The sequence below is a fragment of the Pollutimonas nitritireducens genome (assembly GCF_002849615.1).
Taxonomy (GTDB): domain Bacteria; phylum Pseudomonadota; class Gammaproteobacteria; order Burkholderiales; family Burkholderiaceae_B; genus Pollutimonas; species Pollutimonas nitritireducens.
In genome coordinates, this window is sequence record NZ_PDNV01000008.1 from 1 (window position 1) to 230,686 (window position 230,686).

Consider the following 230,686-nt stretch of genomic DNA (forward strand, 5'->3'; position numbering starts at 1 on the left):
ATGGCTGCTAAGTGATCCGACCAGTATTGCATTCCCTTCGACATATCTGCCTGCTCCGAAATTGAACAGACTGAAGGTTGCGCCTTTCATCGAAACCCGACAAGGATGTGCTTGCTGGATCACTTACCTCATGAACAACCAAAAAAGTCTTTCGATCGCTGCCATCGTGATGACCGTCGCACTAGTCATCCTCATAGCAATTTTCCCAGCCCAAGCAGCAGAATCGGAAAAACGAATGGCCTTGCACGACGTGATGCAACAGCTTGGACGCGACATGCAAGCGGTGACGGGAGCTATTTCGGAGGAAAATTGGGGCTTAGTGGCCCAGCTTGCTCCGAAAATCGGTCGCCACCCCGAGCCGCCTATAGCGGAAAAACTGCGCATCCTCGCTTGGCTTGGAACTGATGCCGGAAAATTCCGAGGTTTTGATGGACAAGTTCAGGATGCCGCCACCCCCATGGGCGAAGCTGCAACGCGCGGCGATGGCCAGGAGGTGATTGTGGCATTTAGCGAGATGCAACAGCGCTGTTTGAGTTGCCATCAAGAGTTTCGCAAACCGTTCCAGGAGCACTTTTATGGAAAGCGCTGATCTGACTGGGCCTCAGGGCACAGCACATCATCCATATCATGAACCGTGCACACGATAGGCTACTGCTACGACTTTGCACCTTACCTTTTATTGTTGCCAGTCTCAGCAGTTGCGCAATACTTAATAACTTCGAGCCATCAGTGACGGTAAGGCCGATAACGCCAAATGAGTACATCACACTACAACGCGGAGACATTCTTGTCTCTCGTCAACTCAGCGCTCTAACCACCCAAACCATTCGCGTGGCCGGCTTAAATGTGGATGAGTGCGTTACCCACTTGCCCTTAGATTGCACATTGGCATTGACTAATACGAAAGACATCTCAGATGAGCGCAAACTATCGGCACTTGCCGAGCTTTGGCTACAGCGGGCCATAACCATGCATACAACAGCCGCGCATGCTGGCGATAGCGTAGCCACCCTCGCGCCCTGGATGGAAGCCGCGCGCTATGCCTATGCTTATCTCTTCTTTACCCGAAGGACACCCGACGAGCGCGCGTTCGAAAATCGTCAGACCCAGGTTCGCGATTGGTACAACTATACGGTGCAGCAGGCAATTACGCAATTATTCAAGGGGCTCTCTACACAGGCGCGCATTACAACAAGTGACAAGGTCAATACCGTCAACATAGACGGCTGGACCGCACACCTCAAATTCGATGCACGCCAGCCAGAAGGCGTTACCTTTCCGCAGGAACTCATACCAACATCCTCATTGGCCTTTCAGGGCCTGCACAGCATCTACCGCCGAGATGGGTTCGGTGCGGAATTAGTAGCAGTGATGGATCATAAGTCGTCGCCACGCGACGATACTCGCAATACAGCATCAAGTTCCGGATCAAAAGACGCCAATCGAAGTCGAATGCGTGCTCCTCCATGGAGTGAGATGCCTTCGCCGAACATGACTGCAGTGTTCAGTTTTGATGCGAAAGACTTGGATGAATTAGTTCATGTCCGTGAGGTCACTGTCAGCGTCCACGACCCACTTGTCGAGAGCCAATTGATGTTGCATGGCCACCGCGTACCGCTGGCCGGCAATTTCACCGCAGGTTACGGATTATGGCTCGCTCGCTCAGGCTTCAGCAGACAATCGCTGCACACTCTATTCGGGCGTGAGCACGGAATTGAGCACCCCCACGTCTATATGATGCAACCATATGATCCTGATCGTCGAATCATTCTGATGTTACATGGGTTGGCTAGCAGCCCAGAAGCCTGGGTCAATATGACCAACGAAATTCTAGGAGACGAAGATCTACGGCGTGAGTTTCAGGTTTGGTTAGTTTCCTACCCAACGAATATGCCGGTTATTGTCAATCATGCAACGATACGTCAGTTGCTTCAGGAAACATTACGTAATTTCGATCCGCATGGGCAGGCGGTAGCGTCACGTGGCCTGGTTATAGTCGGGCATAGTATGGGCGGCTTGATTGCGCGACTGATGGTGTCCTCGGCAAGGCATGAGTTAAGGGACTGGGCACTCACCGACTCCAGAATTAATATGAATGCCACGGATTTCACCCATTCTTTACTGGGCCCAATACTACGCTTTCAGCCTTTCCCTGGGGTGACTCGCACTGTTTTTATCGCGACACCACACCGTGGCACGGCCGTCGCTGGCTATAGGCCTGCTCGCTGGTTGTCTGGATTGATACGGCTGCCCTTGACGGCCCTTGAGAACATCGGTGACGCGCTACACGCCAGTGCCATGGCCAGTTCCGAATCAGGCGATCGCATTTTAGTAGGCGTTCCAAACAGCATTGACAACCTAGATGAGCGGGATCCATTTATTAAAGCGGCCGTTGACTTGCCGATCTCAGATCAAGTGTTCTACCACTCCATCATTGCCAGATCATCCACGGCTGGGTCGCTTGAAGACTCCGACGACGGCCTTGTGCCCTATAGCAGTTCTCATCTGACAGACGCTGTGTCCGAAAAAATCATTATCTATGGACATAGCGTGCAAGAGGCCGCCGCCTCGATCCTGGAAGTTCGGCGGATTCTGCGAGAAGACATCACGGCACACCGTCGAGCAGTTGTGCCCCGGGAGCATTGATGAGGTGCCTGAGCTGCGTCTGGATCTACAAGCCTCGCCCACTTTACATCTGCGGCTTACTCAGCAGCATCAGTGCATGTTGCGCGACAACCCATTCCTCGTTGGTAGGCTCCACGGCCACTCGCACCCGGCTATCGGGCGTGGAAATCAGTGCGGCATTGCCGGCATTGCCGGCATTGACGTCGTCGTCGAGCTCGACGCCCAGAAAAGCGAGATCACGGCATACGCGCTCGCGTACAAACGCATTGTGTTCGCCGACGCCGGCGGTAAAAACCAGCAAATCCAGCCCGCCCAGCACCGCCGTCAAGGCGCCAATCTCGCGCACAATACGACGCACATAAAGCGCCAGGGCCAGGGGAAGCTGTGCTCGCACGCCCCTTTCACCGGGGTCGTTTTCATGCTGCACGATCACGCGCGGTTCGGATGAGAGGCCCGAAACACCCAGCAGGCCGGATTGGTGATAGAGCATGTGGCCGACGTCCTGCAGCGAGCGCTTGTCGATCTCCATCAGGTACAGCACTGCACCCGGATCGAGTGCGCCCGTGCGAGTCCCCATCATCAGGCCGTCCAGGGCAGAAAAACCCATTGTTGTCGCCACGCTTTGGAGCCCTTGCATCGCGCACAGGCTGGCACCGCTGCCCAGGTGTGCAACAATCACCCGACCCTGAGCAAGATCACCGTATCGCTCGGGCAGGACATGGGTCATATATTCGTAGGAAAGACCGTGAAATCCATAATGGCGCAAGCCCTGCTTCCAGATTGAATATGGCAGAGGCAAGATTTGTTCCACTAACGGCAGATCATGGTGGAAGGCGGTGTCAAAGCAGGCGACCTGTGGCAGCTCGGGGTGCTGAGCAAGCAAGACGCCCATGGCTTCAAGCGGGAACGGCTGGTGCAAAGGAGCCAAGGGAATATAGCTGCGCATATCGTCGATGATTTCCGCAGTAACCAGGGTCGGAGAAAAATAGCGTTTTCCGCCATGCACCACGCGGTGTGCCGCCGCAACAAGACGCCGACCTTGCAGTCTCTGATCTACCTGCTCGCGGATCAACTGCAAGGCGGCCGTGTATGGATGTTCGGCATCCAGCTGAACGCGGCGAACCGGTATGCTGGTTTCGCCAAAGTCTGGTGTCGGCCCGCCAATACCTTGCACCTTGCCGTTCCACAGGGGTCGGCGCGCCAGCGCCTCGGAGCGCGCCTCGAACAGCGCAAACTTGATGCTGGAAGAGCCGCAATTAAGAACGAGGATCAAATCGCCGGACATAAGCAAACCTTGTACAGTGAGATCAGGCGGCGGTATAACCACCATCCACGACCATGGCGATGGCGATGGCGCAAGATACCAGGCGTGTCTGGCTGGAATCGGCCCGACTGGTCAGCACGATAGGTACTCGCGCGCCCATGGCGATACCGGCGCTGTCGGCCTGCCCAAGAAACTCCAACTGCTTGGCCAGCATATTGCCACTCTTCAAATCAGGCACGACCAGAATATCGGCCTGGCCCGCAACTGCCGAATGGATCCCCTTGACCCGAGCAGCATCTGGCAAGACGGCATTGTCAAGAGCTAGCGGTCCATCGAGCAAGCCGCCTTTAATTTGGCCGCGATCAGCCATTTTGTACAGTGCGGCCGCATCCAGCGTTGATTGCATGCGCGGGTTGATGGTTTCCACTGCGGCAAGAATCGCCACCTTTGGTTCGGCCACGCCCAGTGCATGCGTCAAACTGATGGCATTACGTATGATATCGGCTTTGTCTTCCAGTGTTGGCGCGACATTGACAGCGGCATCAGTAATGATGAATGGGCGTGGATAGGCAGCGGTTTCCATCACGTAGCAATGGGTGATGCGGCGTTCGATATGCAGCCCGGCACAGGCTGAAAGGATCGCGCGCAGAAATTCGTCGGTGTGCAGGCTGCTCTTCACCAAGGCCTCGACTTCACCCTGACCAGCCATCTTTGCCGCGGTGGCAGCGGCGGCATGGCTGTGCGGCACATCGATGATCTCGCAGCCGGCAAGGTCGATGCCGGCCTCTTTTGCGATGGAGCGCAGTTTGGCCTGAGGCGCCACCAACACCGGCGAAATGATGCCGGCGTTGCGCGTATCGATCACGCCGGACAGGCTGAGAGCATCACAAGGGTGCGCCACCGCCATGCGAACGGCCTGCATATCGCGTACATGCTCGATTAGGCGCTGGGTGCCGCGTATTGTGTTGCTTGGCATTGTGCCGGATTGAGATGAGCGTGAGTCCGCATCAGTCATAAAGTTATTTTCGTTTTACGCGATAGAGAAGGGCTGCATGTACCATCGACGATGCTATTGCATATGCTGGCCGCCGTTCATGGAAACTTTGCTGCCGGTCATGAAAGCGGCGGCATCACTGGCAATGAACGCCACCAGCGCCGCGATCTCGGCTGGTTGTCCCAGACGACCCACGGGGATTGCGCTGATGATACGCTGCAGAGTCTCTTCGGGAACGGCTGCCAGCATCTCGGTGGCAAGGTAGCCTGGTGCGACGGTAATTACGGTGACACCTTTGCGCGCAACTTCTTGCGCAAGCGCCATGGTAAAGCCGTGCACTCCCGCCTTGGCCGCCGAATAGTTGGTCTGGCCGAACTGCCCCTTGCTACCGTTAATCGAAGAGATATTGATTATGCGCCCCCAGCCCCGTTCCATCATTGCTTCAACAAAAGGCTTGGTGACATTGAACATGGAGTCCAGATTGGTGCGAAGCACCAGATCCCAGTTGGCTTTATCGAGTTTACGCAGGGTAGCGTCTCGGGTAATGCCCGCATTATTGACAAGAATGTCCACTTGCCGACCGTCAGCATGAATGTTGCGGGCCAATTCCTGCACGGACTCGTAGACGGAAACATTCACGCTATAGGCTGAAAAATGCATGTCTTGTGCGGCGAGTCCCTTAACCCAATCGGCAGCCTTGTGATTGCCCGGCGTATGCGTGATGATCACTTCGTGGCCGGCATCATGCAGTGCCCAGGCAATCGCCTCGCCCAGACCCCGATTACCACCGGTCACCAGTGCGGTGCGCTTTTGCTCGCTCATATGATCATTCCCTATTCCGCAGTCTTTTTTTGCTTTGCAGCCGCAGCTGATTTACCAGCCAACGACATACTGCTTGGCAACCATGGAGCGAAATTTGCACTGCTGCCCAAAAGCTGAGTCACTACCTTTTGCCAATCCTGAAGAGCCTGCTGGAGACCAGCGGTAAACTCTGTCTGGTTCTTAATGGCTATTTTGTTCATTGTTTGCGTGCTGCTCATACCGGCCTGAAACAAGCGCCCAACCGTATCAGCGGGCAGCGTCCCAAACGACTGCAAATTCACCACCTGCGACAAACCTTCAATTTCAGTCTTGGTCGTCGCCATGGCATCGGTATTGCGCTGTTGTGCGGCCTCCAGCCAGCGTCGCCGGCTGTCTTGCAACAGTTGCAGGATGCGCAACTGCAGTTCGAGGTTGGTTTTATAGAGATTGACGGAAAAAGTTTCGGTGCTCATTATGACCTCCTTGGTCTGGTAAACCTTAATCGAATACAAAGCCAGCTCACCCGATGGGCAAATCGTGTTTGCGCCAGTCAGCCGTTATGCGCACTCTGACCTTTATCTTTCCATGACGTAGGTACCAGGCGCATCGGCGATCGGCGCATATCCCGCTGCTTTTTCCCCCATGGACGGTGGCGCCACGCGCCCCGAAGAGCGCCCGGAGAGCCACTTTTGCCAGCTTGGCCACCATGAGCCTTCTTGGAGCGGCGTGTCGGTACGCCAGCTCTGCGGATCGGTATAGCGCTCGCCGGCCTTGCGCGTGGATATCTGGAAGCTGCGTCGGGGGCGGCCCGGCTCGCTTACCACCCCCGCATTGTGTCCCCCGCTGGTGAGCACAAAACTTACGTCGGCACCACTACTTAATTGATGGATCTTGTACGCAGACAGCCAGGGCGTCACGTGATCACGGACGGTACCGACGGCAAAAATCGGTGCGCGGATATCACTGGGTACCGCCGGCCTGCCGTCAACGTCGTAGCGTCCCTCCGAGAAGTCGTTGTTAAGATACAGGCGCCTGAGATATTCGCTGTGCATGCGAAACGGCAGACGCGTGGTGTCGGCGTTCCAGGCCATCAGGTCGAATAGCGACTGACGGTCACCCAACAGGTATTCGCGCATACGTCGCGACCAGATCAAGTCGTTCGAATTGAGTAGCTGAAAGGCTCCCGCCATCTGCTCGCCATCCAGATAGCCTTTGTCCCACATGAGTGATTCCAGCCAGGCAAGCTGGCTCTCGTCTATGAACAGCGACAGCTCGCCGGGTTCACGAAAGTCGACTCCCGCCGCCAGCAGCGAGAGACTGCGCAATCTTTCGTCGCCGTCACGCGCCATGGCAGCGGCGGCAATTGAAAGCAGAGTCCCGCCCAGACAGTATCCGACCGCGTCCACTTTTTGCTCCGGCACGATAGACGTGACCGCATTGAGCGCGTCCATGACGCCGAGTCGTCGGTAATCTTCCATGCTCAGATTACAGTCGGCAGGGCCGGGATTCTTCCAAGAAACCATAAAAACCGTGTGGCCCTGGTCAACGAGGTACTTGACCATCGAGTTGTGTGGCGACAGGTCGAGAATGTAGTACTTCATGATCCATGAAGGGATGATCAGTATCGGCGCGGCATGCACCTTGGGCGTCATGGGGGCGTACTGTATTAATTCGATCAGGTGATTACGATAAACCACCTTGCCCGGCGTGACGGCCACGTCCTTGCCGACCTCGAAAGCCTCTGTTCCGAAAGGCGGTTCATTCAAAGCCTGGCGCCGCGCGTCTTCGAGAAAGTTCATTGCCCCGCGCCAGAGGTTTGCGCCACCCGCATGTACGGTTGCCTGCAAGACCTCGGGGTTAGTCTACGGAAAGTTGACCGGCGACCACATATCAAGCCACTGACGACCGGCAAAGGTAACCAGGTCTTCGTGATGGCGTGATACGCCGCGCACGCCCGTCGTTGCGTTGTGCCACCATTGCTGTTGAAGCAGAAAACCCTGGTGGATCAGGTTAAAGGGCCATTGCTGCCAAGCAGGATCGACAAAGCGGCGATCTTGCTCCAGGGGTTCGACACATTTTGTGCAGTGAGGCGTGGCCGTTGCTCGCAGCGCATATCGGGTAAAGCGCTGCTGCTTATCCAGCGCTTTGTCCAGCAGCTTGCGCTGCTTGCCTGGCGATATCGCAAGATGGATCGCCCAATCATGCCACGCCAGCAAGCCTGCCGTCGGCGACAGCCCGCGCGTGAGGCGCGCCAGCCCCGTGTGCGCCAGGGAATCGAGAGCATCTGGCAGGCTGTTTACCGTTGGTTCAGACGTGTTAATTGCGATCGCATCGGCCATCTCAGTATCACTCCCCAATAAGTAAGTGATATATTACTTACTTCGACGGGTTGAGGCAATCTCAAAATCAGGCTTGGCACGCGTTTCGGCTTGACATTTCGCAAGGAACGAGCTGACGGCAGCTTTACGACATAGAACACGCGGGCTCAACTGGCCCAACGACTATTCAATCTTCGACAATTGCCAAAGCAGTGGGCCTAATTAGCGATATCTAATCCTCAAGCCTCGACTGCTCAGGACGCTGTGGGTATGACGACTCATGTTCTCTTCAAGCCCACCGGCCACTTTTAGGTGCTGATTGCGCAACTACTGACACAGCAAAACTCAGTCGGCTTAGCTGCTCAGCTACGCCAACCTACTTACAGCGCTGCGCTATATCAAACATTGGGAGGGAGGGTACGTAGGTTCGGACGAGAGCGTGATGTAGCAGCGTCACCTGTGCGCGTAAGTCGAGCATCAAAGCCTGGAATCTATCCGATTGATATGCCTCGGTGGACTCCAAGCTCCCATGAAATAGATCCCTTATGAACCGTCGCAGCGACTTGCTGTCCTATCCGTTGCTCAATCACCGGTTTCCATGGCACCAGCCTGAATCCCAGGCCATTGTCCAGCATGGCAAAACGCCCACTGGCGAGCATCACGCTACGCCGGTAGATGCCGGCCACGCGCTGGCCGTCGGCCACAGGGCGATGCTCCAGGCCGGTGTCGTCCGCAATGTCCTTCGCGGCCTGCGTCAACTCCCGATTGCGCAAGGTGGCCCGCAGGTTCCGTCGCAAAGAAAACGGATACTGCCAGCAGCGACATTGAACTAATGGTGGTTAGTGACGAGATCAGCTACGGCGAACTCTTCACTGCGCTGGAAGACGCAAGCGCGGCCCTTGGCCGCCAGGTTAATCCAACGATTCTGTCGAGGGCTAAGTTTCGAAAACGCATTGCGAACCAGGAGTCGTTTCTGACTCGTGTCATGGGGCAACCCAAGATCCGGATATTAGGGGAAGACAGTGACCTCAGCGTTTGAAAATCTGAGCGGCCCAGGCAGGCCATTGCGGGCCGAGAAAGCCGCTTCGATCTGGCCTATAACGCTGCCCACGCGTTGTGCCTGGCTGCTTTACGCTGACATGGCTATCGCTCCAGCAGCCGATATGTCGTGTTCCAACTATTGCCGCACACGCTGAATCCTGGCCCAGCAGTCTGGCGCGTTCTCGACAAGTGTCACAACATCCGTAACCTGGGTGAGTACGAGGGCGACTTAAACGTCGATGATCGTATCGCCACAGATTTGGTTGCAGCCTCCCAGGCTGTTGCAGACCGAGTCGATGCTTTAGCGCGCTTGAAGTAGCCCCGGGCAAGGCGACCGGCTGACTGGCCAATGATGCGTGGTATGACATCAGCACGCCACTATGGGTTGGCGTGAGTGGCAGTGCAAGAACTGGATGAGCGACAAGCTTGCATCCAGGATATGGTCGGCTTGTGAAACAACGTATACCGGGAAGAGGTGGCCATCTTCAGCGCGTCCAATAAGAACGACTCGGAGGCGCACTCTTGCGAAATCTTAATCACCCTGCCATTGAAATCTTTACGGTTTTTTTACGCCGAAATGGGTAAATTGTGGAGCTTCGAACCTCACAATGACATTAATGCTTGGTCGGCTATCACGTGAATTGCCTCCTTCAGCCAACTCTAGCTAATTGTTTGGTGCAGGCACTCGTAGCTTGCATTGATATCAGGGCCAGGACGGCGCCATCAGCGCACGGTAATGCTCGCCCAGTTAATACAGCACAGGTAAACCTTGACTCCCCATCCTCAAAAAAGCCCCGTCGCCATACTCACATTGGGTGCCTTGGGCGTCGTCTACGGCGATATCGGTACCAGTCCACTGTACACAATGAAAGAGGTGTTCTCGGCGGAACACGGCCTGGCACTCAGTGAAGCCAATCTGTTCGGCGTCGTTTCCCTAATTGTTTGGGGGCTCATCATTATTGTTTCGCTCAAATATGTAGTGTTGGTTCTGCGCGCTAATAACCGCGGCGAAGGCGGAATCATGGCGCTCACGGCGCTTGCCCTGTCTGCCGTCTCCCGCAAGTCGCAGTGGTACCACCCTGTTCTATTAATTGGGATGATCGGCGCTGCTATGTTTTATGGTGATGGCGTTATCACCCCGGCCATCTCAGTGTTGTCGGCTATCGAGGGACTTGAGATCGCCACCCCTGCATTAAAGCCTTACGTGGTTCCGTTGACCGTAGCAGTATTGGTCGCACTATATATGCTGCAGCGACGCGGTACCGCCGGAATCGGAAAATGGTTTGGCCCCATCGTCTTACTCTGGTTCATCGCGCTCGGGCTAATGGGCATCGTTAACATCGTTGCCAATCCGTCCATTCTGGCTGCGCTCAATCCACTCCATGCGGTGAGCTTTCTTGCTCAAAACGGCTGGCTGGCGTTTGTCGCCCTAGGCGCAGTTGTACTTGCTTTTACTGGTGCCGAAGCCCTCTATGCGGACATGGGGCATTTTGGGCGAAAGCCTATTCGATTCGCGTGGTTCCTGGTTGTTTTCCCCGGATTGGCACTGAATTACCTTGGGCAAGGGGGACTCTTGTTATCGAACCCTGAGGCGATTTCCAATCCGTTCTATCAACAGCTGGGGCCATGGAGCATTTACCCCTTGGTGGTTCTGGCGACGATGGCTACCGTCATTGCATCGCAGGCAACAATCTCAGGCACGTTTTCAATGACGCAGCAAGCCATAGCACTCGGCTTTCTGCCGCGCATGCGGGTGCTGTACACGTCTGAGCGCGAAATAGGCCAAATCTACATCCCGGCTGTCAACTGGATGCAATGTATTGTGGTGATCTTAGCGGTTGTGGGTTTCGGTTCGTCGACTAACCTGGCTGCGGCGTACGGGATTGCCGTGACCGTCACGATGTTGATGACAACAATACTGACATTCTTCGTCATCCGCTATAAATGGCGCTACAACCTGCTGCTATGCTGGGCGGCAACGGGATTCTTTCTTATCATCGACTTCGCGTTCTTTTCCGCCACTGCGCTGAAACTGCTACATGGAGGATGGTTTCCGTTGGCACTTGGTGCGACCATGGTCTTTATCATGCTGACTTGGAATACCGGTCGGGAACTGGTGTTTGAGAACTTGAAAAAGCATGCGATCCCGCTTGGGAGTTTTCTGCAGTCACTCTTTTTAAGCCCACCTCATCGAGTGCCGGGCACCGCTATCTTTTTTCGCGCAGAAGGCGACGGCGTTCCGCATGCAATGCTTCACAATCTGCTCCATAATAAGGTGCTTCATGACCGTACTGTGTTTCTGACGGTCTTCAACGCCGACATCCCGCAAATTGCACAGTCTGAGCGTGTGGCGGTCGAACCGCTCGGGCACGAGTGTTACCAGATCAACGTGTACTTCGGGTTCAAGGACGACAGAAATATCCCGCAGGCGCTCCAACTATGCAAGCAACAAGGTTTGGCGTTCGAACCGATGGAGACGTCCTACTTTATCGCGCGCCAGACAGTGATTCCAAGTATTGGCAGTGGTATGGCCTTATGGCGAGAGTCGCTGTATGCAGCCATGTCTCGAAACGCGCGCGATGCAGCTGACTTTTTCCGTCTTCCAACCAATCGCGTTATTGAGCTGGGCGCGCAGATCGAGATCTGAGGGCAAGTATTGGCCTACAAGACAGTGGAGCAATCTCTTTAAACGCTTAGAATGGTAGGCAATCCCGAACAGCCCCACCATTCGGACACGGGTCCGACGAAGCCTACATCAAGTCATTTATCACCGGCGAATACTATGCTCAGCACGCGCAACCGGATACGCAAAAGCCTGGCGACGCTGACTGGCATCGACAAAGACCTGGCCAAACAGTTGTCGTTTGGTTTGCCTGCCGCTCAATTGCCCGGTAGCTCTGGGCGGTTCTCCGGTTTCAAGTGGGCGATCGGCGCGTGTTTGGTCGCCACCCTATTGGCATTGCCCATCCGAGGTTTGCTCGATTTGGCAAACATCGTCATGGTGTATCTGCTTGCGGTGGTACTTGTGGCTGTTCGGTTCGGTCTCGGTCCGGGTGTTTTTGCGTCGATTTTATCCGTCCTGGTCTTCGGCGTTTTCTTGGTCCCGCCATACCAATCGCTTACCGTGGCGGACACTCAGTATCTATTTATGCTCGGGGTCATGTTCGCAGTGGCTGTGATCATCAGTAGTCTGGCGGCAAATCTGCGCCGGCAGGTAACGATCTCACATTATCGCGAGCAACGAGCCAATGAACTGTTCGAGCTGTCCAAAGCGCTGTCTGTCGCCATAACGAACGAGCAGATCGCTGCCGTAGCCACCAACCATGCCAACGCCATGTTTCAGTCTGGCGTCGTGCTGCTCCTGCCTGATGCACACGGAAAGTTGTGGCCTGCCGACACAAACGACGACGCTCGCGCGTCTATTTCGCCTGTCGCACTTCACAGTGCACAAGCGGTATTTGATAGTCAGCCGCTTTCTAATCCAGACAGCGTGAAGATCTCCGCTCGAGCGCTATTCCTGCCCTTACGGGCGCCGACGCAAGTCAGGGGTGTCCTCGTAGTCATGACCGATGACGCCCGGCGGCTGCTTTTGCCGGAACAGCAGCGTCTACTGCAAACGTGTGCCACGCAAATTGCCTTGGCTTTGGAACGCCTGCATTTCGTTGAACTGGCAAAAGACGCGCTGGTTTCCGTGGAATCTGAGCGGCTCCGTAATGCATTGCTCAGCGCAGTCTCGCATGACGTACGTACGCCACTTACGGCCATTATCGGCCTGTCGAGCACCCTCGCAACGCAACAGTCGACACTTTCAGACCAGACACGCGCAGAGCTTATAGAAGCGATACAGCAAGAGGCGTATCGGATGAACAAGCTCGTGACGAACCTGCTCGACATGGGGCGGCTACAAACAGGGAATTTGAAGCTGAATCGGCAGTGGCAGATGTTTGAGGAGGTAGTGGGAAGCGCCCTGAGTCAGCTATCTCGGGCTCTAGATGATCGTAACATCGAGTTGGCACTTCCCCCGACGCTGCCATTGCTGCACTTCGACGCAGTACTGATTGAACGGCTACTTTGCAATCTCCTGGATAACGCAATCAAGTATTCGAGTCCAGCCGCTCCGATCCGAATCGCAGCCGTGCTGGACGACGGCAACGTACGCGTTTCCATTGATGATTGCGGCACCGGTGTGCCGGTAGGCCTGGAGCAGGCTATTTTTGAAAAATTCGTGCAAGCAAATCCGCAATCCACGCTGTCGGGAACCGGGCTAGGCCTGTCGATTTGTCGCGCAATTATCGAGGCTCATGGGGGACGTATTGGAGTGGACGAGCGTTACCGACCCGGTGCCCGCTTTTGGTTCACGCTCCCCTTAGGCTCACCTCCTTCATATGAAGGATGCGCGGAGTTCGACACGTTAGATCGAACGAGATCCGCATGAGCGACCGGGCAATTCGTATTGTCATTGTTGAGGATGAGAAGCAAATTCGGCGGTTTCTGCGCATGACATTGCAAGCCGAAGGCATGGTTGTAATTGAAGCTGCGACGGCCAGAGAAGGTGTGACCGAAGTTTCAATGCAAAAGCCAGACCTCGTTATCCTGGATCTCGGTTTGCCTGACCGCGACGGGACTGAGGTCATCCGTCAATTGCGAAGCTGGACGGCACTCCCTATTCTTGTCCTATCCGCTCGCGGCGATGAAGACCAAAAGGTCAACGCCTTGGATGCCGGTGCTGATGACTATTTGACCAAGCCTTTCGGTAATGCTGAGCTGTTGGCGCGCATTCGAGTTCATCTACGCAAGCGCCCCAGTAGTGATGCGCAGATAGCCGAACCAGTATTCCAGTTTGGGGAGGTGGTCGTTGATTTGATGCAGCGCCGCGTTATCCGCAACGGTCAGGACGTACATCTGACACCAATCGAGTACAAACTATTGACCGTACTGGTGAGAAGCGCCGGTAAGATGCTCACACATGCACAATTACTGCGGGAGGTTTGGGGCCCCGGGCATACGGACCGAGGCCATTACCTTCGGATTTACATGGGGCACCTCAGGCAAAAGCTGGAACACGATCCCGCTCGACCACAACACATAGTGACTGAGACCGGTATCGGATATCGCCTGATTAGCGACCGGCCTTAGCTGATCCAAGGGGCAGGGTCACGATCAGGCAAGGCTCATCGCACTCCAGTGGTTGAACCTGCTGTACGGTGAATGTGGTCATAGATCAGAGTAATGAGCGGTGGTGGGTTTAGGCTCTACCCCATTAACAATGGAATGCCCCCCCTCCTGAGATGCAGTGAGTGTTGACCCCTAACTTTAGAGCGGTCTCAATTCTTACCCCAAAGCTGGGGGATTTTCCAAGTTTGTGAGCTAGGTACAGTTTCGGTACAGTGGTGAAGCGCCGAGTGTATTTTTCGGACTATTGACTCACATGGCAACTATTGTTAAGGCCCCTTCTGGAACCTGGAAAGCCGTCATTCGAAAGACGGACTAGCCGACCACGTCCAAGACACTCAGAACCAAGCGGGATGCTGAGGACTGGGCGCGGCGTTCCGAGGATGACATGGTACGGGGTGTTTATATTCAGCGAGCACCAGCTGAGCGGATCACGCTGGAGGTGGTGCTAAGGCGGTATTTGGCGAAAGTGACACCCACCAAGCGGGAATCAACCCGGATTTCTGAGCATAAAAAAGCGCAGTCCGGCTTCGATATATTGGCAAGTATTCACTGGCTGCCTGAGTGCCGACATCGCTGCACAATACCGCGACATGCGACTGGCTGGCGACCCTGGTGAGAACGATAAGCTAGTTTCACGCAGCAACAACACCGTAAAGCTGGAGCTGGCATTGCTGAGCCATTTGTTTACAGTAGCCGTCAAGGAATGGGGTATGGGGCCGCCGCCAATCCAGTTACCCAATCCGCCGCCTGGTTCCCGGTGCTGGATGAAACCCTCAATTGACGCTCGCAGAGAATAAACGCCTGCTTACTGCTTTGGATCCTTATTCGAACCCAATGTTTAGTTGGATAGTGCGGATTGCTGTAGCTAATCGCGGTGGTGGTGGGTGTTGCTCACGCTGAGTGCAACCACGCCGCCTTCCAAGCCGAATACGGGACACAGCACGATAATGTATGAGGATTAGCGTGGTCAATATCACGCAGTCTCAGCCCTGCCAAAGTCCCGGCGTAATTTATTTGGCGGTGTATTTAGCTCGTGCCGCTCACTGATGCCGTCGCAACGAAATGGTGTCGCTGGGATGCGTGCCAGCTCAGCATGCGGGCTTCTATCAACTCTATGGCTTTGAACAGTACGACGCCTAAAAAGCATAGCAGTGCAAGGGCAACGAAAACGGTTGGTGTGTCGAAACTGCCCTGGGCCACCAGGATTACGTGGCCAAGGCCTGATCCTCCAGCTACGAATTCTCCAACGATCGTGCCTACCAGCGCGAACGATACGCCCACTTTCATGCCAGCAAAGAGGCTTGGCAAGGCGTTGGGGAACCGCAGCTTCCACAATATTTTGGACGGGCTGGCCTGGTTGACGCGCGCCATGTCAAGCATCTCGGGATCGGTGGACCTTAAGCCAAGAACAGTATCGATGAGAATGGGAAAAATGGCGATCAACATGGCGACGGCAATCTTCGGGGCTGAACCCGTACCGAGCCAGATCACGAACAAGGGTGCCAGGGCCACCTTGGGTACGGCGTTCATGGCCACAAGCAAGGAGTAAAGCGTGCGGTCGAGGAATCGAGAGGAAACGATGCCGATCGCGGCGATCACGCCAAGCACGACCGCCAGTGCAAACCCGGCCAGGGTGGTCTGCAAGGTATCGAGGCTTTGCATCAATAAATACCCGGGCGCCTCAAAGAATTCGACGAAGATCTTCGAGGGCGGGGGCAGCAGGAATTCGCGCACACCGCTTAGCCGAACCCCGATTTCCCAAATGCCCAGGAGTATGGCCACCGTGATCGATATAAGCCTGCTTTTCTCGGTTTTCGACCATAGTTGCTTCATCTCGCCTATCCTTTATAGATTCCCAACTCGCGAAACGTCTCGCGAATATCGACGACGTATTCAGCAAACCGGGCCGTATCTTGCACAGCGGCTCCGCGCGGCCTCTGGAGCTCGATGGGAATAATCTTTTCGACCCGGCCCGGATTGCGGGACATGATCAACACCCTGTCGCCGAGATACACAGCCTCGGTGATCGAGTGCGTAATGAAGACGACTGTCTTTTTTGTGGCTAGCCAGGTCCGCTGAAGCTCGGCATTCAGTTCGTCTCGTGTAAAGGGATCAAGCGCCCCGAAGGGCTCGTCCATTAGCAGCAATTGAGGATCCGTCAGCAAAGCCCGGCAAATCGAAACTCTTTGTCGCATGCCCCCTGACAATTCACGGGGATATCGGTCGACAAACGCAGACAATCTAAACAAGGCCAGCAACTCTTTCGCGCGTTCCTTGTATTGTCGGGCATCGTACCCATGGAATTCCGCCGCAACAAGGACGTTGTCCAGCACGTTACGCCATTCGAGCAGAAGATCGCGCTGAAATACGACGCCCATGTTCTTGGGCGGCGTGACGATATCCTTTCCCTGCAATGCCAGCCGGCCCGATGAAATGGGCTCGAGGCCGGCCATGCATCGTAGTAACGTGCTTTTGCCGCAGCCACTCGGCCCGACTATGCAAATGAACTCGCCTTCTGTGATGTCGATGTCTATGTTCTCCAGAGCGTGGACGGGCGCCCGTTCTGAGTGATAGACCTTGTTGAGTTCCTTTGCTTGCAGAAAGCCGGCCACGGTAGATTCCCTATTTCAGTTCTTCAGCAGTTCGTTGGTGTAGTAGTCTGACGGCTTATGGCCGGCTTTGATTAAGCCGGTTTGCTCCATCGAATTGATTGCCGCCTGCCAATCTGCGTCGAACTGCTGGCCAATCGGCGCCTTACCCTGTGTGGGACTGGAAAAGAACGCTTCGTACGCGATCAGTTGTCCGCGCAGTACGTCCGGATCGAGTTTCGCGTTGGGGCGCTGAGCTAGTATTGCCTTGACTGCCTCCTCGATATTGCCATCATAAATATAATTCCACGCGCGCAGCTGAACCTGTACCAGCTTCTTGATGGCTTCTTTCTTCGATTCGATCATGGACGGTGTCGACACAAGACCATAACTCGGAAAGCTGATTCCACTGTCCGCAAGCAATAGCGCATTCGCGGGACGCGTCTTCTTTACCATCGGCTGTCCGAAGGGAGCTTGGGACATAAAGCCGTCGGCGTTCTCTGACGCATACGTCGACACCATAGCGCTTGGGGCCACCATGACGACCTCGACTTCACCCTTCTTCAAGCCGTTGGCTTGTAGAAACGGTTGAATAAAGGGCGCCCATGGGCTGGCGGTAAAGCACACAATCTTCTTGCCGACAAGATCCTTGGGTGACGTGACCCCCGCCTTTTCATCGAGCATGACGGCCAAATCGCCCGTCCGTGCAAACCCCACGATGGAAATCAGGTCGAGCCCGTTCTCTTTCGCTACCGCCATGGTGCCTACTGATACCTGCCCCACATCCACTTTACCGGCCGCTAAAAGTTGCAGCGTATTAATGGTGCCGGTGCCGTCTTGTATTTCGACTTTGAGGCCTACATCGGTGAACCAGCCTTTTTCTTGCGCAAGATGCATAGCCCCATGCATGCCCCAAGGAGAGAAATCGAGGCGTACTAAAAGCGACTCGGGGGCTTGTGCCCATGAACTCAATGCGGCCACGCCAAGTGCCGCACCGATTATATAGCTGGCAAAACGTCTGAACATGCAATTTTTAATAATCACGAGTTTCTCCTTATGGCGGACCCTATTCCAACCGAAATGGCTCTTGCATCAAATGGTAGCTGGGGCGAGTACGTCAGCCCTCAGCTTGCTGGTGGCATCCAGGTCGATTGCACCGGTCTCGCCGTCGACGACGACTTGATGATGCACGCGCGCATAGGCAGCCGTAATTTTCTGGTTCCATACGTCTCGGCTGATCGAGGCAAAATCGCGTTCGAGCGGATCGCCGAAGCCGCCGCCGCCGGGCTGACAGTGAATGACCAGGTCGTTGCGCGAAATGTTCATTCCGACCTTGCTGGGCAACGATTCCACATTGCCGTGCTGGCGCTGCAGTTCGTTCACCGCTGGTGCGGCTGCGCCGCCGCCGGCAAGCCCATAAGGCTGATACTTCATTCGGTCGGCACGCAACTGCAGCATGCAGTCTTCAGTCAGCGAACGATAACTGCGCCGAATCCCCAGTCCTCCGCGATACCGCCCCGCACCGCAGGAATCCGTGACGAGCTCATACGCCTCCACTCGAACGGGGTGCTTGGCTTCCATCGTTTCAACCGGCGTGTTGGAAAGGTTCTGCGAAGCGTTGGTAATCGCTTCGATGCCATCACTGTCGGGACGCGCGCCCCAAGCTCCACAAATCATGTCCACAATAATGTAAGGCTCGCCGGATTTCTTTTTTCCGGACAAGCACACAACCGTGTTGCCGCCCTCGCCCGCCGCGGGAATACGGTCGGGGATCACCTGAGCAAGAGCGCCCAGCATGGTGTCGAACACGCGATAGCCGGTCAACGCGCGCGCAGCCACCGCCGCTGGCTCGCGCGGATTGAGCACTGAACCCTCCGGAACGGATATTTCCACGCATCGGAAGACGCCGGCGTTATTCGGTACGTCTCCTTTCAATGCACACCGGACACTAAGGTAAGTGCACGACTTGGTGTAGGACAATGTAGAGTTGATCGCCCCCCGGACTTGAGAAGAAGAACCCGTATAGTCAACGCTGATTCGGTCATCGTGAACGGTAAGCGATACGCAAATGGGTATGGGCTCCGGTGATAGGCCATCGTCGTCGATATAGTCGGTAAACGTGAACGTACCCTTAGGCCAACCGCGTATTTCGTCCCGCGTAAGGCGTTCGGCGTAATCGAGCAATTCGTCAAGATACGCCCGGCTGCTTTCCCGGCCATACCGATCGAACAAGCTGGTGAGCTCGCGTACGCCAACCTTCGAAGCCGCATATTGCGCCCGCAAATCGCCCAGTACGCGGTCCGGCACTCGTACGTTGCGGGTAATGATCGCTTCCAGCGTCTCATTAACCTTACCGGCGTCATACAATTTGAGCACCGGTATGCGCAGGCCCTCTTGGTAAATTTCGGTGGAATCACTGGCGTTGGAGCCCGGAACCCGCCCTCCCACGTCGGTGTGGTGGCAAATGACGACACAAAACCCTTCCAGTTCACCCTTATAAAAGAACGGAACGAACATGAAAATATCCGGCAAGTGCATACCTCCTTGGTAGGGGTCGTTCAGGACGACTGCATCGCCCGGCTTCAAGTCGTTTCCGTGCCGCTTCAGCACTTCCTCCATGGCTTCCGGGATAGCACCGAGGTGCAATGCGATAGTTTTCGCTTGGGCGACCATTCGCCCCTTTCGATCGCAAATGGCTGCCGAATAGTCCATTACGTCTTTTACGATCTCTGAACGCGCCGTGCGCAAAACGGTATAGGCTACTTCGTCCACTATTGCGTCCATCGCGTTCTTAACGACGGCGAAGGTGACTGGATCCATCGCTATTGTCATACGTTCTCCAGCTCGATATCTATAAGGATATTTCCTACGGCGTCGGCCTTGGCGGTGCAACCCGGCGGCACAATTATCGTCGTGTCGTACGACTCGATGACCAATGGGCCGGCTTGGCCCAGAGGACCGATTTCCGATCGCGGAACGACTTTCGTTTCACGTGGTGGCGAGTCCGGGTCGAAGCTTACTGGCCGCGTCCCCGTCGAGCCAGCCAACGCGCTTGCATCCACCTGTATGCCGGAAAACTTCAGCCGTTTCTCGCTGCGGCCCGAAGCAATGACCCGTACATTGACCAGCTCGACGGGTTCGTCGCTGCAATAGCCAAAGGTGCTTTCGTACAAGGCGTTGAAATCTTTCCGGATGATATCGGCCATGCCATCGGAACTGAAACGGCCCGCCACCGGTACCGTGAGCTCGGAACTCTGTCCCACATAGCGCAAGTCGGCGCTCACGGCGATACCGACGTTGTCGGCGTCGTAACCCTCGGAACGCATAATCGCCTTGCCCTGTCCAACGAGATCGTCGACAGCGGCATCGGCGGCCGTCAAGTCGCCAACGCCCAAGGTTTGTAGCACCGCCCTAACAAGATGATGCTCGGCATCCGCTGTCAGCATTCCCACTGAACAGAATACCCCCGCCATGATGGGCGCGATAACGCGGCTGATTCCAAGAAGCTTGGCAACGTCAATGGCATGCAGCGGACCTCCCCCCCCGCAGGCCACCATGGTCATATCGCGCGGATCGCGCCCGCGCTCCACGGTTACGGCGCGAATGGCGCGCGCCATGTTTACGTTCGCAACACGGCGAACACCGTGCGCGGCCGCAATGACGTTCAGCCCCAGGGGCTCGGCAATATGTTTTTGTATTGCGTCCAGCGACTTCCCGGGATCAACTTTAAGGCTGCCGCCCGCAAGAGATTCGGGATTCAAATAGCCCAGTATCATGTTGGCGTCTGTGACCGTTGGGCGGTCGTTGCCTCGGCCATAACAAGCGGGACCGGGGTCAGCGCCGGCCGATGCTGGGCCTACACATAGCAGGCCCCCCGCATCGATCCATGCCAGCGACCCCCCGCCTGCACCCACTTCTGCGATATCGATGGCGGGAACCTTCAGAACGTAACCCCCGCCTTTTATGAAGCGGCTGGGCGAGCTGATTCCGTCACGAAATTCATACTCGGTGGTAAGCGATGGCGCTCCATCCAGCACTATCGAGGCCTTGGCGGTGGTGCCGCCCATGTCGAAAACAATAAGTTGCCGCTCGTTCGCCGTTATACCTAGTTGGGCGGCGCCTGCCACGCCTCCTGCCGGCCCGGAAGCCACGGCGAATACAGGCTTCTCAGACGCCGAAGCGAGGCCCATCATGCCGCCGTTGGACGCCATGATTTGCAGGGAAGCTCTGACGCCCATGCGTTCCAAATCCTCTTTCAGCCGCCCAAGATAACTACGCATGGCGGGCAATATGTAAGCATTGACGACGGTCGTGCTGGTGCGTTCGTATTCCTTGATTTCTGGCAATACGTCGTACGACATGCTGACGAGCAAAGAAGGAAAGTGCTCGGCGACTACCTCCCGAGCGATGAACTCATGCTGCGGATTGATGTAACTATTAAGAAAGCAGATTGCGAGCGACTCGACGCCCTCGTCCACCATCTCTTGAACGACGGCTTTGACTTCGGAGCGGTCTATCGGCGTAATGACGGCGCCATCGGCGGCCATGCGCTCGCTAATTCCTCTTCGATAACGGCGCGCTGCCAGTGGAGCAGGCTTTTGCCACGCCAAGTCGAACATAGTCGGAGTGCGAATGCGGCCAATTTCCAGGACGTCGCGAAAGCCTTCCGTGGTAAGCACCCCGGTCAGCGCACCAACCTTCTGCAAAATCGTATTGGACGCAGTCGTCGTTCCATGGACAATTTCGGTTATATCGCCCGGCGTGATACCTGCCTGCTCGATCAATGCGCGCAGCCCGCTGGTGATCGCCTTGCCGAGGTCATCAGGCGTGGAAGATGTTTTGTTGACGTAAAGACGACCGTCCGGCATTGCCAAGACGATGTCGGTAAACGTGCCGCCGATATCGCAGCCGACGCGTACGCCGAGTCGGGATCCAATCATTGTGTCCATTCAACCATCCTCGTTTCGCTGCAGCCGCTTGAATTCGTGCTCACGCAACGCCATGTTCCAGAACTGACAATTAACTAACTAGTAAGTACAATAAGCACCAACCAAAACATTGTCAAGAATTCCAATATTAGGGTTTGCCCGCGAAGGCAAGGCGTATGCGGCCAGCGTGTACACTCGGCTTTCTATCGGGAGATCCGCAACAATAAAGACGTTTCTATGTCAGGCACTCAGGCATCTGCAAGCAAGCCTCGGACGCGCGACGCCCGTGCGACGCGCCAACGCATCCTCATGACCGCTTACAAGGAGTTCGCGGCGCGAGGCTATGACGGCGCCCGCGTGGACGCCATTGTTACGCGATGCAGAGTAAGCAAGAATTTGCTATATCACTACTTCGACGGCAAGGAGGCACTGTTCATCGAAGTAATGGAATATGCGTATGGAGCCATGCGCGAACGACAAAATGAACTGGCGCTGGTTGGCGACGATCCGGTTGAAGACATGCGCGCCCTCGTTATCCAAACCGTCAAGTACTTCACAGAGCATCCTGAATTCCTGCAGCTCCTTTCCAATGAGAACCTCCATAAGGCGCGGCATATAAAAAAGTCAGTCAAGATCAAGGAGATGTTCAATCCGCTGCGAACGGCTCTCGACGATATTCTTCAGAAAGGGAAAGCCAAGGGGGTGTTCCGCGAGGATGCCGACTGGATCGACCTTTACGCATCGATATCGGGCCTGGGGTCTTATGCGATCACCAACCGCTACACGCTTTCGTACGTCTTAGATGTAGACCTTGGCGCGCCCGACCGAGTCGATGGCCGGCTGAAGCACGTCCCCGATATGGTACTTAGCTACTTGTGCAACCTTAGCGGCGATAGCGTCGATTGACCGAGTCTACCCGTTACCGCCCTGCTCACCCATCCTCGGCCTGTTCCAAGGCCACCTGCCGTACCACTTCCTCCGAGCCACCTTCATGCAATCCTTTCTCGCCCTGCGGGCTGGAGCGCCAAAGCTTGCCTGCGTCCTGGCTCGCGTCACTCATGCTGCCGATACTGCTGACCTCCTCACCGGCATCCCCGTTTGGTCTGCGAAGCAATGCTATGCTTGTCTGTCAGCTTGCGGCCTGGCAAATGCAGTCCATCGTAGGACCACTACTTCGACATCAGGAAATACAACCAACATGGTTTGGACTGATCGGCAACCGTCTCAGCGAGCCGTTTCTTTTTTGTCGCAGTGCACTGCGTCCGGCGACCCAGGAATGTCAGAGCGCATCGACGCCATTTCACGGGGCGCTGGAAAATGCGATCCCGAATCTTTGAACCAAAACTATGCCGCTACTGCGTACAAATGGCGCAAGTGTGATTACGGCGGCGACAGCAGGCAGAACGTCTATGAAGTCCATCCGCTTGCCACAGTCGCACTCGACCAACTGCCCACCTATTGTGTCGTTTACAACGATCACGCCTGAGCTTACGAGCTGTCGGTACGCTACGTTGGCAGGCCAACTATGCGCGGGCACTGGGTCAAAGCCGAAGAGTATGAGGCGGCGCAAGCCAAATGGGTTGCCGACCATAGTGGGCTATGGGCTAAAGGCTGGAATTTTTCCTTGACGAACCACAAGCACCGGGGCGGACGGTAAAGGAGCCAGGCATGATCGCAAAACTTGCAGCCTTGGCCTTGAGCTGCGCACCTAACATTCACCCAGTCACGCTGCATGCACTGATTCGCCATGAGTCACGCGTCCGACAGTTCGCCATCGACGTGAACCGCAAGGGCCAGCACCTGCGGCAGCAACCTAGATCCTTTGGCTGAAGCCACCGAAGCAGCGCAGCGATTCATTGACCAGGGCATCGACTTCGATGCCGGACTGGGACAGATCAATGTTCGCAACTGGGCGTGGTTGGATCTGGATAGAAAGACCGTCTTTGATCCCTGCCGCAATCTGGCGGCCGCTCAGACTGTATTGGCAGAGTGCTATGCCGGAGCGTTGCCCCGACACACGGATCCGCAGTCTGCCCTACGCGCCGCGGCGTCCTGCTACAACACTGGCAATTTCAAGCGCGGCTTCACCAATGGCTATGTAGGTAAAGTGTTGGCCCAAGCCAAGTTCAAGGTTCCGGCCTTGGCGCCCGTGACAAATTAAACAACCGCGATCACGACAAAGGTCACACAGGAAGAGTCAGCGCAAAAACCCGATCAAGAACCGCCTACCCAACTTGAGGGTACACCGGACGGCTTCAGCGCCAACCTGGCAACCGACGGCTTTTCACAAACGCGTGACGGCGAACTAGAGATCAACCCCGACTCCGACGCCTGACGGTCCCCTCGCTACGACCAACCCACAGGGTTGCGATCGTGCCTCAGAAAAAACTTAGTTCATAAGCCCTTCCAACGCCCGGAGATGACCCTCTCCCGGCATATCGAAGCGGGTGTGGGTACCCAATGTACGATAGACCTAGGCGGCAAGACCGACATGCCGGCCGTCAACCTGCCCGGCAAGCCCTTGAGGGTTACCGGCACGGTGGTGAACATCACAGACGGCCGCTATACCGTGACCGGTCCGATGTTCACCGGTATGCAACTTTCTTTGGGGCGGACGGTGGTGCTGGACGCGGGCGGCGTGTTGATCCTGGTGTCGGAGAAGCCGCAAGAGCCTTTTGATGTGGGTATTTTCATGCACGCAGGCATTGACCCGGCGGCAAAGAAGTTCATTTTGATCAAGTCGAAACAGCACTTTCTAGCTGGGTTTGGGACGCTGGCGAAGCACATCGCTATGGTGGCGGGGCCCGGCGTGTGCGGTTCGGATTTTTCGCAGTTCAACTATACAAAGTTGGAGCGGCCGATATATCCTTTGGATGCGTTCTGACCGTGTCGCTCTTTAGACGGCCTGCTGTGTACCTGTAGGGCGTTTAGGCTCCCGTGCCTCGGTCCTGCTTCGCAAGACTTCCCGCATAAAGCCAGTCTGTCGGAGCGGCCGCAGAACTCGCGCCGTCCCGGCGCACACAGCGCGTCATACACAGCGTTTTCCCAATCGGTCCGTGGTTCAGTTCGTTTTCTGGCTTCCATTCTGTTCTCCCGCACCAATTAACACCCGGCGATGCCGGGGCAAATCCCTCAAATACACATCCAGGCGCGTCCTGCACCTGCCTCAACGCGCTGCCTGCCAAGACCTAGGGCATGCCGCCCGGCCAACCCGTTGGGCTGTGCGTATCGGTTGCCGAACGCGCCGTGCTGGAAATGCTGTACGACGCCGGTACCACGTAAAGCCTGGAAGAAGCACGCAATCTCTTTGACGGCATGGGTTCGCCACGCAAGGAACTGCTCGGTCAGCTGCTAGCTTGCTGCACCAGCGTGAAGACCGTTCGCCTGTTCATCACCTGGGCGCGAGAAACCGAGGTGGTGAACGTCGATGATCTCCTGACTCGCTATCCCCTGCGCACGGGCAGCAACAAGCGTTGGATGAGCCAGCTCTCCGACGGCACATTATTAAGCCTGAACCCACATGGATAAAACCTACGCTAATACGGTTCGCCGACTGCTCGCGGGTAGAGTCACGGCTGGAATCCAGAATCTATTGCAACAGTGACAAGCCGATCAAATAATCTAATTTGTGCAGAAATACTAATTTTTAATCGTTTTCGAGCAGGCATAATCCATTTTGTGCAACAGCCAGACCGAAAAACCTCGTTTTCTGCCGAGCAGGTAGAAAAATCAAATTTTCACCACAAAACGATTTTATAACTAATTTTATGCAGGCATAATCGAATTAACGCGTTGCCAGTATAAATTCATCATTTTTGCGCATCCTGCGGCAACAGCATCAGGAACATTCCATGAGTGACCTTCCCAACGACCCTATTGGCGCGGCGTGGCTAGCCCAGGCGTATCAGCTTCTCCCAACCGGGCGTATGCCAGTACAAAGCCAGATCGGTGGACGACGGGCCACACAGATCAATCATGGCGACAGACTGGAGACTTACCCGGAGGCCATGCGCCCCTCACCAGAGCCCGCAGCACATCTCCAATTTCACTTGCGCCACGAAGTGCCGCACCTCGAATTCTTGTCTCGCCTGTTCGCCAAGACTGGTCCCGCCTTTGTTCAAGCCTGGGTCGATGCCGAACCGACCGGGCAGTATGCCCGCCGGGCTGCCTTTCTGTACGAGTGGTTGACCGAAGATACCTTACAGATACCGGAACGCATCGGCGGTAATTATGTCCATGCCATCGACGACACCAAGCTTGTGGCTGCCTCGTCAGATTGCGTCGTGAAAGTATCGCGCTGGCGCATCAATGACAACTTGCCGGGTACACGATACTTTTGCCCGACCATCATCAAGACTGATGCAACGATCCAGGCCATGGCCTTGGATGTACCGCAGCTCTTCCAGAACCTGACGAACGAATTCGGCGAAGACCTGCTGCAACGCGCCGCCGTATGGATGACGCTGCGTGAAAGCAAGGCCAGTTTTGCCATTGAGGGTGAAGCAGACCGTACCAGCCGCATCGAACGGTTCGCAGACGTCATAGCCCGACGAACGGGCCACGGCGACAGCCCGTTAAGCGACACCGCACTTGCTCAACTGCAAGGCGAGATACTGGGCAGGCGTACTACGCTCACCCATTTCGGCTTGCGCCAGTCGCCCGTCTTCGTAGGAGAAACGGTACGCTATCAGGATGTTGTGCATTTTGTAGCGCCACCAGCCGATGACGTCGCGGCCATGCTGGAAGGCCTTCGTGTGTTCCTTGAGCGCACACAAGGACAATCGCCTGTCATGCGCAGTGCGGTAGCCGCTTTCGGCTTTGTCTACATTCATCCGCTGGCTGACGGCAATGGTCGCGTACATCGTTTTCTAATCAACGACATATTGCGGCGCGATGGCGCGGTGCCCGAGCCGGTGATTCTGCCCGTATCAGCAGTCATCACCGACGATTCTGGAGAGCGTCGCAGTTACGACCTCGTACTGGACGAGGTATCCAAACCCCTGATGCAAGAGGCACGTGAATATATAACGTTCACATCCAGGCATACCACCTATCCGGATGGCGTCGTTTCCAACTTCGAGTTCAACGGAAATGAACAGGTTCGCCCTGTGTGGCGCTATCTTGATTTAGGTCCGCATGTGGTCTACTTGTCCAACATCGTCAAACGTACTCTGACGGAACAGATGCGCGAGCAATCGCGCTATCTACGCAACCATGGGCGCGCTCGCCAGGCGCTCAAAGAGGTGGTTGAAATGCCTGACCAACAGGCAGACCGTGTTCTTAGATCCATTGAGCAAAATAATGGTGAATTGAGTAACGCACTGGCCAAGCAAATGCCAATACTGAGTGAGCCCGGCGTATGGGCGGAGATCATCGAGGTCGTATCCCTGGCTTTCCAAAAGGACCCGCCCGCCGATAGTCATATTCTCGACCGCTACCATCCATCACGGCCCGCCGGGAGGGAATCATGAACGCACAGCGATGCGGGGGGGGGGCGGCGCCATGACGTGCGATTCGGTCGTTGATGGCTCAGTGACCGAAATCCACGCCGCGCCTTCCTCCGGGCTTGCGCCGGACGCCGCGCGCCGACAACTCATCCGAACCTCAACCATTCATGACGAATGGTGAAATCGCGCACATGATGCCGGGAATGAGGAATGGCTGCTATTTGCCGGGCGCAAAGTCTATATGTTCCACGAACTTGATTTTTCCGTCTTCATTCTTGACGATGTTATAGCCGTGCAGTCCGTCGCCGTTCTCGTCATAGGTGTAGGTGCCTTCTACGCCCTTGTAGTCCTTGATGGCCCGAATGGCTTTCTGGACGGCTGCCGGCTCGGTGCTGTTGGCGTTTTTCATGCCCAGAGCCAGTATCTGTACTGCATCGTACGCCCATGATGAATACAGGTCGGGTTCCATGTTGAATGCCGCCTTGTAGCGCTCGGCATAGGCCTGTGTTTGCGGGCTGGAGCCCACCGCATAATCGGCAATCGAATAGGTGCCGTACAAGGCGTTCTGTGCGAGTTTCATCGCCGTGTCGGTTGAAATCGATGGAGATCCTACCCATGCAATGTTCAGACCCAATTGACGCAGTTGCTTGGCAAAGATGCCGACGTCGGTCGAATTGGCGATATAAGTCGATACGACATCCGCGCCGGATTTTTTGATGGCCAGGACGATGGGGGTGAAATCCTGCGAGTTGCTGGTGAAGCCTTGCACAGTGATTGGCTCCAGGCCGTGCTCTTTGAGCGCGGCCGTCAAGGCCTTGGCACCGCCATTCCCAAACGCGTCCGTTGAGTGCACGATTGCCCATTTTTTCAGCTTCAATGTATCCACGCCAAAAGACGCGATCACTTTGGCCGAGTACCCATCGTTGGGTCGGGCGCGGAAGATCCAAGGGTTGCCGCTGTGCGTCAGGCCCACGTCAGTGCCGCCGACCATCATGGGAAGTCCTGTTTTTTTTACTGTGGGCGACATCGCCTGCACCTGGGTGCTGCGCACTGTGCCAATCAGGGCCGTGATGTCGCCGCGGCTGGTTAGCTTGGACAAAGCCAGTATCGATCCCGGGTTCGTACTGCCGTTGTCTTCAATATGCAGTTCGAGTTGCCGCCCAAGCACCCCGCCTGCCTTGTTGATCTCTTCGACTGCCATCTTGGCGCCATTGTTCTGGTAGACACCCGCCTCGGCATTGGCGCCGGTGCTTTCGGTCACCATCCCGATCTTGATCGGGTCGGCGGCCTGGGCGTAGGACGACATCATAGCCAGGGTCGCAATTGTGCAGATTGAAGCCAATCGTGTTCTCATTTGTATCTCCTAGAGTCATTTTTATGATGTGTGGCGCTTATGAGTAATTAAGTCGGTCAATCGCTCGTCACGCCACTGCTGACGTGCCGGCCGTTGCGCGGCCGGCAATTCCTGTTGTCGTTCGTCTTCCAGCCTGGCGAGCAGCGTTTCGTTCCATTCACGCGGCTGGGCCTGACGGGCAATGTCCAGGTAAAGCGGCCCGTACCGGTGGCAATAGTCACGAATCCCGCCTGGTGCGTTTAAATCAATCGTCTCGAATGGGCCCATGAATGCCCAGCGCAACCCCAAGCCATCCTTTACGGCCTTATCAACATCGGCACTGTCGATATAGCCGTCCTCCACCAGACGGAATGCCTCGGCCAACAGGGCCCCCTGTAGTCGATTGACGATAAATCCCAGGATTTCTCGACGTACCATGATGGGCACCTGGCCTGCATTTTCGTAGAGGGTTCGGGCGCGCTCCATGACCACGGCGTCTGTCCATGGCGCGGGCACCAGTTCTACCAATGGCACCAACGAGGGCGGATTGATCGGGTGCGCCACCAGACAGCGAGAGCGGCCTTTGAGATTTTCGGTAAAGCTGGAAGCGGGTATGCCAGAGGTGGAGCTGGCCAATATCGTATCTGGATCGGCTGCTTCGTCCATGAGGGCAAAGATTGCTTGCTTTGCGTCAACCGCTTCGCGAATATTTTCTTGTACCAGCGACGCGCCGCGCAATGCTTCTTTCAAGTCGGCATTGACGCACACACGCTGCATGATCTTCTTTGGGTCTTCGCTGATGAGCCCGGCGTTACGCTGCGATACCAAACTGGTCTCTATGACGGACAGCGCCCCCTCAAGTGCCACGGCCTGGGCGTCGTACAGTACGACGGGGTGGCCTGCCCGTGAAAATACCGATGCCCATGCACATCCAATAAGTCCAGCCCCAATGATCGCAATCTTTTCCATGAGTTTTCGTCCTTCAGATGATCAGGCAGGCCGTGCCTGGATGGCTGCGGTACGCCGCTGGCGGTATAGAGTTATTTGCCGCCACCCAGATAGGCGGCCTTCACTTCCTCGTTGTCTTGCAACTGGACGGGTGTGCCTTCCACGATAAGGTTGCCCGTCGCCAGCACGTAGCCTCGATCAGCCACCGATAGCGCCATATTGGCGTTTTGTTCTACAAGCAATACCGTTGTGCCGTGGCTGCGTATATTGCGGATAGTGGCAAAAAGCTGCTGTACGATGATGGGCGCCAGGCCTAGTGAAGGCTCGTCCAGAAGGAGCAGCTTCGGCCTGGACATCAGGCCCCGGGCAACAGCCAGCATCTGCTGCTGCCCGCCAGACAAGCTCCAGCCCAGCGCACCGGTCAGGCGTTTGAGGTCAGGGAATATTTCGAACATTTCCTCAACTTCCGCGTCCATTTGGCGTCGGGGCAAGTGGCCTCTGCCAGAGGTGCCGATCATGATGTTCTCTTTGACCGTCAGGCCCGCGAAGATGCGTCTACCCTCAGGTACGTGAGCGATGCCTTGGCGCACGATGTGCTCGGCCTTGACGCGCTTGAGCGATTTGCCTTCGAACAGGATGTCGCCATCGCTGACGGGCGTGAGGCCGGAGATGCTGCGCAAGGTCGTGCTCTTGCCGGCGCCATTGGCGCCCAGCAAGGTGACGATTTCGCCTGCTTCGACATGGAGGGATATGCCCTTGAGCGCTCGCACATTTCCGTAGGCGCTATGGACATTCTTAAGTTCAAGTAGCGGCATGCGCGGGCGCTCCCAGATAGGCGGTGATGACATCGGGGTGACGCAGGACTTCCTGAGGCGTGCCTTCGGCAATTTTCTTGCCAAAATTCAGCACTGTGATTTTGTCCGATATCTGCTCGATCAGGCCAATATCATGTTCGATCAGGAAAATCGTCAGGCCATGGCCACTCAGGCGTTTGAGGAGATCGCCAAGTTCTTTTTTCTCTGTCTGGTTCAGGCCGGCCGCAGGCTCATCGAGCAGCAGGAGCCGAGGGTGGCCGGCCAGGGCGCGCGCAATCTCAACCAGGCGCTGATGGCCATAGGGCAGGTTCTGCACGATTAGTTCGGCCTTGTCGGCCATTTCGACGAATTTGAGTGCCGACAACGCTCGCTGCCGTAACGCCTCGCGGCCCGGTTCGATAGGATTGTTGGCCCGCTGCGCGCCAATCATCACGTTTTCGACCACCGACATTGTGGGGAAGAGGCGAATATTCTGGAATGTACGCCCTATGCCCAGTCCAGCTCGCTCATGAGGAGACATGCTGGTGATGCCAGTGCTGTCGAACGTGATGCTGCCACTCGTAGCGCTATAAATTCCATTGAGCACATTTAGCGTCGTGGTCTTGCCTGATCCGTTAGGTCCGATCAAGGCATGCACCGTGCCGCGCGCCACTTGCAGCGACACGCCGTCCACTGCTTTCACTCCGCCGAAGTACTTGCGTACGTCATTGATCTGCAGGATGGGCGACTGGTCGTCTATCGGTACGGTCAAGTCGAGCGCTGCGATGGCATCCACGTCTATTGTCAGGCGCTTGCGGCGCCGGTCCAACGGTGCTCGCAACAGGCCCCAGATGCCGGCAGGGAGAAATACCATAATCAGTATGACCGCCAGACCGTATACCGCCAGGTACACCTCTTTCAGGAAGCGCAGCCATTCGGGCAGCAGGATAAGAAGGCTGGTGCCCAGCACGCCGCCAAACGCCGATTGCGCACCACCCAGCAATACCATTGTCAGGAACTCGATAGAGCGCGTGAAATTAAAATTGTCTGGGCTGATGTAGGCGAAACCGGCTGCGTAGAAGGCTCCGCCTACACCAGCGAGACCCGCGCTCATGGTAAAAGCGACGACCTTGACACGCAGGGTGTTGATGCCGCTGACTTCAGCGGCCAGCTCGTTCTCGCGTACGGCGCGCATGCCCCGCCCGGTGCGGGTCTGCGGTAGCCACCAAACCATGAAAATCGCCGCATACAAGATGACCATGCACAGCAAAAGATAGTAGCGGTCGTCGATCAGTTCGAAGCCGAATAGCGACGGCCGCTCGATGCCGGCCACGCCGTCCGGGCCTTGCGTGACTTGTGACCAGTTCACCAGAACCAGATCGAAGATTATTTGAAAACTAATGGTGATCATGGCCAGGTAATGACCGCCCAGGCGTAGCGTGGTCAACCCCAACACAAAACCGGCTACAACGGCCATCCCGATACCCATGAGCAAGGCAATCCAGAAATTCAAACCTAGTACTACAGTTCCGATGGCTACGGCATAGGCGCCAAGCCCGAAGAAGGTAGCCTGGGCCAAATTGATCTGTCCGGCATAGCCCAGTACGATCGTCATGCCCAGCACGGCGACGGAATAAGTGGCGGCCTGCATGAGAATATTCAATATGTAGGGACTCAGGCTCACGAACAGCGGTGCTATGGCTACCAGCACGCCCAGCATAATGAAGAACGCGATTTTGGTGCCTGTGCCAAATGGGGGGCGTGTCTTGACTGACGGCGGAGCGGCCATGCTAGCGACATCGGTAGATTGCGAGTCTTTCATGCTTTCTCCGAGATTTTTTCGCCGAAGATCCCTTGAGGCCTGACAAGCAGGAAGATGAACAGAAGGAGAAAGGCAAAGGCGTCTTTATAGGGAACTGAAATGTAGGCTGCGCCGAAGCTCTCCACGACCCCCAGAAGAAGTCCGCCGACGATGGCACCCGTTATATCGCCAAAGCCGCCGATGATCGTGGCCGCGAACGCCTTGAGCGCGATGATCGCCCCCATTCCAATGGAAACAAATAAGACGGGCGAAACCAGTATGCCGGCGATCCCGCCCAGAGTGGCGCTGTAGATGAAAGTAAAGGCGATCATCCCCGCGACCGGGATACCGACCAGGCGAGCCATGTCCTTGTCTTGCGAGGTAGCCTGCAGTTTTTTACCCAGCAGCGTATGTTCGAACAGGAAGTACTGGAAGGCCACCGCAATTGCGGTGACGGCCAGTATCACCAAGTATTGCGTATCCATGAACACGCCGCCCACTTCAATGCCTTGCGTCTCGAACACGCGCTGCATGGGCTTGGGTTGCGGCCCGAAGAAATAGAGCACCGTGTTTTGCATGAAGATCGAAGCACCCAGTGTGCTGATGATGACTGGCAGGAATGAGCGGTGGCGCAGGGGATAGTAGACCCCCAGGTTGAAGACCATGCCGATCACCGCCATGATCAGTAGCGCCATGATGACGCTCAACCAGTAGGGCAAGCCTGCGCCCATGAAGGCCACCATGGCGAAGCCGCCCAGCATTGCAAAATCGCCTTGCGCGAAATTGACCACGTTGGTTGCGCGAATGATCAGCACGAATCCTAGAGCTACAAGGGAATAGATTGATCCAAGCGCAAGGCCGGCAAACAGCACCTGGAAATTCATGGCAAAGAAATCCAAAGCTTCTCCTCCTTTCCTGTGCCAGCACCGCGGTCCGAAGAGGCTGGGGCTGGTCATTGTTTTCAGTCGGAACAACTCGGCGTAAGCCCGGAGGGCTGATTAAGACCGGTGTATCTTTATAAACAACAGTTGCCGGGGGTAAAACATTTGATGAGGCACAGCAGATCGACCAAATAGCCAGAAATCAGGGCGTTAGCAGAAATACCAGTAAAGACCAGACTAAACTTGAGCTCCGCCTCCATCCCATGTACGATCAGATCGGAAATCATATCGGCAACTCTACAATGCCAATATGGACGCGTCAAGCTATTTGAAGGAGTCGAGTTATGTCCAACACGATCAAGGCAGACCGCTTTGCCCGAGCGGCAGAGCCGGATAAGCGATTACGTATCGCCCGTCGAACTTCGTTGGGTGATGAGGTCTATGAAACGCTGCTGGCACAACTCGTTTCCTTGAGAATTCCGCCGAACGCGCGAATTTCCGTGGACGCGCTGGTGCGCGAACTCGGAGTTTCGCAGACGCCTATCCGCGCGGCGCTGATACGGTTGGAAAATGAGGGCTTAGTCGTCAAGACCCATAACGTGGGTTATAGCGCTGCCCCAATGCCTTCGCGGGACAAATTCGAGCAAATCTATGATCTGCGTCTGTTGCTCGAACCTTATGCAGCCGAGCAGGCCTGCCAGAAGCTGGGCGACGTGGCGCGCGGTGAGCTGGCTGAGTTGGCACTCGCCATGACTGAGCCCGAACCAGAGGATGCTGAGCGGGCTTATGGCAAGTTTGCGTTGCATGACGCCAAGTTCCATGCGCTGATTGCCACGCAGAGCGGCAACCTCCTGGTGGCCGAGGCCTTGGCGCGTTCTTATGCGCACTCGCACTTATTTCGCCTGCGGTACCATGCTGCGGCCACGGAAGGCGCTGTGGAAGAGCACGCCAAGATTATCAGCGCGATGGCGGCAGCCGACCCCTCCGGCGCTCATGCCGCCATGGAAGAGCACATCGTTCGTTCGCGTGCGCGCTGGCGCCCCTATTTTGTCGAATGACCTGACCGCTGCGCAAAGCCCTGTCCGGCTACCAGCAGCGACGGCGAGCGCTACCAGAGCAATGATCGCCAGCGGCCAGAGACTGGCGAGGATGTCTCTGAGCGGCAGTGCCTTGAGAAAGCTGCCCTGTACGATGATCAGGAAATAGGTCAGTGGAATGGCCTGAGCCAGCCATTGCATCAGCGTCGGCATGATGATTTCCGGCGTGGAGGCGGGTGAAACCAAGAGCTGATCGAAGGCGCCCAGCTCGCGTTCGCGGGCGATCAACAACGAGGTAATGAGCAAGGCGCTGAAAAATGCCAGAATACCGGAGAGGCCGGGTACGATAAACCAGCGGCAAATCAGGTTGGGATTGAGCATAACAACGGTGAACTGAGCAATGCACTGGCCAAGCAAATGCCAATACTGAGTGAGCCCGGCGTATGGACGGAGATCATCGAGACAGTATCACTGGCTCGCCGCACGGAACCCGATCTACGGCTTCAACCCCCCCTCTCACCGACTCAACCCGACCCCGCAAAGCCCCCAGCACCTCCTCATTATGCTCGCCCAATACCGGCGGCGGCACCACCTCAGTACTCCGCTGCCCGTCAAACGAAACCGGCGGACGCACGGTGCGAAAGTCGCCCATGGTCTTATGCTTGGCCGAAACCAGAAGCTCCAGATGCTTGGCCTGCGGGTCTTCAAGCGCTTCGCTGGTGTCGTACATGGGGGCATAAGGCACATCTTCCGCGTCCAGGCGGCGGCACCATTCTGCACCGGGATGCTTCGCAAATATACCGCCCAGTATCTGGATTAATGCTTCCTGGTTCTGGATGCGTCCGTCGCGGTCGGAAAAGCGCGGATCCTGGAATAATGAAGGCTGCTCGATCGCTGTCGCCAGGCCCTGCCAGAATTTTTCGGGCGAGGACATATGCAGGGCCACCCATTTCTCGTCGGCGCACTTCATTACGTAGGACTGGGAAACGCTGGGCCGGCTGTAAGGCCCCATTACCTCGCCCGCCGAATAGTAGTGCGTGAAGGCATCCAGATTGAAGTGGCTCATGGCTTCCAGCATGGACACCTCGACTTTGCGGCCGACGCCCGTGCTGTTGCGCTCGTGCAGCGCGCCCAGGATGCCGTAGGCGGCATAGAAGCCAGTGATGGAATCGGCCAGTGCGGGGCCGACGACACGCGGGTTTTCGGGATTGATCAGCAAGCCCAGGAAACCGCTGGCGGCCTGCGTGACGGAATCGTAGGCAGGCCGCCCGGCCGCTGGACCCGTGGGACCGAAGCCGCTGATCGAGCAGTAGATCAGGCGGGGGTTTAGTTTGCGTACCCGCTCTTCGCCCACATTGAGCCGCTCGGCGGCGCCGGCCGAGCTGCATCGCGAATCCCTGGTCTTGCTGTCGCCCAGTTTTTCAACGCGCCGCCTGCTGGACGAATGCTTCAACGTTGCCGGCGCGACGCCCAACGTTATCGCGGAAATGAACACGATACCGGCCATGCCGGGACTGCTCATGCCTGCAAACGTGGGCATCATCGCGGCGCCCAGCGCGGTCGCGGAACATAACAAGCCCCTTCGCGTCATTCCCCTGGAAGGCCCCACTCCCATCCGTACCCACGGTTTGCTGTTCATGGACAGGCATGATCAGACCTCGGCCAGCACGGCCCTGATCGCCCTGATCCGGAAACAAACGAAGGCCAAGGCCAGCCAACATGGCTCCCGGGGCCGAATTGATGCAAGACATGACCGACGTCAAAGGATGCGCCCGGCCCTACTTTAAGAAAAACAGAGCCGTCATGAGCAGTCCAACCGCAACAATCCCCCAGCGCAGCCACTGAGCAGCAACTCGCCTTGCCATGCGTGCCCCCAGATAACCACCTATGGTTGCGGCCACCATCATGACAAGCGCCTGATGCCAGGCCACCACATTACCCAGTGCGTAGATAACAACAGCAATGAAGGTAAGCAGCGCCGACACCAGATTCTTCATGCCATTCATGGCGTTCAGTTGGCTTTGACCCAACAAGCTGAACAGCGCAAGCAGCAAAATACCCAGGCCACCATTGAAATAGCCGCCATATACGGCAACAGCCAGCATGCTCAGACGGGACTTCCAGAACGACACAGCCCGGCCGTCAGATGAGCCTGCCCATTGTCGCAATTGAGGACCGAACGCAAACACGGCTGTGGCCACCAGCAACAGCCATGGAATGACTTTGCTGAACGTTGCCTCCGACGTCACAAGTAACAAGACTGCCCCTGCTGCCCCGCCCAGCAACGACAGCAGGACGATTTCGCGCATGCTCAAACTGGGGGGAGATTGCATATCTTCCCGGAACCCCCAAACCCCTGCCACATAGCCTGGGAAAAGCGCAACTGTGCCCGTTGCATTGGCAGCAACGGGAGGAATACCCGTAAACACCAGTGCCGGCAAGGTCAGGAAGCTACCTCCCCCCGCGACAGCATTGAGCGCCCCCGCAGCAAATGCTGCACCGAGAATAATCAGCCAATCCATTAGAAAGTCAGTACGTTAACGGCGAGCCAGGGCATCAAGCTCTACATCCGACATTCCGAGTGCTACCCCGCCCAGCGCACACGTCACTTTGAGCGCTTGCCGTAGTTCCGCTTCCTGAATAATGGACCGAACATCTCCTGGAGAAAGAATATTGTTCACGCGAGAGTCGGGTTTATCAAAGCCAGCAACCAACCTGAAAGCAGGAATCCCATGTTTGGCAAAGTTGGCATGGTCAGAATTAGGCATGAGCGGCAGCCAGGTATCAATAGACACACCGGCAGCAGCCGCCGCTTTCTGTATATAGGGCTCCAGTGCAGGAAAATCACTCAACAATGCTGTCAATTTCGTATCACCGGCCACGGTATCCAGATTGATATCCAGCTTCATCCGCGCCCGTTCATTGCCATCCAGGTCGGCCAGATAGCGGGCCGAGCCTGCCAGCGCCCATTCCTCTGCGCAAAAAAAACAAATTCGCAGGCCTGGGGTGTCTGGGCCAACATGGGCAGCCAAGGCTCGCCCTGCAGCGAGCGCCACCGCTACGCCCGTGGCATTATCAAGTGCACTTTCACCCAGATCATGCCCGTCCATATGGGCGCTGATCACAACACGGCTGTCTCGCCCGCCTGGAATATCCAGGATGCCAACGCCAGCGTGGGCATCGGGCTCTTCTTCGCCATTGATGACAAGCGCAATGGTTGCCCGGCCACGAGCAGCCTCACGCAATGCCTGTCCGGTTTCAAAATCAACATAGGCAGCAGGAATACCAAACTGGCCATACCCCCTGCCTGACGAGCCTGATAAATGGCCCGCACCAGGCCACGGGCTTGCGATCAGGAATGCAGCGGCGCCGCCATTGACGGCAAGGTCATATTTTCGACGGCGATGCATATGCTCGCCAGAGAAAGGATATTCGTGGCTGACCAGCACCGCTTTGCCCTTGATGCTGTCACCTGCACGCTGGAAATCTTCCTGGCGACCTGCCCCCAAGTCAATCAGCTCGACATTCAAGCCTTCTGGCGGCGTAGAAGCCGAGCGCAACAGCGGTTGGCACTGCAAGGAAGCCTGACTTCCAACAAGGCCGAGTGTGGCAGCGACACAATGCCATCCGTCATAGGGGACATCGATCCGACGCACATCGTTGCCAATTTCGCCCAGACGTCCAAGCGCCCAGTCCAGCGCAGCACTGTCTTGCCCGGTTCCCGACAAACGACCACCAAAATCGCACACGGCGTTGAAATCCTTCATCAATGCAGCATCTTCAGCTGCATTCGCCAACCACTGTTCCATCTATATTCCTTTACTACGGTTTATCAGGTATGCGCCGACACCGGGCTCGGCCTGTCAGTTCAAAACGATATTGGCAGAACTGATGACGTCTTCCCAGCGGCTCAGATCTTTATCTATCACGTCGGCCATGGTTGCAGGATCAGCCTTGTTTGGAACATCCACCCCTAAAGAGCTCAGGCGTTCTTGCAATAGAGGATTTTTCAACCCTTTCAAGACAGCTTCGCTCAATTTAGCCCGGACGTCCTCTGGCGTTTTCGCAGGAACGACCAAGCCCCACCAGCTTGGAATAGTCATGCTTTCAAAACCGGACTCTTTGAAGGTAGGGACATCAGGCGTATCGGCGTGCCGTTCGGCCGAAGAAACACCAATCGGCACAACTTTGCCTGCATGGTAAAGCGCCGCAGCGCTGGCCAAAGAACCGAAGCCTGCATCGATCTGGCCGCCCGCCAGATCGGTAACGGAGGCGCCCGAACTCTTATAAGGAACATGCAAAAGCTGGGTACCGGACTCACGCATGAATAGCTCAGCCAGCAAATGAGAGAAAGAGCCATTTCCACCTGAACCGATCGTGATCGTGCCAGGTGCCGCTTTAGCCAGGTCTGCCAATTCCTTGGGCGTGTTAGCCTTGACGTTGGCATTTACAAACAGGTACATGGGAGACTCGCCAACCAGAGCGATCGGGGCAAAAGTTTCCCTGGCATTATATCTGATTCTATCCTTATACAGCGTAGGCACAATTGTGAACGGTACATCTACCAACAATAAGGTATAGCCGTCAGGCACTTCCTCTGCTGCATAGCCTGTGCCAATCATGCTGCCGGCGCCTGGCTTGTTTTCGATGATAACCGGTTGCCCCAGCTCTTTTGACAATTGGTCAGCAACCAATCGACCAATACTGTCTGAACTACCGCCCGTGGAATAAGGAACAACAATCTTGATGGGTTTATCCGGAAATTCGGCCATAGCCGGTTTCATCATGGCCAACGGTGCACATAACAGCACGGATGCTGTAAATATCTTTCTTAAGCTTTTCATCTTTTTATCCCCTTCAGAGAATGCGCAGCGGGCCAGTCTACGACAATGTCTGCCGTGCAAGAACGGATATATGGGCATAAGCCATGCCAGATCGGAATACCTGATCGCGAACTCAGCGACTTATAAAATCATTTACCCGTTGCTGCAGCTGGCGAGCTGAATACATGACCCAGTCAGAAAAGGCTTCCACATGTGGATCATAGCGTCGTGCTGCGGGTTTCATCAGATAGTAGGCGTAACGCCCTATGACCGCTTCGCCCAAGGGCCTGACAACTGTGCCCTGATCGAGCGCGTCCAGCGTCATACATAGCGGCGCAATGGCGGCACCCAGCCCATGAGTGACTGCAGGCAGCAGCATGGAGAATCCTTCGTACTCCGGCGCATCTGCCGGAGGGCCGGACCAGTTTGGTGCCATAACAGCCCGCCACTCGCTCCAGTTATAGCCTCTCTGTGCACGTTTGAGCAGCACCAGGCGATCCAGGTCTGCAATACTAAAAGCACGCTCTCGCTGCACGAGGTCCGGCGCGGCAACCAGCGCCATTTCCCGACCACACAAGTACTCAGTGCTCAGGCCACCGGCATGGCCGGTATGCAGCTGGATAGCTGCATCAAAGGGCTCAAATGCCTGAGGCTCATATAACAATCGAGGACGGATATTCAGCTTGATGTGCGGATGCTTGGCAAAAAACTCGGACAAGTTGGGCAGCAAGCAAAAATGAGCAAAAGATGGCGAAACGACGACATTGAGCGCCGCGCGAGCGTCAGAATGAGCCACTAACGCACTCGCCTCATCGATCAAATGCACCGCCGGGCCAATCCGTTTCAGGTATTGGATGCCGGCGTAGGTCAGTTCAAGGCCTCGGGCTTTGCGGTCAAACAATGCCGTGCCCAGCCTCTGCTCCAAAGTAAATATATGCTTGCTGACTGCACTTTGCGTCAAGCTCAATTCTTCAGCACTACGGCTGAAATTCAATGTCTGTGCGGCACTAATAAAAATACGCAGCGACTTCAATGAGTCTCGCGACCCTTTCATCAGCGATGCTCCTGTAATGTGATCCTGCCTCGATTCCACGTACATTCGGTCATGCTGCTTTCCCAATGGCTTTAGCGGCGACCGGGGTCTGAAATCCGTTCGAGGCTCGGTATAGCCTTTCGACTTTCAAGGTTTTAAAGAAGCTCTCCATAGATGCATTATCCCAGGCATTTGCTTTTCAGCGATCGATCACGCGCACCGACGAGCACTGCGAGCCCGCTTGCATGCCTACCCGTTCCGCCCGGTGTCGAGGCGGCACACCGCGAAGGCGGCCTCGCTGGCAAGCCTATATGCTCGAACATTTGAGCGAACGCCTGCCGGTTATCATGGTCTCGAGCCATTGCGAACTGTCAGTCGGGCGCTTGCAAGCCTTGTTCCAGGACGAATGCGGGCAGTCGCCGTTACAATGGTGGCGCATGCAGCGTCTGCAAGCGGTGCGGGGCAGCAAAACGGCTTTGCGGGTAATGCTTATGCCTGCTCCCCCACGATCTTGTCCTGCGTCTTCGTATCGAAGTCGCTGGCGTCATGCCGCTCATGTAGCTGGCTGGATAGCGCGCCGCGCATGCGGTTGACTTTACGACCACGCTCGACGGCTGGCCGGGCCAGGAGTTGGTCGGCCCAGCGCACGACGTTCTTGTAGTCCTGTACCGAGAGGAACTCGGCCGCTTCGTACTGCCAGCCCTTCACAAGCCCGCCGTACCAGGGCCAGATGGCCATGTCGGCAATCGTGTAATCGGCGCCGGCCACGAACTCGTTGTCGGCCAATTGACGGTCGAGCACGTCGAGCTGGCGCTTGACTTCCATGGCGTAGCGATTGATTGGATATTCCTGCTTGGTGGGGGCATAGGCATAAAAGTGGCCGAATCCGCCGCCCAGAAAGGGCGCCGAGCCCATTTGCCAGAACAGCCAGGAAAGCGTCTCGGCGCGGGCCGGCCTCTCCGTTGGCAGAAAGGCGCCGAATTTCTCGGCGAGGTACATGAGGATTGCGCCGGACTCGAAGACCCGGATCGGCGTCGGTTCACTGTGGTCTACCAGCGCCGGAATCTTGGAGTTGGGATTGATCTGGACGAAACCGGAGCTGAACTGGTCGCCTTCGCTGATTTTGATCAGCCAGGCGTCATACTCGGCGCCGGTGTGGCCGAGTGCAAGCAGCTCTTCCAACATAATGGTGACCTTCTGTCCATTCGGCGTTCCGAGCGAATAGAGCTGCAGCGGATGCCTGCCGACAGGCAATTCCTTGTCGTGGGTGGCGCCGGCGACGGGCCGGTTGATACTGGCGAAAGTGCCGCCGCTTTCCTGGTCCCATGTCCAGACTTCAGGCGGCGCATATTCGGTTGTGTTGCTCATTGCTGTATCTCCAAGGATAAGGATGGCGCGACGGCATGGATGCGCCGGGCAGGTATAAGTCTATGTGTTGCTGACAATTTCTGGCACTTCGTCCAATCCACGAACCACGTATGATGGCGCCGTGCCCAGTTCGTCAAATGTATTGTCGCGGCGATTAACCCAGCAGACGTCGAATCCGAAATAGCGCGCACCCGATGCGTCCCATGCATTAGACGAGACGAAGAGAATCTCATGTGGCGCCAGACCCAACGCTTCGCAAGCGAGCGTATAGACGCGTAAGTCGGGCTTGAATACCCCGATCCGCTCAACACTGAGCAGCTGAGTGAAATATTCTTGCAAGCCAGAATTCTTTACAACGCTGTCTATCGAGAAAACCGACCCATTGGACAAGATGGCCAGCGGCAGCCCCATATCTTTCAATCGCTGTAGTGCAGCGGGTACCTCCGGATGCGGCGACAGGTTCAGATACGCATTGCACAGCACGGTGCTGGTTGTCTCGTCGAGATCCAGTTTCAAGCGATTGCAGGTGTAAACCAGCGCGTCGCAGGTCGCCTGCTCAAACGAAATATACTGCCCCATCATGCTGCGCAACCAGGTGTATTCGAGCTGTTTCTGCCGCCACATCGTGCTGATATCGATGCCTCGGCCGGGATACGCAGCATCACACCGTTGAACGACCGAATGAACGTCGTACAGCGTCCCGTAAAGATCGAACACGATAGCCTTTATACCTGTCCTGGGATGGCCCTTAACCGCTGCTTTGTTGCCCTGTTCGTTCATGTTCAGACCTCAAACTATGGGTTATACAAATGGCGGTTCAAACCACCGGTGCGAAGTTCGAGGGAAACAGCGCACGTTGGGTCTCCTCGTCATTCACTTTTTTGAACTCGACATCGGATGCGACCGCGCGTGCGCGTGCAACAGCGGGTCGGGCATCGACCCCCCGAAACCAGCGTTTGATGTTCGGGTACAGCGCCAACGGATCCTCGTCTCCCTTCATCACCCTGGACGCTCTATCCAGCCATCCCCAAGCAGAAATGTCGGCGATCGTATATTCATTGCCGACGATGAATTCTCGATCACTCAAGTGATCGTCCAGGACCTTGTAATGACGCTCGGCTTCGCGGCGGTAGCGATTGACGGCGTAGTCCAGGCCCGCAGGCGCAGCGTGCTGGAAATGTACAGCCTGCCCCGAGAACGGACCGATGCCGCTTGCGATAAAAAGCAACCACGACAAGAGTGCCGGACGGTCCTGCGTCTGGCCAAGAAATCGGCCCGTCTTCTCGGCCAGATAAAGCAGGATGGCAGTGGAATCGAAGACCGCCGCGGGCTGTCCGCCGGGTCCTTCCAGATCGACGATTGCGGGAACCTTGCCGTTCGGGTTGATCTTGCGAAACTCCGGGTCGTGCTGCTGGCCTTTGCTGGTGTCCACCGGGACCACTTCATAATCCAGCCCGGCCTCTTCCAGAAAAAGTGAAATCTTGGCGGGGTTAGGTGTTGGATGATAATAAAAACGGATCATTTGCAAATTCTCCAATTTGGTAGTTTCGCAACGGCATAACCGAGTCTCAAAGAGAAAAATTTTCTTTGGCAGCTGGCAAGCTACTGAACATGAACTTTATGTTTTAAATCGGTCGATCTAAAATACTTGTGTTTTATATCAATCGATCTAAAATAGTCAAGCACGAGAGCAATACATGCCATGTGCAGGAACACGTCAATGGCCGTTATATGAGCAGACCACGCGAGTTCGATGAAACTGAAGTCCTGGAAGCCGCTATCGACTGCTTTTGGGAACGCGGCTACGAAGCGACCTCGATCAGGGCGCTGGCCAAGAAAATGGGGCTGACCGGCGCCAGCCTGTATAACGCTTTCGGCGACAAACGAACCCTATACCGCAGGGCGCTCAATCATTACATCGAGACCAGCTTTGCAGACCGCGTGCGCCGGCTGGAAGGCAAGCTGCCGCCACTCCAGGCCATCAGCGCTTTTTTTGCGGAAATCATTCAGCGTTCTCTGGACGACAAGCAGCGAAGAGGATGCATGCTTGTGAACTCCGCATTGGAAGTCGCTCCCCACGATCCGGAATTCCGCAAGATCATCACCGAGGTTCTCGAGCATATCGAGGCGTTCTTTCGCCGATGCGTCCAAGCCGGCCAGCGAGACGGAACGATAACCGCAACCCAAACCGCCACAGACCTAGGACGCATGCTGTTGGGCGTTCATATCGGACTGCGCGTCATTGCCAGGACAAGGCCACAACGGGCATTGCTCGAAGGTATGGTTCGCCCCACCCTGGCTCTTCTCGACTCCCGGGTAGGTGGAACAACATAATTGCCCGTGCAGAGGCAAGGTCAGCCATCATTCCTGCCGCACACCCTCCGTTTCAGCCGCCATTTTGGCCCAGCGCGCGACGTCAGCGCGAATGAATGCCGCAAATTCATCCGGTGAATTGCCGACGACCTGGGCTCCCTGCTCGATGATGAGCTTGCGCATTGCAGGCTCTGCTATCAAGTCCATTGCCGTTTGATAAATTCGGTCGACAACCGGACGCGGCGTACCGGCAGGCGCCAGCAAGGCATACATGGTCGCCATGTCGAGTCCCTGCAGGCCGGCTTCGGCGAATGTGGGCACATCGGGAAAATCCGCGAAACGCTCATTGCTTGCGACGGCGATTGCCCGTATGCGCCCGCTCTTCAAGAAGGGCAGCGCGGACGAAAAGGTTGAGAAGCTTATGTCGACCCGGCCTGCTGCAACGTCCAATAATGCGGGTGCCGCGCCGCCATAAGGGATGTGGGTGATCTGCACGCCGGCCAGCTTGCCGAACAATGCGCCGGCAAAATGCGGTGGGCCGCCGTTGCCGCTGGATGCATAGTTCAGCTTTCCGGGATTTTCTTTGGCAAGACTGATCACCTCCGCGACTGTTTTGGCCGGCAAATCGGCTTTGGCGAAAAGCACCATGGGCATGAAGGCGATATTGGTGATGGGAGTGAAGTCTTTGACGGGATCGTAATTTACATTCTTGGTGATGGCAGGATTCAAGGAAAAATAGCTGGTGGTGAACAGCAGCGTGTAGCCATCGGCTTTGGCCCGCGCCACTTCGGCAGTACCGATCGCGCTTCCTGCCCCGCCTTTGTTTTCTACGACGAAGGTTTGACCTAGCTTCTCGCTTAGCCCTTTTGCAACGGCACGCGCCACCACGTCCGTGCTGCCGCCGGCGTTGAATGGCACGATGACGCGCACCGGTTTGGCCGGGTAAGATTCCGCAGCCCACGCCTGTGGTGCCAGTCCAAAGACTGACAAGCTTAGTGCGACGCTTAACATGCGCCTAAATGATTTAAGTCCCTTAAATGCCTTTTCAGTCATGACGTTCTCCGTAGGTTGTTGGCAATGCGATGGCGCCATGCGCAGGCGGGTGCAAGCGTTGTCAGGGGATAAGCCTCGCACGCCGGAGCCGATGCAGAATGCCGATAATGGATTGATGCGTGTTTGCGTGGCAGTCGAAACCGGCCTGTTGGATTTTTCTTGTATCGATAATGTCGATGCGCGCGGGGGAAAAAATGCCGTCGGCATAGGCCCATTCCTTTGCGCTCGGCCAGGCAGTCCCGACCAGGCCGTACTTGTTTACGATTCCGGACCACGCGCCTTGGTGGCGCGGCATTTCTTCGCTTAACCGCAGGCTTGCCGGCTTACCCACTTCAAGAGAGAAAAAATTACAGATATCAGGCCATATCGCTTGCCAACTCAGCACATCGCCGTTATTGATATTGAAAGCCTGGTTGGCTGCCGAAGCCGATGTGGCGGCCCATACTGCCGCTTTGGCCAATATGTCGGAATTCGTCGCGGTGGTGGGCAGCACGTAACGGTCCTGCGTTCCTGGAAAATCCAGCGCTTGGCCGCGCTGCGCGCATATCGCGGCATAAAGGGCCATCAGGAACAGAATGTTATGTAAAGGCCGGGGCGAAAATCCCAGAACAGTATGGGGTCGCAGCGCCGACCAGGTCAGTTCTGTGGTTGCCGCAAAGCGTTCCAGCAAGGCTTGCTGCTCGTGATAATAGTACGGCGTGGCACTTTGATCGGTCTCCACGGCGGGCACAAGATAACGCCCCAGATGGCTGCCATACCACTTGCTTCCTTGCATCAGCATGACGCGTTCTATTAGGTTGTCTCCGTGAAGCAGCTCGGACAACAGATTCTCGAGCGCTTGAACATTGCATTCTATTTCGCTATCCAGAGTGGCTGCGTTCAGCCTGGCGCTGAAGAAGAGGTGCGTAATGGGTAGGCCGTCTGCCAGAGCGGCATGCAGGCTGTCGGGCTCAAGCAGATCGGCGTATAGCGCTTTACGAAGAGAGGGCTCCTTGCTGCCGCCGTCTTCCGCCAAGGAATGCGCCGGCCGTCGATGCAGTGTTGCAATAGACCACCCTGCGGCATTGTTCAAGGCGCGATATATGGCGGAGCCGGCTGTTCCTGTGCTGCCAACGACCAGGGCGCACCGGCTGAATTGCGGATGATTGATCGTTGCCACACTGTCTCCCGCCCTGGAAAGGCTTGTCTCCATCATTTTTTTCCATTCGCACTTGGTTAATGGAAGTTGAAGACATTCTGCCGATCAGGCGCTTTTGAATCAATCGCGGAAGCCGAAAACGCTTTTCGATAAATACGAATATAAATCCCGGACTTTTCGGCGGTATCCGGAACCTTCACGTAATCGCGTAGACAAAACTGGCGTGCTCGCACTCTACCAACATGTCCGGGGCTTGCGTCTGGAGGTGGCTCATAGCCTCGGCAAGATCATGAATAGGCGCTGCGGCAGCCAATGCCCCCATGGCGCCAGCTAAGGCCGCGAACGGTCAGCCGGATATAAGACAAAAGTCACTCACCGCGCTACCTAAGACCTGAACGCTTCCCAATATCCATTGTCGACCACCATCAGATCACGTTCCCGTACGCGGCCACGCAGCGCGCCATCATTCTATACCTCCAGCTCGATCGTCGCCTCGGGTGGCTTGACCATCCCGTCCCGGGGCATCGGCGGGCATTGGATCGTCAAACTGCCTTCTCGAGACTTCAGGCGTGTGCCTGAGAACGAGTTCTCAATGATGACGCTGGCCAAGATGGTGGGCATCGACGTTCCCGCTATCGATCTGGTCGATGTCTCGTCCATCAAGAACCTGCCCGAAGGTATCGACCACTTGGGCAGCAAAGCATTCATCATCGAACGCTTTGATCGAATGGATGATCGCCATAGCGTTCACATCGAGGATTTTGCCCAAGTGTTCAGTGTGTACCCGCAGTCGAAGTATGAAAAAGCCAGCTACCGTAGCCTGGCCCGGGTCATCGCTGCCGAGTCCGGTAACGCTGACATTGCCGAGTTTATCCGCAGGGCGACGTTCAATGTCCTCATCGGCAACGGCGACATGCACCTGAAGAACTGGTCGCTCATCTATCGCGACCGACAGCATGCCGAGCTGTCGCCCGCGTACGACTTCGTCTCCACTATTGCCTATATTCCGGGAGACAGATCCGCCCTGACATTCAGCCGCAGCAAAGAATTCTCCGACTACACCATGGACGAACTGGAGCACTTGGCCGCCAAAGCTGCCCTGCCACGCAAGCTGGTGTTGGATACCGCGGAGGAAACCGTTGCGCTTTTCATGCAACGCTGGGCCAGCGAGAAAGGCCACCTGCCTATGGATAAAGACGTCCTTACCGCAATCGACAAGCACCTTGACACACTGCCGATCGTGACCACGTAGGTAGCCATGACTCAACACTCTCCGGTCCCGCTCCGGGCTCTGCAGAAAGCCTTCAATCGGGTCAGCTCTGGCCACCACCATGCGCACAAAATCTTCGTAGCTGCCGGGCGTATGCGTGGGCGAAATAACAAAGCCGTCACATCCTCCTTCGACAAACCATTTCTCCATTTCATCGGCCACGGTTGTCGGCGAACCTACGAATACGTTGAACTCTTTCAGTCGGGCACGCTTTGAATAGTCGATAAAATCACGAACCGCGCTCCGCTGCCGAAGGCAGCTTCGCGATGACTTTGATCTCGAAGTCGAACCCTGCAAGCCAGTTGACGCCAATCGCCGTCCAATTCGGATACGGCGCTTCCGGGAAGATTTCGTTTTTAACGGTCATGATCGTGCCAAACTGATTTTCGGGGTCGGTATGAAAGGTCGTCACGTCGACAATGTCGTCAAGCCCGCATCCACCCGCTTGCAGGGTAGCCTCGAGATTGGCGAATGCCAAACGGACCTGAGCTTCGAAGTCCGGTTCGGGCGAGCCATCGCTGCGACTGCCGACCTGGCCTGATACAAACAGGAGATCACCTGATCTGATCGCTGCGGAATAGGTATGCAGCATGTAGAGGTCATGCCGACCAGCGGGAAAAATGGCGTCACGTGTTGTCATTGAAGTATCTCCATCATCTATCGGTCGACATCGACCGGTGTTAGTCATGAAGCAACTTTAACGATCTGCACTTCGACGATAAACTGGCAATCACACTCAACATTGTTTGCAAAACCCAAACAATAAAACAGACTGGAGTACAGATGGACCGTTTCGATGCAATGCAGGCATTCGCCCGTGTGGTGGAAACCGGCAGCTTTACCAAGGCAGCCGATACGCTCCACATGAGCAGGACCAGCGTGACACAGCTGGTGCAGCAACTGGAGGCGCGCTTGCGTGTCAGATTACTTAATCGCACCACACGCAAGGTGAATGTCACCGCCGACGGCGCCGCCTATTATGAAAGAGTGCTGCGGTTGCTGGCGGACATGGACGATGCCGAAACCAGTCTGTCTAGTGCCTCGGCAGTTGCACGGGGCACACTGCGGGTGGACGTGCCCAGCCCGTTTGCCAGCATGATTCTTGTGCCAGCCCTGCCTGCGTTCCATGCAAAATATCCCAATATCCAACTACACCTGGGTGTCAGCGACCGGGTAGTGGATTTGATAGATGAAAATGTGGACTGCGTGATACGTGGCGGCGACCTCAACGACCTGTCGCTGGCGGCGCGGCATGTGGGCAGCCTGCAGATGGGCGTGTACGCTGCACCTGCTTACCTAGCACAGGCGGGCCTACCCACCCGTCCGCAAGAACTGGAAGATGCCCATCACCGCATCGTTGGTTTTCTATGGTCGCGCACCCGAAGTGTTCTTGCGCGCACCATGCATCGCGACGGGTACAGCGTAACCGTACAGGGCCGCTACGCCTTGGCGGTCGACGACGGCAATGCTTATCTTGCGGCTGGCCTGGCCGGAATGGGCGTGCTTTGGATGCCAAGCTATATGGCCAAAGCACACGTCGAACGTGGTGATCTGATCCACCTGTTCCAGGACTGGGTGCTGGAACCCATGCCTATCTACCTTGCTTTTCCCCCGAACCGGCATGTCAGCACGAAACTGCGTGTGTTCATGGATTGGATCGCCGAGCTGATGGCGCTGCACGTGCCTGTTACGACCCTCAAGAGATGACTGAACCGCTGCGCTGGGCCGACCGTGGGCGGGCAAGGCCGAGGGTGACTTACCAACGAACGCTAAAGCCGGTGTGCTTGCAGCATTCTTGCTGGCTGTCCTCCACGGCATGGCGGTGCAGGCCAAAGCGGGCTTTAGCATAGGCAGCCTTTTATGCAGAATTTCTGACAATCCAGAATCACTTCGAATGCCAGCAGCTGTGTAACCTGGCTGGCGTTGAAATTATCATCCGACACCAGCACCAGGCTGCCATGCCCATTGGCAAGTCTGGGCCCTCACGCCATGCCTTCGATATTGTTCAGCTTGGGCCGATCAAGCGTCGTCAGGTCGAGCACCAGACGCTTGGCCACCGGTTGAAAATCGGCATGTGCCAGCGACACTACATGGCTTACATCCATGGCGTCGGATGTATCTATTTCGTAGACACGAATAAAGTTGCGGTACTGCCCCGCCTCGTTTTGCGCTGCCGAGCGTTCCACGACCAGGAACCGTTCATGATCGACCGCCAGTATTTCGGTGACGCCATTATCCGCAAACCCTCCCCTGGCAGGCGCCACGGGGATGGCATCGATGGGTATCGAGAATTTCCACATAATCGCCCAGGCGAAACGGGCGCGCAGTGAAGATCAAAAAGGCGCAGAAGATGTTCGAAAGTACGCTCCGGGCGCCGATCACAATAATCAATACCTGGACGAGCAGAACAAGCGACCCCAGCCATGCGTGGGTCCAGGCAGGGAAGTAATGCGTTAAAGTGGCAAACAAGAAAAGGTTCCAGGTATTGACGATGCCAGCGAACTCAAGCAATTCATGTTTTTGTTGATCATTAAGCTTTCCATGGATTCAGGGTGGTCACACCAGATGATTGAAAATCACTACATAAGAGATCAAAATTTGAACTCGGTGTCGTCCCGTAAACAGCTAAATTCCGGCGCGAGCTCGGTTCCAAGCGCCCAGTACACATCAAACACTTTGTTGCACGCAATAAAACTGCCATCGCATTCATAAGATACTAGACATGGGCATCCTGAGTAGCCTTTTCACGCTGACTGGATACTACCTCATGGACGACGACAAGCTTGCTGATTTTGCTAGAGCCCCGGCGACGAACTGGGCGATCTTGATCGCCCCGGCGTGATATGTGATGACAGATGGCGCCGTGATTCGGTTCCAGTTGAAACGAAAGCCTGCGGCAAAGACAGACCTCCAACTTTGTGGCTAGTTCGCCAAGAATAACAAAATGAGAGCGAAGACCAGTTAGCTGGAAAGTCGGGATAACTACCAATCGACCTTTCTTCAGCTGAAATACTATCTCTTTACGTTACTAACGAATTGCGTTAGCATTCAGCATGATCAAGTCCTTTGCTTGCCGAGACACTGAAGCCATGTTCCAAGGCACTCGAATTGCCCGTTACGTCAATATTGAAACGGTAGCGATGCGCAAGTTGGCCATGCTGGAGCGGGCCGCCCGGATCGAAGATCTACGGATCCCGCCGGATAATCGGCTTGAGCAGCTGAAAGGCAACAGAAAAGGACAATACAGCATACGCATCAATGATCAATGGCGCATTTGCTTTGTCTGGACCGGCCATGACGCCGAGCGCGTCGAAATCGTGGACTACCACTAAAGGAGACGACTATGCGCACCGTACCCTACCCCACCCCTGGCGAAATCCTGATGGAAGAGTTCCTGAAGCCAATGAACATCAGCCAATACCGGCTGGCTAAAGAGATCGGCGTGCCACAAAGGCGCATCGGCGAGATTGTGGCGGGTAAACGTGCCGTGACTGTCGACACCGGGCTGCGTTTATCGCGTTACTTCGGTACCTCTGACGAATTCTGGACCGGCCTACAGTTAAGCTACGATCAAGCGTACGCCAAAGATGCCTTGGCCGATGTGCTTGCCAAAATTCAGCCTCTGGAACACGAGCACGTATAGCTGATCTCGGGACATTGATGCATTGGCCTGATGGCACGAGTAAAACTAAGAAAATTCCCGCAGCAGATGATGCAGGCGATCGCAAGCATTCGGAAGCTGCCGTTCAATCGCTGTCGCCACACCCAGAAGCAGTCCCGATCGCTGTGTGGACGGAGAACAATACATTCCTGATAGCGCTGCGGGTGCAAGCCCGTAGGCATAGGCTTCCCGAGCTATCGTGGTGTCGTCGGCGCCATCAGGCAGCCTGACGACCGCGGCAAGCCCAGCCGGATAGGCCTCGAACCCCCTGGCTTCCAGAGCGGCCAGTAGTGCATTGCTTCGGGTAGCATAGATGCGCTTCATGCGACGCAAATGCCGCATATAGTGCCCTTCCCGCATAAATTCGGCGGTTGCCATTTGCACGGCGGGCCCAGGCGCGGAGGCGAAACAGGCAACGACTTCCTCGAATCGGGATACCAGGTTGGCCGGTACGACGGCAAATCCGAGCCGCAGCGACGGACTGATCGTCTTGCTGAAAGACCCGATATGAATCACCCGGCCCGCCCGATCCAGCGATGCCAATGCGGGAGCCGCGCGGCGTCTCAACTGGAGTTCGCCCAGGTAGTCGTCTTCGATGATCCAGGCATCCGCTCGTCGTGCCCATTCCAGGAGTTGAACGCGCCGAGCGAGCGATAATGTTGGGCCTAAAGGCGCCTGCTGCCCCGCGGTTACCAAAGCCAGCGCCGCGTCGGGTGCGTATGCTTCGCCGTAGCTGACATCCATGCCTTCTTCGTCCACCGGAACGGGTACCGTCGTGAGCTGCGAAATCTCCAATGCCCTGCGGCTGAGCAGAAAACCCGGGTTTTCCACCCAGGCCTTTCGGCCCTCGGCCTGTAGCACCCGCAACACAATGCCGAGCGCCCCTGAGAAACCCGCGGAAATGAAAATCTGCGAAGGCTGGCATTCAACGCCGCGCGACAAGGCCAAGTGCGCCGCGATCTCGCGTCGAAGTTCATATTCGCCTCGCGGGTCGGGATAGGTCGCCGGCGCGTCGACTTCTTCGCGTGCCGCACGCGATCGCAGCCGTGCGAACAACGACACTGGAAAACAATCCGATGCCGGAACACCCATTTGAAATACCGCAGGGCCGGGCAGGAAATGCTGGTATAAGGCGGAACGCAGATCCGTATCGATGGACGTCGTATTTCCAGTAATGGGACGCAGGACGGCAGTGTGGCCAGCGACCCTGGTTCCGCCGGCACGCGATGAGACGACCATCTGCGCATCGCTTAGCCGCTCATACGCCGTCTTGACCGTGCCGCGAGCCACGCCCAACTGCACGGCCAAGTCCACCCATGATGGCAGCCGGGCGCCAGGTACCAGTACCCCGCCCTCGATTGCACCGACGATACCCCGCCGAATCTGCTCGGCCAACGAAATTCCGGCCGCACGGTCAAGCTTCAGATCCAGGTGGTTCATGGCGCGTAGTACATTAAAAATTGGTGTTTTTGGTTCTTTTTTATGAACTGATAATCGATCATGATTCTACCCTTTAAGGAGCAGATCATGAAACTTCATCGCGTTCTTCTTCCTCTCGTAGCGGCTGCGGGCATGGCCTTTACCGGGGCTGCCGCGGCCGATGGTGTCGGCGTTACGGCCAAGCCGAATTTAGAAAAGGCGATACCCAACATTCCGGGCAAATCTCTCATTGCCGTGGAAGTGCTTTACCCACCTGGAGAAGCCTCGCATCCTCATGCCCATGCCAAGTCGGCCTTCATCTATGCATACGTCGTTTCGGGCAGCATTGTCAGTAAAGTGAACGACGATCCGGAGCAGGTGTACAAGGCGGGGGAGAGCTTTTACGAGGAGCCTGGCTCCCGCCATCCGGTTAGCCGCAATGCCAGCAAGACCGAGCCGGCAAAGCTGCTTGCCGTATTTGTCGTCGATTCCGACGACAAAAAACTGACCATCAATGATAAGTAGGAGGTCGAGATGAGACTGGATTACACCAAAGCATCGCCCGGCGGTGTGAAGGCACTTGGCGGCGTCTACGGTTATGTCGTGCAATCGGGGCTGGAGGATGTACTCGTCATGCTGGTCTATCTGCGCGTGAGCCAGATCAATGGCTGCGCCTATTGTCTGGACATGCATACACATGATCTGATCAAGAAAGGCGTGACACCTGCAAAGCTTGCGCTGGTGCAGGTCTGGCAAGAGGCGGGACCACTGTTCAGCGACCGCGAGAAGGCTGCGCTGGCGTGGGCTGAGTCCGTTACCCGCGTCGCGGAAACCCAAGTGCCTGACGATGAATTCAACGCCGCGGCGGCGGTGTTCAACGAGAAAGAATTGGCTGACCTTACGGTGGCCATCGGCCTGATGAATGCCTTCAACCGGCTCGCCATCAGCTTTCGCCGTACACCCGAATCCGTATTGGCTGCCACCATCGTTGACTGACATTGCCGGTGCACGGCAGCGCTTGCCGGTGGCCACGGACTGTGCAACCGCCAGGATTTCGTGCTATGGAAACTTGCCCTCCAATCCGGCAACCTTCTCTAATTTTCAACCTTCACCAAGGGCTTTGCCGCGAAGCGCCGAACGTTCCTGGAACGAAGTTTACCCCATCTGCAATCGCGCCGAAGTGCCGCGATAATGGGCCAAACGCCACGCGGGTTCCACCTGGCGTACCAGCTGGCCGACCCAACTGACAAACGCGCGGACGGCTGGCGAAAGATGGCGGTTCTGAGGGTACATGATGGATAACGGCACCTCGGGCGCCCCATATGATCCAAGAATGCTCACCAAGCGTCCATCTTGAAGATATGACCGGGCTATAAAATTCGCTATCCGGATCAAGCCTAGACCTTCCAAGCCACAGGTGACATACGCGTCGGTATCGTTGACCGCAAGATTTCCGGACACGCGAACGGTACGCTCTTGGCCATCGACAAGAAAGCGCCAATCAACCGAGCGTCCGGTCCGCCCGGACAGGAACTGAACCAAGCGGTGAGCTTTCAGGTCTTCCAGGGATTTCGGCTCGCCGTGATTTTTCAGATATTCGGGCGAAGCACAAGTCACCCATTCAAAGCTGCCGATCCGGCGGGCCACCAACACCGCCGATGATTCGGGTATGCCGGCCCGCAGCACACAATCGATTCCCTCCTGGACCAGATCGACCGGACGATCTCCCAGGGTCAGAATGAGATCGATATCGGGATACTGGCCCTGAAAGTCTTTGATAGACGGCAGAATAACCCGTCGAGCCAAGGAAGGCGACATGTCCACACGCAGTTTTCCGCGTGGCGGCACAGTGCTGCCAGACAACGAGGACTCGACCACATCGACCTCGCTGAGGATTCGCCGGCAGTGATCATAATAAAGAATGCCGTCGGGCGTCAGGCTAAGTGTGCGCGTGGTTCGTTGCAACAGCCGAGCACCAAGATGCGCTTCCAGATCCTTTATCACCCTGCTTACGGTCGAGGGCGGCATGGAAAGACCATTTGCCGCATTGGCGAAACCATTCATTTCAACAACGCGCACAAATATACGCATGGCCCGAAGTTTGTCCACGTTCGAATCTCCAGATAAAGAGCCCGGTCCGGGAGGTCGGGCCTGCTATGAATGCGTGAATGGAAAGCCGTCCAGATCGCCATATTATTCCATTTTTTGCAATATTAAAACCAATACGTACGACTTTATCGGAGCCCCAATCCATCGATACACTTGTCTCAAGGCAGCTCCGGATCTGCTCTGGAAAGATGAAGTCAGCAGAAGCGTGACGATTATGCAGAAATATGGAATAGATTAATTCCATCGTCGGGCTGGAGAGTTATCCGGGAGCGTGGAAGCGTCCTTGCAAGAAAGCAAGTTAAAGCCATTCGACCGACGCAAACATTCGAAGCAAAGGAAATACAACCATGAATCAACACCACACCGACGTGGATATTGAACACATGCTCGTACTTGGCGCGGGTCAGCTAGGCATGGCCGTACTGCGGGAGCTGGCGCCCCGTCGAAAGAAAGCAGAAACACCGCTGACAGTTCTAATCTCGCCCAAATCCATGGAATCGCGCAACGCATTGGACAAACAGTCAACTGCCGAGCTGCTCGGCCTGGGCGTTGAGCTTCTGCCCTTCGACCTATCCGCGTGCGCAGAAGAGAAGCTGACCGAAGTATTCAAGCGATTTCGGACCGTCATTAATTGCACGGGTTTTGTTGCAGGTCCGGGCACTCAAATGAAAGTGACACGTGCCGCGCTCGCTGCAGAGGTACGCCGATATTTTCCATGGCAGTTTGGTGTGGACTACGACATCGTCGGAAAAGGCAGCGGGCAACCCGTCTTTGATGAACAGTACGACGTTAGAACGCTGCTGCGGTCACAGGACCAGACCGAGTGGGTCATTGTTTCCACCGGCATGTTCACGAGCTTTCTGTTTGAACCGGCCTTCGGTGTCGTCGACTTCAACACCAGGACAGTCCATGGCCTGGGCACCTGGGAAACCAAGGTTACGGTTACCACACCCGAGGACATCGGACGGCTCACTACGGAAATCGTGCTGGAACAGCCCCGTATTGCAAATCAGATTATCTACATTGCCAGCGATACCCTTTCGTACGGAACACTTGCAGATATCGTGGAAGAGGTGACGGACGCCCGGTTCAACCGCGAACTCCTTACAAATGAACGTCTGAAGGATGCGCTGGCCCGACATCCGGACGATGTCATGGCCCGGTATCGGACAGCTTTCGCACTGGGCGATGGGATGTGGTGGGACAAAGCACTCACTTACAACGAAAGCCGTTCTATTCCGACGACCGATGTCAGGTCATGGTTGCAACGCCATTTGAAGGCGGTGGCCTCAAGCCAGCCGGGGCAGCACTAAGCGGCAGCCCAGCGTAACTGCGGATCTGGCTTATGCTTCCTGTACTTACGCTAGACCAAGGGTTTCGAGTTGAACGAAATGCGGTAATTTATCGCTTATTGCCCAATGAAGGAGTATAGCCATGCAAGTACGTCTCGATTTCCCGAAAGCGGCGCCCGACGCTTACAGGGCGGTCGCCGAGCTCGATAGATATGTAAGGGAAGAGTCCGGGCTGGACCATCAGCTACTTCACCTGATAAAACTGCGAGCCTCTCAGATCAATGGCTGCGCCTACTGCGTGGACATGCACGTCAAGGAAGCGCGTCGAGACGGCCTCAGTGAGCAGTGGATCAACCTGGTCAGCGTTTGGCAAGAGTCGCCGGTCTTCACCCCCCGCGAACGGGCAGTTCTCGCCTGGACCGAGGCGCTGACCAATCTTGCTCAAACTCGTGCACCGGACGCTGACTTCGAGCCGCTGCGCGACTTCTTCTCTGAGGCTGAAATGACGAAGCTGACCGTGGCAATCGGCACGATTAACGTATGGAACCGCCTCGCCGTAGGATTCCGCTCTCAACACCCTGTCGATACGACAAGAAAGGCTGCTTGAGTTCGATGCCGTTTCGACCGGGCCTATATCCAAGCCCGGACCCTCGCCTTGTACGACGTAAAATCAGCACCGAAATTTTCTTGAAGAAATCGCTCTTCGGGCCGGATCTGATACCGATGAATGTAAAGTGCAAAGGCGAAAGCAAACAGCAGCGACAAGGCGTTGCCCAGGAATACCGCCCAAGCGATCAGCATCAGCAGTATTCCCAGGTACATCGGGTTTCGCGTAAAACTATAGACACCGGATGTGACCAATGTTGATGCAGCTCCCGGGTTTCTTGGATTGGGTGTGGTTTGCGCCTGCTTGAAGGCCATGATGCCTGCCATGCTGATGCCGAGCCCGATCAGGCTGATGATAACCGCCGCTAAAACGCTGCTGAGTGACGGCAGAAAAAACCCCGGTAGAAGGACGGAAATCAGCCACATGATCAGAGCGGTCACGAGCATAATAATGGGTGGCGGAACGGCTAGCTCAAGAGAATTCATACCTGTCTCCAACTGGAATAATATCGGGTAAAACAAGCATGCATTTAGCGAGAGTGCTTACAAGAGCCACGGCAATAATTAGCCGCTCGCAGGAACCGCTACGCGGTCGCCTGGCTACACCACCTGCTTGGCCTTAGGCCACGCTGTCCACGACCGATGCGCCTGGCGCATCTTCGCTTACTGAAAAAATGCCCTGGTTACGTGCTGCCTCGGCTTCATAGAGGTGGCTCGTACCGATAACCTGCCCATTTGTCGCCTTCAGATTAAACATGTATTTTCCAGACGAGGCCTGCTTGCGCTCGAAGTGTGCGTCGTTCGTTGCATTCTTCTTTACGGACTCAACGCCACTCAGACATGATGCTTTGGTCTGATAGCCCTCGCTGGTAAGAATTGATTCCCCGTTGCTGGCATTCAACCTGAATCGGAACTCGCCACCTTTGTCTTTATATATTTCGAATTTTCCGGTCATGAACATGCTCCTTTGGAACAGATGAGTTGACCCCCTTATGCGGCAAGGGTCGAATAAGAGTATCAGGTTCTGGTGACGAACAGTGTTATACCTTCGGATAGCCCTGCCCCCACAGCAACGGCACAGCGAACACAAAACCGTACGATTATTTCTCCAAATGAAATTAAGAAGTGTCGAATCAATGGATTCCGCATACACCGTGACCTAATTTAGACTTCATGAACGGTGCCAAAATTGGTACGCCATCATCGGAGCTACGTCATGAAACTCTTTCACCACCCGCTTTCCGGCCACTCGCATCGCGTTCGCCTGTTCCTGTCGCTGCTCGGGCTGTCCCATGAACTCATCGAAGTCGACCTGAGATCCGGCGCGCACAAGAAGCCCGACTTCCTGGCGCTTAATCCGTTCGGCCAGGTCCCCGTCCTGGACGACGGCGGCGTCGTTATCGCCGACTCCAACGCGATCCTTATCTACCTTGCCAAAAAGGCGGGCCGCAACGACTGGCTACCCGACGATCCTCAGGGCGCGGCGGCTGTGCAGCGCTGGCTCTCCGTCGCGGCTGGCGAGTTGGCGTACGGCGTCGCTTCAGCCCGCCTGGTCACGGTATTCGGCGCGAAGTACAACCCCGAGGAGGTCATCGCACGGGCGCACGCTCTTCTCGACAAACTGGAACACCACCTGGCCGGACGCGACTGGCTGGTCGGAGCACATCCGACCATCGCGGATGTCGCCATCTACAGCTACGTGGCGCGGGCTCCCGAAGGGAACGTCGCACTCGGGGGATATCCGGCGGTCAACTCCTTTTTGCGTAGAATCGAGGCACTGCCAAATTTCGTGCCGTTCGCCCAGACTCCTTCCGGGCTCGCGGCGTGACAGCGTTGCTCGCCGCGTCGGCAACGTGCGAGCGTCTGGATCGAGCCAACAAGGACACTGAAATGGCCAACAGACTGTCGAAGTTGCCAACGTGGCACGCGGGCGAAACCTTTATCCAGGAGAAATCTGGCGTGCTCGATCGCATGCGCCTTGTCGGCCAGCGGGTCGTGCGCGACCACATGCCCGACCAGCATCGCGACTTCTACGCGCAGTTGCCCTTTATTGTGCTGGGAAGCGTGGATCCTGACAACGACGCGTGGGCCACGATACTGTGCGGCAAGCCCGGCTTCATGGCTTCGCCGACACCAACGATCCTGGATATCGCCGCGCGTGCCGACAAAAGCGATCCCGCAGGTGCCGGCCTGCAGGCTGGACTTTCCATCGGGCTTCTCGGCATCGAAATGCACACGCGCCGCCGCAATCGCATGAACGGCATCGTTGCAAGCACCGAGGACGGCCTGCGGGTCGAAGTGGACCAAAGCTTCGGCAACTGTCCCCGGTACATCCAGCTGCGCGATTTCGATTTTGCGCGCGACCCCGATGAGCCGTTCACCGCTCGGTCGGAGGATCTCGTCCAGCTCGACCGACCCGCTCGTGCGCTGATCGAGACGGCCGACGCGTTTTTTGTTGCCTCGTATGCCGACCGGAAAAGTCGCCGCCAGGCGGACGTCTCGCACCGCGGTGGCAAGGCCGGTTTTGTGCAGGTCGGCGACGACGATGTGCTTACCATTCCAGACTTCAACGGCAACGGCTTCTTCGCGACGCTCGGCAACCTCATCCTCAATGGCAAGGCGGGGCTCATCTTCGTCGATTACGAACGTGGCGACGTATTGCAGATGACGGGCGATGCAGAAGTCATTATGGACTCCCCAGCGATCGCCGCAGTCAAAGGTGCCGAGCGACTCTGGACCTTCCGTGCACGCCGGATCGTGCGTCGTCGTGCCGCGCTTGCGCTGCGGTGGAACCTTCCCAGGAGAACCTGAATGCCCAATCCCCCTCTACCCCCGTTCAATACGCAGACCGCCATCGAGAAAGTCCGTCTCGCGGAAGATGGCTGGAATAGCCGCGATCCGGCGAAAGTTTCATTGGCCTACACCGAAGACACGCGCTGGCGCAATCGCGCCGAGTTCGTGAAAGGTCGCGCGGAAGTCGTGGGTTTTCTCACTCGCAAGTGGAACCGTGAGCTCGAATACCGCCTTATCAAGGAACTCTGGGCATTCAACGGAACCCGCATCGCGGTGCGCTTTGCCTACGAATATCGAGATGACAGCGGACAGTGGTATCGTGCCTACGGCAACGAAAACTGGGAGTTCGCCGAGGATGGGCGAATGCGCGAGCGGCACGCCAGCATCAACGAACACCCGATCAGTGAAACAGACCGGCAGTTCCGGTGGCCCCTCGGGCGCCGCCCCGATGATCATCCCGGTCTGAGCCATTTCGGCTTTTGATCAGAACGCGGGAGGCACAAAGTTGGATCGCTGGCAGGCAATGCGGATTTTCGTAAAGGTGGCAGAAACAGAGAGCTTCGCGGCGTCGGCGCGTCAGTTGCACATGAGTGCGCCGGCCGTGACGCGGGCAATTGCTGCGCTCGAAGACGTGATCTGCGCACGCCTGTTCGTGCGCACGACGCGCTCGGTGAGGCTCACCGAGCCCGGAAGGCGCTACCTGCACGATTGCAAACGTATCCTGGCGGACATCGTTGAAGCCGAGACCGCCGCAGCCGGTTCCTATGCCGTCCCGACCGGAACGCTCGCCATCACGGCCCCCATGCTGTTCGGACAGATGTACGTCCTGCCCATTCTGCACGAGTTTCTGAAGCGCTATCCGACAGTCAACGGCAGGATGCTATCCATGGACCGGCCGGTAAACCTGATCGACGAAGGAATTGACGTGGCCATCCGGATCGGACACCTGCAGGACTCCAGCTTTTCAGCGATTCAGGTCGGCACGGTACGGCGGGTCGTATGCGGTTCCCCGGCCTACTTCCAAGAGTACGGTATTCCGGAATCGCCCGCCGACCTCAAGAACCATCGCATTGCGGCATCCACAGGTGCATGGGCGTCGCCAGAATGGCGATTCGCGGGCGATCAAAGAGTGACGCTCCCGAACTGGCTGCAGTCCAATACCAACGAGGCGGCCATTGCAACCGCCGTAGCCGGTTTGGCTGTGACCAGAGTACTTCATTACCAGATCGATCCGGCATTGCGAGATGGCAAACTGCAGATCGTGCTCGCGGCGCATGAAGAGCCGCCGCTGCCCATCCACGTCCTTTATACAGAGGGGCGGCAGGCATCGGCGAAAGTCAGGGCGTTTGTGGATTTGGCGGTTTCGAGGTTGCGGGGGGAGTAGTACTTATTCGATCTTGATGCCCGCCTCATCAACTACCTTCTGGATGGCGATGGTGTCCTCGCGGATTTGCTTGGCGAAGTCGGATGGTGAGCCGCCGCCAGCGACGGCGCCTTTATCGCCCAGTACCTTTTTCACTGCCGGCATCTGCAGTATTTCGTTGATATTCTTGTTTAGAAGCTGCGTGACGTCATCAGGCATGCCTTTGGGTCCGAGGATGCCGAACCATTGGCCCATGGTGACTCCAGGGTAGCCCACCTCGGTCATCGTGGGTACATCCGGAAGCAGCGGCAGGCGTTCCGGGCTGACAGCGGCAATACCCACCAACTTTCCTGCCTTGATGTTAGGCACCATCAGCGGCGGAGAATCTACGTTGAAGTCCACTTCGCCCGATATCAGGTCAGTGAGCGCCTGGGCGCTGCCCTTATAGGGAATATGCGTCATCTGGACGCCGGTCGCCTTGGAGAACTGCGCTGCCGCCAGGTGCTGGGAACTGCCCACCCCCGACGATGCATAGTTCAGGGGCCTTTTCTTGGCGAGCGCCATGAGCTCTTGCATGTTCTTCACATTGAGCTTGTTGGAGGCAGTGAGTATCAGGGGTGTACTCGCCACCATGGCAATCGGCGTAAAGCTGGTGTTGACGTCGTAAGGCAGGCTCTTATACAAGGCGGGGGCGGTGGCATTGGAATTGGAGTGCCCCATCAGCAAGGTGTAGCCGTCAGCCTGCGAGCGGGCAACTTGGTCGGCGGCGATCGTCCCAGCGGCACCGGGCTTGTTTTCAACGACAAAGCTTTGACCCAGACGCTGCTCCAGCTCTTTGCTGACCAGTCGCGCCACCACATCGGTAAAGCCTCCGGGGCTGAAGCCCACGATCATGGTTACGGGTTTTTCCGGATAGGCTGCATGGGCAGTCGTATAGGCGATAGTACTTAGGGTCAGGGCCAGAATCTTGGTAACGCGTTTGCTGAGCATGTCTTCTCCTTTGGCTTATTGTTTGCAAGGCTGGCAGTATGCTTTGCCATTGCTTCGTATTTGCTGCTGGGTGATCTGTCTATAACACTAATCTGTCTACAACACTAGTTATCGCTACTTTTTTACTGCGCTCCTTGAAATGATGCTTCGATGTTGCTTAGTGGGCATCGCGGGCCAGTGCGCGCTCGCGCGTCAGCTCGAGATCTGGCGGGACGGGAAAGCGCTTGTCCCAGCGGCCGGCCTTCATGACCTGGCCAGGTACATCGTGTCCAACCATCTCGGCCATCTGCTTTGCACAAAATACCAGACGATCCAGGTCGACGCCCGTCTGCAGCCCCATGCTGTCCAGCATATGCACAAGGTCTTCGCTGCAGATATTGCCTGTTGCGCCGGGAGCATACGGACACCCGCCCAGGCCGGCCAATGAGCTGTCATAGCGATCGATGCCGGTAGCCAAGCCCGCGATCACATTGGCCAGCCCCATCCCGCGCGTGTTATGAAAATGTAGCGTTAGCTCCAGGGGCCAGCGCTGCGCCAGGCCGGTGCACAGTGCTTCGACCTGGGCTGGATTTGCCATTCCGGTGGTGTCGCATAGCGTGATGCCTTGTACGCCAAGCGCGGCGAACCGGTCACCGAGGCGGAGGACGTCTTCGGAGGGCACAATGCCTTCCATCGGGCATCCGAACGCCGTCGAGATCGAGATGTTGATGTCGATTTTCCCCTGCAGCTCGGCGGTGATTTCCGACAGCACGCGCAGCGACTGTTCGCGTGTCATGCGCAGGTTCGCCAGGTTGTGGGTTTCGCTGGCCGACATTACCAGGTTGATCTCGTCCACGCCGCATTGCATGGCGCGCTGAGCCCCCCGCATATTGGGGACCAGGCAAACGTATTTCACGCCGGGCGCGCGTTCTATGCCCATCATGACCTCTTCCGCGTCGCGCAACGCCGGAATAGCCTTGGGCGAGGTAAACGATGTGGCCTCGATCTTCGAGACTCCTGTGCGCGACAAGGCGTTGATCAGGGCGATCTTCTGTTCGGTGGGCACGAAGTTGGGTTCGATCTGCAGACCGTCCCGCATGGCGACGTCGTGTATGTGGATACGGCGTGGTCGCTGCTGAACCATCAGATCACCTCCAGGGCTTTGAGTTGTTCAATATCGGCTGACTCCAGGCCATGCTTGCGCAGCACTTCTACGGTGTGCTGGCCGAGCTGTGGTCCGCCGCCTTCGAATGCTCCTGGCGTCGCGCTAAGCTTGGGCACCACGCCCGGCACTTTGAGCCTGGAGCCATCGTCCAGCGTGATCTCGCGTATCATCTCGCGGGCGCGGTATTGTTCGTCTTCAACGATATCCTTGACGGTGAATATCTTGCCGGCCGGCACGCCCGCCTTGGCCAGCTCTTCAAGCGCTTCGTCCATGCTGCGCTGGCTGCTCCAGGCAGCGATCGCCTCGTCTATGCGCGCCATGTTGGCCACGCGCCCGGGGTTGCGGGCCAGTGCAGGGTCGCGGCCCAATGCCTCGTTTCCAATCAATGACATCAAGCGTGGGAAGATACTGTCGCCGTTTCCGGCGATCAGAAAATACCTTCCATCCTTGTCCGGGTAGGCGTTGGTGGGGGCGACGCCTTGCAGCGCGCTGCCAGCGGGTTCGCGTATGGTCCCCAGGCGGTCGAATTCGGGTATTGCACCTTCCATCATGTTGAATACCGATTCGTATAGGGCCACGTCAATGACCTGGCCCTTGCCAGAGTTCGCCAGCCGGTGGTAGAGCGCCATCATGATGCCTATTACCCCATGCAAGGCGGAAAGTGAGTCGCCGATGCTGATGCCTGGACGCACCGGCGCCTCGCCTGGCACCCCTGTGATATGGCGGAATCCACCCATGGCTTCGGCAACCACGCCGTAGCCGGTCAGGTCGCGCAGGGGGCCGCTTTGGCCGTAGCCGGAGATGCGCAGCATGATCAGACCTGGATTTTCTTTGCTGAGCGATTCATAGTCCATTCCCCATTTCTCGAGCGTGCCTGGCCGGAAGTTTTCGATCACTACATCTGCTTCAAGTATGAGCTTGCGCGCCAGCGCCTGCCCTTCCTTCTTGCGCAGGTCTATCGCCACGGACTTCTTGTTTCTGGCTTGCACATGCCACCACATGGAGGTTTCACCCTCTTGCGTCCGCCAGGACCGCAGGGGATCGCCCTGGCCGGGAGGTTCTATCTTGATGACGTCGGCACCAAAATCGCCCAGGGTTTTTCCGGCAAAGGGGCCTGCGATCAGGCTGCCCATTTCGATAACACGTATGCCGTCCAGGGGTCGTTGATTCATAGGTTGATGATCCAGTAAATATCGGGGAGAGTGCGTGCTGGTTTGATAAAGACCGGACACGTTTGCACATCATCATAAGAACCTGCAACGGCTCTGTGAAGCAATACTTTGGAACACGAGCCATCGCGATAGGAGATGGCAAGGTGGACGTGGCCGGCCCATGCTTTGCTATGGTTCGCCAGCGCGGCGCAAATGTTCGTGCAATAGGCGGGGCAACATGGGCCAGGCGTCCTGAAACTTGCGCACCAGCATCAGTTCCCGGCGCGCCCACGGTTCATCAAGAGACGCGGCGACGAGTCCTTCAGTCTGCAGGAATGGCTCGACGCTGCCGTGCGGCAATATGCCTATGCCCAGGCCCAGCGCGACCATCCGTCGCAAACCATCAAAGCTGGTGGCCTGGATGCGCAGACGCAGGGGCAGGTCCAATTCTTGCGCCGCGGTGACCATGGTGTTGCACAACGAAGAGCCCCGCGGCAAGCCCACATAGTCGTAGCCGAGCGTTTCGGCGAAACGCAGCGAGCCCTGCTTGCTTAAAGGATGATCGGGCGGCATCAGCACCATCAGCTCATCGGCACGGTAAAGACAGGCGTGCAGTCCATCCAGAGGACGCTGCGGCACCATAATGCCAAGATCGGCCGATCCGCCTGCGACCATCTTGTGGACGGCATCGCTGGTGTGTTCTTCGAGATCGATCTTGACTGTCGGATGGAGTTTCAAGAAGCTGGATAAGTCGTAGGGTAGAAACTGGACGATGGCCGACGTATTTGCCACCAGCCTCACCTGGCCCCTGACGCCGTTGGCATAGTTGCCCATTGCGCTGTCAAGGCCTGCCATTTCGGCCAAGATGCGCGTTGCGTACTGGTGCAATTCGCTGCCCGCCAGCGTAAGCTTCACGCCGCGTCGGTGGCGGTACAGGAGTGTAGTCGCCAGGCTTTTTTCAAGGTCAGAGATGCGTTTACTGACGGCCGATGCGACGGTATGCTCCTTGGCTGCAGCGCGGGCAATTGAACCTTCGCGGGCGACGGCAAGGAAAATCTTCAGGGTTTGAATGTCGTATTTCATGAGCTATGGATCGGAGCGTTCCGCCTGGCAGTCGCCGGGGTCAGTGGATGTCGGTGATCCGACTACCGAAGGAATACATGGTATCGGAGAGCTGCCGATCAGCATAGCCTCTATCCAGCGCAGGTTTAGTGATAATCACGACAGTCGGTTATTCGGGCTTTCGATAGTTGTATTGTTATCAATACATGTATATGATTACGTGCAACGTTGCCCATACATAATCGAGAGGAGATTGGGGATGCATAAACGATACGCAGGCGTCACATTGCTGGGCGCAATTCTGACTTTTTCCGCAGCCATTCCAGCACTGGCGGTCGCCGACCAGCCGCCGCTGAAACTTGTCGTCGGCGCCTCGCCCGGAGGCACGACTGACCGCGTGGCCCGTGGCATCGCTCAGGAAATGACGGGAATTCTAGGCCAGACTGTCATCGTGGAGAACAGGCCGGGCGCCGGCGGAAATATTGCCGCAGACGCTGTGGCCCGCGCACCCAAGGATGGCAACACGCTGCTGGTCAGCTTTACCAGCTTCACGGTTAACGCAAGCCTGTATAAAAAGCTGCCCTTCGACCCGGAAAAAGACTTCACGCCCATCAGCCTGTTGGCGGAGGTGCCCAGCGTACTCGTGGCCCGGAAGGACTTTCCTGCTTCCGATGTCGCAAGTCTGATCGCGATGGCCAAGAAAGAGCCGGGCAAGTATTCGTTTGGCATTGGTGGGGTGGGATCGTCCTTGCATATGGCTACGGCAAGCTTCGAAATGGACGCCGGCATAGAAGGCCTGTCGGTGCCCTACAAGGGCACTGCGCCTGCCCTGCAGGATTTGGTCGGCGGACAGGTCGACCTGATGTTTGCCAGTGCGGTGAATGTGATGCCGTTGGTCGGCAGTGATCGCGTCAAGTTTCTTGGCGTGACCAGCCCCGAGCCCATGAAACAATTTCCCTCCACGCCACCCATCGGCGATACGGTAGCCGGGTTCTCATCCAAGGCCTGGTTCGGCATGTTCGGGCCCGCCGGCATGTCCGCAGAGCGTGTAGCCCAACTTAACAAGGCAGTCAGGGAAGGCGCCAAACGGGAAGGTTTCGTCAAACTGATCCAGCCCGAAGGCGGCAAAGTTGTAACGAATACTCCCGAAGAGTTTGCGCAATTCGTTTCTGAAGACATCAAACGCTACGCCGAGGTCGTAAAATTCACCGGAGTTACAGCCGACTGACCAAAAACATGATCGACAATCCGACGCCTCGTTATTACAAGATTTATCGCCTGCTCAAGCACGCAATAGAAAGTGGGCAGTATGTCGAGCACAAAGCGATGCCGGGGGAAAACGCCCTGGCAGAGCAATACAAGGTTTCCCGCCTTACCGTGCGCCGGTCCCTGGAGCTGCTGCAGCGCGAGGGGCTGGTGGAACGGCGCCAGGGGTCTGGCACTTTTCCGGTCCCTGGCAATATGGCGGCTCAGCCCTTGCGGGCAGACATCAACAAGCTGGTGGCACACCTCGACAAGATGGGCACCGGCACCCAGGCACGCGTCCTCGGCTTTGGCTATGAAATGGCCAATGAAATGGCCAGGCATCAGCTTGAGCTGCCCGCCAACAGCAAGGTGCAGAAGGCGATTCGTGTCCGTTATCACAACAAGGTTCCATTCTCCTACTTGGTGACTTACGTCCCAGAGGATATTGGACGGCGCTATACCAAAGAAGACATGACGCGCGCACCTTTGCAGGCGCTTCTAAGGGGGCTGGGAATACGCCTGGGGTCCGCAGAACAGTCATTTACCGCCACCGCGGCTGATGCTCACCACGCCGAAGCGCTCAACGTAGCAATCTCGTCGCCATTGCTGTGCATCAAGCGCCTGAACCGCGACACGCAGGGCAGGCCCGTGGAATATCTGGTGGCTGTCTACACGCCTGAGCATTTTGAATACCGCATGGCGCTTTCCAACAAGCGCTCAAGAGGGGTAGACGGCTGGACGGTCGACGACAGCCGCTAAGCCCCCAAACAGTCGGATCACTCGTAGCGTTTCGCCTGCTCCAAAAGCGCGGGTGTACCGATCAGTTCATTGAGCTGGTCGAAATTAAGCATGGCGCCGGCCGAACCTGCTGTCGAGCCACTCTGTTGCAACAAGCCATAGTAGCTCTGTAGAGCATGCGACGCGGCACGGGCGGCGCCTCCGGGGAAAATGACAATGCTGAAGCCCAGCTCACCCAGCTCGCTGGCGGAGTGCACCGGCGTCATGCCGCCTTCCACCATATTGGCCAACAAAGGCGCCTTGCCCTTGAACCGCGCGCAGGCTTGGCGCATCTGCGTCTCTGTTCGCAACGCTTCGACGAACAGTACATCCACGCCGCACTCCAGATAGGCCTGCGCCCTGTCCATCGCTGCGTCCAGCCCTTCGACCGCCACGGCGTCCGTGCGTGCAAGAATCAGTGTGTCGTCGCTACGTCGGGCGTCCAGCGCGGCCTTCAGCTTGCCGCACATCTCGGCAATCGGCACGACGGACTTTCCCGACAAATGCCCGCAACGCTTGGGAAAGGTCTGATCTTCCAGCTGTATCATTGCCGCGCCGGCTTTCTCGAATCCCTTGACGGTGCGCATCACGTTCAGCGCATTGCCAAAGCCGGTGTCGCCATCGACAATAATGGGCAGGTCGACACGATCAGCGATACGCGACAAGGTCTGCTCGACCTCGGTGTAGGTTGTCAGGCCAACATCGGAGCGACCCAGCCGGGTGTAGGCAATGGACGCCCCGGATAGATATGCCGCCTGGAAGCCCGCCTGCTCGGCAATCAACGCTGACAAAGAGTCGTAGACGCCGGGCACCAGCAGGCACGACGAATTTTGCAAAAGAGGTTTCAAAGTTTTCATCAGTTTTTATGAGCTGTGTTTCGATGTGTTTAATTGGGAATCGAAATCGATGAGGAAGTCGCAAATTTGCGTTGCAGCTGAGCCAGCAGCCCGCCGGCAGCGGCCATGTCCACAAGAAACGACGGAATTTTCTGACAAGCGAGTATCTTCGAGGGTCGCCCGCCGCCATCGGCTTTGACATCATAAAGACGCAAGACCGATCCTTCGGTATCGATCTCGACCTCGCTGCCTTCAGGTATCTGTTCTGCCTCCGGACAAACAATGGCCAGAAGACCCAGGTTGAAGGCATTGCGAAAATACAGCCCGCTGAAGGACGGTGCAATCACTGCTCTTACGCCGAGCTGCACCAGCACGCCGACAGCTTGTTCACGCGACGAACCAATGCCAAAGCCCGCTCCTGCGACAATCACGTCGCCGGGGCGCAGGGCATCGGCCAGGCCCGGATAGCGGCTCTCCAGACAGTGGCCGGCCATATCGGCCAGGTCCATTTTCATATAAGCCCCGGGCGCCAGGGCGTCTGTATCAATGTTTTCGCCCACCCGCCAGATACGGTGTCTTTCCATTATTTGCGCTCCGCCAGGATGATCCGGGGGTCGGTTATGCGGCCTGTGATAGCTGAAGCGGCCACGGTGTAGGGCGATGCGAGATAAACACTTGTATCGGCCGAGCCCATGCGGCCTTTGAAATTGCGCGCCGTGCTTGAAATGACGTTGGACGCTCCGGCCAGCGCGTTTCCGTAGCCTGAGCACGCCCCGCAAGAGGTTGCGAACACCTGCGCACCTGAGTCGACCAGAATATCCATGATTCCTTCATTTTGCGCATCCTGCTGATCGCGCAGGGTGGCCGGTGCCACCATGAGGCGAACGCCTGAATCGATACGATGACCTTTCAGTACCAGCGCTGCGGCCCGGAGGTCGTCCAGCTTGGCACCGGTGCAGGCGCCAATATAAGCGACCTGGACGGCAACGTCAGTAAAATCGCCCACGGGATGCACATTTTCAGGACTGTGAGGTGCGGCGACCATGGGAGCCAGGCCAGCGGCATCGAACGTCCTTATTTCACACTCGGCCGTTTCGTCCGTCTTCCAGTAACTCAGGTCAACATCAGCCTCCACCCCCATGGTTTTCAAGTAATCCATGGTGACCCGATCGGGCGCAATCAAGCCCACTTGAGCCCCCAGTTCGGCACTCATGTTGGATAAGGTCATGCGTTCCTGCATGGACAAGGCGGTTACCGCCTCGCCCATATACTCGACGGCGCTGTAGTTGGCGCCGTTCGTGCCATAAAGGCCTGTCATGTGCAGCATCATATCCTTGGCAGTAACGCCCTCGGCCAATCGACCCGACCATTGCATTGCGATAGTCGGGGGCGTCCGGACCCAGATCTTTCCCGTAGCCACCACGCCGAGCATTTCGGTGCTGCCGATACCGAACATATACGCGCCGAATGCACCGCCCGTTGGCGAATGCGAGTCGCCGCCAACGCAAAACATGCCGGGGCGCAGGTGTCCCTTCTGAGGCAACACCACGTGGCAGATGCCTATCGAGTCGTACACATGGGGAAGTTGCTGCTCCTGCGCCCAGTCTCTGGTGATTTTAAGGATCTGGCGCGAATCATCATCTTCTTCGGGTACGTAGTGATCCATGACCAGGACAACCTTGGATTTGTCCCAGATGCGGGCGCCGATCTTCTCGAGCATGGGCTTGAGGCGCCTTGGACCGCTGGAATCATGAAACATGGCCAGATCCACGTCGCATGTGACGATTTCATCGACGGCGACCGAGTCGCGGTGACAGGCTCGGGCAATCAATTTCTGAGCTAGGGTCTGCGCAGCCATGGGAATCCTTCAGAAAAAAGAGGCATGGCTTTGATTGTAGAGATGTACTTATAACAATACAAGCTGGGATGATGGACGCAACTGCTCGACCTCGTATTTCAAACCCGATTTCACCCCATCGCGCAAACCCGGAATCCACAATTGCTCGCCGCGCTGTCGGGCGTGTTGCCGTTGCGCGCGCCTACGCGATAACGGTTGCAGTAAGAAACATGGCACAGGAATGACCCGCCACGCATGGAGCGGCGACCGGTATCATCCAGGAACGCAGGGTTGTCTATACCGGTGACCCGGTGGTAATGCGGCGTGAAGGCGTCGACGCACCATTCCCACACATTGCCCGCCACGTTGTACAAGCCGTAGCCATTCGGTTCGAATGACCGGGCGGGCATGGGGCCTGCGACCCAGCCGGCTGCCGGCTCGTTGGGGAAAGCACCTTGCCAGATGTTGCATCGAGGTTGGCCTTCGTGCAGCAGCTCGTCGCCCCATGGGTAGCGTTTGCCGTGCAGGCCGCCACGTGCGGCACATTCCCATTCCGCCTCGGTAGGCAGCCGTTGTCCGGACCAGGCACAGTAGGCTTGCGCGTCGAACCAGGAAATATGCACGGCGGGATGGCCGGGGCGCTCATGAATATGCGAACCGGGTCCTTCGGGACGCTGCCAGGACGCGCCTTCGACAACCCGCCACCATGGCAGGCCGCGAGGCCTTGGGAGCGCCACGGCGTCAGCCTGGGATAAAAGCTGGCCCTGAAAGACAAAGGAAGCGCCCAGCCGTTCAGCGTCGGTCATGTAGCGCGTGTCGCGTACAAAATCGGAAAACTGGCTGTTGGTGACGACGGTAGGGGCAATATGAAAGGAGTCCAGTGTGACAAGTCGTGGAGGACCTTCGCCATCATCCGGAAAACTGTCCGGATCGCAGGAACCCATCAGGAATTGCTGGCGGCGGACCCGTATCAGACCGTCGCTGGTGTTGCGCATCGTACCGCCCGCCTGACCAGCTTGCACACACTGCGATGTATCAGCGTTCGTGCTGGCAGGCAAGCGCCCGCCGTCGGTTCCAGCCGCATGGGCCGATTGCTGCCGCGGCATGCAGCATGGCTTGCGCGCGTCGCCGCCCATGGCCGTCAGTCGTCCTCTTTTTCCCAGAAGGCGGGTTCTGATGTTTGCTCTTTCATCATGGCCAATACTTTTTCTCTTGGAAGAACGCCGCAACGGGCCGCCCACGCCTCGTACTGCGCAGTCATCTCCCTGACTCGCACGGGATCTTGGCTGGCCAGATCGTTCAGTTCCGTACGATCTGCCTCCATGTCGTAGAGCTCCCATGGCTTGGGGTAGTTGCGAACCAGCTTCCACTTGCCGCTGCGAACGGCAGCATTGCCTTCATGCTCCCAGAACAAGGGCGCACGCTCCAGGCCATCCCGGTCGAACAGTGGGCGCAAGCTGCTTCCTTCAAGCGGCGCCACCCGAGTACCTTCCCACGATTGCGGATAAGGGGTGTCGGTGATGTCCAGCAAGGTCGCCATGATGTCGGGCAGGTAGCCTGGAGCGTGGCGTATTCCACCTTTCTCCTTGATGCCGTTGGGCCAGTGGCAGATCAACGGAGTCGATATGCCGCCCTCGTGAATCCAGTGCTTGTACAGGCGGAACGGCGCGTTTGAAAGGTTGGCCCATGCCACGCCGTAGCTTTGATATGTGTTTTCCGGTCCCGGCATGAGCCCGGGATTATTGCCGAAATGAACCTCTTCGCCGGCGCGCGTGCGGGCTTTGGCAATCATAAGCTTGTTGACGAGTTCGTCCACCGTGACGCCCTCCGGGATATCTTCTGCGCAGGCGCCGTTATCCGACAAGAAGATCACCAGGGTGTTGTCGAGTTGGCCGGTTTCTTCGAGCGCGGTGATGATGCGTCCTATTCCCTGGTCCATGCGATCGACCTGCGCCGCGTAGACTTCCATGCAACGCAGCAGCCAGGCCTTCTCTTGTGCTTCTGTCCAGGCGGGCTGGCTTGGGTCCCGGTCGGACAGCGCCCACTCAGGCTTGAGTAAGCCTTCACTGACCAGGCGCTTGAGTCTTTCGGCACGCAAGGCGTCCCAACCCTTGTCAAAACGGCCTTTGTACTTGGCGATGTCTTCGTCGTGCGCGTGCAGGGGCCAATGCGGGGCCGTGTACGCGACGTATTCGAAGAACGGCTGATCCGGGTGCTGGCCAGCATGCTCGCGAATATAGGTTGCGGCCTGATCACTGATGGCGTCGGTATAAAAGAAGTCCTTGTTGTCCCGGGCTTCGTGCTCGATGTTTTCATTGCCTCGCGTCAAGGTGTTGGGGTCGTAGAAGCTTCCGGCGCCAATAATGGTGCCGAAAAACTCATCGAACCCGCGCTGCAACGGCCAGGTGTCGGTAGGCTCCGTAAGGCTGCTGGCCACATGCCATTTGCCGCTCATGTAGGTTTTGTACTGACTGGCCTTTAGAGCCTGCGGAATGGTCACGCAGTTCTTGCCCAGGTTTCCGGCATAGCCTTCCGGGCCCATGTCGTAGGTCAGCACACCCACACCGGTCTGGTGAGGATGCAGGCCCGTTAGCAGCGATGCCCGCGAGGGGCTGCAACGCGCGGTGTTGTAGAACTGCGTGAACCGCAGTCCGTTCGCGGCCAGCCGATCCAGGTTGGGGGTCTGGATTTCGCCGCCGTAGCAACCTATGTCGGAATAACCCATGTCATCGTTCAGGATGAGCACGATATTGGGCTTGCGTATGTCGTTTTGGTTCATGGCGTGTTTTTCGATGTGATTCAGGGCTGGGGCTTGGTTCAGGCGGACGGCAGCCGCTCGCCGGTTTGCCGGTCGAATAGGTGTGCCGCGGTAGGAGCAAACGTCAGGAACACCTGCTGCCCTTCCTGCAGGTCGGCATGCTGGTCAAGACGCATCTTGATGTGCTGGCTTCCCACGGTAAGGATGGCAATGACGCTGTCGCCCAGATCTTCCACGAACTCCACGCGGGCTGGAATGCCCCTGGCAGGAGCGCCCTGATCGGGCGTGACCGGGTCACGCTGGACCGGATCCGCGATACGAAGATCGCCGGGCCGCACGCCCAGGGTGACGTCGCGCGTGCCCTGGACCTGGACCCCGCTTATGGGCAGGCTGGCGCCTTCGAGGCTGACCTGGCCATCGGCCAAGGTGGCCGGCATCAAGTTCATGGGCGGTGTACCGATGAAAGCCGCCACGACGGCGTTGGCCGGACGCAGGAATACTTCCTTGGGCGTGCCCACCTGCACGATACGCCCTTCCATGAACACGGCCAGTCTATCGGCCACGGTCATGGCTTCTTCCTGGTCGTGGGTGACGTATACGGTGGTGACGCCCAACGATCGTTGCAGGCGACGCAATTCAGCGCGCGTTTCCACCCTTAGCTTGGCATCCAGATTGGACAAGGGCTCATCAAGCAGAAACAGCCGAGGCTTGCGCACGATGGCGCGCGCCAGGGCGCAACGCTGCTGCTGGCCGCCGGACAACTGGCCGGGCCGGCGGGCCAAAAGATGTTCGATGCCCACTTTGGCGGCGGCCTCTTTCACACTGCTTTCGATGGTGGACGCGGGCGTCCTTATCATCTTGAGCGGGAAGGCAATGTTTTCGGCCACCGTCATGTGCGGATACAAGGCATAGCTCTGGAAAACCATGGCGACATCGCGCTCGCCCGGCTGCACATGGGTGACATCGACATCATCAAGCAATACCCTTCCGTCATTCACCGGCTCAAGGCCGGCCAGAATGCGCAAGGTCGTGGTCTTTCCCGAACCCGACGGCCCCAGGAATGCAAAGAATTCGCCTGGATTGATTTCCAAATCAATGCCATGCAGCGCGGTGAAGCTGCCATGGCGCTTGACGATGTTTTCCAGTTTTACTGATCCGGGCTGGCTCATCGACGACCCCCTCCTTTGACTGCGCCCACGGTAAGTCCTTTAACGATATGGCGTTGAGCGACGAGGCCCACGATAATGACGGGCGCCATGGCCAGCATGGCACCGGCCGCAAGCCGGGCCCACTGGGTCTGCTCGACCGAGATGAAATTGAACATGGCCACGGTGACGGGCCGAACGTTGTTGCCGGTAAGCACCACAGCAAACAAGAATTCGTTCCACGCATTCAGGAATACGAAGACCGTGGTTACGGCAATGCCGCCACGCACCTGCGGCAGGATCACATACCACAAGGTGCGAAAGCGTCCTGCCCTGTCGAGCAGCGCGGCCTCTTCCATTTCGAATGGGATATCCTCGAAATACGACACCATCAGCCAGATCGCGAAGGGCAACGAGAACGTCAGATAAATGGCAGTGATGCCGCTGTAGGTATCCAGCCCACCTATCTTCTGGAGCACCAGGTAGAACGGAATAATTAGTCCCACGGGCGGCAGCATCTGCGTGGCCAGCACATAGAAGCCGCTGCCTCGCTTGGCGGGATACCGAAGCCTGGCCATTGCGTAGGCGGCGGGAACCGCAAACAACATGGTCAGCACGGTGGTCGACACAGAAATGATCGTGGTGGACCACAGATTGGGCAAAATGGACGATGAACCGAAAATGACTTCGTAGTAATTGCTGAGCGTCGGCTCGAATACGATCAACGGCGGGTAGGCCAAGACATCGCGTTCCGTCTTGAAAGACGTAAGCAATCCCCACAGCACCGGAAATACCCACACAGACAGCAAACATGCCGCCAGCAGCCACAACAGCGCCTTCCTGATCGCCGCCCCAACGGTAATGGACATTAAGGTCATTCGGGCCTCCGCAGACGGAATATGATCCATGCAATGATGAGCGTCAGCACAAGCAGGACGACAGCCAGCGATGATCCGTAGCCGATGTTCAATTCCGAGAACGATGTGCGATACGCGTACAGATTCAGGATTTCGGTTGATGAACCGGGCCCGCCGCCGGTGGCCGCAAAGATGGCCGCGAAAGCCGAAAGCGCCGTCACCATTCGCAGGATCATCACCATCACCAGGGCCGGACGAATAAGTGGCAAGGTAATGTAATAAAAGCGTTGCCAGGCCCCGGCGCGATCAAGGCGTGCCGCCTCGTAGATGTCGGGAGGGAGCGTGGAAAGTGTGGCAAGCAACACCAGAAATGCGAAAGGCGTCCATTGCCACGTGTGAATGGCAATAACGGAAATCAACGCCAGTTGCGGATCGCCCAGCCAGTTGTAGCTACCCAGCCCCAGCCAGCGCGTCACCAGATCCACCAGTCCGACATCGGGTGCCAGCACCAGCGTGCGCCAGAACAGGCCAACCACCACGGGCGCCAACACAATAGGCAGAATCGCCGCCACGCGCAGCAGGCCCTGCCCTTTGGGAATCTGCAACACCAGCAGGGCCAGCGCGAGCCCTAGCGTCACCTGCAGGAATACGGTGGATGCCGTGTAAATCACGGTAAGCAGCAGCGAATTCCAGAACCGCGGATCCTGGCCCATGTGAATGTAGTTGTCCAGGCCGGTGAAGCCGGATAAATACGGCATGGCCAGATCCAGGCGCTGCAGGCTGCTCCACCCCAGATAGACCAAAGGAATGGTGGTGGCGCAAAGCAGCACGAGCAGCGCCGGCGCAAGCAAGACCAGCGCGAAGCGGCGCTCCTGGCTGGCCAGCGAGCGGCCGATGGCCTTTGCGCCGCCCTTCGCCTTGCCGGCGGACTCTGTGTCGGACACTGATGCAGAAACACTCATGAGCCGGTCATGCCTTCATGATCTGGTCAATACGGGCCTGAGCCTGATCCAGAGCATCCTTGGGACTGCGCTCGCCCACCAGTGCCGCCTGGATGGCCACGGCCATGGTGTCGCCGATGGCAGGCCACTGCGGAACGCGTGGACGCCACTCCACATCGGTATCATGTTCCAGCGACTCGAGTGCTGCGGGAATGAAATTTTCCCCGGCTCCCTTCATCGCTTCGGCAAACTCCGGCGCCTTCCATAAAGAAGTGCGATTCAGGCCGGAACGCGGTGTGGCGCTGTCCGACTTCCAGGACGTGCGCGCCTGCGTTTCAGCCGATGTGGCCCACGCAATGAACAACCACGTCGCTTTCTTGGCATCGTCCTTGAGCGCCGCATTGATGGGAAAACCCCAGTTCCAGATGGAGGTTACCCGCTTGCCGTCCGGCCCTTTGGGCCAGCGCGCATAGGCGACCTTGCCGACAACGCGGGACTTCTGCGGGTTGGTGATGACGGCAGCCGACGAATGCGCATCGATATAGCATGCCACCGTGCCCTGCGAAAATGCGTCAGCGATGTCGGGCCAGTTCCAGTTGCGCACGGCTGCCGGTGCGTACTTGGACAGTGCATTCACATACCATTCGAGCGCTTTAATGGCCTCGGGCGAATTGACCACGACCTTGTCGCCCTTGAACCACTTGCCGCCAAAACTACGAAAAATGGACGGGTAAATATACATATTCTGTCCGGCCCCGGCAAAGCCGCGCAAGGCCAGACCGTACTGCCTGTTGTCAGGGTCGTTCAAGGCTTCGGCATTGGACAGCAACTGTTCGAACGTGTCGGCCGGTTTAAGGCCTTTGGCGTCGTACAGATCTTTGCGATAGACCTGCACAGTCACTTCGCCGTCATACGGCACTCCGTAAGGCTTGCCGTCCACGGAATCCGCCTCGCGCCAGGCCTGCAGGATGTCGTTGTAGTCGTACCAGGCCGGGTCCGTAAGCGCAGGATTGTTCAAATAGGTATCCAGCGGATCGACCCATTTATTAGCCACGTACAACGGGTAGTACATGGGATCGGCGGCGTGGGTGGCATAGGTTCCGGTGCCCGACGACAGGTCCAGCATGGCCTTTTGCCGGATCTGCCCAGGCGGCACTTTTTCCATGCGCACTTTTATACCCGTCAGTTGCTCAAACTGAGGCACCAGCGAGATGAGGTTTTCGAAATAGCTGGCGGGAATGACGGCAACAGTGATCTGCTGGCCTTCCACCTGGCGCCAATTTATCTTGGCCGACTGGTAAGGACCAAGATCGCTGGCCCCCTGTGCATAGGCCCGCGCTAAAAAACCGGGCCCGGCCATGGCCAGTGCGCTGGCCGAGGCGGCTTGCTTGAGCACTCTGCGCCGGGAAGCCGAATCAACCTTGTCGCCGTTGTGGGTGTGGCTTGACGTTTTATTCATAATGTCTCCTGACGTTAATGCCGCCCCGGCGGCGTAGTTTTGTGCCTCTCTTCGGAGGCTGAGCTGTCGGTACGCTCAACGATCTGCGCCGGTTCCCGGGAGAATGGACTCGTTATCGAATTCTGGGAAGGCATGATGTAAACGTTTACATGGTGGTAATTTATCAGCTTGATCTAAGTTAAACAATGATCATTTCTAGGTAAATACCCCGATTACTATTGACACCTTTACCGCTTGTAATCGTTTTCAGTACATCGTTTTATACTGACCATAATGCTTAAGCCTACCAACCCCGAGCGAGCCGCTGCATCGCGATCTCGATCAAGCTCCAAAGACGTCGCGCAATTGGCGGGCGTGTCCACCGCCACCGTGTCCAGAGCCTTGAACAGCCCCGATGCGGTCGACCCCGAGACGCTGGCGCGCGTACGTGCGGCGGCCGCCAAGCTGCGCTACGTTCCGCACGGCGGCGCACGGTCTTTACGCAGTCAGCGCACGCGCATGATCGGCGCTGTCGTGCCCTCCGTCGAATATGCCCTGTATGCGCGCACTACCAGCGCCGTGCACCAGCGCGTAAGCGCGCGCGGCTATTCTCTTGTGCTTGCCGAGCACCATTACGATCTGGACGCCGAATTGCGGGTGACCGCGCAATTGGTTCAGCATGGCGTGGATGCCTTTGTATTTGTGGGCCTGGATCACCATCCCGCCCTGTTTTCCCTGCTGGATGATTACGGACGGCCCTACGTGCTGACCTGGGGCGTGGATCCTTTGCGGCGGCATCCCAGCGTCGGGTTCGATAATCATGCCGCGGCCTATCAGGTCACCCGCCATTTGGTTGAGCTGGGCCACCAGCACATCGGTTTGCTCAGCGCCCCCCTACAGGGCAACGACCGCGGCATGGCGCGTGGAGAAGGTATGCGGGCGGCGCTGGCCGATGCGGGGCTGGCGCTCGATCCGCGTCATGTGCAATATGCGCCGATCCACTTGGACACTGCAGGAGAAGGCATGATGAAGTTGATTTCGGCGCCCAATCGTCCGACGGCAGTGGTAGCCACCAATGACATCTTTGCGGTCGGCGGGATGGTCGCCTGTCGCAATGCGGGGCTACGCATCCCTCAAGACATCTCCATCACCGGCATCGATAATACCGATCTGGGCGCCACCCAGACGCCGGGCCTGACCAGTGTTCGCACCCCCATCATCGAAATCGGCCACGCCGCCGCCGAGCAACTCATGGCCAGGCTTGAAGGAAAGGACTATGAAGCATTCCAGTCCTTCCCGATTGAAGTGGTTTACCGAGGCAGCACGGCGGCGCCGAAAAAGGCCTGACCAGGCTCGCCAAGAAAGCGTCGCCGGCCGCGCTGCAATGATGGTGGCCCTGAAGTTCGGCCACGGTACTGTGGCGTCCACGCAGGACTACCGGTCGGCCGCCTGATCGGTCGGCGGCGAGCGCATCAAGGGCGGTTCTGCACCACGGGGGCCCGCCTGTTACTTGCCGAGGTCACCGACAGCACGACGACGGCCAGCGCGAGCGGAACGAACGAGACCCAAAGCACCATGTCCCAGCCGTAGGCTGCCAGCAATCCGCCGGACGCAAACGAGCCCACCGCCATCGTGCCGAAAACGATAAAGTCGTTGAACGATTGCACCCGCGTTTTCTCTTCGGGACGATGACACTCTAGCACCAGCGCGGAAGCGCCCACAAAACCGAAGTTCCAGCCAATGCCGAGCAGGATCAAGGTGAGCCAGAAGTGGGCGACATCCAGGCCAGTCAAGCCGGCGGCGGCAGACGCGCCGGTAAGTACAAGGCCCGCAATCACCACTCGCCCGGCGCCGAAGCGCGTGATGAGCCGACCCGTAAAGAAGCTGGGTGCGTACATGGCGATCACGTGCCACTGAAGGCCGAGATTGGAGTTTTCCTGCGAGTGGCCGGACATTTGCATCGCCAGCGGAGCAGCCGTCATGAGGAAATTCATCAGCATGTACGAGACCGCGCCACAAATCACCGCAGTGATAAAGAGTGGCTGGCGCACGATGACGCTTAGCGGCCTGCCTCCGGCGACTTCCGCCGCCGTGGGCCTCGGAAGCTTTACACCCAGGAGCACAAGGGCCGACACCGCCGCGACGGCCGCCTGGGCCATGAAGGTGACCGCAAACATATGTGCCGGCCACACATTCATGGTGTGGGTCACCAACTGCGGCCCGACAATACCCGCGACCACTCCTCCGCCCATCACGAAAGACAGGGCACGCGGCCGCATCGCGGGACTGACACCATCGGCGGCGGCAAAGCGGAACGAGAGCACGACGGAGGCGTAGGCCCCACCAAAAAAGGTGGCCAGGCAGAACAGCCAGAACGAGCCGATCATCACCGCAAGCGCCGCCAATACACCCACCAGAACACCGCAACCGGCGCCCGCGAGAAAAGCCATGCGACGGCCATACCGACGTGCGATGGCGCCAGCCGGCAAGATACAGGCAGCCATGCCAACCACAAAAATGGATATCGGCAAGGTCGCCAGCGTCTTGTCGGGCGCCAGCATGTTGCCGATGATAGCGCCGGTGGCGTAGACCACTACCGAGTTCGCTCCAGCCAGCGCCTGCGCCACTGTCAGGCGCATGATGTTGCCGCGCTGCACAGTTTCAGAAAATAAGGGGGATTCTGTTTGCCGGGCTGGGGACGCTGTGTTCGTCAAGATGTATCTCGTGTTAAAGGCGTTCCGACAGCGATGTCTACGCCGACCTTTTACTACTTTTAGATATAACTTAATAACCTGATGATTTAAGAATGTACACCCAAACCACCAGGCATAACAACTGGACACCTACGCTGCGTTATCCGGCGATATTCTCCGACAGGCCGTAAGCGTCGAAATTGAAATCGGTCGACGACCAGTTAAGCCGAAGGCGCCACTGCAGCGCCCTGGATGCCGTGGCGCTGCAATGCCTGCGCCACGAATCCGTTGGCTTTCATTTCTTCCACGAAAAGGCCGAGTTGCGCAGCGGCGGCGCTGCCCCGCCCCTTTGGTGTGCCCATTGCTTGTCGGATCTCCATGAAGCTGCCAGGCAGCATGCGTAGACCCTGGATGCGGCGCATGTCGGCTTCCAATTGCTGCTTTACCCCGGCCGCTACATCGGCATTCTCGGCCAGAAAACTATCGACCACTGCGGGAGACGTGGGTGCCCGCAGGATTCGCGCATGCTTGAGTTCCCGGCTCAGGTGCAAGTCGTATGCACTGCCCTTGCCGACCATGACGCGGATTCCCTCACGATCTACAGCGTCACGCTCGCGCAGTGGAGAAGCATCGCGGACCAGATAGGCACCTTCGATCAGTACATAGGCGTCAGTAAAGGAGATACCGGCGCCACGCAGAGGGTCGATGGCGAAAAAGCCGATATCCGCCTGCTCTTTCGTCACGGCATCAACCGATTTGCCCGCGCTGTCCCATACAACCAGTTCCAGTTCAACACCCAGCCGCTCGGCAAAGGCACGCGCAAGGTCGACTGAGACGCCTGCCGGCGCGCCGGTGGCCGGATCGCGTCCAGCAAGGATGGGGTTACCCAGGTTGATGGAGGCGCGCAGCCGTCCACAGGGGGTGAAAGCGTTGATGATTGCGGTGTCGATGGTCATGGGGATCCGTAGGTTCAGTTGATCATTGGCCTAGCTGCGCGGCGTAGCGTTGCAGCAGTGTAACTATGGCCGGGTCGACTGCGATTCCGTCGCGCTGCTGGCGAGCCATGTTTGCCAGCTCTATCTCGCCCGGCACAATGACAGGCCGATCAGCATCCGCAGCCGGGCTGGCATGCAGGATCGCGGCGAAATCGTTCATGCGTTCGGCAAGCCATGATGGTGATCCCAAGCGCGCGGTGTCGATCAGAATGAAGAAATGCCCTAAATTCTGTGGTTCATCAGGCGCATCCACCCAGGATTTCACATGGGTCAGGTACGCGGCGTTCGACAGCAATCCGGCCAACATATCCACCATAAGTGCCAGTCCGTAACCCTTGTGTCCCCCGATTGGCAGCAGGAAGCCTTCGAGCGCGAGGGCGGGATCGGTCGTGCTGCGGCCGTCGCGGTCAGTAGCCCAGTTGTCGGGGATGGACTCGCCACGTTTAAGTGCGTTGCGGATCTTGGCACGCGCCACAACGCTCATCGCCATGTCCAGCAAAAACGGTAGGCCATCTGGATTGGGCACGCCGAAGCCTAGAGGGCTGTTGCCCAGCCGTTCGTCGGTGCCCCCCCACGGAGCGATGGTGGTGGTGGCATTGCTGCCGATGATGCTGGCAAAACCGTGCTGCGCCGCGATCATTCCATAAGGCGACACGGGTCCGAAATGATTGCTTTGCCGGGCAAGGGCAACGCCCACTCCGCATTCCCTGGCAGCCTGCATGGCCGCACGCAGAGCATGCATGCCAACCAGCGGACCAACGCCATTGTCGCCGTCCACCAGGCGCAGGGCAGGCGCGGGGCTTTGCACAGTGATACGGGCCTGCGCCTTGATGCCGCCCACCCGCAGGCGTTCGCCATAGGATTCAATGCGACTGAGCCCGTGGGTGCTCAGGCCGAACAGGTCTGCCTGCACGAGGATGCGTGCTACGTCTACGGCGTCTTCGGCGGGCAGGCCCAGCCCAGCGAAGGCACGCGCGCCAAGGTCCAACAGTTCAGCTTCAGAAAAAAAGGGCTTGTCGTTCATAGTGGTGTCCATATGCAATAAAAACCTGTCGATACAAGTGATCGCCGTTTATCGAGTGCGTAGATTGGCACGACGTACGACTTCACCCCAACGCTCACCTTCGGTCTGAATAAAGTCGGCGAATTCGCGCGGTCCCAGGCCGACGGGTTCGCTGGAGTCGTGGGCCAGACGTTCACTGACCGCCTGCGACCGAAGTGCGAGCAGCGCATCCTTCTTCAACCGGTCAATAATCGGCGCAGGCGTACCGGCCGGAGCGAGCAGGCCAAACCATTGCGAGCTTTCAAAGCCCGGGTAACCTTGTTCCGCCACGGTGGGCACATCGTTGAGGACAGGCAGCCGCCGCGCCGATCCCACTGCAATGATGCGTACGTTGCCTGCCTGCGCATGCGGCAGCAGGCCCGGCGTGCCGGCCGAAGCGGCGTCGATATTACCTGCCAGCAAGTCGGTGGTTTGAGCGCCCGTGCCCCTGTAGGGCACATGCATTACGTCGATGCCGGTGGCCATCTTGAGCATTTCAAATGCCAAGTGGCCGGCGCTGCCATTTCCCGCCGAGCCATAGTTCAGGTCGCCAGGCTTGGATTTGGCCAGCGCCACGAACGAGGCTAAGTTAGTGCCGGGTACATTCTTGCCCACCGCGAAGATCATCGGCACCTTGGCGAGCAACGCAATGGGTGCGAAATCGCGCTGTGGGTCATAAGAAAGATTGGGAACCATGGCCGGGTTGACGGCCAGCGTGCCGACGTGGCCCAGTAGCAATGTATAGCCGTCAGGTTTAGCTCTTGCCACTTCCATGGTGGCGATGATGCCCTGTCCGCCGCCCTTATTCTCGACAATGACCTGCTGTCCCAGCGTGCGCGACATTTCCGCAGCCATCGCGCGCGCGATTACGTCCGAACTGCCGCCAGGGCCATAAGGCACCAGCAAGCGCACGGGCCGTTGGGGCGTCCACTCAGCTGCTGGCACCGTCGCCGGCCCCAACCCGAGCATCACGATGAATGCCATCGTCAAGCCCGTCAGAACGCGCCGCTTCAGAAATCGTTGGATCGCATGCATTTGTTGTCTCTCTCCGTTTTTTTGGTCATCCGCATGAAGCGGCCTATTGAAATGTGAATGATGCCCACGCTGGAATATGGAGTAAAGTGCAAATATTCGATGAATTATTGATTAAAACGCATGAAATTCGACCTAGCCGATTTGCGCGCATTCCTCACTGTTGCCGATCTGGGAAGCTTTCGTGCCTCCTCCGAGGCTTTGCACTTATCGCAGTCCGCCCTATCCCGTCGGGTGGCCAAACTGGAAAAAGCGTTGGGCGTCCAGCTATTTATGCGCACTACGCGGAAGGTGGAACTCACCACCATCGGTCGTGGGTTCGTGCCGCGCGCGCGCAATGTGCTGATTGAATTGGAAGATGCGCTGATCGGCATCCAGGATATAGCCGAGCGGATGTCCGGGCAGGTGACCATTGCCTGCGTACCATCAGCCGTCGCGCACTTTTTACCAACGGTCATCCGTGAATTTCACCGGCAGTATCCTCGCATCCGCATCCGCCTTATCGACGAGTCATCCTCGGTGGCGTTGACGGCCGTGGCTGGGGGCGACGCGGATTTCGGCTTGACCTATATCGGGACACAAGACGCCGACATTGAGTTCCAGCCGTTACTGGAAGAACCTTTCGTGGTGGCGCTGCCCACCGATCATCCGCTGGCGAAGCGGCGCGGACTGACTTGGCGCGACTTGGCGTCGTGCGAGTACATCAGTCTGGCCCAGGGCAGCGGCAACCGCTTCCTGATCGATCAGGCGTTGGCGCATAGCCCGGACCGGCCACGATGGTTTTGTGAGGTGCAGCATGTGCCAGCGCTGGTCAGCATGGTTGAAGCAGGGTTGGGAATCGGCGTGGTGCCGCAACTGGCCATGCCACCGCGCGGGCACACTGCCTTGGTCAGCGTGCCGTTGAGGGATCCTGTGGTCAGCCGCACAATTGGTTTGATCCATCGGCGTGGGCGAGCGCTCAGCCGCGTCGCCCAGTTGCTCTATGACATGGTGGTGAAGATGCGAGGTGCTGCGGATTAAAGCGGTGGCCCGCCTTTCCAACGACGCACGATACGTTGGAACACGAGCGCATTGGGTATCTGCAAGAGCGCGCCCCGATGCTCTTCCGTGCTGTCACGCAAGGTGACATACAGCAGACTGATATCGACAACTTCACCCCTGGCGCCCGGCTTCTCGGCTGTATCCAGGATCTCCACATGATCGCCCAGGCGAAACGGGCGCGTGGTAAAGATCAGGATGGCGCAGAAGATATTCGACAGTACGCTCCACGCGGCGAAAAAAGCCACGGCGGCTACCGCCGAAAAACCCGTAAAGGCCGTCCACAACACCGTTCCGGAAACGCCCAACCGGCCAAGCACCAACAATGCGGCGGCCGTCATGATGATCCAGCGCGCAATAGATGCGGTAGGCCTGATCAAATGAACCGGCAGGTCGTAGCGCTGACTCGCACGCTGCAAAATTCGCCACAGACCGCGTTGCAGAAGCCAGGCCACGAGCATGATGGTCAGCAACTGGAGGGTTAAAAAGATCAGACCCAGCCATTCGTGGGTCCAGGCGGGAAAATAAGGCGTCAAGGTGGCAAGCATGGAAAAGCTCCGGGGAGAACTGGCAGACGTGCAACTTTACCTTGTCCGCCTGGCGCCCAGCGATTCACTGTCACTTCAGGTAAACCGCAAATTCCCGCAGCTGCGCCTCGCTTTTTTCGATTTCCTGCAGGCTCGCCCGCCCACCTCTGGCCACCAATAGCGCAACCAGCGTTTGCGCAATCGAAAGCGCCGGCACGACTGACGGGAACAGCGACGGCGTGGCATTGGCCGCGACGATCAGAGCGGTGGCCTGGGCGGCGATTGGTGATAAGACGCTGTCGGTGATGCTGACGATGCGTAGGCCACGTTCGCGCGCAAACCGCAATGCCGACACCGCATCGCGGGCATAAGGCTCATAGCTGAACACCAGCAGCGCGTCGTCCGGGCCGGCGCGGCGCAAGTCGTCAGCAAAGGTACCGGCGATTCCCGACAGCAGCGTCGTGTTGTGCTGGAACATGCTACAGGCGTAGTTAAAATAGAATGCCGCGGGAAACAGGCTGCGCAGACCCGCCACATAGATGTGTGGCGCCGAAGCCAGCACATCGCAAGCTGAACGGATCGCATCCAGTGTGGTCGGCTCCAGCATGGACTGCAGATTCCCGCAGTCGCTGTGGACGAGTTCCTGCACCAGGCTCTCGGCCTTGTCCCGCGTACCGCGTTGCTGCAAAACCGTAGCTCGCTGGGCGAATGTACCCGCCCCTTGCGCCAGCCAATCACGGTACACGCTGCGCAAGGCTTCGTAACCATCGAACCCCAGTTGGCGCGCCAGCCGGTGCATGGCGCTGGGCTGCAAACCGGCCTCGGCCGCCACCGCACGCATGGAATTCAGGGCGATTGACTTGGGATTGTCGATGGCAAAGCGCGCAGCGCGCTGCAAGGTGGGAGGCAGGCTGGAATAGTGCTCTTCGATGAGTTTGTCGACCGTGCGTTTGTCCATCGATGCTCCTGTGTTGCCGCCGGTGCGGACGCCTATTGTACTGTCGCCACGCCAGCTATAGAGGCATCAACGGCCGCGCCCAGGATATCGACGGCGGCATCGAGTTCCGCCCGCGTCGTCAGGTAAGGCGGCGCCAGCAGAACATGATCGCCGCGCTCGCCGTCTATCGTGCCGCCGCCGGGGTAGCACAACAGGCCGCGCGCCAGAGCTTGCCGTTTGATATGGGCATGAAGCTGCAGCGCAGGCTCGAATGCTGAGTCGGGTCCGCGCCGCGCCACTAGCTCGATCGCCTGGAACAAGCCGCGACCCCGTATGTCGCTCACATGAGGATGGTCCGTGAAACGCTCGCGCAACCGCAACTGCAAGTACTCACCCAATTGCGCCGACTGCTGGACCAGCCCGTCGCGCGCCACGATGTGCTGCACGGCCAGCGCTGCGGCGCACGCTACTGGATGACCGACATAGGTATGGCCATGCTGGAATGCCCCCGAGCCACCCACTATCGTATCGACTACCTTGTCGTGCGCCATGACGGCGGCAATCGGCTGGTAGCCGCCGCCCAGGCCTTTGGCCAGGCACAGCAGATCAGGCACCACGTCTTCGCGCTCGAAGGCGTGATAGGAGCCAGTACGCCCCATTCCCGACATGACTTCGTCCAGGATCAACAGCACGCCATGGCGGTCGCAAACCGCCCGGATCTTGGGGAAGTAACCGGGCACGGCGCAGACGGCGCCCGCGGTAGCGCCGATAACCGTTTCGGCGATGAAGGCACTGACCGTTTTGGGACCCAAGGCCAGAATCGTCTGATCCAGTTCATCCGCCAGGCGGGTTCCGTACGCCTCATCCGATTCGCCGTCCTGGCGGTAATGGAGGGCAAAGCACGGCGACACATGGTGGCTTTCCGGGAGCAAGGGCTGGTATAGCGCCCGGCGTCCACGATGGCCGCCGATGGCCAACGCACCCAGGGTATTGCCGTGATAGCTCTGCAAGCGGGAGATGTTATGGCGGCGACCCGGTTCGCCGGCCTCTACGTGGTATTGACGTGCCATCTTCAAGGCGGTCTCCACGGCTTCGGAACCACTGGACAGGAAATAGGCATGGCCCAGCCCGGGCGGCGAATGCTGAACCAAGATGTCCGCCAGCCGCTCGGCTGGCTCGGACGTAAAAAAGCTGGTATGAGCGTATTCAAGCTGGCGGATCTGTGCGATCACTGCTTCCACGACCTCGGGATGCGCATGCCCCAGGCAGGACACCGCCGCGCCGCCGGAACCGTCGTAATAGCGCCGCCCGGCAGTATCGATCAGGAAACTGCCTTCGCCACGCAGGGCAAGTTGGGGAAGGCTGCGCGGCGTGCGATGAAAAATGTGAGTCATGTCGGTTAATGCGCCTACCGGTTGACTCGGCGGCGTTAAAAGTAGATCATATGATTCATATTACCAGAACCTAGATCGTATGATCGCCACATCACTCCAGGCCGTACAGGTATGAACCGGACAGCAGCCCTATCCATCCCAAGGAAACAGTCATGAGAATTGCATGTGTGCAAATGCGCAGCAGTGAAAACCTGCAGGATAATTTGGCCAAGGCGGTTGCCTACGTTGAACAGGCAGCCGGCCAAGGGGCCGGGCTGGTAGTACTTCCGGAATTCTTCAATACGATATTCTTCGCCCAATACCAGGACGCGAAATACTTCGCGCTGGCCGAGCACGACTCCGGTCCTACCATCACCACCATGCGCGAGGCCGCGCAACGCCATCGCATCGCGGTAGTGGCCACTATCTATGAAAAAGTCGAGGCCGGCCTGTACTTTGATACTGCCATGCATATCAATCCGGCTGGCAATATCGTCTTCAAATATCGCAAGACGCATCCGGCCGGGGTGCGCAGCCTGGAAAAGATCTACTTCCGGTACGGCACACGCTTCGATACCTATTCCCTGGACGACTGGCGTGTAGGCCTTGGCATTTGCTATGACATGGGTTTTCCAGAAACAGCTCGCTGCCTGGCTGTCAACGGCGCCGAACTGCTGATAGCGCCTTATGCAACCTCGCGAGTACATATGTTCCAGGAAATGCTGCGCACGCGCGCGTTCGAAAACGGCTGCTACTTGGCGGCAGCCAACAAGGTGGGACAAGAAGGCGATTGGCAAATGGGCGGGGGCAGCCTTATCGTGGCACCCGACGGAACGGTATTGCAAAGTGCCGATACGGCAAGCGACGCGCTGCTGGTGGCAGATATCGACCGGACGCAAGTGGACCAGGCCCGGATAGCGTATCCCTCGCGGCGCGACCGGCGGCCGGATCTTTATGGCAGCCTGGTGCGCGAGGCGGATGCGCAGCCCTAGCTGTTCGGCATTTTATTTTCTTCGGCAGGACCACTACACAAGGATATGCATATCATGCAAAAGCAAACGTATACCGGCCGCCGCACGGCGCGCCGCCAAGCCGTCAGGCTCCTGACCCTTCCGTTCGTGGCCGCCGCATTTTCGTTGGCGGCACTGCCCGTCGCGGCGGCCAACGATTGGCCGACCAAACCCATTCAACTGATTGTGCCCTTTGCCGCTGGCGGCACCACCGATCTGCTTGCCCGACTGGTGGCCGACGGGATGTCCAAGGGTTTGAAACAGAGCGTCATCGTCGAGAACAAGCCGGGCGCCGGCGCCAACATCGGCGCGGCGGAAGTGGCGCGCGCCAAGCCCGACGGCTACACGCTACTCATGGGTACGCCCGGCCCGCTGGCTATCAATCCGCACGTTTATCCGAAAATGCCGTTCGACCCGGCCAAGGAGTTCGCCGCAGTGTCGTATGTGGCCGATGTGCCGAACGTCATCGTGACCAACCCACGCACCGGCCTGAAGAACATTCACGATCTGTTGGAGCGGGCCAAGGCGCATCCCGGCCAGCTCAACTGGGGCTCGCCTGGTGTAGGCAGCACCGGCCACATCCAGTTGGAGCTACTGAAACAGCTAGCCGGCGTAGACATCACCCACGTACCTTATAAGGGTGCGTCGCAGGCGTCGGCCGACTTGCTCGCCGGTCATATCGAGCTTGCGGGCGACAACGTCCCCACCTCGCTGGAAAACGTCCGCGCAGGCAAGCTGGTGGCCCTGGGCGTAGCCAGCAAGGACGAACTCGAAGTACTGCCTGGCGTGCAGCCCGTAAGCGCAGCAGTACCCGGCTACCTGCTTCCGTCCTGGTTCGTCATCGTCGCCCCGGCCGGCACACCTCAGCCCATCATCGATAAAATCAGTGCGGTGATCGACGCCTTCGAAAAGGAACCGGCCACCCTGGAAAAATTCCGTGCATTGGGCGCCGTACCGGTCGGCGGCCCCGCCGATGTATTGGCCAAGCATCTGAAAGCCGAGCAGGCGCGCTACGGCGACGTACTCAAGAACATCAAGGTCAGCATCCAATGACGCGCAAACGCTTAGCCGTCGCCCGCCTCTGGTTCGAAGGCAACGCTTTCGGGCCGGTTCCCGCGGGCATGGCCCAGTTCGAGCAATACGAATGGCAAACCGGGTCCCGCGCACTGGATACGATGCGCGGCACAGCCACCGAGCTCGGTGCGGTGGCGCGCTTCGCCGATACCCACCCGGAATGGGAAGTCGTGGTGCTGCGCTGCGCGGCCGCCTTGCCAGCCGGACCGATCGATGATGCCGTCATCCAGCGGTACACCCAGGAAATAAAGGAGGGCGTGCTGGCCGGCGCGGCACAAGGCGGCTGGGATGCCGTCTATCTGTCGCTGCATGGCGCCGCAATCACGGCCACGCGCGAGACGCCGGAATTGGATGTGGCCCGAATGCTGCGGGAACTTCTGCCCGATGTGCCGCTGGGCGCCAGCTTCGACCTTCACGGCAATATGCCGCCGGATTGGGCCGATGTGCTGGACATTGCCACGGTGTACCGGACGCATCCCCATGTGGACATGGATGAAGCAGCCGATCGAGTGCTTGACGGATTGCTGCGTTGCGTAAACGAGGGGTTGCGCACGCGCCGCGTACTGCTCAATGAAGGCATCATCCTGCCCAGCATCAATATGCGCACAGCTCCCGGCGGCCCCATGCACGCACTCGAACAGGCAGCGCGCGACGCCACCGTCGATCCGGTACTGGATGTGTCGGTATTCGGTGGCTTCCCCTACTCCGACACGGCGGCGACGGGCGCGTCGGTCTTCGTCGTCAGCGACGCCCACAGAGATCCGGACGGCCTCGCGGCCCGGGCGGCGGCCCGCAAGGTCATGGACCGTATCCATGCACTTGCCGCGGACTTTCGCATGCGCCTGCCCACGCCCGAAGAAGCCGTGGCTGCAGCATTGGCCAGCACCAAGCCGGGCCTGATTGCAGTAACGGATTCTGGCGACAACCCCTTGTCGGGCGGTGGCGGCGACACCCCTGGGCTGTTTCAAGCATTGATGGCCGCGCGCCCGGGCGTACCCACCTTGTTCGCGAGTTTTGCCGATCCGCTTACTGTGCAAGCGGCACGAGAAGCGGGTGTCGGGCAGACGCTGGCAACCACGCTGGGCGCACGTAACGGGCTGCATTTCGGCGACGGCGTGCCGGTACAGGCGATAGTGGAACGCTTGACCGATGGCACCTTCCTCAATACCGGTCCGATGCAGACGGGTGTAGAACGTCGTTGTGGCAATAGCGCGGTACTGCGCATCGAAGGCCTGACTTCACTGCGCGTGATCGTTACCGAAAGAGTGGTGGCCGCCGACGACCCGGCTTTCTATGCTTTGCACGGCATTGATCCCGGCAAGCTGCGGTTGTTGTGCGCGAAAGCCAAGAACCATTTCCGCGCCGCCTTTGCCCAGCGTTGCGCGCAGATCATTGATTGCGACGCCCCCGGGCCCGCCTGCCTGGATCTTTCTTGCCTACCCTTCAAACACAGACACATTCCGGTCGGGTACTGAGCATATGCCGTTCAACTGAAAGACTGAAACAGTCCTTCAGTACGTGTGCAGTGAATACCGCGATCGCCAAATGAAAGGGCCCGCTCGGGAGCGGGCCGGCTGCAGCGTTGAGGCTTGCTTATTTTGGCATAACAACAGTATCAATAACGTGAATGACGCCGTTATCCGCAGCAATGTCCACCTTGATAACATTAGCGTTGTTCACGGCCACTTTCCCGCCATTGGCAGTCACGGAAAGCGAACTGCCCTCGACCGTTTTTACCGGACCTGCCTTCACATCCTTTGCCATGACTTTGCCGGGCACGACGTGATAGGTCAAGACCTTGGTCAGCGCCGCCTTGTCCTTAAGTAGCGCGTCGAGCTTTTCTTTCGGAATCTTGGCAAATGCGTCATCAGTCGGTGCAAAGACAGTGAATGGGCCTGGTCCTTTAAGGGTGTCGACCAATCCGGCTGCCTGCACTGCACTGATCAATGTGTTGAATGAACCCGCCGATTTCGCAGTGTCTACGATGTCAGCAGCTTGGACGGTGCCGAGCGCCAGGGCGAGAGAAATTCCAGTCAGAATACGTTTCATTGTTGACTCCTGTGATTTGAAGAATAAACCCGGTCCGATCCGGAGTAACGGAACACGCAGGCCAATGATGGGATACGTGAACCGCTTGAGTACAAATTTAGTCGTTTAACGCATCCTCGTCCATCTTTTGTACCGCTATAATGCAGCAATTAGCGGTTCAAATGCGGGTCAATTGAAAAGGCACGATAGATGAAAAAACGTGAGGAAGCGACGGAAGACAACCCCATCGCCTACCGGAGCGGGGTTGCAGCCCGCCTGGCCGGACTCTCCGTCGAAACCCTTCGCGTCTGGGAGCGCCGTTATAAGCTGTCGGACACGCAACGCTCGGTACGCGGCCAGCGCTTGTATTCAGCTGACCAGGTCCGCAGGCTCGGGCTGCTGAAGCAGTTGGTGGATCAGGGCCATGCCATCGGCGTAATTGCCGGCTTGTCTGGCGAACAGTTGCAAGCGTTGATCCGCACACCAGCTGAAAAACAACGGACCGAGGGGCCGATCAGGGTGGCAGTAATTGGAGGCAGCCTTGCCAGGCGCATCGCCGCGAGCGGGCGCGAGGGACTGGATATTGCTGTCCAATGCAGTTGCTCACAGCTTGAACAAGCGCCATCGCTGCCAACGGATGCGAACGTCGAGGTCCTGCTGATCGAAATCTCGGAGCTTCATGGCAACGCGCTCCCGCTGATTATGTCGGCCCGCAACACATATGCTGGCGCTGCCATTGTCATTCTTTACCGCTTTGGTGCAAGCGCGACAATCCGCGCTTTGCGTGCACAGGGATGCATGGCCGCGCGTATCCCGGCCGAACTCGGTGAATTGCTGTCGTTATGTCGTTCGGCGCTTGCCGGAGAACGGTTGCCCGCGCCGCAGCAACCCGCCGTGCCGACGCTTCGCTTCGATGAGGACATGCTCTTTACAATTACAGCGGCTGGCAGCGGCTTGGCTTGCGAGTGCCCGAAGCATTTGGCGGAGCTTCTTCTGATGGTCGGTAGCTTCGAGCGCTACAGTGCGCAATGCGCGTCCCGCAACGAAGACGATGCCCAGTTGCATAACGACCTGGAACATGCCGCCGGCCATGCCCGCGCCATCCTGGAAACCGCCATGGAACAGTTGGCGCGTGCAGAAGGGCTGCCTTTGCCAGCATCACTGGGCGGGCATTGATTGCAATGCCAACAAGCATAAGCCACCCCACTCCCCAAGGGCTGAAGAAAGCCGTTTAAGCTTGAACTGGCCCAAGATGTTGGGCATCAGGAATTCAGCAACACACAAGCCGGTCAGGTACCCGGCGCATCAGGCCACATCTCCATACCAATTTGGTATGAAAACAAAAATCTAATCATTCGCCTTGATGACAGAACGCCAGTAAAGTGAACGTCATAGGTCCACCTTGCTGATTGGCACCCCGGCCCTATGCATGAAAGGATTCGGAAAGTGGAAAAGAATGTTTTCGATGTGGTAATTATTGGCGGCGGAATTCATGGTTGCGCCAGCGCATTCTTTCTTGCACGACGCGGCCTGCGCGTAGTCATCCTGGAAGCCGATTATTGCGGTCGCCATGCGTCGGGGGTCAATGCAGGAGGGGTGCGCACGCTGGGCCGCCCACTGGCAGAAATGCCACTGACGTTGGCATCCTGCGACCTGTGGCACGAATTGAACGATCTCATCGGCGACGATTGCGGGTTTGTTGCACAGGGGCAAATCAAGGTAGCCGAAACCGAAGACGACGTGCAAACGTTGCGTGACCGCGTCGACTTGCTTGCAGCTCACGGTTTTAACCATGAGGTCCTGGTAGATAGACAAACCGTCCGGGAATTGGTGCCAGCCATTTCTGAACACGTAACCGGCGCCATCTGGGTTGAGCGCGACGGCTTTGCGCTGCCTTATCGTGCTGTGACTGCCTTTCGGCGTGCGGCCGAAGCCGAGGGCGCGGTCGTCCACGAGAACTGCCGCGTCAGCAATGTTACCCAGGGTGCGTCAAAATGGCAGGCAACGACGAACCAGGGCGCGTTCGAAGCCGAATACATGGTGGTGGCGGCCGGTGCCTGGTCGGGCGGCATTGCGCAAACCATCGGCGAATTTCTGCCCGTCACGCCTGGCGGCCTGATGCTGATGGTTACCCAACGGTTGCCACACTTTATCAAACCCGTGGTTGGAGCAACAAGCCGGGGCCTGTCCTTCAAGCAGTATGACAACGGTACCGTCGTGATCGGCGGCGAATTGAATTGCGGAGTCGACATCAATGCTGGCCATGCAGAGCTGGACTTTTCCCGCTTGGCGAACAGCGCAAAAATCGTGACCGACCTCTTCCCCTTTCTGAAGCATGTCTCGATCAACCGGGCTTGGTCCGGCATAGAAGGATATACCCCGGATCACGCGCCCATACTGGGAGCCAGTGCCGAGGCTTCCAAGCTGATTTATGCTTGCGGCTTTTCGTCGAGCGGTTTTCAACTTGGACCGGCATCAGGACAGGCTGTGTCCGAGCTGATTCTCGATGGCGCCAGCAAAGTCCCTATCGATGGTCTCGCGCTCAGTCGGTTTTCACTAGCGGCTGCGGCGTGAACTCCTTCACGTCTTCTGCCAGCAGCTCCCGCACGACGTCTTCGAACCGCTGCGCCAGTATGCTTGCCGGCCGATGGCTGGGGCTGAGCAAATAGACGGGAAAGTGGATGGAAGGCGCAAGGGGCTTAAGTATCAGGCCCTGTGCGACAAAGTCTTTCGCCACTAAGGGATTGACCACGCTCAGGCCTATGCCGCTCATCACCATGCAACAAACGGTTGCAAAGAACTCGGTTTCGACCAGCATACTGCGCCGGACGTGCAGGTCATTGAAAAATGCGTCGACACGCTCTCGCATGCCATCATGGAGTGATAGCGAGACGAACGGCTCGTCCTCGAAATCACTTGCCTCGATAACAGGGCGGTCAGCCAGGCGATGGCCGGGTGGTAACGCGCACATGCCCCGTATGTCGGCCAGCTTTTCGACGCTTACCGCATTGGAGTTTCCGCCGCTGGCGTAGACTGCCAGCGCCAGGTCGCATAATTGCGAAGCGATAAGCTGTTCCAGCGTAGCGGAATTATTGGTGCGCACCGATACGGTTACGCCAGGACAGACTTCTGAAAAACGCCTGACGGCACGAGCAATAAACCCCAGTCCAAGTGCCGGCGCTGTTGCGATACGCAGCCTGCCGGAACCGAAACGCTTGATATTGCCGGCGGTCTCCGACAGTGTTTTCAGCCCAAGGTAATACCGTTGGACTTCCACCAGAAACGCAATGGCCTCATCGGTTGGCGTGAGCTTGTTGCCCGCCCGCTCGAACAGCTTCATATCCAGTTCGTATTCCAGATGTGAAATCAGCCGACTGACATTGGGTTGCGTTGTGTGGATGTCGCGCGCCGCAATAGTCATCGAGCCGGTAAGCATGACCGCCCGGAAAGCCTCGATACTCTTGGGGTTCATGATCCGTTCAACTATTGACCGTTCAGGCCTGTGAGGCCGTGACAATAATTTCGACCAGCAAATCGCCGCGGGCCAATTTGGATTCACCCGTTGCCCGTACCGGCGCAACACCTTTGGGCACCCAGGCATCCCATACCTCGTTCATGCCCGCGAAATCCCGCTCAATATCCTTGAGCCAGATCTGTGCCGATAACATCCGGGTGTTATCGGTGCCTGCCTTGGCCAGATAATTGTCGATTTTCTGGAGTACCTGCTGCGTCTGCCCCCTGATGTCCTGGCTTGCATCACCTGCGGTCAGTCCGCCAATAAGCACGATGCCGTTATGGATGACGACGCGGCTCATGCGTTCGTTGGTTTCGATGCGAGTGATATCTGACATGGACGATCTCCGTTGTGGTTAGTGTGACTATAAATCGCGTGCGGCCGACAGTTCCGCCAATGTGATGGGTTTGATCGGCGGACGGATGCGGTAATACCCCACCTCTTCCGGCGTGGTGTTGCGCGCTTCGGCAATGACTTCGGTTACGGTGAGGCCGCATAGCCGCCCCTGGCAAGGACCCATCCCGCAGCGGCCAAACGATTTGGTCTGATTCGGTCCCGCGCAGCCCAGCTTAACAAAACCGCGTATTGCTCCCGCCGTGACTTCCTCACACCGACACACTAGCACGTCATCAGCGGGAATCCGGTTCGCGTCTTTTGGACGATACATGGCGTCCAGGAACGGGCGAATCCTCAGATGGTCTTGAAGCGCGTTGTTCGCGGCGTTCACCTGCGGCGCGGCCTGGTCGGCGCTCATCAGACCAAGGTCCTGCAGCGCAGCCAACGCGGCGAGACGGCCCTGTAGGCCAGCCGCTTGGGCGCCACCAATGCCCCGGCCATCGCCGGCCACAAGCACCTGTTCCACTTCGGCGAGCCGGCCCAGGTCGTCAACATCCGGACGCCAGCATAATTGCGCGGTATCCCAGATGTGCGGCGCACGCAGCGCCCATGTGAATTGCGTATTCGGCACCACCCCCTGATGCAATAGTACGAGTGCGGTTTGCAGCCGGTGTTTTTTCCCACGAGCGACGAAGCGTATGGCCGTCACGGCATCGGCGCCTTCAATTTCCAAATTAGTGGCGCCCTTGAAAAAAGGAATTCCCTTCTTGCGCAACACGCGCAGCAGGCCAAGCCCCTTCTTCAAATAAGGCCATGCCCTCAAGGCGCCTGGCAGATGCGGCACTGCGCGGCGGTAATCGCTGGAATCCGTGGTGTCTATGATGGCGGCAATGGGCACCCCTGCCCGTACGTACTGCCAGGCAAGCAAATAGAGCAACGGTCCGCAGCCCGCCAAGACCGCGGGCTGGGTGGGCACCGTAGCGGCGCTCTTCAGCAGAATCTGAGCCGCGCCGGCGGTCATCACGCCCGGCAACGTCCAGCCCGGGATGGGAAACGGACGCTCCATCGCCCCGCTGCATAAAATGACACGTTGGGCGCGTATCGAACACGATGCGCCTGCGTGCAGGTAATTGACGACGCCGTCGCGGGTTACCTGCCACACCGTCGCTCGCGTGATATGTTGTGCGCCGGATTGCGCAAAATCACGTGCCGGAGCAAGCCCGGCAGCGTAATCGGGCCCGAGCGTCTGCAGCCGCGCCTCGGATGCCGCCGTAATACTCCGCCAGATTTGCCCCCCCGCTCCATCCTGCTCATCAAGGAGCATGACCTGGGCTCCGCAACGGGCGGCGAGCGTGGCGGCGGCCATGCCCGCCGGCCCGGCACCGATCACGACAATATCTGCATCGCTACTCATGATGACTTGACTCCGGCTGATCCGCCAATTGCGCCCGCCCTTCCTGCGAGCGTACCTGCATGCCATCCCGGACCGGAATAAGGCACCCCTGCCGGTTTGGCACGCCATCGATCTCAACAAGGCATTCGAAGCAGACGCCCATCATGCAGTAGGGAGCGCGCGGGGCCCCGCTGACCGGCGACGCGCGCAGCCGCATTTCACCTGATCCCAACAAGGCGGCGGCGACGCTCACGCCAGCAGGAACCCGACGCGTCTCGCCGTTAAAACTGATGATGATCGACGACGTGGAAATGCCGCCAGGCAGTACCGAAAACAGGTTAGTGGTCATTGTGCAACTCGCGATGGGGGTCGAGGAATCGGTCACCGGAAAATACATACAATTCATCTGGCTGGGCCTGCCCGGCCATCCATGGCGCGATGCGCATCGCATGCGCGGCCGCCAGCGTGACACCGCTGTGGCAAGTGGCCACAAAGGCTCCCGGGCAGGATCGGGACTCTTGGTATATCGGGTATCCATCAGGTGTCATGACGCGAAGCGCGGCCCAGCTACGGACGATGTTCAAGTTCGCCAATTTGGGAAAGCACACGATGGCTCGCGCGGCAATTCCGGCCAGCACATCAGTGCGCGTGGTGTCATTGAAGCCGCAGTCTTCCATGGAGTCACCGATTTGTATCGTGCCTTCATCCGTTTGACGAACGTAGATCGTGGGATTTTTCAGAAACGGCGCAATTCGCTCGCCTATTAACACTTGTCCCTGGTTCGGTTGAACGGGGGCATGGAGCCCGACCTTGTCCGCCAGCAGTTTATTGCCCAGGCCAGCCGCCAACACCAGGCGCGGCGCTTGAAAGGCGCCATTGGACGTCGCGACATGGAATGTGCCGTCGGTGTGCAGAATGTCTTGGACCCGACGATTGACATGCAGGACCGCACCGCGGCCCAAACAGGCCTTATGCAGCGCATGAAAGAGTTTCAGCGGATTCACATGACCGTCCATAGGCGTGTAACTTGCCCCGGTAACGTCCGGACCGACGCCCGGCAATCGGCCGCGCATAGCGGTTTGCTCGAGCATTTCAAATTCATAGTGCGGTCCGACCTCAGCCTGCAGCCACTCGAGGCGCTCACGTCGCTCGACAAATTCCTGCGTATTCAGGCAGAAGTGAAAACCGCCATTCTGGACAAGCTCTACATTGACCTGTGTCTCGTCGAGCAAATCGGCCGCGAAACCGGGCCACAGACGCGACGAGGCCAGGGACCAGCGGGCATATGCGCTGCAACCAAAGCCCTTTCCCTGGACCCATACCAGGCCAAAATTCCCGCGCGACGCGCGGAAGGCCACATCACCCTCATCGAGCAGCGTGACGGTCAAACCTTGCCGCAGCAGTCCGTACGCAATGGCGCTTCCGACCAAGCCTGCGCCAACCACCAGCACATCACTGTCGTTTGACATCGTCATCCCTTACCCACCAAAACCCGGTCAAGGCCAACCAGCCGGTCCAGAACGAACATGGTGATCGTGGTCACCACGATCAACACGGTGGAGAGCGACGCGACCAGAGGATCGATGCTTTGCGAGATGTAGCTGTACATTGCGACCGGCAAAGTGGTGGTGCCGGGTGTCGCCACAAAGATCGTCATAGTGACCTCGTCGAAGCTCTGAATAAACGCCAGCATCCAGCCGCCCGCCACCCCAGGCAGAATAAGGGGCAGCACAATCCGCCTGAAAACCGTGTGGGGCCTGGCGCCGAGCGATCGCGCGGCCAGCTCTGTGTCACGGCTCAGCCCAATAACAGAGGCGAGGGTCAAGCGCAGCGCATAGGGAAACACCACAATCACGTGCGTCATGGACAACCACCCAAAGGAACCGCTGAATCCTGCCTGATTGAAAAAACGCAAAAAGGCAATACCCATCACCACATGGGGAATCATCAAGGGCGACAAGAAGAAGGCAGTCAAGGCATTGCGCCCGGGAAACCGATAGTGCGCCAAGCCAAGGGCGGCGGGGACGGCGAGTATCACAGCCACTGAAGCGCTCACCAATGCCAGCCAGGCAGACATCAGAAAGGCATCGATGAACTGGCGTTCATCCAGGATGGCGTAAAACCACCGAAGTGACAGTCCGTCGCTGGGCAATGAAATGTAGCCCAGCGAGGTGAACGATACCGCCACAACCACAAGCAAGGGGGCTGTAATGAACAGAATAAAAAGCGAATGATAGGTGAGCCCCAGCCAATGATTCTTTTGCATGACGGCTCCTAGCGCTCGAAGACGGCGTGATAGCGTCGCTCGACCAGATAATTGCTTCCGAGAATGATGAGAACCATGGCTATCAGCAGCAATATGGCAATGGCGGCGCCCAGGGGCCAATTCAAGGTCGCAGTGAACTCGTCATAAGCGGCTGTGGCAACCACCTTGAGCCGGCGCCCACCCAGAATGGCAGGTGTGGCAAAGGCCGACGCCGCCAGGGCGAACACAATGATGCTTCCCGAGAGAACCCCCGGCATAATTTGCGGGAGTATGACGCGTCGCAATACCGTCAAAGGCGATGCGCCCAAGGAAAGCCCTGCGTTCTCCACGGAAGGATCCAGCTTCTGGATGGAGGCCCAGACCGAGATGATCATGAATGGAATCAGCACATGCGTGAGCGCGATGGTTACGCCACCCATGGTGTAGAGCATCTTGAACGGGCTGCTGATAAGACCCAGCGATTGCAGGGCGGAATTGATCAGGCCTTCATTGCCCATCAGGATCGCCCAGCCCAGCGTGCGCACGATCACGGAGATCAGCAACGGCCCCAGAATGACGACCAGGAAAATCGCGCGCCAGGGGCTGCGCATGCGGGAGAGGATCAGCGCCTCGGGCACGCCCAGTGCGACACACAAGACGGTGACCGCCAGCGACATGCCGCCCGTGCGCAGAAATATTTCGTGATAATAACTATCGGTGAGCACTTCAACGTAATGGGCGAATGTGTACCCTTCACCCGTCCCTGTGGTGCTGTCATAAACAGAAAATGACAACACCGCCGTCAGCAGCAATGGAATCAGCAGCAAGCCTAGAAACAGCAATAGCGCGGGGCCGCAAAGCAGCCATGGAGTCGGGTTGCCGAACCATGGACGGTGAGAACGGCGCACGTCCGCGCTGACAGCCACTGAGTCAGCCATGCGCAGTCTCCGCGTCCAACATGCGCATGTCTTCGTCCTGCCAGGCCAGGTGCACCGTGTCGCCTTCAACCGCAGGCGGGATGCCCACGTTGGGAATATTGACCCGTAACCGACCGAGCGGCCCTTCCACTTCCATTGCCCAATGGTTGCCCAGGAACATGCGAGCCCGTACGACACTGCTTATGCGGCTGTCTGTGGGTGTCGCCACACGGATTTTCTCTGGACGGATATAAACCTGGATTTCGTCGGCGTACTGGGCGCTTTCATGTGGAATGCGTACATTGAGCCCGCCCATTTGCACCCGACAACAATTCGGCTGCCTTTCCGTAATGCGCGCGGCAATACAGTTGGTCTTGCCCAGGAAACTGGAGGCGAACGCCGACCTGGGACGTTCGTAGGCCTCGAACGGCGTGGAGACTTGTACGATTTTTCCGCCATGCATGACGGCAATCCGATCACTCATGGTCATGGCTTCAATCTGGTCATGAGTAACGAGTATGGTCGTGATGCCCAGCTTTTTCTGGATGGCGCGCAACTCGATATGCATTTCCTCGCGCAATTTGGCATCCAGATTGGACATGGGCTCGTCCAGCAACAGCACATTGGGACGTATTGCCAGTGCTCGGGCAACAGCCACGCGCTGGCGCTGGCCGCCGGACAGTTCGCGGGGAAAGCGATCGGCCAGGCCATCGAGCCGAACCAGTTCCAGCGTTTCGGAGATGCGCTGGCCGCGCTCACTGCGGGCCATGCCTTGCATCTCCAGGCCGAACCCTATATTGGCTGCTACTGACATGTGCGGGAAAAGGGCATAGCTTTGAAAAACAATGCCCATGCCGCGTTTTTCCGGGCGAGTCCGCGTGATGTCGCGACCTTCGAGCAGGATGCGGCCGCGGGTCGGTTCGGTGAAGCCCGCCACCATCTGCAAGGTGGTGGTCTTGCCGCAGCCCGACGGACCGAGTAAGGAGAGGAACTCGCCGCGTTCGATTTCAAGGCTGATGTCTTCGACGACGGTGAGATCTCCGTAGCGCTTGGCAAGTCCTTCAAGAATCAAGTAAGTCATGGCGCGCCCCTCTCTTTTTTACGCGTACGGCTGACAGAAATCAACGTTCGACCGTACGGTTCCAGCGTGTCGTCCATTGCGCCCGATTGGGATTGATAGCAGTCCAGTCCATGACCAGCATGTTTTCGACGGCTTTCGCACCATACGGCACCTTTTTGGCGACTTCAGGCGAGAGTTCTACCGTCTTGTTGGTAGGTCCCCAGCCCTCGGACTCGGCAAGCAGGGCCTGATTTTCAGGACGCACCAGGAACTCGATAAAAGCCTGGGCTAATTCCGGTTCTGGACTTTTGTCGATCGCGCAGGCGGCGATCTGCAGGGAAACCGCGCCTTCCTTGGGGTAGACCATCTCTACTGGAAAGCCGGTATTCTTAAGCGCCTGGACTCGACCGCTTCCGTGCGCGGCAAGTATCACGCTCCCGTTCTGGAACATCTCCGCCAATTTGCCGGGTGCAGGCTCCCATGAGACGACGTTCGGCTGCGCCTCCTCAATCATGGCCTTGAAGCCGGGCTCAATATTCTTTTCACCACCTCCGCGCAATCGCGCAAACACGACCAGTGTGTGCAAACCATACGTATTGGTGATCGATGGGATCACCACTTTCTGTTTGAATTGCGGATCGACCAGCGCTTCCCATGAATCCGGCGGGGGCAGACCCAGTTTCTTGAACGCCTCGGTGTTATATGCCAAGCCTGTAGCCACCAGCCCTATACCCACAGCCTTGCCGTCGATATTCGACATCGAATACAGATCCTTGTAGGTTTCCGGTTTGACGGGCGTACAGAATCCTAATTGAAGCGCCTGCCACATCGGGCCATCATCAATCAACGCAACGCCTATCTCGGGTTTTTTTCGTTGAGCTTGCAGCTTGGCCAGCGTTTCTGTCGAGGTTCCGGTGACCTGGACGACCTTGGTCCCGGGATGCTCTTTTTCGAAGGCGGGGAAAATCTTCTCCTTCATCAGCTTTTCGGTCGACCCACCATTCGCAGCCACATAAAGCGTGGACTCAGCCCAGACAGCCGAAGTGCACAGGGTGGCAAGAATGGCTGCCGTGAGTTTCATACGTAAATGCATATACATCTCCTTGAATGGGACGACCGGATGAGCACGGTGAAACACTGCTGCAAGGAGATTGTGCTAGGCGCCGCCTCATGCGGTCAAATGCAAATAAAGGCCGCATCAATAAATTTTTGGTATGCACCGAACACCATCGACGTGCCGTTGCACGGGACCGGCTTGGAGTGGGCGAGCGCTTCATGTCGTGAGGTTTCATGTACTTGACACATTGGTCACGTAAAGTCCGTGCCTATTGATGCAACCCACGGAAGAACTCATGAACGTTACGCGTCGCGGCATACTGGCACTCAGTTCCGCCTTGATCATTTCCCCTCTCTCCATCGGCTCGACGGCCCTGGCCCAAGAGGCCGATAAGCGCCGCGTCATCACGGTGGCCGTCCAACAAATCGTGAATTCGGGATCGCTGGATCCTTTGCGCGAACAAAGTAATGTGGGCAGCCGGCTCTTGCCCATGATCTATTCCAGCCTGATCGAGCTGGACGCCCAGGGCGACTTGTCGCAAAAGCCGGGCGTGGCTGAATCCTGGAAGCGGATTGACGATAGAACCATCGAAATCAAACTGCGCAAAGGCGTGCGCTTTCATAACGGCCAGGAATTGACTGCGGAAGATGTGGCGTTCAGCTTCGGCCCCGAGCGCATGTTTGCGGACACCCAAGCACGCCGCCCCGACCAGGATGACAAGACCATCGCCGTGGACAATGGCAAGAAGCAGATGACGACGGCAGGCAGCACCATGGCAGCGCCTCCCCCGGAAGTTACGGCAATTGCCAGGCGTCTATGGCCATCGCTGGAAGCGGTCAAGGTGGTGGATGCGCACACGGTCCACTTCGTGAACGCCGTAGCGGATCTGACACTCGAGGGACGCATCGCTCGTCTAGGCTCAGAAATCGTCTCAAAACAAGCCTACCTGGCTTCAAAAAACTGGAATGAATGGGCGCAGGCGCCCGTCAGCGCCGGACCCTTCAAGGTCAAAAGCTTCAAACAGGATCAATCCCTGACGTTGGCAGCCCACGACGACTATTTCGGCGGCAAGCCCAATGTGCGCGAAATCCGTTATGTGGTCGTGCCGGAAGTGTCTTCGCGCATCAACGGCCTGCTGTCGGGTCAATATGATTTCATCACGGACATCCCGCCGGACCAGATCAAAACCGTGGAAGCCAATCCAAAGTTCGAGGTGGTCGGCGGCCCCGTCCTGAACCATCGCATCATGGTGTTCGACACCAGCCACCCCATACTGGCCAACCTCAAGATACGCCAGGCGCTCACGCATGCAATTGACCGGGACGTCATCGTACAGGCGCTCTGGGACAATCGCACCAGCGTGCCTGCCGGCTTGCAGTGGGAGTACTACGGCGACATGTATCTTCAAGACTGGCGTGCCCCCGAATTCGATCTTGAGCTGGCGAAAAGATTGGTGAAAGAATCAGGATACAAGGGCGAGCCTATTCCTTACCGTGTCATGAACAACTACTACACCAATCAAGTGCAGACCGCGCAGATTCTGGTGGAGATGTGGCGCGCTGCCGGCTTGAACATTGAACTGCAAATGAAGGAAAACTGGCAGCAGGTGTGGGACCGAAGCAGTCCTCGCGGCATCCGCGACTGGTCCAACTCCGCGCCCTATAGCGATCCAGTCAGTTCGCTGGTCAACCAACATGGACCCAACGGTCAACAACAGCAAAACGGCGAATGGACCAATGCCGAGTTCAACACGCTGTCTTCCGTCCTGGAAACGTCGGTCGATGCCGCGCAGCGCCGTAAGACCTTCCAGCGCATGTTGGAAATCAGCGAACGTGAAGATCCGGCGTACACAGTGCTGCACCGTACCGCCCTGTTCTACGGCAAACGTAAAGATATCGACTGGAAATGGTCACCCACTTTCACGATGGACTTTCGCGCCAGCAATATCAAGTTCGACAAACCATGAACGCGACCCTACTGCTACGGCCGCCGCTAAGACGCAGCGCGGACACTACACCGGCCCTATCACCGCGATATCAGCCGACGCAATTGGAACTGCCTTATCGTCCTTCGGGTGATGTGTCGCCGCAAACTGAGCCGCTGCCGTCGTTGCAGCAAGTGCAATCGCCTGCACTGATAAGCATCCGCAATCTGCGTGTAAGCTTCGAGCAAAACGGCCGGATAGTGCCGATACTGCACGGTATTGACCTGGAGATTCAACAAGGCGAAGCCGTCGGCATCGTCGGCGAATCCGGGTGTGGCAAAAGCATTACGTGGTTGGCCATCCTGGGCCTGCTGGGCAAGCAGGCCCGCGTCGAAGGCTCCGCGCGTTTGAAGGACCAGGAAATCCTGAATGCCACGCCGCAAGCCATCACCCAGATCCGTGGCAAGCGTATAGCCATGATTTTCCAGGATCCGTCCTCGTCCCTGAATCCAGCCCACCGCATCGGCACGCAGGTGGCCGAAGCCGTTGCCCTGCACCAGGGGCTGGGCCGACAAGCCGCTAAAGCCGAGGCAAAGCGCCTGCTTGAACGCGTGCGTATCCCGAACGCAGCACAGCGGCTTCAGGCCTATCCGCATGAACTTTCCGGAGGCATGAATCAGCGCGTCATGATCGCCATCGCATTGGCGGGCAAGCCGGATCTGCTGGTTGCCGACGAACCCACGACGGCGCTGGACGCCACCGTCCAGGCGCAGATCATTGATCTGCTGAAGGAAATTCGGGTCGATTCCGGCATGGCGCTGGCTCTGATCTCGCATGACCTGGGCGTGATTGCCGATGTCAGCGACCGCGTCATGGTGATGTATGCCGGACGCGTCGTCGAATCCGCCGCCACCGACAGGCTGTTCTCGGCACCCATGCACCCTTATACCCGTGGACTGATCGCCGCCCTGCCCGACCTCGAGTCTGAGAACGGCCGTCTGGAAGCGATCATGGGCACCGTACCGGAAGCCGGTAAACTGCCCAGCGGGTGCGGTTTCCGGCCCAGGTGCCAGCATGCCAGCGATAGTTGTGCCAGTGCGGTGCCGCCCTTGCTCCCGATGGTTCAAGGCCATCACGTTGCCTGTCTCAAGGCGGATGTCCAATGACGGCTTTGCTCAGCGTCAACAACCTGGCACGCCATTACGCAGTGCGGAAATCCGGCGCATGGTTTGGTCAACGTGACGTACTGCGCGCGGTCGATGGCGTCAGCTTTGAGCTCGCGGCAGGCAGGACCCTGGGACTGGTCGGCGAGTCGGGCTGCGGCAAATCCACCACGGCCAAGATGGTGCTGGGCTTGCTGGCTCCCAGTCGGGGCAACGTGCAGTTCGAAGGGGCGGCAGTGCCTCACAAACGCACCTCGGCTTGGCGCCAACTGCGCAAACGAATGCAAATGGTCTATCAGGACCCCCTCAGCGTCCTGGATCGCCGCCTGCCGGTCATCAACCAGGTTACCGAGCCGCTGATCGTGCTCGGCGGCGCTAGCGCCTCTGATCAGAAACACCAAGCCCGCGAAATCATGGCAGCCGTTGGACTCACACCGCACTTGTTCGAACGCTATCCGCATGAGCTGTCGGGTGGACAACGCCAACGCGTTGTGTTGGCGCGCGCCTTGATCTTGAAGCCCAGCCTGCTGGTTTGCGATGAGCCGATTTCCGCGCTGGACGTATCTATTCAGGCACAAGTGATCAATTTGCTGGGCGATCTGCAGCAAAAGCTTGGCGTGGCCATGCTGTTCATCAGCCATGACCTGAAAGTGGTGCGCCACGTCTGCGATGACGTCGCCGTCATGTATCTGGGCAGGATCGTCGAGCAAGGATCCGCCGAACAATTATTTCGTGATCCAGCGCACCCCTATACCCGCGCGCTGATTTCAGCCATCCCTTCCCCGAGGCGCAAACAGCAAACCCAACGGATTATTCTGCAGGGCGAGCCGCCGAACCCTATCCAGGTGCCCAGTGGCTGTGCGTTTCACCCGCGCTGCGCACACGCCACCGCCGTCTGTCGGGAAATTCGCCCCGAACTCGCGATCGTGGACGGCGCGCGCCGGGTCGCCTGCCATTTACACGCCACGACTGTTCCCCATACTTAGGACCACCCCATGCTGGCTTACCTTGCGTCTCGCGGGCTACGGTCGTTATTGACGATCTTTTTAGTCCTTAGTTTTGCCTTTGTCATTTTGCGGATGTCGGGCGATCCCGCCCTGATCATCCTGTCGCCCGATGCGCCACCGGAAGCGATTGAAGCCTTCCGTAAAAGCTGGGGGCTGGACGTTCCCTTGTGGCAGCAATTTGTTGGCTACTTTGTCAGCCTGGCCCAGGGGAACTTTGGCGAATCCATGCGCGATGGCACCCCGGCCATGCAACTGGTTATCGACGCCATCCCGGCCACCCTGGCCATCGCTCTGCCCGCCTTCCTGCTGCATTTGCTCATCGGCATTCCCACCGGAATTTTCGCAGCCCTGCACCGCGACTCTTTCGTTGACCGGGCTGTCATGAGTCTGTCGGTTGCCGGGCACTGCCTGCCCAGCTTCGTTCTAGGCCTGGTACTGGTACTGGTTTTTTCCGTCAGTTTAGGCTGGCTGCCCAGTGGAGGCTACGGTACGCCGGGGCATGCCGTACTGCCAATCCTGACACTGAGCGTTGGGGGCGCCGCCGTGCTGGCACGGTTTACGCGGTCCGCCATGCTGGAAGTCCTGGGCCAGCCCTATATCCGGGCGGCCTGCGCCAAGGGATTGACGTGGCGCCAGGTCGTGATCCGCCATGCCCTGCCCAATGCCGCCATGCCCATGATCACGATAGCCGGTCTCATGCTGGGCGGCCTGGTAGCCGGCGCGGTAATCGTAGAAAGTGTTTTTTCCTGGCCAGGCATCGGTCGCCTGATCGTCTCGGCCGTTTCCAATCGGGATCTGTCGGTGGTTCAGGCGGCCCTGCTGCTCATCACCATCACCATGGTCCTGTCCAATCTAATCGTAGACGCTGTGTATTGCCTGGTCGACCCGCGCCTGCGTAGCGCCTCATCCAAGGCGGGGGTCTGAACAATGAAACTCTCTTCATCGATTATGACCGCCGAAGTGCCGTCTATGGAATACACGGTTCCCGCGAGACGCGTCAGCCCTGTGGCGCTGTTTCTGCGCGACTGCTCGCCATTGGTCCTGGCGGGCATGGGGTGGATAGTCGGCATGTTGATCATTGCCTTGCTGGCCGACCTGCTCGCTCCGTCTACCTATAGTGCACTGGATCTGAAAGCCCGGCTGCAACCGCCCGCCTTTTTCGGCGGCACCCGCGCACATTGGCTCGGCACCGACGAACTGGGCCGCGATGTCCTTTCGCGCTTGATCATTTCGATTCAGATCAGCTTATTGATTGCGTTTGCCAGCACGATGATTTCCGCGCTGATCGGCGTTGTCCTGGGTTTTTTGGCCGCCCATTTTCGCGGCTGGGTGGAACAACTGGTCCTGACACTGATCGACTTTCAGGCGTCCATGCCCTTCATGATCATTGCCCTGGCCGTCCTGGCCTTCTTCGGTAATACGCTGACTTTGTTCATTTGCCTGATGGGTTTCTACGGCTGGGAACGTACCGCCCGGATCACCCGCAGCCTGACCATTGCAGCCAACGAACAAGGCTACGCCAGCGCGGCTCACGATATCGGCGCCTCGCCATGGCGCGTATACGGGCGGCACGTTCTGCCCAATATCGCCAGCACGATTATCGTGAGCATCACCCTGACTTTCCCCGAAGTCATTCTGCTTGAATCGGGGCTGTCATTCCTGGGCCTGGGCGTGCAACCACCATTGACCAGTCTTGGGAATATGGTTGGATACGGACGCGAGTATCTGCAATCCGCGCCCTGGATCCTGCTGGCACCCAGCGCCATCATTGTTCTGACTACCTTTTTTATCAGCCTGGTGGGCGACTGGCTTCGCGACCATCTCGATCCGACCCTGCGTTGATCCTACCTATAAGAGAACCATAGTGACCAAACCAAAGAAAAACGTCCTGTTGATTGTTGTTGACCAATGGCGCGGCGACACGTTGGCCAAACTTGGCCACCCGGTTATCAAGACCCCGAACATTGACGCACTCGCCGAGCAAGGCGTAACGTTTGCGCGCCATTTCACCCAAGCCGTACCCTGCGGTCCAGGCCGTGCATCGCTACTGACGGGTCTCTACATGATGACCCATCGCGCGGTGCAAAACACAATTCCTCTGGATGCCCGTCATACGAATATCGCCATGGAAGTGCGCAAGGCAGGCTACGAGCCCGCCCTGGTCGGCTACACCACGACTACTCCTGATCCCCGCCACGTTGACGCGCAAGACCCACGATTCAAGGTATTGGGCGGCGACATGGAAGGATGGAGGCCGGTTGGCTCATGGGGTTTGAAGATGGAGGCCTATTTCGCCTGGCTGGCGGCCCAGGGCTTTCCCATGCCCGACAACCCCTGGGACATCTGGCTGCCGCAAGGCCAGACCGACGCTGACCAGGGCGCCACCAACAAGCCCAGCGCGGTTCCTGCCGAACTGTCCGACACAACCTGGTTTACTGACCGGGCCATCGAATACTTGCATGGAGTGCAAGATAAGCCCTGGTTCTTGCATCTGGGCTACTACCGCCCGCATCCGCCTTTTTCCGCCCCGGCTCCGTACCACCAGATGTACGATCCCGCGGATTGCCCCTCGCCCATACGCGCCGCATCGGTTGATACCGAGGCCGAACAGCACCCCTTGCTGGAGTTCTACCTGGACAATATTGAACGCAAGAAATTTTTCCAGAACGGCGACGGCCTGGGCTGCAGCATGGACGACGCAGAAATTCGACAGATGCGCGCCACCTACTACGGGCTGATGAGCGAGGTGGATGCACAACTGGGCCGCGTGTTCGACTACCTGAAGAAAACAGGCCAGTGGGACGACACCTTGATCGTATTCACCAGCGACCACGGTGAACAGTTGGGCGACCATCACCTGCTGGGTAAACTGGGCTACTTTGATCAAAGCTATCATATCCCTATGATTATCCGGGATCCCGCCAAGTCGGCCGATGCCACGCGCGGCAGTATTGTCGAGCGTTTCACCGAAACGATAGACACCATGCCCACCCTGCTGGACTGGCTGGGCCTGCCCGTACCGCGCACCTGCGACGGCTATTCCTTGTTGCCGTTCGTCCATAACGGCACCGCCCCGGCAGACTGGCGCACTGAAGTCCATTACGAATTCGATTTCCGTAATATTTTTTATTCCAAGCCCGAAGAAGCCCTGGGCCTGAAAATGGATGAATGCGCTCTATCGGTGATCCAGAACGAACATTACAAATATGTCCACTTCGCCGCCTTGCCGCCTTTGTTCTTTGATCTGCAGAAAGACCCGGATCAACTTCATAACGTGGCGCAAGACCCTTCTTATACACATCAGGTATTGACTATGGCAGGAAAAATGCTCAATTGGAAATTGCTACACGCCGACCGCACGCTCACCGGATATGCCGCATCGCCGGCCGGATTGACTTCACGATGAGCGCGGCCCGACTCGTCGCTTCGCGCAAGGCCTTGATATTCGACCTGGACGGCACGCTGGTCGACACCCAACCCGATATTCGCAAAGCAATCAATGGCGCATTGCGCGATTGTGGCTTCGAGGAAATGGCCGAGGATGCAAAGGTACCCAATCTTCACGCCACCTTGCCCGTTATTCTTAGTGCCGTCATGGAACAGCGGGGCATCTGCACATCGTCCATGGAAGCGTTACGCCTGTCCTATATAAAACACTACCGGGGGCAGGCCCATGCCGGCTCAGTGATCTATCCGGGTGTCATGGAGCTACTTAACGCCCATCAGGACCGCGGCGGCATCATGGCGGTGTGCACCAATAAAAATCGGGCGGATGCGCTGAACGTACTGGAGCGCTGCAATATTTTGCCCTTCTTCCAGTACGTGACAGGCGGCGACACCACCGCTCATCCCAAGCCCCACCCGGCGCCTCTGGCGCACACACTGCAACAGCTGCAAACCGACTCCGCGGACGCCATTCTTATCGGTGATACTCATGCCGATGCTTTGTGCGCTCAGAGTGTGCAAACCGGTTTTGTGCTGCATGTGGCCGGGTATGGCGGCCAGAAGGCGCTGGACTGCCCTAACGATGCGCAGTTCCACCGTTACTCGGAGCTTCAAAGCAGATAGTCACCTCCCGCCGCCACACCGGTTAAGTGATATCATTCTGTCACTTGCATTACATCAGAGTATGCAGTGGTCCTTGAATAGTCAGGGGGTTTGCAAGCAGCCCACCTTCTATGAGACATCGCGCGCTCACACCCATAACTGGATCGCATTCCGCTAGAAACAAATTAATGATTCTGGCTATCGTTCTGTTGAAATATTCAAGAAAAGGAAAGCTGTGAGAGCCGTCGACAGAATTTTTTCGGTGCTTGACGCTTTTACACCGAGTCAGCCGAAACTGACGCTACAAGAAATCAGTGATCGTATCTCGCTTTCAAAAGCAACCACGTTCAGATTAGTCAACAGCCTGTACGACGCTGGCTATCTTGTCCGACTGGATGATCAAAAATACTGTTTGTCGATGAAACTCATCAAACTGGCTGGCGTCGTAGCGACTGGTCTGAGTATTCGTGACATCGCGCATCCGATAATGGTGGGCATTGCCGATCAGACTGGAGAGACCATTAGTCTGAATACCGCCGTCGGGCGCGAACGCGTCTGCATCGATGTCGTTGAATCCAGCTCTCGCTTAATGCATATTGTGAATCTGGGTGAGCATGCCCCATTGTATTTCGGTGCTACTGGAAAGGTACTTCTCTCGAACCTGTCCCAGGACGAGCAGGCCACCGTTCTAAAAACATTACCGGCCGACTTTCCCCTCACCGCCAAAAAACTTAAAGCCCAACTGGATGAAATTCATACGCAACGCTACGCAGTCACCAGGAGCGAACGCGTCATTGGGTCTCTAGCAATTTCTGTAGCCATATTTGACATCAATGATCAGGGAAAATTCGCCATAACACTTACCGGTCCTGAAGAACGGATGAAAATCCAGGAAGAGCGAAACCTCGACCTTATGCTTACCGCACAAAGAGAGGTTTCTTCCAAAATGGGATCCAGCCTTTTTTCACCCAATCTGCAATAAAACAACTTCCCTGCCCTACGTGTGCCAAAGGCAATGGGTAAGCAAGTTATAGCTCAACCCTGAGTCGCTTCAATTTGTCCTCATCCAGCGTCACCCCAAGCCCCGGTTTGTCGCCGATGAAAAGATGCTTACCTTTTCTGGGTATTGGTTCAGTGACGATATCCTCAGCGAGCACCTCATTGATGCCAACGGCGATCGGGCCCTCTAACAGCGGGCCAGGCCACGAGGTAGCAAGATGAATAGCCGCCGCCGACACTACGCTTGCTCCCGGATGGTTGCCGGGAAAAATCCTCATTCCACCCGCCGAGCCTATTTCCCATAAGCGTTTACACGCCCAGGCACCGCCATTTTTAGCGATCTTTGTTTGGAACACGCTGGCTGCCTTCATAGAGATCACTTTCAAGAGATCATAGTCGGAGGATACCGCCTCGTCAGCCATGAACGGAACATTGTAGCGACGTGCCAGCTCTGCCATGCCATCGAGATTGGAGGGGGGTAGCAATTGCTCTACTGCATCGAGTCCCAAGTGCTGAACCCGATTCATGAAGCGTAAAGCGCCGGCCCAATCCATACCACTGTTGCCGTCGGCACGAATGATCGCCTTGTCACCAAAGGCGTCCACAACTTTCTCTACCACACCCGCATCGCGATCCGGATCATTGCCAACTTTAATGGTAAAGCTTGTAAACCCTTTTTCTATCCAGTTTCTGACGTCGTCAAGCAAGGCTTCTTCATCCTCGGATATGCCCAGTGTGATGCCGGCACACACCGAGTCTCGAGCCTTACCACCCAATAACTGATACGCTGGTATACCAAGAACCTTGCCCTGAAGGTCGAGAAGAGCATCAGAGATTGGAGCCAGCGCATAGTTGGAACTCCAGACGCAGTCCCTGAGTTCGCCAAGAATCGATGCATGATTAAACACATTCTTGCCAATCAAGCGGGGAGCGAATTGTTCCTGGATTATCGAAATAAGGCTTCTTAAGGTATCCCGACTGCCTTGGCGCAACCACGCCTGTGTTTCGCCGATACCCACCAGGCCCGATGTTGTGTGCATTTTGAGCACGAGCACATCAATTCCCGGACGTGGGGCACCAAATGCTATCTTGAAGTCGGTTTTAAAAGGTAACCGAAGAGGAATCAACTCAAGCTCACGAATAACCCCAGCCTGGAAGGCATCTGATTTCACCCAATTGGCGGGCTCGGAATGTTGGCTAACTTGAATATCACTGTTGCTGAGTTTCATGGCTGTCCTCTAGTAAAGCGCTTAACGAGTAAATGTCACTAGTGCTTAAAAGGCTTTCGACACACTCAAGAATGGCAACTTGCTGGCCCGTAGAAATGTGTCCTGCGGTCAGAAGCAAAAACTTGTCTTTTATCTCCGGTCTGTGAAGTGGGTTCGCCGCCGAACCGGAGCAATCTTGTATGGTGTGCGTCAGCGTCCGACCATCACGCAGATTGATGGTGATTGAACCCGCGTACTTCTGTGGAAAAAGCCTGTCTAATTCGTCGCTGACAACGCCAGAGATAGCATCGGCTACATTAAGCAACACGGAAGAGCGCAAACGACTTTCGCCGAACTGTGTGGGATCCCCGGCATCGGCGCACAAAGCGACAGCCAGAGAAAACGGAAGAGAGTACTGAGCCGACATCACTGACTCAGGTCTGTATTCCATATGGCCGGATATCATGTGCCTGGACCCATACGCCTTGACCGCGAGAATATCGTCGACGGAGAAAGAGTTATGTGCCTTCAGATATTTGATCGCATCGATAGCTGAGTGAAACAGTCGGCAGCATGCGTAAGGTTTGATACTGATCTCGTCGACAATCCACCTCTGGCCGAGATTTTCCAGAATCTTGTCCTTATCGGCGCTTGAGGAATTGGTCGCTACGTAGCCTCTCGGGCGGTCCAGTGTTTCCCTCGGACCTGTAAAGCCCAACCTCGCCAATTTGGCTGCTACAACGCCACTGTGAGCCGGCCAACCCGCATGCAAACGCTTGACCATCGTTCCCATGGCGTCCTCGGTGAAGGCCATGCTTCCGGAATGAAGTGACGTCGCAATACCCCACGCAATATTCAGTTCGGCGCCGCTTAAACCAAGCAGTTTGGCAACGCCAGCACATGCCCCGAACACGCCATGGTTAGCGGTAGGATGCCAGCCTCGTGCCATAAAGTCCGGATCGAAGGCAGCGCCTATTCTGCCCATGGCTTCGTAACCAGTGATGATCGCAACAATAGTTTCTTGCGGGGTGCTCTTCCGCTCTTGTGCAATGGCCAGCACGGCGGCAAATACTACCGCGCCTGGGTGGCTGACGGAAGCCTCATGCGTATCATCGAGCTCTATTCCATGTGCCATGGTTCCATTGACCAGGGCTGCCAGATCTGCGCTTGTACGGTGTGCTCCGTAAATTAGCGAAGGTCCGCTTGCGTTTTGTTCTTGCGCATACTTAAGAAGTATTTGCGTCCAGGGAAGCTTCCTGCCGGCAATTGACACCGCAAGATGATCTATTAGCAGATCAATACATCGTTCCCTGGTTGAGGACGGTATATCCTCGTAGGCTAGCGACATTAAAAAGCCCGCCAGCTGTTGCGTAATCGTTGGAGTTACCATGATAAACCCTGAGAGTGACCCGTTTAACGTTATCCGCCGCCACAAGTCCGCAATAGTGCAGAAGAACCGGTCAGGCTTTAACTAAAGCCTGACCAGCTCAACTGGCTACTATCAGCGACTTGGTTTTCCGACTTACGATGGAGTGACGCCGGCCGCTTTTGCTGCCGCCTTCCAAAACTCCAACTCAAGATTAAAGAACTTGTTCATTTCCTCGGGTGTGCCACCCAGGGGCATTACGCCAAGCTCATCAAACCTTTTGATGACATCGGGCATCTTGAGAATCTCATTCACTTCTTTGTTGATCAACGTGACCACATCTTTCGATATACCCGCCGGCCCTGATAGACCTAACCAATAGTCGGAGACCAGTCCAGTCAGCCCAAACTCTTCCAGCGTTTCCGCTTCTTGCATTTTGCTGGATCGCTTTGCAGACGTAACAAATAGCGGGGTGACAGCACCGCTTTTTACATGGGCCTGTAACGATGAAATGGTGCCGAAGTACGCGTCGATATTGCCACCCAGCAGATCCTGCAAGGCAGCGCCGCCCCCCTTATAGGGAATATGATTCAGCTTGATGCCTGCGCGCTCTGCGATGACTTCCATGAGCAAATGGTGAATCGAACCAACCCCAGCTGAACCGTAAGCAAATTCCCCCGGCTTTTTCTTGGCGTACGCCACCAATCCTGCTATGTCCTTGACCTCGTTCAAAGAAGACCGCACCCCCATAAGATTGGGAGCCGAAGCAACGAGCACGATGTGTTCATGATCCTTTTTATAGTCATAAGGTAGCGACTCCTGTACAGATGGATTCGTGGTGTTCATGCTGTTAGTAAGCAGCAACGTGTATCCATCCGGCTTAGCTTTCGCAACGGTATTAGACGCAATGATGGTGTTGGCGCCGGGTTTGTTATCGACGACTACCGGAACATTCAAACGAGCGGACAAATGCTTGGCGATTTCGCGGGCCACAGAATCGCTGGAAGCGCCAGGGGTGAGGCCGACTACCAAGGTAATAGGCCGCTCGGGATATGCCGCGGTCTGCGACTGCGCCTGAGTCGATAAAGTCAGCACAGCGGCCGTAGTGGCCACATATAAAATTTTCTGGATGGTCTTACGCATCTTGTCTCCCTTACTGTTTTGATAACTGATATGTCAGTCAATACTCGATTAGAACCCGATTTTAGGTTTCATTAGATGAAACGAAGTCCATTCTTATATCATAATGCTTTAATGAAACGGCCATTGCAATAGATGTTTCCCCTAACCTCTGCCTCGAGAACAATGCCATTACTGCGCACCCTGGCACTGGCAACACGGCGCCACGTTTAGAGCACGGTAGCCGTAGTCGGAATATCGGATGCTTTGCGCCGGCCAGAATTTCGTGTATGCTTTTAATGAAACCAGTTTTAGTACACGAAACTTATATGTTCGCGCCGAAAACGCGATGAACTGTGTGGCGCATCAACAAGAGAATTATCATGAACTTTGATCTCAACCCAGACGACCAGGCATTTGCTGACTCGGTTCGACGCTTTGCCAAAGACAAACTCACTGACGGCACACTCGAACGAGCGCACTCCCCCCACTATCCCTGGGACATTGCAAAAATGCTGGCTGAACAAGGCCTGTTTGGTATTGCATTTACAGAAGACGACGGCGGACAGGGCGGCACACTGATGCAAGCCGTGCTTGCCATCCAAGAGATTGCCCTGATATGTCCCAAAAGCGCCGACATCGTGCAGGCAGGAAACTTCGGTCCCATCCGTACATTTGTCGAGTATGCGACCGCCGAACAAAAAGAGCGTTTTCTGCCTGATCTTCTGGGCGGAAAAAAACTGATTTCATTAGGCATGACGGAACCTGACGCCGGCTCCGCGGTCACCGAACTACGCACCACGGCACGCGCGGACGGTGACGAATATGTCATCAACGGCACAAAGATCTTCTCAACGCACAGTCCCGAAGCAGAGCTGTTCCTCATCTACCTGCGTTTCGGCCCCGGCCTGGACAATATCGGTTCGGTGCTGGTCGAAAAAGGCACCCCGGGATTTACCGTAGGTAACCCGTCGAACTTCATGAACGGCGAGCAATGGAGCCAGCTGTATTTTGAGGACGCCCGCATTCCCGCCAGTAATTTGCTCCTGGGACCTGGTGGTTTCAAAAAACAGATTTCAGGCTTTAATGTCGAGCGCCTTGGCAACGCCTCGCGCTCTTTGGCTTTGGGCCGTCATGCATTCAACATCGCTCGTGAACATGCAATGAATCGCAAGCAGTTTGGCCGTGCGCTCTGCGAATTTCAAGGTCTCCAATGGAAGTTCACCGACATGGCCATGCGTCTCGAACAAGCGCAATTGCTCCTGTATAAAGCTGCAATGGAGGGGGAGCACAGCTTGCCCAGTGCACAAAGCACGGCCATGGCGAAACTGGCCTGTAACGAAGCTGGCTGGTTCGTTGCCAATGAAGCACTGCAGGTGATGGGCGGCATGGGCTTCAGCCAGGAAGCCATTGTCGAGTATTGTGTACGCCGCATCCGCGGCTGGATGATTGCGGGCGGTTCGATCGAGGTATTGAAGAACCGTATTGCCGAGGGCGTCTTCGGTCGTTCGTTCTCGCAACGAGCCCCGAAAGCACAGTAGCGCCCAACGCGGCGCATTACGCCAGTCGTCTTTGATTGACGCACTGAACAGAAATTATCTGGAGATAGCGATGGATTTAGGTATCAAAGACAGGGTTGCAGTAATAACGGGGGGCGTGCAAGGCATTGGCCTTGAAGTAGCGCGCGAGCTGGCGCGAGCTGGGGTGAACCTGGTCCTTGCCGACGTGAACGCAGCGGCCGGCAGCGATGCGGTAAGCGAATTAAGCAAATCGGTCACGGCAGAATTCGTACTGACCGATCTCACCCAACCTGAATCTGTAAAGGGCATGATAGACGTCGCCATGCAAAAATTCGGTCGAGTCGATTTCTTTGTGAACTGCGCTGCCATCCTCGACGACAAGACGTTCGAAGAGTCATCGCCAGATGACTGGAAACGAATGCTGGATGTGTGCCTGTTGGGGCCCATGCACTGTTTGCATAATGTTCTGCCAATCATGAAGGCCCAGGAATTCGGTCGCATCGTGTGCTTTTCATCAGACTCCGCCCGTATCGGCCAAGCCCGGCTGTCTTACTACGCAGCCGCCAAAGCCGGCGTCACCACATTGGTAAAGTCCATCGCCCAGGAAATGGGCCAGCACGGGATCACGGCCAACATTGTGTCACCCGGTGCAACAAACACGCCCTTGCGCATGAGACGCGAAGAAGCGCTACGCGAACAAATGGGCGAAGAGAAATACCAGCGCAGGGTGAAAACGGTTGAAAAAATGTACCCCTTGCGTCGCATCGGAGAACCTTCAGACATCGCGCCCATGGTGGCGTTCCTTCTCAGCGAGCACGCAAGCTGGATGACTGGTCAGGTGATCAGCATCAACGGCGGCTTTACGATGGTGTAACGGAAATGAACTTTGAATTAACGACAGAACAACGCCAGCTCCAGGACGCGGCAATCCGACTCTCGCAGAATAAACTGATGCCAATTCTGGCGGCCCATCCAAAAAGTGTGTCATTGTCCAAGCCCGTCATGCTGGACATATTCAAGATTCTGGCGGAATTCGGGCTCACCGGCGCGCGCGTTCCAGAAGAGCTTGGCGGCAGCGGGCTAAGCATGCTCGACTACGGCCTTGTATTCGAACAGCTGCCACCGGTTATCGCTTTGGCGCTCATTGCCCATGACGGCACCACGTCACGCCTTTGTGCAAGCGGCGTCGCCCAAGACTCTCCCCAGCTGATCGAAGACCTCCTGACGGGCAAGAAGATCGCATGTACAGCGTCCACCGAACCGACCACCGGATCTGATCCTCGCAGCGTCAAGTTGCGCATTCGCGAATCGGACGACGGCAAAACAGCGTTCCTGTCGGGCACTAAGCAATGGATCACCAACGGCACTATCGCTGACGTCGCCTTCGTGACGGGCAAACTGGACGGTAACGGCGAGCTTCAGCGCTATCTTGTAGAACACGCCGTGTCGCCGTACACCGCTACCGAGATCCCATGTATTGGTTTGCAGCAAGGCCATCTAAGCGAGCTGATGTTCGACCAGGTGCCGGTGCCGCTCAGCAACGCCATTGGTAACGACAACAGCACAATGAAAACGCTGACGCAAGCCTGGCTCGTCAACCGCCCGCTGCTTGGCCTGCTTGGCCTTAGATCCGCAGAGCGCGCAAAAGAAGCAGCCTTAGAGCATGTGAAAGACCGCATACAATTCGGCTCTGTTCTTGCCAGCAAACAGCTGATGCAGGAAGCGTTGGTCGATATCGAAGCGTCCATTCAGAGCGCACGATTGCTCTGTTACAGTGCGCTGGATGCCGCCGATCGCGGCGTGGCAACCCAAGCGTTATCTGCCATGGCGAAGCGCCAGGGTGTAGCCACCGCCGAAAAGGCCGCCAGCATTGCAATGCGACTTTGCGGCGCGATGGGTCTTGCAATCGAAACAGGCGTGGAACAGCACGCTCGCGACATCAAGATGTTGACCATCCCTGACGGCACCTACGAGATTCTGACTCTCATCGCCGGTCGGGAAATTACCGGTCAAAGCGCTTTCTAAGGATGCCCATGATTATTGAAGAACTTTCCCGATATGCCGCGGATCAACTTGAAACAGGCCTTACCGCCGATGTGTCGCATGCGGCCAAGCGCGCCCTTGTTGACTGGTTCTCCGCACTGTTTCCCGGTACGAAAGTGCAGCCGGCCGCCATCCTGATGCAGGCCCATGCGCATGAGCTGGGAATGGGTCGAGCCAGCCTTCCGGGACTGAAAACCATGGCACTTCCTGCTACAGCGGCATGGATTAATGGTAGTGTTTCCCATGCGGTCGAATTTGACGATATTTTTCGAGATGCCATATATCACCCCGGATGCCCTACCATAGCCGCCGCGCTAGCCGTAGCCGAGCATCGGCAGGCTTCCGGCAAACACCTGCTCGAGGCGATCACAATTGGCTACGAGATTTCCACCCGTATTGGCGTAGCAGTACAGCCGTCACACTACAAGTATTTCCACACTACCGGTACCGTCGGGTGCTTTGGCAGTGCAGCGGCGTCCGCTGCACTGCTTTCCAATCAGCCCAGCGTCACGGCGCACGCCTTAGCCACATCTGCCACCTTTGCTTCAGGCCTGCAACAGGCGTTCCGCTCCGAGGCGATGACTAAAGCGCTGCATGCGGGGCATGCAGCATGGGTGGGTGTAAGCTCCGCATTTGGTGCCGAGAAAGGTCTAACGGGTGTGCTCGACATTCTGGAAGGCGCTGCGGGTTTTGGGGCGGCGTTAGCCGATGGGCCGAACTGGGCTAAGGCCACCGAAGGGCTCGGAAGCCGCTACAACATTGCCAGCATGACCGTTAAGAATCATGGTTGTTGCGGGCACACCTTCGCGTCAATCGACGGGCTGCTTGCCCTACGCGACCAGCATGGCTTCGATATTCAGGCCATTGATCGCATCGAGATCGCAACCTATGCGGCAGGCGTAGAGGTGGCAGGCATCAAAGACCCCAAATCACCGTTCGAATGCAAATTCAGTATTCCGTATGTCGTCGCTCATGCTGCCAAGTACGGGTCCGTCCGCCTTGCCGCGTTCGACACCGACCGTATCTTTGACGAAGAGTTAAGAGCACTGATGCCTCGCATTCAGCTAAAGGCCGATCCCGAACTGACCAGCAAGTTTCCCAACGTCCGTGCCGCCCGGGTTCACGTTTACTTGAAAAACGGTCAAGTCATTGAACACTACCAGCCGTTTCGTATTGGTGACCCCGAAGCACCACTGAGCGACAATCAGATCAGCGAAAAATTCCTGGAGCTTGCCTCACCAGTAATATCCGACGCAGCGGCTACGCAATTGCTGGCACGCCTTTGGTCAATTGATAAGGTAGACGACGTGCGCGCGTTGAACTTAAGCGCGCTATAGCCACCTATGCATAACATAGGGTGCGCCAAAACTCTTTGGCGCACCCTATGTCAGCTTCAGTCGCAAACTGCTGCAGAAAACAGCCCGGCCCCCATCTTCAATGAAATCTCCTTTTGGGCCTGAAGCATCAGCGCCAGATTACACTCTTGCTCATCTCGCATCCGCTCTTCGGGCCCGGTCAGCGTCAGCGCATACATACCTCGGTCGTCCATATCGAAAAGCGCCACCGAAATGGCGAGAGATCCTGCCACGCGTTCGCTTTTGGTAACCGCATAGTAAGATTTCCGAATCTGCGCGAGCCTGGCTTTTAGTTCGGCAGACTCCATGGAAAAATCAGCTGGCAAGGCACTGATAATGGCGGACTGCTCATCTGGAGGCAAATGCGCCAACAGCACCTTGCCTGTGGCGCCATAAAACAAAGGTGCATGCTCCCCCAGATTTACGATGTGCGTCAGACGAGATTCTGCTTCGACAACATCAATGCAGACACGATCTGTTCCTACCACGGCGTTCAGGCTAACCGTTTCGCCTGTTTTTCTCCCAATCTCAACCATCGTCGGACGCGCCATATCGCGAACGCTGAGCCCGCTGGCGACAACACCCGCCAGCTTGACGAGTTTCATGGACAGGCAATACCTCTGATCCTCCAGCTTCACCAGGTAGCCTGCGCCACACAGGCTGTTGACCAAGCGGAATGTCGTTGCTTTGGAAAGCTGGATGCGATCGCCGATTTCCTGCAGCGCGAGCTTGGTTCTGTCGGCGGTGAACGCATCTAGTATCGAGAAAATTCTATTGACAGCCCGCACCGCAGCCTCAGGCGTTATGGGAAGCTGCAGGCAGCTCGCCAAGCACGACCAAGCCGTCAAGCGCCCTGACACCTTGCCCTTTGGCAAGAATAGCCAATGGGTTAATCTCTGCCTCGGCCACCTGGGCATTTGCGCACTTTGCGAGCGTAGACATCTTGGCCACTACATCGGCCAACGCATCCAGGTCACCTAGCGGCAAGTTCCGATAGCCAGAGAACTGCGCAAACGCCTTGACCTCAGTGATCATCTTTCTTGCTTCCTGAGGTGAGACCGGTGCCGGACGGATACTGACATCTTGATAGAGCTCGGCAAGCACGCCCCCCAGACCGACGGAAATAACCGGGCCGACGGCAGGATCGTGCGAATAGCCAACCAACGCCTCGCCAAGCCCTCGCACCATTTCCTGGACCTGAAAACCTTCAATGAATGCGTCGGGCAACGTGGCATTGATCCGAACCAGCATGTTTTGAGCCTCATGTCGGAGCTCGTTTACGTTGGCAATGCCCAGTTTCACGCCACCCACTTCGGTTTTGTGAGGTATTGACGCAGATGATATCTTCAGAACACAAGGGAACTGGATCTGCTCTACCGTCTCGCCCAGCCAGGTAGCGGGTTCAGCGGATAACGTCCATTCCTGCACTTGCGGAATACCGAGAGAAGCCAGTACATTTTGCGAATCAACCGAACTGAGCGTTTGACCGGGTTCATGACCATCAAGCGCAGTTACGACGACAGCACACGAATCCGAATGCTGTCGTGGCGCCTGCCAACGGGCCCAGGCGCTCAATGCGTCGGCGCAGGCTTCAGGTTGTGAAAACACCGCGACACCCGCGTCACGCAATAACTTTCTGGACCGCTCGGCGTTAGGAGTAAGAAATACTGCCAGCGGCTTGCTGGTTTGAATCGAAACAATCGGCGACACCGCGCGATCAGGGCGAAACTGCGAGGAGGAACCTACCACAGCCACCACGGCGTCGATGTCGGGCGAGTCAACAAATGCAGACAATACGGCGCCGTAGGTTGCGGGATTTGTACCCGTCAACGTTAAATCGACCAACGGCGCATCGCTGATATGAATGCCCTTGCGCGCCAGGCCGGCTTGCATCTCGAGTGACGGCGAAACGACATCGATATTGCGTTCGCCCATGTTGTCAACGATCAAGGCGCCGCCCCCGCCCGTTGTCGACATCACGCCAATGCGCGCGCCTGTACCGCGACCATGGCGAAACAAGGCCGGCGCATCCAGCAATGCTTCGAAGTTGAATAATTCGACTATGCCGATATCCCTGAGGAAAGCAGAGGTCGCTTTACCGTTACCCGTTAAAGCGCCCGTATGCGATACCGCCAAATGCTGACCAATTGCCGAGCGCCCCAGGCGATAGGCCAAAATGGGCTTGTTGGCCTCATGCGCCTTCATTGCGGCGCGCCGCAATGCCGCCGGGGAGCGAATGGTCTCGAGAAAGAGTTGAATAACCTGAGTTTGCGGGTCGTCCACCATCATTTCGACCAGCTCGGCCACCGAGATGTCAGCCTCGTTACCGACCGATACCAGCTTTGAAAAACCGATACCAAGCGCTACACCGCGTGAAAGGATGGCACCCAACAAGCTGCCGCTCTGAGAAATGAGACTCACATCACCGGCAGGAAGCTCGCTTAACGACAGCACTTCATTGGCCGACAAGGCCACCTGTGCGTGCACATCGACAACGCCCAACGCATTCGGCCCCAAGAGCCGGGTCTGGGATCCTTTGAGCATGCCCAGAAGCTTTTCCTGCCGGGCCATACCGTCAATACCCGCCTCGGAAAAACCATTGGACATGATAGTGACGCAACGCACCTTGGCTGCAATGCAGTCTTCAACCGCAGAGAGTACGTGCTCGGTGGGAAGCATGATATAGGCGTGTTCGACCTGTTCCGGTACTTCGCTTACCTTTGGGTAAGCCTTCAGTCCCAGTACGACATCTCTGCGCGGATTGATGGGAAAGATGGTACCTGGATAGCCATGCTGAGTAAGATGTTTCTGCGGCAACGCTGAATGCTTGTCTACGTCGGCGGAAGCGCCAACCAAAGCAATCGACTTGGGGCGAAAAAGGGCGCTGATCAGTTCTGACATCTGGTCATTCTCCTTTGAACTGGGCTGTGCGCTTTTCCAGGAATGCCGAGATACCTTCAGCCTTGTCCGCCGTTCCATACACCGTGGTGACAAGCATTGTTTCGAACTCGATCGCAGAAGCAAGATCCATTTGCATCCCGCGATGGACTGCACGCTTCACGAACGCAAGCGAAAGCGGCGCGCGAGTAGCATAGTGTCCAGCCAGCTTGACAGCGGTTTCAAGCGCCGCGCCACTTGCTACGCGCCGATTGATCAGCCCCATTCTTAACGCTTCGCTGGCGTCGATGGGTTCAGCGGAAAAAAGGATATCCAACGCATTCGCCAGGCCTACAACGCGAGGCAGACGTTGAGTACCACCCGCGCCAGCGACCGTACCGATACGCGAGCTGGTAATGGCAAACGTCGCGCCCTCGCCGGCGACACGCAGGTCTGCCGCCAGTGCAAGTTCCAGCCCACCTGTCATGCAGAACCCTTCGATGGCTGCAATAACCGGCTTGGACGACTGTTCAAGTGCTTCATTAAGACGGTGCCAGTGACTGAAGTATCGCCGTCCTTCCTGGGCCGAGCTGATTTTGAACGCCTCGTTGAGATCGGCACCCGCAGAGAAATAGTCGCTTCCGCCGGTCAGTATGATAGCCGACATATCTTTGCGACTTTCAACCTCCTGGCAAGCTGAAATGATCTCGTCCATCATTTGCTCGCTGATCGCATTCCGCCGCTCGGGACGGTGGAGTTCAATGATAAATGCGGGGCCTTCACTACGAGTGTTGATTGTTTGGTAATTCATGTTTTGTTCCTTCTAGATGGAATTGACTGATTGTGGTATTGACTGCGCTGCTGGCTTCATACTGAAGCCAATGCCCCGCACCGGGAATCATTTCGACCCTTGCTTTGGGTAACGACTGGTTCAAGAGCGCTTTACGCTCAAATTTCGACGGGAAGATCAGAGGATCTTGCTCACCCAGCAGTATTTGCAGGGGAATGTCCAGTCGTTGCAAGTTCTTGATAAGCGAATTTTCGTAACTGATAACCCTGCTGTCGAACCTGGCCAGGCCGACGTTCCGCAAATGTATTTCAACTGCCGGGTCATCGACCGAGGGCTCTTTTGCCAGCATCCAGCGCCCAAGATTGCGCGCGGTTGCCGCATTGATTTCATGCATGGGAGTGCTATCGCTCTTCCGGACCTTCTCGAGCGTGATCAATCTGCCCGTTGGCTTGCCGAAGCCCGAGGGGCTGATCAAACTTAAGCGGCTGGGGGCATGTCCTTGCGCAGCCAGCTGTACGGCAACACCCGCCGACACTGCGCCACCGAAACTGAATCCGGCCAAATGGAAAGGCTGATCGTTGACAGCAAGGCGAACTGCCTGGGCCACCCAAGCGAGGTATTCCTGGGTGCTTATACCTTCCGAGACCGTTGCGGACTCACCGAAGCCGGGTAGGTCCAGCGTCACGACGGTGAAACTGGCCGCGAGCGTTTCGACATTATTGGTCCAGTGCGTGCGGGAGCCCGCCCCACCATGGATCAAGATGAGATTGGGCCCCTGCCCTATTGTGCGTACGGAAAGGCCTACCTTGTAGGCGCGCGAGCCAAAAACTTGCATTGGAAGGTTCTCTTTATCAGCCATTTGATGTATTCTAGTCAATGAAACTACTTTTGACTAGTGGAACTTTATATCCTGATCGAAAGCAAGTCAGGAAGTGCGTACGCTATAAAGGAAAGTCACAACGGATCACGTTCAGGAATCGAGATGTCCCACAAGCCTTATTCAAATATTCATGTTGTCGAGCTAGGCGCACGCACTGGCGCAAGCACTTGCGGCCGGCTATTGGCCGACCTTGGAGCAACGGTCTACGTCATAGAGGCCCGCTCCGCGTCAAAGCCACCGAAAGGTAAATGGCGTGACCGCATCGCCGCGGTGGCCGGCAAAGAAAGTTTGTTGGCCGACCCCTCAAATCCGGACGACATACAGGCATTGACAGAGTTGATAAGCGCGTGCAATGTTGTCGTTCGAAGCTCCGACCTTGATGAAGACCATTGGCCGGCCAGTTTGTACCAGGCGATCGCCGACTGTCCAATTGTTTGCGACATAACCGCATTCGGCTCAACCGGCCCCTTGGCAGGCCGCAGCAGTGAAGAGTGGGAGCTCCAGGCGCTGACGGGTATCATGCACACCACCGGCTTGCCTACAGAGCCCCCAATCCCCGTGGGCGTTCCCGTCGTTGAAATGTCGTCAGGACTCTACGCAGCGGCAGCCATCTCGGTGGCGCTGCGCGTGCACGCGCACTCAGGCATAGGCCAATCCATCGAGATCGCGCTCTACGACGTTGCAATCAATACTCTCACCACATTCGTAGCCCCTCACTACGCCGGGCTCCAGCCTCGGCGACTGGGCAACGGGCATGGCATGGCCGTTCCCTGGAACGCCTACAACACGTCGGACGGCTGGATACTGATCTGTACCACCAACGATGCGCAATGGAATCGTTTGAAGCCGCTGATCGGTTCAGCCGCCGACCGCGAAAAGTATGCAGCGCTCAAGTTGCGCCTGATCTACCGCGAAGAGATTGACGCACTAATGCGCGACTGGACGAGCACTCAAACGTTGGATGCACTGGAAGCACTCCTGAATCAAAGCGGCATACCATGTGGACGCATTGCAGCCATCGATAGTCTTGCCCAAGAACCCAATCTGAAGTTTCGCGGTACCGTACAACAAGTTGCGGACCCTGTCAGCGGAACAACGGCCAAGGTGTGTAGCGCCATCTACCGTTTCATGGGCCAGTCTCCGTCTCGCGTTTGCATTCCGGAACCTGACTCCGGCCGTGCGGCTGCAAAAGCCCTGCTGCTCCGACCAAAGCCCGTAAGCCAGCCACGCACGGCGAATGTTGCTGCTCAAGCATTGCAAGGACTGCGTGTCATTGAAATCGGGCAACTCACGACCGCACCCTTGGCCGCTCGTCATTTGGCCACATTGGGCGCGGAAGTCATCAAAGTGGAACCGCCGGATGGTGAAAGTGCGCGCGCGTGGGAACCCAAACGCAACGGCATCAGCCACTTTTTTGTTGTCAGTAATGGGGAAAAACGCAGCATATCGCTTGACCTGCAAAACGCTGATGATCGTGACTACATGTCGGAGCTTATTAAAGACGCGGACATTCTTCTGGAGAATATGAAGCCTGGGGCGCTGGCACGCATGGGCTTTGGGTATGAACGGCTACAGACCCTTAATCCGAATCTCATCTATTGCGCCATTTCTGGATTTGGGATCCATTCAGCTTATCCCGGGCGAGCGGCAGTGGACACCGTCATACAGGCCATGTCCGGCATCATGGATACTACGCGCAGTCGCGGAACACCTGTAAAGGCGGGCATTTCGGTCGCCGACATCGCGGGTGGCCAAACCGGCTTGCTTCTGGTTCTGGCTGCACTTGCCTGGCGTGAACAGACCGGCCAAGGCTGTGCCATCGACATCTCTATGCAAGATGTCGGCGCCTGGATGACTCAATACCAATGGAACGGCGCCCAGGCCCAGTCCAATATACCGGCGTTCGCCAGCAGCGTCGGAGACGCCTGCACCCATGAACAAACGCGCGCACGTGAACTGATTCAATTACACCAAGATGCCAACGGTCAATCATGGGAAGTCTTCGCCTCGCCAATGCGTTTGTCTCTCACGCCAGCCCGGTTAGGCACTCTCATAGGCCCCACAAGTCGTGACCGCTTGCGCTGGCGTCCGCGTACGCACTAACCCATCGCCCACCCTTGCACACACTATTTAACTGATCCATTCTGGAGATAAGCATGAACTACGAAGATATTCTCTACGCCGCGGTGGACGGAATCGCCACCATAACTATCAATCGTCCCGAAGTGCGCAATGCCATTCGCCCCCGCACTTATGAGGAACTTACCGCCGCCATGCACATCGCCGCGGACGATCCCACTGTGGGTGTCGTCGTTCTCACCGGTGCGGGCGACAAGGCATTCTGCTCGGGCGGCGACATCCGCGATCAACAGGCACGGGTACCGGAAGTCGGTCGCAAACATATGCGACGCCTGTTCGCACTGTCGTCTGTCATCCGCATGATGGACAAGCCCGTTATCGCCAAGGTACGCGGCTACTGCGTAGGCGGTGGTAACGAGATCAATTTGTTCTGCGACATGACCATTGCCAGCGAAGACGCAAAATTTGGCCAGACAGGCCCTCGAGTAGGCAGCGTTCCCATCTGGGGCGCATGCCAATTGCTTGCGCGCTATGTGGGCGAGCGCAAGGCGCGTGAAATCCTGTATACATGCCGCCTTTACACCGCGCAACAGGCACTGGACATGGGCTTGATCAACGACGTCGTGAAAGCGGAAGACCTGGATGGCGCCGTTGATTCGCTTTGTCAGGAAATCCTGGACAAGAGTCCGCAAAGCATTCGTATTGCCAAGCTCGCGCTCAATGCCGGTTCAGACCAAGAGTTCTACAGCTCTTTCTTCCCCAATTCCGAGCTGCTTGCCTCTATTTACGGCAACCCCGAGAACATGGAAGGCATCACCGCATTCCTGGAAAAACGCAAACCCGAATACCGCAAGTATCGTACCTCCCGCGCTTAATACGGCACCAGCAAGACGCGGCCCGGCACAGGTAGAGCCGCGCCATATGAAGACAACAGAAGTATTGACGATATGGAATTTCATCAATGAAAATCATTGTTCCCGTAAAGCGTGTGGTTGATTACAACGTCAAAGTACGCGTTAAATCCGATCAAAGCGGCGTGGACATCGCGAACGTCAAAATGTCGATGAACCCTTTTGACGAAATAGCCGTCGAAGAGGCTACGCGGCTTAAAGAAAAAGGGGTCGCGACCGAAGTCATTGCCGTCACCTGCGGCGTGGCCCAGTCGCAAGAAACGTTGCGTACCGCCATGGCCATCGGCGCGGACCGCGCAGCGCTGATCCAGACCGATGTCGAATTGCAGCCCCTGGCGGTGGCCAAGCTGCTCAAGGCGCTGGTCGACAAAGAGCAGCCTCAATTGGTCATCTTGGGCAAACAAGCCATCGACGACGACTCCAATCAAACGGGTCAGATGCTGGCCGCCTTGCTGGACTGGCCGCAAGCCACGTTCGCCAGCAAAGTCGAGGTGTCGGGCGATTCGGTATCCGTCACGCGTGAAGTCGACGGCGGCCTCGAAACGCTGACGCTCAAACTGCCGGCCATCATCACCACCGACTTGCGCCTGAACGAGCCGCGCTATGTCACGCTGCCCAATATCATGAAGGCCAAGAAAAAGACGCTCGACGTGATCACGCCTGAAGAACTTGGGGTGGACGTTGCCCCGCGCCTGAAGACCCTCAAAGTTTCCGAGCCGCCTGCGCGTTCGGCCGGGATCATGGTGCCCGATGTGGCCACGCTGGTGGACAAACTGAAGAATGAAGCGAAGGTGGTTTAAATGACGATTCTAGTAATTGCAGAACACGATAACTCGCACCTGAAGGGTGCCACCCTGAACACCATTGCCGCGGCGTTGAAGCTGGGCGATGACGTACATGTACTGGTTGCCGGCAACGGTGCGCAAGCGGTGGCCGACCAGGCTGCGAAAGCGGCCGGCGTAAGCAAAGTGTTGCTGGCCGACGGCCCGGCACTGGCCGATGGCCTGGCTGAAAACGTAGCGGCCCAGGTCCTGTCGATGGCCGGGGGGTATAGCCATATCCTGTTTCCGGCCACCGCAGCGGGCAAGAACGTAGCGCCACGCGTCGCGGCCAAGCTCGATGTTGCGCAGATTTCCGACATTATCTCCGTGGAAGCCGCTGATACGTTCACGCGTCCCATCTATGCGGGCAATGCCATCGCCACCGTGCAGTCGGCCGATGTCGTCAAGGTCATCACCGTGCGTACCACGGCGTTCGATGGCGTGGCCGCTGAAGGTGCAAGCGCAGCCGTGGAGTCCGTAACGGTGGTGGCCGATTCCGGCTTGTCGTCGTTCGTGGGCCGCGAAGTGGCCGCCAGCGATCGTCCCGAACTGGCGGGCGCGAAAGTGGTGGTGTCCGGAGGCCGGGGCCTGGGTAGCGCCGAGAATTTCAAGATTCTCGATCCGCTGGCCGACAAGCTCGGTGCGGCGCTAGGCGCATCGCGCGCCGCGGTTGACGCGGGCTACGCGCCCAACGATTGGCAAGTCGGCCAGACCGGCAAGATCGTGGCGCCCCAGCTGTATGTGGCGGTGGGTATCTCGGGCGCCATCCAGCATCTGGCCGGCATGAAAGACTCCAAGGTCATCGTCGCCATCAACAAAGATGCCGAGGCGCCCATATTCGGCGTGGCCGACTATGGCCTGGTGGCAGACTTGTTCACGGCAGTACCGGAGCTCGTGACCAGCCTGTAAAAAATCACCCGGGGAATCATCCCTGGGTGATATTCAAAGGCCGAACCACACTACTTAAGATTTTCTTTTGCGGCCAGTTCTTCCAGAATTTCGTCGGTATGCTGCCCAAGAAATGGGGGCGGTGTATCGGCGCTCAAGCGTTCACCCCCAAAATGAAACGGACTCATTACTTGCGGAATTGACTCGACCGTCGGTGTTTCAAAATAACGAAGCATATCCCGGTGCTGGACCTGTGGTTCTGTGAACACTTCGGGAATGGTATTGATGGGGCCGGCTGGCACACCCGCTCTCGCCAGCTTTTCTAACCAGAAACTACGGTCCTGTGAGGCGAATATTTCATCCAGAATGGCGTGCAAACGGGGTTGATTTGCCACCCGCACAGCGTTATTGACGAAGCGCTCATCGCTTGCGAGTTCGGGCCTGCCCAATGCGGTACAAAGATCAACGTATTGTTTGTCATTGCCAACCACCAGAATAATGTTGCCGTCTCCGCAGGAATAGACCTTCTGGGGTTGGATATTCGGGTGGGCGTTACCGGTTCTGACCGGCGCCTTATTCGACAACAGGTAGTTCATGGCCTGATTCGACAACACGCTCACCTGCACATCAAGCATTGCCATATCGATATAGGTTCCGTGCCCCGTCACCGCGCGCCCGATCAATGCCGCCAGAACTGCACACGCGCTGTAAACGCCGGTCATGAGATCGACAATGGGAATTCCCACTTTTTGAGGGCCCGCACCCGGTTCACCATCGGGCACGCCAGTGATGCTCATTAGCCCGCCCATCGCCTGAATGATGAAATCGTAAGCAGGATCGGCGGCCCTGGGTCCGCTTTGGCCAAAGCCCGTTATAGAACAATAAACAAGCCTGGGGTTGATCGCAGAAAGATCATTCCAGGCCAACCCATAACGCGCCAGGGTACCGGTCTTGTAGTTCTCGAGCAGAACATCGGAATCCATCGCGAGCTCTTTGACAATCGCCTGCCCTTCAGCGGTACTGAGATCCAGCTCGATAGAGCGCTTGCCCCGATTTGCCGCCATAAAGTAGCCGGCACCCATGGGTTCGCCGTCGCGGCTTTTAAGGAACGGAGGTCCCCATGCGCGGGTGTCGTCACCACTGCCCGGGCGCTCTACTTTTATGACATCAGCTCCGAGGTCAGCCAGGATTTGTCCCGCCCAAGGGCCCGCGAGAACGCGGCTCAAGTCCAGCACCCGGATACCGGATAGCGGTTTTATAGAATTATTCACTACGCGCCTTTCAAAATGCAAATAGTCAGAACCGTTTGATCGCAGCCCAGCAGATGTCTGATCAGGCGGGCAGATTCAAAACCTGCTTTGCAATAATGTCTCGTTGTATTTCGTTGGTACCACTGTATATCGTGGGCAATCGGGCGTTGTAATAGGCACTCAAGACATTGCCAGCACTCTCCCCTATATCGTCTCCGGGCAGCAAGGCTGCGGTCGGCCCGGCTGTTTCGAGCAACAGATCTGCAATGCGTTGATAGGTTTCCGTTGCCCAGATCTTCAACATCGACACATCCGAACCGAGGGCGCCGCCCGACGTAGCGATTTGTGCATACTTCTGATAAATGGCCGAAAGATGCTCGACATCGAGCTGAAGCTGTATATATTTGTCCTGAAAAACCGGATTGTTGGCCAGCCCCTGCTTTTCAGCCAAACGGGTCAATTGCTGCAAGGCGTTTTCAGGAAGCTTCGGGCTGCCGATAAAAATCCGCTCGAACCCTAGCAAGGATTTGGCGACTGTCCAGCCATTGTTCAGTCCACCCACCAGATTCGAGCTGTGCGTACGCACATTATCGAAGAACACCTCGCAGAATTCTTCCTCTCCGGCAAGGTTCTTGATCGGGCGAACCGTAATACCCGGTTGATCAAGATTGACAAGAAAAAAGCTGATTCCCACCTGCTTTTTTACGCTCGGATCGGTTTTGGCCAGCACGTAGATATGCGTACAGTCTTGTGCCATCGATGTCCAGATTTTGTGGCCATTGATTACGTAACTATCACCGTCGACTACGGCGGATGTTCGAAGGCTGGCCAGATCAGAGCCCGCGTTGGGCTCGGAGTAGCCTTGGCACCATCGGTGCTCACAATCGAGAATTCTGGGAAGGTATTTTTCCTGTTGTTCCGGCGTGCCCCACTTGATCAGCACAGGGCCGACCATGTGTATGCCATGGTCGGCGTAACGGCCTACTCCAATTCGTTCGTGTTCGTCCAGGAAAATCAGTTGCTTGGCCGGCGCGAGACCCAGGCCACCAAATTCGAGCGGCCAATTAGGGGCTAACCACCCCTTTTTCGCCACTTGCCGGAACCAACCTCCATTTTCAGTCCAACGCAGCCTTCTTTGCACATGCCTGAAATCTTCGGGATAGTTTTCTTCAAGAAATACACGTACACGTTGACGAAAATCGTCGTCAGACAGCGTATTCCAGTCGAGCTCCTGCTTGACGCCAAAGTTCATCTCAACCCTTCCTATAAGTTGCATAGCGTGCCCGGTGCAAGGCGCTGTTACCCAGATACGCCGAAAGCACGATAGCCCGATTGAAATATAGGCTCAGATCGTATTCATCTGTTATACCGATGGCCCCGTGCATCTGAATCGCCTGCTTGCCCACCAGCAACGCTGTGTCAGAGGCCCTGGCCTTTGCGCCGCTTGCAACCGCGGAGTGATGACTCGGCGACAGGCGGGTGTTATCCAGCTCATTTGCCGCCTTGCGGGTTGCCTCTTTAGAAATTTCCGTATGCATCCATAAATCAACAGCACGATGCTTCAAGGCCTGGAAGCTCCCAATCGGCTTGCCAAACTGCTGACGGGTCCGAAGGTAGTCCAGGGTCATTTCGACCATTTTCGCGGAAGCACCATTAAGTTCCGAAGACACTGCAGCAAGGCCCGCATTGATTGCGCCATTCACTGCGCGCTCTACAGAATGACCGCAGGCTAGCCGGTTCTGCCGGGGAACCCGTACCGCCTTGAAAGAAATCGTGGCGTCGTAACCCCGATCTGCTCTGGTGCTAAGTTCCACGGCGAGATTGTCCGATGTGGTGGGAACCCAATATATGCCTAGACCATCAGGACCCGAGGCAACCGCAATGACCGCATCCAGTCCACAGGCCATAACGTAATGCGCACTGCCATTAAGCACGGTGCCTTCCGCGTCGAACGTGGCCGTCAACGGTGTTTCGTTCGGATCGAGGCTACCTGCTACGTTTTGCCATGCCAAGGCACAGACGAGCTGGCCCGAAGCGATAGCCGACAGCTTGCTTCCAAGATCAATGTCTGTTTCACACGCGGACAGTAAAGTCGCGGGCAGTATGCCGGCCATGACGTACGGTTCCGGCAATGCAGCCGCGCCTATGTGGGCGGCAATAACATTTACAGAGGCGTTGCCCATACCCAAGCCGCCTTTGTCCGCTGGTATAACGGCGGAGATCCAGCCTTGATCGGCGATTCGTTTCCAAACGGCCTTATCGTATCTGAACTCCAGTTCACGAGACTTTCGAACTTGCGAGGCACATCCACTGGTAAAGTCAGACGCCGAGTCTTGAAGCATTCTTAGCGTGTCTTCATCAATTAATTCCATTTTCTGCGATTGCCTAGTCGTTTTTGTATTGGTAATTCACGTCAGTGGACGACGGTCGGCCGGTCCGGTGTAAGCAACGTGCATACACCGGACCGCCTTTTCGAACAGCATTATTGGATCTTCATATTTGCGCGCTCAACAATCTTCGCCCATTTATCAATTTCTTTGGCTTGAAACGCTTTGAGCTCTTCAGGTGTGCTGCCAACAGGCTCGAGGGTCTGAGCTTTCAGCAGTTCCTTGATGCGCGGCACTTCCAGCACCCCGGCGATGTCGCCCGACACCTTTGCTACGACGTCTTTGGGGGTATTGGCGGGCGCAAATATGGCGAACCAAGGCACCAGCTCGTAATCGGGTACACCTGCTTCCATCATGGTGGGCACGTCGGGCGCAGCTTTGCTACGGTTGGGACTCGTAACCGCCAGCGCTTTAAGCTTGCCCGACTCAACGTAGCTTGCTGCCGCATTCCATACGTTGAACATCATGTTTACGTGTCCGCCAAGTAAGTCGGAGAACGCGGGAGCATTACTTTTATACGAAACATGCATCATGTCGACGTCGGCCAATATGCCCAACAACGCTCCACCTGCCTGGGCCGAACTGCTGCCCCCGGCGTAATTGATTTTCCCCGGATTTTTTTTCGCGTACTCGACCAGCTCTTTGACGGAATTTACTGGCAATGCGGGATTGACAAGCAACACCAGAGGGGTCGTTGCAATGAGGCTTACCGGTTCGAAATCTTTAACGGGATCATAAGACAGATTCGTATACATGCTGGCGTTAGCGGCATGCGAAGTTTGTGTAGCCAGAACCAAGGTGTAGCCGTCCGCGCTCGCCTGCGCCACTTGCTGCGAGCCGATGATAGCGTTAGCGCCGGGTTTGTTTTCTACGACCACCGGCTGGCCCCACTTTATCCTTAGCTCCTCGGCGATTTGTCTACCCAGAATGTCGGTTGGCCCACCAGCGGAAAATGGAATGACAAGCTTGACCGGTTTGCTTGGATAACTACTTGCCCATGTAGTGCCAGCCGTTAGCGCCGACCCAACGGCTATCAACGAACATATGATGGTATTTTTTAATAATCTCACTTAAGTCTCCGAGAATAATGATTTTTTCCTCTACTGCCATTTCTGATCAAACCTTACGCCTGCAAGCGATCGGCAATATGAGCCTCGGCAATTCAACCGGCCGTAAGTTTCATTTAACGAAACTGGTATCACTCAACGTTCTTGAACTTTAGAGAGTTTCAGGACGAGTGTCAAGCACGCGCACGAGGTACGGGCTCATGTTTCTCAGGAAGGCCGCTCTGGGGGCCAAACGCCAATGACACAGTGATGAACTGGAGGAGGTCCACGTTATCGGGTGAAGCTCGTGTAGTATGTTATTGGAGCGCAATGCGCATTCATTATTTTCCTGGCAATGTATCTACTGACATTTTCTACCCGGTTCCGTCCTATCAGACGCCCTTTCAGCTTCGCATCCCTGATCCGACCGTACGGCCGATCATTCGCAGTCCTTGTTCTGGCGGCGTTATTGGCCTCTTGCGGGACGACTAAACCCGTCGGACAGGGCCAATATCGCGTCGTGAAGGGGGACACCCTTACGCAGATTGCGCGCCAACATGGGCAGACCGTTGATTCGCTTATGCGTTCAAACAACCTGAAAGACAGCAACAGCATCCGGGTTGGGCAGGTTTTAAATGTAAAAGGTGGCGCGACAGCGACTGCGACGCCTGCACCGGCAGCCTCGACAAAAGGTCCGTCTATTGCCGCGCCACGGTCCATCGACCTCGTCTGGCCGGCAGAAGGATCATCAACCCGGGGAACATTGGCTCCCAATACCCAGGGTGTCTATATTGCCGCGGTGGCAGGATCGCCCGTCAAGGCGGCGGCGGCCGGTAAAGTAATGTATGCAGGTAACGGCCTGCGCGGTTACGGCAATATGCTGATCGTGAACCACGACGCTGACTTTTTAAGCGTTTATGCCCATAACCAGACCTTATTGGTTAAAGAGGGCGCACAGGTCAGGCAAGGCGAAACGATTGCCACCGTGGGAAGCTCAGGCAGCAATGCCGTTAACCTTTATTTCGAACTGCGCTACGGCGGTAAGGCCGTCGACGCCTTGCGGTATCTGCCGAAATCGTCTTCACGTTGATGAGTTAATAAGCGCAACGTCGTACGACACGTATTTTGTCAGGCTGGCGCGGACGCCAGAAAGGCAGTACAACTATCTGGCCGACTCGTCGGCCACCGATACGACCAAGCCTTAACATTCACATCAAGGAGTGTTCACATGAGTATCCACGGATCTTTCATAACATCGCGCCGGGCTGTTCTTGCCGCCAGCCTGTTCGTGGGCGTTTGGACTGCAGGCGGCATCGCCATGGCAGCCGGCGCTCAGCTCACTTTAAGCGGCGCCAACGAAGTTCCCGCTGTGACGACCTCGGCCAAAGGTAGCGGTACGATCACGGTAGGCGACGACAAAAGCGTCAGCGGCAGCGTAACAACGTCAGGCATCAATGCCACTATGGCCCACATACATGAAGCGCCCGCCGGCAAGAACGGTCCGGTCATCATCCCGCTGGAAAAAAAAGGGGACAGCGAGTGGGCCGTGCCGGCGAATGCCAAGCTGAACGATGCGCAATACAAGTCTTATAAAGACGGCAATCTATACGTCAACGTGCACAGCGATGCGCACAAGGGCGGCGAACTGCGCGACCAGATCAAACCCTGACGCGAAGCATCCGCGCGAACGCGTCAAATATCGCCCAGCAACATGAGCCGTTCAATTTCTTCGCGTTCGCGGCGCAGCATCGGGACAATTTCTTTCCCGATGCGCTCGGTTGAATAGTCGTTGATGTCAACTGAAATACCCAATGCCAAACTTCTGCCGGCGTTGTTGGGCACGGCAATGCCAATGGAGACCAGTTTCCTGTCCGGGTACGGGGCGATCGACCATTTATCGGCAACCAGGTCAAGCGCCGTGTAGAGCCCGATGTAGTGTAGGAGTCGCCATTCATACGGAGCAACACGAGCCATGACCGATAACTTCCACGCGCCACACGCCATCGTTATCGGCGCGGGCATCGTCGGCCTATACACCGCTTACTTTCTGAACCAAGCCGGATGGCGCGTTACGGTCATCGACCGCGACGAGCCTGGCATGGGGTGCTCCGCGGGAAATGCCGGGGCGCTTAGCACGGGTTCGGTCGCACCGCTTGGAATGCCGGGCATAGTGCGGCAAGCGCCGCGTATGTTGCTGGACCCATCCGGCCCTTTGTCCGTTCCCCCGCACTACTGGCTGGCCGCCGCACCCTGGCTGCTGCGTTTCATCCGGGCATCCTCGCCGGACCAAGTGGCCGCCATTTCGTCTTCACTCAAGCAGTTGCTGGCTCCGGCCCTGGACTACCATCAACAGGTCATGCAGTCCTTGGGCGAAACCGGCCTGATCCACGCCACCGGCCAACTTCACGTCTATCCCGATGCCGCTGCCGCTGCCAAAGACAGTAACGGCTGGGCGCTGCGGCACAAGCATGGCATACCGGTTCATGAGCTGGATCGGGATCAGATACATGAATTGGAACCTCAAGTCGGCACGCACTACACATTCGGCTATTTCATGCCCGATCAATGCATGGTCGTCAATCCCTTGCGGCAAGCCCGGGCAATTGCCGCTGCGCTGGCTGCGCGGGGCGTCACGTTTGTGCGCGATGAGGCAGTGACGCTCCAACTTGAAAGTCATCGTGTCAGTGGCGTCGTTTGCCAGCAAGCTACCTATACTGCTGACCATGTTGTGGTAAGCGCCGGCGCATGGTCTGCAAGGCTGTTGAAGCAACTCGGTTATCGGGTTCCGTTGGAAACCCAGCGCGGCTATCACCTGACGATAGCCGACAGCGGCATCGACCTGCGCCGGCCCGTGGTTGCGGCCGACCGCAAGATCTTTGCCTCCCCTATGGAAATCGGCCTTCGACTTGCAGGCACCGTCGAGTTCGGGGGATTGGAGCGGCCAGCCACACAACGGCGTGTCGACCTCTTGAAGCATTACGGAAAGCAGATCTTTCCTGATATGAACGAGAATGCAGCCGCAAAGTCGTGGATGGGGCATCGTCCCTGCCTGCCGGACTCCTTGCCGGTCTTAGGTCCAGCGCAAGCTTTCCAGGGACTCTGGCTGAACTTCGGCCACGGCCACCTTGGGCTGACCATGTCAGCGGTCAGCGGGCAACTTATGGCGCAGGCCATGCTTGGGAAAGCAACCGATATCGACTTGTCACCGTATGCCATAGAGCGTTTCGGTTCGGATGCCAAGCCGTGATCCGCACAGTAGACCTGCAATCACGACTAAGATGATACGCAAACTAAAATACCCTCGACAAGCCGATAACTGACGGGAGAACACCGATGTCGCGTGTCGTTCGCTTTCACTCCCTGGGCGGCCCTGATGTGCTGCGCCTGGAAGAGCGCGAAATACCTGTGCCCGGTCCAGGCGAGGTACTCATCAAAATAGAGGCCATTGGCTTGAATCGCGCTGACGTCATGTTCCGCACGGGACGCTATCTGGAAAAGGCCACGTTTCCGTCGCAGATGGGTTTCGAAGCATCGGGCACCGTGCTCGCAACCGGTGCAGGCGTCACAGGCGTTCGCGAGGGCGACTCGGTGGCTGTCCTGCCCGGCTTCGACATCAGCAAGTATGGGACTTATGCCGATCATGCCATCATCCCGCAAGCGCACGTGTTGCTGCAGCCGAAAGGGTTGAGCAACGTTCAGACGGCAGGTCTGTGGATGGCTTATCTGACGGCCTATGGCGGCCTTATCGAAGCAGGCCGTTTGACAGCCGGTGACTGGGTCGCCATTTCAGCCGCCTCCAGCAGCGTAGGCCTGGCCGCCATCCAGATCGCCCTCCAAGCCCGCGCCCTCCCCGTTGCCACGACGCTGACGAACGACAAGCGCGATGCCTTGATGCTAGCCGGTGCGCACGCCGTCATCGCCACGCAAGAAGAGCCGCTGTACCAGCGCCTGCTTGAGCACACCGGCGGCCGATTGAGCTGTGCATTCGATGCGGTCGGCGGTCCCCAGGTGGTCGACCTGGCGCAGGCCATGGCGCCAGGCGGAATCATTATCATCCATGGTGCGCTAAGCGCTGAAGACACGCCCTTCCCGTTGAAGCTTGCCTTGAAGAATAGCCTGACTTTCCGCGGCTACGTTTATACGGAAGTGACGCAGAATCCTGAATGCCTCGCACGCGCCCAGGCATTCATTGCGGATGGCATAGCGTCTGGCACGTTGCGGCCCCATATCGACAGCACATTCAGCCTGGATGAAGTCGTCGAGGCCCATAGATACCTGGAATCGAATCAACAGTTCGGCAAGGTCGTGTTGACGACATGAGCCGAGGGTACGACTTTGCACGAACGCAATGCAATATCGTATGCAGTGTGCGCTGCCTGGTTGGCAAATAAAGGCACTTGCAGCGACTGAGCAAGTTCCAGCGCAAGTACGGAATCTTTACGGGCGGCTTCCAGCGGCATGCCGCCTTCGTAGTTACCCTGCATGATCCGCTCCGCATATCGGTGTGTAAACGGGCGATGCAAGCCCATTTGCCTGTCGGACAGCGCCGCGGCGTCGTGATCATGGGTGCCTTGCCCTCCGCCTCGCTGACGCTCGTTCCCGCTGCGCTGGCCGCATTACGCAGTCAGTTCCCGGGCCTCGAAGCCAGGGTCATGGAGGCGTATAACGATGAGTTGATTACTATGCTGCGCACCAATCAGGTGGAGTTCGCACTGGCCACACGGTTGGACGAAATGTCCGACATGGCATTCGAGCCACTTGTGGAAGACACTTTCTGCGTGGTTTTCCCGCCCGGTCATCCCATCAGCCATCTGGACTGCGTCACATGGAAGGACTTACTGGCTTACGAGCTGGTGTTGCTCTCCCACGGTTCCAGCGCACGCAGCCAATTCGATAAAGCGGTTCGAACCGAATCGCCACCCACCCTACTGCACTATGACATCACGCATATGACGACGGCAGTAGTGCTGGTCAAGCAAGGGTTGGGCATTGCAGTGTTGCCAAAGCTCCCGCTGAACGCGCTGCCAATGGCTACGCTACAGTACAAGCCACTCTGCGATGCTACGGCACAAAGGAGTATCGGCATTCTTTACCGCCGCGACCGCCACCTTTCGCCCGGCAGCCGTGCCTTCATCCAGAAAGTGAAAGACGTTGTGGCGGCGATGAAAGACTGCCCTACTACGCAGCCTTCTTCAAACGTTTCAATAACACGGGCATGAACAGGAACAGGAAGGAGATGAGCAGGAAGGTCACGGAAATTGGCGTTTCGAACAGAACGGACACCTTTCCCTGCCCCGCTGCCAGGGCGGTCCTGAGCTGATTTTCAGTCAGCGGCACGAGTATCAGGCCTATCAATAGCGGTGGAATGGGAAAACCATAAACCCGCATCACATAGCCGAGCACACCCAAGGCGGCCATCAGGCCCAGGTCAAACACCGAACCTGATACGCCCCAGATACCCATCACCGCGAAGACCAGGATACCGGCGTACAACTGCGGCCGTGGAATCTGCAGCAGCTTTACCCATATGCCAACCAAAGGCAGGTTCAGCACCAACAGCATGGCATTGCCGATGTACAGGGACGCGATCAAACCCCAGACCAGTTCCGGGTTGCTGGTGAACAGGAAAGGGCCTGGCTGCAGACCGTAGTTCTGGAAAGCTGCCAACAAGATGGCTGCCGTGGCGGAAGTTGGCAGCCCCAGCGTGAGCAGCGGCACCAGAACGCCAGCCGCGGACGCATTGTTGGCTGCTTCCGGTCCCGCGACCCCTTCGATCGCGCCTTTACCGAATTCATCTTTGTGGCGGGACAGCTTCTTCTCAAGCGTGTAGGACAGCATGGTGGGTATTTCAGAGCCGCCGCCAGGAATCGTACCTATGGGAAAGCCGATGGCCGTACCACGCAGCCACGGTTTCCAGGAACGGCGCCAGTCTTCGCGCGTCATGAAGGCTTTACCCTTGATGGCGACGATCTCGTCTTTCGATCCTGAGTAGCGACTGGCTACGTACAGGATTTCTCCGATTGCAAACAACGATACCAGGACGACCGTCAGTTCCACGCCGTCCAGCAGCGCAGCACTGCCGAAGGTCATGCGGGGCTGGCCGGTCATGGCATCAATGCCTATCACCCCCAATGCCAACCCGATGAACAAGGAAACAAATCCACGCACCCGCGACGCGCCCATGACCACGGCCACCGACGTGAAGGCAAGTATCGTCAAGGCGAAGTAGTCGGCAGGCTTGAGCAGAAAAGCCAATTCCGCGACGACAGGCGCCGCAAACGTCAATAGCAGTGTCGCGATGGTTCCTGCAACAAAGGAGCCGATCGCAGCCGTAGCGAGCGCTGCAGCCCCTCTTCCGGACCGCGCCATTTTATTGCCTTCGAGCGCGGTCATCATCGACCCCGCTTCACCGGGCGTATTAATGAGGATGGAAGTGGTCGACCCGCCGTACATAGCTCCATAAAGGACGCCGGCAAACATGATGAAGGCCGACACCGGCCCCACCGATACAGTGACCGGCAACAACAATGCGATGGTCAGGGCGGGGCCTATACCAGGAAGAATGCCGATAGCCGTTCCCAATATGGACCCGACTAGCGCCCACATCAGGTTGGTGGGCGTCAACGCGACTTCAAAGCCTTGAAGCAATAGTGCCAGAGTATCCATTACACGCCCGCCAATGGGAAGAAACCGCCCAGCTGCAGCCCGAGCCATCCAAAGATAAACCAGCATAAGCTGGCCAGCACAAACCCGACGACAAGGTCGAAGACAAGACGTCGTGAACCGAACGCGCGCGCCACCAGCATGAACGACAACATGGCCGTCACCGGCAGGCCGAGCGTTTCAATGGTGAGCGCGGGAACGATGGCAGCCAGCAGTGCCGTGAAAAAAGCACGTTTGTCCATGGACTGGCCTGGCACCGCATTCTCGGCCTCTTCTGGTTCGAACACTTCGCCACGAGCGATTTGTACCAGCACAAGCACACCGAGCCCGATCAACCCAAAGCCGACACCACTGACGAACATACCAGGCCCAATGGCCGCATACTGCGCGGTAGCAGCCAGGCCGGTCGAGGCATAAAGACAGACGGCGCCCATTAAGATTACCGCCAACCCCAGCCACCAAGGGCCCTTGCGCAACAACGTCATCGGTATTCCTTCCCTGGTGCTACGTGCTTACTTGGCCAGCCCTGCGTCTTTCAGGATCTTGTTGATGCGGCTGCTTTCGCTTTGGATGAATTCTCCGAATTCATTGCCAGGCAGGAAATAGGCGTCCCAACCTTGCTTTTGAAGAACAGCTTTCCAAGCCTCGCTTTCGTTCAGCTTGGCGAAGCGTTCCACCCATTCCTTGTGATTGGCCTCGGGCATGTCGACCGAGCCCAGAATACCGCGCCAGTTCGCAATTTCCACGTCGTAGCCTGCTTCCTTGAACGTGGGAATGTCCGGTTGGCCCTTCATGCGTTCGGCGGTCGTGACGCCCAAAATACGTATGCGCCCTTCCTGCGCAAACTGCTGGAACTCGGAAATACCGGAAATGCCGGCCTTAAGTGTTCCGTTAATGATGCCGATGACCGTGTCTGCGCCACCGGCCTGCGGGATATAGTTCAACTTCGGCACAGGCACGCCCGCGCTTTGCGCCAGCAAGGCCAACGCGATATGGTCCACACCACCGGCGGAGCCGCCGCCCACGGCCGCAGCACCAGGGTCGCTTTTGAGTGCGGCAACGAAGTCACCCAGGGTCTTGTGCGGAGAATCTGCCTTGACCGCAAGCACCAGGTATTCCGCGGTAAGGCGTGCGACCGGCTTGAATTTGCTTAGATCGACGGGTGAACTGTTCAGTGTGATTGCACCCACCGTGATGGCACCGAATACCGCCAGTGCATCCGGCTTGCCTTTCTGCGAGCGCTGAAAATCGGCCAGGCCGATCGTGCCGCCCGCGCCGCCTTTGTTGGAGAAGTTGACGGTACCCTTGTAGATGCCGGCCTGGTTCATGGCCTGGAACGCTTGGCGTCCCGTAGCGTCCCAACCGCCGCCCGGATTGGCAGGCAGCATGACGCTGACCTGGGCTTGCGCCGCGCCCGCGCACAGCGCGGTCACAACGGCCAACGATTTCACTAACTTGACAACTTTCATTGCGGACTCCTCGGATTCTTTCTGATTTTTCATCACGTGGTGATGCCTGCGGGCAGAGTAAGCCCCAGGCTAGGCAGTGTCAATTCGTTTATCGCCGTCACACTCGCTTCCGCGGTACAGCGACATTCCCACTTTCATGAGAGCGCCATTCACCACGTTACCGGTTTCAATCCATTCGCCGCCTGCCGTATTGCCGACGTCGGCGATGTGCCGTTCACGGATTTGTGTATCTATTTCGATAATGCCCTGGGAAATCTGCACGCGCCAGCGTTTCCATGGTTAGGCGGGCTCCGTCGCCGTATCTGCCCTTGCGCGTGAGGACGCTGGAGCGCCGCACGGACAGGACGGCGGCCCCGACACAAGGAGGGCAAGGGCTTTCCTCGCCGCAGACAAGCAGGGTGTGACATACCGGGCCGACACCTGGCATCATGGACTCACCGTGTTCGATAAACCGGCGCTGTTCGCCTTATACATGTGGCGTGATGGCACATCAGGCGACGAAGCGTTTAGGCAGATCCGGCCTTTCGCCGTTGTGGCCGACCCCATAAAGATGACCCATCGAACTCCGGAAACGTGATCTACCTGCGCTCTAGCTACTTTTTTTGGAATCGCCCGGCAACCGGTACAATTCGCTCTCGACGAGCACAGTACAACTGCGCCCGGTCGAAAGACCAATCCGGACGCTGCGCCCACCCTGCGCTGCAGCGATTCCTGGATCGACACGGCCCCCCCCACCCGGTGTTGCCGTTCCATCCCGATGCGTGTTTATATCTCAGTACAGAACCCAACAAAGGTGCTTCATGTCCAAGCGACTCAATCTATTTACCAGCCTCATGGCTTGTGCCCTCGTCAGCGCAGCAGGCTTCGCCCATGCCGCCTATCCCGAACGACCCATCAATCTGGTCGTACCGTTCCCACCCGGTCAGGCCACCGATATTTTTGCGCGCATGGTGGCGGAAGCATTGGCCAAAGAAGTCGGCCAACCCGTGATCGTAGAAAACAAGGCAGGCGCTGGAAGCAATATCGGCATGCAGCACGTGGCTCGCGCGAAGCCAGATGGTTATACCCTTGCGGTCGGCGGCAGCGCTGGCGCAATCAACCAGACGCTGTATAGCAACCCAGGGTATTCCTTAAAGGACGACTTCAAGCCAGTCGGCGGGATTTTCACCGTCCCGCTGATTTTCCTGGCCAATCCAAAAAGCGGCATCAATTCCATGGCCGACCTTATTGCCAAGGCCAAGGCAAAACCCGATGAGCTCGCGTATGCAAGTGCCGGCATTGGCGGGACTCAACATCTGTCCGCGGAAATGCTGAAGGCCGACGCCGGTATCGAGTTGCGCCACATACCCTATAAAGGCAGCGGTCCAGCGCAGGCGGATTTCCTTGGCAACCATGTGCCCCTGATGGTGGATTCGGTCACGGCCGCCCTGCCACACCTGCAATCCAAATCCGCCATACCGTTGGCTGTTACCACGCGCGAGCGGGTGGCGCAGTTGCCTGACGTTCCCACTGTGGCCGAATCCGGCTATCCGGGCTTTGAAGCGGTTGGCTGGGCGATGATATTCGCGCCTGCCGGCACGCCCGACGACGTGGTCAAGTATCTGAACCAGAAAATCAATGCCATCCTTGAATCGCCCGAGATGGCGAAGGCACTCAGTGCGCGTGGAGGCCAGCCGCTCGTGTACACGCCGGAGAACGGACAACGTTTCGTCGCTGACGAGATCCAGAAGTGGGGCAAGGCAGTCAAGCGTTCCGGAGCGTCCGTCGACTGAACTGTCGTCGGTAGCCGGGCCTAGAATCCCAGCGCGTAGCCATCCTTGCGGTGATCCGAGGCGGCCAGATATCCGCCTTGTTCCATACGCATCGCCATCTGCGCGCTGCCGAATTCCAGATTGAAACGCGGGGCAACCGTCACAGGATGCCCGTAGCGGCGCAGCTGGTCGATAACCTCAGACGCGGTGTTCCATTCCACGGCCACGCCGATGTTATCGTCCTGAACACGCCAGCGCGGCGCGTCGCTGGCCGCCTGCGGATTCTGACCAAAATCGGCCAGCCGGCTAACAATCTGCACATGCCCCTGTGCCTGCATGGAGCCGCCCATGAGGCCAAAACTCATGTGCGGCGTCCCGTTCTTCATGAGAAAGCCCGGGATAATCGTATGGAATGGCCGTTTCCCAGGCGCGACCACGTTGGCATGGCCCGGGCGCGTGCTGAAGCCCCAGCCCCGGTTATGCAACGCAATACCCGTTCCAGGTACCACCACACCTGACCCGAACCCCTTGAAGTTGGACTGGATCAGCGAGATCATCGTGCCATCCTTGTCGGCTGCCGTCATGTAGACAGTACCGCCCGAGTGCGGCAAGCCATGGCGATGCGCACTGCAGCGCTGCGGGTCGATCAGGCGGGCACGGTCGGCCAGATAGGCAGGATCAAGCAACTGTGCGCTGGACACGTTCATGTGTCCGCTGTCTCCGACATATTCGTACATATCGGCAAACGCAAGCTTCATTGCCTCGATTTGCAGATGCATGTACCGTGCGCTGTCACGCTGCTGGCCCACCATGTCGAATTGATTCAGCATACCCAGCGCCATCAGCGCCCCTATGCCTTGTCCATTGGGACCTATTTCCAGCAGTTCATAGTCGCGATATCGCATTCCGATGGGGTCTACCCAATCGGCAGTATGGCCAGACAGGTCGTCCTCGGTGAAGAAACCGCCGGTATTGCGTGAATGGGCAAGGATCGACTGCGCCAGCTCGCCCCGGTAAAAGGACTCTCCCTTGCTGGATGCGATCGACGCCAATGTCTGCGCCTGCCCGGGGCATTGAAAGCGCTCGCCGGGCATGGGTGCGCGCCCATTCGGCGCGAAGGACTCTGCATAGCCGGGCTGATCTTTGAGCTTGGCTACTTGCTTTTGCCACTGGCGATGCACGGTAGGCGAGACCAGGAAGCCGTCCCATGGGGACTCGCCTATTCAAACGGCGGCGGGAAGGGATGGTGCTTACCCAGGCGGGAGAACTTCTCGCCGACCACGCTCGTCGCGTTGCCATGGATTCCGATGGCGTGCTGCGTCACATCCGCAATCTTCAACACGCCGCACACAGTACCATTCGCATCGGAACCAACGAAGGCGTAGCGCACAACCTGCTGCCTGATATCAAAAGGTTCCCTGGTTGCCGTACCGTTAGTCGGCGAGGCACTACCCCAACGCAGCCTTCAAGTGCTGACATCCGAAAGTGGGTCACTGACACATGATGCAGAATCTTTTTTGACGCTTCTGATCGAGGTATTGCAAGCCCACGATCGAACCGCCCGCAGTACGAACGCTCGGCACCCATAGTACCGGTCGCAACATTGCATCAACGTCTTCAGCCGCCCTTACTCGCGCTGACCACGTACTCCGCAACCGCATTCAGTTCGTCTTCGCTCAAGGTGTCCGCAAATGATGGCATGACACCTACGCCGTCTTTCAGGGCGCGACGCACCTGTTCCAGGCCCGGCTTGAGTTCATCCAGGTTTGGGCCGATGGCACCCTCGGCGCCAGCATCCGCCAAGGTATGGCATATGGCACAGGCCGGCGTCGCCTGCGTCTGGAACAAGGCCTTTCCAAGGGCCAGCATCCCGGCATCCGCAGCACCATCAGCCATACAAGGGACTGCGGCGCCGGCCAGCGTGAGCGCCACAATACTTACTGCAAATTTCATTACTATCCTTCAGAAAGCTTAAGCGACGTCTATCGCCACCATGTGGTCACGCCAGCTGTTGTTCATGTACCCCCGATTGTTTTCCTTGCGCATTTCCGGCTGAGAGGTGCCGTCTGCATTGGTGACCCGGCTGGCCAGCTGGTATTTGCCCGGCTTCAGGTCGGCGGCCAGTACGAAGCCGCGCCAGGCATACTTGCCCAGATCCGGTCCGGTAAGCTGCGCCTCTTGCCAGTCCTTGCCGCCATTCACAGAAACCTCGACCTTCTTGGCTTCACTCATGCCGCCCATGGCAACACCACTGATCTGGACCCTTCCTGCCTTCACAGGCGTCTCGGGATCCGATGGCAACGTGACCCATGATTTAGGGTCCATTTCCCAGATCGAATCAAATTCCGGCGTACCTTTGACACCAATGGGCGAGAAACGATAGCTGCCTTGCTGGATCTTGGCGGGGGATTGCTCCTTGGTGAAGGCGACGTGCTTGACGTACTTCACGTTATTGACGCCCGCATAACCCGGCACAATAACGCGCAGGGGACCACCGTGGGCCAATGGCAGGGGCTCGCCATTGATTTCCCATGCAAGAATCGCGTCTTCAATGCCGGACACCGGCACCGAGCGTTCGACCATGATGGTATTGGGATCAAGCCCGGCCGGAATTTCTTCGCCGCCGGTGCTGGTCATATAGGTCATGCCGTCCGCCATGCCGCCGGCGGCCTCAATCACCGCCTTGACCGGGACACCGGTGAAAATGACGCAGCCCGCCGCGCCTACGGTCCATTGCGTGCCGCTGGGCTTGTGCTCGGAAAAGCCCCTGCCATTGCCGGAACACTGCAACACCACGGCGACCGAAGCCAGACCCAGCGACTTGAGTTCAGCCACGGTAAAGCTGCGCGGTGACTTGACACCACTGACCTCGACCTTCCAGGCATCTGGTTCCTTCATGATGTCTTCGGACGGCGGCGAAATATTGTTTCGTATGTAAAGCCTGTCCAGCGGTGTAATGCCGCTGGACCCGAAAGCATTGCGCCGCGTCTCGATGGTGTTGGCGCTGTGGACTATCATGCTGTCCGCATCTTTCCACTTGGCGTAGGGAGGCAAGGGCTTGGCATTGGATACAGGGCCCGGCGAGGACTTGGCTGCCGGTTCGTTGGAATCGGCCAGTGCCAAGCCGCCGCCAAGGCCGGCCCAGGCAACTGCACCGCTCGCGGTGATAAGCATGCGCCGACGCGTGATGTCCGTGGTGTTGTGCATAATGGATCTCCTGTATTGGCGGAAATGAATAAGCAATTTTTATTGTTTTAAGCTATGAACTTATAGCCTATAACCATAACAACGGCAAGGCTTTAGCCCAAAGAGCCCAGTTGGGACCACTTCGTCGATGTGCAACATGACCCCGCGAGTCACCACTGGCCGAAGAACACGCCCGCCTTCTTGTAGGCGTTGGTTCCCCGCTCGACGTCCTCGAAACCCACTGTCGTGCGCCTTTTCAAGCCGGCGAACCACGCCAGCAGCCGTTCGCGGCACTCCGCCCGCACCTGCGCGTGGGCAGGATCGCCCCCCAAGTCGTGAAACTGATGCGGGTCCGCGTGCAGGTCGTACAACTGTTCCGGCTCATCCATCCAGTACACGTAACGCCACCGGTCGGTACGAACGGACCAGGCGCGCGCATTCTGCGGCGTCTTCCCGACCAACAGGCGCGACTGCCGATAGCTGTAGTCCAGCTCGGAGAACACACAGTCCCGCCACGCTACCTGCTGGCCATGCAAAAGGGGCAGCAAACTGCGCCCCTCCAGGCGATGCATGGGCAAGGGAAGCCCCAGCCAATCGAGCATCGTGGGCAGTACATCCACGGACTCGACCATTCTCGATTCGACACTGCCCCGGGTCGCATCCGCCGCCGTCGAAGGATCGACCACGATGAACGGTACACGTTGCACGGTATCGTAGAACAGCTCTTTCTCGCCCAGCCAGTGGTCGCCCAGGAAATCTCCGTGGTCGGCCGTGAAGACGATCAAGGTATTGTCCATGAGGCCAGCTTGCTGCATGTAATCGAACAGCCTGCCCAGGTGGTCATCCAGCTGGGTGATCAAGCCCTGGTACGCGGGGCGCACGGTGCGTATGCACTCGTCCATCGAGAAGCTGACGCTTTCCTCTTGCTGCCGGTAGGCCGCGACCACGGGATGGGCGTTGCTCCGTTCGTCTTCGCTGCGTACCACCGGCAGGCACTCGTCATGAGAATACATCGCGTGATAGGGGGCGGGCGCAATATAGGGCCAGTGCGGCTTCACGTAGCTCAAGTGCATGACCCACGGCTTATCGCCCTGCTGCTTCATGAAGCCTAGCGCCTGGTCTGTCATATAGGCGGTTTCGGAGTGCTCATCCTTCACCAATGAAGGATAGCCTGCATTGCGCATATTCCAGCCGCTGACGGGCTTGCCTTCAGGACCCTGTGCCGAGATGACGTAGTCCGTCCACGGGTCATCCGACACATAACCGTGGCGACGCAGGTAAGCGGGATAGCCGCTTTCATCGCCCGGCTCATGATGGCCATCGTAGCGATCTATTTCCTCGAAGCCGCCGCTGCTGAGCAGGCGCCCCAGTTCGCTGCCGCCGTCCAGCGCAAGACGCTCAAGTCCGGCATGATCCACCATGACGTGCGTCTTGCCGGCAAGCACCAGCTTGCGGCCGCTTTCACGCAAGTATTCGCCCATCGTCACTTCGCCCACTGATAGAGGTACACGGTTCCAGGTTGCGCCATGCGTGGAAGGATAGCGACCGGTGTAGTAGCTCATGCGCGAAGGTCCGCACACGCCGGAATTCACGAAGGCGCGGTCAAACTGCACGCCCCGCTTGGCCAGCGCATCGATATTGGGCGTGCGAATGAAGGGATGGCCATAGCACCCCAAATGGTCGGCGCGCAGCTGGTCCGCCATGATGAAAAGAACGTTTTTGGGTAGTCTCATCACTATTGTCCGCTATCCCACTATTGGGTGACGACGAAACCGGAGTCCTTCACCACGGGAGCCCACTGGGCGCGGAATGCGTCCACCAGCTTGCCGGTTTCCTGCGCATTGGCCGACACCGGAATCAGGTCATTCTGCAGCAGTGTCTTGCGTACGTCGGGATCGGCGGTTACCGACTTGAGCGTTTCACCCAACATGTCGGCCTTGGCCTTGGGCATCGCGGAAGAAGCAAAAAAGGTATTCCATCCTGCCGCTTGCAGATCGACGCCGGCTTGTGTGAACGTAGGCACGTCCGGCAGCGCTGCTTCGCGCTCTTGCCCTGAAGTGGCCAGGATACGAATGCGCTTGCCCTCATGCTGACGTGTCAGGACGTCGAGCGTGTCGATGGCAACCGGAACGGCGCCGCCGATCAGATCGGTAATGACCGGAGCGGAGCCGCGATAGCCGATGATCTGACCTTCGGTCCCGATTTGCTCCGAGAGCATCAAACCGAAGAAATGCGGAAGGCTGCCCGTTGCGGGAACACCAATATTGAATTTATCCGGATTGGACTTGGCCCAGTTCACCAGCCCTTTCATGTCCTTGATCTGGCTGTCCGCCGAAACGGCGACACCAAAACCGTATTCGGTCACCATGGAAACGGGTTGGAAATCTTTCACGGCATCGTAGGCCAGGCTTTCGAAAACAAAGGGCGCCACCACCATCACGGCAGGGTTGCCGAGCAGCAGCATATTTTCATCCGGGCCGGCATTCTTGACATGCTGCGCGGCGATACGGCCGCCCGCACCTGTTTTATTTTCCACCACGACCGACACGCCCAGCTTGGCTTGCAGGCTGGTAGCCACGATGCGCGCGGCGCGATCGGTCGCGCCGCCTGGTGCATAACCCACGACTATCGTCACCGGCGTGGACAGCTTAGGGGCATTGTCCTGTGCAGCGCCGGCGGTACAAGCTGCGAACAACATGCACGGCAACAAGGCGGCCCTAAAAGCGTTCTCTATCATCGCTCGTCTCCTTAGACTTGATTTATCTTAATATTGGATGGCAGCTTATCAAGCGAAGTAATACTTGTTCTAATCAACTATCCGACTGTCAGGGAAAGCCCCGTCCCATGAATATAAAAAAGACTGACCTTCTGCGAGCGTCGGACCGTGCACAGGATTTGGTGGACCACTTGCCCACGCTGGACGACATGATGATGTTCAGGCTTTACCGTGCATGGTCAGCCGGAAACCCCATTTTCACGCGCCTGTGCGAAGGGCGCTTTAATATCACGCGTCGCGAATGGCGTCTGCTGGCAGTCGGAGTTCAGCACGACGGGCTGACATCGACCCAATTGGCTCGGGCAGTTGGCCTTGATGCCCCCCGCACGTCGCGCGCCATCGGCACGTTGTGTAGTAAGGGGCTGCTGATGCGCCGTCGCGACCCGGGCGACGCAAGGACAGTGCACATATCCGTTACGCCTTCCGGTATACGCTTGTATCGCCAGATCATGCCGGTAGTTGCGTCGCTGAATAAAGGAATTTTCCAGGACCTGGATGTGGACGAGCTGCGTGCGCTCGGCTCCATGCTGGACCGCGTCGTACGCCGGGCGGGCCAGATGATGGCAGATGACTTGATCAAGGAAAGGCCGCACAGGAGTCGCCCGGGCAACGCCGCTGGCGGATGGAGCGCACCAGCGCATCGCCGTACACCATAGTCTATGCAAGCAGCGAGTACGGGGTTTCGAACAGGCCCTTCAACTCTGCCAGAAAGCGAGCGGCAGCGGCACCGTCTATCGCCCGATGGTCAGCGGACATCGTCACCGTCATGACGCGAGCGATAGACAGGGCGTCGTCCAGGACGATGGGCCGTTTTTCCACGGCCCCAAAGGCCAGGATAGCCGCTTGCGGCGGATTGATGATCGCAGCAAATGCCTTGATGCCCTGCATTCCCAAATTCGATATCGTCAGCCCGCCACCCTCATAATCAGCGGGTGCCAATCGTCCTGCCCTGGCCTTGTCGACCAACGCGTCAACCTCTCGGGAAATCTCCACCAGTCCTTTGCGGTCGGCATCCCTGACTATAGGCGTCACGAGGCCCTTGTCCGTCGAAACCGCCACACTGATATCCACACCGCTGTTTTGCTGCATGGCGTCGGCAGCCCAGCGTACGTTCACATCGGGCACTCTTGCCAATGCCCGCGCCACCACATAGACGAGTACATCGTTGATCGTAATGTTCAGGCGCTGGCCTGATCCAGCCAATATGGCGTTTATCTGCGCTCTCATGTCCCATGCCGCATCCATGCGGCAGTCGACAGTGAGATAGAAATGCGGGATCTGCTGCTTCGCTTCCTGCAAGCGTCGCGCGATCGTCTTGCGCATCGTGCTGTGGGGAATACGTTGGGCGTGCGTCGACGATTCTGGGGTCGATGAGGGGCGCACTGTGGATGGCGCGGATGTCGGGGCTGGAACACACGCGGCAAACGTAGCGGCTGCTTCGACATCGACGCGAACAACCCGCCCCCCCGGGCCACTGCCTTTCAAGGTCGTGACATCGACGTCGGCCTGTCGTGCCAATCGGCGTGCCGATGGGCTGGCGAAATGACGTGGGAAGGCCGTTGTGGGCGCGATATCCTTGGGCTGGTCCTGTACCGAATTCGATAATATCGCGATGACCTCGCCAGCCGCGACTTCGACGTCGCCGGCTTCCACCACGATTTCCTGCAAGACGCCTTCATCGAAAGCCTCGACGTCGATCACGGCCTTGTCGGTTTCTACCTCGGCCAGGATATCGCCGGCGGACACCTTGTCGCCTTTTTGTTTAAGCCACTGGATGATCTTTCCGTGGGATGTTCCTGCGCCCGCACCGGGCATCAGAACTTGTATGGTCATTGCACCAGTCTCCTGTCAATCCGATAAATTGGCGATGCTTTCGATATAGTCGGCAGCATCACGGATGTCCGCGACGACGGCTTCGCGCGCCGCCTGCCCGTCCCGCGCAAGCAGGGCCTGTACCAACCGGTCGTGGTGGTCGAACGATTCCCACTTTTCGGAACGTCTGTCCTTGGTACTCATGCTTAGCGCGAACACAGGCGCGATCTGCGTCCAGATGTTCTCGATCATCGTCTCGAGCATGGGCATTCCCGCGGCGGCATACAGGGTGAAGTGGATGTCGCGGTTGGCCTCGATGACGGCCACCATATCGATCTTTTTCTGGCGGCCCAGGCGATCGAACTTTCGCACATGCGCTTTGATTTCCGCAATGGTCTTCTGATCTATATTGCCCACGGCTTCTTCGGCTGCAAAACCTTCAAGGCAGCAACGCAATTTAACGATTTCGTGAAACTTTTGACGCTTGGGCTTAAAGACGCGCAAGCCTCGATTTGGCAGCATGTCGAGCGCCCCCTCGATGACCAGTCGAGTCGTCGCATCGCGCACGGGCATGGGACTTGTACCAAGCACATTGGCCAGCCCGCGCAATGTCACCTTTTCACCCGGCGGAATTGAACCCGACAGCAATAACCGCTTGATATCGAGATATACCTTGTCGGCCATCGTCGTTCTTTCCTGACGTGGCAACAATCCTTCCAACATACTGCTCATAAGATTCCAGGTTCAATTCATATAGACGCCGCCATTGACGTCCAGGATGGTTCCACATATATAGCTTGCGGCATCGGAACACAAAAAGGCGATAGGTAACGCGATCTCGCGCGGCGTAGCCATTCGCCCCAGTGGAATGGCCTGCTCGTCGAAAACCTGGTTGCGCACCATATTGGTGGCCGTGGCGCCAGGGGCAACTGCATTTACTGTAACGCCATAGGGCGCCCCCTTCCTTGCCAACCACTTGACCAGGGCATTGACGCCACCCTTGGCGATAACATAGTGTGGGCTCGCCTTGAGACCACCCATGCGACCCGCTACGGACGACACCAGCACCATACGGCCGGCGCGCTGCTGCGTCATTTTTTCGAACGCGGGTCGCAGCACATTGACGACTCCCAGCGCGTTGATGTCGACAGTTTCATGGAAGACGTCGTCCCACTCTGGATCGTTCCAGTCATCCCAGGGGCAGTAGCCGGCATTCGCTACAATGACGTCCAGCCGTGGCACCTGACCCAGGAAGTCTTCGCACGCCTTGCGGTCACGCACATCGAAAGCGGCGGTTTGTACCGATGCACCAGTGCCGCGCAACTCATCGGCAATTTCATGAGGACTCCTGACATCGACCAATATCAGGGTGGCGCCCAGACCGGCACATACCCTTGCCGTCTCCGAACCTATGCCGCCTGCTGCGCCAGTGATGACCACCACTTTTCCCTTCAATGAGAAAGGCATGTTGGTATCCCTAAGTGTTTGAGACAGCGAGACCGCTGTCTGCCATCATTGCTTCGACCGCCGCTTCCACATCGGCCTGGCCTGCCAGTGCCGCCGCTTCAAGCGCCCTGGATACAACCGGTGGCGCCCAGCGCCCCGTCACCCGCTTGACCGGCTGGTCGAGATAGTCAAAGAACCGTCGCTGGATTTCATCTGCGATGATGGCCCCTATGCTGGCGCCCCGGGTGGTTTGTTCGACGATGGCAACACGTCCAGTCTTTTTGACCGATGCGCCTATCGTGTCGTAATCGATGTCGCGCTGCGACAAGGTACGCAGGTCGATTACATCGGCGCTCACCCCCAAGCGATCGGCCACGTCTTTGCACACTTGCACCATCGTCAGTGTAGCAAGCAGCGTGATGTCGGAACCTTCAGCCACACAACGGGCTTTCCCGATAGGAATATAGTGACTGCAATCCTTAGGCACCAAACCCTTGATTCTGTGCAACTCCTGAGGCTCGATGACCAGCACGGGATCGTTGCAAAGCAGCGCCGAGTTCATTAATCCCACGTAGTCGAATGCATTGGACGGCGCCACGATACGCCAGCCCGGAAACAATGCGAAAACGCCAGCGGGGTCCATTGAGTGCTGCGATCCGTAGCCTTCATGTCCGGGAACCCGCGTGCGTAGAACCAACGGGACTGAGGCCGTTCCGCCAAAGAGATGGCGTATTTTGCCCGCCTGATTCAATAGCTGGTCGCCCGCGACCAAGAAAAAATCGCTATACATCAGTTCGACAATAGGGCGCAACCCCGACAACGCCGCCCCCGTCGCCAGTCCGCAAAAGCCATTCTCCGTGATCGGTGTATTGATGACCCGGTGAGCGTACTGTTCGAGCAGGCCCCTGGTTGCCCCTACCGTGCCGCCGCCCATATTAGCGACATCCTCGCCAAAGATATAGATTGAGTCGTCTTCTTGCATGCGCGCACGCACGACCCGCGGCATGGCTTCAATAAACGAAAGGCTTTCCAATTGCTGCGGGGCGAAATCTTCGATCTCGGAGAATGTCACACCTTCGAATTCGGACATATCGCTCGTGAGGTCATCATCGACGGTCGCCACGTCGGGCCACAATTCTGTACGTATCCGGGCGGCGGAACCGGACCCGTCCACGCATGACTGATAGGCTGCCTCGACCGCTTCGACGGTTGCCTCGTCGATTGCATCGAGATCTGCCTGGTTCAATATTTTCCGCGCAAGCAGTTCGCGCTTGAGCTGCGGCCACGGATCGCGTTGCCGCCATTGGTTTTCTTCGTCGCGGGTTCGGTAACCGAACGCACTGCCTGGCACCGACGAGCTTTGGTGGTAGAAGCGATAAACATCGGCCTGGATAAACGCCGGGCCGCCGTGCTGCAGGATTTGTTCTTGAGCCCAGCGGGCAGCCAGCCATACGGCATAGGGATTCATGCCATCTACCGATACAGAGGGGATACCGTGGGCCTGTGGCCGCGTAAGCAGCTGCGTCTGGAAGGTGGATTGCTCGATGCTCATCGATACCGCATATCGATTATTTTCCAGAAAGAACAATAGAGGCAGCCGATATAGCGCGGCCAGATTCATGGCCTCGTGCGTGGCTCCCTGGTGAACAGCGCCATCGCCGAAAAAGCTGACCATCATCTTCGTACCCTGCCTAGCTTTTTCGGCAAAGGCATGCCCGCATGCAATCGGCAGGCCGCCCGCGACAATGGCGTTGGTGCCCATGATGCCAAGCTTGGCGCGGCGCAAGTGCATGGAGCCGCCACGGCCGCCTGTCCAGCCGTCGCGCAAGCCCAGAATCTCGTGCATCATCCGGCGCGTTTCCTCACGCATGTTCTCCGACAGACGTCGCGTTGCGACCGGATCGAATTTTTCGTCATACAACGCGTTGATTGCCTTGGCCAGGCACTGATGATGAGCGCGATGCGTACCATTGATCATGGTGTCGACCGGCAGCGCGGCAATACAGCCGGCTGCTCCGCCTTCTTGTCCAAGACTGGAATGTGCCGGCCCGTGCACCAGATTGAGCTTATCGAGCAGCAATATGCGTTCCTCGAAATGACGCGCCGCCAATAGCAAGGTGACCAGCCGCCTGGCTTCCGGAGCGCTCAGTTTTTCCCAATCGGCGTCCTCTATCTCGAGCCTTTGCATCGGCGTGGTGTTATCAATTGCTGTCAGGCGCATGGCGTCTCCGTTGCTTTGTACATTGAAACATCCTCCTAGGCGTGGGCAGTCACGCCGCCGTCCACGACCAGGCTGGCACCGGTCATGAAGTCCGACGCCGCACTGGCCAGGAAGACCGCCGCCCCGACGATGTCTTGCGGCGTGCCCCAGCGTCTCATGGGGGTGGTTTGCACCACACGTTCGGCATGCCCGGCAATATCGACTCTTGCCTGGCGCGACAAGGCGGTATCGATCCAGCCTGGCAAGATGACGTTTACATTGATACCGTTCTCGGCCCAGGCGCAGGCGAGCGATTTGGTCAACTGCAGAACGCCGCCCTTGCTAGCGGAATATGGGGCTGTCATGGCATTGGAAACCAGGGACAGGATGGAACCGATATTGACAATCTTGCCGCCCTTGACGGCCAAAGGAGCGTGAGCCGCCTGGCACATATTGAAGGTACCCTTCAGGTTGATGTCGATGATCTCGTCCCATATGGCTTCCGTGTACGCTTCGGGTCGCATGCGCGTGTTGACGCCGGCACTGTTGATCAGGATGTCAACGCCACCATAAGCGCCCAGCGTTTTCTGGACGGCGTCGCTACATGCGCCGGGATACTGGACCTGCAGAGCCACGGCGTCGACCTTGCACCCCGCCGAACGCAGTTCCAAGGCGAGACTCTGCATTTGTTCGAGCTCCCGGTCCGCAAGCATAAGGCTCGCTCCGCACTGCGCAAACGTGCGTGCGATTTCAGATCCTATGCCTCCGGCCGCGCCCGTTATGAGCGCCGTCTTGCCTGTTAGATTGAACAATCCGTTATGCATAGGTTCAAGCCCCTTTGGAATCCGGTGGAAGAAACGTATGTCATACCTTTCCCGGCAGCCAAAGGGCAATGATGGGAAAGAGCGCAACGAGCAAGACACCGAGAAGCTGCATCAGAACAATCGGTACGACACCTCGATAGATATCCGCTGTGGTCACGCCAGGTATGGCGATGCCTTTGAGGTAGAAAAGCGCATAACCGAATGGCGGCGTCAGAAATGAGGTCTGCAGATTGATGGCCACCAGCAAGGCGAACCAAATCATGACTTCGCCCTGGTTTGCGAACGCATCGCCAAAGTCCAACCCTGCCACGATGGGCGCAAATAAGGGCAGGACCAGGAACGAAATTTCTATCCACTCCAGGAAGAAGCCGAGCACAAAGATAAGCACCATGATGGCCAGGATCACCATGTATGGGCTGGCGCCCAGCATGCCGGCCGCATCTTCGATCATGCTTTGCCCGCCGACCCGCTTGAACACGAGGCTGAATGCGGTGGCGCCTATTGCCAATATGAGTATCATGCCCGTTGTAAGACAGGTCTCCTTCAAGCTGGACTTCAACACCGACCACGACAGCTGGCCGCTGAACAATGCCAGAACCATTGCGCCGAATGCCCCTATGGCCGCGCCTTCGGTAGGTGTGGCGAAGCCGACTACTATGGACACCAGCACGCTGGAAATCAGGAGTCCTGGAACGACGAGGTTCGACATCAGGCGCAATATCAGCTTTGCGCGGCTACCTGCAGGCGGCGCAGGCCCGGGCGGTACCTTTCTGGGGTTCGTAAGAGCTACATAGATGATATACAGGGCGTAGAAGCCCCCCAGCATCAAGCCCGGAATCAGCGCGCCCGCGAACAGATCACCTATGGGTATTTGCATGACATCGCCGAACACGACCAGCATGATGCTGGGCGGGATAAGAATACCCAAGGTGCCAGAGCCAAGGACTGTGCCGATCGCCACCGTTTTGTCGTATCCCTGCCTGAGCATGAGCGGTAACGCCATGGTGCCCATGAGCACCACCGATGCGCCGATGATCCCCGTGCTGGCCGCCATGATGATGCCGATAATGACGACAGCCAGCCCGAGGCCACCCGGCTTGCCGCCGAACAGGGCTTCGAGCTCGTTCAACAGTTTGTTCGCCACTTTGGACTTGTCGAGCATGATCCCCATGAAGATGAACAGGGGAATGGCAGCCAGGATCCAGTTTTCAAGGACCGCTCCGAATACCCGGCTGGTGATCAGCGAAAATGATGCCAGCGGTATATCGCCAAGCAACATGAACAATACCGACAGACCGGCTAACAGAAAAGCAACCGGATACCCGGAGAAAATGCCCACGACGAGGGCCAGCAGCATCAACGATGGTAAGAGATAAGTCATTGTGCCGGGCGCTCCGCAGTGGGATCTGACTTACGTAGAGACAGCAACATAGCTACATTTCGCAAAATGCGTCCAACCCCCGCGCCCAGCATCAATACACTGCCGATCGGCAACACCGCTTTCACCAGATATCGGTCGACCAGGCCGCCCGCGTTCGACTGCTCGCCGAACTGGAAGGCCATTTGAGTGAAGCCTAGCGAATACCACGCCAATAATGCGAAGAAAGGAAGCAGTAAAAAAAGATCGCCGAAAATATCAATGTAGAGCCGTGTCCGGTCGGAAAGACGTGTCGACAGGACGTCGACACGCACATGACGGTCTTCTTTCAGGGCATAGGCGCCCGACAACATGATCAACAGGGAAAACAGATGCCACTGAAGTTCTCCCAGGCTTGTCATGTTCAGGTGAGTACCCAACAAGGGGATGCGTGTCTCCCACTTGGCCAGGTCGCTAAGTCCAAATTGTGCGCCAACGACGGTAACCAGCACAACGAAGATGAGAATAAAAATCAACGCGGAGGCATAACGGCCAGGGAGTGCGCACGCTTCAAGCAGCGCATCTCCCCAACGCGTTATGACGCCCGAATGGGAGCGCCTGATCATAATTACCTCACTTCAAGCTTTGCAAGGCTTTCCAGCGATCCGCACCCTCGATATAGGCGCTTAGCGATCCATAGGCTTCATCGAAAAGGGGATCTCTTTTGCGTTCTTCTTCGATGACTTCATTCGTTGCCTTGCGCAGGGCTGCCAACACCTCGTCTGGCAAGCGTTTAATTGTGGTTCCACCCTTTTCCATGCGCTTCAGGGTAGCCAACTGCTCAGGAACGCCGTTTGTCAGTGTCCACAGGAACGAAGACCGGCACGCCGTAGTAATTTGATTCTTCTGCAGGTCGGTAAAGCCGTCCCATACTTTCTTGTTGAAGGTGACGGAATTGATGCTGGAGGGTTGATGCCAGCCGGGGAAGTAGTAGTACTTCCCCGCCTTTTGCAACTGGATACTCTCGTCGATGGCCGGCAAGGAGAATTCCGCGGCATCGATGCGGCCGCGCTCGAGCGAAACAAATACCTCGCCACCCGGTATCATTTGCGGGCTGACACCCACCTTGGTCAGCGCGCGCCCTGCCAGGCCGCCTATGCGCATTTTCAAACCCTGGAGGTCGGCGACACTTTTGATTTCCTTGTTGAACCAACCTGCGGGTTCTGCCGGTACGACCACACAAGGAAGGAACTTGACGTTGTGCGCGTCGTAAGCTTTCTGGATGATTTGCATCCCGCCGCCTTCCCAGATCCATTCGGCCAATACTTCAGGCGTCGGCCCAAAAGGCAGTGCACCCACCAGGTTGGCCACCGGAATTGTGCCACCCCAATAGCCTACCCAATCGTATCCGCCGCTTACGGCACCACTGCTGACCGCGTTCAATACCTCGAGCGCCGGCACCAGATCGCCGGCGCCATGGATCTTTATCTTGATATCGCCCTTGCTGATTTCATCAACCGCCTTGGCGAATTGTTTCAGGCCGTCCCCAAGGAACAGCATGTCTTTGGGAAAGGTGCTGGCCACATCGACTTCCACAGCGCCGGCGGACGGCGTGGCGGTAAAACAGAACGCAGCCGCGACTGCAGCGATGGTGTATTTAAGCTTCATGTCGTCTCCAATATGATCCAAATGAACCTGCTTGATGAGATTCCCGGTACACCATCGTTGCGTGCGGTGTTGCTTGATACTACAAGGCGAGAAATTCAAAGTCAATATGATATTTGTGATCACAACATAAGCCGTTCCATGCGATACTGTTCCTGTCCATCAATGTGTCCAGGCGCCTGTTGCCCTATGGGAATGAGTCTGCTTATGAAAACAGAAAAATCATTGGCTTCCAGCACGCAATATTTTGATTACGTCATTGTCGGGTCGGGCGCCGCAGGGGCGATACTGGCCAACCGGCTGTCCGAGGACGGCTCGACGGTATGCCTCCTGGAAGCGGGTCCGCCAGACAACTCCCTGTTTCTGCACATACCCGCAGGCTTTATAAAGGCCGTATTCAACCCCAAGTACGCCTGGCAGTTTTCCAGCGAACCGACAGAAAATACAAACGGTCGACGCATACCCATTCCGCAAGGACGCACGCTCGGCGGCTCCACGTCGATAAATGGCCTTGTTTTCAACCGTGGCCAGCGCAGCGACTACGATGCATGGGCGAATCTGGGCAATCCGGGCTGGGCTTACAGCGACGTACTGCCTTATTTCAAATCCCTCGAAAAAAGAACGGGCGGCGACGACTATTACCGTGGCAGCACGGGCGAATTGCCCATTTCGGACATCGACTGGATACATCCGCTCTGCGAGGCGTTCATGGAAGGCGCGGTTGAAGCCGGCATTCCCCGCAATCCGGACTACAACGGCATGGACCAGGCCGGAGTGGGCTATTTCCAACGAACCATCGACAGGGGTTGGCGCATGAGTACCGCAAGCACCTTTCTCAAGCCGATAAGGTCCCGCTCCAACCTGCACATCAAGACGTATGCACAGGCAAGCCGGATCTTGTTCGAGGGAAGAAAAGCCGTTGGCGTGGCGTATTGCCATCCGCAGCATCCGAGCAGGAGCATGGCTGTCATGGCAGGCAAAGAAGTGATCATTGCCTGCGGCGCCATCAATACCCCCAAGCTGCTCCAATTGTCTGGCGTAGGGCCGACAGGACTTCTGCAAGCGCTGGCCATTCCCATAGTCCACGCCTTGCCCGGAGTCGGCGAAAACCTGAGCGATCATTACTCCGTTCGAGTCGTTGCACGGGTAAAGAATATCGAGACGATGAACGAACTCGTGAAAGGCCTGAAACTGGGTGGACAACTGTACAACTGGCTTAGAAAAAAACCCAGTGTGATGGCGCTGAGCCCCTCATTGGTTCACTACTTCTGGAAATCCAGGCCAGAGCTTACCGCAGCGGATCTGCAGGGTGTCTTCTCTCCTGCCAGCTACAAGGAAGGTTATGTCGGCATGCTTGATGACTTCCCCGGAATGACCGCAGGCGTCTGGCAACACCGCCCCGCAAGCAGAGGTTATGTGCACATCAATTCAACCGATCATTTCCAGGACCCTGTCGTCCAGCCGAATTACCTGGATCATCCCGATGATCAACTTACGCTGATCCGAGGCATCAGGCTGGCCCGCAGGCTACTGCGCTCCAAACCGCTTGAACCCTATTTCGAAAGCGAAACCCTGCCGGGGGGACCGTGCGAATCGGATGACGAGCTGCTTGATTTTGCCAGGCGCTATGGCGTGTCTTCCTATCATGTCAATGGAACCGCACGCATGGGGCCGGCCAGCGACAAATTCGCCGTCGTGGATAACCAGCTTCGTGTACATGGTATTCAGAATCTGCGGGTCGTCGACTCATCCGTCATGCCGTCGATCCCATCGGCCAATACCTGCGCGGCCACCATGATGATAGGCAATAAGGCCGCCGATCTTATCCGCCACGGCTAGCACCTGATGGCCATCCAGCAGTAGTCAGTCCAGATCAAGTATTTGCTGCACAAGCACCCTGTCCACCGCTGGGTCTGCAGCATCGTACGCGGGTCTGGCATTGAGCCGAAACCGGGCGGCAGCCTGGGGCGAAAGCTGGCTGACTTTCAACCCCGCCTGTCTCATTTCAGCCAGTCTGGCCGCGCGCAGTTCAGTAGTTTGCAGACGTTGATAATCCCGCGCACGCTGTGCAGCCTCGACCAGGATTCGTCGATGGGCAGGCGTGAGCGACTGATAGAAGGCCTCGTTGATCAACAGGGCCATAGGCATATATACGTGATTGGTCAGGGTGTAGTACGGCTGGACCTCGTAGTATTTCGCCGCATACATGGAAAAAATACCGTGGTCCTGGCCGTCGACATCACGCTGCCGCAAGGCGCGATACAGCTCGGCGTCCGTCACGGGGACAGGCACCGCTTCCAGGCCATGCAGCCACCGGCGATAAACCGGCGTGTTGGGAACGCTGATCTTCAAGTGGCGCATTTCCTCGATTGATGTAACGGGTCTTTCGCTATTGCCCAGTTGCCTGAAGTCATACTCCCAGTAGGCCAGAATGCGCAAGCCCTTCCCCGGCAAACCGCTTGCCACCTTGGCGCCAATCTCGCCATCCAGCACCCTGTACGCCGTTCTCTCGCTGGATATCAAATAGGGCAAATCGAAAATTTGCATGGCCGGGTGCAGTTGCCCCATATCCATGGTCTTGACGGCGCCCATTTCCAATGTGCCCGCCTCTACCGATTTCAGTCGTGCTGCGGCGCTGTCTGGTGTGCCGGATCCATAAAGGCGCACATGGATCTCGCCGTGCGACGCCTTCGCGACTTCCTTCGCGAATCGTTGCGCGCCCGCTGTTGACGGAAGATCCGGACCGATTGCATGCGCGTAGCGTATCGTGATTGCTGTCCAAGCGGGCGACGCAAAGCTGGCAGAGAGAGCCAGCACCAGACAGGATAGTGTCGATCTTCCAAGCATGGCCGGGCTCCTTCAACAGAAGAACAGAATACATGCAAATTCGTCTATTCTGTCAGCTGGCGCAACCGCTATTTGGCCGATCGCAATTTGGCGAAGTCAGCGTGCAATTGCCCGAGTGCCGTGGTGATCTTATTGCGGTGGTCGTTGATCCAGTCTTGTTGAGCCACCAGATCCGCATTGGCCGCGGCAATCATGCGCTGCATTTCAGCTGGCTGCGGGCCACCGCTGGTCTAACCGTAGACCATAGCACAACAGCCCGGCTGCCTCCCGCGTTCTCAGGCCCACGGCTTGCTGTCCATCCCGACCGGACATTTCGCCTCTTGGCCTTCAGGCACCACGTCGCACAGGCCGCGAGCATCCACATCAGCCACAGGAGATAAGCATGCCCACGTCGCCCCCAACAGGGAAAGCTCCCCGCCCCGGCCAAAAATCTGCCGACAGCGCCTTCAAGAATACCGACAGCGGCCCGGCCCTCCCACCGGACCCAGCCAGCCGTGAACCGGCAGCGCAAAAAGCTGGCAATACCGCCCGTATGGCGCAAGAGATGCCCTACAACCCGACCAAAGCCAAGGAACATGGTCGTGAAAATGCGACGTCTCCACTGCCGGGCGCTGTTACGCCATCGGCTCCCCGGGATGCCTTGGCCAGTACCCCTTCCGAAGCAAACCACACGGCCAAGTATGGCGACGCGGCCGAATCGGGGGTGAACGCCGCCGGCGGCTCGCTGAACCGCGTTCGCGCGGACTCATCAGGACAGACGCTCACGACCAATCAAGGGGTCACGGTCTCCGATAACCAGAACTCATTAAAGGCGGGACTGCGTGGCCCTGCGCTCTTAAAAGACTTCATTCTGCGTGAAAAAATCACGCATTTCGACCATGAACGCATACCGGAACGCGTCGTACATGCGCGCGGCTCCGGCGCACACGGGTATTTCGAATGTTACGAACCTCTTACGAAATACACGCGCGCGTCAATATTTGCAGAAAAGGGAAAGATCACACCGCTGTTTACACGTTTTTCGACAGTGGCCGGTGAACGCGGATCCAAGGATACGGCCCGCGATGTACGGGGCTTTGCAGTCAAGTTTTATACCGACGAAGGCAACTGGGACCTGGTCGGCAACAATATGCCGGTGTTCTTCATTCAAGATGCGATGAAGTTTCCCGACTTGGTGCATGCGGTGAAACCGGAGCCTCATCATGCCATGCCGCAGGCGGCGTCTGCACACGATACGTACTGGGATTTTGTGTCTCTCATGCCGGAATCGACGCACATGCTCATGTGGCAGATGTCCGACCGGGCAATACCACGCAGCTTTCGCATGATGCAAGGCTTCGGGGTGCACACGTTTCGCCTTGTCAATGAAGCGGGTCAGTCGGTCTTTGTAAAATTTCACTGGGATCCGAAGCTGGGCACGCATTCGCTGGTATGGGACGAGGCGGTAAAAATCGGCGGCGCTGATCCAGACTTCAATCGTCGCGATCTCTGGGAAGCGATTGACGCAGGAGACTACCCGGAATGGGAGCTCGGCGTACAGATCTTTACCGAGGAAGAGGCTGAAAAATACAGCTTCGACGTGCTGGACGCGACAAAAATTGTTCCGGAGGAACTGGTGCCCGTACAGCCCGTCGGGCGCATGGTGCTCAACCGTAACCCAGACAATTTCTTTGCCGAAACGGAACAGGTTGCGTTCTGCGCGGCGCATGTCGTGCCGGGTATCGATTTCACCAATGATCCGCTGCTGGCAGGCCGCATACACTCGTACGTCGACACGCAAATTTCGCGGCTGGGTGGACCGAACTTCCATGAACTGCCCATCAATGCTCCACTTGCGCCGGTGCACAACAATCAGCGCGACGGCATGCACAGGCAGGCAATACACCGGGGACGTGCCTCTTACGAACCCAATTCATTGGGCGGCGGCTGTCCTTTCCAGGCCGGAACGGCCGGATTCGTTTCGTTTCCCGAACCGGTGCAGCAAGACGAAGTGCGGGGCAAGCCTGAAAAGTTCGCCGAGCATTACAACCAGGCCCGGCTGTTTTATGAAAGCCAGGCGCCCTTCGAGCAACAGCACATTGCCGACGCCTTCCGTTTCGAGCTAAGCAAGGTCACCGTCGCCGCGGTACGCGAACGCGTCGTCTCGATGCTGCGCAATGCGTCGGAAGATCTTGCAAGCAAAGTGGCCGAAGGTCTGGGAATGCCATTGCCTGAGGCCATGCCTAAAGCCCTGGAGCGATCGCCCGAGCCCGAAATAGAGCAGTCACCGCGGCTATCGCTGACTGCCCGTCCCGGGGATGGCGGCATACGCACGCGCAAAGTCGCCATCATGATTGCAGCTGGCACCGATGGCGCATCCGCATGGACCATCGCCAACGCCCTCCAGGCCGAGGGTGCCGTCGTTCGCTTTGTGGGGCCCCGGATCGGTCCGATTGCCACGTCGGATGGCGATCAGATTGATGCGGATGCATCACTGGAGAACCAGCCAGCTGTTCTTTTCGATGGTGTGGTAGTGCCTGATGGCGCGGATGCAATAGGCATATTGGTCGCCGACGGTCGCGCGCGCGAGTTCATCCAGGATCAATACCGGCATTGCAAAACGATACTGGCACTCGGCAACGCCGCTACGCTGCTGACCCAATCGGGTATCGAGGTAACCCCCAACAGCCAGGACAAGGGCCTGCTCATTTCTGCCGGAGGCGCGAAGGAAGCGACGCAGAAGTTTATCCAGGCGCTCGCCAAGCATCGACACTTCGAACGGGAGACACTGCCACCTAAGGTGTAATGGCGTGCCGTTACGCTGTGGCCTGAACCAATAATGCTAAATGGACATGCTGAGCGGCGCCGAGCGCGGATTCATTCTTCCGCGTTCTGCGTTCTGCGTTCTGCGTTCTGCCAATTAGATCGTTACCGCCGCAAACGATTGCATTATCGCGATTCAATATCCGGACGCGCTGCCTATTGACCGCCTCCGCAGCACTCGGTCCAGCCCGCGCAGCATGCCCACCAAGCCGGCCATCATCCAGGCCAGAGGCTCCAGAATGAAGCGCAGCAACAGCATGATGGGTAGCAACACCAGTGTCCATCCTACGACCTGGACCATGCCTTCCGGCAGGCCAAGCTTTTCGGCGGCGGATCCGAGCAAGGAGTTGATGACGCTGGGGTGCCGGATTGCGATGTACGCCAGCACCGCCGGCGCTCCGTACTTCACCACTCTTGCGCCAATCACGCTGCCGCGCCACAAGCCCGCAGCAAGTGCCGCTGATCGCTCGGAAAACGTCAGGGACCGCCCGCCCACGGCAGCGGTCCGGCCCATACGCAGCACTTTGAATGCGCTCACACCGATTGCGACGTCCAGCGCCGCCCAGCCCACGTCGCCCATCGCTATGGTCTCATCGCGGCGGATTTTACTTTCCAACCCTTTCACGCCGCCCGCGAAGAAACTATTGATGCCTTCAAGTACCCGTTCAGTCTGGATCCAGCCGACTTCCCCTTTAGGGCTGATCACGAACTGGCCAAGAAAGTCGTAGCCTTCGGCCTTAATGAACTGGACGGCGTACCTGGCGCGGTCTTCGGTCGTCAGCGTGCCCGTGGAAGCGGCTTGCGCCGGCTCATCGCCATTCCACAGTCGCCGCACTGAGCTTAGCGCCGATCGCGCTGTCTCGCTCAGTCCCCGCATCAGCTCCAGCGTAAAGACTTCGTTCGTCAGGAAGAAATGAATGGGCAAAACTACGTCCTCTCCGTAGCGTCGAAGCACCTCCTGAAAATCCAGGCTGTCTCCCAACATCAGGAAGATGGGCCGGGCCTTATCGGGGTAACGCAGAAGCGCCAACCGGGCCTTTGCCAGCAGTATGGGATCTTTCGAATACACGAGGAACAGCGCCTGAACCTCGGCGGGCTCATCGACCATCTCGCTGGCCATTTCCGGGACGGATTGTTCGACCTGCAAATGCAGCAGCTGCGCTTCCAGGGGCCTGGGCTTGTAGAGACTCGTGATCAGGAGCGCGCCCAGCAATGCCAACAGGCCGCTTACCAATAAAGTTTTCATGGGATAGGCTCGATCGTGTTCAAGCAGGGACGTTCACTGTAGCAGAAGGTTGGTTCTGCGTAGGCTTGCAATCAGCGCACGAAAGCCGCATGCCGGGTATTGCCCGGTGCTATTATTCCCGGAACTCATAAGACGCCTTCCGTCCAACACCACGCAGCATTTCATTCCATGACGACCCAGACACAACCGCCCTATTTGCGCACGCTGTATATCGGCGCCTTTATCGTGCTGCTATCACTGGGGGTCCGCGCAACCTTCGGACTGTTCATGCAACCCATGGGCCTGGAACATGGCTGGGGGCGGGACGTCTTCTCAATGGCCTTCGCCATCCAAAACATCGTCTGGGGTGCAGGCGCCATCTTCATGGGCATGCTGGCCGACCGCTATGGCGCCGGGCGCACGATTGCGCTGGGAGCCGTCCTCTACGTGCTGGGCATGGTGGGAATGCGTCTATCCAGCGACGAGCTCTCCCTGTACCTGACCGCCGGCGTGCTGGTCGGCCTGGGCCAGGCCGGTACGACGTTTCCAGTCATTCTGCCGGTGGTGGCGCGGGCCGTCCCGCCCGCCTATCGAAGCACAGCCATGGGCATAGCCAGCGCGGGCGGCTCTTTGGGGCAGTTTGCCGTTGTGCCGACCGGCCAGCTATTGATCTCGACCATGGACTGGACGGGCGCCCTCTGGGTCCTTTCCATGTTCGTTGCCGCTGGCCTGCCCCTGGCGGCATTTCTTAAGGGGCGCCCCGACGCCAGCATCGCCACCCATAGCCTCGGCGGTGCCATACGCCAGGCGCTAGCTCATCCTTCCTTTCATTTTCTGTTCTGGAGCTATGCTGTTTGCGGTTTCCACACTGCCTTTATCACACTGCACTTGCCCGCCTATCTGGCCGATGGCGGCTTGACCGCTGCGCATGGTGCCACGGCTATCGCCTTGATCGGTCTGTTCAATGTCGCGGGCTGCATCTATGCAGGCAAGCTGGGTGGGCGCTACAGCAAGAAGACGCTGCTGGCGGCGGTGTACTTCCTGCGGGCGTTCGGCATCATTTTCCTGCTTGCCGTGCCGCTGACTCCCTGGGTCGCCTACGTCTTCGCCGCATGGATGGGCCTGTTCTGGCTTGGTACCGTGCCGCTGACCCAAGGCCTGATTGGGCAAATTTACGGATTCCGGTATGCCGCCACGCTGTCGGGCATTGCCTTCCTGGGACACCAGGTGGGCAGCTTCATCGGTGTCGGAATGGGCGGCTATGTGTACCAGGCGACGGGCGGTTATACAATGGTGTGGTGGACAGGCATCGTGCTGGCTGTCGTTGCCGCGGTGCTGTGCATGCCTATCAAGGAACAGACCCTGGCCAGCCCGACAGCAGCCTGATGCCAACGCAACAATACAGTGAGGCACGTGCCCATGAGCCATTCCAGCAGTACAGAAACTTCGATAAAACCGGCCCATCGCCTAAGACCGGGGCGCGTGATTGGCTGGCTAGCACTGGGCGGCGTTTTGGCGCTGTCTTTCGTGGGGTATCTTACGCCCCAGATGCAAGTGCAGTGGGCGAATTTCATGTCGATGTGCGGGTTTTAGATTGCACACTTCCGGTCGACAGTAAAGCCAGCAGACCCGTTGCAGGCCTGCCGATATCGCGCTTTACTTCTTGATGTTCCGTTCCTTGATGATCCTGCCCCACTTGTCTGACTCCTTCTTCATGAAAGCGGCAAACTCTTCACGCGTAGTGGGTTGGGGTGTCATGCCGAATTCCGTCAGTTTCTTTACCACTTCCGGATCCGTCAATACCTTGACGACTTCCTCGTTCCAGCGGTCAAGTATGGGGTCTGGCGTTCCACCGGGCGCGACAAATGCGTACCAGTTCAATGCCTCGAACCCGGGGTAGCCCGATTCGGCGACGGTTGGAATTTCCGGCAGGTAGGCCGGACGTTTCAGGCCCGTCGTGGCCAATGGAATAAGCCTCTTTTCTTCCACATATGGCATGGCCGTGGGCGGAGCTGAAAAGTACGAGGTCACGCGTTCGCCCAGCAAGTCTTGCATGGCCTGTGCGCCGCCCTTGTAGGGCACATGCACCATATTGACATCGGCTTCCATATTCAGAAGTTCGCCCGCCATGTGCGACGCCGCGCCGAAGCCTGATGAGGCATAGTCAACCTTTTCGGGTTCGGACTTGGCCAAAGCGATGAACTCCTTCAGCGTCTTGACACCTGCCGCATTGTGGACCACCAGCACGTTCGGGAAATTGACGCCACCTGAAACGGGCACAAGATCCTTGAAGGGGTCATACGACACCTCCATCAGATGCGGAGAAATAGTCAGTGGTCCCACCGAACCCAGCAGCAACATGCTGCCGTCTTTTGGGCCTTTTGCCACGAATTGATGGGCGATATTCCCACCGGCGCCGGGCTTGTTGATGATGGCAATGGAGCGGCCGGTGTTATGCCCCAGCCTTTCCGCGATCAGGCGTGCCGATGTATCGGCCGCGCCACCTGCCACGAAGCCCACGACAAGCGAGATTGGCCGGTCGGGTAATTCCTGGGCGGCATGTGTCACCGGCACCATCAAGGCACCTGCGCACAGCAGCAGACTGTTCAGTATTTTATTGATTTTCATGGAAGGTCTCCGTAATTCAAAGGAACTTCAGTCAGCGCCTGGCAGCGCTGATTTGGGTTGTCGTTTTTCGACGGCGTAGCGCAGGAGCGCGGCGCTGCGGAAGAAGCCATGCGCAAACTTGCTGTAAGGCATGGTCAGAAAAAGCGCCATCACCGCGCCCAGATGCAGGCAGAGCAATAACGCCATGGCAGGCGTAGCGCGTCCCAGCCACAGCGCGAGGCCGCTTGCGCTGATCAGAAAGAGTAATGCAATAAAGCCAAGGTCCATCGGTTTTTGGGCCAGGTCGCCGTGCAGCGGGTGGCGCCGACGGTGCAAGTACCAGAGCCCTGCCGTGCCTATCATCAGCGCCACGCCCCCCACGGTGCCGAGTATCTTGGGCACACTCGGCAGATCGTAAGGCGCCTGCCAACCAAAGGCATAGTGGTACACGGTTGCCAGGCTGGTTGCGGCAAAGCACAACATGAAGCCGTAGAAGGTAAGGTGATGGAAACGCCTGCGCGATAAGGTGAACTTATCATCTTCGTTGTTGCACCCTTCGCCGTGGCCACCGTCCAGATATTTCAGCTGCAGCACGGCACTGGTGGCTTCGAGCGCTGCCGGGGTAGTCGCCGACGCCCCGCTGGTCGCCGGTCCGATGTCACGCAAGAAATGCCGCAAGCCCATGCCCAGCGCCAATAATGCAAACAGGAATACCGGCGCGAACAGGCCCACCAGCAGGTTGTGCGGAAAGATGTTGTAGAAGTTGCCGGACACGGCGCTGTTCCACAGCCCGCCGCCCATGGCCACCGCAAGGGCAAGGAAAAGTGCCAGCCCCGCGGCCAACGCCAGCGTCAATACAAGACTATTGCGTTCATAGAGTTTACCCAGCGCCGGCGGCCATGCGTAGTCCTTATAGGTTTGCCCGCGCACCTGTGCCATGACTTGGGGCACGTTGATGGCAAATTCATGGGGGGGCGCATATTGGCATGCATGCAAACAGGCGCCGCAGTTGTGGCACAGGTTGGCCAGGTAATGAACGTCCGCCTTCTCGAACATCAGGCGTTGCGTCATTGCCGGAAACATGGCGCAGAAACCTTCGCAATAACGACAGGCATTGCACACTTGCAACTGCCTGGCGGCTTCGGCCTCCGAGGCGCTTAGGGCGATGATCCCGCCACCCAGGTCCAGGGCGTCTTTGGTCAAGGCTTCAAGCTGCTGCATGATCGGCCTCCTGAGGAATAACGTGCTCGGCGCCCAGGGCTGCCTTGGCGGAATTGACGCCGGCAATGCGCCCGAAAGCCGTGCCTATCGACATGCCGATACCTGCGGTGTAGCCCTTGCCCAGTACATTGCCGGCCATCATTTCGCCTGCAACAAAAAGATTGTTGCTGGGCTGGTCGTTAAAACGTACGGCAGCGGTTTCATCGGTTAACAGTCCTTGATAAGTAAAAGTCACGCCGGGACGCAGTGCATAACCATAGAACGGCGGGCGGTCCAAAGGTAGTGCCCAATGGGTCTTGGCGGGTGTCACCCCTTCAGTGTGGCAGTCGTCAAGTTTCGTATGGTCAAAGGTGCCCACTTTGCAGGACGCGTTATAGCTGTTCAGTGTCTGCATGAACATGTCTACGTCCAGGCCGAGCTTGGCGGCAAGCTCGGGCAGGCTATCGGCTTTCTCGCCCGGAAAGACCGGCGGCATGAAGCGCCCTACTGCTTTGCTATCGATAATGGAATAGGCTGTCTGCTCGGGCTGGTTAGCCAGCAGGCGGCCCCAGATGGCGTAGCGTTTGGGCCAGAAGTCTTCGCCCTCGTCATAAAAGCGTTCGGCCTGGCGGTTTACGACCACACCCAACGACACACAATCGATACGGGTGCAAATACCGCCGTCGTACAGGGGTGCCCGGGCATCAATGGCAACCATATGGGCCTGGGTCGGGTCACCTATCTTGTCCGCCTGGTGTTCCTCAAACATATGCTTGAGCACCACGCCCTGGTTGAATCGCGTGCCGCGGATCAAAAAATTGTCGACCGGCCACTCGCCGCGCTCGTTCTGGCCCCAAGCCTCGCGCAGCCATTCGCGGTTCGACTCGAAGCCCCCAGCGGCCAGGACACAGGCGCGAGCTTCGATGCGTTCACCGTTGGTATAGGCCGCAATAAAGCGTCCGTCCTGGATATCCAGCTTATCGACCGGCGAGTCATAGCGAATCTGCACGCCCAACGCCTCGGCGCTACGGTAGTACGCGTTAATTAGCGCTTTTCCCCCGCCCATGAAGAAGGCATTGGTGCGCGCGACGTGCAAGGCGCCCGACAACGGTGGCTGGAAATGCACACCGTGCTTGCGCATCCAACCTCGACAGGTCGAGGAGGCGCGAATGACAAGTCGAGCAAGCTTTTCGTTGGTCTGCCCTCCTGTGACCGCCAGAAGATCACGCCAGTATTCCTCTTCGGGATAGGCGTCGATCAAGACATCCTGCGGTGCATCGTGCATGCAGCGCAAGTTCCGCGTGTGCTGCGAATTGCCGCCACGCCATTCCCGCGGCGACGACTCCAGGACCAGGACACTGGCACCGGCTTCGCGCGCGCATAATGCGGCACACAGGGCGGCGTTTCCGCCACCGACTATAAGTACATCGAACATGAATCGTTCCGTGCAAAGCTATTTAGTGGGCGTACTGTAGACGTGTTTGCGTCCGCCCGCTACGAGGCATCCGGCCATGGGTGTTCACAAATAGTGAACACCCTGCCGCTCACATCGTGAGTTCGGCCCCAGGCCAATGCCCTTCCGAGACCAGTTCGCGCATGACATCGACCAATACGACACGCGCCGCCAGTCCAGCGGGAGATAGTTGGTCGTCAGACAAACTGGCCACCAGATTGCGGCGGACCATTTTGTCGTGCAACAAGGGAATCCGGAGCAACTGCTTGTCGTTCGCGCGCACCACCGCCGCCCCCGGCTGTATGGTGGCCGCCAGTCCCGCGTGGACAATATCCATCAACATGGATAAGCCATCCACCTCGGCGACCACATTGGGTTCGTGGCCATAATGAAAGAAGGCCGCATCGACAATCGCGCGCAAGCCGTGTGATCCGGTCGGCAGTACCAATGGCAGCGTCACGATATCTTTGAGCGACAGCTTGCCATTTGTCGGTAGAGGGTATCGATCCGGTTGGGCCACGACGAACAATTGTTCCGTCAGCATAGGAAGCAAAGTCCAACCCTGTTGACTTCCGGCATGAAACAGCACGGCGAGATCCAGTTGGCGTCGGCCCAGCATGTGCGAAAGATTGCCCGACAGGCTTTCGACCAGATGCAGGCGCACGTCGGGATAGCGGCGCTGCATGGCCTGCAAGAGGGGCACCCCCAAAACAGAAGAGGTCGTGGGCGCCATGCCTATTGAAACGTGCCCCGCCAGTCTTGCCGCCTTGGCAGCGTGAATGGCGCTCGCGGCATGACGCAGCACCAGTTCGGCCTCCTGGCGCAGCGCCAATCCCGCCGCGGTGGGCACGACGCCGGTCGATGTGCGCTGCAGAAGGCGCGTGCTGAGTTCACTTTCCAACCGACTGATCTGTTGGCTGAGCGCCGATGTCACGACGCCGAGGTCTTGCGCGGCACGACCCATGCTGCCGAGTTCGACGACGCGAACAAAATAGCGCAACTGACGCAGTTCCATGTCAGCGGACGCTTTAGGAGAGAGTAAACAGTTTGTTCATGGTTCGGATTGTATTAACGATCTGCTGGCTTGAACCCCTTCTGGTTCGGCATGACGACTTGCGGCAACGTTTTCTGGTCGAGCGTCGCATCGTCTGGGATGATGTTGGCCTGGGCAAGAATGTAGGCGGTCACCGCGTATACCTCGTCATGGGACATGCTGTTAGGCATCATGAACGGCATGGCGCGGTTGATGTAATCAAACAGCGTGGTGGCGTATGGCCAATAGCTTTCTACCGTTTTCACAGGCGGGCCGCCGTTGCCATCCGCCACCAGGCTGCCGCGACCGCCGACCAGCCGGTCTCCCAAGCCCCCTTCCAGCTTGGCGCCATGGCATGCCAGGCATTGTTGCATATACACTTTTTCGCCCTGCATGACCGTTCCCGAACCCTTGGGCAAACCACGGCCATCGGGCAAGGGCGATACAAAGCGCTGCAGGTCGGCATCGGTAATATCGGTGCCAAATCCGAACTGAAGGTGCGCAGCCGCCTCGCCCGATGCAGCGATTTTCGCGTCGGCACCGGCTTGTTGGGCCAATGCGCCCGAACAGGACAAAGCCAAAGCCGTCGCAATAATTGACTTCTTAGTAATGATGGACATTTGACACCTCCCCGTTAGCGGCCACTTTCCAGCTCTGGATACCGTTCAGGTGATACACCGAAGATAGTCCGCGCTCGTCGGCCAACTGCTTGATCGTCGGCTGCACATAGCCGGTTTCATCGGTGCACCGGCTTTGAAGTATGGCCTCTTTGCCGTCCCATTCCCATGGCAGCGTGAATCGCGTATGACAGATAGGCAGGACCGGCCCGTGCAGCACGGCATCGCGCCAGTTCTTGCCGCCGTCCGCCGACACTTCCACCCGTTTGATCGTGCCGCGCCCGGACCATGCCAAACCCGAAATTTCATGAAATCCCGGTTTCTTCAACAACATTTCACCGGAAGGATAGGTAATGACCGACTTGGCTTCCATGAGGAATGAAAACTGCAGCGCCGTACCGTCGGGCAATAAGTCTGTGTACTTGGATGTTTCTTCACGAGTCATGAACGGTTTGTCCGAAACCTCGAGGCGCCGCAACCATTTAATCGACATGTTGCCCTCGTAGCCGGGCACGAACAGCCGAATCGGGTAACCCTGCTCGGGACGGATGGCTTCACCGTTCTGGCCGTAGGCCAGTAAGCAATCGCTCAGTGCTTTCTCGATTGGGATGCTGCGCGTCATGGCAGCCGCATCGTTACCTTCTGCAATAAGCCATTTGGCACCCGGCTTCAGACCAACCTCGTTCAAGATAGTGGAAAGCGGCACGCCGATCCACTCGGAAGTCGATGTGAGTCCATGCGTGCCTTGCACGGTCTTGAGCGTAGGCTTGGCCCACTCGGTAAGCCCGTTTCCAGAACACTCCAGGAACATGATGCGCGACAGCATCGGGTAGCGCTTCAGGTCGGCCATGGAAAATTTCTTGGCCTGCTTGACCATGCCGTGCACGAAGAGCTCGTGCGTCGAAGGATCGATTGTTGCGATGCCGCCATGATGACGCTCGTAATGCAGACCCGAGGGCGTGAGTGTGCCCATGCTTTTCTGCAAAGGAGTAAAGCTCCAGGAGGACTCCGTAGTCTTGGTTGCGTAGCGTTCGCGAACTTCGGTCTCGAACTGGGAACGTGCGCCATAACCGCCATCGTCCGTCGCAACGCCGACGCCTTGTATTTTGCTGGCATCGGGTGGTACGGTTCGTTCGATGGCGCCCGGCGTCGCAGAGGAAAGTCCATGTACGCCGGCCGAGCCAATCGCTGCCATCGCGCCAAGCATGAAACGCCTTCTGGCTGGCGGACCTTCAGGTTCTTGCGCTGGCGTCCCATCACGATAATAGGGCGAGCTAGGATCCCGCCGCTCGCGTGCCAGGAACGCGCTCTCCTGCTTTTCAAGCGCAAGTCGCGAGCGGGTCGGGGATGAGTCAGAGTGAACGATTGTCTCTGTGTCTGCCTTGTGTGAGGTCATATGCAGCTCCTTTGATACCGATGCGGATGCCTTCGCTCTGCTGCTGCGAGGCACATTGATAGTACCTCACCGCCAACGCCGCGGGACCATCAGAGATCACGTATGCACCGACAAAGCCATGCGGGCAAGGGAAGATCCACTGCGCGATCGTTCTTTTAGCTTATCCAAATACCCCTTTCACTGTTTCCGTCTTCTCCAGCGCTTCACCGGCTTATATATTGGGTTCACGAACCTGGTAGCGCATCTGCGACCTTGCACGATGCTCGACGCGCCAGACAACAACAAACGTAAGCACACGAATACGTGACAGCCGCATTTACTGGAGGAGAATGAACATGGACCGCAGACGCTTTCTACAGACCGCCGTGGCAGGTGGGGCAATGGCGACGGGGTTTCGAAGCTATGCCGAGCCGGCATTTCCTTCAAGGCCAATCACAATGGTGGTGGCCTATTCGCCTGGCGGCGGCACAGATACGCTCACGCGCGCACTATCGAAGCCGCTCGCCAAGGCACTGGGCCAATCTGTTGTGGTTGAAAACAAGGCAGGCGCATCGGAAATCATTGCCAGCGAGTATGTCGCCGGCGCCAAACCGGATGGCTACACCTTGCTGGTATGCAGCGTCCCTCATGTCACCAATCCTTCGCTGCGCACATTGCCCTACGATACCGTGAACGATTTTTCCGCCGTATGCCTGGCGGCGCAGTCACCGTTTGTCCTGGTCGTCAAGCCGGACTCTCCGATCAAATCGCTGGCCGATCTCGTGACCATCGCCAAAACCAGGAAACTCAGCTTTGCGTCATCCGGCATCGGTACGGCAGACCATATGTCCACCGAACTGTTCTGCTATATCACGGGAATATCCATGACCCATGTCCCATACAAGGGAACGGGACCCGGTCTGGTGGACCTCATGGGCGGACACGTCGACATTTATTTCGCCAATATCGTTGGTGCCGCGCCCCTGGTCAAGTCCGGAAAATTGAGGGCTATCGCCGTCACGACTGAAAAACGCTCGTCCCTCTTGCCGGAATTACCCACCGTACAGGAATTTACGAAAAAACCTTTTGATGTCAGCGCGTGGACAGGCATCCTGGCTCCCGCTGGAACCCCTGACAACGTCTTGAACACCCTCAGCAAATCGATCAATAGCTCCCTGCGGGACGATTCGGTGACAAGTGTGATGGCTACTTATGGGGCCGAAATCGTCGCAAACAGTCCCGCAGAGTTCCGGCGCTTCATTAACAATGAAGTGAACAAGTGGGCAGAAGTCATCAAGGCAACAAATATCAAGGTGTAGGCATAAAGCCGCCCAGGCGGCCAGCCCGCGGCGAACATAACAGACGAACCAACAGGAGTAAACATGCGTGCAGAGGTGACAGTGCTGGCTGAGGGGCTTCAATTTCCCGAGGGCCCGGTAGCGATGGAGGATGGTTCCGTTCTGGTCGCTGAAATTCGCGGCGGCACCATCCGCCGCATTGCTGCCGATGGCACGGTGACGCTCGTGGCAGACTGTGGAGGTGGACCGAACGGCATGGCGATCGGTCCTGACGGTGCACTCTATGTTTGCAACAATGGCGGCAATACCTATACGCCTGGTCACTTTGCCGCCGTCGGCCCTGCCGCGGATTATGCCGGCGGATCGATCCAGCGTGTGGACCTCGCCACAGGCACCGTTGAGACTTTATACACCCATTGCGCGGGGCACCGGCTTTCTTCGCCCAACGACATCGTGTTCGACGTCCACGGCGGCATGTATATCAGCGACTTCGGCAAGAAGCATGCGCGTCATCGCGATCATGGAGGCCTGTATTATGCCCAGCCCGACGGAACCGGAATCCTCGAATTGGCGTATCCGGTGGCGGCGCCCAACGGTGTAGGGCTTTCTCCATCAGGCGATACGCTGTATGTCGCCGAGACCGAATGTGCGCGTGTCTGGGCATTTGATATCGTTGCACCAGGAACAATCCATAAACACACGGTTGCCACACCCCATGGCGGCAGGCTTCTGTGCACCATTCCTGGCTATCAGCGACTCGATAGTCTAGCCGTCGACAGCGACGGCAACATCTGCATCGGCACGCTTATCACGGGCGTAGTGACTGTGGTATCGCCGCAAGGAGAAGTGCTGCGCACCGTGCCCATGCCAGACACGCACGTGACCAACATCTGCTTCGGCGGGCCCGACCTGCACACCGCTTACATCACCCTATCTGGTACGGGACAACTGGTCTCGACAGACTGGCCGACTCCGGGGCTGAAGCTCAACTTTTCTATCTAAAGGAGCGCATCATGTCGATACGCCTGCGCCTGCCCCGGACCTTTCTGGCCCTCGCAACAGCAATGCTTTGCGCGTCGGCCGGCGCGGCCGATTATCCAGTTCGCCCGCTCAAACTGATTATTCCTTTTCCACCCGGCGGCACCACCGATCTGATCGGCCGGGCGTTCGCCGATGAAATGGCCAAAGCGCTTGGCCAGCCTGTCGTTGTAGAGAACAAGGGAGGAGCGAGTGGTTCGATTGGCGCCGAGGCCATTGCCAAATCGCTGCCCGACGGCTATACGATTGGGCTCTCTTCTGCATCAGGCTTTGCAATTCACCCGGCCTGCAATCCGAAGGTTTCGTACGACCCCGTCAGGGACTTCACGCCCATCAGCCGCCTGGCGAGCTCGCCGCATGTAATCCTGGTGAACCCGTCGTTTCCGGCGAAAAACTATGACGCCTTCCTGGCCCTTATCAAAGCAAACCCTGGCAAGTATGAGTTTGCTACTTCCGGAACCTGCGGCAGCGGCCATATGTTGGGCGAACAGCTCAAATTATCGACCGGTGCAAACATTATGCATGTGCCGTATCGCGGGGCAGGACCAGCCGCCAACGACGTTGTTGCCGGCCATGTTCCCATTCTTATCGATGCCCTGCCTTCTGCTTCGGTGCACATTAAGGCCGGGACATTACTGCCGATCATACTGGCTTCATCGAAACGCGTTCCAAGTCTTCCGGCGGTGCCGACATTTGGGGATGTCGGCATCGAGGAGGCCAATGAAGCAGGCTGGTATGGCCTCGTTGCTCCTGCAGGCACATCGGCCGACAAGATTCAGATCTTGTACAAAGCCATCCAGGAATCACTTAAGAGCCCAGGCCTCCAGGCACGGCTCGCTGCGGCCGGTGCATCGCCGGGTGGAACCAAGCCTCAAGAACATGCGGCTGAAATAAGCAATGCCGTAACGCGCATGAAGGCGCTGGTCAAGGCGCAGAACATTCAATCAAACTAAGATCAGGCGGCTAACAGCCCGAATGCCCTTAGATGTCGTTTACTGAGTCCGAACTGTCAGAATCACCGACCCCAGCCGCGATCTGGACTCCAGTTCACGATGAGCCTGCGCGGCATGAGCAAGGTCGAAGGTGGTGATATGTTCGGGCCGCAGTATCCGGTCGCCCAGCATGTTGAATAACGCTGCAACGGCCGTGTGCAACTTCTGGGTCGTTCTCAGGTGCAGAAATACGCTGGGTCGTGACAGGGAGTTGGACTTGGGGAATAGTGCCGCCACATCGAACGGCGGCACGGGACCCGAGGCCTGACCGAAGTTGGCGAGATGACCGCAGGGCCCCAGGCATGCCAACGAGCCCATGAATGTGTCCTTGCCCACCGCGTCGTATGCCACGTGCACGCCTTCACCGCGCGTGATCTCGTGCACCCGAGCCACGAAATCCTCCCGTCTGTACTGAATGACATACTCGCATCCTTGGCCGCGTGCAAGCTCCATCTTATGGTCCGAACCCACTGTGCCGATAACACGGGCGCCCAAATGGCTGGCCCACTGACTAAGCAGGGTACCGACGCCCCCCGTGGCGGCATGTACGAGCACCCAGTCACCCGCCTGGACGGCATACACCTCATGCAGCAGCACCCACGCCGTCAGGCCCTTGAGCAGGGTGGCGGCGACGACCGCGTCGTCGATACCCTCCGGAATCAGGATCGCCTCTGCAGCGGGCAGTACACGTTCTTCCGAATATGCCCCATAGCCTCGGTGTATATAGGCGACGCGGTCCCCAATATTCAGGTGTTCGACGCCGCGTCCCACTTCGGTAATGATGCCGACGCCTTCAATGCCGGGGATGCCGGGAAGTGCAAGGGTGTGATACAAGCCTGATCGAACATAAATATCATGAAAATTGACGCCAACAGCGGTGTGCCGGATCCGGATCTCCCCTGGCTGTGGGCGGGCGACAATGACCGGTTCGAATATCAGATTCCCGGCGGGGCCGGCTTCATGCAAGACGATGGCTGAAGGCATATCAATTTAATCCGTGAAAGATCTGTCCATTAATAGCACGGAACCGTCCAACTTCCCAAGCGCCCCCTACTATGCCGCCCCGTACGACACAGCCGAACGCCCTGTTCGTCGATTTGAACTGGCCTGCACGCGCCCGGATTCGTAGACTAGCGTTCTGTCTGAATGAGGTGCCTATGATTGAACAAGCGTTGAATGGCGTGCGGGTGATCGACCTATCGCGCATCCTGGCCGGCCCGTGGTGTACTCAGAATCTGGCCGACCTGGGCGCCGAGGTGATCAAGATTGAGCGGCCGGGGACGGGCGACGACACAAGACGTTGGGGGCCGCCCTTCATGATGTCCAACGACGGCAGCGAGCGCACATCGGCCTACTTCATGTGCTGCAATCGCAACAAAAAGTCCGTATGCCTGGATTTCAAGAACGAAGATGACCGGCAGAAGTTGATGCAGTTGCTTCGTACGGCCGACGTTGTCGTTGAGAACTATCGCGTGGGCACGCTGAAAAAATATGGCCTGGACTACGAAAGCATTCGGACGCTGAATCCTGCCGTCATCTACCTATCGATTACCGGCTATGGCCAGGACGGTCCCAAGGCGGAGCGTCCTGGTTACGACTACATTTTCCAGGGTCTGGGCGGATTAATGAGCTATACCGGACGCGCCGATGGCGAGCCTGGGGCCGGACCTTTGCGCGCCGGGGTGGCGGTGGTGGATGTAACCACCGGCATGTATGCGACATCGGCGGTGCTGGCCGCTCTGTTTCAACGCAGCAAGACCGGTCGCGGCGGCTATCTGGATATTGCGCTGCTGGACGTCGCCGTCGCCATGAATGCCAACCAGGCCTCGAATTTCTTGGTGTCGGGCAGCCCGCCCGAACGCAGCGGGAATGCGCATCCGAATCTGGCGCCCTATGAAGTGTTCCAGGCTTCGGATGGTCACTTCATTCTGGCGGTGGGCAACGACGAGCAGTTTGCGCGACTGTGCCTGATGATTGATCAGCCGCACTGGGCGCATGATCCGAAGTTCTGCAGCAATGCGAACAGGTTGGCGAACCTGACCGAACTACGCGGCATCCTGGCCGGCGCATTTCTTGACGCACCGCGCGAATACTGGGGTCGCCAGCTGCAGGCCCGGGGCATTTCCTGGGGCACCGTCAACAGCCTGGATGAAGTGTTCAAAGATGAACAAGTCATCCATCGGGAAATGTTGCGCACCACCTACCACCGCGACTACGGCGATATGCCGGTCGTGCGCAACCCCATGCTGTCTGATCCGCAATCACGCGGCGCACCCATCAAGTCGGTCCCGCAGCTCGGCGAACACACCGACGAAGTGCTCGCGTCCCTATCAAAGACGTAAATACCACCATAACTAGATCATCAAAGCCATAAACCAAAAGGAGCGTGTCTCATGTTCAAGAAAATAAGCTACTACACCCTTATCGCCACACTGTGCGCGACCCCCGCCGCCGTGATGGCCGCTTACCCCGAAAAACCGGTCCAGTTCATCGTGCCTTATGCGCCCGGTGGCACTACCGACCTGATTGCGCGCATCGTTGCTCCCAAGCTCGGCGAGGCACTTGGGCAGCCTGTCGTCATCATCAATAAGCCCGGCGCAGGCGGCGCCCTGGGCAGTGCTTATGCCGCCAAGGAACGACCCGACGGCTACACCATCGTCATGGCTGTGGAAAGCTCACATGCGGTGAATCCCAGCGTGCAGAAAAATCCCAGCTACGATCCGTCGAAAGACTTCGCGCCGATCAGCAATCTGGCCAATGTGCTGGGCGTGCTCGATGTCAATGCTAAATCCGACATCAAGACCTTCGATCAACTGATCACGGCACTGAAGAAAAATCCCGGCGAAATGGCTTACGGTTCATCGGGAAACGGCGGATACAGCCACTTGTTCGGCCAACGCTTCCTGTCGATCACCGGAACCGAAATATTGCATGTGCCGTACAAGGGCCTGGGGCCGGCAATGATCGATCTGCTGGCAGGACAGATACAGGTGGTGTTCGACAACCTGCCTTCGTCTGCCGGCCAGATCCAGGCCGGTAAAGTGCGTGCTCTGGCGGTCGCCGCACCGGAACGTGTCAAGAGCATGCCCGATGTACCCACCTACGCGGAAGTGGGCTACCCTCAGCTGAACACCCCGTCCTGGTTCGGACTGGCAGCGCCCGCCAATGTGCCCGAAGACATCCTGGAGACGCTGAATCAGGCCGTCAAGAAGGTGTTGCAGAATCCTGATGTCATCGCCCAGATTGAAAAGCAGGGGGCCGTGGCCGATTACACCACCCGCAGTGAATTCGCCAAGGTAATCAGGACGTCCAACGAACAATGGCAAGAAGTCGTCAAGGCTATCAACTTCGAGAAACTGTAAGCAAATTCGGGCTCTAGAACCCACCAGGAAACAGGAATGGACTACGAAAACACTCACGCCACGCTGAACATTGCTCCCAACGGCGTAGGCACGCTGACGATCAGCAATGCAGGCAGCTTGAATATTCTGGGTACGCCGGTTATTGAAGGCCTGCTGGCCGCCCTCAGTCATGTCGCGCGTACGCCCGCCGTCCGTGTATTGATCATGCGCGGCGAAGGCGACAAGGCGTTCGTGGCAGGCGCGGACATCAAGGAAATGGCCGGTCTCGATCAGCAAAGCGCGGCCGCCTTTATCGAGAAGCTGCGCCAGTTGTGCGACGGCGTCCGCCTGCTGTCCATTCCGGTTATTGCGCGGATTCCCGGCTGGACGCTGGGAGGCGGGCTGGAATTCGCTCTGGCGTGCGATCTGCGCATCGGGTCGACGGCCGCGCGCCTGGGAATGCCGGAAGTGCAGGTTGGCATCCCATCCATCATCCATGCCGCACTCATGCCGCGTCTTATCGGCAAGGCACGCAGTTCGTGGATGTTGCTCACGGGTGAAGTCGCCGATGCGCAGCAAGCACTGGCCTGGGGCCTGCTCGATCGCGTGGTCGATCCGGATCAGCTCGATACGGAAGTCGTACGCGTGGCCGATGGCCTAGCCCAACTTGGCACACATGTACTGGCCCAGCAGAAGCGCCTGCTGCGCGAATGGGAAGATGAGCCGCTGGAAACCTCCATACGTAATGGTGTCAAGGAATTTGCCACGGCTTTCACCACCGGGGAACCTCAGCGCTATATGAGCAGGTTTGTGGAAGAGAAGGCGCGCCGCGCCGCCGCAAAGTAAAGTCCGCTTGTTCCCTGTCCTGGCCAGCGTTATGCTGTGGGCCCTCCATACGTGGCTGCCACGGCGGGTGAATGCATGCGATACGAACTGAAAGACCTGCGCCTGTTCAAGGCTATCGTCGACGCCCAGAACCTCTCGGCGGCGGCGTCCGCCATGTACATGACCGCATCGTCGGCCAGCTATCGCCTCAAGAACCTGGAATACGCAGTAGGTAGCGCACTATTCGACCGCACCCCGAAAGGCATGATGCTGACGCCGGCGGGCGAGGTTCTGCTGCGCCATACCCGCAAGCTGCTGGTCGATGTGGAAGTCATGCACAACGAGCTATGCGACTACTCACGCAATCTGAAAGGCAGTATCCGGCTGCTGGCAAACAGCAGTGCGCTCAACGGCTTCATCATACCCAGCCTGGCTCGATTCCTGGTTGCCAACACCAGCGTCAATGTGGACTTGCGGGAAAAAGACAGCTTGTCCATACCCGGCATGATCCAGGCCGGCGACGCTGACATAGGGGTGGTCGCAGGCTCTGCACGGTCGCGTTTTGAAGGCTTGCTTGCGGACCTGTATGCCATTGACCGGTTGGTCTGCGTCGCGCCCAATGATCATCCTGTGGTGGGGCATGCCAGCATAACCTTGCGCGAAATGCTGCAGCATGACGTGGTCAGCGTGGATCGCAAAAGCAGCAATTTCGTATTCCTGGATGCCCAGGCCAAGCGCGATGGCCACGCCTTCAATGCCCGCGTACATGTCCAGGATTTCTCTTCCGTACTGTACCTGGTCGAGGCGCGGGTAGGACTCGCTATCGTGCCGCAAAGCGTCGCGCGCAACAGAATCAGGGAAGGACGCATACGGTCAGTCCCTATTGCGGAACCCTGGGCAGTGCGTCACCTCCACTTGCTTAGGCAGGACGACACGCTACAGAAGGGCCAGATACACGAGTTCGCACAGATTCTGCTTAATGACCCGGCGGTGGTGGCGGCACGTGTCTCCGAAATCGATCCGGCCATCTGACAGCACGCGTGCCGGATATCGCTACATCCTTACCCGATTTGCGTCGCCGCATCGGACATCAGTTATTATCCAGAAAGCTTGCATGACTGGCGCTGAAGATGGATACCCATCGGGGAGTGCAAGCGTTCAAAGCCGTGCGCCTGGGCATCCTTTTCTTTGACGGAGAACTACCATGCCCGGCGCACCTGATCTCATTGCTTTCGCTCTCATCTCCCTGGCGATGGTCCTCACACCCGGACCAAACATGATTTATCTGATCTCACGCTCAATCTGCCAGGGTTGGCGCAGCGGACTGATTTCACTTGGGGGCATTGCTCTGGGCTTTGTCTTTTACATGACATCCGCCGCGCTGGGCATCACGACTCTGCTTATGGCGGTTCCCTTTGCCTACGACGCCTTGCGTTTCGCTGGCGCCATCTATTTGCTCTGGCTCGCATGGAATGCGGCACGCCCCGGTGGAGCCTCTCCTTTCCAGCTGCGTGATCTCCCACAAGACAGCCCGCGCAAACTGTTCATGATGGGTTTTCTGACGAATCTGCTCAATCCCAAGTTTGCGGTGATGTACCTCTCCCTGCTGCCTCAATTCATAAGCCCCGAAAACGGCAGCGTCCTGATGCAGTCGCTTGTACTGGGTTGCACCCAAATCGGCATCAGTATCAGCGTCAATACGGTGATCGCCCTTGCAGCAGGCTCCATCGCCGGTTTCCTGATCCGTCGTCCGGCGTGGATGGCCGTTCAGCGCTGGCTTATGGCGACCGTCCTTGCAGGGCTGGCGGTAAAGATGATGACGGAAAGTCGGCGCTAGGCGGCAGGAGTCCCTCATCTACACTGGTAGATGCTTAGCCCACTTCGGAAAAGGCGGCTGCTACACTCTCCGCGCCTCTCGGGGCATTGTTGCAGCTTACTAATCGGAGTCTTTCAGCATGGCCAGCACTTTGGCGATCGTCGTTTCCCTATTGTTACTGATGTACCTGGCCTATCGAGGCATTACCGTATTGCTTCTGGCCCCACTCATGGCCGCATTGGCAGTCCTGCTCTCCGGCGAGATTGGCATCTACCTGCCCACCTACACTGATACGTTCATGAAGGCACTGGGCAATTATGTCATTCAATTCCTGCCCATCTTCCTGCTGGGTGCACTGTTCGGCCAGCTAATGGCGGACTCCGGCGCCGCACATACCATCTCACGCTGGATCGTCGACAAACTTGGCGACAAGCATGCGATCGTGACGGTTGTGCTGGCTTGCGGCATCCTGACCTATGGGGGCGTATCGCTCTTCGTCGTCGCATTTGCCATCTATCCGATCGCCAAAGATCTTTTTCGCACGGCGGATATCCCGAAACGGTTGATACCGGCCACCATTGCGCTGGGCTCTTTCACTTTCACCATGACGGCCCTACCTGGCACTCCGGCCATTCAGAACGCGATCCCAATCCCCTACTACGGTACCAATGTATTTGCCGCCCCCGGCCTGGGAATCATCGCCGCCGCCATCATGCTGCTTGGTGGGCTCTGGTGGCTGCGCAGCCGGGCGAACCAAGCCCGCCTGGCTGGCGAGGGCTACGGTCAGCACGAGGATGATAACGACGATGCGACTAGCAAAGACGTGGACCGGGGCGCACTGGCTCACATGCAGCTAGTCCTGGCCGTCCTGCCCCTTGTCCTTGTCATTGGTGTAAACGGGTTATTCACCTATGTGGTGTTTCCGCGCACGGACATGAGCTTTGTAACCGACCACTTCCCGCATATAACGCCCGCCAAGGTGATCGGACTGTGGTCGCTCATCATTGCCCTTACTGTGGCGTGTGCAACACTTATCGTCTCCCGCCTGGGTCACTGGACCGACTTGCGCGGGACCGTCAACAAGGGCGTATATGGTTTCATGCTGCCGCTGTTCAACACCGCTTCCGAAGTCGGCTATGGTGCTGTCATCGCGGGCTTGGCGGGTTTCGTCATCATCCGCGATGCTGTGCTCAATGTGACCCCTGGCAATCCTCTGATCTCCGAAGCCATCGCCATGAATGTCCTGGCGGGCATCACCGGCTCGTCATCGGGTGGCCTGAGCATTGCGCTACAGACACTCGGCCCGGACTACTTGAGGATGGCGCTGGCGGCCGGCATCGACCCAGCGCTGATGCACCGGGTGGCCGTCATGGCGGCCGGGGGCTTTGATACATTGCCCCATTGTGGCGCCATCATTACACTGCTGGCCATCTGCAAACTCAACCACCGTCAATCCTATCTAAACATCGCTGCGGTAACGATGGGTGTCCCGATGGTTGCGTTGATATCCGTAATTGCGTTGGGCACATTTTTCGGCAGTTTCTGAGACGTCCCGCCGATGCAGTGTGCAGCGCGTATCGCCACGGGAATGCGAGGAGCGTCGACAACGCCGCATCCTCCTGAAACGACTGAACGCGGCCTCGACCGTGGAGCTTGAAACGCGTCCCGAATTGATCACGGATCTGATACCCGACTCGGGGTTGGGTGTCTGTGAACAAGTCCGGAAACCCGGACTGGGCGTATCCGTTTACGGTCCCGTATACTGCTGGCTACAGAAATCCGTAGGCCCTCTTAACATTTCCAGGTCGAGTGCAATGCAATCTGAAAACCATCACATCATTACACCGGCCCCGGGCACCACTAACTCCTCAAACAACGACGAACGGCTCAAGTCGTTCAAGAATTACACCATGGTCGTTTACGGTCTGTACGCCTTAGGCCTGTTCCTGGGCGGCGTACCAACGGTCATCGGCCTGATTGTGGCGTACCTCAAGCGCAATGAATATTCTGGAACCATCTACGCCGAACACATGCGTTTCTTGATCCGTACGTTCTGGTATGGCGTGCTATGGTCCGTGGTCGCACTGATATTGGCAATGGTGTACATCGGTTTCATCGTCATGTTTGCCGTTGGAATTTGGTATATCTACCGTATCGTACGCGGCTTTCTGTGCCTTAACGATGGCAAGGGCATTTGGTAGCGCTCGCGCGTTTCCTGCCTGGTCGCATCCTCCATCGCGAAATCGGGTTTACCGGAATGCCGCGGCCTCCAGATTCTGCGCGTGCTGGAGATGTTGTTGCAGCGTTTCCAGCGTCTTGCCGGCAAATGCCTTGATCTCCTCGTCATCTGCTTTTTCATACGCCTCGGTGAATAGCATCACGGCATGTTTGTGCGCTTGAATGGCCACATGTTCGACATATCTCTTGTCAAAATCTGGACCCGTTTCTTGTTGTAGCGCATCCAGCGTATCCCGGCGGTCCCCTTCGAGGTTGATCGACAATTCAATCTTCCGTGCAAAGGCGAGGCTCTTCAGGTCGCCATCTATTTTCTCGTGCTCCACCAACATCATCCGTGCAAATTCCTTGATGCGTTCCTGCCCTGCCGCCTGTATGGCCAACTGACTGGCCTGCATTTCAAAAAGCCCGGAATTCGCCGCCTCTTTCAGGAAGCGGGCGTCCCGTTCGCTCGCATTGCCAACCTGGGCATTGACCGTTGACGCCGCGGCAAGAGCCAGTGAGAAAAGCAGGTGTGCAAGGTATTTCACGTAGTACTCCTGAACGCCCGGACCTGCCGGACAACGATAACGCGCAGCAAGTGGCTTGCCCGATGTCCATCCCTATCGCATCCTGCACCGGGACCCTTGGCCCAGCTATGCCTGCCGAATGAGCGTGGTGGAGAATGTGTACCGGCCCGCGGGATGGTAGGACACCGATGCGGCAACGAGATCCCTGGCTGCATCACGATACTGCCGCCGTATGAACAGACCGGGCGTATCGGGTTCCACCTTTAGAATTTTTGCGATAGATGATGGCATAGCACATGCAGTGATGTCCTGTTCCACTGACACAATGCGACGTCCATATTTCTCTTCGATCAGTTCGGAGATCAGCCGGTCCGGTGTCTCTTGGACGACTTTCTTTATTCCACTGTATTGAGGGTCGACATAGACATCGGTCCAGACGATGGGGTTTCCATCTTCTCCGTGACGGGTTGAGCTGAACCGCAGCCAGCGCGTACCCCCGCCTACACCCAGGATCTGCGCCAGGTCGACATCAACCACCACTTGCTTGACCGTGTGCAATTGCCTTGGCGTGGTGGCCGCCAGATAAATGAGGTCTTCAAGCGAAGTCAGCGACTGGTTGAAACCGGCGCCGGCCTTCTTGGCTTTTACGATCGTTCCACTCCCCCGCCGCCGCACAACCAGTCCTGCGTCCTGCAACTGGCGCAGGGCCGCACGGACGGTATGCCGGCTTGTATCGAACTCCACCATCAGCTCTTTTTCGGTGGGCATCAGGGCACCTAGGGGATAACGACCGTCGGCGATGCGACGCGCCAGGATTTCTGAGACTTTGGTATAGCGAATGGCTGTCATGACAGGGATGAACATTGAGTTGCGCCGATTTTAGCCTGTATGAAGCCAGAAACCACGGCGATCGTGCCAGTCCGACAACTTTCCGAAAGTGCATTGACATCTGAACATCTCCCGAACTAATATGTTCGAACAACTTTATATGAGCGTACATAAATAATGTCTATTTCCGTTCTCGAATCAGCAATCTTCAAAGACATGTTCGGCACCCCGGAAATGCGTGCAGTCTTCGATGATGCCGCCACGGTACGTCGCTATGTCGAAACCGAGGTTGCCCTTGCTGTGGTTCAGGGCAGGCTGGGCGTCATTCCGGAAGCGGCCGCCCAGGCAATTGCAGCAAGCGCAGATGCATCCCGCATAGACATGAAAATGTTGAAGGAACAAACCGAGATCGTCGGCTACCCGATACTGCCACTGGTCCATCAACTTTCAAAACTCTGCGGACCCGAAGGGGAATACCTTCATTGGGGTGCAACGACGCAAGACATCATGGATACCGCCACGGTGCTGCAGGTTCGCGATGCACTCGCCATCATTGACGCGGACCTGGAACAGCTCGACGGCCTGCTGGCCTCCTTATCCGAACGGTATCGCGATGCCCCCATGGCGGGGCGCACACACCTTCAACATGCATTACCTATCACATTTGGCTATAAAGCCGCTGTCTGGCTGCTGATGATACGGCGCCACCGCGAACGCCTGGTGCAGCTCAAGCCGCGCGTACTGGTCGGCCAGTTTGGCGGCGCCGCTGGCACATTGGCATCACTCGGCGACGATGGGCTGGCAGTACACGCGGAACTCATGAAAGAGCTAGCGCTGGGTGCTACGCCGATCACCTGGCACGTTGCACGCGACGGACTTGCCGAAGCTGTCCAATTTCTGGGCCTGGTTACTGCGTCGCTGGGCAAGATCGCCCTGGACGTCATGCTCATGATGACCAACGAACTCGGCGAAGCCTACGAACCCTTTGTCAAAGGACGCGGCGCCTCCAGCACCATGCCGCAAAAGCGCAACCCCATCTCATGTGAACTGATGTGGAGCGCATCCAAGACCGTACGGCAACACGCGGGCCTCGCGCTGGACGCCATTGTGCAAGACTTTGAACGCGCCACCGGACCCTGGCATATTGAATGGTCCGCCATCCCCGAGGCCTTCGTGCTTACCGCCGGGTCGTTGCATCAGGCCAAATTCATGCTGGCCGGACTTGAAGTCGACACGCAGCGCATGCGGCATAACCTGGGCATATCCGGCGGCCTGATCGTTGCGGAAGCCGTCATGATGGGGCTGGCACCACACATAGGTCGCCAGACGGCACACGATGTCGTCTACGACGCATGCCGCCTGGCAGCCACCGAAGGCCGGCCTCTGTCAGAAATACTGCACGAGAATCCAGCCGTCTCATCCAGGCTCGACCGCAGCACCATCAATGGCTTGTGTGACCCGGCAAATTACCTGGGATCCGCTCAGAAGATGGTCGATCGCATGCGTCACTTTGTTTGACCCACAAGAGCCTGACGGCCCGCCTACCACCCATGAAGGAGACATCAATGAAAAAATGGATCGCAATTCTTGCCACCACGACACTGCTAAGCCCGCTATGTACCGCCCAGGCGGCTGACGACTATCCGAACCGCGCAATAACTTGGATCGTACCGTTCTCGGCGGGCGGACCCACCGATGCCATGGCCCGAAACATCGCCAACCGGCTGTCCAAGGAGATCAAGCAAACCATCCTTGTCGAAAACAAACCAGGCGCAGGCGGCACCATAGGCGCCACCGCAGCGGCCCGCAGCGATCCGGATGGCTACACCTTTCTGGTCGGGCACATTGGCTATATGGCCGCAGCGCCGACACTATACCCAGAACTGCGCTACGATCCGGTGAAAGACTTCGAAGCCGTATTCCGGTTTCCCGACACACCGCTGGTTCTGCTTGTGGGCGCCAACTCGCCTTATAAAACAATCGATGAACTGGTGGCTTTCGGCAAGGCCAACCCGGGAAGCCTGAACTTCAGCAATGCCGGCGTGGGATCGACCTCGCATCTTGTAGCGGCCATGTTCGCCAGCAAGGCCGGCATGACCATCACGCCCATCGCCTACAAGGGAGCCGGACCGGCGCTGAACGATCTGATGGGCGGACAGGTGGATGCCATGTTTGACCAGACCAACACCGCACTTCCGCAGACGCGAGGCGGCAAAGTCCACGCCCTCGGGCTGACCTCGCCTACGCGTATGGACCAATTCCCCAATGTTCCCACCATGAAAGAAAAGGCGGTGCCCGGTTTCCAGGTTTCGACCTGGTATGGCCTGTACGCGCCCAAGGGTACACCATCGAATGTGGTCGATACCTTGGCCGCGGCGTATAAAACCATAATGCAAGACAAAGCGTTCACCCAGCAGATGTCAGACCAGGGGATTCTCTTGCTATCGGACGCGGACTACGCCCCAAAAGCCTTCCAGCACCACACCGTGGAGGAAGGCAAGCGTTGGGCACAGGTCATAAAAAAAGCCGGAATCAAACTCAAGTAGAGCCGACAATGACGCCACGAACCATACGCGCAGACGACTTGGTGGACAGCATTGCCGACGCCTTGCAGTTCATGAGCTACTACCATCCTGCCGACTTCGTGCAATCATTGAAACGGGCATATGAAAGCGAAACGCATGGTCCCGCCCGCAACGCCCTGCTGCAAATACTGATCAATAGCAAGCTTTGCGCCGCGGCCCACCGCCCCGTATGCCAGGATACCGGCGTCGTGCATGTATTCTTTCGCATGGGCATGGACGTTCGGATTCATGACGAAAGCACCGATATCACTCCAAGCCTGCAGGCGCTGGCAAACCGGGCGGTTGCCCGGGCGTACCGTTGCAAAGAGAATCCACTGCGCGCCTCCATAGTCCTGGACCCGCTAGGCGCTCGGACCAACACACGCGACAACACGCCGGCGGTGGTCCATATTGAAATGATTGAAGGCAACACAATTGGCATGATCGTCGCTGCAAAAGGGGGAGGCGGGGACGTAAAGGCCCGCTACACCATGCTGAATCCCAGCGACTCCGTCGCGGACTGGGTAGTAAGTCAGCTGCCCAACATGGGCGCCGGCTGGTGCCCACCGGGAGTGCTGGGTATCGGCGTGGGGGGAAGCCCGGAACAAGCCATGCTCATGGCAAAACGCGCACTGTTCTCCCCTATCGACATGCATGTGCTGCAAGCAGCAGGACCACAGAATCCCCTAGACGCACTCAGGCTCGACATTTTCGAGCGTATCAATGCACTGGGCATCGGCGCCCAGGGACTCGGCGGGAATACCACCGTACTGGATATCAAGATCGAGCATGCTGCTTCGCACGCCGCGCTATTGCCTGTCGCAATCATCCCGAACTGTGCGGCGACACGGTTCGTCCGTTTCGAGCTTGACGGTTCAGGCGTCGCGCAACTTGTGCCGCCGCCGCTATCTTTATGGGACGACATACCCGATGCGCTTCCCGGCCTGGGCGGCAGGTCGGTCGACCTGGATACCCTGACACCCGGGGAAGTCGCCACGTGGCGGGCGGGCGACACGCTGCTGCTGTCGGGAACCCTGCTGACGGCACGCGACGCGGCGCACAAACGCCTCGCCGACTTGCTCGAACGACGACAACCCTTGCCCGTGGACCTGCGCGGGCGCGCCATCTATTACGTCGGCCCTGTCGATCCGATCGAAGGTGAGGCGGTGGGCCCGGCCGGCCCCACGACCTCAACTCGCATGGACAAGTTCATGCCCGCACTGTTGGAACAGACAGGCTTGCTGGTCACGATCGGTAAGGCCGAACGCGGCCCGACAGCCATCGAAGCCATCAGGCGCGCCGGTGCGGCCTATTTAATGGCCGTCGGTGGGGCCGCCTACCTGATTTCTAAGGCCGTCCGGTCCGCGCGAGTCGTCGCCTTCGAAGATCTCGGCATGGAAGCCATCTACGAATTCACGGTGGAGAACATGCCTGTAGTCGTCGCCGTGGATTCGGATGGCCGCTCCGTGCACAAGACCTTCTTTGCCACCGTGAGCGACATATAACATCCAGAATCATGGCCGTGCACCGATCACCACCTTCAGCCCGGGCCGCGACGCGAAGCACGTAACGGCGTCATGGTCGAACTGTTCACCAAAGACTCCTTCGGTCGGCAATCTATTCTTGCACGATTTTGCAATTATCACGCCATGGAGCCCGGGCACGCCGCTTGCAGGAAAAAATTATAATGATGGGGCGCCGCAGATTGGGGCTGGTACACCGACCGACGCACAAGTCTTCAATTCCACGTAGCGGTGAACAATCGCAAGGAGCAATGAAATGACACAAGCGAAACTCGAGCCGGGCGACGGCAGCATCTCTTTAGGAAGGGACAAGTCAAAACCGCAGAATGAAAAAAAAGAAGAAAAAGACTTGCTACCCGAACTGGGACTGAAGCGCCCTGCACGGCCCAAGGGCGGTATCAATAAGCCAACGCCCGCTGATCCAGGCATAGACCTGGGTAATTGATTATTGCAGCTTCAGCCCTGCGCTTCCAATGAGTTCACGATTCGACTGCAGCTCTTCGCTGATGGCTTTGGAAAAATCTTGCGGCGTGCCGGACATGGGAATATTGCTGCTGCCTTTCAGCAATTCCTGGATTTTCGGCATTGCAACCACCTCATTGATTTCCGTGTTCAGGCGCGTAACGATGGCATCTGGAGTCCCGCCCGGAGCGAAAAAGCCAAATACCGACATCTTGTTGGCCCGGGCATATCCCAGCTCGGAAAAGGTTGGCACTTCGGGCAGGAATGCAGCCCGCTTCGGCGCGGCAATGGCAATGGCGCGCAGCGCATCGCGTTCTATGTGTCCGATCAATGCTGAGCTGACATTGGTCGATATCAGTTCGAATTGGCCACCCAAGGCATCATTCTGTTGCTGTGCGCTCCCCTTGTAAGGCACATGCGTTACGCTGACCTCGGCATCATGCTGGAACTGCTCAAGCATAAGATGCCCGACAGATCCCGGGCCGGACGTGGCCCAGCGTAAAGAACCCGGCGCGGTTTTCGACTGGCTGATGACGTCATGAATGCTCTTGCCCTTGAACGCGCTCGTTCCCAACAGGACAACGGGTGAGACCATGACGCTGGCGACCGGAGCGATATCCTTGCCCGGATCGTACGCGACCTTGGAAATCAGTGGAGACAGCGCAAGCGGGCTGATCGATGAAAATCCAATGGTATAGCCATCGGCATCAGCCTTGGCCACGGCCGCCATGCCGACCGTTCCGCCGGCGCCGCCCTTGTTCTCCACCACGAACGGCGTCTTCAACCGAACGCTGAGCTCTTCCGAGATGGCACGCGTTACCGTGTCGCTGACTCCACCCGGAGGGTATACAACAATGACGCGCACCGGCTTATCCGGCCAACCGGCGGCCACCGATACAGAGGTTGCGGCGCAAAGCAGGCACGCGGCAAGCATGCGTGACATTCTTGTTTTTGACATGAGCGTGTTCCTGGGAATGGGGAATGCGGAAGGATTATTGTATCCTTGGAAGGCTGTTAAGCTGGCGCACATTGATCGACTTTATTGCACACCGCCATGACCGCTGAGACCGATGATCACCTGATTGAAACGCTATTGGAAAGCGAGTCCCTCTTCGAAGGACGCTTTTTGAATGCACGACGCGACACCGTAAGGCTGCCCGATGGCGCCAGTGCCACCCGCGAGTACTTTATCCATCCTGGGGCCGTCGTGATCATCGCACTGCTGGATGACGACCACGTACTGCTGGAGCGCCAGTTCCGGTATCCGGTGGGGATGGTCATGACGGAGTTTCCCGCTGGCAAGCTCGATCCGGGTGAAGACCCGCTTGCTTGTGCAAAACGCGAGCTGTTGGAAGAAACTGGCTATACCGCTGGAAGTTGGGCGTATGCCGGCGCCCTGCACCTCGCAATTTCATATTCCACTGAAGTCATCCATATTCTTTTTGCGCGGAATCTGGTCGCCGGCGACGCACAGCTGGACCACGACGAATTTCTTGAGGTGCTGCCCATGACGGCGGACGATGTCCTGGCAGCATGCCGCAGCGGCGCCATTACGGATGCCAAGACGCTGAGTTGCAGCCTCTGGCTGCAGAACGTCCGTTCCGGCGCCTGGACGCTAGACTGGACGCCTGCCTGACCAGATATTGGCTTGACCTGCGTGATTCTTAAATGCGCCCCTTTACGTAGGCGCGAACCTCGCGCAGGAGCTCGCCAAGGTCACTCTCCAAACGGAGGAATCCTTCGTTTCGCTCGCGGCTGGCTTCATCCATGTAGACGGGTCGCCGGATCTCGATTTGCAGACTATGACGGTGCTGTGCCGGCTGGCCAATCTGCGCAATCAGCTGGACGCCCTTATAAGGATTGTTGCGAGCCACCGTATATCCTTTGCCGCGCAATACGTCTTCAATAAGCTGGACGAACGCCGGCTCGCATGTCGTGCCGTCGCGATCGCCCAGCACAAAGTCCGCCAGCGGACGATCGCTGAGCAGGCCCAGCCGTTCGTAGGCATCGTTGGGCATGGAATGCAGGTTCATATGCCATAAGGCGCCAAACTGATCGTAGCGTTCCTGGATGGCCTGGGCCAGCACGGCGTGATACGGCGCGTAGTAGCTATCAATACGGTGACGCACCTCGGCCACGCTGAGGCGGCGGCCATAGATCGGATTGCGCGCATCCATCCGCGTCCAGACCAGGCCTTTGCCCAGGCGCGTTTTTTCGCCCGGCGAAAGGACTTCAGGCCATCGCCCGTCCAGCGCATCTGGATCCAGGTCGGACAAGCTGCGGTTCGGGTCGATATACGTGCGCGGAAATGTGGCGGCAACGAGCGTGGCACCGAACTGCGGAGCCGCTGCCCACAGGGCATCGACATGGGTGTCTTCGCCCTGGCGCAGCAATGCCAGTGGTACGACGTGGTCAAAATCGGCCGGATACGTCGTTCCACTATGCGGCGAGTCGCAAACCAGCGGGATGGGTTCTCCGGTGGGGTCGCTACGGACGACCGCAATGGCTGTTTGCGACATGATCAGTTCGTCTGGATGTTGGCGGCCTTGGCAACCGCGGCATAGCGTTTCAGGGCGGCATCGATATCCTGGGCGAACTCCTCAGGCGAGTTCGTCAAAAGCGTACCACCTGCTTTCTTGGCCCGTTCCTGGAATTCCGGATTGGCAGTTGCCTTGCGCACGGCCTGGTTCAAGCGGTCGATAATGTCTTTGGGCGTACCAGCGGGAGCAACCAGACCAAACCAGCCACCCGTTCCCATCTCGGGAAATCCCAACTCGGTATAGGTTGGCACGTCTGGCAACAGGGCCGAACGCTCCGCGCCCAGAACGGCTAGCGGGCGCAAGCGGCCTTCCTGCAAATGCGGCAAGGTCGAGGACAGATTGTCGGTGATGGCGTCGACTTGACCCGCCAATGCGTCGTTCAAGGCAGGACCCGCCCCACGGTACGGAACATGCAGCAGCTTGATGCCGGAGAGCATCATGAAGTTTTCGATATTCGCATGGCCCAGCGAACCAACGCCTGGGGACGCGAACGAATATTCCATGGGCTTGGACTTGGCCAGCGCGATGAACTCTTTCATATCCTTGGCCGGCACCTTCATATTGACCGCAAAGATGCTGGGAATACCCATTACGTTTGCAATGGGTGCGAAGTCTTTCACCGCATCGTATTTCAGGCCCTTGTGTATGGCCGGATTGGCGCCGTGGGTACTGACCGTCGCCATGCCAATTGTGTAGCCATCGGCTACGGCGCGCGCAATCTGCTCTGCCCCCAACGCACCGCCAGCGCCGGACCGGTTCTCCACCACAATGGCTTGGCCCAGCTCGCGGCCAACGTACTCGGCAATCAATCGGCCGACGAGGTCGGTCGAGCCCCCCGCGGCAAACGGTACGATCATGCGCACGGAATGAGACGGGTAATCGGCCGCCACGGCAGAGCCGGCACAGCCCATCATGAACATGGCAGCACCGGCCAAGGCACGGCGAACCAACTTTGTGGTAATTGTTGCGGACATTGAAGACTCCGGAAAGGTGAGAAGAACAAAAACGGAGTATCTGCAATTTACTTGCTCGCGGCAAACGACTATATTTCACCTTAGTATTACATAATGTAATGCCAAGTCCGCCCCCCTCAGTTCCTATGCATCGCTATGAAGATACACTCGCCCTCCATGTCGGAACTGCACGCCTTTGCCACGGCAGCGCGCCTGGGCAGCTTCACCAAAGCCGCGGAAACCCTCTGTCTGACCCAGGGAGCGGTCAGTCGCGCCATTTCCCGGCTCGAGGCGCATTTTGGCCAGCCGCTGATGAAGCGCAGCGCCCATGGCCTGACCCTCACTGACGCCGGGCGCCGACTGGCCGATGCCATCGCTGTACCGCTGCATACGATTGAAACGATCTCTTCCGATCTACGCGGGGGCGCCAGTCGCCAGCACCTCAGCCTGTCCGTCGTACCCACCTTGGCCAGTGTCTGGCTGGTACCGCGTCTACCTGAGTTCTACAAGCGTCATTCGGAAATCACCCTCTCCTTCACTGCCTATCGACGCGATGAAGATTTCTCCCTGGCCACTCCCCACGCCGCTATCCTCAGCGGCCTTCCCCAACAGTGGCCCCAATGCCATTGCGACTACCTCCTAGGCCGGGAAATCGTAGTGATCTGCCATCCCGACCGCCTGCAGGCGCGCAAGGCCGCCGGACACTGGATCCATCCTCGCGAGCTGCTCGACGAACCCCTGCTCTACCACGCGAACGCGACCGATAACTGGCAACGCTGGTTCGACTCTGCCGGCGTACCCGCCAAGCCCCAACCCGGTACGGCCCTGGACCAAGTCTCCATCATCGTACGCGCCGTCATGGCCGACATGGGTATCGCCGTACTCCAGCGCTGCCTCGTACGCGACGAGATCGACGCCGGCCGCGTCGCCACGCCCTTCGACATCCCCGTATCGCTCGATCGCGGCTACGTCCTCTGTTGCCCCCTGCAACGCAAAGACCACCCCGCCCTCAGCGCCTTCCGGGAATGGCTATTGGAAGTAGCCGCCCGCGAGCAAACCACCTGAACCTCGACCGGCAGAAACGTCCTCCGTGTCTGGCCAGCGGCAAGTCGCCCCTTAACCATTCCGCACAATTCTGCAGCAAGGAGACGGAGACTGGAGTGGGCCGGGCGTCGCCGCAGGCGAAAAATCCCCCAATACCCCTACGAGAGACTTGACTTTATCCCTCACATCAATATACTGGCGAACATCAAGGGGAGTAGCTTTCTTCCGACGCATCGTCATTACGGCTGTCTTGCATCATTTCGCAAAACGCCCGGTGCTCGGGCAACATTCACATGTTGCTAGCAAGACCTTGCCATCGAAGGCAAGGCTCATTCCTCCAGCAATAGCTGTCAATGGCCTGTGTCCTTCTGGATCAGGCCATTTTGCTTAGTCTGGTATTCGTCCCTCGGCATCACGACAATACTCAAGCAGGCTCGCAGCGGGCCCGATCCGTTTCCCTTTTCAATTTCTACTCAAACGGGTGACCGATGCTTGAATTTTTACAAACACTAAGCTGGGCCGCAGTATTCCAGATTATCCTGATCGACATACTGCTGGGCGGCGACAACGCCGTCGTCATCGCACTGGCATGCCGCAACCTTCCAGCCAAGCAGCGCATGCAAGGCATACTGTGGGGCACCGCTGGCGCCATCCTCCTGCGCGTTGCACTGATTGCCTTTGCCCTCACGCTGCTTGCCGTACCCTACCTGAAGATCGTCGGCGCACTGCTGCTGGTGTGGGTGGGTATCAAACTGCTCGTCCCCGATGAAGATGCACATGGAAAAATCGATGGCGGCGGCTCAGTACTGTCAGCCGTCAAAACCATCATCATTGCCGACTTTGTCATGAGCCTTGATAACGTCATTGCCATCGCCGGCGCGGCGCAGACTGCCAATCCCGATCATCAGATCGGACTGGTCATCTTCGGATTGGTCGTCAGTGTGCCTATCATCGTATGGGGCAGCACCCTGGTGTTGAAGCTCATCGACCGCTTCCCCTTCGTCGTCACCTTGGGCGCAGCTTTGCTGGGCTGGATTGCAGGCGGAATGCTGGTCACCGATGTCGTGATTGTCGAACAGTTCGGCCCGATTTCAGGAACCATGAAACTGGCTGCGGAAGTTGCGGGCGCCGTGCTCATCGTGGTTGTTGGCCGCTTGCTGGCGCAGCGCAAGCGTTCGACTGCTGTAGCACAAGAGCTGTAAGCCCTTTCGGCGGCGCCCGACGCAGCGGCGCTCGACGCAAACGCGTCAGCGCCGCCGCACCAATCCCGCCGCTGCCGCGAGAACGGAATGGCTCAAGACCGCCATCGTCTGCGAATCGACCCCCCAGTGCTGCCAGTAAAGCGGCACATCTTCCCAAGCTCGCGCTCGCAACGGCACCAGTCGACCAGTGGCCAGTTCCTCCTGGACCAACAGCAAGGGATTCATGGTCCAGCCCAGACCTGCCAACGTCGCCTGCACGAAGGCGCGCGATGAAGGCAGCCACCATACTGGCGGATGCCAATCGGCATCACCCATCACTTTTTTCGCAAAACGCGCCTGCATGGCATCCTTCCTATTGAAAACCAGGACGGGCGCCCCTGCCAGCGAGCGCCCGTCGACGCCCCTCGGAAAATAGCGTTCGTGAAACGCAGGCGAGCAGGTGGCCACATAACGCATGCTGCCCAGCGTATGGATTCGACACCCCTGGACCGAGTCGGCCAGGGTGGTTACCGCGGCCATCACTGCACCCTTGCGCAACAGTCCCGCCGTATGGTCCTGATCTTCGGACTGTAGATCCAGCGTGGCGCCGGTCCTGGCAGCGAATAATTCTGCCGCACGCATGAACCATGTCTCGAGGCTATCGTGATTGACGGCCACGGCGATACTTGTTTGCGGCATGCTTTCGTCCAGGCCCAGCCGGTTCAGGGCATCGTGCTCGAGTAAAGCTGTGTGTTCGGCCAATTGCACCAGCACCTGGCCGTCGGGCGTGGCTACTGCAGGAACAGTGCGCTGCACCAGCAGCCGGCCCATGCGCTCCTCCAGCACCTTGATACGTTGCGATACCGCGGAAGGTGTGACGTTCAGCACGGCAGCGGCGCGTTCAAAGCTACCCTCGCGTACCACTGCGGCGAGCGCCCTGAGATTCCCGTGATCGATATTCAACATTAGCAATTCTTAATCGTCATTAATGAAATTAGCTTTATTTTACAGTGGTAAATGGTGAGAATAAGGCATGCTGTGGCGGACTGCTGCGGCATAGTTATTACTGGATAGGCCGACATGTTCTCGCTCGCTGCACAACCCTCTTTATTCTCAGCCTGGGCCAGTGGCATTGCCACCGGCTTGGGCTTGTTCGCCGTCGTCGGCGCGCAAAGCGCTTTCATCCTGCGCCAAGGCGTGATGCGCGCTCATCTGCTCAGCATCCTCGTCGTGTGCGCCCTTATCGACACGGTCTTCATCTTTGCGAGCGTGTGGGGGCTACAGGCCGTCGCAGCCCGTGCGCCTTGGCTGACCACTGGCATCCTGTGGTTCGGTGTAGCCTTCCTGTTGTGGTATTCGGCGCAGTGCGCACACCGGGCATTAACGTCGCATAGTGGTCTCGCGGCAGCACGCCTCGCCGTCCCTTCACGGCGTGCCGCCGTCCTCGCTGCGATCGGCTTCACTCTGCTGAATCCGCATTTCTGGCTGGACATGGTCGTGGTTGGATCCCTGGCTCACAGCTTTGCCGACGCACGCATGGGTTTTGCCGCCGGCGCGCTCACCGCCAGCATTACATGGCTGATTCTGCTGGCGACAGGCGCCAAGCTCCTGGCGCCGCTGTTCGCGAGTCGGAAAGCCTGGCGTATTCTCGACGGCATGATAGCCACCGTCATGGCCGCCCTGGCCCTGGGACTCGCCTACAAGGGAATGGGGGGCTGAGGCGGCCGGTTAGCCCTGCGCCACCACCGGGTCGATTTCTGATTGCGGCATATTCAGCGTGGTGGCCGCGGTCACGATCTCGCGCCATGTGCCGGCGTCTATGGGTATGCCGTGGCTGCGCCGCTCGGCTGCGCGCAGTCGTTCAGGTTCGCCTGGCGCAAAAATATGGTCGGTTCCCGCTGCCCTGGGCGAAGCCTTCACCCATTCGATGAATGCCTCGGCTTCTGCTTCCGTGTCGTCGGCACCAAACGCCGCCGGATCGATAATGACGGAAAGCATGCAATTGATAATGCCGCTATTTTTGACACGAGTCTCGGCATGGGTGGTGTACCCGCCGGTCAGCGCCCCCGAAAACAGCTCACACATCATTGCGAGCCCGTGACCTTTATGCTCTCCGAATGTGCGCAGAGCTCCGTGGGGCGCCTCGAACATCACCCGCGGATTCGTCGTTGGCTGGCCCTGTGCATCGATAAGGCAGCCAGCCGGCACCTCGACGCCCTTGTTATACGCGACACGTGCCTTGCCCTGCGCTATCCCGCTGGTGGCGAAATCAAGCACGAGTGGCTCTTTACCCTTGCGCGGGAAAGCCGCGCAAAACGGATTGGTGCCGAAGCGGCCATCGGTGCCGCCCCATGGCGAAACGTGCACACTACCTGCCACATTCACGAAGTGGAAAGAGACCAGGCCTTGCCGTGCGCATTGCTCGGCCCAGTGGCCAATGCGGCCAATATGATGGGCATTACGCAGGCCTACGGCACAAATTCCGGTTGACCTGACTCGTTGTATGCCGAGTTCCATGGCTTCGTAGGCCACGACCTGGCCAAAGCCGCAAACGCCATCAACAGTAAGGACAGCGCCGGCATCCCGCGCGACGGCGGCATGTTGGTTCAGTGTCAGCACGCCGTCGCGCAGGGACTTCACATAGCGAGGAATCATGCCTACGCCATGAGAGTCGTGACCGGTAAGATTGGCCATCACAAGGTGATCGGCCACCAAATCAGCCTCGCGGGCGCTGCTGCCGGCTTTAAGCCATAAGCGCGATACAAAATCTTGCAGGGCCTGGGCATCCGCCAGGATATCGCCATGAGTTTTCAATGCTGTTTGAACAGTCATATACAGCCAGAAATGTGGAATCGCTTCTACCTTAACAAGCGCTTCTTCCCTGCCGTATTGCTATAAACCCCTATCATTTTCACCTTGACAGCGTTTTTGTCGACAGTCAATACTGCCTGAGTCCGGACCCTAAAGTCCGGACAATTTTTAAAGCGGATTATTACAAATATATCGCTTGCCTGCCGCCTACGAAGCATCATAGCGGCCATCCACTGAGGAGTAGACATATGCGCATGAAACTCAAAAGAACAACGCTGACAGCAGGATTGCTAGCGACAGTATTCTTCGGCGCGGTAGCGGGCGCACAGCAAGTGCGATTGATGACCGGCCCGCAAGGCGGCTCATGGTACCCGCTGGGAGGTGCCATCGCAAACATCGCCGGCAAGGCCGGGGTGAAGGTACAGGTGTTGCCCGGAGCGGGCATAGCCAATGTCAAGGCCGTGCAAATGGGCAAAGCCGATTTTGGTTTCGGAAATTCTATTTCAACCGTGGATGGGGTGGCTGGTCGAGCGCCATTTGATACCAAAGCGGACAACGTGTGTAACGTAGCCACCCTGTACCCACAGTATTTCCAGATCGTCGCCAATGCCGACGCAGGCATCGATTCTCTTGCCGACAGCAAAGGGAAGTCTATCGCGGTACAACCCCGCGGCAACACGGCCGAATTCATCACGGCCCAGATGCTCGAGGTCTACGGCATGACCTATAAAGATATGAATCGTGTCAGCTACGTCTCGTATACCGACGCGGTTTCGTTGTTGAAAGACAATAACGCACAGCTTTTTACCCTGGGGACTACCGTCCCGTCATCATCCATCATGGATCTGGCTTCCGCTCGCGCGATCAAACTCATAGAGGTTCCTGACGACAAGTTCCAGGCCATGCGAAAGCTGAACCCCGGCTACACCAAGCTCGTCATTCCGGCCAACAGCTATCCTGGCCAGGACAAAGACGTACAGGCCGTCGGCTACGCAACGCACGTTATTGCACGTTGCGATCTTGAGCAGGATACCGTCTATAAAATCCTGCAGGGCATCGTGGCCGATAAAGCCGACCTGGAAGCCATCGCCAAGGCCATGGCGCCTACCACCATAAAAATGATGGCGGAAGACATAGGCGTGCCCCTGCATAAGGGTGCCGAGAGGTTCTACAAAGAAAAAGGCGTTATTTAGCTTTATTGCGTACAAGCTGACGTGCCAGGCATGGACGCGCTCCTGCCTGCACGTTGCATGACCCAATAGCGTCATCATTTTGTAGGTGAGCCCACATGCCATATCTTCCCGTCTCATGGACTTCCCGTTTGATTACGCTGGTCGGCGCCTCGATGTCGGCATATCAGCTGTATGTAGCACTTGTCGGCCCGCCTGACGCCTATGTGATGCGCGGTCTGCATCTGGGCTTCGCCCTGGCGTTGGCTTTTCTAGTGCTGCCAGGACTCAACGGCCGAGCGGCAAGGGTGGGCGTCGTAGACATTATTTTCCTACTGATTGCGGTCTCCGGCGCGCTTTATCCTTTGATGAACCTGGATTACATCGTCTTGCGCATGCCGTATGTCGACGATCCTACCTTCTACGACTACGTATTCGGCACCGCCCTTACCGTGATGCTGCTGGAGGCGACACGACGAGCCACTGGGCTGGCGCTACCGATCATCGCGATAGTGTTTATCGCGTATGGTCTGACCTTCGGAAACCAGTCCTTCGCGGCAATGTTCGATCAGATCTATTTGACCACCGAAGGAATATTCGGCATTCCCCTGTATGTTTCCGCGACTTACGTCATGTTGTTTATTTTGTTCGGTGCTTTCGTCGAACGCAGCGGTGCCGGACAACTCTTCATGGATTTTGCCCTTGCACTGGCCGGACACAGTGCCGGGGGACCAGCCAAAGTAGCGGTGATTACAAGCAGTCTGTTCGGTACAGTCTCCGGAAGCGCCGTCGCGAATGTCATGACAACCGGCACGTTCACCATTCCCTTGATGAAGCGCACCGGTTATAACGCCGGTTTTGCCGGCGCCGTAGAAGCGGTTGCTTCCACCGGGGGGCAACTGATGCCGCCTATCATGGGCGCCGCGGCGTTCGTCATGGCTGAATTTCTAGGCGTTTCATATCTCACTGTCGCGGCCTTCGCGGTGTTGCCGGCTCTTCTGTATTACGTCGCCGTTTTTATGGCTGTGCACTTCGAAGCGAAGCGTATCGGGCTAAAGGGCCTGCCCAAACCCGACCTGCCCCGTATCGGGACAGTACTCCGTGAACGCGGCCATCTTTTCCTGCCGCTCTTCGTTATCATCATCACATTGCTTATGGGCTATAGCGCCGCATTTGCGGCCCTCAGCGGTATTGGCTCTGTCATACCCACCACGTGGCTGCGAGCCAGTACACGGGGCGTCTTCACGCTCCCGGCCATCATCGAAACGTTGGAAGCGGGCGCTCGCAATACGGTAGTCGTGGCTCTTGCATGCGCCACCGCAGGTATAGTGATCGGTGCCATCACCCTGACAGGACTGGGCTTGAGCTTTACAGGCGTCGTGCTAGCCATTTCCCAGGATTCCCTTATTTTGGCGCTGGTCCTGACCATGGCGGCTGGAATTCTGCTGGGCATGGGTCTGCCAACGACCCCAGCATACATCGTGCAAGTGGCATTGCTGGTTCCTGCATTGGTGAAACTCGGTGTCCAGGTAGAGGCCGCCCACTTGTTTGTGCTCTACTTTGCCGTGCTGTCGGCCATCACTCCTCCAGTTGCAATGGCAGTCTATGCCGCCAATGGCATATCGCGCGCCGGCCTTATGGAAACCAGTTGGGCCGCCGTCAAGCTCGGACTCACCGGCTATATCATTCCGTTCATGTTCGTTTTCTCGCCGTCGCTGCTGCTGATCGGTGATGTCGGTACGGTGATGTTGACCGTCGTGACAGCGACTGTAGGGGTCACGTGCCTTGCAGCAGGTTTACACGGCTATTTTTTCTTCGGACCTCTCCGTTATTGGGAGCGGATCATGCTGATGACCGCCGCGCTTGCTTTGATCAAGCCCGGGTTCATTACCGACCTGATCGGTGCGGGCTTGATAGGCTTAACCATACTGAGCCAATTGTATGCAAGACCGGCGTCGACATCCTTGTCCGCGGAAGAAAAGAACAGCACATCCCGCTAGCATCCTCCGGAACCAAGCGGACGCGGCCTCACTTCGTCCGGCCGCGAGCCGGCCGCAACTGAACCTTGCCGTAACGCACCACCGTCTTGAGTCGACCGCCTTCGACCGTGGCGCGTCCTTTGTCGTCATAGGCGATGAGCTCGCACATACCCAGCTCTTCGTCCGCCGTAATGCAACCTTTCACCAGTTCGCCATCCAGGAAGACATCGAAGCGCCCGTACTGCAACGTCGCGTGCCCCGGATCGTCTTTATTGACCGACACTCTCATCCTCTAACCTTTGCCAATTTTTTCTTCACTTCCTGATGAGATCGTGTATTTTGCTGCCCATGCTTGCCATGGTGAACGGTTTGATCATCACTTCCATTCCACTGTCCAGCATTCCGTTGCGTACGATGGCCTTCTCGGCATAGCCTGTGACGAACAGCACCTTCAACCCCGGCCGGCTGATGCGCGCGGCATCGGCTACCTGCCGACCATTCATGCCCCCCGGCAACCCGACGTCGGTAATGAGCAGATCGACTTCGTCTTCCGACTCGAGCAATTTCAATCCGGAAGGACCATCAGCAGCCGCGAGGGCGATGTAGCCGTTTTCTTCCAGCACTTCAACCATCAATTGCCGAAGCGCCGGCTCATCGTCAATGACCACCACCCTCTCGCCCCTGCCCGAAGCGGCGACGGCGGCACTGCGGACTTCCTTGGGCGCCTCGGCGCTACCCAGGTCGCGAGGCAGGTAAATACGCATCGTGGTACCCGTGCCGACCTCGGAATAAATCTGGACCTGGCCGCCGGATTGCCGCACGAAGCCATAGATCATCGACAGCCCGAGTCCTGTGCCTTGCCCAAGCGGCTTGGTAGTGAAAAAAGGATCGAAAGCCTGGGAAATTATGTCAGGTGGCATGCCCGATCCCGTGTCGGTGACGCTCAGGGCAACGTATTCACCAGGAGGAAGCGACCTTTCGCGAGCCGCCCGTTCATCGAGTGACGTGTTGGACGTCTCGACGGTCAGGCGCCCCCCCTCGGGAGACATCGCGTCCCGTGCATTGATGCAAAGATTCAGCAAGGCGTTTTCCAATTGCGACGGGTCGACGCGTGTAGGCCAAAGGCCTTCGAAGCCCACGATGTACACGTCGATGTCCGGTCCTACCGTGCGCCGGATCAGATCTTCCATATCGGCAACCAGCCGGTTGGTATCGGTGGGCTTGGGCGCCAGCGTCTGGCGCCGGGAGAATGCCAGCAGACGTTGTGTCAACCCGGCTGCCCTGCGGGCAGAGTGTTGCGCTCCGCTGATGTAACGATCGAGATCGGACAGCCGACCTTGTTCCAGGCGCATCTCCAACATTTCAAGATTGCCGCTGATGCCCGCCAGCAGATTATTGAAGTCGTGCGCGATGCCCCCGGTCAATTGCCCTATAGCTTCCATTTTCTGTGACTGGCGCAGGGCTTCGCGCGCGGCGGCAAGCTCTAGTTCAGCCTCTTTCTGGCTGGTAATATCGCGCCCTATGCAGTAATAGGCGTCGTTGAATGGCGCCGCCGCCCAGACGACCCAGCTGTAATCGCCATCTTTACGCAGATATCGGCACTCGAAACGCGTGATCGGCTTGCCTTTTTCAAGACGCTTGTATTCCTCCTGCGCCGTTTGCCGTTCGTCGGGATGGAGCAGTTCAAAAAACGATCTCGCCTCAATCTCGGACTCGGTCCAGCCCAGCACGTTCAGCCAGGCAGGATTCACACTTTCAAACTGGCCACTCACGGACAGCACGCCAAGCAGATCCGGACTGATCTGCCAGAAGCGTCCGCCTACGGCCGAACGCTCCATGACCTCGCGCTCTAGATACGTGTTGAGCTCGCGCAAGCGGGATTCGCTTTCGCGCAATGCGGCATCGGCCAGCGCCCGATCGGTGACGTCAAAGCCCTCGACAAAAATTCCGGTTATTGCGCCGTCGGCATCCTCGATGGGTTCGAAGATGAAATCAATAAAGCGTTCCTCGAAAGCTGCACCCGGTGTTCGGGCCACGCGCAGCGACATCTGTTGCGCCACAAAGCGCTCGCCGCTGGAATAGACATCGTCCAATAGCTCTTTATAGCCCTGTCCCTGGACGTCCGGTATGGCATCTAGGGCCGGCCTGCCGATGTAGTCACGGTCGCCCGCCAGCTGTATATAGGCGTCATTCACGAATTCGAATACGTGGTCGGGCCCCCGAAGGATGGCGATGAATCCAGGTGCGCAGCGAAAGAGTCGCCGCTGCCTATCGATGGCTTGCGCCAGACGTTGTTTAGCCAGGACGTTTTGCGTGGTCTCGGTACAGATCACGAGAACACCGCCCACACCTCCCCGCGCCGTTTCGTCGTCTATAGGACTGAAGCTGTAGGTCCAGTAGACATCTTCGCGTCGACCGTGACGGGTGATTGGAACCAGATGGTCTTCATTCCAGGTGGCTTGGCCACCGGCCATGACGTGCTCGACCTGCGGACCGATAATGTCCCAGATTTCTGCCCAGACGATCCGGGCGGGCTGGCCCAGTGACTGTGGATGCCGCTCAGGACCGATCGATTCACGATACGCGTCGTTATACAGGCAGGCGCCGTCCTGACCCCACCATATGTACATGGGATGACTGGTATTGAGCAGGAGACGCACTACCGTGCGTAGCGACTGAGGCCATCCGGAAGGGTATCCGAGCGAAGACTTGGACCAGTCATACGACCGCATCAAGGCCCCCATTTCACCACCACCATACAGAAAGCGAAGATCGGAAGCGGGGAAATCTCCGCCGCCTGCGGCACCAAAAATCTTTGTATCCATAATTTCTTGAGCTAATATGAACGACGAGGTCAGGAATGAAAAGTCACGAACTCGTCAAGAGTGATACGCGCTGGCCGGTATCGGTTTGCCAGGCAGTTGGAGTCCTCGTAACCCATGGAAATTCCACAAATTACTGTCTGATCTTCACTGATGCCCAACAAGTTTTTCGTGATGCCCGGATAGTTGGCCAAGGCGGCTTGCGGGCACGTGTGCAAGCCGCAGGCCCGCGCCGCTACCATGATGTTCTGCAAGAACATCCCGTAATCCAGCCAGCTACCTTGCTGCAGATCGTTATCGATGGAAAAGATTAAGACGACCGGGGCGCCAAAGAAAGCGTAGTTGCGTTCGTGCTGCTGGGCCGACGCTTTGCGGTCGCCTTTTTTTATGCCCAATGTTTCGTACAGGCCCCATCCGGTCTCGCGTCGGCGCTCGATGTACGGACTGCGCCAGTTCACCGGGTAATAATCGTATTCCCGTTCTTCTGGCAGATTGCGGACGTGCGCCTCGCGTAGCTGGCGGGATAGCTCGTCGCGTTTCCCGCCCGTAACGACATGGACCTTCCAGGGCTGTATATTGCTACCACTGGGTGCATACGAAGCCGTGGCAAGTATCTTGTTGATGAGTCCGACGCTGACCGGTTTGGGTAAAAATCCCCTGACACTGCGCCGCGACGTGATCGCATCAATGACTATGTCCAATTGATTCATACTAGACTTCCTGGAGGATACTGAGGCGAAGGGCTATTCTATACGCAGTGCCATGGCAGCAGACCAGCAGACCATGAACCCAGACTGGAGAAATTGATGACTGAATCGCTACATGTAGTTTGTCCACACTGCGATACCGTGAACCGGATTCCCCAAGATCGACTGCGTGATCAGCCAACCTGCGGGAAATGCAAGCAGGAATTATTTACCGGAAAACCGCTGGAGTTGACCAGCCAGCGTTTCCCCCAACATATTTCACGCAACGACATTCCCGTACTGGTCGATTTCTGGGCGCCGTGGTGCGGACCCTGTCTAAGCATGGCGCCCGCCTATGCCCAGGCAGCACAACAGCTTGAGCCTGAGATGCGCGTGGCCAAGCTGGATACTGAAGCGGCACAGGAACTGGCGGCGGGATACTCCATACGAAGCATTCCCACATTGGCGCTATTCAAGGGAGGACGCGAAATAGCGCGTCAACCGGGTGCCATGAGTGCGTCTGACATCATGGCGTGGGCAAGGCGCCACGCCGGCCTGACATGACACCGCCCTGGCTGGCGGCCGGCAATAGTCTCTTGGCCGCCCAGTATTAATACTGGCCCATGAAATCGCGTTTACCCACTTCCACACCGTTGTGACGCAAAATTGCGTAGGCAGTTGTGACATGAAAGAAGAACTGCGGCAAGCCATAAGTCAATAAATACGACTGTGCGTCGAATTTCCTTTCTTTGGGCGTACCCGGACGAGTCACGATGCTGCGGTCTTCGTGGCCATCGATCTGACCGGCGGAAAATCCGTCAATGAAGGCCACTGACTTCGCAATGAGCGCGTGCAGGCCGGCGAAGGTGGGTTCGGCGTCATCATATTTGGGTACGTCCACACCGGCCAGGCGTGCCGATACGCCTCGGGCGAAATCGGCGGCAACCTCCACTTGCCGGGCCAGCGGGAACATATCCGGGAAAAGACGCGCCTGCAACAGGGCAGCAGGATCAATCTTCCGGGCTTCCGCATGCTCTTCAGCCTTGCTGAGCAACGCATCCAGGCTGTTCAGCATTTGTTTGAACACAGGAACTGAAGCGGCATAGAGAGAAATTGTCATGGGGACTCCGAGGTAAGAGGACAGATGATTATAGCCATCCTCCCCCTGCCTAGGCGCAGACAGGGATCCATACCAATGGCAGCCCGATGATTACGGTCGATGCGAGACCGGCAATATCCACTGTCGAAGTCAAGACAGACATGAAACGAGACAACTGTGGCGAACTTCCCTCCCGGCGCGCGACGCGCAAAGCCGACCAGCCACGTATCGCCAGCCAGGACAGCACGGCCAGCGAGGTTAACCACACCAGCAACAGCAGCCAGGTCAACAATGGCAGCCCGAACACGGCATTCAACAGCATGGCGCGCTGACATCCCAGTGCATGCCCGCCATACAGAGCCAGAAAACAAAACATCCATATGACAAGCCCGATCATGGCACGCCATAAGCCGCCGCTGTGCGCCGATATCATGAGAACACCCACGGAAGGCCATAGAGTGTTGCCATCACAGCCACGGCAGTCATGGCTGTGTAATCGCTCCACATGCGAAGCACTGCCGGCTCCAGCGCGCGTATCGGTGAAATGTAGCCGGCACGGCAACGCAATGCGAGGTAGAACGCCAGAATACTGGTCACAGCCAAATGCAGGCCCGCGTAGCAAAGCAATATCAGACTTGTTGACACATAGGCGTGACTGGTGGCGGGTGGAAGCGGTCCCGCCACCATAACCACCGCCAGGACCGCTATAACGCCGGCGGCCGAGCCCGCCAGGAACCATGCGCTGCACGCGCGTCGTCGGCCTCGATAGTTTGCTCCGCATGCGGCCCTCACGGCGGCGGCAGTCGCCAGGGGCACGCACGCTGCGAGCGTGCCCCATATGGGGGAAATGGTGATCCAAGCTGGCGGAGGCCAATTGGGTGCCATTGTCCACAAGAAAAGATAACCGAACAATAAGGACGCGAACAGCGCCGCATTGGCGGCCAGGCTGCATGCCATCCCCCACCACCCGGGTGCACTGGTCGCGGCGAAATGGGGTGGTAGCATGATTTCTGGAGCGGCCTCTATTGCCCCGGGATCCTCACGGGTTCCGTTTTGCCAGGCCCATCGAAGGAAGATCAGTAGCGCGGCCACGGCGCCGGCCAGCGCGACCATATAAAGCTTGAACAGGACACAGACGAAAAACACACCCGTGGCGATCGCCGCATAAAAAGGAAGCCAGCTTGGCCCAGGCAATTGCACGACACTGCGCGGTATGCCGCTCAACATATCCACACTGAGTGTCTGGCGTTGGCCTGGCGCTGACTTCCCCAGCCAATGCCTGCCACCCGCAAGCTCCACGCCAAGGACCGGATTGTCCCAGAGGGGTTCTCGCCCCTGCACATCGGGCAAGCTCGCGAAATTGTAGGAAGGAGGCGGAACAGGCATGGCCCACTCCAGCGTTCCAGCATTCCAGGGGTTTCGGGGCGCGCGCCTTCCCGCACGCCCGTGCAGGAACATATCAAGCACGAACACCAGGAAGCCCATCGCCTGAATGAACGCGCCCAGCGACGACAGCAAATTCAGCGTATCCCATCCCGCATCCGGCGGATAGGTGTAGATTCTGCGCGGCATGCCAACCAGGCCGGTCAGGTGCATGGGAAGAAATGTCAGGTTGAAACCGACGAAAATCAGCCAGAACGCCGTGGTCCCCGTACGTCCTGATGGCATTCTGCCCGTGATGTGCGGCATCCAGTAGCATGCCGCGGCCAGCAAGGGAAACACCATGCCACCCGTCAACACATAGTGCAAGTGCGCCACCACGAAGTGGGTATCGTGGGCCTGCCAGTTGAACGGCACCAGCGCCAGCATGACACCGGTGAGGCCGCCGGTGACAAATACGGCCAGAAAGCCCGCCAGATAGAGCATGGGCAATCGGAACCGGGTGTCACCCGACCAAAGCGTTGCGATCCACGCGAAGAACTGCACCGCCGTGGGCACCGTCACCAGCATGCTTGCCGCCGAGAAAAACAGGACGGAGAGCTGCGGGATACCTACGGTGAACATGTGATGAACCCATAGCCCGAAGCTCAGGAAACCGACCGCGGCCACGCTGCCTACCACCCATACATATCCTGCCAGGGGCCGCTGCGCAAATACGGGAATCATGGTGGACACCATGCCGGCCGCGGGCAGGAAAATAATATAGACCTCGGGATGACCGAAAAGCCAGAACAGGTGTTGCCACAAAAGCGGGTCGCCGCCGCGCATCACGTCAAAGAACGGCCAGCCAAAGGCGCGTTCGACTTCGAGCAAAATACTGCCCAATATCAGCGGGGGAAATCCGACCAGGATCATTCCCGCGGTCACCAGCATGTACCACGCGAAAATCGGCATGCGGTTCAGACCCATGCCCGGTGCCCGCAACTTGAGTATCGTGGCAATCAGCTCCACCGCGCCGCAGATGGCCGATATCTCGGCGAACGTCACCCCGATCAGCCATATATCGCTGTTGATGCCAGGCCGGTAGGTGGGGCCCGACAGCGGCGTGTACATGAACCAGCCACTGTCGGGCGCCAGTCCCAGCACCATAGCGGCCACGAGTATCAGGCCGCCCGCCAGATAGCACCACCAGCCATAGGCGCCGAGCCTGGGGAACGCCAGGTCGCGTGCGCCGAGCATCTTCGGGAGCAAATAGAACGAGAAACCCTCCAGCATGGGAATTGCGAACAGAAACATCATCACCGTGCCGTGCATGGTGAAAACCTGGTTGTAGGCATCGCTGTCCAGAAATGCATTGCCCGAAGTCGCCAACTGGGCACGCAGCAGCATGGCCAGGACGCCGCCAATCATGAAAAACACCAGCGCCGCGACAATGAAACGCCGCCCCACCGTCGTGTGATTGACGGCTGATAAACTGCGCCACCCCTTGGGAGAGCGCCAGTCCTTATCCAATGCATGATGCAGGGCGACAGACGAAACAGGCTGCTTCATGGCACGACCCTCGAGGTCGACAGGCGGGCAAGCGCCCGCGCAAGGCCGGCTTCGTCATGCGCCTGCACCTTCAACGGCATGTGCGCGTGCCCGGCCCCGCAGAACTCCGCGCACACACCATCGTAGATTCCGGACTCGGGGGCCTGCAGACGTATCGTGTTTATCCGACCGGGAATGGCGTCGATCTTCCCACCCAGGCGGGGAATCCAGAAACTGTGGATCACATCGACTGAAGTGACGGTGACATACACCGGCCGTCCGGCCGGCACATGTATGTGGTTGACGGCATACAACGGCCCATTTTGGGCTTGCGGATAAATGATCTCCCACCACCATTGGTGTGCGCGAACCTCCACGCGGTACACATCGCTTTCAGCGCGGCGAGGCAACTGTTCATCGCCAGCGTTCCATCCATACGCCAGCAAGGCAAGCAATACCACCCCTGGAAACACCAGTCCGCCTCCGATCAGCAGCAGTGTCGTTGGCGCAGGTTGACGCCTGTCCGGCGTGCGGCTCGCCGCATAAACAGTCAGCACGATCATCAACAGCAGGATGGCGGCCGCTCCCCAGGCCATGACGCTCCAGACTTGCGCAATATTGCGCGCCGCCGGTCCCGCTGCATCCAGGATCGAGAGACGTCCGGCGGAGCAGCCCGCGAACATCGGCATGAGCCCCATCGAAACCGCCAGGCCTGTACGGCACGCCTTTTGCTGGTGTTGTGCCGGCACCCCACCCGGAGACTTCATGGAAAATCTGGCCCAACCGTTACCCGATGGCACGCACACCGTGGTTGCCGTCTCGAGCCACCCCATGCATCCCATGCTGGTGACTTTTCCTATTGCACTACTGATTTGCGCACTGGCCAGCGATACGGCCTTTGTCGTGCTGGGGGACGGCTTCTGGGCACGGGTATCGCTATGGCTTCTGGGTGTGGGAACATTCATGGGCGCGCTTGCCGGCGTGGCAGGCACCATAGAACTGCTGTCTGTCGCGGGCATACGCCAACGCGCCGCCGCATGGAACCACTTCGTCATGGCAGTCATGCTCCTGGCCGTAGGTTTTATCAATTGGCTCAGCAGGCTGCCCGACGCGGAAACGGCAATTTTTCCGATAGGCATCTACCTTTCCTTCCTTGGCGCCTTGCTCGTCGCGCTAGCCGGGTGGCTCGGCGGCAAACTTGTGTTTGAAGACCGGGTCGGCACCTTGCCCGAAAGGTAAGGGTCGTCGATCAAGGGGCGGGATACGATCATGGGACGCTCCACGTATCAATAAACAATACCGGCTTGGCCAGGACCAGCCATAAAACCATACCGATCATCAGCACCGGCGGCATGACCAGCCAGGGCTCAACACGATAGCTGCGCCGGCGGTGCGACTCGTGTCCCAGGCGAGCCAACATGTGGCCACAGTACGCGTGAAATATTGCCATGAGAGCAACCACTGTGAGCTTGGCAGCCAGCCAGCCGCCCGACGCACCGCTTGCATAAACCAGCGCGGCTCCTGAAAGTATGGCAATGACGGCGGCAGGCGAGGCAATCACTACGAACGCCATCCGGCTCATCAACCGGACCCGCTCGAACTCCGCCTGCCGACGCAGCCGGGGCCCTGCGCTGTAGAGCGCCGGCAGGTAAAGCAAACACCCGCACCAGATGACCAGCGAGGCAATGTGCAGGGCCATCAGCCACGCCATGCTAGTTGGCCCCGCACTGGGTATGGTTTCTGGAGATCAACATGGCGCTTCCGGTTTCGACAAGAAGGTCTTCAATTAGCAAGCGGCGTGCCCATTGCTCGCAACGCTGGCGGTAGTCATGCTCACCGCATGCAACGTATTTTTTTGGATTGACGAAAAAAATATTTTCCCCTCGTCCAACGCAAGACTGCGAACATGAGAGGCAGATTTCCGGGAAACATCACAATACTTATTTAAGGGACAACCATGTTTCAACCATCCAAAACCTTGCTAGGCACTTCGCTGGCCGCACTGCTGCTTGCCATGCCCATGGGCGCAATGGCCCAAAGCGCCGACAGCTACCCCGATCAACCCATACGCCTGATCATCCCCTACCCCCCCGGTGGCGCCACCGACGTCATTGGTCGTATCGTGGGCAAGAACCTTAGCGACGAAATCGGCAAGCAGGTCGTCATCGAAAACCGTGGCGGCGCTGGCGGCAACATCGGTGCGGCCGAGGTCGCACGCGCCAAGCCCGACGGGTACACACTGCTTATGGGCGCACTGACGTCGCACTCGGTGATGGCCACGCTGGAAAAAGGCAAGCTTCAATACGATCTGCAAAAAGACCTGACGCCTGCGGGCGTGGTGGGCTTCGTACCCCTTGTGGCCGTGGTGAACCCGTCGGTGCCTGTCAAATCGTTGAATGAACTCGTGGACTATGCCAAGAAAAATCCTGGCAAGCTCAATTTTGCATCGTCGGGCGCTGGCGCGCCGCAACGCATGGCCATGGAATTGTTCAAGCAAATCGCCGGCGTCGATATCGTGCACGTCGCCTACCGGGGTAGCGGCCCGGCCATGACGGACTTAGTCGGCGGCCAGGTTCAAGTCATGACCGAGACAATGCCGGCGGCCATCTCGTTCATCAAGTCCGGGCAGCTGCGTCCCTTGGCGGTGCTGACCCCAGAGCGCGTGTCCATGTTGCCCGACGTACCCACGGCCAAGGAACAAGGCCTGACCGGTTTCAACGTCAGCTCCCTGTTTGGCGTCATGGCGCCTGCGGGCACCCCTGCCCCAATTCTCGAAAAAATCAACAAGGCACTGCTGGCAGGGCTTTCAAAGAAAGCAGTCAAAGATCAGCTGCTGCAGCAAGGCGTCTATGCCGATCCCCTGGCCCTCGAGCCTTCGAAAACCAGGCTCACCGCCGAAGTCGAGCAATGGGCTAAAGTCATTCGCGATGGCAACATAACCGTCAATTAACGAAAAAAGCACACATCCATGACCAAGAAAACTCCCTCGACTCCCGACATTGAAGCCACCGGTCTGCGCAAGGGCTTGACCAGCTATGGTGACAACGGCTTTTCGCTGTTTCTTAGAAAGGCCTTTATCAAGGGGGCGGGCTATTCCGATGAAGCCCTGGATCGGCCGGTGATCGGAATCGCCAACACGGGTAGCGCCTATAACCCCTGTCATGGAAATGTGACGCAACTCATCGAGGCGCTCAAGCGCGGCATCATGCTGGCGGGCGGGCTGCCCATGGACTTTCCCACGATTTCCATCCACGAAAGTTTTGCCTTCCCGACCAGCATGTATCTGCGTAACCTGATGTCGATGGATACCGAGGAAATGATCCGGGCGCAGCCCATGGATGCCGTGGTACTGATAGGCGGTTGCGACAAAACGGTGCCGGCACAACTGATGGGCGCCGCATCGGCTGGAATACCCGCCATCCAGCTTATCACCGGGTCCATGCTGACCGGCTCGCATCGCTCCGAGCGCGTCGGTGCGTGCACCGACTGCCGACGTTATTGGGGAAAATACCGGGCCGAAGAGATCGACGATCAGGAAATCGCCGATGTCAACAATCAGCTGGTGGCCAGTGTGGGCACCTGTTCGGTAATGGGTACCGCCAGCACCATGGCCTGCATTGCCGAGGCCTTGGGCATGACCGTACCGGGAGGGGCCAGCCCGCCCGCCGTTACGGCAGACCGCATGCGGATTGCCGAGATGACCGGCGCACAAGCTGTAGAAATGGCCCGCAGCGGCCTGACCATCGACAAGATACTAACTGCCGACGCCTTCGAAAACGCCATGCGCGTGTTGCTGGCCATAGGTGGATCCACCAATGGCATCGTGCACCTTGCCGCGATTGCCGGACGCCTGGGACTGGATATTGACCTCAAGACCCTGGACCGCATGGGCAGGGAAACACCGGTACTGCTGGACCTGAAGCCTTCCGGTCAGCACTATATGGAAGACTTCCACAAGGCCGGCGGCATGGCCACGCTGTTGCGCGAACTCAAGCCCCGGCTCAAGCTGGACGCCCTGACCGTTACCGGCCGCACGCTGGGCGAAGAAATCGAACGGGCAGGCCCGGGCTTTCGCCAGGATGTCGTCAAGACCATGGACGACCCCATTTATCCACAAGGCGGCATCGCCGTACTCGAAGGAAACCTGTCGCCGGGCGGCGCCATCATCAAGCAATCCTCGGCCGATCCCGGGCTCATGGAACACGAAGGCCGGGCTGTGGTCTTCGAGAATGCCATAGACCTTGCCAACAGAATCGATTCTGACGAACTTGACGTCACCGCCGACGATGTGCTGGTTCTTAAGAATATCGGCCCGAAAGGCGCCCCCGGCATGCCGGAAGCCGGCTATATCCCCATTCCAAAAAAGTTGGCCGTCAAGGGCGTGAAAGATATCGTCCGCATTTCCGATGGCCGCATGAGCGGCACGGCCTTTGGCACCATTGTCCTGCACGTGACCCCGGAATCAGCCATCGGCGGCCCGCTGGCTTATGTGCAGAACGGTGACCGCATTCGCCTGAGCGTCAGCAAGCGCGAGATTTCGCTGCTGGTATCCGATGAAGAGATGCAGCGCCGCAAACAGGCGTCCCCCATTACACCACCGACGGCCGACCGGGGCTACAAGAAGCTGTTCCTGGATACCGTGACCCAAGCCGACCAGGGCGTTGACTTCGACTTCCTGCGCGCCGTGCGACCCGACCTTCCACCTTCAGCGTGACCCGGAATCGCGCATTCGGGTACAAGCCCTATGCGCGCGTTCCGAACAATGCCTTGGCCTCATCATAGACCGAGGCCGCCATCTTGGCATGATGGCCTTGCGCGTTCCAGATCAGGCCACTGCGACGGACGGGTGCGCGACCCGGCAGGGGGACACGCACGATGTCCAGCGACGGGTCCCACATGTAGGACCAGTCGGGCAACAGCGATACACCCAGACCTTCATGTACCAGCGAGGCAATGGCCAGCAGGCTGTCGATTTCCAGGCGCTGCCGGGTGCGTAATTGATGATCGCGCAGATAGCGGTCAGCCAGTTGGCCGCCATACACGCTGCGATCGTAGCGCAGAAAGGGCTGGGTCTCCAGCAACCAATGTGCAGCTTGCTCCTTCAGGCGGGTTGGCGCCACGACCACCAGCGGCTCCTCCATGAACGCCTGCCATATGCAGTTCTTGGGGACGGCAAACTGCGGTTCCACGACAATCGCGGCATCCAGGTCGCCATTTGCCACTTTTGCACAAAGGTCAATGGAAGCGCCGGGCGTGATGAAAACTGAGGCGGTCGGATAAACGCCGTACAGCCGCTTCAATATTGGCGGCAGGACATTGGTCAAGGCGGACACGAAGCAGCCCATGCGCAGTTCCCCGGGCTGCGCGCCATCGACGGCCATTGCGCGCAGGTCGCGAATATTGCGTATGACGGCCCGCGTTCCTTCAAGAATGCGGATACCGCTTTCCGTCGGCTTGACGGACCGGCCCGAGCGCTTCACCAGGGCAACCCCCAGATCTTCTTCCAGCGCCTTGATGCGCGCCGCGATGGCTGCGGAAGTCAGGTCAAGCCGACGTGCGGCTTCGGCAAAGGAACCGGCCTCGACGACGGCGACAAAGCTCTGCATGTATTTCGTATCCATGATGCTCGACCGTTGCGGGTTAAAGGCAAATAATTCTATTTTGTGAAACAAGGGAAAGCCACTTTAACTTATACCTTGCCCGAGCAATACTCTTGCAGTTCATTGAATAAAAAAATCTGCCAGTGGAGGCCTTATGATTAACTCGAAAATGCGCGGTGTCCTGTCGCCCGTACTCACACCTTTCAACGCGGACTATTCGGTTTCCCGCCCGCGTTTCCTCAAACACTGCCGGTCGTTGATCGAGCAGGACGTCGGCCTTGCCGTATTCGGCACCAATTCCGAAGCCAATTCCCTGTCTATCAATGAAAAGCGCCAGTTGCTTGACCTTCTGGTTGATGAAGGCCTGCCCACCCAGAAAATGATGCCCGGCACGGGCCAGTGCGCCGTCACGGACTCCATCGAGCTCACGCGGCATGCAGTCGACCTCGGTTGCGCCGGCGTGCTGATGCTGCCGCCCTTCTACTACAAGGGCGTCAGCGACGAGGGTCTGTACCGCAACTATGCCACCATCATCGATGCCATCGCCGACCCACGCCTGAAGATTTATCTTTACCACATTCCCCCGGTGTCGCAGGTGGGCATCAGCCTGGAGTTGATCGAACGGCTGTTGAAATCCTACCCCGAGAATATTGCCGGCATTAAAGACAGCTCTGGAAACTGGGACAACACGTTGGCCATGCTGAAGCAATTCCAGCCCGCCGGCTTCGATGTGTTTGCGGGCAGCGAGGCCTTCCTGCTGCAGACCTTGCGCAATGGCGGCGCAGGTTGCATCACGGCGACCGGCAACGTGAACCCGGCGGCCATTGCCCACCTGGGCGCCACCTGGCAGGACGACGACGCCGATGCGCAGCAGACGCGCTTGAACGAAGTACGAGGTGTCTTCCAGAAGCTGCCCATGATACCGGCCATGAAATCGGCCATTGCAGCGCAGGCCCAGGATCCCAGCTGGTCGGTCGTCCGCCCCCCTCTTGTGGAACTAACGCCGGATCAAGCGGCTCAACTGAATGCCGACCTGGCTGCCATCGACTTTCAGATCGGCAATGCCAATGCGCTGGCCCATCTCGATGCTTGAGGCGCAGGCTTCCTGACGCGATGGCGATTTCTTCCGGCTTTCCTCCATTGCTCAAGATCGGCGTCTTTCCTTGCGCAGTAGAGGCCCGCCTGCGCACTACATTCGATCTCGTTGACCTGCACGAACTCGACGACACCGCAGATCAACGGGCCCGCATTCAGGGCATTGTGACCCGTTCCAATTACCGCATTCCGGTCGAGCTCCTGGAACGACTGCCCAACTTGCGCATCATATGTACCAATGGGGTCGGCTACGACGGCATACCCCTGTCCTATGCTCGAAACCGGGGCATCGTCGTGACAAATACGCCCGACGTGCTCAACAAGGCAGTGGCGGAGCTTGCCGTCGGGTTGGTGCTGGCGCTACTGCGAAATATTTCGCAAGCCGATCAATTCGTGCGTACAGGTGCATGGCAGGCGGGGACTTTTCCGCTGGGCCTGAACTTGGCGGGCAAAAAGGTGGGAATGGTCGGCCTGGGCCGCATAGGCAAGGAAATAGTCGCACGGCTTTTGCCCTTCGAGGCCACTATTGCGTACTCCGGTCGACAACGGCAAGACGTCGAGTGGCCATATTTCAACGACCTGGGTGCGCTGGCTGCGCACGTCGATATTCTTATCGTATGCTGCCCCGGGGGCCAGGCGACCTATCAAATCATTGATGCACAAGTCCTGGATGCGCTTGGTCCCACCGGCATCCTGGTGAACATTGCGCGCGGCAGCGTGGTCAATCAAGTCGATCTGGTCAACGCCTTGGTCAATAAAACCATACTGGGCGCGGCGCTCGACGTCTTCGAGGAAGAACCTCTGGCAGACAGCCCACTCAGCCGTCTGAACAACGTCGTATTGACACCGCACATGGGCAGTGCCACACACGAAACCCGAATGGCAATGGCCGAGCTGGCCATCAAGAATCTGACGGATTTTTTTGAGACCGGCCAGGCGGCGACGCCGGTTGCGCAATAGTCAATTCCAGAAAAGCGCGCACAAGCTTTTCACGGGCATTGGCACGCAGCCATAAAAGCCCCAGATCGCGCGTTGGCACAGGTTCCGGAAGACGATGACGCGTCAGCGCTGGGTCCAGCCGGTTTCCGTCTGCCCAATCGGGGAGTACTGACACCCCGAGGCCGGCCTTCACCATATCTGCAATGTAGTCGATACCATCCAACTCCAGCCGCACCAGCGGATACAACTTGTTGGCTCTCAGGTAATCGTCGGCCATCTTGCCCGCCACCACCCGTCTGTCGTAGCGGATGAAAGGTTGACTCCGGATGATGGAGAAAGGGTGCCCCGAAGGGTGTCCCGAAGGGTGCCCCGAAGGGTGCCCCGAAGGGTGTCCCAAAGGGTCATTCTTAACCATGTCGGACGGGGTCAGCAGAATAAGGCGTTCCGTGCGCAAGGTCTTCCAGCTGACGGTTTTTGGCACGTCAAAGAGTGGATGCACAAGAACGGCGGCGTCGAGCACACCGCTCATGGCCCGATCGTACAGGACGGTAGACGAACCTGGCTCGATCAGCACTTCGACATTGGGGTACTTTTCCACCCACCGCTTAAGGACGGGAACCAGCATGCCCTTGAGGGCGGACGGTGTCGCACCAAGCACCAAGGGACCCGCCGGCAGTTCGGTGCTGCTGGCCAGCGAATTGAAATTTTTCACTTCCTGAAGAAGCAGCTTTGCCTGCTTCAACACCTTGCCGCCCGCTTGTGTGGGCTGTACGGTCCGGCCTGCCCTTTCGACCAGGGCCGTTCCCACTTCCGCCTCCAGTGCCTTGAGCCTCAGCGACACGGCGGTGGGCGTCAGGTCCAGCGACCTGGCGGCCGCGGCGATGGAACCCAGTTCCACCACCTGCACGAAGCTTTCCAGAAAACGCGTATCCACATTTACTCCGGCAGTACCCAGGATGATCAGCACGGTCGCCGAAACACTGTTTTTCTTGTTTCTAAAGTCAGCAAAGCAATCTTGTTCTAGCTTTGCATATCAATAAGAATAACGTCAAGCACCAATATCCAATCCGCATTCAACAGGAGAAGTTTCCATGCCCATTATCCAGTCCATCGAAGTCTGCGCTGCTGCCGTCCCGCTCGATACCGTCACGTCGTTCTCAAACCGCTCTGTCAGCACGCGGCATTATGGCCTGGTCAGGATACGGTCCACCGACGGCGTCGAAGGAATAGGCTTTTGTTATGTCGGCAGTGCTGGCGGCGCCATCTTTGCCGCCGCCGTCAAAGAACTGCTGGCGCCCGTGCTTATCAACCGCGACTCCTACGCGGTCGAAGGGCTATGGCAGAAAATGAACCAGGAAGCCCTGCTGCAAGGACGGGCTGGAACCGTAATGCGCGCCATCAGCGCCCTGGATATCGCCCTGTGGGATCTGAACGCAAAAACCCACGGCCTGCCACTACATAAATTCATGGGTGCTGTCGAGCTCGACGCCGTGCCAGCCTACGCCAGTGGCGGCTATTACCTTGACGGCAAGACGCCGCAGCATCTGGGCGAAGAAATGGCCAGCTACGTGGACAAAGGTTTCAAGGCCGTGAAAATGAAATCGGGACGACTTTCTCCGCGTGAGGAAGAGGAACGCCTGAAAGCTGCCCGCGAAGCTATCGGACCCGACGTCGAATTGATGATGGACATGAACAATGCCTGGGCGGACACCACCGAAGCCATGCAATATGTCCGGCGTTTTGAACAGTACGACCCCTATTTCTTCGAAGAGCCCTTTCTGCCCGACGACATCGACAATCATGCCCGCCTGGCCAAGCTGACCCGTGTGCCGATCGCCACCGCCGAAATCGGCTATGGCCGGTGGTACCACAAGGAACTGATGGACAAGGGCGCGGCGTCCATCCTGCAGACCGACGCCGCGGTGTGCGGCGGCATCACGGAGTGGCGGCGCATTGCCCAAACCGCCGCCAGCTACGGATTGGTGATGTGCCCGCACTGGTTCCATGACCTTCATGCCCCGCTGGTCGCCAGCACGCCCAACGCGCGCTATGTCGAATTTTTCTGGAACGACCAGGTGCTCAACTTCCGCAACCTGATCGACCGCCAACTTTCACATAAAGATGGCAACGTAATCCTGCATCAGGAGCCCGGACTGGGATTTGGCTTTGATGAGAAGTTCGTTGCCAAATTTGCCAGATGGGAAGTCATCAATTAAAGCAGTAACACCGCCGCGTCAGCACAATAACAAGCCATGGAGAAAAAACTTGATCAAATTAAAGCAAGCCCTGACACTATGTTGCCTCTCGTTCGCCATGGGCGGCATTCACGCCGCTCATGCCGCGGATGCCTGGCCCTCCCGAACCATCACCTATGTTGCGCCGTTTCCCGCCGGAAGCAATACCGACACTCTGGGACGCATCATTGCAGACCAATTGAGCAAAAAGCTGAACGTATCGGTCGTCGTGGAAAATCGGCCCGGCGCCACCGGCATGATCGGGTCCACCCACGTCGCCAAGGCCAAGCCCGACGGCTACACCATTATGGGCGGCAGTATTGCGTCGCACGCCATCAACGCCGGTCTATTTCCCAATATGCAGTATGACGCCGTTCAGTCGTTTGAGCCCATCACCATCATCGGCTTCAATGCCAATACCTTGGTCGTGGCCAACAGCAGCCCGTTCAAAAACGTGACGGACGTCATTGCCGCGGCCAAGGCCGAACCAGACACGGTCACGTACGCGTCCTCGGGCATTGGAACCACCCAGCACCTGTCCGGAGTCCTGCTGGGACAAGAAGCCGACATCAAGGTGGTCCACGTGCCCTATGGCGGTAAGTCAGCGCTTCCCGACGTCATGGGCAAGCAAGTCAGCATGATGTTCGAAGGCCCCACCGTCGTACCGCACGTGCTCGCAGGCAGCCTGCGCGCCCTGGCGGTGACCTCGACCAAACGCATGGCCAGCCTGCCCGACGTACCGACAATGCGGGAAGCCGGCTTGCCCGATTACGAGATTCGAGCGTGGCAGGCGATCTTTGCGCCCAAGGGTACGCCCAAGCCCATTGTCGACAAGCTCCACCAGGCTGTCAGCGATATCCTGAAAACGCCCGAGGTACTGAAGCGGCTGGAGACGATGGGTGTCGAGCCCTCAGGCATGCCGCCTGCCGAGTTCGCCGAATTCCAGCAGAAGGAGATCGACAAATGGCGCAAGGTCATCAAGGCTGCTGACATAAAAGTCCAATAGCATGCCGAGCGGCGCGCAGCCGCGGCATGGCATTTGCTCCTGAAGCTGACTGACCCCATACCCCCAGCAGCGAGGTACACACCTGTGGATACGATAGAAGAAGTCGCAAAATTCATGAGGTCGGAATCCTTGTTGCTGGTCACGGCCGAGTCTTGCACCGCAGGTTTGATCGCGGCTACCCTGGCCGACATTCCCGGAGCAGGCAAGCTGCTTGATTGCGCTTTCGTCGTTTACTCACCAGAGGCCAAGAAGCGCTGCCTATCGGTCAAGCAAAGCACCATGGACCGCTGCAACCTCACCAGTGAAGAGATCGCACAGGAAATGGCCGAAGGTGCCTTGGGCAACAGTCGTGCCAATGTCGCGGTATCCAACACCGGCGTCGTCGACGATACGGACGATGACATTCCCGCGGGAACCCAATGCTTTGCCTGGGCGTTCGAAGCGGGAACAAACGGCCCCGCCGTATTCACCGAAACGCGGCGTTTCATGGGCGACCGTGTTGCCATCCGTGAAGCCAGTGCGCGGTATGCGCTGGAACGCATTCCCCATTACTTTGCGAAGCTGGACGAGAGCAAGCCTGGGAAGTGAGCCGCGGGGGTCGGCACGGGTAGACGTCGTATCCGCTTCCCTTACCGAGTCCACAGCACATAGAACCCCTGTACTAGATACACGGCGCCTATCGTCATGACCAGCCACTGGGTCCAGCGCCGGAACTGGTGATCCGACAGCTTCTCGAGCACGAACTTGCTGATGCTGGTCCCAGCAATAGCCATGGCCACTGCCAAGCCCATCACCCATTCGTCGATACGCGCCTGGTTTCCAAGGATATTGAAAAAATAGACCAGCTTGGCCATGTGCGAGAAGGTCTGGCAGGCGGCTTTGGTGGCAACGATGGCGCGACGGTCCATTTGGTTGCGCACGAAGAACACGTCCAGCAAAGGACCCGACACGCCAGCGATGAACTGCATGGCGGTGTTCAGAAAGCCGCAAAATTCGGCGCCCAGCCGGCTGTCGGCCTGTGGAACGAACCTTGCCGGAATAAGGACCGCGAGAAATGGGATAACACCCAAGGCGATCAAGACGAAGGCCTTGTCGGGTACAAAGCCCACCACCGAGAACAGCGCCCCAGCCATCAGCAGCCCCATAAGGTAGCGCACAAAGATCCTGTAGTTCACGTTGGCTCGCCACATGATGGCCCGCCACCCGTTGGACGTCATTTGGGCGGTTCCATGCAGCACCATGGCTGCCGACACTGGCAGGAACGTGATCAGCACGCCCATCAGTATCATTCCGCCGGCCATGCCAAAGACTCCGGAGATAAATGATGTGGCCAGCACAGACAATGCTATTAAGAACAAAATACCGATCTGCACATTCTTTCCAGGATTACGAAGCAATCACGCGATTGAGAAGCCCGTGATTATATGAGACCGGCGTGCGGGCCGTCTTGCCATGCAAGCTACCGGGTCGACACCCATAGCCCGCCCGCAACCCCAAGCATGCCCAGTACAACGCCGGGCGTGAGGGACTCTCCGAGCAGCCCCACACCCAGGAGCGCTGCGGTAAGAGGGCTTAGTGACAGGAATACCGTGACGTGTGTCGGGCTCGCGTGCTTTAGCGCCCAGAGCCACAGCATATATCCGACACCGCTGGATACGCCAATCGCGACGATAATGGCCCAGGCGGATGCCGATAGCGAAGGAGGATGCATGAAGATGCCTTCGAACCCCGCGGCCACCGCAAGAAACACCACGGAGGCCAACATTGCCAGCGCGGCCAGCGGCAAAGTGGGATAGCGACGCAGATAAGGTCGATAAAAGACCGAGCACAGCGCACCACAAAGCGCCGAGCCGAGCACGGCGGCAACACCCAGCCACTCGTCACGTCCACCATCGACCAGCAAATTTTCGCCAAGGGTGGCCGCAACACCAGCTATGGTCATGGCCACGCCCAGGGTCTTGCGCCCGGTCAGCGCCTCGCTACCCAGCATGGCGGCGACCACCATGGTGATCAAAGGCAGCGTCGCAAAAAGCAGCGCCGCCCGTGTCGAGGATATGAACTGCAAACCCAGGTTCAACAGCACGACAAGGACAGCGAACTGGCCAACGCCCAAGACCAGGACCGCGAAGAGATCGCGTCGTGCGAAACGCACACGCCCTTGCATCAGTACAAACGGCACGATGCACGACAAACCAATGGCATAACGCAGCAGCGCGAGGGAAAAAGGACCGATATCGTGCACAACATAGCGCGTGCCCACTATGGAGGCACCGACTTGCACTCCAGTCAGTGCGGCAGCCGCCAGCGCCAGCGTTGTCCGCGAGAAGTTCATCAGGCCTGCTTCCATTTGCAATACCCGCTTTACTCCAGTTTGATGCCGGCCTTGCGGACAATCTCCCCATACATCGCGGTATCCTTCTTGATGAGCTCCGTAAGTTCAGCTGAGCTACCGCCTACTGGCACGAACCCGGCATCGTTAAAGAGCTTCTTCACATCAGCCTCCTGCACGATCGCCGCAATCTCGGTCGACACGCGCTCAACAATATCCTTGGGTGTTCCCGCGGGTGCCATCAACGATACCCACGAATTCATTACGAAACCCGGAAATCCCGACTCGCCCATGGTCGGAATATTCGGCTCATCCTCCCAGCGCTTGGCAGCCGTCACTGCCAGAACCTTGAGCTTGTTTTCTTTCACGTACTGCATGGGCACAAGAATGGGATCGAACACCATCGAAACCCGGTTGCTCAGCAAGTCGGTAAGTATCGGCGCACTGCCCTTATAAGGAATATGTGTCATCTTCAAGCCCGCCTGCAGGCCGAAATTCGCCCCTGTCAGGTGGGCGCTGGATCCCGTGCCGCTGGAGGCGTAGGTAAGCGCCTCGGGATTCTTCTTGCCGTACTCGACCAACTCGGAAAGGGAATTGACCGGAAGGTCTTTGCTGACGAACAAAAACAGCGGCAAGTCCGCCATGTGCGACACAGGTTGGAAATCGTCGAACGAATAGCTCAGTTTGTATAAATGCGGATTAACCGTGTAAGCAGCCAGCACGGTCACGAACGTGTAGCCGTCAGGCTTGGCGCGGGCCACCATTGCCGTGCCGATGGTGCTGTTGGCGCCCGGCTTGTTGTTCACGATGACGGGCTGTCCCAGGCGGTCCGCGAGCTTTTTCATCACGATCCGCGTGACGGTATCGGTTGCGCCGCCGGGCGTGTAGGGGACTACCACTTCGATAGCTTTCTCAGGCCATGCGGCCGCGTAAGCAGGGGCGGCAGCGTAGGCCGAAATCGCGGCGGCGATGGCCGCCGTGGCGGTTATAAGTTCTCTTCTTGCACTGGCATTGACAATAGGCATTCTTCATCTCCAGACTATTTCATATTGGTGTTATTCTGCTATGCAGAACTAAGTTTCGATTTACATCGCTTGAACCAGTCGGTAGTATATATAGGGATTCCGTGCCGATGCTAGCGGTATTTACCATTGGTCCGGTCCCATAATTCTGCCATGCAGAACAACGTTGTCATGTGTTGTGCGCGATTATCATGAATATCAACTATACAAAAGAACAGCTGGCATTCCGGGACGAAATACGCGAATTTCTGCGTAACAGTTTGTCCACGGAACTCAAGGAAAAAGGCTTCCGCGAGGCGCCATTAACGCGCGACGAGCGCCTGGGGTGGCAGCGCACTCTGCATGAGCATGGCTGGGGCGCGCCAGCCTGGCCCGTCGAGTACGGCGGCACCGGCTGGAACGCCATACAGCGGCATATTTTCGAAGAAGAATGTGCGCAGGCGTTCGCGCCGGAACAGCTATCCTTCGGCATAAAAATGGTGGCACCGGTCATCCAGAAATATGCAACGCAAGAACAGAAAGACCGTTACTTACCCGGCATAATTTCCGGCACGGACTGGTGGTGCCAGGGGTACTCCGAACCTGGTGCGGGTTCGGACCTGGCCTCCGTCAAGACCTCGGCAATACGCCAGGGCGACCACTACGTGGTCAATGGGCAAAAGACATGGACCACGCTCGCCCAACATGCCGACTGGATCTTCTGCCTGGTGCGCACTGATCCCGACGCGCGCAAACAGGCTGGAATCTCCTTCCTGCTGATCGATATGAAAAGTCCGGGCATCACTGTTCGGCCCATCATCATGCTCGACGGCGGACACGAAGTGAACGAAGTCTGGTTTGACGACGTCCAGGTGCCGACGGAAAATCTCGTCGGCGAAGAAAACCAGGGCTGGACTTACGCCAAGTATCTGCTGGGCCATGAGCGCACCAATATTGCACGGATCGGACGTTCCAAGGCCGCCTTGAAGCGACTGAAGACCATCGCAGCCCGCCAGCCCGGCAACGATGGTCAGCCCCTTATCCGTGATCCGCGTTTCCGGGACCGCATTGCGATGGTGGAACTCGAATTGCTGGCGCTGGAAATCACCAACCTAAAATTGGTCGCAGCCGACGCCCAGCAACGCGCGCCGGGTCCAGAGGCTTCGATATTGAAAATCAAGGGCTCGGAGATCCAGCAGGCACTGACCGAGCTGACCGCCACAGCCCTGGGACCCTATGCCACCGCGCATGTTCGCGACCCGCGACGCTATGGAGAAGCAGGCATCAGCGACGCTTTCCCTGAAGATTGCCACAATATGGCAGGCCATTATTTCAACTACCGAAAGACCACCATTTACGGCGGATCCAGCGAAATCCAGAAGACCATTATCTGCAAGGCGATACTGGGACTATAGGAAAATTTAGGAAGATATCTCATGGATTTCAGCTACACCGAAGAGCAACTCGCCCTGGAAGACACTCTGCGCCGCTTCGTTGCCAAAGAGTATTCGTTCGAGCAACGCCGCGGCTACATGGGCAGCTCGGAGGGCTTCAGTCGCACCGCATGGAAGACCTACGCGGAACTGGGCATATTGGCGCTGCCTTTCCCGGACGAGTTCGATGGACTCAACGGAACGGCACTGGACACCATGCTGGTCATGCGCGCGCTGGGCAACGGCCTGACGCTGGAACCCTACCTGGCCACGGTCGTCCTGTGCGGCGGCATCATAAACATGCTCGCCAGCCCGCAGCAAAAGGCCGGCCTCATTCCCGCCATCGGCGATGGGAGCCTCATGCTTGCCCTGGCTCATTACGAGCCGCAATCACGCTATTGCGAATCAGCGGTCGATGCCAGGGCCACCCGGCAGGATGGCCGATGGCAACTGACCGGGCACAAAGCGGTTGTCCTGGGCGCCGCCAGCGCAGACCACCTGCTGGTGTCGGCCAGAACCGACGGCCATGACAGGGTTGACCAATTATCTCTATTCCTGGTGGCTTCGAATACGTCTGGCCTGTCATTCAGACACTATGATTGCCACGATGGCACACGCGCCGCCGATATCGTGTTCGACAACGTACTGCTCGACGACGGCACCCTTGTGGGACGCGAAGCGCACGCCTTGCCAGCCATCATGCAAGGCATCGCGCTGGCCAATGTCGCCATGTCAGCCGAAGCCGCGGGCATCATGCAGTCGCTTAACGCCGCCACGCTGGACTATCTGAAGACACGTAAGCAATTCGGTGTGCCGCTGGGTTCTTTTCAGGCCTTGCAGCACCGGATGGCAGATATGGCCATCGCAGCCGAACAGGCAGATTCGATGGCCTTGCTCGCAGCCATCGAAATGCAGAACCCGGATGCGGATGTCCGCCTGCAGAAGGCCTCCGGCGCAAAAGCGTTCGTGGCCCAGAAGGCCAGACTAGTGGGCCACGAAGCCATCCAGATGCATGGCGGTATCGGCGTGACCGACGAACTCATGGTGGGCCACTACTTCAAGCGCCTTACGACCATCGCCAGTTCATTCGGCGACGTGGATTTTCATTTGCAGCGTTATAGCGATACTATCCGGGCTGCGTGAATGTCCCACATCGAATTGAAGAAATGCCCCAATGACCCAAATACCAGACGGATACCGCGAACGCGTCCACAACAGTGAGTTCACAGATTTATGCGGACCTTTTTTTGAAAAAATTGAAGACGGCAAGCAGATAGAACTGGCCCTGCGCATCTCGCGCAAGCACAGCAACCTGCGCGGCATCACGCATGGCGGCCTGCTTGTCACCATCGCCGACAGCGCCATCGGCGATGCCGTCGCCCAGGCGTATGGCGACGAATTCGGCCTGGTCACCGTCAGCCTCACCAGCGAGTTCTATCGCCCCGCAAAAATGGGGGACTGGGTCGTTGCGCGGGCTAGTGTGCAAAAGCAAGGTCGGCGCATGGCCTTTGCCGATTGCTTCCTCTATGTGGACGATGAAAAAATATTCCGGGCGACCGGCGTATTCGCCATCGTTGAAAGGCAAGGCGGCCGCTAGCCCTCCACCAGCACCGTTCGCAAGCTGGCGAATCAGTGCCCCATTGACGCCCTGATCTTGCGCACGGCCTCCAGCAGGCGAGGTCGTGCTTCGTCCAGCAGGTATCCAGCCGTGACCGAGGCCGACGGCGCACCACAGGTGAGCACCATGATCGGTTGCGCAGGACTCAACCGGAAGGCCACCGCAATGCCATTGACCTCCTCCTGCCAGTCGCCGAATGAACACGTGCATTCGAGACGACGGTAATCGGCGACAGCTCGATTGATACCTTCGACGATCTCATTGCGCGACCAGGCATCCAGTTCGCTCAGGCGTTCGATGATTTCGTCACGCTCATGCTGGTCGGCAAACGCCAGATAAGCCCGCCCCATCGATGACGTCACAATGGGAATACGCGCACCGACGTCCAGGCTCAGCGCTAGCGCCGACTCGCTTCGACAGTTCTCGATATAGAGCATGGACAGCCGGTCCCGCACGCCCAGCGACACCATGGTCTGCGTGGCGTCGGCAAGCTCCTGCATGAAGGGTCGGGCGACTTCACGGATATCCAGCTTCGCCAGCATGCCTACGCCCAAGGACATCGTGGCCACCCCCAGGGCGTACTTGCCGGTTTCTTCATCATGTGTCAGATAACCCAGCTTCACCAAGGTGGACGTCAAGCGCGACACGGTGGATTTGGGCAGATTGCACCGCGAGGCAAGTTCCTGGTTGCCCAGCACCTTGGACCCCGACTTGAAGCAGGCAAGCACTTCCAGTCCCCGCGCCAGGGCGGTGACAAAGTGCCTGTCTTCTTTGGCATGATGATGAGCAGACAATGGATCTACGGGCAAAGCGTGTCCTTCCGGCGGCAAGAATCCGTATTCTAGCGGCTCCGGGAAGATACGCGACGGCATCAAGCCTTAAATGGCGTCCAGGTGTCTGGCAAAAACACTGCTGGTCGACAGGGCCCGCAAGCTTCTCCTGCCTACGGCCGTGACGTCCGTGACACCCAACATGGCCGTGTTGCGCCTGACTTCCGCGCTGAGAAGGTCCATGGCATGATGCACACCCTTTTCCCCGCCGATGGCGGCGGCATAGCCAAAAGGCCGGCCGACGAATACGAATTTGGCGCCTAGCGCCATCGCCTTGAGCACGTCGGTCCCACGCCGTATCCCGCTATCCATCATTATCGGGACGGAGGGACATGCCGCGACGATTTCGGGCAGCACCCGCAGCGGCGAGACCGTGCCGTCGAGCTGTCGGCCGCCGTGATTTGACACAATGATGGCGTCTGCGCCGCAACCGACCGCCAGCTTCGCGTCCTCAGTCGCGATGATGCCTTTCACGATCAGCTTGCCCGGCCACAAGCTCCTGATCAGTTTCAGATGCGCCCAGTTCAGGTGGCCCCGGTCAGAAAAGTCGCGCAATACATTACGCGAAATGATGGGTACACCCCGTGTCGCGTAGCTGTTTTCGAAATGGGGAATGCCGGATCGATAAAGCGTGCGCAGAAATGTGCCTGTTGTCCAGCCCGGATGGCGAACCCCATCCAGCAACAGTTTCAAGGTAGGTCGCAAGGGCGTCGAAAAGCCGGCCCGGACATTGTTTTCCCGATTAGCCGCCACCGGCGTGTCGACAGTAACGACAAGCTTCTCATAGCCGGCGGCTGCGACGCGCCGGATCAGGGCGACGATCTGTTCCTCGCTGCCCGGCAGATAAGCCTGGAACCACACGTTCTTTCCAATTTTGGCTACCTCTTCCAGCGGCGTCAGCGAGGAGCCGCTCATGATCATGGGCAGGTTTCTGCTTAGTGCTGACTGCGCCAGTACGCAGTCTCCGCGATACGCCGACATGGCGCTTATCCCCATGGGGGCAATGCCGAAGGGCGACGCATAGGTATCGCCCCATAGCGTCACGTCAGTGTTGACTTTGGAGACGTCGCACAAAACGCGAGGTATGAACCCCAGTTCTGCGAAGACTTCACGATTGTCGCGAAACGACGAGTTGGTTTCAGTCGCCCCCGAGACATATCCAAAAATTGCCTTGGGCAGGAATCGCTGCGCCGCTACTTCGAAATCGTCCAGGCACAAAAGACGTTCAAGCCGTTTCTGGGAATACATCGTCACATCTTCGCAAAATTGAAGGGTCTGCCGCCACGCAGGAAAATGGCTGCTTATTCCGCCCAGGGGGTATCTTTCCAGAATTGCTTGAACATTTTCTCGTCTGATTCCAACTCGGCCTTGTAATCGGCTGGACCCATATAGCGCAAAGGTGCAAAGAGCTTCTGGGCCTGCTCGCGGAATGCGGGGTCGTTTACCGCCTGCTGGATTGCGCCCACCAGCTTTTTGGACACATCATCGGGCAAACCCTTGGGCGCGCCAATACCACGTAGGGAGGCCATGATTATGTCGTGACCCTGTTCCTTGAACGTTGGCAGGTCTGGAGCCAGGTCAGTCCGTTCATCGCTCATTACACCTAGGGCAAGCAGCGGTGACCCCCCTTTGATGTATGCCTGCACTTCGCCGATGTTCATGGCGGCCAGCATGATTTCACCACTGGAGATCGCGCCACGAACTTCCCCCGCGCCTTTATAGGGTACGTGCGTCATTTTCGTGCCAGTGCCCTTTTCAAACATCAGCATGGCCAGGTGGTCGTCCGAACCGATACCTGTGGTGCCGACTGTCACACTGCCAGGATTCGCCTTGGCATACGCGACAAGGTCCTTCAAGGACTTGATCTTGCCGTCCGACTTGACGGCAAAGCTATCTGGATCATCGATGAGATTGCCGAGCAAGTCGAAGTCTGTCCAGTGGTATTTGGCTTCCCGCTCAATAGGGATGGTGAGCATGTTCGGCGTGTTCAAAAAGCCGATGGTGTATCCGTCCGGTTTGGCGCGAGCGATTTCGCCGAAGCCAATGGCGCCGCCTGCCCCGGGCCGATTAAGCACTACGATACGTGCACCATTTCCCAAGTATTTTTCAATGTACGGGGCGATTGCGCGAGCGACCAGATCGGTGCCACCACCAGGTCCGTAGGATACGACCATATTGATGGGGTGTTCCGGATAGGCCGCGTGAGCGGCCGGGAGCGCAACAGTCGTTGACACTGCAAGAACCGCAGCGCCAGCCGCGGCCAGTCTCTTGATCGAATTTGTGGTGATTTGAATCATTGGTGTCTCCATTTTTTGATGCGCTATAAAGTCATGCATTAGCGCTTGATGCCCGCTCTTGATGCGGGTCGGCGTTAGAACAGCGGTCCGCCGTCACTCCGACATAACATTGAACCGCGTGAGAAACTTGGGCAGGACTTCTTTATTGACCACATGGTCAGCCATTTTTCCTGCACAGACCTGCAAAATCTGGTTGGCCGCCATGGTGGCCACGTTCCTGCGACCTTCGTGCGTGACGCCGGCGGTATGGTAGGTTGAGACCACATTGCTCAGCGATAACAATGGGTGGTCCGCAGGCGGGGGTTCCACCTGCCATACATCCAAACCGGCGCCGCAAAGTTGCCCCGAAACCAGGGCGTCGTACAAGGCGGCCTCATCATGGATGCCGCCCCGCGCCGTCGATATAAAAAGGGAACCCGGCTTCATCCGGCTAAAAGCGCTTGCATCGAACAAACCGGTGGTTTCGGCCGTGCGGGGGCAATGAAGGGAGACAATATCACTGTCGTTCATTAGCCGGTCCAGCGATACCGAATGCGCGCCACGGGAAGCAATGGTCTCGGTGTCAAGATAAGGATCGTAGGCCAGCACATCCATGCCGAATGCAGCGCCAAGCGCTGCCGTACGCGTGCCGATGTGGCCCAGCCCCACCAACCCGAGGACCTTGCCGTTGAGTTCGTGACCCATCAGATCTTCGCGCGTAAACCCGGTTTCCGTCTTGAGTTTCGTGTCCGACTCGACAATGCGCCGCGACACGGCCAACATGAGCGCAATAGCGTGTTCGGCAACCGAATTGGCATTGCCCCCGGCCTGATTCACCACGAGTATGCCCGCATGCGTGCAGGCGCCCACATCCACCGTGTCGTACCCGGCACCCGAGGTGGATACACAGATAAGATTGGGACAGCGCTGCAGCAGTCCCCGAGACACCAGCCACTCGTTCGGCACTTCGTCCCTGGCGGCTGAAATATGATAAATGTCAGCCTGTTCGAGGTATTTCCAATTGGTGGCCGACGGATCCTGCAG

The 230,686-nt window shown here is 57.7% G+C and carries 219 protein-coding genes, 6 pseudogenes and 1 riboswitch (1 of these 226 cut by a window edge); of the genes and pseudogenes, 96 read left to right on the top strand and 129 right to left on the bottom strand.

The window, feature by feature from the left end; all coding sequences use genetic code 11:
* Together CR155_RS12865 and CR155_RS12870 are read left to right on the top strand one after the other, a co-directional pair.
* Positions 1-589, top strand: a 589-nt coding sequence (locus CR155_RS12865) for a cytochrome c (protein WP_233214244.1), incomplete at its 5' end; no start/stop codon positions are given.
* A 296-nt stretch (positions 590-885) separates the two neighbouring features.
* Positions 886-2,646 (top strand): esterase/lipase family protein, encoded by a 1,761-nt coding sequence (locus CR155_RS12870; RefSeq protein WP_233214246.1) that lies wholly within the window; start codon positions 886-888, stop codon positions 2,644-2,646.
* A gap of 43 nt (positions 2,647-2,689) precedes the next feature.
* Here the strand turns inward: CR155_RS12870 and CR155_RS12875 are convergent, their stop codons facing one another.
* From CR155_RS12875 to CR155_RS12900, 6 genes and pseudogenes are all read right to left on the bottom strand, one after another.
* Positions 2,690-3,910 (bottom strand): acetate/propionate family kinase, encoded by a 1,221-nt coding sequence (locus tag CR155_RS12875; protein WP_102070702.1) that lies wholly within the window; start codon positions 3,908-3,910, stop codon positions 2,690-2,692.
* Between the two features lie 22 nt (positions 3,911-3,932).
* A pseudogene (locus CR155_RS12880) lies at positions 3,933-4,844 on the bottom strand (bifunctional enoyl-CoA hydratase/phosphate acetyltransferase); the annotation flags it as partial.
* A 114-nt stretch (positions 4,845-4,958) separates the two neighbouring features.
* Entirely contained in the window at positions 4,959-5,705 is a 747-nt protein-coding gene (gene phbB, locus CR155_RS12885; protein ID WP_102070458.1) for an acetoacetyl-CoA reductase, read from the bottom strand.
* A gap of 11 nt (positions 5,706-5,716) precedes the next feature.
* On the bottom strand, positions 5,717-6,157 hold the full coding sequence (locus tag CR155_RS12890) for a hypothetical protein (RefSeq protein ID WP_102070459.1): 441 nt from the start codon (positions 6,155-6,157) through the stop codon (positions 5,717-5,719).
* A gap of 102 nt (positions 6,158-6,259) precedes the next feature.
* Positions 6,260-8,023: pseudogene (locus CR155_RS12895) on the bottom strand (PHA/PHB synthase family protein).
* A gap of 470 nt (positions 8,024-8,493) precedes the next feature.
* Positions 8,494-8,799 (bottom strand): annotated as a pseudogene (locus tag CR155_RS12900) (DUF3363 domain-containing protein); the annotation flags it as partial.
* A gap of 1,013 nt (positions 8,800-9,812) precedes the next feature.
* On the opposite strand from CR155_RS12900, the gene CR155_RS12915 reads away from it, so the two are divergent.
* The 3 genes from CR155_RS12915 to kdpE all read left to right on the top strand — a co-directional run bounded on the left by CR155_RS12915 (position 9,813) and on the right by kdpE (position 14,179).
* Entirely contained in the window at positions 9,813-11,690 is a 1,878-nt protein-coding gene (locus CR155_RS12915) for a potassium transporter Kup (RefSeq protein ID WP_102070461.1), read from the top strand.
* Positions 11,691-11,825: 135 nt separating this feature from the next.
* Positions 11,826-13,478 carry a DUF4118 domain-containing protein gene (locus CR155_RS12920; RefSeq protein ID WP_158238268.1) on the top strand — a complete coding sequence of 551 codons (1,653 nt, stop codon included), beginning with the start codon at positions 11,826-11,828 and terminating at the stop codon, positions 13,476-13,478.
* On the top strand, positions 13,475-14,179 hold the full coding sequence (gene kdpE, locus CR155_RS12925; protein WP_102070463.1) for a two-component system response regulator KdpE: 705 nt from the start codon (positions 13,475-13,477) through the stop codon (positions 14,177-14,179). Before CR155_RS12920 ends, kdpE begins: the two co-directional genes overlap by 4 nt.
* Before the next feature lie 1,065 nt (positions 14,180-15,244).
* Here the strand turns inward: kdpE and CR155_RS12935 are convergent.
* Genes CR155_RS12935 through CR155_RS12955 form a run of 5 tightly spaced genes read right to left on the bottom strand, consistent with a single transcriptional unit; the run spans position 15,245 to position 21,755 of the window.
* Positions 15,245-16,051 (bottom strand): ABC transporter permease, encoded by an 807-nt coding sequence (locus CR155_RS12935; protein ID WP_102070464.1) that lies wholly within the window; start codon positions 16,049-16,051, stop codon positions 15,245-15,247.
* A 5-nt stretch (positions 16,052-16,056) separates the two neighbouring features.
* Positions 16,057-16,830, bottom strand: a complete 774-nt coding sequence (locus CR155_RS12940; RefSeq protein ID WP_102070465.1) for an ABC transporter ATP-binding protein — start codon at positions 16,828-16,830, stop codon at positions 16,057-16,059.
* A 15-nt stretch (positions 16,831-16,845) separates the two neighbouring features.
* Positions 16,846-17,850 carry an ABC transporter substrate-binding protein gene (locus CR155_RS12945; RefSeq protein ID WP_233214248.1) on the bottom strand — a complete coding sequence of 335 codons (1,005 nt, stop codon included), beginning with the start codon at positions 17,848-17,850 and terminating at the stop codon, positions 16,846-16,848.
* A 48-nt stretch (positions 17,851-17,898) separates the two neighbouring features.
* On the bottom strand, positions 17,899-19,638 hold the full coding sequence (locus CR155_RS12950; protein ID WP_102070467.1) for a hydantoinase B/oxoprolinase family protein: 1,740 nt from the start codon (positions 19,636-19,638) through the stop codon (positions 17,899-17,901).
* Positions 19,635-21,755: a hydantoinase/oxoprolinase family protein gene (locus tag CR155_RS12955; RefSeq protein ID WP_233214250.1), complete on the bottom strand. Its 2,121-nt coding sequence runs from the start codon at positions 21,753-21,755 to the stop codon at positions 19,635-19,637. Before CR155_RS12955 ends, CR155_RS12950 begins: the two co-directional genes overlap by 4 nt.
* A gap of 216 nt (positions 21,756-21,971) precedes the next feature.
* Here CR155_RS12955 and CR155_RS12960 point away from each other — a divergent pair, with 216 nt between their 5' ends.
* Positions 21,972-22,640: a TetR/AcrR family transcriptional regulator gene (locus tag CR155_RS12960; protein ID WP_102070468.1), complete on the top strand. Its 669-nt coding sequence runs from the start codon at positions 21,972-21,974 to the stop codon at positions 22,638-22,640.
* A 25-nt stretch (positions 22,641-22,665) separates the two neighbouring features.
* Here CR155_RS12960 and CR155_RS21220 read toward each other — a convergent pair whose 3' ends face one another.
* A complete protein-coding gene (locus CR155_RS21220) occupies positions 22,666-22,794 on the bottom strand; it encodes a hypothetical protein (RefSeq protein ID WP_255399272.1) in 129 nt (42 codons plus the stop codon).
* Positions 22,795-22,847: 53 nt separating this feature from the next.
* On the opposite strand from CR155_RS21220, the gene CR155_RS21225 reads away from it, so the two are divergent.
* The 7 genes and pseudogenes from CR155_RS21225 to CR155_RS12985 all read left to right on the top strand — a co-directional run bounded on the left by CR155_RS21225 (position 22,848) and on the right by CR155_RS12985 (position 27,205).
* Complete coding sequence (locus tag CR155_RS21225) at positions 22,848-22,898, top strand: hypothetical protein (RefSeq protein WP_255399274.1); 51 nt, start codon at positions 22,848-22,850, stop codon at positions 22,896-22,898.
* 34 nt (positions 22,899-22,932) lie between these two features.
* On the top strand, positions 22,933-23,220 hold the full coding sequence (locus CR155_RS21470; RefSeq protein ID WP_439650443.1) for a TrbM/KikA/MpfK family conjugal transfer protein: 288 nt from the start codon (positions 22,933-22,935) through the stop codon (positions 23,218-23,220).
* A 182-nt stretch (positions 23,221-23,402) separates the two neighbouring features.
* Positions 23,403-23,564, top strand: a complete 162-nt coding sequence (locus tag CR155_RS21080; RefSeq protein WP_233214251.1) for a lysozyme family protein — start codon at positions 23,403-23,405, stop codon at positions 23,562-23,564.
* Positions 23,557-23,895: a lytic transglycosylase domain-containing protein gene (locus CR155_RS21085; RefSeq protein ID WP_233214252.1), complete on the top strand. Its 339-nt coding sequence runs from the start codon at positions 23,557-23,559 to the stop codon at positions 23,893-23,895. Before CR155_RS21080 ends, CR155_RS21085 begins: the two co-directional genes overlap by 8 nt.
* Before the next feature lie 258 nt (positions 23,896-24,153).
* Positions 24,154-24,618 (top strand): MlrC C-terminal domain-containing protein, encoded by a 465-nt coding sequence (locus tag CR155_RS12975; protein WP_102070469.1) that lies wholly within the window; start codon positions 24,154-24,156, stop codon positions 24,616-24,618.
* A 314-nt stretch (positions 24,619-24,932) separates the two neighbouring features.
* Positions 24,933-25,262 (top strand): annotated as a pseudogene (locus tag CR155_RS12980) (type IV toxin-antitoxin system AbiEi family antitoxin domain-containing protein); the annotation flags it as partial.
* Positions 25,263-25,585: 323 nt separating this feature from the next.
* A complete protein-coding gene (locus CR155_RS12985) occupies positions 25,586-27,205 on the top strand; it encodes a Fic family protein (RefSeq protein WP_102070470.1) in 1,620 nt (539 codons plus the stop codon).
* Positions 27,206-27,398: 193 nt separating this feature from the next.
* Here CR155_RS12985 and CR155_RS12990 read toward each other — a convergent pair whose 3' ends face one another.
* The 5 genes from CR155_RS12990 to CR155_RS13010 form a co-directional block, all read right to left on the bottom strand.
* Positions 27,399-28,535 carry an ABC transporter substrate-binding protein gene (locus CR155_RS12990; protein WP_102070471.1) on the bottom strand — a complete coding sequence of 379 codons (1,137 nt, stop codon included), beginning with the start codon at positions 28,533-28,535 and terminating at the stop codon, positions 27,399-27,401.
* Positions 28,536-28,556: 21 nt separating this feature from the next.
* Positions 28,557-29,483 carry a 3-hydroxyacyl-CoA dehydrogenase gene (locus tag CR155_RS12995; RefSeq protein ID WP_102070472.1) on the bottom strand — a complete coding sequence of 309 codons (927 nt, stop codon included), beginning with the start codon at positions 29,481-29,483 and terminating at the stop codon, positions 28,557-28,559.
* Between the two features lie 71 nt (positions 29,484-29,554).
* On the bottom strand, positions 29,555-30,277 hold the full coding sequence (locus CR155_RS13000) for an ABC transporter ATP-binding protein (RefSeq protein WP_102070473.1): 723 nt from the start codon (positions 30,275-30,277) through the stop codon (positions 29,555-29,557).
* Positions 30,264-32,078 (bottom strand): branched-chain amino acid ABC transporter ATP-binding protein/permease, encoded by a 1,815-nt coding sequence (locus CR155_RS13005; protein ID WP_102070474.1) that lies wholly within the window; start codon positions 32,076-32,078, stop codon positions 30,264-30,266. Before CR155_RS13005 ends, CR155_RS13000 begins: the two co-directional genes overlap by 14 nt.
* Positions 32,075-32,956 carry a branched-chain amino acid ABC transporter permease gene (locus CR155_RS13010; RefSeq protein WP_233214254.1) on the bottom strand — a complete coding sequence of 294 codons (882 nt, stop codon included), beginning with the start codon at positions 32,954-32,956 and terminating at the stop codon, positions 32,075-32,077. The genes CR155_RS13005 and CR155_RS13010 overlap by 4 nt, the downstream gene beginning before the upstream one ends.
* A gap of 326 nt (positions 32,957-33,282) precedes the next feature.
* Between CR155_RS13010 and CR155_RS13015 the strand changes: the two genes are divergently transcribed.
* Positions 33,283-33,996 carry a GntR family transcriptional regulator gene (locus CR155_RS13015; protein WP_102070475.1) on the top strand — a complete coding sequence of 238 codons (714 nt, stop codon included), beginning with the start codon at positions 33,283-33,285 and terminating at the stop codon, positions 33,994-33,996.
* Between the two features lie 433 nt (positions 33,997-34,429).
* Here CR155_RS13015 and CR155_RS13025 read toward each other — a convergent pair whose 3' ends face one another.
* Entirely contained in the window at positions 34,430-35,497 is a 1,068-nt protein-coding gene (locus CR155_RS13025; RefSeq protein WP_233214256.1) for a CaiB/BaiF CoA transferase family protein, read from the bottom strand.
* On the opposite strand from CR155_RS13025, the gene CR155_RS13030 reads away from it, so the two are divergent.
* Complete coding sequence (locus CR155_RS13030; protein WP_233214259.1) at positions 35,379-35,762, top strand: LysR family transcriptional regulator substrate-binding protein; 384 nt, start codon at positions 35,379-35,381, stop codon at positions 35,760-35,762. The genes CR155_RS13025 and CR155_RS13030 overlap by 119 nt on opposite strands.
* On the opposite strand, the gene CR155_RS13035 is transcribed toward CR155_RS13030, so the two are convergent.
* The 7 genes from CR155_RS13035 to CR155_RS13065 all read right to left on the bottom strand — a co-directional run bounded on the left by CR155_RS13035 (position 35,754) and on the right by CR155_RS13065 (position 42,721).
* Complete coding sequence (locus CR155_RS13035) at positions 35,754-36,497, bottom strand: sulfite exporter TauE/SafE family protein (RefSeq protein WP_102070476.1); 744 nt, start codon at positions 36,495-36,497, stop codon at positions 35,754-35,756. The two genes, CR155_RS13030 and CR155_RS13035, sit on opposite strands and share 9 nt — an antisense overlap.
* A 15-nt stretch (positions 36,498-36,512) precedes the next feature.
* Positions 36,513-37,784, bottom strand: a complete 1,272-nt coding sequence (locus CR155_RS13040; RefSeq protein ID WP_102070477.1) for a M28 family peptidase — start codon at positions 37,782-37,784, stop codon at positions 36,513-36,515.
* Positions 37,785-37,838: 54 nt separating this feature from the next.
* Positions 37,839-38,819 (bottom strand): Bug family tripartite tricarboxylate transporter substrate binding protein, encoded by a 981-nt coding sequence (locus CR155_RS13045; protein ID WP_158238269.1) that lies wholly within the window; start codon positions 38,817-38,819, stop codon positions 37,839-37,841.
* A gap of 112 nt (positions 38,820-38,931) precedes the next feature.
* Positions 38,932-39,852: a LysR substrate-binding domain-containing protein gene (locus CR155_RS13050; protein WP_158238270.1), complete on the bottom strand. Its 921-nt coding sequence runs from the start codon at positions 39,850-39,852 to the stop codon at positions 38,932-38,934.
* A 468-nt stretch (positions 39,853-40,320) separates the two neighbouring features.
* Positions 40,321-41,199 (bottom strand): glutathione-dependent disulfide-bond oxidoreductase, encoded by an 879-nt coding sequence (gene yghU, locus CR155_RS13055; protein WP_102070480.1) that lies wholly within the window; start codon positions 41,197-41,199, stop codon positions 40,321-40,323.
* A gap of 60 nt (positions 41,200-41,259) precedes the next feature.
* On the bottom strand, positions 41,260-41,979 hold the full coding sequence (locus CR155_RS13060) for a haloacid dehalogenase type II (RefSeq protein WP_102070481.1): 720 nt from the start codon (positions 41,977-41,979) through the stop codon (positions 41,260-41,262).
* A 37-nt stretch (positions 41,980-42,016) separates the two neighbouring features.
* The gene (locus tag CR155_RS13065) at positions 42,017-42,721 is read right to left on the bottom strand and encodes a glutathione S-transferase family protein (protein ID WP_102070482.1); all 705 of its coding nucleotides are present in this window, start codon (positions 42,719-42,721) and stop codon (positions 42,017-42,019) included.
* 209 nt (positions 42,722-42,930) lie between these two features.
* On the opposite strand from CR155_RS13065, the gene CR155_RS13070 reads away from it, so the two are divergent.
* On the top strand, positions 42,931-43,533 hold the full coding sequence (locus CR155_RS13070; protein ID WP_102070483.1) for a TetR/AcrR family transcriptional regulator: 603 nt from the start codon (positions 42,931-42,933) through the stop codon (positions 43,531-43,533).
* 27 nt (positions 43,534-43,560) lie between these two features.
* On the opposite strand, the gene CR155_RS13075 is transcribed toward CR155_RS13070, so the two are convergent.
* A complete protein-coding gene (locus CR155_RS13075; RefSeq protein ID WP_158238271.1) occupies positions 43,561-44,565 on the bottom strand; it encodes a Bug family tripartite tricarboxylate transporter substrate binding protein in 1,005 nt (334 codons plus the stop codon).
* A 61-nt stretch (positions 44,566-44,626) separates the two neighbouring features.
* Complete coding sequence (locus tag CR155_RS20685) at positions 44,627-45,760, bottom strand: NAD-dependent epimerase/dehydratase family protein (RefSeq protein ID WP_143705203.1); 1,134 nt, start codon at positions 45,758-45,760, stop codon at positions 44,627-44,629.
* A 355-nt stretch (positions 45,761-46,115) separates the two neighbouring features.
* Here CR155_RS20685 and CR155_RS13080 point away from each other — a divergent pair, with 355 nt between their 5' ends.
* The gene (locus CR155_RS13080) at positions 46,116-46,955 is read left to right on the top strand and encodes a type II toxin-antitoxin system HipA family toxin (protein WP_199171756.1); all 840 of its coding nucleotides are present in this window, start codon (positions 46,116-46,118) and stop codon (positions 46,953-46,955) included.
* A gap of 247 nt (positions 46,956-47,202) precedes the next feature.
* Here CR155_RS13080 and CR155_RS13090 read toward each other — a convergent pair whose 3' ends face one another.
* Positions 47,203-47,613 carry a RidA family protein gene (locus CR155_RS13090; RefSeq protein WP_102070486.1) on the bottom strand — a complete coding sequence of 137 codons (411 nt, stop codon included), beginning with the start codon at positions 47,611-47,613 and terminating at the stop codon, positions 47,203-47,205.
* 143 nt (positions 47,614-47,756) lie between these two features.
* Between CR155_RS13090 and CR155_RS13095 the strand changes: the two genes are divergently transcribed.
* Positions 47,757-48,680: a LysR family transcriptional regulator gene (locus tag CR155_RS13095; protein ID WP_102070487.1), complete on the top strand. Its 924-nt coding sequence runs from the start codon at positions 47,757-47,759 to the stop codon at positions 48,678-48,680.
* Positions 48,681-48,955: 275 nt separating this feature from the next.
* Here CR155_RS13095 and CR155_RS13100 read toward each other — a convergent pair whose 3' ends face one another.
* Entirely contained in the window at positions 48,956-49,273 is a 318-nt protein-coding gene (locus CR155_RS13100) for an esterase-like activity of phytase family protein (protein ID WP_102070488.1), read from the bottom strand.
* Positions 49,254-49,346: pseudogene (locus CR155_RS21090) on the bottom strand (mechanosensitive ion channel domain-containing protein); the annotation flags it as partial. The pseudogene CR155_RS21090 and the gene CR155_RS13100, both read right to left, overlap by 20 nt.
* Before the next feature lie 680 nt (positions 49,347-50,026).
* On the opposite strand from CR155_RS21090, the gene CR155_RS13110 reads away from it, so the two are divergent.
* Positions 50,027-50,305 carry a type II toxin-antitoxin system RelE/ParE family toxin gene (locus CR155_RS13110; RefSeq protein WP_102070489.1) on the top strand — a complete coding sequence of 93 codons (279 nt, stop codon included), beginning with the start codon at positions 50,027-50,029 and terminating at the stop codon, positions 50,303-50,305.
* 11 nt (positions 50,306-50,316) lie between these two features.
* Positions 50,317-50,616, top strand: a complete 300-nt coding sequence (locus CR155_RS13115; protein WP_102070490.1) for a HigA family addiction module antitoxin — start codon at positions 50,317-50,319, stop codon at positions 50,614-50,616.
* 45 nt (positions 50,617-50,661) lie between these two features.
* Here the strand turns inward: CR155_RS13115 and pdxR are convergent, their stop codons facing one another.
* A complete protein-coding gene (gene pdxR / locus CR155_RS13120) occupies positions 50,662-52,074 on the bottom strand; it encodes a MocR-like pyridoxine biosynthesis transcription factor PdxR (RefSeq protein WP_102070491.1) in 1,413 nt (470 codons plus the stop codon).
* A gap of 87 nt (positions 52,075-52,161) precedes the next feature.
* On the opposite strand from pdxR, the gene CR155_RS13125 reads away from it, so the two are divergent.
* Positions 52,162-52,578: a cupin domain-containing protein gene (locus tag CR155_RS13125; RefSeq protein ID WP_102070492.1), complete on the top strand. Its 417-nt coding sequence runs from the start codon at positions 52,162-52,164 to the stop codon at positions 52,576-52,578.
* A gap of 9 nt (positions 52,579-52,587) precedes the next feature.
* Positions 52,588-53,049 carry a carboxymuconolactone decarboxylase family protein gene (locus CR155_RS13130; protein WP_102070493.1) on the top strand — a complete coding sequence of 154 codons (462 nt, stop codon included), beginning with the start codon at positions 52,588-52,590 and terminating at the stop codon, positions 53,047-53,049.
* Positions 53,050-53,208: 159 nt separating this feature from the next.
* Here CR155_RS13130 and CR155_RS13135 read toward each other — a convergent pair whose 3' ends face one another.
* On the bottom strand, positions 53,209-54,162 hold the full coding sequence (locus CR155_RS13135) for a LysR family transcriptional regulator (protein WP_102070494.1): 954 nt from the start codon (positions 54,160-54,162) through the stop codon (positions 53,209-53,211).
* 347 nt (positions 54,163-54,509) lie between these two features.
* On the opposite strand from CR155_RS13135, the gene CR155_RS13140 reads away from it, so the two are divergent.
* Entirely contained in the window at positions 54,510-55,475 is a 966-nt protein-coding gene (locus CR155_RS13140; RefSeq protein ID WP_102070495.1) for an aromatic alcohol reductase, read from the top strand.
* Positions 55,476-55,596: 121 nt separating this feature from the next.
* Positions 55,597-56,061 (top strand): carboxymuconolactone decarboxylase family protein, encoded by a 465-nt coding sequence (locus CR155_RS13145; protein WP_102070496.1) that lies wholly within the window; start codon positions 55,597-55,599, stop codon positions 56,059-56,061.
* Positions 56,062-56,084: 23 nt separating this feature from the next.
* Here CR155_RS13145 and CR155_RS13150 read toward each other — a convergent pair whose 3' ends face one another.
* Both CR155_RS13150 and CR155_RS13155 read right to left on the bottom strand, forming a co-directional pair.
* Complete coding sequence (locus CR155_RS13150) at positions 56,085-56,546, bottom strand: methyltransferase family protein (protein ID WP_102070497.1); 462 nt, start codon at positions 56,544-56,546, stop codon at positions 56,085-56,087.
* Positions 56,547-56,679: 133 nt separating this feature from the next.
* Positions 56,680-57,015, bottom strand: a complete 336-nt coding sequence (locus CR155_RS13155) for a YegP family protein (protein WP_102070498.1) — start codon at positions 57,013-57,015, stop codon at positions 56,680-56,682.
* Between the two features lie 261 nt (positions 57,016-57,276).
* Here CR155_RS13155 and CR155_RS13160 point away from each other — a divergent pair, with 261 nt between their 5' ends.
* The 4 genes from CR155_RS13160 to CR155_RS13175 all read left to right on the top strand — a co-directional run bounded on the left by CR155_RS13160 (position 57,277) and on the right by CR155_RS13175 (position 60,237).
* Positions 57,277-57,888, top strand: coding sequence for a glutathione S-transferase family protein (locus tag CR155_RS13160; RefSeq protein ID WP_102070499.1), 612 nt, complete (start codon positions 57,277-57,279; stop codon positions 57,886-57,888).
* A gap of 62 nt (positions 57,889-57,950) precedes the next feature.
* A complete protein-coding gene (locus CR155_RS13165; protein ID WP_102070500.1) occupies positions 57,951-58,871 on the top strand; it encodes a pyridoxamine 5'-phosphate oxidase family protein in 921 nt (306 codons plus the stop codon).
* Positions 58,872-59,336, top strand: a complete 465-nt coding sequence (locus tag CR155_RS13170) for a nuclear transport factor 2 family protein (protein WP_102070501.1) — start codon at positions 58,872-58,874, stop codon at positions 59,334-59,336.
* Positions 59,337-59,376: 40 nt separating this feature from the next.
* Positions 59,377-60,237, top strand: coding sequence for a LysR family transcriptional regulator (locus CR155_RS13175; RefSeq protein ID WP_369406183.1), 861 nt, complete (start codon positions 59,377-59,379; stop codon positions 60,235-60,237).
* Positions 60,238-60,240: 3 nt separating this feature from the next.
* On the opposite strand, the gene CR155_RS13180 is transcribed toward CR155_RS13175, so the two are convergent.
* The 4 genes from CR155_RS13180 to CR155_RS13195 all read right to left on the bottom strand — a co-directional run bounded on the left by CR155_RS13180 (position 60,241) and on the right by CR155_RS13195 (position 64,584).
* Positions 60,241-61,206, bottom strand: a complete 966-nt coding sequence (locus CR155_RS13180) for a Bug family tripartite tricarboxylate transporter substrate binding protein (protein WP_102070503.1) — start codon at positions 61,204-61,206, stop codon at positions 60,241-60,243.
* A 157-nt stretch (positions 61,207-61,363) separates the two neighbouring features.
* Positions 61,364-62,329 carry a hydroxymethylglutaryl-CoA lyase gene (locus tag CR155_RS13185; protein WP_102070504.1) on the bottom strand — a complete coding sequence of 322 codons (966 nt, stop codon included), beginning with the start codon at positions 62,327-62,329 and terminating at the stop codon, positions 61,364-61,366.
* The gene (locus tag CR155_RS13190) at positions 62,329-63,522 is read right to left on the bottom strand and encodes a CaiB/BaiF CoA transferase family protein (RefSeq protein ID WP_102070505.1); all 1,194 of its coding nucleotides are present in this window, start codon (positions 63,520-63,522) and stop codon (positions 62,329-62,331) included. Before CR155_RS13190 ends, CR155_RS13185 begins: the two co-directional genes overlap by 1 nt.
* Before the next feature lie 168 nt (positions 63,523-63,690).
* Positions 63,691-64,584 carry a LysR family transcriptional regulator gene (locus CR155_RS13195; RefSeq protein ID WP_102070506.1) on the bottom strand — a complete coding sequence of 298 codons (894 nt, stop codon included), beginning with the start codon at positions 64,582-64,584 and terminating at the stop codon, positions 63,691-63,693.
* 238 nt (positions 64,585-64,822) lie between these two features.
* On the opposite strand from CR155_RS13195, the gene CR155_RS13200 reads away from it, so the two are divergent.
* Complete coding sequence (locus CR155_RS13200; protein WP_102070507.1) at positions 64,823-65,791, top strand: Bug family tripartite tricarboxylate transporter substrate binding protein; 969 nt, start codon at positions 64,823-64,825, stop codon at positions 65,789-65,791.
* A gap of 8 nt (positions 65,792-65,799) precedes the next feature.
* The gene (locus tag CR155_RS13205; RefSeq protein ID WP_102070508.1) at positions 65,800-66,567 is read left to right on the top strand and encodes a GntR family transcriptional regulator; all 768 of its coding nucleotides are present in this window, start codon (positions 65,800-65,802) and stop codon (positions 66,565-66,567) included.
* Between the two features lie 17 nt (positions 66,568-66,584).
* Here the strand turns inward: CR155_RS13205 and CR155_RS13210 are convergent, their stop codons facing one another.
* The 9 genes from CR155_RS13210 to CR155_RS13250 all read right to left on the bottom strand — a co-directional run bounded on the left by CR155_RS13210 (position 66,585) and on the right by CR155_RS13250 (position 76,418).
* Positions 66,585-67,442: an isocitrate lyase/PEP mutase family protein gene (locus CR155_RS13210; protein ID WP_102070509.1), complete on the bottom strand. Its 858-nt coding sequence runs from the start codon at positions 67,440-67,442 to the stop codon at positions 66,585-66,587.
* 29 nt (positions 67,443-67,471) lie between these two features.
* On the bottom strand, positions 67,472-68,005 hold the full coding sequence (locus CR155_RS13215) for a LeuD/DmdB family oxidoreductase small subunit (protein WP_102070510.1): 534 nt from the start codon (positions 68,003-68,005) through the stop codon (positions 67,472-67,474).
* Positions 68,005-69,279 (bottom strand): 3-isopropylmalate dehydratase large subunit, encoded by a 1,275-nt coding sequence (locus CR155_RS13220; protein WP_102070511.1) that lies wholly within the window; start codon positions 69,277-69,279, stop codon positions 68,005-68,007. The genes CR155_RS13215 and CR155_RS13220 overlap by 1 nt, the downstream gene beginning before the upstream one ends.
* A gap of 110 nt (positions 69,280-69,389) precedes the next feature.
* Positions 69,390-70,364, bottom strand: a complete 975-nt coding sequence (locus CR155_RS13225) for a formylglycine-generating enzyme family protein (RefSeq protein ID WP_199171757.1) — start codon at positions 70,362-70,364, stop codon at positions 69,390-69,392.
* 35 nt (positions 70,365-70,399) lie between these two features.
* Entirely contained in the window at positions 70,400-72,037 is a 1,638-nt protein-coding gene (locus CR155_RS13230) for an arylsulfatase (RefSeq protein WP_102070513.1), read from the bottom strand.
* 38 nt (positions 72,038-72,075) lie between these two features.
* A complete protein-coding gene (locus CR155_RS13235; protein WP_102070514.1) occupies positions 72,076-73,185 on the bottom strand; it encodes an ABC transporter ATP-binding protein in 1,110 nt (369 codons plus the stop codon).
* Positions 73,182-74,039: a carbohydrate ABC transporter permease gene (locus CR155_RS13240; protein ID WP_158238272.1), complete on the bottom strand. Its 858-nt coding sequence runs from the start codon at positions 74,037-74,039 to the stop codon at positions 73,182-73,184. The genes CR155_RS13235 and CR155_RS13240 overlap by 4 nt, the downstream gene beginning before the upstream one ends.
* The gene (locus CR155_RS13245) at positions 74,036-74,980 is read right to left on the bottom strand and encodes a carbohydrate ABC transporter permease (RefSeq protein WP_102070516.1); all 945 of its coding nucleotides are present in this window, start codon (positions 74,978-74,980) and stop codon (positions 74,036-74,038) included. Before CR155_RS13245 ends, CR155_RS13240 begins: the two co-directional genes overlap by 4 nt.
* A gap of 7 nt (positions 74,981-74,987) precedes the next feature.
* Positions 74,988-76,418, bottom strand: a complete 1,431-nt coding sequence (locus CR155_RS13250; protein ID WP_102070517.1) for an ABC transporter substrate-binding protein — start codon at positions 76,416-76,418, stop codon at positions 74,988-74,990.
* Between the two features lie 273 nt (positions 76,419-76,691).
* Here CR155_RS13250 and CR155_RS13255 point away from each other — a divergent pair, with 273 nt between their 5' ends.
* Entirely contained in the window at positions 76,692-77,744 is a 1,053-nt protein-coding gene (locus CR155_RS13255; RefSeq protein ID WP_102070518.1) for a LacI family DNA-binding transcriptional regulator, read from the top strand.
* Between the two features lie 125 nt (positions 77,745-77,869).
* Here CR155_RS13255 and CR155_RS13260 read toward each other — a convergent pair whose 3' ends face one another.
* From CR155_RS13260 to CR155_RS13275, 4 genes are all read right to left on the bottom strand, one after another.
* Positions 77,870-79,036: an MFS transporter gene (locus tag CR155_RS13260; RefSeq protein WP_102070705.1), complete on the bottom strand. Its 1,167-nt coding sequence runs from the start codon at positions 79,034-79,036 to the stop codon at positions 77,870-77,872.
* A gap of 275 nt (positions 79,037-79,311) precedes the next feature.
* Entirely contained in the window at positions 79,312-80,046 is a 735-nt protein-coding gene (locus tag CR155_RS13265) for an ABC transporter substrate-binding protein (protein ID WP_102070519.1), read from the bottom strand.
* A gap of 22 nt (positions 80,047-80,068) precedes the next feature.
* Complete coding sequence (locus CR155_RS13270; RefSeq protein ID WP_233214262.1) at positions 80,069-81,109, bottom strand: Ldh family oxidoreductase; 1,041 nt, start codon at positions 81,107-81,109, stop codon at positions 80,069-80,071.
* 48 nt (positions 81,110-81,157) lie between these two features.
* Positions 81,158-82,162: a Bug family tripartite tricarboxylate transporter substrate binding protein gene (locus tag CR155_RS13275; RefSeq protein ID WP_102070521.1), complete on the bottom strand. Its 1,005-nt coding sequence runs from the start codon at positions 82,160-82,162 to the stop codon at positions 81,158-81,160.
* Positions 82,163-82,282: 120 nt separating this feature from the next.
* Between CR155_RS13275 and CR155_RS13280 the strand changes: the two genes are divergently transcribed.
* Positions 82,283-83,179, top strand: coding sequence for a LysR family transcriptional regulator (locus CR155_RS13280; protein WP_102070522.1), 897 nt, complete (start codon positions 82,283-82,285; stop codon positions 83,177-83,179).
* Here the strand turns inward: CR155_RS13280 and CR155_RS13285 are convergent.
* The 3 genes from CR155_RS13285 to CR155_RS13295 all read right to left on the bottom strand — a co-directional run bounded on the left by CR155_RS13285 (position 83,176) and on the right by CR155_RS13295 (position 86,055).
* Positions 83,176-83,745: a mechanosensitive ion channel family protein gene (locus CR155_RS13285; protein WP_102070523.1), complete on the bottom strand. Its 570-nt coding sequence runs from the start codon at positions 83,743-83,745 to the stop codon at positions 83,176-83,178. The genes CR155_RS13280 and CR155_RS13285 overlap by 4 nt on opposite strands.
* Positions 83,746-83,815: 70 nt before the next feature.
* Positions 83,816-84,682 carry a MurR/RpiR family transcriptional regulator gene (locus CR155_RS13290; RefSeq protein WP_102070524.1) on the bottom strand — a complete coding sequence of 289 codons (867 nt, stop codon included), beginning with the start codon at positions 84,680-84,682 and terminating at the stop codon, positions 83,816-83,818.
* A 32-nt stretch (positions 84,683-84,714) separates the two neighbouring features.
* The gene (locus tag CR155_RS13295) at positions 84,715-86,055 is read right to left on the bottom strand and encodes an aspartate aminotransferase family protein (RefSeq protein WP_102070525.1); all 1,341 of its coding nucleotides are present in this window, start codon (positions 86,053-86,055) and stop codon (positions 84,715-84,717) included.
* A gap of 152 nt (positions 86,056-86,207) precedes the next feature.
* Between CR155_RS13295 and CR155_RS13300 the strand changes: the two genes are divergently transcribed.
* From CR155_RS13300 to CR155_RS13310, 3 genes are read left to right on the top strand one after another with little or no spacing between them, the layout of a single operon-like run.
* A complete protein-coding gene (locus CR155_RS13300; RefSeq protein WP_102070526.1) occupies positions 86,208-87,026 on the top strand; it encodes a carbon-nitrogen hydrolase family protein in 819 nt (272 codons plus the stop codon).
* Positions 87,027-87,080: 54 nt separating this feature from the next.
* Positions 87,081-88,097, top strand: a complete 1,017-nt coding sequence (locus tag CR155_RS13305; protein ID WP_102070706.1) for a Bug family tripartite tricarboxylate transporter substrate binding protein — start codon at positions 87,081-87,083, stop codon at positions 88,095-88,097.
* The gene (locus CR155_RS13310) at positions 88,094-89,593 is read left to right on the top strand and encodes a M81 family metallopeptidase (protein WP_102070527.1); all 1,500 of its coding nucleotides are present in this window, start codon (positions 88,094-88,096) and stop codon (positions 89,591-89,593) included. Before CR155_RS13305 ends, CR155_RS13310 begins: the two co-directional genes overlap by 4 nt.
* A gap of 118 nt (positions 89,594-89,711) precedes the next feature.
* Here CR155_RS13310 and CR155_RS13315 read toward each other — a convergent pair whose 3' ends face one another.
* Positions 89,712-90,167, bottom strand: a complete 456-nt coding sequence (locus CR155_RS13315) for a fasciclin domain-containing protein (RefSeq protein WP_102070528.1) — start codon at positions 90,165-90,167, stop codon at positions 89,712-89,714.
* Positions 90,168-90,356: 189 nt separating this feature from the next.
* Here CR155_RS13315 and CR155_RS13320 point away from each other — a divergent pair, with 189 nt between their 5' ends.
* Together CR155_RS13320 and CR155_RS13325 are read left to right on the top strand one after the other, a co-directional pair.
* Positions 90,357-91,322, top strand: coding sequence for a MerR family transcriptional regulator (locus tag CR155_RS13320; protein ID WP_102070529.1), 966 nt, complete (start codon positions 90,357-90,359; stop codon positions 91,320-91,322).
* Between the two features lie 270 nt (positions 91,323-91,592).
* Positions 91,593-92,720: an NAD(P)/FAD-dependent oxidoreductase gene (locus CR155_RS13325; RefSeq protein ID WP_233214264.1), complete on the top strand. Its 1,128-nt coding sequence runs from the start codon at positions 91,593-91,595 to the stop codon at positions 92,718-92,720.
* Here the strand turns inward: CR155_RS13325 and CR155_RS13330 are convergent.
* The 9 genes from CR155_RS13330 to CR155_RS13370 are packed head-to-tail and all read right to left on the bottom strand — an operon-like array spanning position 92,689 to position 100,704.
* Positions 92,689-93,618 carry a LysR substrate-binding domain-containing protein gene (locus CR155_RS13330; protein WP_102070531.1) on the bottom strand — a complete coding sequence of 310 codons (930 nt, stop codon included), beginning with the start codon at positions 93,616-93,618 and terminating at the stop codon, positions 92,689-92,691. The genes CR155_RS13325 and CR155_RS13330 overlap by 32 nt on opposite strands.
* A gap of 22 nt (positions 93,619-93,640) precedes the next feature.
* Positions 93,641-93,997, bottom strand: a complete 357-nt coding sequence (locus tag CR155_RS13335; RefSeq protein ID WP_102070532.1) for a RidA family protein — start codon at positions 93,995-93,997, stop codon at positions 93,641-93,643.
* Positions 93,998-94,024: 27 nt separating this feature from the next.
* A complete protein-coding gene (locus tag CR155_RS13340; RefSeq protein ID WP_102070533.1) occupies positions 94,025-95,410 on the bottom strand; it encodes an FAD/NAD(P)-dependent oxidoreductase in 1,386 nt (461 codons plus the stop codon).
* Positions 95,403-95,738 carry a (2Fe-2S)-binding protein gene (locus CR155_RS13345; protein WP_102070534.1) on the bottom strand — a complete coding sequence of 112 codons (336 nt, stop codon included), beginning with the start codon at positions 95,736-95,738 and terminating at the stop codon, positions 95,403-95,405. Before CR155_RS13345 ends, CR155_RS13340 begins: the two co-directional genes overlap by 8 nt.
* Positions 95,728-96,864 carry an NAD(P)/FAD-dependent oxidoreductase gene (locus CR155_RS13350; protein WP_102070535.1) on the bottom strand — a complete coding sequence of 379 codons (1,137 nt, stop codon included), beginning with the start codon at positions 96,862-96,864 and terminating at the stop codon, positions 95,728-95,730. The genes CR155_RS13345 and CR155_RS13350 overlap by 11 nt, the downstream gene beginning before the upstream one ends.
* On the bottom strand, positions 96,861-97,655 hold the full coding sequence (locus tag CR155_RS13355) for an ABC transporter permease (protein WP_102070536.1): 795 nt from the start codon (positions 97,653-97,655) through the stop codon (positions 96,861-96,863). Before CR155_RS13355 ends, CR155_RS13350 begins: the two co-directional genes overlap by 4 nt.
* Positions 97,656-97,663: 8 nt before the next feature.
* Positions 97,664-98,572 (bottom strand): ABC transporter permease, encoded by a 909-nt coding sequence (locus tag CR155_RS13360; RefSeq protein WP_102070537.1) that lies wholly within the window; start codon positions 98,570-98,572, stop codon positions 97,664-97,666.
* Positions 98,565-99,632 (bottom strand): ABC transporter ATP-binding protein, encoded by a 1,068-nt coding sequence (locus CR155_RS13365; RefSeq protein ID WP_102070538.1) that lies wholly within the window; start codon positions 99,630-99,632, stop codon positions 98,565-98,567. The genes CR155_RS13360 and CR155_RS13365 overlap by 8 nt, the downstream gene beginning before the upstream one ends.
* A gap of 40 nt (positions 99,633-99,672) precedes the next feature.
* Entirely contained in the window at positions 99,673-100,704 is a 1,032-nt protein-coding gene (locus tag CR155_RS13370) for an ABC transporter substrate-binding protein (protein WP_233214271.1), read from the bottom strand.
* Between the two features lie 259 nt (positions 100,705-100,963).
* On the opposite strand from CR155_RS13370, the gene CR155_RS13375 reads away from it, so the two are divergent.
* The 8 genes from CR155_RS13375 to CR155_RS13410 all read left to right on the top strand — a co-directional run bounded on the left by CR155_RS13375 (position 100,964) and on the right by CR155_RS13410 (position 109,791).
* Positions 100,964-102,634 carry an ABC transporter substrate-binding protein gene (locus CR155_RS13375; protein WP_102070540.1) on the top strand — a complete coding sequence of 557 codons (1,671 nt, stop codon included), beginning with the start codon at positions 100,964-100,966 and terminating at the stop codon, positions 102,632-102,634.
* The gene (locus CR155_RS13380; RefSeq protein WP_102070541.1) at positions 102,631-103,758 is read left to right on the top strand and encodes an ABC transporter ATP-binding protein; all 1,128 of its coding nucleotides are present in this window, start codon (positions 102,631-102,633) and stop codon (positions 103,756-103,758) included. The genes CR155_RS13375 and CR155_RS13380 overlap by 4 nt, the downstream gene beginning before the upstream one ends.
* Positions 103,755-104,741: an ABC transporter ATP-binding protein gene (locus CR155_RS13385; protein WP_102070542.1), complete on the top strand. Its 987-nt coding sequence runs from the start codon at positions 103,755-103,757 to the stop codon at positions 104,739-104,741. The genes CR155_RS13380 and CR155_RS13385 overlap by 4 nt, the downstream gene beginning before the upstream one ends.
* 9 nt (positions 104,742-104,750) lie before the next feature.
* Positions 104,751-105,686: an ABC transporter permease gene (locus tag CR155_RS13390; protein ID WP_102070543.1), complete on the top strand. Its 936-nt coding sequence runs from the start codon at positions 104,751-104,753 to the stop codon at positions 105,684-105,686.
* 3 nt (positions 105,687-105,689) lie between these two features.
* Positions 105,690-106,604: an ABC transporter permease gene (locus CR155_RS13395; protein WP_233214272.1), complete on the top strand. Its 915-nt coding sequence runs from the start codon at positions 105,690-105,692 to the stop codon at positions 106,602-106,604.
* Between the two features lie 22 nt (positions 106,605-106,626).
* A complete protein-coding gene (gene pehA / locus CR155_RS13400; RefSeq protein WP_102070545.1) occupies positions 106,627-108,168 on the top strand; it encodes a phosphoric/sulfuric ester hydrolase PehA in 1,542 nt (513 codons plus the stop codon).
* Positions 108,165-108,830: an HAD family hydrolase gene (locus CR155_RS13405; RefSeq protein WP_102070546.1), complete on the top strand. Its 666-nt coding sequence runs from the start codon at positions 108,165-108,167 to the stop codon at positions 108,828-108,830. The genes pehA and CR155_RS13405 overlap by 4 nt, the downstream gene beginning before the upstream one ends.
* A gap of 214 nt (positions 108,831-109,044) precedes the next feature.
* Entirely contained in the window at positions 109,045-109,791 is a 747-nt protein-coding gene (locus tag CR155_RS13410) for an IclR family transcriptional regulator (RefSeq protein ID WP_102070547.1), read from the top strand.
* Positions 109,792-109,837: 46 nt separating this feature from the next.
* Here CR155_RS13410 and CR155_RS13415 read toward each other — a convergent pair whose 3' ends face one another.
* The 3 genes from CR155_RS13415 to CR155_RS13425 all read right to left on the bottom strand — a co-directional run bounded on the left by CR155_RS13415 (position 109,838) and on the right by CR155_RS13425 (position 113,525).
* Entirely contained in the window at positions 109,838-111,037 is a 1,200-nt protein-coding gene (locus tag CR155_RS13415; protein WP_102070548.1) for a mandelate racemase/muconate lactonizing enzyme family protein, read from the bottom strand.
* Positions 111,018-112,406 carry an MmgE/PrpD family protein gene (locus tag CR155_RS13420; RefSeq protein WP_102070549.1) on the bottom strand — a complete coding sequence of 463 codons (1,389 nt, stop codon included), beginning with the start codon at positions 112,404-112,406 and terminating at the stop codon, positions 111,018-111,020. Before CR155_RS13420 ends, CR155_RS13415 begins: the two co-directional genes overlap by 20 nt.
* Before the next feature lie 132 nt (positions 112,407-112,538).
* Positions 112,539-113,525 (bottom strand): Bug family tripartite tricarboxylate transporter substrate binding protein, encoded by a 987-nt coding sequence (locus CR155_RS13425; protein WP_102070550.1) that lies wholly within the window; start codon positions 113,523-113,525, stop codon positions 112,539-112,541.
* Positions 113,526-113,884: 359 nt separating this feature from the next.
* On the opposite strand from CR155_RS13425, the gene CR155_RS13430 reads away from it, so the two are divergent.
* From CR155_RS13430 to CR155_RS13445, 4 genes are all read left to right on the top strand, one after another.
* The gene (locus CR155_RS13430; RefSeq protein ID WP_102070551.1) at positions 113,885-115,042 is read left to right on the top strand and encodes an acyl-CoA dehydrogenase family protein; all 1,158 of its coding nucleotides are present in this window, start codon (positions 113,885-113,887) and stop codon (positions 115,040-115,042) included.
* Positions 115,043-115,112: 70 nt separating this feature from the next.
* Positions 115,113-115,895: an SDR family NAD(P)-dependent oxidoreductase gene (locus tag CR155_RS13435; protein ID WP_102070552.1), complete on the top strand. Its 783-nt coding sequence runs from the start codon at positions 115,113-115,115 to the stop codon at positions 115,893-115,895.
* Between the two features lie 5 nt (positions 115,896-115,900).
* Positions 115,901-117,046, top strand: coding sequence for an acyl-CoA dehydrogenase family protein (locus CR155_RS13440; RefSeq protein ID WP_102070553.1), 1,146 nt, complete (start codon positions 115,901-115,903; stop codon positions 117,044-117,046).
* Between the two features lie 8 nt (positions 117,047-117,054).
* Entirely contained in the window at positions 117,055-118,401 is a 1,347-nt protein-coding gene (locus CR155_RS13445) for an MmgE/PrpD family protein (RefSeq protein WP_102070554.1), read from the top strand.
* A 56-nt stretch (positions 118,402-118,457) separates the two neighbouring features.
* On the opposite strand, the gene CR155_RS13450 is transcribed toward CR155_RS13445, so the two are convergent.
* From CR155_RS13450 to CR155_RS13465, 4 genes are read right to left on the bottom strand one after another with little or no spacing between them, the layout of a single operon-like run.
* Complete coding sequence (locus tag CR155_RS13450; protein ID WP_158238273.1) at positions 118,458-119,207, bottom strand: IclR family transcriptional regulator; 750 nt, start codon at positions 119,205-119,207, stop codon at positions 118,458-118,460.
* Between the two features lie 7 nt (positions 119,208-119,214).
* Entirely contained in the window at positions 119,215-121,320 is a 2,106-nt protein-coding gene (locus CR155_RS13455; RefSeq protein ID WP_158238274.1) for an acetate--CoA ligase family protein, read from the bottom strand.
* 4 nt (positions 121,321-121,324) lie between these two features.
* Positions 121,325-122,107 (bottom strand): enoyl-CoA hydratase/isomerase family protein, encoded by a 783-nt coding sequence (locus CR155_RS13460; RefSeq protein WP_102070557.1) that lies wholly within the window; start codon positions 122,105-122,107, stop codon positions 121,325-121,327.
* On the bottom strand, positions 122,079-122,921 hold the full coding sequence (locus CR155_RS13465; protein ID WP_158238275.1) for an alpha/beta fold hydrolase: 843 nt from the start codon (positions 122,919-122,921) through the stop codon (positions 122,079-122,081). Before CR155_RS13465 ends, CR155_RS13460 begins: the two co-directional genes overlap by 29 nt.
* 147 nt (positions 122,922-123,068) lie before the next feature.
* Between CR155_RS13465 and CR155_RS13470 the strand changes: the two genes are divergently transcribed.
* The 4 genes from CR155_RS13470 to CR155_RS13485 all read left to right on the top strand — a co-directional run bounded on the left by CR155_RS13470 (position 123,069) and on the right by CR155_RS13485 (position 127,686).
* Positions 123,069-125,069: a CaiB/BaiF CoA-transferase family protein gene (locus CR155_RS13470; RefSeq protein ID WP_102070559.1), complete on the top strand. Its 2,001-nt coding sequence runs from the start codon at positions 123,069-123,071 to the stop codon at positions 125,067-125,069.
* A 53-nt stretch (positions 125,070-125,122) separates the two neighbouring features.
* On the top strand, positions 125,123-125,920 hold the full coding sequence (locus CR155_RS13475; RefSeq protein WP_102070560.1) for an enoyl-CoA hydratase-related protein: 798 nt from the start codon (positions 125,123-125,125) through the stop codon (positions 125,918-125,920).
* Positions 125,921-126,006: 86 nt separating this feature from the next.
* Entirely contained in the window at positions 126,007-126,756 is a 750-nt protein-coding gene (locus CR155_RS13480) for an electron transfer flavoprotein subunit beta/FixA family protein (protein ID WP_102070561.1), read from the top strand.
* Positions 126,757-127,686: an electron transfer flavoprotein subunit alpha/FixB family protein gene (locus tag CR155_RS13485; RefSeq protein WP_102070562.1), complete on the top strand. Its 930-nt coding sequence runs from the start codon at positions 126,757-126,759 to the stop codon at positions 127,684-127,686.
* A 50-nt stretch (positions 127,687-127,736) separates the two neighbouring features.
* Here CR155_RS13485 and CR155_RS13490 read toward each other — a convergent pair whose 3' ends face one another.
* The 4 genes from CR155_RS13490 to CR155_RS13505 form a co-directional block, all read right to left on the bottom strand.
* Complete coding sequence (locus tag CR155_RS13490; protein ID WP_233214273.1) at positions 127,737-128,936, bottom strand: CaiB/BaiF CoA transferase family protein; 1,200 nt, start codon at positions 128,934-128,936, stop codon at positions 127,737-127,739.
* Positions 128,937-128,997: 61 nt separating this feature from the next.
* On the bottom strand, positions 128,998-130,167 hold the full coding sequence (locus tag CR155_RS13495; protein WP_102070563.1) for an acyl-CoA dehydrogenase family protein: 1,170 nt from the start codon (positions 130,165-130,167) through the stop codon (positions 128,998-129,000).
* A gap of 1 nt (position 130,168) precedes the next feature.
* Positions 130,169-131,287: an acyl-CoA dehydrogenase family protein gene (locus CR155_RS13500; RefSeq protein ID WP_102070564.1), complete on the bottom strand. Its 1,119-nt coding sequence runs from the start codon at positions 131,285-131,287 to the stop codon at positions 130,169-130,171.
* Positions 131,288-131,397: 110 nt separating this feature from the next.
* Positions 131,398-132,372, bottom strand: coding sequence for a Bug family tripartite tricarboxylate transporter substrate binding protein (locus tag CR155_RS13505; RefSeq protein ID WP_102070565.1), 975 nt, complete (start codon positions 132,370-132,372; stop codon positions 131,398-131,400).
* Between the two features lie 394 nt (positions 132,373-132,766).
* Here CR155_RS13505 and CR155_RS13510 point away from each other — a divergent pair, with 394 nt between their 5' ends.
* Positions 132,767-133,438, top strand: a complete 672-nt coding sequence (locus CR155_RS13510) for a peptidoglycan DD-metalloendopeptidase family protein (protein ID WP_233214298.1) — start codon at positions 132,767-132,769, stop codon at positions 133,436-133,438.
* 138 nt (positions 133,439-133,576) lie between these two features.
* Entirely contained in the window at positions 133,577-134,017 is a 441-nt protein-coding gene (locus CR155_RS13515; protein WP_102070567.1) for a CHRD domain-containing protein, read from the top strand.
* 23 nt (positions 134,018-134,040) lie between these two features.
* Here CR155_RS13515 and CR155_RS13520 read toward each other — a convergent pair whose 3' ends face one another.
* Entirely contained in the window at positions 134,041-134,322 is a 282-nt protein-coding gene (locus CR155_RS13520) for a hypothetical protein (protein WP_102070568.1), read from the bottom strand.
* On the opposite strand from CR155_RS13520, the gene CR155_RS13525 reads away from it, so the two are divergent.
* Both CR155_RS13525 and CR155_RS13530 read left to right on the top strand, forming a co-directional pair.
* The gene (locus CR155_RS13525) at positions 134,321-135,595 is read left to right on the top strand and encodes an NAD(P)/FAD-dependent oxidoreductase (protein WP_102070569.1); all 1,275 of its coding nucleotides are present in this window, start codon (positions 134,321-134,323) and stop codon (positions 135,593-135,595) included. The two genes, CR155_RS13520 and CR155_RS13525, sit on opposite strands and share 2 nt — an antisense overlap.
* An 86-nt stretch (positions 135,596-135,681) precedes the next feature.
* Positions 135,682-136,668: a zinc-dependent alcohol dehydrogenase family protein gene (locus CR155_RS13530; protein ID WP_102070570.1), complete on the top strand. Its 987-nt coding sequence runs from the start codon at positions 135,682-135,684 to the stop codon at positions 136,666-136,668.
* Here the strand turns inward: CR155_RS13530 and CR155_RS13535 are convergent.
* Complete coding sequence (locus CR155_RS13535; protein WP_199171758.1) at positions 136,635-136,832, bottom strand: hypothetical protein; 198 nt, start codon at positions 136,830-136,832, stop codon at positions 136,635-136,637. The two genes, CR155_RS13530 and CR155_RS13535, sit on opposite strands and share 34 nt — an antisense overlap.
* Positions 136,833-136,865: 33 nt before the next feature.
* On the opposite strand from CR155_RS13535, the gene CR155_RS13540 reads away from it, so the two are divergent.
* Positions 136,866-137,567 (top strand): LysR substrate-binding domain-containing protein, encoded by a 702-nt coding sequence (locus CR155_RS13540; RefSeq protein WP_102070571.1) that lies wholly within the window; start codon positions 136,866-136,868, stop codon positions 137,565-137,567.
* Here CR155_RS13540 and CR155_RS13545 read toward each other — a convergent pair.
* The 4 genes from CR155_RS13545 to CR155_RS20805 all read right to left on the bottom strand — a co-directional run bounded on the left by CR155_RS13545 (position 137,527) and on the right by CR155_RS20805 (position 140,741).
* A complete protein-coding gene (locus CR155_RS13545) occupies positions 137,527-139,014 on the bottom strand; it encodes a tripartite tricarboxylate transporter permease (protein ID WP_102070572.1) in 1,488 nt (495 codons plus the stop codon). The two genes, CR155_RS13540 and CR155_RS13545, sit on opposite strands and share 41 nt — an antisense overlap.
* A complete protein-coding gene (locus tag CR155_RS13550; RefSeq protein ID WP_102070573.1) occupies positions 139,014-139,496 on the bottom strand; it encodes a tripartite tricarboxylate transporter TctB family protein in 483 nt (160 codons plus the stop codon). The genes CR155_RS13545 and CR155_RS13550 overlap by 1 nt, the downstream gene beginning before the upstream one ends.
* Positions 139,497-139,523: 27 nt before the next feature.
* Complete coding sequence (locus tag CR155_RS13555) at positions 139,524-140,480, bottom strand: Bug family tripartite tricarboxylate transporter substrate binding protein (protein WP_102070708.1); 957 nt, start codon at positions 140,478-140,480, stop codon at positions 139,524-139,526.
* Between the two features lie 69 nt (positions 140,481-140,549).
* Positions 140,550-140,741: a hypothetical protein gene (locus CR155_RS20805; RefSeq protein ID WP_158238276.1), complete on the bottom strand. Its 192-nt coding sequence runs from the start codon at positions 140,739-140,741 to the stop codon at positions 140,550-140,552.
* A gap of 91 nt (positions 140,742-140,832) precedes the next feature.
* Here CR155_RS20805 and CR155_RS13565 point away from each other — a divergent pair.
* Positions 140,833-141,057: pseudogene (locus CR155_RS13565) on the top strand (ureidoglycolate lyase); the annotation flags it as partial.
* A 223-nt stretch (positions 141,058-141,280) separates the two neighbouring features.
* Positions 141,281-142,252: a Bug family tripartite tricarboxylate transporter substrate binding protein gene (locus CR155_RS13570; protein ID WP_102070575.1), complete on the top strand. Its 972-nt coding sequence runs from the start codon at positions 141,281-141,283 to the stop codon at positions 142,250-142,252.
* Between the two features lie 20 nt (positions 142,253-142,272).
* Here CR155_RS13570 and CR155_RS13575 read toward each other — a convergent pair whose 3' ends face one another.
* The 6 genes from CR155_RS13575 to CR155_RS13595 form a co-directional block, all read right to left on the bottom strand.
* Positions 142,273-143,454 (bottom strand): gamma-glutamyltransferase family protein, encoded by a 1,182-nt coding sequence (locus tag CR155_RS13575; protein WP_102070576.1) that lies wholly within the window; start codon positions 143,452-143,454, stop codon positions 142,273-142,275.
* Positions 143,451-143,621 (bottom strand): hypothetical protein, encoded by a 171-nt coding sequence (locus CR155_RS20810; RefSeq protein ID WP_158238277.1) that lies wholly within the window; start codon positions 143,619-143,621, stop codon positions 143,451-143,453. Before CR155_RS20810 ends, CR155_RS13575 begins: the two co-directional genes overlap by 4 nt.
* A 227-nt stretch (positions 143,622-143,848) precedes the next feature.
* Positions 143,849-144,184 carry a SorU family sulfite dehydrogenase c-type cytochrome subunit gene (sorU, locus tag CR155_RS13580; protein ID WP_102070577.1) on the bottom strand — a complete coding sequence of 112 codons (336 nt, stop codon included), beginning with the start codon at positions 144,182-144,184 and terminating at the stop codon, positions 143,849-143,851.
* Between the two features lie 18 nt (positions 144,185-144,202).
* The gene (sorT, locus tag CR155_RS13585) at positions 144,203-145,438 is read right to left on the bottom strand and encodes a SorT family sulfite dehydrogenase catalytic subunit (RefSeq protein ID WP_102070578.1); all 1,236 of its coding nucleotides are present in this window, start codon (positions 145,436-145,438) and stop codon (positions 144,203-144,205) included.
* Between the two features lie 149 nt (positions 145,439-145,587).
* Positions 145,588-147,150, bottom strand: coding sequence for an alkaline phosphatase family protein (locus tag CR155_RS13590; protein WP_102070579.1), 1,563 nt, complete (start codon positions 147,148-147,150; stop codon positions 145,588-145,590).
* Between the two features lie 20 nt (positions 147,151-147,170).
* The gene (locus CR155_RS13595) at positions 147,171-148,154 is read right to left on the bottom strand and encodes a tripartite tricarboxylate transporter substrate-binding protein (protein WP_102070580.1); all 984 of its coding nucleotides are present in this window, start codon (positions 148,152-148,154) and stop codon (positions 147,171-147,173) included.
* Positions 148,155-148,261: 107 nt separating this feature from the next.
* Between CR155_RS13595 and CR155_RS13600 the strand changes: the two genes are divergently transcribed.
* Positions 148,262-148,849: a MarR family winged helix-turn-helix transcriptional regulator gene (locus CR155_RS13600; RefSeq protein WP_102070581.1), complete on the top strand. Its 588-nt coding sequence runs from the start codon at positions 148,262-148,264 to the stop codon at positions 148,847-148,849.
* 1 nt (position 148,850) lies between these two features.
* Here the strand turns inward: CR155_RS13600 and CR155_RS13605 are convergent, their stop codons facing one another.
* From CR155_RS13605 to CR155_RS13640, 8 genes are read right to left on the bottom strand one after another with little or no spacing between them, the layout of a single operon-like run.
* A complete protein-coding gene (locus CR155_RS13605) occupies positions 148,851-150,026 on the bottom strand; it encodes a dihydrolipoamide acetyltransferase family protein (protein ID WP_102070582.1) in 1,176 nt (391 codons plus the stop codon).
* Between the two features lie 15 nt (positions 150,027-150,041).
* Positions 150,042-150,737, bottom strand: coding sequence for a GntR family transcriptional regulator (locus CR155_RS13610; RefSeq protein WP_102070583.1), 696 nt, complete (start codon positions 150,735-150,737; stop codon positions 150,042-150,044).
* Positions 150,738-150,749: 12 nt separating this feature from the next.
* Positions 150,750-151,472 (bottom strand): SDR family NAD(P)-dependent oxidoreductase, encoded by a 723-nt coding sequence (locus tag CR155_RS13615; protein ID WP_102070584.1) that lies wholly within the window; start codon positions 151,470-151,472, stop codon positions 150,750-150,752.
* Positions 151,473-151,482: 10 nt separating this feature from the next.
* Complete coding sequence (locus tag CR155_RS13620; RefSeq protein WP_102070585.1) at positions 151,483-153,672, bottom strand: alpha-ketoacid dehydrogenase subunit alpha/beta; 2,190 nt, start codon at positions 153,670-153,672, stop codon at positions 151,483-151,485.
* A gap of 35 nt (positions 153,673-153,707) precedes the next feature.
* Positions 153,708-154,475 (bottom strand): SDR family NAD(P)-dependent oxidoreductase, encoded by a 768-nt coding sequence (locus tag CR155_RS13625; RefSeq protein ID WP_102070586.1) that lies wholly within the window; start codon positions 154,473-154,475, stop codon positions 153,708-153,710.
* Positions 154,476-154,515: 40 nt separating this feature from the next.
* Positions 154,516-155,856, bottom strand: coding sequence for a TRAP transporter large permease (locus CR155_RS13630; protein WP_102070587.1), 1,341 nt, complete (start codon positions 155,854-155,856; stop codon positions 154,516-154,518).
* The gene (locus CR155_RS13635) at positions 155,853-156,458 is read right to left on the bottom strand and encodes a TRAP transporter small permease subunit (protein ID WP_102070588.1); all 606 of its coding nucleotides are present in this window, start codon (positions 156,456-156,458) and stop codon (positions 155,853-155,855) included. The genes CR155_RS13630 and CR155_RS13635 overlap by 4 nt, the downstream gene beginning before the upstream one ends.
* A 7-nt stretch (positions 156,459-156,465) precedes the next feature.
* Positions 156,466-157,500: a TRAP transporter substrate-binding protein gene (locus CR155_RS13640; protein ID WP_102070589.1), complete on the bottom strand. Its 1,035-nt coding sequence runs from the start codon at positions 157,498-157,500 to the stop codon at positions 156,466-156,468.
* Between the two features lie 204 nt (positions 157,501-157,704).
* Between CR155_RS13640 and CR155_RS13645 the strand changes: the two genes are divergently transcribed.
* Positions 157,705-159,336, top strand: coding sequence for a GMC family oxidoreductase (locus CR155_RS13645; protein WP_102070590.1), 1,632 nt, complete (start codon positions 157,705-157,707; stop codon positions 159,334-159,336).
* Between the two features lie 24 nt (positions 159,337-159,360).
* On the opposite strand, the gene CR155_RS13650 is transcribed toward CR155_RS13645, so the two are convergent.
* A complete protein-coding gene (locus tag CR155_RS13650; RefSeq protein WP_102070591.1) occupies positions 159,361-160,344 on the bottom strand; it encodes a DctP family TRAP transporter solute-binding subunit in 984 nt (327 codons plus the stop codon).
* A gap of 68 nt (positions 160,345-160,412) precedes the next feature.
* Entirely contained in the window at positions 160,413-160,547 is a 135-nt protein-coding gene (locus tag CR155_RS21230; RefSeq protein WP_255399273.1) for a hypothetical protein, read from the bottom strand.
* A 179-nt stretch (positions 160,548-160,726) separates the two neighbouring features.
* Between CR155_RS21230 and CR155_RS13655 the strand changes: the two genes are divergently transcribed.
* Complete coding sequence (locus CR155_RS13655) at positions 160,727-163,129, top strand: catalase (protein ID WP_102070592.1); 2,403 nt, start codon at positions 160,727-160,729, stop codon at positions 163,127-163,129.
* A 153-nt stretch (positions 163,130-163,282) separates the two neighbouring features.
* On the opposite strand, the gene CR155_RS13660 is transcribed toward CR155_RS13655, so the two are convergent.
* The gene (locus CR155_RS13660) at positions 163,283-164,392 is read right to left on the bottom strand and encodes a hypothetical protein (RefSeq protein WP_102070593.1); all 1,110 of its coding nucleotides are present in this window, start codon (positions 164,390-164,392) and stop codon (positions 163,283-163,285) included.
* Positions 164,393-164,560: 168 nt separating this feature from the next.
* Between CR155_RS13660 and CR155_RS13665 the strand changes: the two genes are divergently transcribed.
* Positions 164,561-165,757, top strand: a complete 1,197-nt coding sequence (locus CR155_RS13665) for an MFS transporter (RefSeq protein WP_102070594.1) — start codon at positions 164,561-164,563, stop codon at positions 165,755-165,757.
* Positions 165,758-166,027: 270 nt separating this feature from the next.
* On the opposite strand, the gene CR155_RS13670 is transcribed toward CR155_RS13665, so the two are convergent.
* From CR155_RS13670 to soxC, 6 genes are all read right to left on the bottom strand, one after another.
* The gene (locus CR155_RS13670) at positions 166,028-166,948 is read right to left on the bottom strand and encodes a Bug family tripartite tricarboxylate transporter substrate binding protein (protein WP_233214299.1); all 921 of its coding nucleotides are present in this window, start codon (positions 166,946-166,948) and stop codon (positions 166,028-166,030) included.
* A 78-nt stretch (positions 166,949-167,026) separates the two neighbouring features.
* A complete protein-coding gene (tcuB, locus tag CR155_RS13675; RefSeq protein ID WP_102070596.1) occupies positions 167,027-168,199 on the bottom strand; it encodes a tricarballylate utilization 4Fe-4S protein TcuB in 1,173 nt (390 codons plus the stop codon).
* Positions 168,186-169,613 carry an FAD-dependent tricarballylate dehydrogenase TcuA gene (tcuA, locus tag CR155_RS13680; RefSeq protein WP_102070597.1) on the bottom strand — a complete coding sequence of 476 codons (1,428 nt, stop codon included), beginning with the start codon at positions 169,611-169,613 and terminating at the stop codon, positions 168,186-168,188. Before tcuA ends, tcuB begins: the two co-directional genes overlap by 14 nt.
* 109 nt (positions 169,614-169,722) lie before the next feature.
* Positions 169,723-170,646, bottom strand: a complete 924-nt coding sequence (locus CR155_RS13685; protein WP_102070598.1) for a LysR family transcriptional regulator — start codon at positions 170,644-170,646, stop codon at positions 169,723-169,725.
* Positions 170,647-170,699: 53 nt separating this feature from the next.
* A complete protein-coding gene (locus CR155_RS13690) occupies positions 170,700-171,284 on the bottom strand; it encodes a c-type cytochrome (RefSeq protein ID WP_102070599.1) in 585 nt (194 codons plus the stop codon).
* On the bottom strand, positions 171,268-172,677 hold the full coding sequence (soxC, locus tag CR155_RS13695; RefSeq protein WP_102070600.1) for a sulfite dehydrogenase: 1,410 nt from the start codon (positions 172,675-172,677) through the stop codon (positions 171,268-171,270). The genes CR155_RS13690 and soxC overlap by 17 nt, the downstream gene beginning before the upstream one ends.
* 335 nt (positions 172,678-173,012) lie before the next feature.
* On the opposite strand from soxC, the gene CR155_RS13700 reads away from it, so the two are divergent.
* From CR155_RS13700 to CR155_RS13710, 3 genes are all read left to right on the top strand, one after another.
* Positions 173,013-173,975, top strand: coding sequence for a Bug family tripartite tricarboxylate transporter substrate binding protein (locus CR155_RS13700; RefSeq protein ID WP_158238278.1), 963 nt, complete (start codon positions 173,013-173,015; stop codon positions 173,973-173,975).
* 63 nt (positions 173,976-174,038) lie between these two features.
* Positions 174,039-174,956, top strand: coding sequence for an SMP-30/gluconolactonase/LRE family protein (locus CR155_RS13705; protein WP_102070602.1), 918 nt, complete (start codon positions 174,039-174,041; stop codon positions 174,954-174,956).
* An 11-nt stretch (positions 174,957-174,967) separates the two neighbouring features.
* On the top strand, positions 174,968-175,945 hold the full coding sequence (locus CR155_RS13710) for a Bug family tripartite tricarboxylate transporter substrate binding protein (RefSeq protein ID WP_439650444.1): 978 nt from the start codon (positions 174,968-174,970) through the stop codon (positions 175,943-175,945).
* A gap of 39 nt (positions 175,946-175,984) precedes the next feature.
* Here the strand turns inward: CR155_RS13710 and CR155_RS13715 are convergent, their stop codons facing one another.
* Positions 175,985-176,968 (bottom strand): quinone oxidoreductase family protein, encoded by a 984-nt coding sequence (locus tag CR155_RS13715; RefSeq protein WP_102070603.1) that lies wholly within the window; start codon positions 176,966-176,968, stop codon positions 175,985-175,987.
* A 173-nt stretch (positions 176,969-177,141) separates the two neighbouring features.
* Between CR155_RS13715 and CR155_RS13720 the strand changes: the two genes are divergently transcribed.
* The 7 genes from CR155_RS13720 to CR155_RS13750 all read left to right on the top strand — a co-directional run bounded on the left by CR155_RS13720 (position 177,142) and on the right by CR155_RS13750 (position 184,167).
* Positions 177,142-178,326, top strand: coding sequence for a CaiB/BaiF CoA transferase family protein (locus CR155_RS13720; protein ID WP_102070604.1), 1,185 nt, complete (start codon positions 177,142-177,144; stop codon positions 178,324-178,326).
* 51 nt (positions 178,327-178,377) lie between these two features.
* On the top strand, positions 178,378-179,346 hold the full coding sequence (locus tag CR155_RS13725) for a Bug family tripartite tricarboxylate transporter substrate binding protein (RefSeq protein ID WP_102070605.1): 969 nt from the start codon (positions 178,378-178,380) through the stop codon (positions 179,344-179,346).
* 36 nt (positions 179,347-179,382) lie between these two features.
* Positions 179,383-180,171 (top strand): enoyl-CoA hydratase, encoded by a 789-nt coding sequence (locus CR155_RS13730; protein WP_102070606.1) that lies wholly within the window; start codon positions 179,383-179,385, stop codon positions 180,169-180,171.
* 75 nt (positions 180,172-180,246) lie between these two features.
* Positions 180,247-181,182: a LysR family transcriptional regulator gene (locus CR155_RS13735; RefSeq protein WP_102070607.1), complete on the top strand. Its 936-nt coding sequence runs from the start codon at positions 180,247-180,249 to the stop codon at positions 181,180-181,182.
* Positions 181,183-181,254: 72 nt separating this feature from the next.
* Positions 181,255-181,335, top strand: a riboswitch (ZMP/ZTP riboswitch).
* A 19-nt stretch (positions 181,336-181,354) separates the two neighbouring features.
* A complete protein-coding gene (locus CR155_RS13740; protein ID WP_102070608.1) occupies positions 181,355-181,987 on the top strand; it encodes a LysE family translocator in 633 nt (210 codons plus the stop codon).
* Positions 181,988-182,105: 118 nt separating this feature from the next.
* Entirely contained in the window at positions 182,106-183,512 is a 1,407-nt protein-coding gene (locus tag CR155_RS13745) for a GntP family permease (protein WP_102070609.1), read from the top strand.
* A 268-nt stretch (positions 183,513-183,780) separates the two neighbouring features.
* Positions 183,781-184,167: a DUF4870 family protein gene (locus tag CR155_RS13750; protein ID WP_233214275.1), complete on the top strand. Its 387-nt coding sequence runs from the start codon at positions 183,781-183,783 to the stop codon at positions 184,165-184,167.
* 48 nt (positions 184,168-184,215) lie between these two features.
* Here CR155_RS13750 and CR155_RS13755 read toward each other — a convergent pair whose 3' ends face one another.
* Positions 184,216-184,731, bottom strand: a complete 516-nt coding sequence (locus CR155_RS13755; protein WP_102070610.1) for a DUF4142 domain-containing protein — start codon at positions 184,729-184,731, stop codon at positions 184,216-184,218.
* A 105-nt stretch (positions 184,732-184,836) separates the two neighbouring features.
* Entirely contained in the window at positions 184,837-185,574 is a 738-nt protein-coding gene (locus CR155_RS13760; RefSeq protein WP_233214276.1) for a GntR family transcriptional regulator, read from the bottom strand.
* 141 nt (positions 185,575-185,715) lie between these two features.
* Between CR155_RS13760 and CR155_RS13765 the strand changes: the two genes are divergently transcribed.
* The 4 genes from CR155_RS13765 (at position 185,716) to CR155_RS13780 (ending at position 190,070) form a co-directional block, all read left to right on the top strand.
* Positions 185,716-187,056: a class-II fumarase/aspartase family protein gene (locus CR155_RS13765; protein ID WP_102070611.1), complete on the top strand. Its 1,341-nt coding sequence runs from the start codon at positions 185,716-185,718 to the stop codon at positions 187,054-187,056.
* 47 nt (positions 187,057-187,103) lie between these two features.
* Complete coding sequence (locus tag CR155_RS13770; protein ID WP_102070612.1) at positions 187,104-188,084, top strand: Bug family tripartite tricarboxylate transporter substrate binding protein; 981 nt, start codon at positions 187,104-187,106, stop codon at positions 188,082-188,084.
* Between the two features lie 8 nt (positions 188,085-188,092).
* Positions 188,093-189,607, top strand: coding sequence for a fumarate hydratase (locus CR155_RS13775; RefSeq protein ID WP_102070613.1), 1,515 nt, complete (start codon positions 188,093-188,095; stop codon positions 189,605-189,607).
* Between the two features lie 274 nt (positions 189,608-189,881).
* Positions 189,882-190,070: a hypothetical protein gene (locus CR155_RS13780; RefSeq protein WP_102070614.1), complete on the top strand. Its 189-nt coding sequence runs from the start codon at positions 189,882-189,884 to the stop codon at positions 190,068-190,070.
* On the opposite strand, the gene CR155_RS13785 is transcribed toward CR155_RS13780, so the two are convergent.
* Positions 190,071-191,045 carry a Bug family tripartite tricarboxylate transporter substrate binding protein gene (locus CR155_RS13785; protein ID WP_233214278.1) on the bottom strand — a complete coding sequence of 325 codons (975 nt, stop codon included), beginning with the start codon at positions 191,043-191,045 and terminating at the stop codon, positions 190,071-190,073.
* A gap of 96 nt (positions 191,046-191,141) precedes the next feature.
* Here CR155_RS13785 and CR155_RS13790 point away from each other — a divergent pair, with 96 nt between their 5' ends.
* A complete protein-coding gene (locus CR155_RS13790) occupies positions 191,142-191,723 on the top strand; it encodes an NUDIX domain-containing protein (RefSeq protein ID WP_102070616.1) in 582 nt (193 codons plus the stop codon).
* 28 nt (positions 191,724-191,751) lie between these two features.
* On the opposite strand, the gene CR155_RS13795 is transcribed toward CR155_RS13790, so the two are convergent.
* On the bottom strand, positions 191,752-192,606 hold the full coding sequence (locus tag CR155_RS13795; RefSeq protein ID WP_102070617.1) for an N-formylglutamate amidohydrolase: 855 nt from the start codon (positions 192,604-192,606) through the stop codon (positions 191,752-191,754).
* A gap of 2 nt (positions 192,607-192,608) precedes the next feature.
* Complete coding sequence (locus CR155_RS13800; protein ID WP_102070618.1) at positions 192,609-193,601, bottom strand: tripartite tricarboxylate transporter substrate binding protein BugE; 993 nt, start codon at positions 193,599-193,601, stop codon at positions 192,609-192,611.
* A 135-nt stretch (positions 193,602-193,736) separates the two neighbouring features.
* Between CR155_RS13800 and CR155_RS13805 the strand changes: the two genes are divergently transcribed.
* The gene (locus CR155_RS13805) at positions 193,737-194,645 is read left to right on the top strand and encodes a LysR substrate-binding domain-containing protein (RefSeq protein WP_102070619.1); all 909 of its coding nucleotides are present in this window, start codon (positions 193,737-193,739) and stop codon (positions 194,643-194,645) included.
* A 467-nt stretch (positions 194,646-195,112) separates the two neighbouring features.
* A complete protein-coding gene (locus CR155_RS13810) occupies positions 195,113-195,826 on the top strand; it encodes a TerC family protein (RefSeq protein WP_102070620.1) in 714 nt (237 codons plus the stop codon).
* A 45-nt stretch (positions 195,827-195,871) separates the two neighbouring features.
* Here the strand turns inward: CR155_RS13810 and CR155_RS13815 are convergent, their stop codons facing one another.
* Entirely contained in the window at positions 195,872-196,768 is an 897-nt protein-coding gene (locus CR155_RS13815; protein ID WP_102070712.1) for a LysR family transcriptional regulator ArgP, read from the bottom strand.
* Positions 196,769-196,885: 117 nt separating this feature from the next.
* Here CR155_RS13815 and CR155_RS13820 point away from each other — a divergent pair, with 117 nt between their 5' ends.
* Entirely contained in the window at positions 196,886-197,524 is a 639-nt protein-coding gene (locus CR155_RS13820) for a LysE/ArgO family amino acid transporter (protein ID WP_102070621.1), read from the top strand.
* Between the two features lie 9 nt (positions 197,525-197,533).
* Here the strand turns inward: CR155_RS13820 and CR155_RS13825 are convergent, their stop codons facing one another.
* A complete protein-coding gene (locus CR155_RS13825) occupies positions 197,534-198,637 on the bottom strand; it encodes a malate/lactate/ureidoglycolate dehydrogenase (RefSeq protein ID WP_102070622.1) in 1,104 nt (367 codons plus the stop codon).
* A 233-nt stretch (positions 198,638-198,870) separates the two neighbouring features.
* Here CR155_RS13825 and CR155_RS13835 point away from each other — a divergent pair, with 233 nt between their 5' ends.
* Positions 198,871-199,809, top strand: a complete 939-nt coding sequence (locus CR155_RS13835) for a TAXI family TRAP transporter solute-binding subunit (protein WP_199171759.1) — start codon at positions 198,871-198,873, stop codon at positions 199,807-199,809.
* 95 nt (positions 199,810-199,904) lie between these two features.
* Positions 199,905-201,785, top strand: coding sequence for a TRAP transporter permease (locus CR155_RS13840; RefSeq protein ID WP_102070625.1), 1,881 nt, complete (start codon positions 199,905-199,907; stop codon positions 201,783-201,785).
* A 28-nt stretch (positions 201,786-201,813) separates the two neighbouring features.
* Here the strand turns inward: CR155_RS13840 and CR155_RS13845 are convergent, their stop codons facing one another.
* From CR155_RS13845 to CR155_RS13855, 3 genes are read right to left on the bottom strand one after another with little or no spacing between them, the layout of a single operon-like run.
* Complete coding sequence (locus tag CR155_RS13845) at positions 201,814-202,047, bottom strand: hypothetical protein (protein ID WP_143705205.1); 234 nt, start codon at positions 202,045-202,047, stop codon at positions 201,814-201,816.
* A gap of 31 nt (positions 202,048-202,078) precedes the next feature.
* Entirely contained in the window at positions 202,079-204,589 is a 2,511-nt protein-coding gene (locus CR155_RS13850) for a PAS domain-containing hybrid sensor histidine kinase/response regulator family protein (RefSeq protein ID WP_199171760.1), read from the bottom strand.
* Between the two features lie 29 nt (positions 204,590-204,618).
* Positions 204,619-205,296 carry a nitroreductase gene (locus CR155_RS13855; RefSeq protein ID WP_102070627.1) on the bottom strand — a complete coding sequence of 226 codons (678 nt, stop codon included), beginning with the start codon at positions 205,294-205,296 and terminating at the stop codon, positions 204,619-204,621.
* A 96-nt stretch (positions 205,297-205,392) separates the two neighbouring features.
* On the opposite strand from CR155_RS13855, the gene trxC reads away from it, so the two are divergent.
* Positions 205,393-205,836 carry a thioredoxin TrxC gene (trxC, locus tag CR155_RS13860; protein WP_102070628.1) on the top strand — a complete coding sequence of 148 codons (444 nt, stop codon included), beginning with the start codon at positions 205,393-205,395 and terminating at the stop codon, positions 205,834-205,836.
* A 46-nt stretch (positions 205,837-205,882) separates the two neighbouring features.
* Here the strand turns inward: trxC and CR155_RS13865 are convergent, their stop codons facing one another.
* From CR155_RS13865 to coxB, 4 genes are read right to left on the bottom strand one after another with little or no spacing between them, the layout of a single operon-like run.
* Positions 205,883-206,392, bottom strand: a complete 510-nt coding sequence (locus CR155_RS13865; RefSeq protein ID WP_102070629.1) for a DUF1993 domain-containing protein — start codon at positions 206,390-206,392, stop codon at positions 205,883-205,885.
* Positions 206,393-206,441: 49 nt separating this feature from the next.
* Positions 206,442-206,804 carry a hypothetical protein gene (locus CR155_RS13870; RefSeq protein WP_102070630.1) on the bottom strand — a complete coding sequence of 121 codons (363 nt, stop codon included), beginning with the start codon at positions 206,802-206,804 and terminating at the stop codon, positions 206,442-206,444.
* Positions 206,801-209,302: a cytochrome c oxidase subunit I gene (gene ctaD / locus CR155_RS13875; protein ID WP_102070631.1), complete on the bottom strand. Its 2,502-nt coding sequence runs from the start codon at positions 209,300-209,302 to the stop codon at positions 206,801-206,803. Before ctaD ends, CR155_RS13870 begins: the two co-directional genes overlap by 4 nt.
* Positions 209,299-210,048 (bottom strand): cytochrome c oxidase subunit II, encoded by a 750-nt coding sequence (gene coxB, locus CR155_RS13880; RefSeq protein WP_102070632.1) that lies wholly within the window; start codon positions 210,046-210,048, stop codon positions 209,299-209,301. Before coxB ends, ctaD begins: the two co-directional genes overlap by 4 nt.
* Here coxB and CR155_RS13885 point away from each other — a divergent pair.
* A complete protein-coding gene (locus tag CR155_RS13885) occupies positions 210,047-210,520 on the top strand; it encodes a DUF2231 domain-containing protein (RefSeq protein ID WP_102070633.1) in 474 nt (157 codons plus the stop codon). The two genes, coxB and CR155_RS13885, sit on opposite strands and share 2 nt — an antisense overlap.
* Positions 210,521-210,548: 28 nt before the next feature.
* Here CR155_RS13885 and CR155_RS13890 read toward each other — a convergent pair whose 3' ends face one another.
* Positions 210,549-210,980: a CopD family protein gene (locus tag CR155_RS13890; protein ID WP_233214280.1), complete on the bottom strand. Its 432-nt coding sequence runs from the start codon at positions 210,978-210,980 to the stop codon at positions 210,549-210,551.
* A 258-nt stretch (positions 210,981-211,238) separates the two neighbouring features.
* Here CR155_RS13890 and CR155_RS13895 point away from each other — a divergent pair, with 258 nt between their 5' ends.
* The gene (locus CR155_RS13895) at positions 211,239-212,231 is read left to right on the top strand and encodes a Bug family tripartite tricarboxylate transporter substrate binding protein (RefSeq protein WP_102070635.1); all 993 of its coding nucleotides are present in this window, start codon (positions 211,239-211,241) and stop codon (positions 212,229-212,231) included.
* Between the two features lie 18 nt (positions 212,232-212,249).
* Positions 212,250-213,995: an IlvD/Edd family dehydratase gene (locus CR155_RS13900; protein WP_102070636.1), complete on the top strand. Its 1,746-nt coding sequence runs from the start codon at positions 212,250-212,252 to the stop codon at positions 213,993-213,995.
* Between the two features lie 28 nt (positions 213,996-214,023).
* On the opposite strand, the gene CR155_RS13905 is transcribed toward CR155_RS13900, so the two are convergent.
* Positions 214,024-214,902 carry a LysR family transcriptional regulator gene (locus CR155_RS13905; RefSeq protein ID WP_102070637.1) on the bottom strand — a complete coding sequence of 293 codons (879 nt, stop codon included), beginning with the start codon at positions 214,900-214,902 and terminating at the stop codon, positions 214,024-214,026.
* A gap of 133 nt (positions 214,903-215,035) precedes the next feature.
* Between CR155_RS13905 and CR155_RS13910 the strand changes: the two genes are divergently transcribed.
* Positions 215,036-215,974 carry a dihydrodipicolinate synthase family protein gene (locus CR155_RS13910; protein WP_102070638.1) on the top strand — a complete coding sequence of 313 codons (939 nt, stop codon included), beginning with the start codon at positions 215,036-215,038 and terminating at the stop codon, positions 215,972-215,974.
* Positions 215,975-215,994: 20 nt separating this feature from the next.
* Positions 215,995-216,936, top strand: a complete 942-nt coding sequence (locus CR155_RS13915; RefSeq protein ID WP_102070639.1) for a 2-hydroxyacid dehydrogenase — start codon at positions 215,995-215,997, stop codon at positions 216,934-216,936.
* Here the strand turns inward: CR155_RS13915 and CR155_RS13920 are convergent.
* Complete coding sequence (locus CR155_RS13920) at positions 216,878-217,849, bottom strand: LysR family transcriptional regulator (protein WP_102070714.1); 972 nt, start codon at positions 217,847-217,849, stop codon at positions 216,878-216,880. The two genes, CR155_RS13915 and CR155_RS13920, sit on opposite strands and share 59 nt — an antisense overlap.
* 157 nt (positions 217,850-218,006) lie before the next feature.
* Here CR155_RS13920 and CR155_RS13925 point away from each other — a divergent pair, with 157 nt between their 5' ends.
* The 3 genes from CR155_RS13925 (at position 218,007) to CR155_RS13935 (ending at position 220,743) form a co-directional block, all read left to right on the top strand.
* Positions 218,007-219,131, top strand: a complete 1,125-nt coding sequence (locus CR155_RS13925; protein WP_102070640.1) for a mandelate racemase/muconate lactonizing enzyme family protein — start codon at positions 218,007-218,009, stop codon at positions 219,129-219,131.
* Positions 219,132-219,180: 49 nt separating this feature from the next.
* On the top strand, positions 219,181-220,155 hold the full coding sequence (locus CR155_RS13930; RefSeq protein ID WP_233214282.1) for a Bug family tripartite tricarboxylate transporter substrate binding protein: 975 nt from the start codon (positions 219,181-219,183) through the stop codon (positions 220,153-220,155).
* Between the two features lie 84 nt (positions 220,156-220,239).
* Positions 220,240-220,743 carry a CinA family protein gene (locus CR155_RS13935; protein ID WP_102070641.1) on the top strand — a complete coding sequence of 168 codons (504 nt, stop codon included), beginning with the start codon at positions 220,240-220,242 and terminating at the stop codon, positions 220,741-220,743.
* Positions 220,744-220,784: 41 nt separating this feature from the next.
* Here the strand turns inward: CR155_RS13935 and CR155_RS13940 are convergent, their stop codons facing one another.
* From CR155_RS13940 to CR155_RS13950, 3 genes are all read right to left on the bottom strand, one after another.
* Positions 220,785-221,528, bottom strand: a complete 744-nt coding sequence (locus tag CR155_RS13940; RefSeq protein ID WP_102070642.1) for a sulfite exporter TauE/SafE family protein — start codon at positions 221,526-221,528, stop codon at positions 220,785-220,787.
* A gap of 86 nt (positions 221,529-221,614) precedes the next feature.
* Positions 221,615-222,502: a DMT family transporter gene (locus CR155_RS13945; RefSeq protein ID WP_199171761.1), complete on the bottom strand. Its 888-nt coding sequence runs from the start codon at positions 222,500-222,502 to the stop codon at positions 221,615-221,617.
* Between the two features lie 14 nt (positions 222,503-222,516).
* Entirely contained in the window at positions 222,517-223,509 is a 993-nt protein-coding gene (locus tag CR155_RS13950; protein ID WP_102070643.1) for a Bug family tripartite tricarboxylate transporter substrate binding protein, read from the bottom strand.
* A 188-nt stretch (positions 223,510-223,697) separates the two neighbouring features.
* On the opposite strand from CR155_RS13950, the gene CR155_RS13955 reads away from it, so the two are divergent.
* The 3 genes from CR155_RS13955 to CR155_RS13965 are packed head-to-tail and all read left to right on the top strand — an operon-like array spanning position 223,698 to position 226,515.
* A complete protein-coding gene (locus tag CR155_RS13955) occupies positions 223,698-224,900 on the top strand; it encodes an acyl-CoA dehydrogenase family protein (protein ID WP_102070644.1) in 1,203 nt (400 codons plus the stop codon).
* A 21-nt stretch (positions 224,901-224,921) separates the two neighbouring features.
* Positions 224,922-226,061 carry an acyl-CoA dehydrogenase family protein gene (locus tag CR155_RS13960; protein WP_102070645.1) on the top strand — a complete coding sequence of 380 codons (1,140 nt, stop codon included), beginning with the start codon at positions 224,922-224,924 and terminating at the stop codon, positions 226,059-226,061.
* A 31-nt stretch (positions 226,062-226,092) separates the two neighbouring features.
* Positions 226,093-226,515, top strand: coding sequence for a PaaI family thioesterase (locus tag CR155_RS13965; protein WP_102070646.1), 423 nt, complete (start codon positions 226,093-226,095; stop codon positions 226,513-226,515).
* A 32-nt stretch (positions 226,516-226,547) separates the two neighbouring features.
* Here the strand turns inward: CR155_RS13965 and CR155_RS13970 are convergent, their stop codons facing one another.
* The 4 genes from CR155_RS13970 to CR155_RS13985 form a co-directional block, all read right to left on the bottom strand.
* Complete coding sequence (locus CR155_RS13970) at positions 226,548-227,345, bottom strand: IclR family transcriptional regulator (RefSeq protein WP_233214283.1); 798 nt, start codon at positions 227,343-227,345, stop codon at positions 226,548-226,550.
* Between the two features lie 69 nt (positions 227,346-227,414).
* On the bottom strand, positions 227,415-228,614 hold the full coding sequence (locus CR155_RS13975) for an alpha-hydroxy acid oxidase (protein ID WP_102070648.1): 1,200 nt from the start codon (positions 228,612-228,614) through the stop codon (positions 227,415-227,417).
* Between the two features lie 53 nt (positions 228,615-228,667).
* Positions 228,668-229,663, bottom strand: coding sequence for a tripartite tricarboxylate transporter substrate binding protein (locus tag CR155_RS13980; protein ID WP_102070649.1), 996 nt, complete (start codon positions 229,661-229,663; stop codon positions 228,668-228,670).
* 93 nt (positions 229,664-229,756) lie between these two features.
* Positions 229,757-230,686 carry the 3' portion of a hydroxyacid dehydrogenase gene (locus tag CR155_RS13985; protein ID WP_102070650.1) on the bottom strand. The gene runs 105 nt beyond the window's last position, so the window shows 930 of its 1,035 coding nt (coding positions 106-1,035); its start codon lies beyond the right edge, outside the window; the stop codon is at positions 229,757-229,759.

Coding starts and splice junctions, on each gene's coding strand:
- CR155_RS12875 (WP_102070702.1), bottom strand. CDS start 3,910: ATGTCCGGCGATTTGATCCTCGTTCTTAATTGCGGCTCTTCCAGCATC.
- phbB (WP_102070458.1), bottom strand. CDS start 5,705: ATGAGCGAGCAAAAGCGCACCGCACTGGTGACCGGTGGTAATCGGGGT.
- CR155_RS12890 (WP_102070459.1), bottom strand. CDS start 6,157: ATGAGCACCGAAACTTTTTCCGTCAATCTCTATAAAACCAACCTCGAA.
- CR155_RS12920 (WP_158238268.1), top strand. CDS start 11,826: ATGCTCAGCACGCGCAACCGGATACGCAAAAGCCTGGCGACGCTGACT.
- kdpE (WP_102070463.1), top strand. CDS start 13,475: ATGAGCGACCGGGCAATTCGTATTGTCATTGTTGAGGATGAGAAGCAA.
- CR155_RS12935 (WP_102070464.1), bottom strand. CDS start 16,051: ATGAAGCAACTATGGTCGAAAACCGAGAAAAGCAGGCTTATATCGATC.
- CR155_RS12950 (WP_102070467.1), bottom strand. CDS start 19,638: ATGACAATAGCGATGGATCCAGTCACCTTCGCCGTCGTTAAGAACGCG.
- CR155_RS12955 (WP_233214250.1), bottom strand. CDS start 21,755: ATGGACACAATGATTGGATCCCGACTCGGCGTACGCGTCGGCTGCGAT.
- CR155_RS12960 (WP_102070468.1), top strand. CDS start 21,972: ATGTCAGGCACTCAGGCATCTGCAAGCAAGCCTCGGACGCGCGACGCC.
- CR155_RS21220 (WP_255399272.1), bottom strand. CDS start 22,794: ATGAGTGACGCGAGCCAGGACGCAGGCAAGCTTTGGCGCTCCAGCCCG.
- CR155_RS21470 (WP_439650443.1), top strand. CDS start 22,933: ATGGTTTGGACTGATCGGCAACCGTCTCAGCGAGCCGTTTCTTTTTTG.
- CR155_RS21080 (WP_233214251.1), top strand. CDS start 23,403: ATGATCGCAAAACTTGCAGCCTTGGCCTTGAGCTGCGCACCTAACATT.
- CR155_RS12975 (WP_102070469.1), top strand. CDS start 24,154: ATGACCCTCTCCCGGCATATCGAAGCGGGTGTGGGTACCCAATGTACG.
- CR155_RS12985 (WP_102070470.1), top strand. CDS start 25,586: ATGAGTGACCTTCCCAACGACCCTATTGGCGCGGCGTGGCTAGCCCAG.
- CR155_RS12990 (WP_102070471.1), bottom strand. CDS start 28,535: ATGAGAACACGATTGGCTTCAATCTGCACAATTGCGACCCTGGCTATG.
- CR155_RS12995 (WP_102070472.1), bottom strand. CDS start 29,483: ATGGAAAAGATTGCGATCATTGGGGCTGGACTTATTGGATGTGCATGG.
- CR155_RS13000 (WP_102070473.1), bottom strand. CDS start 30,277: ATGCCGCTACTTGAACTTAAGAATGTCCATAGCGCCTACGGAAATGTG.
- CR155_RS13005 (WP_102070474.1), bottom strand. CDS start 32,078: ATGAAAGACTCGCAATCTACCGATGTCGCTAGCATGGCCGCTCCGCCG.
- CR155_RS13015 (WP_102070475.1), top strand. CDS start 33,283: ATGTCCAACACGATCAAGGCAGACCGCTTTGCCCGAGCGGCAGAGCCG.
- CR155_RS13025 (WP_233214256.1), bottom strand. CDS start 35,497: ATGAGCAGTCCCGGCATGGCCGGTATCGTGTTCATTTCCGCGATAACG.
- CR155_RS13035 (WP_102070476.1), bottom strand. CDS start 36,497: ATGGATTGGCTGATTATTCTCGGTGCAGCATTTGCTGCGGGGGCGCTC.
- CR155_RS13040 (WP_102070477.1), bottom strand. CDS start 37,784: ATGGAACAGTGGTTGGCGAATGCAGCTGAAGATGCTGCATTGATGAAG.
- CR155_RS13045 (WP_158238269.1), bottom strand. CDS start 38,819: ATGAAAAGCTTAAGAAAGATATTTACAGCATCCGTGCTGTTATGTGCA.
- CR155_RS13050 (WP_158238270.1), bottom strand. CDS start 39,852: ATGAAAGGGTCGCGAGACTCATTGAAGTCGCTGCGTATTTTTATTAGT.
- yghU (WP_102070480.1), bottom strand. CDS start 41,199: ATGAGCAACACAACCGAATATGCGCCGCCTGAAGTCTGGACATGGGAC.
- CR155_RS13060 (WP_102070481.1), bottom strand. CDS start 41,979: ATGAACGAACAGGGCAACAAAGCAGCGGTTAAGGGCCATCCCAGGACA.
- CR155_RS13065 (WP_102070482.1), bottom strand. CDS start 42,721: ATGATCCGTTTTTATTATCATCCAACACCTAACCCCGCCAAGATTTCA.
- CR155_RS13070 (WP_102070483.1), top strand. CDS start 42,931: ATGAGCAGACCACGCGAGTTCGATGAAACTGAAGTCCTGGAAGCCGCT.
- CR155_RS13075 (WP_158238271.1), bottom strand. CDS start 44,565: ATGACTGAAAAGGCATTTAAGGGACTTAAATCATTTAGGCGCATGTTA.
- CR155_RS20685 (WP_143705203.1), bottom strand. CDS start 45,760: ATGATGGAGACAAGCCTTTCCAGGGCGGGAGACAGTGTGGCAACGATC.
- CR155_RS13090 (WP_102070486.1), bottom strand. CDS start 47,613: ATGACAACACGTGACGCCATTTTTCCCGCTGGTCGGCATGACCTCTAC.
- CR155_RS13095 (WP_102070487.1), top strand. CDS start 47,757: ATGGACCGTTTCGATGCAATGCAGGCATTCGCCCGTGTGGTGGAAACC.
- CR155_RS13100 (WP_102070488.1), bottom strand. CDS start 49,273: ATGTGGAAATTCTCGATACCCATCGATGCCATCCCCGTGGCGCCTGCC.
- CR155_RS13110 (WP_102070489.1), top strand. CDS start 50,027: ATGATCAAGTCCTTTGCTTGCCGAGACACTGAAGCCATGTTCCAAGGC.
- CR155_RS13115 (WP_102070490.1), top strand. CDS start 50,317: ATGCGCACCGTACCCTACCCCACCCCTGGCGAAATCCTGATGGAAGAG.
- pdxR (WP_102070491.1), bottom strand. CDS start 52,074: ATGAACCACCTGGATCTGAAGCTTGACCGTGCGGCCGGAATTTCGTTG.
- CR155_RS13125 (WP_102070492.1), top strand. CDS start 52,162: ATGAAACTTCATCGCGTTCTTCTTCCTCTCGTAGCGGCTGCGGGCATG.
- CR155_RS13130 (WP_102070493.1), top strand. CDS start 52,588: ATGAGACTGGATTACACCAAAGCATCGCCCGGCGGTGTGAAGGCACTT.
- CR155_RS13140 (WP_102070495.1), top strand. CDS start 54,510: ATGAATCAACACCACACCGACGTGGATATTGAACACATGCTCGTACTT.
- CR155_RS13145 (WP_102070496.1), top strand. CDS start 55,597: ATGCAAGTACGTCTCGATTTCCCGAAAGCGGCGCCCGACGCTTACAGG.
- CR155_RS13150 (WP_102070497.1), bottom strand. CDS start 56,546: ATGAATTCTCTTGAGCTAGCCGTTCCGCCACCCATTATTATGCTCGTG.
- CR155_RS13155 (WP_102070498.1), bottom strand. CDS start 57,015: ATGACCGGAAAATTCGAAATATATAAAGACAAAGGTGGCGAGTTCCGA.
- CR155_RS13160 (WP_102070499.1), top strand. CDS start 57,277: ATGAAACTCTTTCACCACCCGCTTTCCGGCCACTCGCATCGCGTTCGC.
- CR155_RS13165 (WP_102070500.1), top strand. CDS start 57,951: ATGGCCAACAGACTGTCGAAGTTGCCAACGTGGCACGCGGGCGAAACC.
- CR155_RS13170 (WP_102070501.1), top strand. CDS start 58,872: ATGCCCAATCCCCCTCTACCCCCGTTCAATACGCAGACCGCCATCGAG.
- CR155_RS13175 (WP_369406183.1), top strand. CDS start 59,377: ATGCGGATTTTCGTAAAGGTGGCAGAAACAGAGAGCTTCGCGGCGTCG.
- CR155_RS13180 (WP_102070503.1), bottom strand. CDS start 61,206: ATGCTCAGCAAACGCGTTACCAAGATTCTGGCCCTGACCCTAAGTACT.
- CR155_RS13185 (WP_102070504.1), bottom strand. CDS start 62,329: ATGGTTCAGCAGCGACCACGCCGTATCCACATACACGACGTCGCCATG.
- CR155_RS13190 (WP_102070505.1), bottom strand. CDS start 63,522: ATGAATCAACGACCCCTGGACGGCATACGTGTTATCGAAATGGGCAGC.
- CR155_RS13195 (WP_102070506.1), bottom strand. CDS start 64,584: ATGAAATACGACATTCAAACCCTGAAGATTTTCCTTGCCGTCGCCCGC.
- CR155_RS13200 (WP_102070507.1), top strand. CDS start 64,823: ATGCATAAACGATACGCAGGCGTCACATTGCTGGGCGCAATTCTGACT.
- CR155_RS13205 (WP_102070508.1), top strand. CDS start 65,800: ATGATCGACAATCCGACGCCTCGTTATTACAAGATTTATCGCCTGCTC.
- CR155_RS13210 (WP_102070509.1), bottom strand. CDS start 67,442: ATGAAAACTTTGAAACCTCTTTTGCAAAATTCGTCGTGCCTGCTGGTG.
- CR155_RS13215 (WP_102070510.1), bottom strand. CDS start 68,005: ATGGAAAGACACCGTATCTGGCGGGTGGGCGAAAACATTGATACAGAC.
- CR155_RS13220 (WP_102070511.1), bottom strand. CDS start 69,279: ATGGCTGCGCAGACCCTAGCTCAGAAATTGATTGCCCGAGCCTGTCAC.
- CR155_RS13225 (WP_199171757.1), bottom strand. CDS start 70,364: ATGCCGCGGCAGCAATCGGCCCATGCGGCTGGAACCGACGGCGGGCGC.
- CR155_RS13230 (WP_102070513.1), bottom strand. CDS start 72,037: ATGAACCAAAACGACATACGCAAGCCCAATATCGTGCTCATCCTGAAC.
- CR155_RS13235 (WP_102070514.1), bottom strand. CDS start 73,185: ATGAGCCAGCCCGGATCAGTAAAACTGGAAAACATCGTCAAGCGCCAT.
- CR155_RS13240 (WP_158238272.1), bottom strand. CDS start 74,039: ATGACCTTAATGTCCATTACCGTTGGGGCGGCGATCAGGAAGGCGCTG.
- CR155_RS13245 (WP_102070516.1), bottom strand. CDS start 74,980: ATGAGTGTTTCTGCATCAGTGTCCGACACAGAGTCCGCCGGCAAGGCG.
- CR155_RS13250 (WP_102070517.1), bottom strand. CDS start 76,418: ATGAATAAAACGTCAAGCCACACCCACAACGGCGACAAGGTTGATTCG.
- CR155_RS13255 (WP_102070518.1), top strand. CDS start 76,692: ATGCTTAAGCCTACCAACCCCGAGCGAGCCGCTGCATCGCGATCTCGA.
- CR155_RS13260 (WP_102070705.1), bottom strand. CDS start 79,036: ATGCGCCTGACAGTGGCGCAGGCGCTGGCTGGAGCGAACTCGGTAGTG.
- CR155_RS13265 (WP_102070519.1), bottom strand. CDS start 80,046: ATGACCATCGACACCGCAATCATCAACGCTTTCACCCCCTGTGGACGG.
- CR155_RS13270 (WP_233214262.1), bottom strand. CDS start 81,109: ATGAACGACAAGCCCTTTTTTTCTGAAGCTGAACTGTTGGACCTTGGC.
- CR155_RS13275 (WP_102070521.1), bottom strand. CDS start 82,162: ATGCATGCGATCCAACGATTTCTGAAGCGGCGCGTTCTGACGGGCTTG.
- CR155_RS13280 (WP_102070522.1), top strand. CDS start 82,283: ATGAAATTCGACCTAGCCGATTTGCGCGCATTCCTCACTGTTGCCGAT.
- CR155_RS13285 (WP_102070523.1), bottom strand. CDS start 83,745: ATGCTTGCCACCTTGACGCCTTATTTTCCCGCCTGGACCCACGAATGG.
- CR155_RS13290 (WP_102070524.1), bottom strand. CDS start 84,682: ATGGACAAACGCACGGTCGACAAACTCATCGAAGAGCACTATTCCAGC.
- CR155_RS13295 (WP_102070525.1), bottom strand. CDS start 86,055: ATGACTCACATTTTTCATCGCACGCCGCGCAGCCTTCCCCAACTTGCC.
- CR155_RS13300 (WP_102070526.1), top strand. CDS start 86,208: ATGAGAATTGCATGTGTGCAAATGCGCAGCAGTGAAAACCTGCAGGAT.
- CR155_RS13305 (WP_102070706.1), top strand. CDS start 87,081: ATGCAAAAGCAAACGTATACCGGCCGCCGCACGGCGCGCCGCCAAGCC.
- CR155_RS13310 (WP_102070527.1), top strand. CDS start 88,094: ATGACGCGCAAACGCTTAGCCGTCGCCCGCCTCTGGTTCGAAGGCAAC.
- CR155_RS13315 (WP_102070528.1), bottom strand. CDS start 90,167: ATGAAACGTATTCTGACTGGAATTTCTCTCGCCCTGGCGCTCGGCACC.
- CR155_RS13320 (WP_102070529.1), top strand. CDS start 90,357: ATGAAAAAACGTGAGGAAGCGACGGAAGACAACCCCATCGCCTACCGG.
- CR155_RS13330 (WP_102070531.1), bottom strand. CDS start 93,618: ATGAACCCCAAGAGTATCGAGGCTTTCCGGGCGGTCATGCTTACCGGC.
- CR155_RS13335 (WP_102070532.1), bottom strand. CDS start 93,997: ATGTCAGATATCACTCGCATCGAAACCAACGAACGCATGAGCCGCGTC.
- CR155_RS13340 (WP_102070533.1), bottom strand. CDS start 95,410: ATGAGTAGCGATGCAGATATTGTCGTGATCGGTGCCGGGCCGGCGGGC.
- CR155_RS13345 (WP_102070534.1), bottom strand. CDS start 95,738: ATGACCACTAACCTGTTTTCGGTACTGCCTGGCGGCATTTCCACGTCG.
- CR155_RS13350 (WP_102070535.1), bottom strand. CDS start 96,864: ATGACGATGTCAAACGACAGTGATGTGCTGGTGGTTGGCGCAGGCTTG.
- CR155_RS13355 (WP_102070536.1), bottom strand. CDS start 97,655: ATGCAAAAGAATCATTGGCTGGGGCTCACCTATCATTCGCTTTTTATT.
- CR155_RS13360 (WP_102070537.1), bottom strand. CDS start 98,572: ATGGCTGACTCAGTGGCTGTCAGCGCGGACGTGCGCCGTTCTCACCGT.
- CR155_RS13365 (WP_102070538.1), bottom strand. CDS start 99,632: ATGACTTACTTGATTCTTGAAGGACTTGCCAAGCGCTACGGAGATCTC.
- CR155_RS13370 (WP_233214271.1), bottom strand. CDS start 100,704: ATGCATTTACGTATGAAACTCACGGCAGCCATTCTTGCCACCCTGTGC.
- CR155_RS13375 (WP_102070540.1), top strand. CDS start 100,964: ATGAACGTTACGCGTCGCGGCATACTGGCACTCAGTTCCGCCTTGATC.
- CR155_RS13380 (WP_102070541.1), top strand. CDS start 102,631: ATGAACGCGACCCTACTGCTACGGCCGCCGCTAAGACGCAGCGCGGAC.
- CR155_RS13385 (WP_102070542.1), top strand. CDS start 103,755: ATGACGGCTTTGCTCAGCGTCAACAACCTGGCACGCCATTACGCAGTG.
- CR155_RS13390 (WP_102070543.1), top strand. CDS start 104,751: ATGCTGGCTTACCTTGCGTCTCGCGGGCTACGGTCGTTATTGACGATC.
- CR155_RS13395 (WP_233214272.1), top strand. CDS start 105,690: ATGAAACTCTCTTCATCGATTATGACCGCCGAAGTGCCGTCTATGGAA.
- CR155_RS13405 (WP_102070546.1), top strand. CDS start 108,165: ATGAGCGCGGCCCGACTCGTCGCTTCGCGCAAGGCCTTGATATTCGAC.
- CR155_RS13415 (WP_102070548.1), bottom strand. CDS start 111,037: ATGAAACTCAGCAACAGTGATATTCAAGTTAGCCAACATTCCGAGCCC.
- CR155_RS13420 (WP_102070549.1), bottom strand. CDS start 112,406: ATGGTAACTCCAACGATTACGCAACAGCTGGCGGGCTTTTTAATGTCG.
- CR155_RS13425 (WP_102070550.1), bottom strand. CDS start 113,525: ATGCGTAAGACCATCCAGAAAATTTTATATGTGGCCACTACGGCCGCT.
- CR155_RS13430 (WP_102070551.1), top strand. CDS start 113,885: ATGAACTTTGATCTCAACCCAGACGACCAGGCATTTGCTGACTCGGTT.
- CR155_RS13435 (WP_102070552.1), top strand. CDS start 115,113: ATGGATTTAGGTATCAAAGACAGGGTTGCAGTAATAACGGGGGGCGTG.
- CR155_RS13440 (WP_102070553.1), top strand. CDS start 115,901: ATGAACTTTGAATTAACGACAGAACAACGCCAGCTCCAGGACGCGGCA.
- CR155_RS13445 (WP_102070554.1), top strand. CDS start 117,055: ATGATTATTGAAGAACTTTCCCGATATGCCGCGGATCAACTTGAAACA.
- CR155_RS13455 (WP_158238274.1), bottom strand. CDS start 121,320: ATGTCAGAACTGATCAGCGCCCTTTTTCGCCCCAAGTCGATTGCTTTG.
- CR155_RS13460 (WP_102070557.1), bottom strand. CDS start 122,107: ATGAATTACCAAACAATCAACACTCGTAGTGAAGGCCCCGCATTTATC.
- CR155_RS13465 (WP_158238275.1), bottom strand. CDS start 122,921: ATGCAAGTTTTTGGCTCGCGCGCCTACAAGGTAGGCCTTTCCGTACGC.
- CR155_RS13470 (WP_102070559.1), top strand. CDS start 123,069: ATGTCCCACAAGCCTTATTCAAATATTCATGTTGTCGAGCTAGGCGCA.
- CR155_RS13475 (WP_102070560.1), top strand. CDS start 125,123: ATGAACTACGAAGATATTCTCTACGCCGCGGTGGACGGAATCGCCACC.
- CR155_RS13480 (WP_102070561.1), top strand. CDS start 126,007: ATGAAAATCATTGTTCCCGTAAAGCGTGTGGTTGATTACAACGTCAAA.
- CR155_RS13485 (WP_102070562.1), top strand. CDS start 126,757: ATGACGATTCTAGTAATTGCAGAACACGATAACTCGCACCTGAAGGGT.
- CR155_RS13495 (WP_102070563.1), bottom strand. CDS start 130,167: ATGAACTTTGGCGTCAAGCAGGAGCTCGACTGGAATACGCTGTCTGAC.
- CR155_RS13500 (WP_102070564.1), bottom strand. CDS start 131,287: ATGGAATTAATTGATGAAGACACGCTAAGAATGCTTCAAGACTCGGCG.
- CR155_RS13515 (WP_102070567.1), top strand. CDS start 133,577: ATGAGTATCCACGGATCTTTCATAACATCGCGCCGGGCTGTTCTTGCC.
- CR155_RS13525 (WP_102070569.1), top strand. CDS start 134,321: ATGACCGATAACTTCCACGCGCCACACGCCATCGTTATCGGCGCGGGC.
- CR155_RS13520 (WP_102070568.1), bottom strand. CDS start 134,322: ATGGCTCGTGTTGCTCCGTATGAATGGCGACTCCTACACTACATCGGG.
- CR155_RS13530 (WP_102070570.1), top strand. CDS start 135,682: ATGTCGCGTGTCGTTCGCTTTCACTCCCTGGGCGGCCCTGATGTGCTG.
- CR155_RS13535 (WP_199171758.1), bottom strand. CDS start 136,832: ATGCAGGGTAACTACGAAGGCGGCATGCCGCTGGAAGCCGCCCGTAAA.
- CR155_RS13540 (WP_102070571.1), top strand. CDS start 136,866: ATGCAAGCCCATTTGCCTGTCGGACAGCGCCGCGGCGTCGTGATCATG.
- CR155_RS13545 (WP_102070572.1), bottom strand. CDS start 139,014: ATGGATACTCTGGCACTATTGCTTCAAGGCTTTGAAGTCGCGTTGACG.
- CR155_RS13550 (WP_102070573.1), bottom strand. CDS start 139,496: ATGACGTTGTTGCGCAAGGGCCCTTGGTGGCTGGGGTTGGCGGTAATC.
- CR155_RS13555 (WP_102070708.1), bottom strand. CDS start 140,480: ATGAAAGTTGTCAAGTTAGTGAAATCGTTGGCCGTTGTGACCGCGCTG.
- CR155_RS13570 (WP_102070575.1), top strand. CDS start 141,281: ATGTCCAAGCGACTCAATCTATTTACCAGCCTCATGGCTTGTGCCCTC.
- sorU (WP_102070577.1), bottom strand. CDS start 144,184: ATGAAATTTGCAGTAAGTATTGTGGCGCTCACGCTGGCCGGCGCCGCA.
- sorT (WP_102070578.1), bottom strand. CDS start 145,438: ATGCACAACACCACGGACATCACGCGTCGGCGCATGCTTATCACCGCG.
- CR155_RS13590 (WP_102070579.1), bottom strand. CDS start 147,150: ATGAGACTACCCAAAAACGTTCTTTTCATCATGGCGGACCAGCTGCGC.
- CR155_RS13595 (WP_102070580.1), bottom strand. CDS start 148,154: ATGATAGAGAACGCTTTTAGGGCCGCCTTGTTGCCGTGCATGTTGTTC.
- CR155_RS13600 (WP_102070581.1), top strand. CDS start 148,262: ATGAATATAAAAAAGACTGACCTTCTGCGAGCGTCGGACCGTGCACAG.
- CR155_RS13605 (WP_102070582.1), bottom strand. CDS start 150,026: ATGACCATACAAGTTCTGATGCCCGGTGCGGGCGCAGGAACATCCCAC.
- CR155_RS13610 (WP_102070583.1), bottom strand. CDS start 150,737: ATGAGCAGTATGTTGGAAGGATTGTTGCCACGTCAGGAAAGAACGACG.
- CR155_RS13615 (WP_102070584.1), bottom strand. CDS start 151,472: ATGCCTTTCTCATTGAAGGGAAAAGTGGTGGTCATCACTGGCGCAGCA.
- CR155_RS13620 (WP_102070585.1), bottom strand. CDS start 153,672: ATGCGCCTGACAGCAATTGATAACACCACGCCGATGCAAAGGCTCGAG.
- CR155_RS13625 (WP_102070586.1), bottom strand. CDS start 154,475: ATGCATAACGGATTGTTCAATCTAACAGGCAAGACGGCGCTCATAACG.
- CR155_RS13630 (WP_102070587.1), bottom strand. CDS start 155,856: ATGACTTATCTCTTACCATCGTTGATGCTGCTGGCCCTCGTCGTGGGC.
- CR155_RS13635 (WP_102070588.1), bottom strand. CDS start 156,458: ATGATCAGGCGCTCCCATTCGGGCGTCATAACGCGTTGGGGAGATGCG.
- CR155_RS13640 (WP_102070589.1), bottom strand. CDS start 157,500: ATGAAGCTTAAATACACCATCGCTGCAGTCGCGGCTGCGTTCTGTTTT.
- CR155_RS13645 (WP_102070590.1), top strand. CDS start 157,705: ATGAAAACAGAAAAATCATTGGCTTCCAGCACGCAATATTTTGATTAC.
- CR155_RS13650 (WP_102070591.1), bottom strand. CDS start 160,344: ATGCTTGGAAGATCGACACTATCCTGTCTGGTGCTGGCTCTCTCTGCC.
- CR155_RS21230 (WP_255399273.1), bottom strand. CDS start 160,547: ATGCAGCGCATGATTGCCGCGGCCAATGCGGATCTGGTGGCTCAACAA.
- CR155_RS13655 (WP_102070592.1), top strand. CDS start 160,727: ATGCCCACGTCGCCCCCAACAGGGAAAGCTCCCCGCCCCGGCCAAAAA.
- CR155_RS13660 (WP_102070593.1), bottom strand. CDS start 164,392: ATGAAAACTTTATTGGTAAGCGGCCTGTTGGCATTGCTGGGCGCGCTC.
- CR155_RS13665 (WP_102070594.1), top strand. CDS start 164,561: ATGACGACCCAGACACAACCGCCCTATTTGCGCACGCTGTATATCGGC.
- CR155_RS13670 (WP_233214299.1), bottom strand. CDS start 166,948: ATGGTGCCGGTGACACATGCCGCCCAGGAATTACCCGACCGGCCAATC.
- tcuB (WP_102070596.1), bottom strand. CDS start 168,199: ATGCAGCAGCTTGAAGCCTTGACCAAAGACGCCCTGGACCTGGGTGGC.
- tcuA (WP_102070597.1), bottom strand. CDS start 169,613: ATGTTCGATGTACTTATAGTCGGTGGCGGAAACGCCGCCCTGTGTGCC.
- CR155_RS13685 (WP_102070598.1), bottom strand. CDS start 170,646: ATGGAACTGCGTCAGTTGCGCTATTTTGTTCGCGTCGTCGAACTCGGC.
- CR155_RS13690 (WP_102070599.1), bottom strand. CDS start 171,284: ATGTCCATCATTACTAAGAAGTCAATTATTGCGACGGCTTTGGCTTTG.
- soxC (WP_102070600.1), bottom strand. CDS start 172,677: ATGACCTCACACAAGGCAGACACAGAGACAATCGTTCACTCTGACTCA.
- CR155_RS13700 (WP_158238278.1), top strand. CDS start 173,013: ATGGACCGCAGACGCTTTCTACAGACCGCCGTGGCAGGTGGGGCAATG.
- CR155_RS13705 (WP_102070602.1), top strand. CDS start 174,039: ATGCGTGCAGAGGTGACAGTGCTGGCTGAGGGGCTTCAATTTCCCGAG.
- CR155_RS13710 (WP_439650444.1), top strand. CDS start 174,968: ATGTCGATACGCCTGCGCCTGCCCCGGACCTTTCTGGCCCTCGCAACA.
- CR155_RS13715 (WP_102070603.1), bottom strand. CDS start 176,968: ATGCCTTCAGCCATCGTCTTGCATGAAGCCGGCCCCGCCGGGAATCTG.
- CR155_RS13720 (WP_102070604.1), top strand. CDS start 177,142: ATGATTGAACAAGCGTTGAATGGCGTGCGGGTGATCGACCTATCGCGC.
- CR155_RS13725 (WP_102070605.1), top strand. CDS start 178,378: ATGTTCAAGAAAATAAGCTACTACACCCTTATCGCCACACTGTGCGCG.
- CR155_RS13730 (WP_102070606.1), top strand. CDS start 179,383: ATGGACTACGAAAACACTCACGCCACGCTGAACATTGCTCCCAACGGC.
- CR155_RS13735 (WP_102070607.1), top strand. CDS start 180,247: ATGCGATACGAACTGAAAGACCTGCGCCTGTTCAAGGCTATCGTCGAC.
- CR155_RS13740 (WP_102070608.1), top strand. CDS start 181,355: ATGCCCGGCGCACCTGATCTCATTGCTTTCGCTCTCATCTCCCTGGCG.
- CR155_RS13745 (WP_102070609.1), top strand. CDS start 182,106: ATGGCCAGCACTTTGGCGATCGTCGTTTCCCTATTGTTACTGATGTAC.
- CR155_RS13750 (WP_233214275.1), top strand. CDS start 183,781: ATGCAATCTGAAAACCATCACATCATTACACCGGCCCCGGGCACCACT.
- CR155_RS13760 (WP_233214276.1), bottom strand. CDS start 185,574: ATGTTCATCCCTGTCATGACAGCCATTCGCTATACCAAAGTCTCAGAA.
- CR155_RS13765 (WP_102070611.1), top strand. CDS start 185,716: ATGTCTATTTCCGTTCTCGAATCAGCAATCTTCAAAGACATGTTCGGC.
- CR155_RS13770 (WP_102070612.1), top strand. CDS start 187,104: ATGAAAAAATGGATCGCAATTCTTGCCACCACGACACTGCTAAGCCCG.
- CR155_RS13775 (WP_102070613.1), top strand. CDS start 188,093: ATGACGCCACGAACCATACGCGCAGACGACTTGGTGGACAGCATTGCC.
- CR155_RS13780 (WP_102070614.1), top strand. CDS start 189,882: ATGACACAAGCGAAACTCGAGCCGGGCGACGGCAGCATCTCTTTAGGA.
- CR155_RS13785 (WP_233214278.1), bottom strand. CDS start 191,045: ATGTCAAAAACAAGAATGTCACGCATGCTTGCCGCGTGCCTGCTTTGC.
- CR155_RS13790 (WP_102070616.1), top strand. CDS start 191,142: ATGACCGCTGAGACCGATGATCACCTGATTGAAACGCTATTGGAAAGC.
- CR155_RS13795 (WP_102070617.1), bottom strand. CDS start 192,606: ATGTCGCAAACAGCCATTGCGGTCGTCCGTAGCGACCCCACCGGAGAA.
- CR155_RS13800 (WP_102070618.1), bottom strand. CDS start 193,601: ATGTCCGCAACAATTACCACAAAGTTGGTTCGCCGTGCCTTGGCCGGT.
- CR155_RS13805 (WP_102070619.1), top strand. CDS start 193,737: ATGAAGATACACTCGCCCTCCATGTCGGAACTGCACGCCTTTGCCACG.
- CR155_RS13810 (WP_102070620.1), top strand. CDS start 195,113: ATGCTTGAATTTTTACAAACACTAAGCTGGGCCGCAGTATTCCAGATT.
- CR155_RS13820 (WP_102070621.1), top strand. CDS start 196,886: ATGTTCTCGCTCGCTGCACAACCCTCTTTATTCTCAGCCTGGGCCAGT.
- CR155_RS13825 (WP_102070622.1), bottom strand. CDS start 198,637: ATGACTGTTCAAACAGCATTGAAAACTCATGGCGATATCCTGGCGGAT.
- CR155_RS13835 (WP_199171759.1), top strand. CDS start 198,871: ATGAAACTCAAAAGAACAACGCTGACAGCAGGATTGCTAGCGACAGTA.
- CR155_RS13840 (WP_102070625.1), top strand. CDS start 199,905: ATGCCATATCTTCCCGTCTCATGGACTTCCCGTTTGATTACGCTGGTC.
- CR155_RS13850 (WP_199171760.1), bottom strand. CDS start 204,589: ATGGATACAAAGATTTTTGGTGCCGCAGGCGGCGGAGATTTCCCCGCT.
- CR155_RS13855 (WP_102070627.1), bottom strand. CDS start 205,296: ATGAATCAATTGGACATAGTCATTGATGCGATCACGTCGCGGCGCAGT.
- trxC (WP_102070628.1), top strand. CDS start 205,393: ATGACTGAATCGCTACATGTAGTTTGTCCACACTGCGATACCGTGAAC.
- CR155_RS13865 (WP_102070629.1), bottom strand. CDS start 206,392: ATGACAATTTCTCTCTATGCCGCTTCAGTTCCTGTGTTCAAACAAATG.
- CR155_RS13870 (WP_102070630.1), bottom strand. CDS start 206,804: ATGATATCGGCGCACAGCGGCGGCTTATGGCGTGCCATGATCGGGCTT.
- ctaD (WP_102070631.1), bottom strand. CDS start 209,302: ATGAAGCAGCCTGTTTCGTCTGTCGCCCTGCATCATGCATTGGATAAG.
- CR155_RS13885 (WP_102070633.1), top strand. CDS start 210,047: ATGGAAAATCTGGCCCAACCGTTACCCGATGGCACGCACACCGTGGTT.
- coxB (WP_102070632.1), bottom strand. CDS start 210,048: ATGAAGTCTCCGGGTGGGGTGCCGGCACAACACCAGCAAAAGGCGTGC.
- CR155_RS13890 (WP_233214280.1), bottom strand. CDS start 210,980: ATGGCCCTGCACATTGCCTCGCTGGTCATCTGGTGCGGGTGTTTGCTT.
- CR155_RS13895 (WP_102070635.1), top strand. CDS start 211,239: ATGTTTCAACCATCCAAAACCTTGCTAGGCACTTCGCTGGCCGCACTG.
- CR155_RS13900 (WP_102070636.1), top strand. CDS start 212,250: ATGACCAAGAAAACTCCCTCGACTCCCGACATTGAAGCCACCGGTCTG.
- CR155_RS13905 (WP_102070637.1), bottom strand. CDS start 214,902: ATGGATACGAAATACATGCAGAGCTTTGTCGCCGTCGTCGAGGCCGGT.
- CR155_RS13910 (WP_102070638.1), top strand. CDS start 215,036: ATGATTAACTCGAAAATGCGCGGTGTCCTGTCGCCCGTACTCACACCT.
- CR155_RS13915 (WP_102070639.1), top strand. CDS start 215,995: ATGGCGATTTCTTCCGGCTTTCCTCCATTGCTCAAGATCGGCGTCTTT.
- CR155_RS13925 (WP_102070640.1), top strand. CDS start 218,007: ATGCCCATTATCCAGTCCATCGAAGTCTGCGCTGCTGCCGTCCCGCTC.
- CR155_RS13945 (WP_199171761.1), bottom strand. CDS start 222,502: ATGGAAGCAGGCCTGATGAACTTCTCGCGGACAACGCTGGCGCTGGCG.
- CR155_RS13950 (WP_102070643.1), bottom strand. CDS start 223,509: ATGCCTATTGTCAATGCCAGTGCAAGAAGAGAACTTATAACCGCCACG.
- CR155_RS13955 (WP_102070644.1), top strand. CDS start 223,698: ATGAATATCAACTATACAAAAGAACAGCTGGCATTCCGGGACGAAATA.
- CR155_RS13960 (WP_102070645.1), top strand. CDS start 224,922: ATGGATTTCAGCTACACCGAAGAGCAACTCGCCCTGGAAGACACTCTG.
- CR155_RS13965 (WP_102070646.1), top strand. CDS start 226,093: ATGACCCAAATACCAGACGGATACCGCGAACGCGTCCACAACAGTGAG.
- CR155_RS13975 (WP_102070648.1), bottom strand. CDS start 228,614: ATGTATTCCCAGAAACGGCTTGAACGTCTTTTGTGCCTGGACGATTTC.
- CR155_RS13980 (WP_102070649.1), bottom strand. CDS start 229,663: ATGATTCAAATCACCACAAATTCGATCAAGAGACTGGCCGCGGCTGGC.